Source organism: Neptunicoccus cionae (assembly GCF_014643735.1).
GTDB classification, from domain to species: Bacteria; Pseudomonadota; Alphaproteobacteria; order Rhodobacterales; family Rhodobacteraceae; genus Amylibacter; species Amylibacter cionae.
On record NZ_BMKA01000002.1, the window covers coordinates 736,184 to 963,742 of the forward strand.

At 56.0% G+C, this 227,559-nt stretch carries 220 protein-coding genes, 1 tRNA gene and 2 pseudogenes (2 of these 223 only partly in view); 127 read left to right on the plus strand and 96 right to left on the minus strand.

Annotation, left to right across the window (positions count from 1 at the left end):
- From IEX10_RS08805 to trhA, 7 genes are all read left to right on the plus strand, one after another.
- Positions 1–1,050 carry the final stretch of a GcvT family protein gene (locus IEX10_RS08805; RefSeq protein ID WP_188673505.1) on the plus strand. Its footprint begins 1,383 nt before the window's first position, so 1,050 of the gene's 2,433 nt are visible here — the last part of the coding sequence; its start codon lies beyond the left edge, outside the window; it ends in the stop codon at positions 1,048–1,050.
- Between the two features lie 470 nt (positions 1,051–1,520).
- Positions 1,521–2,051, plus strand: coding sequence for a hypothetical protein (locus IEX10_RS08810; protein ID WP_229678482.1), 531 nt, complete (start codon positions 1,521–1,523; stop codon positions 2,049–2,051).
- On the plus strand, positions 2,048–2,446 hold the full coding sequence (locus tag IEX10_RS08815; RefSeq protein WP_188673507.1) for a phage holin family protein: 399 nt from the start codon (positions 2,048–2,050) through the stop codon (positions 2,444–2,446). The genes IEX10_RS08810 and IEX10_RS08815 overlap by 4 nt, the downstream gene beginning before the upstream one ends.
- Positions 2,439–3,695, plus strand: a complete 1,257-nt coding sequence (locus IEX10_RS08820) for a DUF3618 domain-containing protein (protein ID WP_188673509.1) — start codon at positions 2,439–2,441, stop codon at positions 3,693–3,695. The genes IEX10_RS08815 and IEX10_RS08820 overlap by 8 nt, the downstream gene beginning before the upstream one ends.
- Before the next feature lie 61 nt (positions 3,696–3,756).
- A complete protein-coding gene (locus IEX10_RS08825) occupies positions 3,757–4,704 on the plus strand; it encodes a YihY/virulence factor BrkB family protein (RefSeq protein WP_188673511.1) in 948 nt (315 codons plus the stop codon).
- 55 nt (positions 4,705–4,759) lie between these two features.
- Entirely contained in the window at positions 4,760–5,890 is a 1,131-nt protein-coding gene (locus IEX10_RS08830; protein WP_229678483.1) for an AI-2E family transporter, read from the plus strand.
- Positions 5,891–6,022: 132 nt separating this feature from the next.
- A complete protein-coding gene (trhA, locus tag IEX10_RS08835; RefSeq protein WP_188673520.1) occupies positions 6,023–6,664 on the plus strand; it encodes a PAQR family membrane homeostasis protein TrhA in 642 nt (213 codons plus the stop codon).
- 42 nt (positions 6,665–6,706) lie between these two features.
- On the opposite strand, the gene IEX10_RS08840 is transcribed toward trhA, so the two are convergent.
- Positions 6,707–9,199 carry a cation:proton antiporter gene (locus tag IEX10_RS08840; RefSeq protein WP_188673522.1) on the minus strand — a complete coding sequence of 831 codons (2,493 nt, stop codon included), beginning with the start codon at positions 9,197–9,199 and terminating at the stop codon, positions 6,707–6,709.
- A 576-nt stretch (positions 9,200–9,775) separates the two neighbouring features.
- Between IEX10_RS08840 and IEX10_RS08845 the strand changes: the two genes are divergently transcribed.
- The 8 genes from IEX10_RS08845 to IEX10_RS08880 all read left to right on the plus strand — a co-directional run bounded on the left by IEX10_RS08845 (position 9,776) and on the right by IEX10_RS08880 (position 21,290).
- Positions 9,776–14,884, plus strand: a complete 5,109-nt coding sequence (locus IEX10_RS08845; protein WP_188673524.1) for a DUF11 domain-containing protein — start codon at positions 9,776–9,778, stop codon at positions 14,882–14,884.
- A gap of 392 nt (positions 14,885–15,276) precedes the next feature.
- A complete protein-coding gene (locus IEX10_RS08850; RefSeq protein ID WP_188673526.1) occupies positions 15,277–15,552 on the plus strand; it encodes a hypothetical protein in 276 nt (91 codons plus the stop codon).
- Between the two features lie 187 nt (positions 15,553–15,739).
- On the plus strand, positions 15,740–16,642 hold the full coding sequence (locus tag IEX10_RS08855) for a fatty acid desaturase (protein WP_188673529.1): 903 nt from the start codon (positions 15,740–15,742) through the stop codon (positions 16,640–16,642).
- A 283-nt stretch (positions 16,643–16,925) separates the two neighbouring features.
- Positions 16,926–17,276, plus strand: a complete 351-nt coding sequence (locus tag IEX10_RS08860; protein WP_188673532.1) for a hypothetical protein — start codon at positions 16,926–16,928, stop codon at positions 17,274–17,276.
- A gap of 182 nt (positions 17,277–17,458) precedes the next feature.
- Positions 17,459–19,213, plus strand: a complete 1,755-nt coding sequence (locus tag IEX10_RS08865) for a copper resistance system multicopper oxidase (RefSeq protein WP_188673535.1) — start codon at positions 17,459–17,461, stop codon at positions 19,211–19,213.
- Between the two features lie 29 nt (positions 19,214–19,242).
- Positions 19,243–19,959, plus strand: a complete 717-nt coding sequence (locus IEX10_RS08870; protein WP_229678484.1) for a copper resistance protein B — start codon at positions 19,243–19,245, stop codon at positions 19,957–19,959.
- Positions 19,960–20,046: 87 nt separating this feature from the next.
- Complete coding sequence (locus tag IEX10_RS08875; protein ID WP_188673540.1) at positions 20,047–20,409, plus strand: copper resistance CopC family protein; 363 nt, start codon at positions 20,047–20,049, stop codon at positions 20,407–20,409.
- 2 nt (positions 20,410–20,411) lie between these two features.
- Positions 20,412–21,290 carry a CopD family protein gene (locus IEX10_RS08880; protein WP_188673543.1) on the plus strand — a complete coding sequence of 293 codons (879 nt, stop codon included), beginning with the start codon at positions 20,412–20,414 and terminating at the stop codon, positions 21,288–21,290.
- Between the two features lie 430 nt (positions 21,291–21,720).
- Here the strand turns inward: IEX10_RS08880 and IEX10_RS08885 are convergent, their stop codons facing one another.
- The 4 genes and pseudogenes from IEX10_RS08885 to hutG all read right to left on the minus strand — a co-directional run bounded on the left by IEX10_RS08885 (position 21,721) and on the right by hutG (position 23,619).
- Positions 21,721–22,305: an IclR family transcriptional regulator gene (locus tag IEX10_RS08885; RefSeq protein ID WP_229678485.1), complete on the minus strand. Its 585-nt coding sequence runs from the start codon at positions 22,303–22,305 to the stop codon at positions 21,721–21,723.
- Positions 22,306–22,476: pseudogene (locus tag IEX10_RS20260) on the minus strand (helix-turn-helix domain-containing protein); the annotation flags it as partial.
- A 7-nt stretch (positions 22,477–22,483) separates the two neighbouring features.
- Positions 22,484–22,738 (minus strand): hypothetical protein, encoded by a 255-nt coding sequence (locus IEX10_RS08890; RefSeq protein ID WP_188673550.1) that lies wholly within the window; start codon positions 22,736–22,738, stop codon positions 22,484–22,486.
- An 80-nt stretch (positions 22,739–22,818) separates the two neighbouring features.
- Positions 22,819–23,619, minus strand: coding sequence for an N-formylglutamate deformylase (gene hutG / locus IEX10_RS08895; protein WP_229678486.1), 801 nt, complete (start codon positions 23,617–23,619; stop codon positions 22,819–22,821).
- 57 nt (positions 23,620–23,676) lie between these two features.
- Between hutG and IEX10_RS08900 the strand changes: the two genes are divergently transcribed.
- From IEX10_RS08900 to IEX10_RS08910, 3 genes are read left to right on the plus strand one after another with little or no spacing between them, the layout of a single operon-like run.
- Positions 23,677–24,711, plus strand: a complete 1,035-nt coding sequence (locus tag IEX10_RS08900; RefSeq protein ID WP_229678487.1) for a TAXI family TRAP transporter solute-binding subunit — start codon at positions 23,677–23,679, stop codon at positions 24,709–24,711.
- Positions 24,701–25,186 carry a DUF1850 domain-containing protein gene (locus IEX10_RS08905; protein WP_188673552.1) on the plus strand — a complete coding sequence of 162 codons (486 nt, stop codon included), beginning with the start codon at positions 24,701–24,703 and terminating at the stop codon, positions 25,184–25,186. Before IEX10_RS08900 ends, IEX10_RS08905 begins: the two co-directional genes overlap by 11 nt.
- A gap of 12 nt (positions 25,187–25,198) precedes the next feature.
- On the plus strand, positions 25,199–27,421 hold the full coding sequence (locus tag IEX10_RS08910; protein ID WP_188673554.1) for a TRAP transporter permease: 2,223 nt from the start codon (positions 25,199–25,201) through the stop codon (positions 27,419–27,421).
- A 257-nt stretch (positions 27,422–27,678) separates the two neighbouring features.
- Here IEX10_RS08910 and IEX10_RS08915 read toward each other — a convergent pair whose 3' ends face one another.
- The 9 genes and pseudogenes from IEX10_RS08915 to serB form a co-directional block, all read right to left on the minus strand.
- On the minus strand, positions 27,679–27,915 hold the full coding sequence (locus IEX10_RS08915; RefSeq protein ID WP_188673557.1) for a hypothetical protein: 237 nt from the start codon (positions 27,913–27,915) through the stop codon (positions 27,679–27,681).
- A gap of 39 nt (positions 27,916–27,954) precedes the next feature.
- A pseudogene (locus tag IEX10_RS20250) lies at positions 27,955–28,342 on the minus strand (transposase zinc-binding domain-containing protein); the annotation flags it as partial.
- Between the two features lie 318 nt (positions 28,343–28,660).
- Positions 28,661–28,834: a hypothetical protein gene (locus IEX10_RS08920; protein ID WP_188673559.1), complete on the minus strand. Its 174-nt coding sequence runs from the start codon at positions 28,832–28,834 to the stop codon at positions 28,661–28,663.
- Positions 28,835–29,033: 199 nt separating this feature from the next.
- Positions 29,034–29,123, minus strand: a tRNA-Ser gene (locus IEX10_RS08925).
- A gap of 10 nt (positions 29,124–29,133) precedes the next feature.
- On the minus strand, positions 29,134–29,730 hold the full coding sequence (locus IEX10_RS08930) for an alpha-ketoglutarate-dependent dioxygenase AlkB (protein ID WP_188673561.1): 597 nt from the start codon (positions 29,728–29,730) through the stop codon (positions 29,134–29,136).
- 122 nt (positions 29,731–29,852) lie between these two features.
- On the minus strand, positions 29,853–31,622 hold the full coding sequence (gene xsc / locus IEX10_RS08935) for a sulfoacetaldehyde acetyltransferase (RefSeq protein ID WP_188673563.1): 1,770 nt from the start codon (positions 31,620–31,622) through the stop codon (positions 29,853–29,855).
- A 226-nt stretch (positions 31,623–31,848) separates the two neighbouring features.
- A complete protein-coding gene (locus IEX10_RS08940) occupies positions 31,849–33,090 on the minus strand; it encodes an aminotransferase-like domain-containing protein (protein WP_188673567.1) in 1,242 nt (413 codons plus the stop codon).
- 97 nt (positions 33,091–33,187) lie between these two features.
- A complete protein-coding gene (locus tag IEX10_RS08945) occupies positions 33,188–33,877 on the minus strand; it encodes a DUF4336 domain-containing protein (protein ID WP_188673571.1) in 690 nt (229 codons plus the stop codon).
- Positions 33,878–33,890: 13 nt separating this feature from the next.
- The gene (gene serB, locus IEX10_RS08950) at positions 33,891–34,769 is read right to left on the minus strand and encodes a phosphoserine phosphatase SerB (RefSeq protein WP_188673574.1); all 879 of its coding nucleotides are present in this window, start codon (positions 34,767–34,769) and stop codon (positions 33,891–33,893) included.
- Between the two features lie 156 nt (positions 34,770–34,925).
- Here serB and IEX10_RS08955 point away from each other — a divergent pair, with 156 nt between their 5' ends.
- Together IEX10_RS08955 and serA are read left to right on the plus strand one after the other, a co-directional pair.
- Positions 34,926–36,065, plus strand: a complete 1,140-nt coding sequence (locus IEX10_RS08955) for a phosphoserine transaminase (protein ID WP_188673578.1) — start codon at positions 34,926–34,928, stop codon at positions 36,063–36,065.
- Between the two features lie 64 nt (positions 36,066–36,129).
- Positions 36,130–37,725, plus strand: a complete 1,596-nt coding sequence (serA, locus tag IEX10_RS08960) for a phosphoglycerate dehydrogenase (protein WP_188673581.1) — start codon at positions 36,130–36,132, stop codon at positions 37,723–37,725.
- 90 nt (positions 37,726–37,815) lie between these two features.
- On the opposite strand, the gene IEX10_RS08965 is transcribed toward serA, so the two are convergent.
- From IEX10_RS08965 to IEX10_RS08975, 3 genes are all read right to left on the minus strand, one after another.
- The gene (locus tag IEX10_RS08965; RefSeq protein WP_188673584.1) at positions 37,816–38,949 is read right to left on the minus strand and encodes an alkane 1-monooxygenase; all 1,134 of its coding nucleotides are present in this window, start codon (positions 38,947–38,949) and stop codon (positions 37,816–37,818) included.
- Between the two features lie 123 nt (positions 38,950–39,072).
- On the minus strand, positions 39,073–40,425 hold the full coding sequence (locus IEX10_RS08970) for an aminotransferase class III-fold pyridoxal phosphate-dependent enzyme (RefSeq protein ID WP_188673587.1): 1,353 nt from the start codon (positions 40,423–40,425) through the stop codon (positions 39,073–39,075).
- 54 nt (positions 40,426–40,479) lie between these two features.
- Positions 40,480–41,253: an IclR family transcriptional regulator gene (locus tag IEX10_RS08975; protein WP_188673590.1), complete on the minus strand. Its 774-nt coding sequence runs from the start codon at positions 41,251–41,253 to the stop codon at positions 40,480–40,482.
- Positions 41,254–41,393: 140 nt separating this feature from the next.
- Between IEX10_RS08975 and IEX10_RS08980 the strand changes: the two genes are divergently transcribed.
- The 7 genes from IEX10_RS08980 to IEX10_RS09010 all read left to right on the plus strand — a co-directional run bounded on the left by IEX10_RS08980 (position 41,394) and on the right by IEX10_RS09010 (position 49,339).
- Entirely contained in the window at positions 41,394–42,335 is a 942-nt protein-coding gene (locus IEX10_RS08980; RefSeq protein WP_188673593.1) for a tripartite tricarboxylate transporter substrate-binding protein, read from the plus strand.
- 69 nt (positions 42,336–42,404) lie between these two features.
- The gene (locus IEX10_RS08985) at positions 42,405–42,923 is read left to right on the plus strand and encodes a tripartite tricarboxylate transporter TctB family protein (RefSeq protein WP_188673596.1); all 519 of its coding nucleotides are present in this window, start codon (positions 42,405–42,407) and stop codon (positions 42,921–42,923) included.
- A gap of 1 nt (position 42,924) precedes the next feature.
- Positions 42,925–44,409 carry a tripartite tricarboxylate transporter permease gene (locus IEX10_RS08990; protein ID WP_188673598.1) on the plus strand — a complete coding sequence of 495 codons (1,485 nt, stop codon included), beginning with the start codon at positions 42,925–42,927 and terminating at the stop codon, positions 44,407–44,409.
- The gene (locus IEX10_RS08995) at positions 44,406–45,890 is read left to right on the plus strand and encodes an aldehyde dehydrogenase family protein (protein WP_188673602.1); all 1,485 of its coding nucleotides are present in this window, start codon (positions 44,406–44,408) and stop codon (positions 45,888–45,890) included. The genes IEX10_RS08990 and IEX10_RS08995 overlap by 4 nt, the downstream gene beginning before the upstream one ends.
- Positions 45,887–47,167, plus strand: a complete 1,281-nt coding sequence (locus IEX10_RS09000; protein WP_188673605.1) for an aspartate aminotransferase family protein — start codon at positions 45,887–45,889, stop codon at positions 47,165–47,167. Before IEX10_RS08995 ends, IEX10_RS09000 begins: the two co-directional genes overlap by 4 nt.
- Complete coding sequence (locus IEX10_RS09005) at positions 47,164–48,111, plus strand: phosphotransferase enzyme family protein (protein WP_188673608.1); 948 nt, start codon at positions 47,164–47,166, stop codon at positions 48,109–48,111. Before IEX10_RS09000 ends, IEX10_RS09005 begins: the two co-directional genes overlap by 4 nt.
- A complete protein-coding gene (locus IEX10_RS09010; RefSeq protein WP_188673611.1) occupies positions 48,104–49,339 on the plus strand; it encodes a Tm-1-like ATP-binding domain-containing protein in 1,236 nt (411 codons plus the stop codon). Before IEX10_RS09005 ends, IEX10_RS09010 begins: the two co-directional genes overlap by 8 nt.
- Before the next feature lie 16 nt (positions 49,340–49,355).
- Here IEX10_RS09010 and mutY read toward each other — a convergent pair whose 3' ends face one another.
- Entirely contained in the window at positions 49,356–50,387 is a 1,032-nt protein-coding gene (gene mutY, locus IEX10_RS09015) for an A/G-specific adenine glycosylase (RefSeq protein WP_188673612.1), read from the minus strand.
- Between the two features lie 95 nt (positions 50,388–50,482).
- Here mutY and IEX10_RS09020 point away from each other — a divergent pair, with 95 nt between their 5' ends.
- The 3 genes from IEX10_RS09020 to IEX10_RS09030 are packed head-to-tail and all read left to right on the plus strand — an operon-like array spanning position 50,483 to position 52,791.
- The gene (locus IEX10_RS09020; protein WP_188673613.1) at positions 50,483–51,022 is read left to right on the plus strand and encodes a DUF721 domain-containing protein; all 540 of its coding nucleotides are present in this window, start codon (positions 50,483–50,485) and stop codon (positions 51,020–51,022) included.
- Between the two features lie 17 nt (positions 51,023–51,039).
- Complete coding sequence (locus IEX10_RS09025; RefSeq protein WP_188673614.1) at positions 51,040–51,645, plus strand: DsbA family protein; 606 nt, start codon at positions 51,040–51,042, stop codon at positions 51,643–51,645.
- Positions 51,646–51,648: 3 nt separating this feature from the next.
- On the plus strand, positions 51,649–52,791 hold the full coding sequence (locus IEX10_RS09030; RefSeq protein ID WP_188673617.1) for a CaiB/BaiF CoA transferase family protein: 1,143 nt from the start codon (positions 51,649–51,651) through the stop codon (positions 52,789–52,791).
- Between the two features lie 4 nt (positions 52,792–52,795).
- Here the strand turns inward: IEX10_RS09030 and IEX10_RS09035 are convergent, their stop codons facing one another.
- The 11 genes from IEX10_RS09035 to IEX10_RS09085 form a co-directional block, all read right to left on the minus strand.
- On the minus strand, positions 52,796–53,803 hold the full coding sequence (locus IEX10_RS09035; protein WP_188673619.1) for a glycoside hydrolase domain-containing protein: 1,008 nt from the start codon (positions 53,801–53,803) through the stop codon (positions 52,796–52,798).
- 1 nt (position 53,804) lies between these two features.
- Complete coding sequence (locus tag IEX10_RS09040) at positions 53,805–54,224, minus strand: acyl-CoA thioesterase (RefSeq protein WP_188673622.1); 420 nt, start codon at positions 54,222–54,224, stop codon at positions 53,805–53,807.
- The gene (locus IEX10_RS09045) at positions 54,217–56,196 is read right to left on the minus strand and encodes a 3-hydroxyacyl-CoA dehydrogenase NAD-binding domain-containing protein (protein WP_188673625.1); all 1,980 of its coding nucleotides are present in this window, start codon (positions 56,194–56,196) and stop codon (positions 54,217–54,219) included. Before IEX10_RS09045 ends, IEX10_RS09040 begins: the two co-directional genes overlap by 8 nt.
- A 48-nt stretch (positions 56,197–56,244) precedes the next feature.
- A complete protein-coding gene (locus IEX10_RS09050) occupies positions 56,245–57,363 on the minus strand; it encodes an aminotransferase class V-fold PLP-dependent enzyme (protein WP_188673628.1) in 1,119 nt (372 codons plus the stop codon).
- A gap of 195 nt (positions 57,364–57,558) precedes the next feature.
- Positions 57,559–58,557: a tetraacyldisaccharide 4'-kinase gene (lpxK, locus tag IEX10_RS09055; protein WP_188673630.1), complete on the minus strand. Its 999-nt coding sequence runs from the start codon at positions 58,555–58,557 to the stop codon at positions 57,559–57,561.
- Complete coding sequence (locus IEX10_RS09060) at positions 58,554–59,837, minus strand: 3-deoxy-D-manno-octulosonic acid transferase (RefSeq protein ID WP_188673634.1); 1,284 nt, start codon at positions 59,835–59,837, stop codon at positions 58,554–58,556. Before IEX10_RS09060 ends, lpxK begins: the two co-directional genes overlap by 4 nt.
- A 117-nt stretch (positions 59,838–59,954) precedes the next feature.
- Positions 59,955–60,725, minus strand: a complete 771-nt coding sequence (locus IEX10_RS09065) for a 3'(2'),5'-bisphosphate nucleotidase CysQ (RefSeq protein ID WP_308420700.1) — start codon at positions 60,723–60,725, stop codon at positions 59,955–59,957.
- Complete coding sequence (locus IEX10_RS09070) at positions 60,718–62,064, minus strand: TldD/PmbA family protein (RefSeq protein WP_188673640.1); 1,347 nt, start codon at positions 62,062–62,064, stop codon at positions 60,718–60,720. Before IEX10_RS09070 ends, IEX10_RS09065 begins: the two co-directional genes overlap by 8 nt.
- Positions 62,065–62,157: 93 nt before the next feature.
- A complete protein-coding gene (locus tag IEX10_RS09075; protein WP_188673642.1) occupies positions 62,158–63,600 on the minus strand; it encodes a DUF2125 domain-containing protein in 1,443 nt (480 codons plus the stop codon).
- 174 nt (positions 63,601–63,774) lie between these two features.
- Positions 63,775–64,500, minus strand: a complete 726-nt coding sequence (locus IEX10_RS09080) for a winged helix-turn-helix domain-containing protein (RefSeq protein ID WP_188673645.1) — start codon at positions 64,498–64,500, stop codon at positions 63,775–63,777.
- Positions 64,472–64,789, minus strand: a complete 318-nt coding sequence (locus IEX10_RS09085) for a hypothetical protein (protein ID WP_188673648.1) — start codon at positions 64,787–64,789, stop codon at positions 64,472–64,474. Before IEX10_RS09085 ends, IEX10_RS09080 begins: the two co-directional genes overlap by 29 nt.
- Positions 64,790–64,955: 166 nt before the next feature.
- Here IEX10_RS09085 and IEX10_RS09090 point away from each other — a divergent pair, with 166 nt between their 5' ends.
- From IEX10_RS09090 to IEX10_RS09100, 3 genes are all read left to right on the plus strand, one after another.
- Positions 64,956–65,348, plus strand: coding sequence for a hypothetical protein (locus tag IEX10_RS09090; RefSeq protein WP_188673651.1), 393 nt, complete (start codon positions 64,956–64,958; stop codon positions 65,346–65,348).
- Positions 65,349–65,444: 96 nt separating this feature from the next.
- Positions 65,445–66,077 carry a ribonuclease HII gene (gene rnhB, locus IEX10_RS09095; protein WP_188673656.1) on the plus strand — a complete coding sequence of 211 codons (633 nt, stop codon included), beginning with the start codon at positions 65,445–65,447 and terminating at the stop codon, positions 66,075–66,077.
- A gap of 90 nt (positions 66,078–66,167) precedes the next feature.
- Positions 66,168–67,274, plus strand: coding sequence for a site-specific DNA-methyltransferase (locus IEX10_RS09100; RefSeq protein WP_188673659.1), 1,107 nt, complete (start codon positions 66,168–66,170; stop codon positions 67,272–67,274).
- A 257-nt stretch (positions 67,275–67,531) separates the two neighbouring features.
- Here IEX10_RS09100 and IEX10_RS09105 read toward each other — a convergent pair whose 3' ends face one another.
- The 5 genes from IEX10_RS09105 to IEX10_RS09125 form a co-directional block, all read right to left on the minus strand.
- Complete coding sequence (locus IEX10_RS09105) at positions 67,532–68,707, minus strand: FAD-dependent monooxygenase (protein WP_188673662.1); 1,176 nt, start codon at positions 68,705–68,707, stop codon at positions 67,532–67,534.
- Positions 68,697–69,359, minus strand: coding sequence for an HAD hydrolase-like protein (locus tag IEX10_RS09110; RefSeq protein ID WP_188673665.1), 663 nt, complete (start codon positions 69,357–69,359; stop codon positions 68,697–68,699). The genes IEX10_RS09105 and IEX10_RS09110 overlap by 11 nt, the downstream gene beginning before the upstream one ends.
- 116 nt (positions 69,360–69,475) lie before the next feature.
- Positions 69,476–69,799 carry a DUF8846 family protein gene (locus IEX10_RS09115; RefSeq protein ID WP_188673668.1) on the minus strand — a complete coding sequence of 108 codons (324 nt, stop codon included), beginning with the start codon at positions 69,797–69,799 and terminating at the stop codon, positions 69,476–69,478.
- 62 nt (positions 69,800–69,861) lie between these two features.
- Positions 69,862–70,689 carry a 2,3,4,5-tetrahydropyridine-2,6-dicarboxylate N-succinyltransferase gene (gene dapD, locus IEX10_RS09120; protein ID WP_188673671.1) on the minus strand — a complete coding sequence of 276 codons (828 nt, stop codon included), beginning with the start codon at positions 70,687–70,689 and terminating at the stop codon, positions 69,862–69,864.
- Between the two features lie 66 nt (positions 70,690–70,755).
- Positions 70,756–71,676 carry a threonine/serine dehydratase gene (locus tag IEX10_RS09125; RefSeq protein ID WP_188673675.1) on the minus strand — a complete coding sequence of 307 codons (921 nt, stop codon included), beginning with the start codon at positions 71,674–71,676 and terminating at the stop codon, positions 70,756–70,758.
- Between the two features lie 97 nt (positions 71,677–71,773).
- Between IEX10_RS09125 and IEX10_RS09130 the strand changes: the two genes are divergently transcribed.
- Entirely contained in the window at positions 71,774–72,643 is an 870-nt protein-coding gene (locus IEX10_RS09130; RefSeq protein ID WP_188673678.1) for an LOG family protein, read from the plus strand.
- 69 nt (positions 72,644–72,712) lie between these two features.
- On the opposite strand, the gene mepA is transcribed toward IEX10_RS09130, so the two are convergent.
- Complete coding sequence (gene mepA / locus IEX10_RS09135) at positions 72,713–73,699, minus strand: penicillin-insensitive murein endopeptidase (protein ID WP_188673681.1); 987 nt, start codon at positions 73,697–73,699, stop codon at positions 72,713–72,715.
- Positions 73,700–73,702: 3 nt separating this feature from the next.
- Entirely contained in the window at positions 73,703–75,034 is a 1,332-nt protein-coding gene (locus tag IEX10_RS09140; protein WP_188673684.1) for an MFS transporter, read from the minus strand.
- A 177-nt stretch (positions 75,035–75,211) separates the two neighbouring features.
- Between IEX10_RS09140 and IEX10_RS09145 the strand changes: the two genes are divergently transcribed.
- Positions 75,212–75,493: a YggT family protein gene (locus tag IEX10_RS09145; protein WP_188673687.1), complete on the plus strand. Its 282-nt coding sequence runs from the start codon at positions 75,212–75,214 to the stop codon at positions 75,491–75,493.
- A gap of 6 nt (positions 75,494–75,499) precedes the next feature.
- On the opposite strand, the gene msrA is transcribed toward IEX10_RS09145, so the two are convergent.
- On the minus strand, positions 75,500–76,102 hold the full coding sequence (msrA, locus tag IEX10_RS09150; protein WP_188674697.1) for a peptide-methionine (S)-S-oxide reductase MsrA: 603 nt from the start codon (positions 76,100–76,102) through the stop codon (positions 75,500–75,502).
- Positions 76,103–76,267: 165 nt separating this feature from the next.
- Here msrA and IEX10_RS09155 point away from each other — a divergent pair, with 165 nt between their 5' ends.
- Positions 76,268–76,978: a sulfotransferase-like domain-containing protein gene (locus IEX10_RS09155; protein ID WP_188674699.1), complete on the plus strand. Its 711-nt coding sequence runs from the start codon at positions 76,268–76,270 to the stop codon at positions 76,976–76,978.
- A gap of 66 nt (positions 76,979–77,044) precedes the next feature.
- Here IEX10_RS09155 and IEX10_RS09160 read toward each other — a convergent pair whose 3' ends face one another.
- On the minus strand, positions 77,045–78,262 hold the full coding sequence (locus IEX10_RS09160) for an argininosuccinate synthase (RefSeq protein ID WP_188673691.1): 1,218 nt from the start codon (positions 78,260–78,262) through the stop codon (positions 77,045–77,047).
- Positions 78,263–78,395: 133 nt separating this feature from the next.
- Between IEX10_RS09160 and IEX10_RS09165 the strand changes: the two genes are divergently transcribed.
- The gene (locus IEX10_RS09165; protein ID WP_229678488.1) at positions 78,396–79,157 is read left to right on the plus strand and encodes an alpha/beta fold hydrolase; all 762 of its coding nucleotides are present in this window, start codon (positions 78,396–78,398) and stop codon (positions 79,155–79,157) included.
- A gap of 47 nt (positions 79,158–79,204) precedes the next feature.
- Here IEX10_RS09165 and IEX10_RS09170 read toward each other — a convergent pair whose 3' ends face one another.
- Positions 79,205–79,549, minus strand: coding sequence for an Hpt domain-containing protein (locus tag IEX10_RS09170; protein WP_188673693.1), 345 nt, complete (start codon positions 79,547–79,549; stop codon positions 79,205–79,207).
- Between the two features lie 158 nt (positions 79,550–79,707).
- On the opposite strand from IEX10_RS09170, the gene IEX10_RS09175 reads away from it, so the two are divergent.
- Complete coding sequence (locus IEX10_RS09175) at positions 79,708–81,033, plus strand: PP2C family protein-serine/threonine phosphatase (RefSeq protein ID WP_229678489.1); 1,326 nt, start codon at positions 79,708–79,710, stop codon at positions 81,031–81,033.
- Here the strand turns inward: IEX10_RS09175 and IEX10_RS09180 are convergent, their stop codons facing one another.
- Positions 81,034–81,486 carry an NUDIX hydrolase gene (locus IEX10_RS09180; protein ID WP_188673696.1) on the minus strand — a complete coding sequence of 151 codons (453 nt, stop codon included), beginning with the start codon at positions 81,484–81,486 and terminating at the stop codon, positions 81,034–81,036.
- Between the two features lie 97 nt (positions 81,487–81,583).
- Between IEX10_RS09180 and hslO the strand changes: the two genes are divergently transcribed.
- The 5 genes from hslO to IEX10_RS09205 are packed head-to-tail and all read left to right on the plus strand — an operon-like array spanning position 81,584 to position 86,493.
- On the plus strand, positions 81,584–82,591 hold the full coding sequence (hslO, locus tag IEX10_RS09185; protein ID WP_188673699.1) for an Hsp33 family molecular chaperone HslO: 1,008 nt from the start codon (positions 81,584–81,586) through the stop codon (positions 82,589–82,591).
- Positions 82,581–83,228 carry a CoA pyrophosphatase gene (locus IEX10_RS09190; protein WP_229678490.1) on the plus strand — a complete coding sequence of 216 codons (648 nt, stop codon included), beginning with the start codon at positions 82,581–82,583 and terminating at the stop codon, positions 83,226–83,228. Before hslO ends, IEX10_RS09190 begins: the two co-directional genes overlap by 11 nt.
- Positions 83,212–84,366 (plus strand): CCA tRNA nucleotidyltransferase, encoded by a 1,155-nt coding sequence (locus IEX10_RS09195; RefSeq protein ID WP_188673702.1) that lies wholly within the window; start codon positions 83,212–83,214, stop codon positions 84,364–84,366. The genes IEX10_RS09190 and IEX10_RS09195 overlap by 17 nt, the downstream gene beginning before the upstream one ends.
- Positions 84,367–84,421: 55 nt before the next feature.
- Positions 84,422–85,648 carry a class I SAM-dependent RNA methyltransferase gene (locus IEX10_RS09200; RefSeq protein ID WP_188673705.1) on the plus strand — a complete coding sequence of 409 codons (1,227 nt, stop codon included), beginning with the start codon at positions 84,422–84,424 and terminating at the stop codon, positions 85,646–85,648.
- A 50-nt stretch (positions 85,649–85,698) separates the two neighbouring features.
- Positions 85,699–86,493, plus strand: a complete 795-nt coding sequence (locus IEX10_RS09205; RefSeq protein ID WP_188673708.1) for an ion transporter — start codon at positions 85,699–85,701, stop codon at positions 86,491–86,493.
- A gap of 18 nt (positions 86,494–86,511) precedes the next feature.
- Here the strand turns inward: IEX10_RS09205 and dxs are convergent, their stop codons facing one another.
- The 5 genes from dxs to IEX10_RS09230 form a co-directional block, all read right to left on the minus strand.
- The gene (gene dxs, locus IEX10_RS09210; protein WP_188673711.1) at positions 86,512–88,440 is read right to left on the minus strand and encodes a 1-deoxy-D-xylulose-5-phosphate synthase; all 1,929 of its coding nucleotides are present in this window, start codon (positions 88,438–88,440) and stop codon (positions 86,512–86,514) included.
- Positions 88,441–88,466: 26 nt separating this feature from the next.
- Positions 88,467–89,336 (minus strand): polyprenyl synthetase family protein, encoded by an 870-nt coding sequence (locus tag IEX10_RS09215; RefSeq protein WP_373287460.1) that lies wholly within the window; start codon positions 89,334–89,336, stop codon positions 88,467–88,469.
- A 6-nt stretch (positions 89,337–89,342) separates the two neighbouring features.
- Entirely contained in the window at positions 89,343–89,582 is a 240-nt protein-coding gene (locus IEX10_RS09220) for an exodeoxyribonuclease VII small subunit (RefSeq protein ID WP_188673714.1), read from the minus strand.
- 131 nt (positions 89,583–89,713) lie between these two features.
- Positions 89,714–90,421, minus strand: a complete 708-nt coding sequence (locus tag IEX10_RS09225) for a response regulator (protein ID WP_188673717.1) — start codon at positions 90,419–90,421, stop codon at positions 89,714–89,716.
- A 6-nt stretch (positions 90,422–90,427) separates the two neighbouring features.
- Positions 90,428–90,925 (minus strand): MarR family winged helix-turn-helix transcriptional regulator, encoded by a 498-nt coding sequence (locus tag IEX10_RS09230; RefSeq protein ID WP_188673720.1) that lies wholly within the window; start codon positions 90,923–90,925, stop codon positions 90,428–90,430.
- 176 nt (positions 90,926–91,101) lie between these two features.
- On the opposite strand from IEX10_RS09230, the gene IEX10_RS09235 reads away from it, so the two are divergent.
- The 9 genes from IEX10_RS09235 to IEX10_RS09275 all read left to right on the plus strand — a co-directional run bounded on the left by IEX10_RS09235 (position 91,102) and on the right by IEX10_RS09275 (position 101,112).
- Positions 91,102–91,971 (plus strand): branched-chain amino acid aminotransferase, encoded by an 870-nt coding sequence (locus IEX10_RS09235; protein WP_188673723.1) that lies wholly within the window; start codon positions 91,102–91,104, stop codon positions 91,969–91,971.
- Positions 91,972–92,127: 156 nt separating this feature from the next.
- On the plus strand, positions 92,128–92,457 hold the full coding sequence (gene rsfS / locus IEX10_RS09240) for a ribosome silencing factor (protein ID WP_188673726.1): 330 nt from the start codon (positions 92,128–92,130) through the stop codon (positions 92,455–92,457).
- Between the two features lie 7 nt (positions 92,458–92,464).
- A complete protein-coding gene (gene rlmH, locus IEX10_RS09245; RefSeq protein WP_188673729.1) occupies positions 92,465–92,935 on the plus strand; it encodes a 23S rRNA (pseudouridine(1915)-N(3))-methyltransferase RlmH in 471 nt (156 codons plus the stop codon).
- A gap of 96 nt (positions 92,936–93,031) precedes the next feature.
- The gene (gene gpmI / locus IEX10_RS09250) at positions 93,032–94,549 is read left to right on the plus strand and encodes a 2,3-bisphosphoglycerate-independent phosphoglycerate mutase (RefSeq protein ID WP_188673732.1); all 1,518 of its coding nucleotides are present in this window, start codon (positions 93,032–93,034) and stop codon (positions 94,547–94,549) included.
- The gene (locus IEX10_RS09255) at positions 94,546–95,688 is read left to right on the plus strand and encodes a murein hydrolase activator EnvC family protein (RefSeq protein ID WP_188673735.1); all 1,143 of its coding nucleotides are present in this window, start codon (positions 94,546–94,548) and stop codon (positions 95,686–95,688) included. Before gpmI ends, IEX10_RS09255 begins: the two co-directional genes overlap by 4 nt.
- A gap of 10 nt (positions 95,689–95,698) precedes the next feature.
- Positions 95,699–97,030 (plus strand): S41 family peptidase, encoded by a 1,332-nt coding sequence (locus tag IEX10_RS09260; protein ID WP_188673738.1) that lies wholly within the window; start codon positions 95,699–95,701, stop codon positions 97,028–97,030.
- Positions 97,027–97,512 carry an RNA pyrophosphohydrolase gene (locus IEX10_RS09265; protein ID WP_188673741.1) on the plus strand — a complete coding sequence of 162 codons (486 nt, stop codon included), beginning with the start codon at positions 97,027–97,029 and terminating at the stop codon, positions 97,510–97,512. The genes IEX10_RS09260 and IEX10_RS09265 overlap by 4 nt, the downstream gene beginning before the upstream one ends.
- Positions 97,509–98,009 (plus strand): hypothetical protein, encoded by a 501-nt coding sequence (locus IEX10_RS09270; RefSeq protein ID WP_188673744.1) that lies wholly within the window; start codon positions 97,509–97,511, stop codon positions 98,007–98,009. Before IEX10_RS09265 ends, IEX10_RS09270 begins: the two co-directional genes overlap by 4 nt.
- A 253-nt stretch (positions 98,010–98,262) precedes the next feature.
- Positions 98,263–101,112 (plus strand): error-prone DNA polymerase, encoded by a 2,850-nt coding sequence (locus IEX10_RS09275; protein ID WP_188673747.1) that lies wholly within the window; start codon positions 98,263–98,265, stop codon positions 101,110–101,112.
- Between the two features lie 12 nt (positions 101,113–101,124).
- Here IEX10_RS09275 and IEX10_RS09280 read toward each other — a convergent pair whose 3' ends face one another.
- Together IEX10_RS09280 and IEX10_RS09285 are read right to left on the minus strand one after the other, a co-directional pair.
- Positions 101,125–102,108 carry a leucine-rich repeat domain-containing protein gene (locus tag IEX10_RS09280; RefSeq protein WP_188673750.1) on the minus strand — a complete coding sequence of 328 codons (984 nt, stop codon included), beginning with the start codon at positions 102,106–102,108 and terminating at the stop codon, positions 101,125–101,127.
- A gap of 113 nt (positions 102,109–102,221) precedes the next feature.
- On the minus strand, positions 102,222–103,046 hold the full coding sequence (locus IEX10_RS09285) for a hypothetical protein (protein ID WP_188673752.1): 825 nt from the start codon (positions 103,044–103,046) through the stop codon (positions 102,222–102,224).
- Positions 103,047–103,160: 114 nt separating this feature from the next.
- On the opposite strand from IEX10_RS09285, the gene IEX10_RS09290 reads away from it, so the two are divergent.
- The 4 genes from IEX10_RS09290 to IEX10_RS09305 are packed head-to-tail and all read left to right on the plus strand — an operon-like array spanning position 103,161 to position 106,614.
- Complete coding sequence (locus tag IEX10_RS09290; protein WP_188673755.1) at positions 103,161–104,273, plus strand: S-(hydroxymethyl)glutathione dehydrogenase/class III alcohol dehydrogenase; 1,113 nt, start codon at positions 103,161–103,163, stop codon at positions 104,271–104,273.
- Positions 104,270–104,986 (plus strand): NYN domain-containing protein, encoded by a 717-nt coding sequence (locus IEX10_RS09295; RefSeq protein WP_308420693.1) that lies wholly within the window; start codon positions 104,270–104,272, stop codon positions 104,984–104,986. Before IEX10_RS09290 ends, IEX10_RS09295 begins: the two co-directional genes overlap by 4 nt.
- Positions 104,983–105,666: a nitroreductase family protein gene (locus IEX10_RS09300; protein ID WP_229678491.1), complete on the plus strand. Its 684-nt coding sequence runs from the start codon at positions 104,983–104,985 to the stop codon at positions 105,664–105,666. Before IEX10_RS09295 ends, IEX10_RS09300 begins: the two co-directional genes overlap by 4 nt.
- Before the next feature lie 9 nt (positions 105,667–105,675).
- Positions 105,676–106,614, plus strand: a complete 939-nt coding sequence (locus tag IEX10_RS09305) for an AEC family transporter (protein ID WP_188673758.1) — start codon at positions 105,676–105,678, stop codon at positions 106,612–106,614.
- On the opposite strand, the gene IEX10_RS09310 is transcribed toward IEX10_RS09305, so the two are convergent.
- Entirely contained in the window at positions 106,607–106,978 is a 372-nt protein-coding gene (locus IEX10_RS09310; RefSeq protein WP_188673761.1) for an eCIS core domain-containing protein, read from the minus strand. The genes IEX10_RS09305 and IEX10_RS09310 overlap by 8 nt on opposite strands.
- 134 nt (positions 106,979–107,112) lie before the next feature.
- On the opposite strand from IEX10_RS09310, the gene fghA reads away from it, so the two are divergent.
- The 6 genes from fghA to IEX10_RS09340 are packed head-to-tail and all read left to right on the plus strand — an operon-like array spanning position 107,113 to position 113,238.
- Positions 107,113–107,946, plus strand: coding sequence for an S-formylglutathione hydrolase (gene fghA / locus IEX10_RS09315; protein ID WP_188673764.1), 834 nt, complete (start codon positions 107,113–107,115; stop codon positions 107,944–107,946).
- A gap of 3 nt (positions 107,947–107,949) precedes the next feature.
- A complete protein-coding gene (gene sthA, locus IEX10_RS09320) occupies positions 107,950–109,407 on the plus strand; it encodes a Si-specific NAD(P)(+) transhydrogenase (protein WP_188673768.1) in 1,458 nt (485 codons plus the stop codon).
- On the plus strand, positions 109,404–109,874 hold the full coding sequence (locus tag IEX10_RS09325) for a YaiI/YqxD family protein (protein ID WP_188673770.1): 471 nt from the start codon (positions 109,404–109,406) through the stop codon (positions 109,872–109,874). The genes sthA and IEX10_RS09325 overlap by 4 nt, the downstream gene beginning before the upstream one ends.
- A 39-nt stretch (positions 109,875–109,913) precedes the next feature.
- Complete coding sequence (locus tag IEX10_RS09330; RefSeq protein ID WP_188673773.1) at positions 109,914–110,843, plus strand: ornithine cyclodeaminase family protein; 930 nt, start codon at positions 109,914–109,916, stop codon at positions 110,841–110,843.
- Positions 110,840–112,279 carry a protein adenylyltransferase SelO gene (locus tag IEX10_RS09335; protein ID WP_188673776.1) on the plus strand — a complete coding sequence of 480 codons (1,440 nt, stop codon included), beginning with the start codon at positions 110,840–110,842 and terminating at the stop codon, positions 112,277–112,279. Before IEX10_RS09330 ends, IEX10_RS09335 begins: the two co-directional genes overlap by 4 nt.
- Complete coding sequence (locus IEX10_RS09340) at positions 112,276–113,238, plus strand: alpha/beta fold hydrolase (RefSeq protein ID WP_188673778.1); 963 nt, start codon at positions 112,276–112,278, stop codon at positions 113,236–113,238. Before IEX10_RS09335 ends, IEX10_RS09340 begins: the two co-directional genes overlap by 4 nt.
- Here IEX10_RS09340 and IEX10_RS09345 read toward each other — a convergent pair.
- The 3 genes from IEX10_RS09345 to IEX10_RS09355 form a co-directional block, all read right to left on the minus strand.
- Positions 113,156–114,583 carry a heme biosynthesis protein HemY gene (locus IEX10_RS09345; RefSeq protein WP_188673780.1) on the minus strand — a complete coding sequence of 476 codons (1,428 nt, stop codon included), beginning with the start codon at positions 114,581–114,583 and terminating at the stop codon, positions 113,156–113,158. The genes IEX10_RS09340 and IEX10_RS09345 overlap by 83 nt on opposite strands.
- 15 nt (positions 114,584–114,598) lie before the next feature.
- Positions 114,599–116,233 (minus strand): COG4223 family protein, encoded by a 1,635-nt coding sequence (locus tag IEX10_RS09350; RefSeq protein ID WP_188673784.1) that lies wholly within the window; start codon positions 116,231–116,233, stop codon positions 114,599–114,601.
- 111 nt (positions 116,234–116,344) lie between these two features.
- The gene (locus IEX10_RS09355; protein ID WP_188673787.1) at positions 116,345–117,064 is read right to left on the minus strand and encodes a uroporphyrinogen-III synthase; all 720 of its coding nucleotides are present in this window, start codon (positions 117,062–117,064) and stop codon (positions 116,345–116,347) included.
- A gap of 79 nt (positions 117,065–117,143) precedes the next feature.
- Here IEX10_RS09355 and tsaD point away from each other — a divergent pair, with 79 nt between their 5' ends.
- The 3 genes from tsaD to IEX10_RS09370 are packed head-to-tail and all read left to right on the plus strand — an operon-like array spanning position 117,144 to position 119,644.
- Positions 117,144–118,244 carry a tRNA (adenosine(37)-N6)-threonylcarbamoyltransferase complex transferase subunit TsaD gene (gene tsaD / locus IEX10_RS09360; protein WP_188673790.1) on the plus strand — a complete coding sequence of 367 codons (1,101 nt, stop codon included), beginning with the start codon at positions 117,144–117,146 and terminating at the stop codon, positions 118,242–118,244.
- A complete protein-coding gene (locus IEX10_RS09365; RefSeq protein WP_188673793.1) occupies positions 118,241–119,212 on the plus strand; it encodes an NAD(P)H-dependent glycerol-3-phosphate dehydrogenase in 972 nt (323 codons plus the stop codon). Before tsaD ends, IEX10_RS09365 begins: the two co-directional genes overlap by 4 nt.
- Positions 119,213–119,227: 15 nt before the next feature.
- Positions 119,228–119,644: an EVE domain-containing protein gene (locus IEX10_RS09370; RefSeq protein ID WP_188673796.1), complete on the plus strand. Its 417-nt coding sequence runs from the start codon at positions 119,228–119,230 to the stop codon at positions 119,642–119,644.
- On the opposite strand, the gene IEX10_RS09375 is transcribed toward IEX10_RS09370, so the two are convergent.
- The 4 genes from IEX10_RS09375 to IEX10_RS09390 all read right to left on the minus strand — a co-directional run bounded on the left by IEX10_RS09375 (position 119,645) and on the right by IEX10_RS09390 (position 122,804).
- Entirely contained in the window at positions 119,645–120,361 is a 717-nt protein-coding gene (locus IEX10_RS09375; protein WP_188673798.1) for an extensin-like domain-containing protein, read from the minus strand.
- A 63-nt stretch (positions 120,362–120,424) separates the two neighbouring features.
- The gene (locus IEX10_RS09380; protein WP_188673800.1) at positions 120,425–120,766 is read right to left on the minus strand and encodes a DUF2853 family protein; all 342 of its coding nucleotides are present in this window, start codon (positions 120,764–120,766) and stop codon (positions 120,425–120,427) included.
- A 240-nt stretch (positions 120,767–121,006) separates the two neighbouring features.
- Positions 121,007–122,392, minus strand: coding sequence for an adenosylhomocysteinase (gene ahcY, locus IEX10_RS09385; RefSeq protein WP_188673802.1), 1,386 nt, complete (start codon positions 122,390–122,392; stop codon positions 121,007–121,009).
- A gap of 82 nt (positions 122,393–122,474) precedes the next feature.
- A complete protein-coding gene (locus tag IEX10_RS09390; RefSeq protein WP_188673804.1) occupies positions 122,475–122,804 on the minus strand; it encodes an S-adenosyl-L-homocysteine hydrolase in 330 nt (109 codons plus the stop codon).
- An 88-nt stretch (positions 122,805–122,892) separates the two neighbouring features.
- Between IEX10_RS09390 and IEX10_RS09395 the strand changes: the two genes are divergently transcribed.
- Entirely contained in the window at positions 122,893–123,480 is a 588-nt protein-coding gene (locus IEX10_RS09395; RefSeq protein WP_188673806.1) for an HD domain-containing protein, read from the plus strand.
- 12 nt (positions 123,481–123,492) lie between these two features.
- On the opposite strand, the gene IEX10_RS09400 is transcribed toward IEX10_RS09395, so the two are convergent.
- Positions 123,493–123,660, minus strand: a complete 168-nt coding sequence (locus tag IEX10_RS09400; RefSeq protein WP_188673807.1) for a hypothetical protein — start codon at positions 123,658–123,660, stop codon at positions 123,493–123,495.
- 98 nt (positions 123,661–123,758) lie between these two features.
- Here IEX10_RS09400 and IEX10_RS09405 point away from each other — a divergent pair, with 98 nt between their 5' ends.
- Together IEX10_RS09405 and cdd are read left to right on the plus strand one after the other, a co-directional pair.
- Positions 123,759–124,637, plus strand: coding sequence for a LysR substrate-binding domain-containing protein (locus IEX10_RS09405; protein WP_188673810.1), 879 nt, complete (start codon positions 123,759–123,761; stop codon positions 124,635–124,637).
- Positions 124,638–124,676: 39 nt separating this feature from the next.
- Complete coding sequence (gene cdd / locus IEX10_RS09410; RefSeq protein ID WP_188673812.1) at positions 124,677–125,591, plus strand: cytidine deaminase; 915 nt, start codon at positions 124,677–124,679, stop codon at positions 125,589–125,591.
- Between the two features lie 5 nt (positions 125,592–125,596).
- On the opposite strand, the gene IEX10_RS09415 is transcribed toward cdd, so the two are convergent.
- Positions 125,597–126,151 carry an ActR/PrrA/RegA family redox response regulator transcription factor gene (locus tag IEX10_RS09415; protein ID WP_069298519.1) on the minus strand — a complete coding sequence of 185 codons (555 nt, stop codon included), beginning with the start codon at positions 126,149–126,151 and terminating at the stop codon, positions 125,597–125,599.
- 182 nt (positions 126,152–126,333) lie between these two features.
- Here IEX10_RS09415 and regB point away from each other — a divergent pair, with 182 nt between their 5' ends.
- The 8 genes from regB (at position 126,334) to trxA (ending at position 138,035) form a co-directional block, all read left to right on the plus strand.
- A complete protein-coding gene (gene regB / locus IEX10_RS09420) occupies positions 126,334–127,776 on the plus strand; it encodes a sensor histidine kinase RegB (protein ID WP_188673814.1) in 1,443 nt (480 codons plus the stop codon).
- An 89-nt stretch (positions 127,777–127,865) separates the two neighbouring features.
- A complete protein-coding gene (locus tag IEX10_RS09425) occupies positions 127,866–129,050 on the plus strand; it encodes a PAS-domain containing protein (RefSeq protein WP_188673816.1) in 1,185 nt (394 codons plus the stop codon).
- Between the two features lie 73 nt (positions 129,051–129,123).
- A complete protein-coding gene (gene tsaE / locus IEX10_RS09430) occupies positions 129,124–129,612 on the plus strand; it encodes a tRNA (adenosine(37)-N6)-threonylcarbamoyltransferase complex ATPase subunit type 1 TsaE (RefSeq protein WP_188673818.1) in 489 nt (162 codons plus the stop codon).
- Between the two features lie 5 nt (positions 129,613–129,617).
- Positions 129,618–130,625 (plus strand): aminoglycoside phosphotransferase family protein, encoded by a 1,008-nt coding sequence (locus IEX10_RS09435; protein WP_229678492.1) that lies wholly within the window; start codon positions 129,618–129,620, stop codon positions 130,623–130,625.
- The gene (locus IEX10_RS09440) at positions 130,622–131,314 is read left to right on the plus strand and encodes a nucleotidyltransferase family protein (RefSeq protein WP_188673824.1); all 693 of its coding nucleotides are present in this window, start codon (positions 130,622–130,624) and stop codon (positions 131,312–131,314) included. The genes IEX10_RS09435 and IEX10_RS09440 overlap by 4 nt, the downstream gene beginning before the upstream one ends.
- A complete protein-coding gene (addB, locus tag IEX10_RS09445; RefSeq protein WP_188673827.1) occupies positions 131,307–134,273 on the plus strand; it encodes a double-strand break repair protein AddB in 2,967 nt (988 codons plus the stop codon). The genes IEX10_RS09440 and addB overlap by 8 nt, the downstream gene beginning before the upstream one ends.
- On the plus strand, positions 134,273–137,653 hold the full coding sequence (gene addA / locus IEX10_RS09450) for a double-strand break repair helicase AddA (protein WP_188673829.1): 3,381 nt from the start codon (positions 134,273–134,275) through the stop codon (positions 137,651–137,653). Before addB ends, addA begins: the two co-directional genes overlap by 1 nt.
- 61 nt (positions 137,654–137,714) lie before the next feature.
- Complete coding sequence (gene trxA / locus IEX10_RS09455; protein ID WP_188673831.1) at positions 137,715–138,035, plus strand: thioredoxin; 321 nt, start codon at positions 137,715–137,717, stop codon at positions 138,033–138,035.
- Positions 138,036–138,168: 133 nt separating this feature from the next.
- Here trxA and IEX10_RS09460 read toward each other — a convergent pair whose 3' ends face one another.
- The 3 genes from IEX10_RS09460 to IEX10_RS09470 are packed head-to-tail and all read right to left on the minus strand — an operon-like array spanning position 138,169 to position 141,422.
- Positions 138,169–139,404 carry a bifunctional folylpolyglutamate synthase/dihydrofolate synthase gene (locus IEX10_RS09460; protein WP_188674720.1) on the minus strand — a complete coding sequence of 412 codons (1,236 nt, stop codon included), beginning with the start codon at positions 139,402–139,404 and terminating at the stop codon, positions 138,169–138,171.
- Between the two features lie 47 nt (positions 139,405–139,451).
- The gene (gene accD / locus IEX10_RS09465) at positions 139,452–140,375 is read right to left on the minus strand and encodes an acetyl-CoA carboxylase, carboxyltransferase subunit beta (RefSeq protein WP_188673834.1); all 924 of its coding nucleotides are present in this window, start codon (positions 140,373–140,375) and stop codon (positions 139,452–139,454) included.
- 57 nt (positions 140,376–140,432) lie between these two features.
- A complete protein-coding gene (locus tag IEX10_RS09470; protein ID WP_188673837.1) occupies positions 140,433–141,422 on the minus strand; it encodes a CPBP family intramembrane glutamic endopeptidase in 990 nt (329 codons plus the stop codon).
- A 1-nt stretch (position 141,423) separates the two neighbouring features.
- On the opposite strand from IEX10_RS09470, the gene IEX10_RS09475 reads away from it, so the two are divergent.
- From IEX10_RS09475 to IEX10_RS09495, 5 genes are all read left to right on the plus strand, one after another.
- The gene (locus IEX10_RS09475; protein WP_188673840.1) at positions 141,424–142,059 is read left to right on the plus strand and encodes a hypothetical protein; all 636 of its coding nucleotides are present in this window, start codon (positions 141,424–141,426) and stop codon (positions 142,057–142,059) included.
- A 141-nt stretch (positions 142,060–142,200) separates the two neighbouring features.
- Positions 142,201–142,974 carry a DUF6478 family protein gene (locus tag IEX10_RS09480; protein WP_188673843.1) on the plus strand — a complete coding sequence of 258 codons (774 nt, stop codon included), beginning with the start codon at positions 142,201–142,203 and terminating at the stop codon, positions 142,972–142,974.
- 9 nt (positions 142,975–142,983) lie between these two features.
- Positions 142,984–143,370, plus strand: coding sequence for a hypothetical protein (locus tag IEX10_RS09485; RefSeq protein WP_188673846.1), 387 nt, complete (start codon positions 142,984–142,986; stop codon positions 143,368–143,370).
- Positions 143,371–143,477: 107 nt separating this feature from the next.
- Positions 143,478–145,511, plus strand: a complete 2,034-nt coding sequence (locus IEX10_RS09490; protein WP_188673849.1) for an NADPH-dependent 2,4-dienoyl-CoA reductase — start codon at positions 143,478–143,480, stop codon at positions 145,509–145,511.
- Between the two features lie 91 nt (positions 145,512–145,602).
- Positions 145,603–146,742, plus strand: coding sequence for a benzoate/H(+) symporter BenE family transporter (locus tag IEX10_RS09495; RefSeq protein ID WP_188673854.1), 1,140 nt, complete (start codon positions 145,603–145,605; stop codon positions 146,740–146,742).
- Here IEX10_RS09495 and pip read toward each other — a convergent pair whose 3' ends face one another.
- The gene (gene pip, locus IEX10_RS09500; protein ID WP_188673857.1) at positions 146,743–147,708 is read right to left on the minus strand and encodes a prolyl aminopeptidase; all 966 of its coding nucleotides are present in this window, start codon (positions 147,706–147,708) and stop codon (positions 146,743–146,745) included.
- A gap of 61 nt (positions 147,709–147,769) precedes the next feature.
- On the opposite strand from pip, the gene ubiG reads away from it, so the two are divergent.
- Positions 147,770–148,513 (plus strand): bifunctional 2-polyprenyl-6-hydroxyphenol methylase/3-demethylubiquinol 3-O-methyltransferase UbiG, encoded by a 744-nt coding sequence (gene ubiG / locus IEX10_RS09505; protein WP_188673860.1) that lies wholly within the window; start codon positions 147,770–147,772, stop codon positions 148,511–148,513.
- A 4-nt stretch (positions 148,514–148,517) separates the two neighbouring features.
- Here the strand turns inward: ubiG and IEX10_RS09510 are convergent, their stop codons facing one another.
- From IEX10_RS09510 to IEX10_RS09525, 4 genes are read right to left on the minus strand one after another with little or no spacing between them, the layout of a single operon-like run.
- Positions 148,518–148,955, minus strand: coding sequence for a MarR family winged helix-turn-helix transcriptional regulator (locus tag IEX10_RS09510; protein WP_188673863.1), 438 nt, complete (start codon positions 148,953–148,955; stop codon positions 148,518–148,520).
- Positions 148,952–149,788 carry a carbon-nitrogen hydrolase family protein gene (locus IEX10_RS09515; protein ID WP_188674723.1) on the minus strand — a complete coding sequence of 279 codons (837 nt, stop codon included), beginning with the start codon at positions 149,786–149,788 and terminating at the stop codon, positions 148,952–148,954. Before IEX10_RS09515 ends, IEX10_RS09510 begins: the two co-directional genes overlap by 4 nt.
- A 2-nt stretch (positions 149,789–149,790) precedes the next feature.
- A complete protein-coding gene (grxC, locus tag IEX10_RS09520) occupies positions 149,791–150,048 on the minus strand; it encodes a glutaredoxin 3 (protein ID WP_069299022.1) in 258 nt (85 codons plus the stop codon).
- Between the two features lie 37 nt (positions 150,049–150,085).
- Positions 150,086–150,802, minus strand: a complete 717-nt coding sequence (locus IEX10_RS09525) for a ComF family protein (RefSeq protein WP_229678493.1) — start codon at positions 150,800–150,802, stop codon at positions 150,086–150,088.
- A gap of 62 nt (positions 150,803–150,864) precedes the next feature.
- Here IEX10_RS09525 and IEX10_RS09530 point away from each other — a divergent pair, with 62 nt between their 5' ends.
- Together IEX10_RS09530 and hemH are read left to right on the plus strand one after the other, a co-directional pair.
- Positions 150,865–151,695: a methyltransferase domain-containing protein gene (locus IEX10_RS09530; RefSeq protein WP_188673866.1), complete on the plus strand. Its 831-nt coding sequence runs from the start codon at positions 150,865–150,867 to the stop codon at positions 151,693–151,695.
- A 48-nt stretch (positions 151,696–151,743) separates the two neighbouring features.
- The gene (gene hemH / locus IEX10_RS09535) at positions 151,744–152,787 is read left to right on the plus strand and encodes a ferrochelatase (protein WP_188673869.1); all 1,044 of its coding nucleotides are present in this window, start codon (positions 151,744–151,746) and stop codon (positions 152,785–152,787) included.
- Here hemH and IEX10_RS09540 read toward each other — a convergent pair.
- The 3 genes from IEX10_RS09540 to IEX10_RS09550 are packed head-to-tail and all read right to left on the minus strand — an operon-like array spanning position 152,782 to position 155,383.
- The gene (locus tag IEX10_RS09540) at positions 152,782–153,180 is read right to left on the minus strand and encodes a (deoxy)nucleoside triphosphate pyrophosphohydrolase (protein ID WP_188673872.1); all 399 of its coding nucleotides are present in this window, start codon (positions 153,178–153,180) and stop codon (positions 152,782–152,784) included. The two genes, hemH and IEX10_RS09540, sit on opposite strands and share 6 nt — an antisense overlap.
- Positions 153,177–154,523, minus strand: a complete 1,347-nt coding sequence (argJ, locus tag IEX10_RS09545; protein WP_188673874.1) for a bifunctional glutamate N-acetyltransferase/amino-acid acetyltransferase ArgJ — start codon at positions 154,521–154,523, stop codon at positions 153,177–153,179. Before argJ ends, IEX10_RS09540 begins: the two co-directional genes overlap by 4 nt.
- Before the next feature lie 17 nt (positions 154,524–154,540).
- Positions 154,541–155,383 (minus strand): peptidylprolyl isomerase, encoded by an 843-nt coding sequence (locus IEX10_RS09550; protein ID WP_188673877.1) that lies wholly within the window; start codon positions 155,381–155,383, stop codon positions 154,541–154,543.
- Between the two features lie 256 nt (positions 155,384–155,639).
- Here IEX10_RS09550 and secA point away from each other — a divergent pair, with 256 nt between their 5' ends.
- From secA to IEX10_RS09565, 3 genes are all read left to right on the plus strand, one after another.
- Positions 155,640–158,489, plus strand: coding sequence for a preprotein translocase subunit SecA (gene secA / locus IEX10_RS09555; RefSeq protein ID WP_188673880.1), 2,850 nt, complete (start codon positions 155,640–155,642; stop codon positions 158,487–158,489).
- Positions 158,490–158,690: 201 nt separating this feature from the next.
- Entirely contained in the window at positions 158,691–159,878 is a 1,188-nt protein-coding gene (locus tag IEX10_RS09560; protein ID WP_188673883.1) for a hypothetical protein, read from the plus strand.
- Positions 159,879–159,893: 15 nt separating this feature from the next.
- Positions 159,894–161,396, plus strand: coding sequence for a phosphate ABC transporter substrate-binding/OmpA family protein (locus IEX10_RS09565; RefSeq protein ID WP_188673886.1), 1,503 nt, complete (start codon positions 159,894–159,896; stop codon positions 161,394–161,396).
- 66 nt (positions 161,397–161,462) lie between these two features.
- On the opposite strand, the gene radC is transcribed toward IEX10_RS09565, so the two are convergent.
- The 3 genes from radC to sfsA all read right to left on the minus strand — a co-directional run bounded on the left by radC (position 161,463) and on the right by sfsA (position 163,900).
- Positions 161,463–162,221 (minus strand): RadC family protein, encoded by a 759-nt coding sequence (gene radC / locus IEX10_RS09570; protein ID WP_188673888.1) that lies wholly within the window; start codon positions 162,219–162,221, stop codon positions 161,463–161,465.
- Between the two features lie 49 nt (positions 162,222–162,270).
- Positions 162,271–163,125 carry a type I methionyl aminopeptidase gene (gene map / locus IEX10_RS09575; protein WP_229678494.1) on the minus strand — a complete coding sequence of 285 codons (855 nt, stop codon included), beginning with the start codon at positions 163,123–163,125 and terminating at the stop codon, positions 162,271–162,273.
- A gap of 67 nt (positions 163,126–163,192) precedes the next feature.
- Positions 163,193–163,900, minus strand: a complete 708-nt coding sequence (gene sfsA / locus IEX10_RS09580; protein ID WP_188673891.1) for a DNA/RNA nuclease SfsA — start codon at positions 163,898–163,900, stop codon at positions 163,193–163,195.
- 40 nt (positions 163,901–163,940) lie between these two features.
- Here sfsA and IEX10_RS09585 point away from each other — a divergent pair, with 40 nt between their 5' ends.
- From IEX10_RS09585 to IEX10_RS09600, 4 genes are read left to right on the plus strand one after another with little or no spacing between them, the layout of a single operon-like run.
- Positions 163,941–164,666, plus strand: coding sequence for a competence/damage-inducible protein A (locus tag IEX10_RS09585; RefSeq protein WP_188673893.1), 726 nt, complete (start codon positions 163,941–163,943; stop codon positions 164,664–164,666).
- 5 nt (positions 164,667–164,671) lie between these two features.
- Positions 164,672–165,376 carry a GNAT family N-acetyltransferase gene (locus IEX10_RS09590; RefSeq protein WP_188673896.1) on the plus strand — a complete coding sequence of 235 codons (705 nt, stop codon included), beginning with the start codon at positions 164,672–164,674 and terminating at the stop codon, positions 165,374–165,376.
- A gap of 15 nt (positions 165,377–165,391) precedes the next feature.
- Positions 165,392–165,961 carry a peroxidase-related enzyme gene (locus tag IEX10_RS09595; RefSeq protein WP_188673899.1) on the plus strand — a complete coding sequence of 190 codons (570 nt, stop codon included), beginning with the start codon at positions 165,392–165,394 and terminating at the stop codon, positions 165,959–165,961.
- Positions 165,958–166,899, plus strand: coding sequence for an OmpA family protein (locus IEX10_RS09600; RefSeq protein ID WP_188673902.1), 942 nt, complete (start codon positions 165,958–165,960; stop codon positions 166,897–166,899). The genes IEX10_RS09595 and IEX10_RS09600 overlap by 4 nt, the downstream gene beginning before the upstream one ends.
- Positions 166,900–166,930: 31 nt before the next feature.
- Here IEX10_RS09600 and IEX10_RS09605 read toward each other — a convergent pair whose 3' ends face one another.
- A complete protein-coding gene (locus IEX10_RS09605; RefSeq protein ID WP_188673905.1) occupies positions 166,931–167,836 on the minus strand; it encodes a LysR family transcriptional regulator in 906 nt (301 codons plus the stop codon).
- A 379-nt stretch (positions 167,837–168,215) separates the two neighbouring features.
- On the opposite strand from IEX10_RS09605, the gene IEX10_RS09610 reads away from it, so the two are divergent.
- From IEX10_RS09610 to IEX10_RS09655, 10 genes are all read left to right on the plus strand, one after another.
- Positions 168,216–169,559: a glutamine synthetase family protein gene (locus IEX10_RS09610; RefSeq protein WP_188673908.1), complete on the plus strand. Its 1,344-nt coding sequence runs from the start codon at positions 168,216–168,218 to the stop codon at positions 169,557–169,559.
- Between the two features lie 67 nt (positions 169,560–169,626).
- Complete coding sequence (locus IEX10_RS09615; RefSeq protein WP_188673911.1) at positions 169,627–170,094, plus strand: TspO/MBR family protein; 468 nt, start codon at positions 169,627–169,629, stop codon at positions 170,092–170,094.
- The gene (locus tag IEX10_RS09620) at positions 170,091–170,768 is read left to right on the plus strand and encodes an SDR family NAD(P)-dependent oxidoreductase (RefSeq protein ID WP_188673913.1); all 678 of its coding nucleotides are present in this window, start codon (positions 170,091–170,093) and stop codon (positions 170,766–170,768) included. The genes IEX10_RS09615 and IEX10_RS09620 overlap by 4 nt, the downstream gene beginning before the upstream one ends.
- Positions 170,769–170,967: 199 nt before the next feature.
- Positions 170,968–171,531, plus strand: coding sequence for a ribosome maturation factor RimP (gene rimP, locus IEX10_RS09625; protein ID WP_188673917.1), 564 nt, complete (start codon positions 170,968–170,970; stop codon positions 171,529–171,531).
- Entirely contained in the window at positions 171,528–173,153 is a 1,626-nt protein-coding gene (gene nusA / locus IEX10_RS09630; RefSeq protein WP_188673920.1) for a transcription termination factor NusA, read from the plus strand. The genes rimP and nusA overlap by 4 nt, the downstream gene beginning before the upstream one ends.
- 24 nt (positions 173,154–173,177) lie before the next feature.
- Positions 173,178–173,819, plus strand: coding sequence for an RNA-binding protein (locus IEX10_RS09635; protein ID WP_373287465.1), 642 nt, complete (start codon positions 173,178–173,180; stop codon positions 173,817–173,819).
- Positions 173,820–173,825: 6 nt separating this feature from the next.
- Positions 173,826–176,324, plus strand: a complete 2,499-nt coding sequence (infB, locus tag IEX10_RS09640) for a translation initiation factor IF-2 (RefSeq protein ID WP_188673927.1) — start codon at positions 173,826–173,828, stop codon at positions 176,322–176,324.
- A 113-nt stretch (positions 176,325–176,437) separates the two neighbouring features.
- Positions 176,438–177,001 carry an ATP-dependent protease subunit HslV gene (gene hslV, locus IEX10_RS09645; RefSeq protein ID WP_188673930.1) on the plus strand — a complete coding sequence of 188 codons (564 nt, stop codon included), beginning with the start codon at positions 176,438–176,440 and terminating at the stop codon, positions 176,999–177,001.
- A gap of 92 nt (positions 177,002–177,093) precedes the next feature.
- On the plus strand, positions 177,094–178,401 hold the full coding sequence (gene hslU, locus IEX10_RS09650; protein ID WP_188673933.1) for an ATP-dependent protease ATPase subunit HslU: 1,308 nt from the start codon (positions 177,094–177,096) through the stop codon (positions 178,399–178,401).
- Positions 178,402–178,490: 89 nt separating this feature from the next.
- Complete coding sequence (locus IEX10_RS09655) at positions 178,491–179,669, plus strand: MFS transporter (protein WP_229678495.1); 1,179 nt, start codon at positions 178,491–178,493, stop codon at positions 179,667–179,669.
- On the opposite strand, the gene IEX10_RS09660 is transcribed toward IEX10_RS09655, so the two are convergent.
- The 3 genes from IEX10_RS09660 to IEX10_RS09670 form a co-directional block, all read right to left on the minus strand.
- Entirely contained in the window at positions 179,647–180,249 is a 603-nt protein-coding gene (locus IEX10_RS09660) for a Smr/MutS family protein (RefSeq protein WP_188673939.1), read from the minus strand. The two genes, IEX10_RS09655 and IEX10_RS09660, sit on opposite strands and share 23 nt — an antisense overlap.
- A 3-nt stretch (positions 180,250–180,252) precedes the next feature.
- The gene (mltA, locus tag IEX10_RS09665) at positions 180,253–181,230 is read right to left on the minus strand and encodes a murein transglycosylase A (protein WP_188673942.1); all 978 of its coding nucleotides are present in this window, start codon (positions 181,228–181,230) and stop codon (positions 180,253–180,255) included.
- Positions 181,231–181,310: 80 nt separating this feature from the next.
- Positions 181,311–181,970, minus strand: a complete 660-nt coding sequence (locus IEX10_RS09670) for a Tim44/TimA family putative adaptor protein (RefSeq protein ID WP_188673945.1) — start codon at positions 181,968–181,970, stop codon at positions 181,311–181,313.
- A gap of 113 nt (positions 181,971–182,083) precedes the next feature.
- On the opposite strand from IEX10_RS09670, the gene IEX10_RS09675 reads away from it, so the two are divergent.
- Both IEX10_RS09675 and secB read left to right on the plus strand, forming a co-directional pair.
- Positions 182,084–182,575, plus strand: a complete 492-nt coding sequence (locus IEX10_RS09675) for an FxsA family protein (RefSeq protein WP_188673948.1) — start codon at positions 182,084–182,086, stop codon at positions 182,573–182,575.
- Between the two features lie 72 nt (positions 182,576–182,647).
- Positions 182,648–183,133, plus strand: a complete 486-nt coding sequence (gene secB, locus IEX10_RS09680; protein WP_188673950.1) for a protein-export chaperone SecB — start codon at positions 182,648–182,650, stop codon at positions 183,131–183,133.
- On the opposite strand, the gene dnaQ is transcribed toward secB, so the two are convergent.
- From dnaQ to IEX10_RS09700, 4 genes are read right to left on the minus strand one after another with little or no spacing between them, the layout of a single operon-like run.
- Positions 183,123–183,812, minus strand: a complete 690-nt coding sequence (dnaQ, locus tag IEX10_RS09685) for a DNA polymerase III subunit epsilon (protein WP_188673952.1) — start codon at positions 183,810–183,812, stop codon at positions 183,123–183,125. The genes secB and dnaQ overlap by 11 nt on opposite strands.
- The gene (gene coaE, locus IEX10_RS09690) at positions 183,805–184,413 is read right to left on the minus strand and encodes a dephospho-CoA kinase (protein ID WP_268237041.1); all 609 of its coding nucleotides are present in this window, start codon (positions 184,411–184,413) and stop codon (positions 183,805–183,807) included. The genes dnaQ and coaE overlap by 8 nt, the downstream gene beginning before the upstream one ends.
- Entirely contained in the window at positions 184,410–185,240 is an 831-nt protein-coding gene (locus IEX10_RS09695; protein ID WP_188673956.1) for a shikimate dehydrogenase, read from the minus strand. The genes coaE and IEX10_RS09695 overlap by 4 nt, the downstream gene beginning before the upstream one ends.
- Positions 185,237–185,833, minus strand: a complete 597-nt coding sequence (locus tag IEX10_RS09700; protein ID WP_308420694.1) for a Maf family nucleotide pyrophosphatase — start codon at positions 185,831–185,833, stop codon at positions 185,237–185,239. Before IEX10_RS09700 ends, IEX10_RS09695 begins: the two co-directional genes overlap by 4 nt.
- A gap of 512 nt (positions 185,834–186,345) precedes the next feature.
- Between IEX10_RS09700 and hemJ the strand changes: the two genes are divergently transcribed.
- The 7 genes from hemJ to IEX10_RS09735 all read left to right on the plus strand — a co-directional run bounded on the left by hemJ (position 186,346) and on the right by IEX10_RS09735 (position 193,816).
- Positions 186,346–186,798 carry a protoporphyrinogen oxidase HemJ gene (gene hemJ, locus IEX10_RS09705; protein ID WP_188673958.1) on the plus strand — a complete coding sequence of 151 codons (453 nt, stop codon included), beginning with the start codon at positions 186,346–186,348 and terminating at the stop codon, positions 186,796–186,798.
- Between the two features lie 150 nt (positions 186,799–186,948).
- A complete protein-coding gene (gene rho, locus IEX10_RS09710; protein ID WP_188673961.1) occupies positions 186,949–188,220 on the plus strand; it encodes a transcription termination factor Rho in 1,272 nt (423 codons plus the stop codon).
- A gap of 58 nt (positions 188,221–188,278) precedes the next feature.
- On the plus strand, positions 188,279–189,556 hold the full coding sequence (gene mnmE, locus IEX10_RS09715; protein ID WP_188673964.1) for a tRNA uridine-5-carboxymethylaminomethyl(34) synthesis GTPase MnmE: 1,278 nt from the start codon (positions 188,279–188,281) through the stop codon (positions 189,554–189,556).
- Between the two features lie 15 nt (positions 189,557–189,571).
- Positions 189,572–191,452 carry a tRNA uridine-5-carboxymethylaminomethyl(34) synthesis enzyme MnmG gene (gene mnmG, locus IEX10_RS09720; RefSeq protein WP_188673967.1) on the plus strand — a complete coding sequence of 627 codons (1,881 nt, stop codon included), beginning with the start codon at positions 189,572–189,574 and terminating at the stop codon, positions 191,450–191,452.
- Positions 191,446–192,084, plus strand: coding sequence for a 16S rRNA (guanine(527)-N(7))-methyltransferase RsmG (gene rsmG, locus IEX10_RS09725; protein WP_188673970.1), 639 nt, complete (start codon positions 191,446–191,448; stop codon positions 192,082–192,084). Before mnmG ends, rsmG begins: the two co-directional genes overlap by 7 nt.
- A complete protein-coding gene (locus IEX10_RS09730) occupies positions 192,071–192,889 on the plus strand; it encodes a ParA family protein (protein ID WP_229678496.1) in 819 nt (272 codons plus the stop codon). Before rsmG ends, IEX10_RS09730 begins: the two co-directional genes overlap by 14 nt.
- Positions 192,890–192,907: 18 nt before the next feature.
- Complete coding sequence (locus tag IEX10_RS09735; RefSeq protein WP_188673976.1) at positions 192,908–193,816, plus strand: ParB/RepB/Spo0J family partition protein; 909 nt, start codon at positions 192,908–192,910, stop codon at positions 193,814–193,816.
- Here IEX10_RS09735 and IEX10_RS09740 read toward each other — a convergent pair.
- Genes IEX10_RS09740 through rph form a run of 4 tightly spaced genes read right to left on the minus strand, consistent with a single transcriptional unit; the run spans position 193,791 to position 196,634 of the window.
- Positions 193,791–194,144: a YbaN family protein gene (locus IEX10_RS09740; protein WP_188673978.1), complete on the minus strand. Its 354-nt coding sequence runs from the start codon at positions 194,142–194,144 to the stop codon at positions 193,791–193,793. The genes IEX10_RS09735 and IEX10_RS09740 overlap by 26 nt on opposite strands.
- Positions 194,144–195,316: a radical SAM family heme chaperone HemW gene (hemW, locus tag IEX10_RS09745; protein WP_188673981.1), complete on the minus strand. Its 1,173-nt coding sequence runs from the start codon at positions 195,314–195,316 to the stop codon at positions 194,144–194,146. Before hemW ends, IEX10_RS09740 begins: the two co-directional genes overlap by 1 nt.
- Positions 195,306–195,917: an RdgB/HAM1 family non-canonical purine NTP pyrophosphatase gene (rdgB, locus tag IEX10_RS09750; RefSeq protein ID WP_188673984.1), complete on the minus strand. Its 612-nt coding sequence runs from the start codon at positions 195,915–195,917 to the stop codon at positions 195,306–195,308. Before rdgB ends, hemW begins: the two co-directional genes overlap by 11 nt.
- Before the next feature lie 3 nt (positions 195,918–195,920).
- On the minus strand, positions 195,921–196,634 hold the full coding sequence (gene rph / locus IEX10_RS09755) for a ribonuclease PH (RefSeq protein ID WP_188673986.1): 714 nt from the start codon (positions 196,632–196,634) through the stop codon (positions 195,921–195,923).
- 104 nt (positions 196,635–196,738) lie between these two features.
- Here rph and hrcA point away from each other — a divergent pair, with 104 nt between their 5' ends.
- From hrcA to IEX10_RS09770, 3 genes are read left to right on the plus strand one after another with little or no spacing between them, the layout of a single operon-like run.
- A complete protein-coding gene (hrcA, locus tag IEX10_RS09760; RefSeq protein ID WP_188673989.1) occupies positions 196,739–197,827 on the plus strand; it encodes a heat-inducible transcriptional repressor HrcA in 1,089 nt (362 codons plus the stop codon).
- Positions 197,828–197,839: 12 nt separating this feature from the next.
- A complete protein-coding gene (gene grpE / locus IEX10_RS09765; protein WP_188673991.1) occupies positions 197,840–198,448 on the plus strand; it encodes a nucleotide exchange factor GrpE in 609 nt (202 codons plus the stop codon).
- Positions 198,449–198,451: 3 nt separating this feature from the next.
- A complete protein-coding gene (locus IEX10_RS09770) occupies positions 198,452–198,844 on the plus strand; it encodes a glyoxalase superfamily protein (protein ID WP_188673994.1) in 393 nt (130 codons plus the stop codon).
- Between the two features lie 7 nt (positions 198,845–198,851).
- Here the strand turns inward: IEX10_RS09770 and mutS are convergent, their stop codons facing one another.
- Entirely contained in the window at positions 198,852–201,473 is a 2,622-nt protein-coding gene (gene mutS / locus IEX10_RS09775) for a DNA mismatch repair protein MutS (RefSeq protein ID WP_188674733.1), read from the minus strand.
- Positions 201,474–201,643: 170 nt separating this feature from the next.
- Between mutS and IEX10_RS09780 the strand changes: the two genes are divergently transcribed.
- Positions 201,644–203,905, plus strand: a complete 2,262-nt coding sequence (locus tag IEX10_RS09780) for an NADP-dependent malic enzyme (protein WP_188673997.1) — start codon at positions 201,644–201,646, stop codon at positions 203,903–203,905.
- Between the two features lie 109 nt (positions 203,906–204,014).
- Here IEX10_RS09780 and dnaJ read toward each other — a convergent pair whose 3' ends face one another.
- Together dnaJ and dnaK are read right to left on the minus strand one after the other, a co-directional pair.
- Positions 204,015–205,172 (minus strand): molecular chaperone DnaJ, encoded by a 1,158-nt coding sequence (gene dnaJ, locus IEX10_RS09785; protein ID WP_188674000.1) that lies wholly within the window; start codon positions 205,170–205,172, stop codon positions 204,015–204,017.
- Between the two features lie 68 nt (positions 205,173–205,240).
- Positions 205,241–207,172, minus strand: a complete 1,932-nt coding sequence (gene dnaK, locus IEX10_RS09790) for a molecular chaperone DnaK (protein ID WP_188674003.1) — start codon at positions 207,170–207,172, stop codon at positions 205,241–205,243.
- A gap of 210 nt (positions 207,173–207,382) precedes the next feature.
- Between dnaK and IEX10_RS09795 the strand changes: the two genes are divergently transcribed.
- Positions 207,383–207,994, plus strand: coding sequence for an alpha-ketoglutarate-dependent dioxygenase AlkB family protein (locus IEX10_RS09795; protein WP_188674006.1), 612 nt, complete (start codon positions 207,383–207,385; stop codon positions 207,992–207,994).
- A gap of 1 nt (position 207,995) precedes the next feature.
- Here IEX10_RS09795 and IEX10_RS09800 read toward each other — a convergent pair whose 3' ends face one another.
- A complete protein-coding gene (locus tag IEX10_RS09800; RefSeq protein WP_229678497.1) occupies positions 207,996–208,820 on the minus strand; it encodes an ABC transporter permease in 825 nt (274 codons plus the stop codon).
- Positions 208,821–208,943: 123 nt separating this feature from the next.
- On the opposite strand from IEX10_RS09800, the gene cysQ reads away from it, so the two are divergent.
- From cysQ to IEX10_RS09840, 8 genes are all read left to right on the plus strand, one after another.
- Positions 208,944–209,741 (plus strand): 3'(2'),5'-bisphosphate nucleotidase CysQ, encoded by a 798-nt coding sequence (gene cysQ, locus IEX10_RS09805; protein ID WP_188674009.1) that lies wholly within the window; start codon positions 208,944–208,946, stop codon positions 209,739–209,741.
- A gap of 3 nt (positions 209,742–209,744) precedes the next feature.
- A complete protein-coding gene (locus IEX10_RS09810; RefSeq protein ID WP_188674012.1) occupies positions 209,745–210,530 on the plus strand; it encodes a 3-deoxy-manno-octulosonate cytidylyltransferase in 786 nt (261 codons plus the stop codon).
- Entirely contained in the window at positions 210,527–211,771 is a 1,245-nt protein-coding gene (locus IEX10_RS09815; RefSeq protein WP_188674015.1) for a glycosyltransferase family 2 protein, read from the plus strand. Before IEX10_RS09810 ends, IEX10_RS09815 begins: the two co-directional genes overlap by 4 nt.
- A gap of 115 nt (positions 211,772–211,886) precedes the next feature.
- Entirely contained in the window at positions 211,887–212,780 is an 894-nt protein-coding gene (gene galU, locus IEX10_RS09820; RefSeq protein ID WP_188674018.1) for a UTP--glucose-1-phosphate uridylyltransferase GalU, read from the plus strand.
- A gap of 70 nt (positions 212,781–212,850) precedes the next feature.
- On the plus strand, positions 212,851–214,086 hold the full coding sequence (locus IEX10_RS09825; protein WP_188674021.1) for a glycosyltransferase family 4 protein: 1,236 nt from the start codon (positions 212,851–212,853) through the stop codon (positions 214,084–214,086).
- A gap of 7 nt (positions 214,087–214,093) precedes the next feature.
- Complete coding sequence (locus IEX10_RS09830) at positions 214,094–215,104, plus strand: glycosyltransferase family 2 protein (protein WP_188674024.1); 1,011 nt, start codon at positions 214,094–214,096, stop codon at positions 215,102–215,104.
- A 2-nt stretch (positions 215,105–215,106) separates the two neighbouring features.
- The gene (locus tag IEX10_RS09835) at positions 215,107–216,801 is read left to right on the plus strand and encodes a DUF5927 domain-containing protein (protein ID WP_188674027.1); all 1,695 of its coding nucleotides are present in this window, start codon (positions 215,107–215,109) and stop codon (positions 216,799–216,801) included.
- Entirely contained in the window at positions 216,802–218,259 is a 1,458-nt protein-coding gene (locus tag IEX10_RS09840; RefSeq protein WP_188674029.1) for a sulfotransferase family 2 domain-containing protein, read from the plus strand.
- Position 218,260: 1 nt separating this feature from the next.
- Here the strand turns inward: IEX10_RS09840 and IEX10_RS09845 are convergent, their stop codons facing one another.
- The 6 genes from IEX10_RS09845 to IEX10_RS09870 form a co-directional block, all read right to left on the minus strand.
- Positions 218,261–218,725, minus strand: coding sequence for a PTS sugar transporter subunit IIA (locus IEX10_RS09845; RefSeq protein WP_188674032.1), 465 nt, complete (start codon positions 218,723–218,725; stop codon positions 218,261–218,263).
- Between the two features lie 27 nt (positions 218,726–218,752).
- Positions 218,753–219,322, minus strand: a complete 570-nt coding sequence (hpf, locus tag IEX10_RS09850; protein WP_188674035.1) for a ribosome hibernation-promoting factor, HPF/YfiA family — start codon at positions 219,320–219,322, stop codon at positions 218,753–218,755.
- A gap of 242 nt (positions 219,323–219,564) precedes the next feature.
- Positions 219,565–220,317, minus strand: coding sequence for an LPS export ABC transporter ATP-binding protein (gene lptB, locus IEX10_RS09855; protein WP_188674039.1), 753 nt, complete (start codon positions 220,315–220,317; stop codon positions 219,565–219,567).
- Positions 220,314–220,808: an LptA/OstA family protein gene (locus tag IEX10_RS09860; protein ID WP_188674041.1), complete on the minus strand. Its 495-nt coding sequence runs from the start codon at positions 220,806–220,808 to the stop codon at positions 220,314–220,316. Before IEX10_RS09860 ends, lptB begins: the two co-directional genes overlap by 4 nt.
- Before the next feature lie 14 nt (positions 220,809–220,822).
- Positions 220,823–221,362, minus strand: coding sequence for an LPS export ABC transporter periplasmic protein LptC (gene lptC, locus IEX10_RS09865; RefSeq protein WP_188674044.1), 540 nt, complete (start codon positions 221,360–221,362; stop codon positions 220,823–220,825).
- A 104-nt stretch (positions 221,363–221,466) separates the two neighbouring features.
- Positions 221,467–222,078, minus strand: coding sequence for a ribonuclease D (locus IEX10_RS09870; protein ID WP_188674047.1), 612 nt, complete (start codon positions 222,076–222,078; stop codon positions 221,467–221,469).
- 87 nt (positions 222,079–222,165) lie between these two features.
- Between IEX10_RS09870 and IEX10_RS09875 the strand changes: the two genes are divergently transcribed.
- From IEX10_RS09875 to modC, 4 genes are all read left to right on the plus strand, one after another.
- Positions 222,166–222,636 carry a winged helix-turn-helix domain-containing protein gene (locus tag IEX10_RS09875; RefSeq protein ID WP_373287463.1) on the plus strand — a complete coding sequence of 157 codons (471 nt, stop codon included), beginning with the start codon at positions 222,166–222,168 and terminating at the stop codon, positions 222,634–222,636.
- Positions 222,637–222,704: 68 nt separating this feature from the next.
- Positions 222,705–223,478, plus strand: coding sequence for a molybdate ABC transporter substrate-binding protein (gene modA, locus IEX10_RS09880; protein ID WP_188674050.1), 774 nt, complete (start codon positions 222,705–222,707; stop codon positions 223,476–223,478).
- Between the two features lie 9 nt (positions 223,479–223,487).
- Positions 223,488–224,180, plus strand: a complete 693-nt coding sequence (modB, locus tag IEX10_RS09885) for a molybdate ABC transporter permease subunit (RefSeq protein ID WP_188674052.1) — start codon at positions 223,488–223,490, stop codon at positions 224,178–224,180.
- Positions 224,177–225,271, plus strand: a complete 1,095-nt coding sequence (modC, locus tag IEX10_RS09890) for a molybdenum ABC transporter ATP-binding protein (protein ID WP_188674055.1) — start codon at positions 224,177–224,179, stop codon at positions 225,269–225,271. The genes modB and modC overlap by 4 nt, the downstream gene beginning before the upstream one ends.
- Before the next feature lie 60 nt (positions 225,272–225,331).
- Here modC and IEX10_RS09895 read toward each other — a convergent pair whose 3' ends face one another.
- From IEX10_RS09895 to ectB, 3 genes are all read right to left on the minus strand, one after another.
- Positions 225,332–226,789, minus strand: a complete 1,458-nt coding sequence (locus IEX10_RS09895) for an aspartate kinase (RefSeq protein WP_188674058.1) — start codon at positions 226,787–226,789, stop codon at positions 225,332–225,334.
- A gap of 125 nt (positions 226,790–226,914) precedes the next feature.
- Positions 226,915–227,298: an ectoine synthase gene (locus tag IEX10_RS09900; protein ID WP_188674061.1), complete on the minus strand. Its 384-nt coding sequence runs from the start codon at positions 227,296–227,298 to the stop codon at positions 226,915–226,917.
- A 5-nt stretch (positions 227,299–227,303) separates the two neighbouring features.
- Positions 227,304–227,559, minus strand: partial view of a diaminobutyrate--2-oxoglutarate transaminase gene (ectB, locus tag IEX10_RS09905; RefSeq protein WP_188674062.1) — the 3' end only. The gene runs 1,043 nt beyond the window's last position; the window shows 256 of its 1,299 coding nt (coding positions 1,044–1,299); its start codon lies off the right edge, out of view; its stop codon occupies positions 227,304–227,306.

The window sequence follows — 227,559 nt, forward strand, 5'->3', positions numbered from 1 at the left end:
AACTGGCACGCTGCCGTAGGGCGCGAACACAAGGCTGCGCGGGAAACAGCGGTGCTGTTCGACCAGACCTCCTTTGCAAAATTCATCCTGAAAGGTCCGGACGCAGAGGCCGCCCTTAGCTGGATCGCTTCGAACCGCGTGGACAAGCCGGTGGGCAGCATCATTTACACCCAGATGCTGAACGACAAAGGCGGGATCGAGTGTGATCTGACCTGCGTGCGCCTCGCGCTGGACGAATATTACATCGTCACCGGCACAGGCTATGCCACCCATGATTTCGACTGGATCGCCCGCAACATTCCCGAAGGCATGAACGCGCAACTGGTGGATGTAACGTCCTCCAATGCAGTGCTGTCGCTGTTTGGCCCCAAAGCGCGCGAGATCCTGTCTGCCTGCACCCGCGACGACCTAAGCAACGAAGCCTTCCCCTTCGGGCAGTCCCGAAAGATCGGGATCGCAGGCTGTCCGGTACTGGCGCTGCGGATCACTTATGTGGGCGAATTGGGCTGGGAATTGCACCTGCCAGTGGAATACGCCCTGACTGTTTATGAAGCGATCCACAGGGCGGGCAAGGATCACGGGCTGCGCAACGCAGGCTACCGGGCGATTGAAACGCTGCGCTTGGAAAAAGGCTACCGCGCGTGGAGCTCTGACATCGGGCCGGATCACACACCGGATGAAGCGGGGCTTGGCTGGGCGGTGAAGATGAAATCCAACATCCCATTCAAAGGCCGCGAGGCAGTGCAGGCCCAGCGCGAAACCGGCAAGAAAAAGATCATGGCCACCTTCACCTGCGACGGGGATGTGATCTTGTCGGGACGTGAAACCATCTACCGGAACGGCGAAACCTGCGGCTGGCTGTCGTCCGCCGGTTACGGCCACACTTTGGGGCAAAGCATCGGCATGGGCTATGTGCGCAGCGACACACCGATCGACCGCGCCTACGTGCTTTCCGGCGAATACGAGCTGGAAGTAGCCACAGAGAGAGTGCCCGCGAAGATCACGCTGTCCCCGCTATTCGATCCTAAAATGGAGCGGGTCAAAGCCTGACCCTCCCTAACATTTTTCATTCGATCCACGACCCCGCATCCGGCATCCGGTTCTTTTCTGGTGCCGGGTGCGGCGAAGGTTTTGATGAGCCGGTTGTGGGCGCATCCCCCAAACGCACGATTTAACCTTCGTCCAGCGGGGCGGCTGCAGCATCAGACGCAGATTCTTTCACCGCTTGCTCACGCAAACGCGATGCATGTTTTTATTCATTTATTACCGCACTTTAAACCAACTGCGCGCGCGCTGCCGCGCGTGTGTTTCGCCCCTCCCACTCACCCGTCGGTGACATTTCCGTCAATTTTGCGGGAACGATTCCGAATAAAGCCGCGTTGGAACTGCAATGGGTGACGCGCTGGCGCACCGCTAGAGAAGGAGAAGTGAACATGCACAATGTATTCTACATCATCGGGGTGGTCGTCGTCGTTTTGGCCGTCATCAGCCTTGCATTTTAAACGAACAGGAGACGCATTATGACCAATCAAAATACGTTGAACACACAAGGCAAAGCTTCCGTAGCGGATAAAGCAAAAGCGACTGCTTCGGATCTTGCCGGCCAAGCCAAAGAGACCGCGAACAGCGCTGCGCAAACTGCAGCGAACGCAGCGGTCCAACAAGCAGATAACGCGAAATCCTCGGTCGCTGACGAAGTGTCCGGCGTAGCTTCTGCACTGCGCACAGCCGCAGACGAGATGCGCAACGGATCGCCACAAGAACGCACTTTCGGGCAGATGGCCGAAGGTTTGGCAGATGCTTCAGACGCGCTGCGGGACAAAGACCTTGGCACAATGGTCGAGGACGTGACCCAATTCGCCCGCAAAAACCCTCTGCTGTTCCTTGGTGGTGCCGCTCTCGTCGGGTTTGCTGCAACACGTTTTGCGAAAGCATCCGGTGACACAAACCACGGTAACAGCCACGCCTCAGCTGGTTCGGCGCAGGGGTATGAAACCTATGCACCAGCCACCCAAACAGGAACCACACGCACAGGAGGAGACTTCTCATGAGTGACCATCAACCCACCAAAAGCACAGGCAGTGTCCTGAGTGACGCGCTGAACAATGTAAGTTCACTGGTCCGCAGCGAAGTCGATCTGGCACGTGCGGAAATCAGCGAGAACGTCAACCGCGCTGGTACGGCTGTCGGCATGATCGCCGGTGCTGCAATCATCGCGCTCGTATCCCTTAACGTTCTGGCAGGCGCCCTTGTGGCCGGTCTCGCCGAAGCTGGCATTGATGCTGGTTGGGCAGCCCTGATTGTCGGCGTAATTCTTGCCGTAATCGCCTTCGGGATGATCAGCAAAGGAATTAACGATCTGAAACTTTCCAGCCTCGCGCCGACACGGACCGCCAGAAACGTGAAACGTGATGCAAAAGCTATCAAGGAGTCTTACGATGCCTAACGACACCCGAAGTGCAAGTGAAATTGAACGCGATATTGAACGGCAACGCGCCAATCTGAGCGACAACATCGAAACCCTGCAAGACAAGTTTTCCATCGATACGATGGTGCGTCAGGTAGGCGATCAGTTCCGCGAACACGGCGGCGATCTTGGTCGCTCTGTGGTGGAGCAAGTCAAAGCCAATCCGGTGCCTCTGGCACTGACAGGTATTGGTCTTGCGTGGATGATGTTTGGCAATGGCCAAAAGCGGGAGCAATCCTACCGCTCCGCTGATTATCGTTCGTCCGATCGCTACGACAGCCGCGACAATCATGCCTATCCCGCAACACGCGTTGCGCCGCATCCCGCTGCCGACTACCGCTCCGGCGAGGATGATTACCGTCAGTCCCGCAACCGGAAGGGAATGCCGTACACGCCCCCAGTGAACACTCTGGGCAATGGTGATCCGCTTCCGTCCTGGTCGCAAGATGACGACGATGACGGGTCGTCCTACATCGCGGATCGCGCTGCTGATGCAAAGGCATCGATGGCCAACGCACGGGATCGTGTCGCTGACGCAAAAGATCAGGTGGCCGATAGCGTATCCGACGCCAAGGATCAGGTTTCCGGTAGTGTATCACAAGGTGCAGACAAGCTGCGCGACAGTGCAGGCAACCTGCGGGACAAGGTTTCGTCCGCCGCTGCCTCCGGTAAATCTGCCGTCGCCAGCGGTGCGGGCACCGTTCAGGACAAGCTGGCCGCTGCACGCAGCCGAATCTCAGAAGGGACCGAAACCCTGAGCGAAGAAGGCCGCAAACGGGTCATCGCAGCCCGCGAGAAGGCAATCGAGGTTCGCCGGACCGCAACGCAAAAAGCCTCTGAAGGGGCGGATGCAGCTGCCGATTTTTATGATCGTCAACCGCTCGTTGTTGGCGCACTGGCCCTTGCCATCGGTGCAGCATTGGGCGGCGCACTGCCGCGCACCCGCACCGAAGACAAATACGTCGGTGCACACAGCGACCAGATGTTCGAAGAAGCGGAGCGTATCTTTCAGGAAGAGAAAGACAAAGCCGCACGGGTTGCCAAATCCGTTCAGAAGGAAGTCAAGGACATCGCATCCGAGACAAAATCCGATCTGGACAGCGGCGCACCCGGTGACAAATCCGCAGTCGAGGCTGTTGGCGACAAAGCGAAATCCGCTGCCAACCGCGTTGCAGACAAGGCCAAATCAAAGGCCAAAGAAGAGGAGCTTGGCAAGCCAAGCACCTAAGCATCGAAGGGGGCTTTCACAGCCCCCTTTTCGTCCCCAACCGTAGATAAGGAAGACAGAGATGGCACGAGGCCGCACCGCCGAATCCCCTGACAACATCCCCACCAAAGGCTGGAAGGATGTCGCGTTTCGCGTCAAAGACGAGATCGCAAATGACCGGATCGGTCTGGTCGCTGCCGGTGTCGCATTCTACGGACTTCTAGCGCTTTTCCCAGCAATTACAGCTGTGATCGCCATCAGCGGTCTGCTGGTCGAACCCAGCCAGATCGTGGAACAGATGCGGTCATTTTCCGGTTTAATGCCTGAAGAAGTAATGACGATTATCACCGATCAGGCAACTTCGGTTGCCGGTTCGCGGGACGGCGGGCTGGGACTGGCTGCCATTGTTGGTATCCTTGTTGCGCTCTATTCCGCCTCCAAAGGGATGGCCAGCCTGATAGAAGGGTTGAACGTCGTTTATGATGAAAACGAGTCCCGCGGGTTCATTCAATTGAAGCTGGTGACTTTCGGGCTCACCCTGATGTTGATTGCGGGGCTGTTGGTCGGGCTTGGCGTAACGCTAGCGGTTCCTGCAATTCTGGCTTTTGCCAATCTGGGCACGCTGTCCGCAGTATTCGCCAGCGTATTGCCGTGGCTGGTGCTGGTCGCCATGACCATGCTGGGGCTAGCTGCGCTTTATCACTTTGCGCCGTCACGGGATCGCCCCGAATGGCAGTGGGCCTCTCCGGGTGCAATTCTCGGTTGCCTGATGTGGATCGTGGCCTCTGTCGGATTTGCGTTCTACGTTGGTAACTTCGGTTCTTACAACGAAAGTTTCGGTACATTGGCCGGTGCAATCGTGCTGCTGATGTGGTTCTGGATCTCAGCGTACATCGTGCTTATTGGCGCAGAGGTGAACGCCGAGCTGGAGGCACAGACACGCAAAGACACAACCGTGGGGCAGGATGAACCGATGGGAGAGCGAGACGCGCAGAAGGCCGATAATCTGGGCGAGGCTGCGGGGAAGTGAGCGTAACAGCTCATTCGCGCAGTCATGCCACCACCCGCACTGCGGGCATGGCACAATGACAAACGCATCCCCGAACATGGCTCCACAACCCAAGTCACAGCCCGCCCCTTGGCTGGCAGGGCTTCGGGTGCCGCTTTATGGCATCTTTACCATTCTGCTGTTGCAAGCATTGGTTTGGGCCAGTGACTTCCTGATCCCCGTCACGACCGCATTTCTAGGGTATCTTATCCTGAACCGCCCACGCCGCTGGCTAGAGCGGAGCGGCGTTCCGCCCTATCTGTCCGCGACGCTGTTCGTCACAATACTGTCTGTTGTTATCGGCATGTTCCTGATCCAGATCAGTTCTCCTACGGCGCAGTTCATTGAGGATCTGCCTTGGCTGATCGAACAGATGAAAGACCAGCTTTCAAACTCCGGCGGCACACTGGAGGCGATAAAAGACGCCACCGTTGCAGCAGGTGAGATTATCGCAGATCAGGAACAAGAAACCGTCGAAGTCGAAGTGGTTTCCGATCCCGGTATTGTCACCGCCATCTTCAGCATGGCGCCAAGCTTCCTAAGCCGGATACTATTCGCACTTATCCTGTTGTTCTTTCTTATTTCGTCAGGCGACCTGTTTCTGACCAAGACGATTGAAAGCATCGACGCCTTTGCAGAAAAACGCCGCGCGGTTGAAGTGCTACACGCGATTGAAGACAAGCTCGGTTACTATCTTGGCGGCATCACCCTGATCAACATAGGGCTTGGGGTGGCAATCAGCATCGCGATGTATTTTTGGGGCATGCCCAATGTGCTCGTCTTCGGATTTCTGGCCTTCGGGTTAAACTTCGTGCCGTTCCTTGGCGGGCTGATGGGCGCAGCGATTGCAGGTTCAGTGGCTTTTGTCAGTCTTGAAAGCGCTTGGACCGCTCTCGGCGTGTTTGCGACCTACGCGACATTGACTTCCATCGAAGGGCAATTGGTGACACCGATGCTGATCTCCCGCCGGATGCGGCTGAACACAACGGTGGTGTTCCTTACGGTCGCTTTTTTTGCGTGGATCTGGTCGGTGATGGGCATGGTGGTGGCCTTACCGATCCTGATTGTGATCAAAATCGCCTGTGACGAATCCCGTTCCTTGCGTGTAATCGGGCGCTTCATCGGCGGCGCGGATGATGACCGCACTGAAACAGCGGCGCGGGATTAAAGGCTTTTGACATTGGCTAATCCCACGCTCCGGCACGGAGTTAACCAAACGTCATCTTTGGCCGCGCGTGGATTAAATGGACTTTCGGGGCTTATGCAGCTAGTTCCGTGTCGTTCGACAAGCAGGGCCACCATGACAGACACGACCTATCCCAGCCGGTTCACGTCCCACCGCCGCGCTGATACAGCAGTCCATTTCTTCGGGCTGGTGCTGATATTTATCGCCGGTGGGCTGATGCTGACAGAAACCGCCACCGCGCATTCCCTGCCGGTCTTTTTTGCCGTTCTGGTGTACGTTTTATGCGCGCTGGCGTCGAATGTGGCGTCATGGACCTATCATTTTGCCCCGTGGCACGGCCATCGCGTGATCCTGCGCCGGTTGGATCATGCTGCGATTTATCCCAGCATTGCAGGAACATTCACCCCGTTCTTTGTTCTGGCCAACACCGGCTGGACCCTGACCCTTCTGGTGATCTGCTGGGGGCTGACCTGTGTGGCCATGTATAAGAAATTAACCGATATTTCGGTGCAGTCCAAATGGTCTATGGCGTCTTATCTTGGGCTGGGAGCAATCGGATTGCTGGCGCTGCCGGATATGCAGGACATGCCTATTGTGACGCTTTGGTGCATTATCGCAGGGGCCGCCGCTTATGTAATCGGCACTGTTTTTTATGCACGTAGATCAATGCCTTACCGTTATGCCATCTGGCATACTTGGGTGAATATCGGCGGTATCTTCATGTTTGCAGGCATCTGGGCCGCGCTGTTTCCCTAACAACCGCGCGCTAGGCCGTTCCGGCTGAGCGGCGGGGCACCGTTACTCCAGATCGCTGAACGGGATGCCCCGTCGGCTGGCACTGGCGCGCACGGCTTCCTGAATGGCGGGACTGCGACCAAGCAACCGCCGGAACCGCATTTCATCAAGCACCAGCAGGGTCGAGGGCGCAATCGCCCGCACTTCGGTGCGGCGTGCCTTGTTGGTCAGGATCGCCATCTGGCCAAACATCTCGCCCCGCCCCAAACGCCAGCTCTGTCCCGCCGTTTCCATTTCCGCCGCACCGGATGCGATAAAGAACACGCTGCGCGCAGGCGTATCGCGCCGCATGATGACGTCTCCTGCATTCGCATAGCGGGTCTGAAGCGCACGGGCGAGCCGTTTCAGCGCCGCCTCGTCCAGATCCACAAATAGGGGAAACTGACGCACAAGTTCAATTCTCTGGAACGCCACATCAAGACGCGGACGGCCCTCGGCCGCGGCCCGTCGGGTCGCAGTTTGCCCCATCAGTTTGGTAAACACCTCGGAACCGATCAAACCGTCCTCGCGCATGGCTGTGTATTCCCGTTCTTCCAGCCGCAGGGCAGTGCGACGGATAAATCGGCGCTCCAGTTCTTCGGCGTACCCCGGATATTGCAGGCGCAGCCCTTCCAGCGCGGTTTCGACCGTTTCAATCCGGCGCGACAACAGTTCCGCCAACAGATCCGCCAGCCTTCGCCCGTGGATACGGCGAATGCGCCCCCCGATAAAGGCATCAAGATCTCGCAGCACCAGTCGCTGGGACAATAACAGCTCAAACCGGTCCGCTGTCATATTGGCCAGAGGGGCCGAGATACTTAAGCGGTTGTGCAGAAACCCTGCAACACGGAACCCGTGCCCATAGGACACACTGCGCCGCGCCGCCCGTTGATACCCGCTGCGCCCGCCGCTGCGCGCGCCTTCTATCAGCCGGTCCGCATCTGACAGCACCTGTTCCGCCATCCGCGCCGAGATCGTACGGTCGCGCACACGATCCAGAATCGTGTCCCGTTCATGGCCTGCCAGCGCGATCAGACCCAGCGTGACCCTGTCCCGTTCCAAAATATCCGCGTTGTCTTCGGCCAACTTCACGGCCTCTTCCAGCCGGTCCCCGAACTGCTTAGCCTCGGAGCGGACAATGTCATGGGTGAGTTCGTAATTCTCGGTGGTGCGGGCCACGTCCTCACGCACGGTTTGCAGCGCAACCGCCACAACCTGCCGGGACAGGGCTTCGTCAATCGGAGACAGATCTTCAAGACCCAGCCAGCGGATCACCCGGCGCAGCGTGGTGCCCTGCACCAGCAGCGTAAACAGCGTAAACCCGGTGGCCAGAATCCCGACCACCCGCTGAATATCATTGGGCACACGGAAGCTCTCCGTCACAGCCAGCGCCAGCGCCAATGTGACCGCACCGCGCAGACCACCCCACAGGATCGCCGTGCGATAGGGTCGTTCAACTTTGGGCGACAAGCGGAATTTATGCAGGATTGGCATCAACACGAACAGGATCACCGCCCGCGCGGTTATGGCTGCAAGGATCACCACCCCGACCAGCAAGAAATCGTGCACCCGCACATCTGCGAGAAAACGGGGAATTAGAAAAGCAGCCAGAATAAAAATCAGCGCCCCCGCCCAATGGGCCAATACATCCCAAAGTTCACGCAGGTTAATCCACGCCTGCGGCAACAACCGCCCCGGTCCCGCAAGGTTCAGTGTAAGACCTGCTGCAACCACCGCAATCACGCCAGAGGCGCCGATGCTTTGTTCTGCACCGATGTAAACCAGATAAGGCAGCGCCACGGAGATCGAAATCTGCGCCAGTTCAAATTGCGGAAAGGCCGCCATCACCCAAATGGCAATCCGCGCCACGACCCAGCCGACCAGCACACCGCCCGCAATCAAAAGGGGAAACTGTGCCAGCGCATCCGCGAGTGTCGGGTCAGGCACGCCCAGCATCACAAACCCCATGAACAGGCCGAACAAGGCGATTGCCGCGGCATCATTCAGTAGGCTTTCGCCTTCAATAATCCGCGCAACCCTTCGCGGCGCGGAAATAGAGCGGAAGATCGAAACCACGGCCGAGGGATCGGTTGTGGACACAATCGCCCCGATCAACAAGCACGCCGCCAGCGGCAGCGTAGTCGCCCAAGACAGCGCATAACCGACGAACAGTGTCGCAACGACAACAGCCACCACCGCGAGCACCAGAATCGGCACCCAATCATCCAGCATCCGCCGAAGGTTCATACCCAAAGTCGCTTGAAACAACAGGGTCGGCAGAAAGACATAAAGGAACACATTAGAACGGATTGGGAAGCCGAGGATCACCTCTGCCACCGGATTGAGCGCGTCCGTCAGATCCGTTCTCATGAAGAAGATTGCCGTCACGCTGACCAGAATACCAATCACAGCCAGAAGCGCACTGTAAGGCATCCTCAAGCGCGCAGCCAGAGGCTCGGCAACCCCGATCACAACGAACAGGGTTGCGACAATTGTGGTGATTAAAACTATGTCCATATTATTGAAATACCACAGCAATCATCGGGCGCACTGTTAAAATTCAGCGATTGAAGAAACAATTGGCAAAACCTCGTGAGCCATAGAACGCCTTTATCGAATCCTGACTTCAGACGAAATTTGGCAGGAGTGACACTGCGCAACGGGGCGTGGAGACCTCGGCGCGCACGGCCAGTTAGAATTGTCTGAAAACTGTTTGTATTTAATCTGCTCTTGAGGTTGGGGCGCGCAAACACCAGTCGAAATTGATTGAACAGCCCTAATCGACCCAGGGATCCTGGCCGGATGAAATCTGCCGTGCGGGGCAAATGGCCATTCGAAAGGAATCCTTAAGATACATGGTCCTATACTTCAGGGACTATGGTTTGCCTGCTGGATAGCTCGTAAATCCTGATGACCTGTTCAATTGACTTCGAATTTGCTTACACGCCCATGACCTTCAAATTTAACGTACCTGCGCCAACGCAACTGCCCGCCCCACGCTGCGGGTGTACACTAAAAACGCGCCTGACAGGACGGGATGTAGCCCTTTGGTTCATCCAGTACTGCATCGTGATAATTCTCGGCCTTCTCCTTATGATCGCCAAAACCGGCGGGGCATGGGCACAACAACTCATCCTTAATCCAACCGGCGCACCCACAGTACTGGGAAGCGGTGTCGGCAAACGCGGAATCTGGCGCAATGTCGGGACGGTGAACGGGGTAAATGTTGATATCGTCGGAATAATGACCTTCGCGACACGCGACCACCGGTTTGCCACCGGTAACGGCCAAATCATGATTACTTCAGTCGGGCAAGATCCGCATTTCGCAGATTTCTATATATACGAGGCTGGAACCCACAACATCTTCTCAAACACTGGCGGTGTTCCGGTCGTCGCCGATGTGGAAATCCAGATCAACGACATCGATGGCCCTTTGAACGAACAGGTCTACGTTAACCTTTGCGACGGAACAGTTGAATACATCCGCGTTGACCGTTCTGCCACCACGTATCGCGGCTATGTCGAAGGGCCTGACCCTAGCCTTGGCACAGAAACATTCTACCTCGCTGGCGATCGGGGTTATGCAAACCAGCCGGTCTCCGGACTGGAAATTTTCTACCCGCAAACCTCAACCTTCAGCTTTGGCCGAACAGCAAACAACGGTTTTCTGGTCCTGCTTGCAAACCCGACATACGATGCCTCCCAAACCTACGAGCTAAAATGCGGTGACTTCAAGGCGCCAGTTTTGCAGGACGATATAAAGGAACAGGTTCTTGGCGAACCCGTGACTGTGAACATCCTGTTCAACGACTCTGTCGCAACAGAAAATGATAACGCACCCGCAAACAACTCGCTACAGCCCAGCGAATACGCGATGCAGGCGATTGACCTCGTTCCACCCGCAGGCGCACTGAATATCGTGACTGACAGCAACGGCCACCGCGTTGCCTTTGATGTTATCGGCGAAGGAACATGGAGCTATGATGACATCACGGGCGAACTGACCTTCACCCCGTTCGTCGCTTTCTTCGCTGCACCGACCCCGATCGAATACCGCTTTCAATCCCCCATCATCCTGCCAAGCGAACCGCAAGCTTATTCCGCCCCCGCGCAGGTCTCAATCGATGTCGGTTCCGTGGGCCTGTTGAAGCTGGCCCAACTGGTCGACACCAATCTCAACGGGTACGCTGACCCCGGTGAAACCATCGCTTACGTGTTCACCGCTGAAAACTTCGGCAATGTCGATCTCACCAATGTCCAGCTTGCCGAAACCCAATTCAGCGGTGCCGGCATCCCCCCCGTAATAACCTTTCAGGCCGCAACTTCATTGTCGCCGGAAGGCACCCTCTTGGTTGGGGAAAAGGCGGTCTACACAGCCACTTATACTTTGGTCCCCGAAGACATGGACACCACGATTTCCAATCAGGCGGAAGCCACCGCACAAACACCCGGCGGCACCACTGTCTCTGACCTATCGGATTCCGAAAATCCGTCAGACGGTGATGGAGTTGCACAAAATGGTCCGGGGGATGGGCGGGATGACCCCACAACCATCTATGCCGGTTCCGGCCCTGATCGCGGCGACGCGCCGATCACCTATGGCGACCCGCAACATGCCGATACATCCGCTTACTGGATTGGCGCGTTGAACGGCGATGGCGACAGCTCTGCGCAACATTCCGTAGACGGAACTGGCGATGATTCAGATGGAAAAGATGACGAAAGCGATGAGAGTTTCCCCCAACTTTACGGCGATCTGACCCGCACAATCACGATCCCGGTTAGTGAGCCCACACCCGGATCAGGGTATCTGCAGGCGTTTGTCGATTTTGGCGGCGATGGAACATTTCTGTCGCTCGGCGATCAGGTAGCATCTGACATTCGCGACGGCGGACCGCAGGACCTTGACGGCACCATCAACGGAGAGATCAGCTTTGCAATTTCGGTGCCCGCGACTGCGGTTCTCACCCCGACTTTTGCACGGCTGCGCTGGTCAAGCGTTGCCAGTCTCACAGCAATTTCAACCGCCACAGACGGAGAAGTCGAAGACTATGGCATTACCATAAAGACCCCGCCGGATGCTGATCGTGGCGATGCTCCGGCCAGCTATGGCGATCCCCAGCATATCATCGAAGGCCCAGCCGCACCTGAAATATACCTAGGCTCTGTCCCACCAGACATCGATTTGATCGCCCAAAACAGTGCAACGGCCTCCGGCGACGATCTAGACGGGAGCGATGATGAAGACGGTGTCGTTCTACCAACGCTTTATTTGGGGGGATTGGCCGAGATTACGGTAACGGTCAATGATCTGGGCAGTCCGCCCCAGAAATCAGCATACCTTCAGGCCTTCATCGATTTTGACGGCGATGGCACGTTTTTGCAGGCGGGGGAACAAGTGGCCACCAATCTTCAGGACGGTGACGCGCTGGACAAAGACGGGGCCACGAACGGTTCCATCCGATTTGAAGTCGCTGTCCCCTCAGGCGCCACCACAGCGCCAACCTTCGCCCGCTTCCGCTGGTCTAGGGATACCACCGCGCAAACCACCGCCTTTGAGGGAGAGGTTGAAGATTACACCCTTACCATATCCAGCGATCCACCACCCTTCCTGTGCGATGGCAGTCTCTACCGATATGATAGTGATAGAGTGGTGCGGCGGCTAACCTTTACAGCCAGTGGTGCAAATTATGTGATCGGATTTCAAGACATAGGAAATGCGCCACAAAACCTGAATGCCAACTGGGGTTACAACGCGCTGGACGGTTATATGTACGCTTTACGCCCAGGCCGCCGCGATCTGTACAGACTTGACGGTGCGGGGGATTTTGTCGACCTTGCCAACCTGCCCGATGGGACCGCTGTCGGCTCGACTGCGGGCGATATCCTGCCAAACGGCACGATGGTTTACGTTGACAACGCATCCACATGGCAACTGATAAGCTTGGTGGACGCAAGCAACCCCGTCAATCTCGGTTCTCTCAACCTCAGCCAAGCGATCAACACTGAAGACATCGCCTACAATCCGGTCGACGGGCTGATCTATGGCATCAACCAATCTACAGGGCGCGCCTTCAAACTTGATCCCAATGGCGGGCTTCCTGGCGCCGTAACAGTTGTTGAGTTCGGACCCGCCATCTACGTGGGAATATTCGGTTCAATTTGGTTTGATGAGGACGGTCGTTTTTATGTTTACAGTAACTCCACCAACAACCTTTATCTAACGAGCACCGACACCGGTGAAGCGCAGTTTATCGCCAACAGCTCTGTCGATGAATTGGGAGATAGCGATGGCATGTCATGCAGGGGTCCCGCCCCCATCCCGTTCGGTGCAATAGCCGGAAATGTTTACAACGATACGAATGCTTCGGACAGTAAGGACAATGGCGAAACCAATCTAGGAGGGGGCATCGGCATCTCTGTCTTTGATGACGGAGGGACGCCAGCTGACACTAGCGATGATCTGTTCCTGATCACAACCGACACAGAGGCAGATGGCACATACGCCGTTGAAGACCTTCTGGTTAACACCACATACCGCGTTGAACTTGATGAGACAGATCCGGATCTTGGTGGTGGAACCACCATCGGCACCTCAAATCCCCGTCTCGGGGTGGGTACAACCGCGGGGGAAGTCACGACCGACCAGGATTTCGGCTTTGACGCTGCGGCCAGCGATCTGGAATTGTCAAAATACGCCGCCTTAACAGGCACAACCACTCCGGTGACAAATGTTTCCGAAGGCGATGTTATCGACTGGATCATAACCGTCTCTAACGTCAGTGGGGGATCTCCCTCCGGCGTTAAAGTCATCGACCTAATACCAAGCGGATTTGCCTACGTGTCTGACAGCGCACCTTCTGCGGGCGATACATATGATCCGGATACCGGACTGTGGTTTGTCGATGAAATTCTGACCGGCGCAAGCGAGACACTTGTGATTACCACCACGGTGCTTGACAGCGGGGAGCTGACCAATACGGCAGAAATCATATACAGTTCCCTTCCCGACCCCGATAGCGATCCGGCAACCGGGCCGCTGACGGACGATCTGTTCGACCAGATCGCAGATGATGACGAAGCGTCCTATTCGGTCAATCTCGCGACCGGCGACAGGGTCTTCACAGGTCGAATATTCAACGACAACGGTGCGTCGGGTGGTACAGCACATGATGCGGAAACCAATGGGGGTGAAGCTGGACTATTCTCGGCAGTCTTGGAAATTCTTGATGGTACGGGGACTGTTATCGCAACGCCGGATGTCGCTTCTGACGGGTCATGGACCTATGCGTTGCCGTCGTCCCACACAGGGGAGCTTACAATCCGCACGATACCAGCCAACGGTTATCGCGCCATTTCTGAAGCAACAACCGGCTTGCCCGGTCTGACCAACCCCGACCCCCACGACGGGTCTTTTACTTTCACGCCGGACCCCTTTGGAAATCTTGTCGGCCTGAACTTTGGACTGTTGGAAATTCCCGTCCTCGCCCAAGATCAGGTCAGCACGGTGGGACGAGGACAGGTCGTAACTTTGGCCCACCTTTATACCGCAACATCCGATGGGGATGTAACCTTCTCGCTTGCAGACAGCACCGCGGTGCCAACGGGCGCATTTAGTGCTGCGCTATATTATGATGCCGGATGTAGCGGAGCACCGGGCGTCCCCTTGACCGGGCCGCTGGCCGTCAGTGCAGGACAGACGGTTTGCATTCAATCCCGCGTTTCAGCCGGTGCAGGCGCGGGAACGGGTAGCAGGTTCACCTATAAAATCATCGCCACAACGGCCTTCACTGACACCACCGCCGTTAGCAGCGCAAGCAACACGGATGAAGTTAAAGTCGTCGCCCAAAGCGGACAGGTCCAGTTGACGAAGACGGTCGAGAATGAAACTGCAGGAACCCCCGAAGCGACCTCCAACCTGGGCGGCGCAAACGATGTGTTGCTGTACCGGATTTATCTTGAAAATACGGACACAGCACCCGTTAGCAACGTCAAGGTTTTCGATAGAACGCCACCCTATACTGCCCTGGCAGAGCCCATCGCCGACCCCCAAATCCTGTCATCGAACCTGACTTGCAATTTGGCGAAACCTGTTGCCAATGCCGCGAACTATTCAGGATCGGTTGAGTGGAATTGCTCCGGAAACTTCCTCCCTGGTGAGGTCGGCGCCCTCCAATTCAGGGTGGCGATTACCCCGTAATGCGCGTCTTGGAATTTTTGTGCGTTGGCAAATGGAATGTTAAATCAAATTCTTCCATGCGATCGCCGAAACCATCGTCAGGGCGGGTGACGTTTCGGCCTGCTAACTTCGGACCGGCGCGTCCCAACTTTGGTTTATCCCCGCCGCGCGGATTTTATGGCCACATAAATGCCGCGCGGCGGCGGTTTATAGAATTCCGGAACGTTGCGGGCATCGACGCAACAGGGACCCGCGCGAACTTCCGTGGCAAAGCCTATGCGCCACGCAGGTAAGGCCTGACCAGAAGCTCCCATTAATCAACCTTTGCGAGGGAGCGAATAAACCAAAAAATTATCCACGGGATTTTTTCCGTGCCCCGTATAAGGTTCTGTAGCCAATAAGAAAACCGCTTGATGCTTAACAAAACCTTCTCTCTCATCGCGTCCGGCAGCCTCGCGCCGCTGGCCGCCTTTGCCTACCTTGATGCCCACAGCATCGCCGACACCACGCTAAAACAACCGGTAAAGATCGGGAATTGCGCGCTTGATACTGGCGCAGAAGTGACGATCCCGGCATTAATTCTTATCGCACCCCAAATGGCCGGCGCGCCGACAGCACTTGGCAAAGTGGCCAAGCGTCTTAGGATCGCACAGGAAGATTTCGAAGCCGCAACACCGAAACCTCCCTGACGCAAAACACCAGATTTTAAAGACGTTCAGTCCCAAAAGGGGCAGAACCAAGCTGGCGTGCAGAACCCTTGGTCGGTGGCCGAATTATTACTCAGAGGGTTGTGTTGTTTCTTTGAACCGATAACGTATCGTATGCTCCGGCTTTTTAGGACCCTAGCGCGCTGGAATCCCGCAGAAATGTAGTTGCATGACCCACAAAGATTTCCTCAAGTCGCTCTCGACCGAGAACAAGGCCGCGCTGACCGCGCGCAGCGACAGCGCGGGGCTTTGGCATTTGGCAATGCACGCAGGGTTAATTCTGCTTTGCGGTGTTCTGATTACGTTAAAGATACCGTTTTGGTGGGCGCTGCTGTTGCCGCAAGGCATTCTGATCGCGTTTCTTTTTACCTTACAACACGAAGCTACGCACAAGACCCCTTTCAGGAACGAGCAGCTAAATGAATGGGTGGGCTGGGCCTGTGGTCTGCTGATCTTTCAACCGTTCTTGTGGTTTCGTTACTTTCACCTCATGCACCACCGCTACACCAATGATCCCGAAAATGATCCAGAGCTTGCAGGCCTGCCCAAACCGGGTAACTGGCCCGCATTCCTGTGGCATTTATCCACAATTGGTTACTGGGGCGCAAAGGCGAGTCTTTTTTGGACCCTGTGTTTTCGCAACTTCGACAGCCCCTATCTGCCACAGCGGGCACATCCGCGCATTCGCAAGGAAGCCCGCGGTCTGCTGGCGATCTATGCGGTTGCGCTGGCTTTTACCCTTTTTGTGCATTCAGTGCTATTCTGGGTTTGGATACTGCCCCTGATCTTCGGCTTTCCGGTGCTGCGGCTCTATCTGCTCGCAGAACACGGGCGCTGCCCTACGGTTGCTGATATGTTCATCAATACCCGCACGACCTATACCAATCGCCTTGTGCGAATGCTGGCTTGGAACATGCCTTATCATGTTGAACACCACACTTTTCCGCAGGTTCCGTTTCACCAGTTGCCCGCATTCCACGTCGCGATCCGCGATCATCTGGCCATCACCAGCCCGGGCTATGCTTCCTTTGCAAAAGACTATGTTGCAGCCTTTGACAGAGATCAGGGATGACTGGCCGGTGCGTCATCAGCGCTCCGTCCAGCGCATCGGGGCGACCGCTTTGCACTCTTCGTACCCATTGGTAAGCCCTCTGGCCGAGAGAGCGGGCACGGACGCGCGATGCGCGAAATTCGCCAACCAGCCCCATTGAAACTGAAAATTCTGAACTGACCGCTTCGCCAGTTCAGCATCCACCACATCACAGTTGCGTGAGCTTCCACCTGCTGGACGTCGTCTTTGCTCTTGACGGCATGCCGGGTCGATGTGTCTAAGAACGCAGGTAAAAGGAAACATCGTGATCGGTCGAATCTTCATCTTTATCGTTGCGTTACAGCTCGCTATGACGAGTGCGTTTTCGCATGTGATGGCGATGACCGAGCATTGCGCAGAGCCGATAGCCCTGCATGTGCAATGTGGGGATTCCTTTGGCGTTCAGGAACAAGCCACAGATGTAGCTGAGGACACTGAACAAGATTCCAAAGCGTCCGGGATGGTCTATTGCACAGGCAATATCTGTACGGAACAGTTGGCCAACCTTGCGCCAGCGTTACTGGAAACCGTTTCCAACGCCGACCTTTACCCAGCCGAGCCACAGATGGCTTTGCAGTCGGTTTTTCTGTCCCAACTTCGGCCACCGCTCGTTTGAAAACGCCGCTCTGGCGTTGATTGCAGTATCGCCTGAACTGGCGGGCGCGGCAATCTGATCTGATGCGGCCATTGCGGGATCTGTCCCGTGGCGCATCCGATCCTCTCCTCTTCACTGACACTGCCTATGCAGTGACCATCTTTTCGCGTGGCCAGTCATTGGTCTACGCATATGGAAAACACATGAAACACACGAATATTCTGCGGCCTTTGGCCGTCATGCTGGGGCTTGCCCTTAGCACTGCCGCGCAGGCAGGCACCTATGACATCACTGTCGACAAAATCCGGATCGACACCGGCACCTTCAAAAAGAAAGGGATCGGTTATAACGGCAGCCAGACCCCGACCATCCTGAATTTTCAGGAAGGCGAAGATGTGGTGATCCGCGTAAAGAACAATCTGCGCGAAAGCACTTCGATCCACTGGCATGGTCTTATTCTGCCATTCCAGCAGGACGGCGTTCCCGGCATCAGCTTTAGCGGCATTAAGCCGGGCGAGACCTTCACCTATCGCTTCCCGATCGAACAGGCGGGCACCTACTGGTTCCACAGTCACTCTAAATTTCAGGAACCGGACGGTGCTTACGGGGCTATTGTGATTGCGCCGAAAGGCGGCGAGGCGGTGCCCACGCAGCGCGATTATGTGGTCCAGCTGACAGACAAACATCCACACAGCGGTTCGCGGATTTTCCGCAACCTCAAAGGCTCGGCGGATTATTACAACCGTGCGCAGCGCACAGTGCAGGATCTGATCGAAGACGCAGGTGCTGATGGCCTGAAAGCCGCTCTGCAGAATCGCAAGATGTGGGGGGCAATGCGAATGATGCCCACGGACATCGAGGACGTTCAGGGTTTCACACCTCTCATCAACGGTGAGAGCACATCTCAGAACTGGACAGGCATTTTCAAGCCGGGCGAGAAGGTCCGCCTGCGGCTGATCAACTCGTCGGCCACAACGTATTTTGACGTGCGCGTTCCCGGTCTCAAGATGACTGTCGTACAAGCGGACGGCAATGACGTTAAACCGGTACGGGTGGACGAACTGCGCATTGCCGTGGCTGAAACCTACGATGTGATCGTCCAGCCGCGCGAGGCTAAGGCCTATTCGATTATTGGAGAAAGCGCAGGGCGAACCGCAATGGTGCGTGGCACATTGGCCCCGTCCGCAAACATGGTCGGCCCTTTCTACAAGATGCGCCCCAAGCCACTTTTGACCATGGCCGACATGGGCGGGATGATGTCTGGCATGGACCACTCCGGTATGGATATGTCAGCATCCGACAATTCCGAAATAGACATGAGCGGCTTTGATATGTCAGGCATGGATCACTCTGGCCACGATATGAGCGGAATGGACATGTCCGGCATGGACCACTCCGGCCACGATATGGGCGGAATGGAAATGTCAGGCATGGATATGGGAGGCGACTTGCCTGTGGTTCCGGCCGAAGGGGCAGCGGGCGCGTCCTTCTACGCACCGGGAAGCGGTCTCATCCCGACAGCGGCGAGTAGCGGTAAGTTTCTTGGCTACGAAGATCTCGCAGCACGCAAACCGCTGTATCGCGACCGACCCGCCACGCGCGAGATCGAGATCCGCCTGACCGGCAACATGGAGCGCTACATCTGGTCCATCGACGGCGTCAAATACGAGGACGCAGATCCGATCCGGCTCAAGTACGGGGAGCGTGTGCGCTTTAAGTTCGTCAACGAAACCATGATGGCACACCCGATGCACCTGCACGGCATGTGGACGATCATCGACACCGGCAAAGGTGCCTACGACCCCGTGAAGCATACGGTAAGCGTAGCACCCGGTACGACGCTTTACACAGAAACCGAAGTCGATGCGCCGGGTCAGTGGGCCTTTCACTGTCACCTCTCTTATCACATGGCTGGCGGGATGTTCCGCAAGGTCATCGTCGAAGGCGGCCCCGCCTGATGGGCGCGTATTTCAAGGAAAACAAAGACATGAAAAAACTGCTACTTGGACTGGCTTTCGGGCCGTTGTTCGCGCTGCCTTTTGCCCCAGCTGCTCTGGCCGATGTGGGTGTTTCCCCAACAGTCTGGGGCGTGCGCACCGACAAGCTTGAATACCGGTTTGGCGATGATGAAAAGTCCCTCGCCTGGGAACTCCAGGCTTGGGTCGGCAATGACGAACTGCGGCTCGCATTTCTAAGCGAAGGCGTGAAGATCGAAGGCGGTGACTTTGAGGAGATGGACACCCAGATCCGGCTTCAAAAACCGATTACAGATTTCTTCGACGGCTTCGTCGGGGTCGCCGCGTCAACGCCGGATGGAGTGCCCGAACGCTATTACGGGACTCTCGGTGTAACCGGACTTGCTCCGCAGTGGTTTGAGGTCGAAGCGGCAATCTACGTGTCCGAATACTCCTATATCGGGGCAGAGGTCGAATACGAAGGCCTGTTGACCAACCGGCTGATCCTGACGCCTTCCATCGAACTCAGCGTGCCGCTGGTGGATGATCCTGAAAGGGGGACCGCAGCGTGGGCACCCAGTGTCGAATTGGGGCTGCGCCTTGGTTACGATCTGATCGGACGCAGCGTCTCCCCCTATATCGGCGTGAACTACGAGCGCGATTTTGGTGGGACAGCCAGCATTAGCCGCAATGCCGGCGAAAGCGTCGAAGAATTGTCCGGCGTGATCGGCATAAACTTCAACTTCTGATTTTCCCGTGTCCCCTTTGGTATTGCCACACAAGCAATCCTGAGGGGGGCGCAGTCTAGCAACTTGAACCTAACTAAGGAAAAACCAATGAAACTTCGCAATATCTTCAGCTCTGCAATTGTCTCGGCCAGCCTTGTTCTTGGCGGTGGTGCTGCACTGGCCCACAGCAAAGGCATGATGACGATGCCAAGCAACGGCCAAACCGTCAGCACAGGCACCAAAGTGATGCACCTGATGTTTACCGAACCCATGAAGATCACGACCGTTAAGATGAAGGCGCCTGATGGGAAGACCTATAAAATCAGCGGTCCCGCAGCGGGCAAAGCCGTGAAAACCTGGGAAGGTAAACTGCCCAAGCTCGCCCCTGGCAGCTATAAGATTGATTGGCGCGGCATGTCACCGGACGGTCATCCAATGAACGGCGATTTCGCGTTCAAAGTGGCTAAGTGATCATGGGCGGAGTTCTTGCCGCACTGGAACCGGTGCAGATCGCCTCGATCCTTGTCAAAGCCGGGATGTACATCAGTGTTCTGCTGGCGGCGGGCTCCGTCATTAATCTCTGGCTCCTTTCGGAGCTGGATACCGATGCAAGCCGCCGTCTGAGGCGGCTTGCAGCATGGAGTGCCGTGACGGGCATCCTGTTCAGCGCGCTGAACATTCCTGTCCGTGCGGCGTTTTTTTATGGTGGAGTTGAAGGCGTTTTTGACGCCACGATGCTTCAGATCGCTGTGTTCAGCCCGCTTGGGTATTCCGTTATGGTCGATACTTTGGGGCTTGCGGCCATTGCTACCGTTGTGCTCAATCGGAATTGGCTACGACCCATCGCTTATTTGGGTGTCGCCCTTGTTGCCATCAGTTTTACGATGCGGGGACATGCGACCAATGATCCAAGATGGGCGCTTTCGACGCTTCTGGTGATGCACATTATCGCAGCCAGTTTCTGGATCGGGGGGTTCTTTCCGCTTTACGATATGGCCGGTCGTGGCAATGCAGCAGCGGTACGCACCGTCGAACGGTTCGGGAAAGCGGCGCTGGTTATGGTGGGTCTGCTGATCACTGCAGGCGTTGTGATCCTTGTGATTTTGGCGGGCGATCCGATCGCGGTTCTAACCCAGCCATGGGGACAGTTTCTGGCGCTTAAGCTGGTTGTGGTGTCCGTGCTGATCGGCCTTGCCGGTCTGAACAAGCTGCGCTTAACACCGGCGTTGGCAGATAGCGGGGATGGCACGCCATTGCGCAAATCCATCCAATGGGAAATGGCGGCCTTTATCATGATCCTTCTCATAACCGCGACTTTCACCTCAACGGTTGCTCCTGATCATGTCGGATAACACCAAAAATAATGCAGGTATCAGGAAAATATCATACCTCCTAAACGCCAAAGGGTGGCCGTCAGCGGGCAGATTTCTAAACTCACTTAGGGTTCACTTTTGCGCGTTTCTCGACAAAGGCGAACGGAACGCCACGGCCATCCTCACAGCCCAGCTGTTATTCGGCAGCGGTTTGCAATGCAAACCACAACAGGCCAATGACGGTTAGCTTTATAAGGTTACGGAAACGGTCCAATGGAGACCTTGGTGCAGTCGGCAGCGAATGGCGACAACGAGCCCGATTTCAACCATCGCTGCGATCGTCTCAAATGGCTACTTCATCTTGGGTCACAACTTGACAACACATCAATATGTGCTCTTTCAAGTTCGTAATACGAGAGTTTAGGTGCAGCGGAACGTGATAGCGAAGTCCGCTGATCTCGCTAACGTTTCATTGCATTTCCGAAATCCGCAATGCGCAATTGCGTACTTGTTCAATCTGAGCCTCTGTTGGACGCAGCTGATTACGGTGGCCGGAAATGTTAATGGCTCCGATCACATGCTTTGACCGATCAAAAATAGGCGCAGCAATTGCAACCGTACCTTCAGCGAGTTGCGACGCCTGTGCTACGTAACCACGCTTCCGGTCAGCGGTCAGGGCGGCCTTCAATTCCGTCAGAGTTTCTATCGTGCCATCCGTGAATTTCTCAAACGCATAGCCTTCAAACCGGCGATCAAGTTCGGCTGTGCTGAGATGTGCCAACATGATGCGACCCATAGAGGTCGCAAAGGCCGGAAGGCGGGAGCCGACGGGGATGTTTGAAACCATTGGACTGGCTGACATCGCCCGGTAAATGTAAACCGCTTCGGTATTTTCAAGCACTGCAACATGTACGGAAAATCCCGAAACGTCGCGCAGTGAACGTGCATGCAACGCCGCCACATCGCCTAGATCAAGAGATTTGATATAACTGTAACCCAGCTCCATCACGCGCGGAGCAAGTCGGAAACTGCGGGATTTCTCATCTTTTACCAAAAACCCCTCTTGTTCCAAAGTATGGACAAATCGAAAAGCTGCAGAGCTGGTGACAGATATTTCCTCAGCAATCTGGGACAGAGTCATACCCGCCCTGCCGGCGCCGAAAGCTTCGAGAATTTTTAGCCCCCGAAGTAGAGAGTTCGATTGGTATTTATTGCCTTTTGTCATGCATCAGTCATAGTTTTTGCGCCCACCGCTGCATAGTAGAAATATAACTAGCGTCGTTTCCGGCCTGCTGAGGGTGTTGGAAAGAGTTGCTCTGCAGGTTCGGCATGCCAGGCACAACCGGGTTTTCAATCACCGAATAACAGCTCGGATTGTCACCCTGAACCAGCGTTTCAATATTACCGGTATCGGTAACGGTTGCGGGTACGTTCTGACGCCAACCTTGGTCCATCAGCGCTTGCTTGAAATGAAAACCCGTTGTCATTTGCCTTCCTTTGTTCCTGCACCGGAGCAGTGGTTGTCAGTATCTGTAGGGCAGCAGCGTCGGGGCTGAGTACCCACTGGTCAGGAATTGGTGTCAATTTCGTCCAGCAACGTGGATACCAGATCTTTAATGGCGATCTTCAACTTGTCCGCTTTTCCGTGCACGAGATCCCACGGAGCACGTTCTTCCATATAGGTCGCCTGCGCGATTTCGAGTTGCAGCGCGTGAACGTTCTCGTTGGGCTGGCCGTAATGTCTGGTAATGTAACCACCTTTGAAGCGACCATTTTTCACAAAGCTATAACGACCTGACTGAAGAGAGTTTTCGGCGCGGGCCTCAAAGCGGGCATCAGTGCTCTCGCCGCTGTTGGTTCCCAGATTGAAGTCTGGCAGCACGCCATCAAACAGTCTGGGCACCTGTGACCGGATGGAATGCAGATCAACCAGAATACATATTCCGAACTGCGCCTTGATCCGCTGGATTTCAGCATCCAAAGCCTGATGATAAGGCACCCAGTATGATTGAACACGCGCATGCACATCATCTGTGTCTGGCGTCTGGCCCTCCCGATAAAGTGGACTACCATCAAAGTCGATTTGCGACACCAGGCCAGTTGTCGGCCCCGCATAAAGCGGCGTGTCTTCGTCGGAGCGGTTCAGATCCACTACATAGCGTGAATAGTTCGCGGCAACGACGCTGACCCCCAGATCGGTGCAGGCCAACGCCATCTGATCCATGTGCCAATCCGTGTCTTTCAGCTCCAGCGCGTCTTCCCGCAGTCGGCTTTTGATACCGCTGGGCAGGAGTGTTCCAGCATGTGGCACATTCAGCAAAACAGGCTTGGACCCCGTCACGAGTGTCATCAGGTTTGAAGCCGCCATTGCCTGTCCTTTTTCATAATTGAAATTCATCTTTGACATTTGAAACTGGTTGAGTCAATGATCCACCTGCCGGGTCGCGAGATGAATCCCGGTTGGCATCAACAGGAGGACAAAATGCTTACTCGCAGAACCCTTATGCTTTCAGCAGCAGCCGCGCCCTTAGCTGGGCTTACCGGCCAAGTAGCCAGCGCGCAGTCGCGCTCTTTCTTCGGCATCGCAACCGGCGGTACCGGCGGCACCTACTATCCGCTCGGCGGCATGCTTGCTCAGCTGATTTCAAATACTGCTGAACTGCCCGGTACCAAGCTGTCGGCAACGGCGGAAACCGGCAACGCTTCGGTGGCGAACACCAAACTCTTAAGCCGTGGTGAAATCGAAAGCGCCTTTGCCGCCGCAGATATCTTGGACGCGGCCTACAAAGGCACCGGCCAGTTCGAAGATGGTAAAGTTGAGAACATCCGTGCAATCGGCGCTCTGTATCCGGAAACCGTGCAGCTGGTTGTTCGTGCGGACTCGGGCATTGAAAAGTTCGAAGATCTGGTGGGCAAGTCGATTTCGTCCGGTTCGCCGGGCTCTGGCCAATGGCAGCTTCTGGGCGATCTGATCGAGGCCCATGGCATGTCGCGTGAGGATGTATCCGAAGACTATTCTTCTTTCTCGCAATCGGTAGAGAAGATCAAAGACGGCAATCTGGACGCATCGTTGATTACCGCGGGCGCGCCGACATCTTCCGTGACCGAACTGGCCAACGGCCATGAAATCCGCATCGTGCCGCTGACCGGGCCTGCAATTGCCAAGCTGCAGGAAACACAGCCCTATTATGTCAGCTCGATCCTACCTGCCGGGTCGTATAAAGGTGTCGACGCTGAGGTGGAAACACTGGCGGTTCGCGCGATCTGGGCCACTCATGCTGATGTGCCCGAGGACATTATCTATGCTGTGACCAAAGCTCTGTATGAAAACACCGAGACTTTGGGAAAGGTGCACCCGAAGGGCCGAGAAATCGCCGCTGCGACGGCATTGCAGAGTGTCTCTATCCCGGTCCACCCTGGTGCGGCCAAATATTACCAAGAAATCGGTGTTGGGCAGTAACACCCATAAATTTGGCACTTGGAGGCTCGCTTTTTTAGCGGGCCTTCTTCTATTGCCATATGCGGCCGTGAGTGAGCCAGCCGTTGACAACCTGTGTATCTACCAAGGCTATTCCGACACAGTGCTTGCAAAATATTCACCGGACCGATCCGGAGTTTTCTCGTTATCCTTTGTGCATTCGGTCTCGCTCACACCGGTCGTTGATGTTTACGAAATAAGACCGGCGGGAATCCATCAGGTTGCGGAAATTTTTGAAGCGCATGGCGCTGGGCTCCCATCGTTTGATGGCGATGTCGGCGAAACCGGCTGGCGTTTTGAAAACGGAAAATTCATTGTGGAAATGGACAGGGAATTCCAACGCATACAGCTGCGGATACAGCGCGAATATCTCAACACGCTGCACATAGCGGAACAGAAAATCATACTTGCTGATTTTGAAGCCAAATCCATTGGGCTCCAAATCTGCAGGAAGTAGGGAGACTAGACGATGTCACAACAAAACGAAAAAGCGATGCTGGCTGATGCCGAGCAAACGCTTTCACCCGAAGAAATCGAGGCGATGATCAAGGAGTTCGACTCTGAATCTAACTTTCGCAATATTGCAGGCCCCATCGCGGTTCTTGTAACAGTCACCTCTGTCGTCCTGTCTCTTTTCCATCTTTATACAGCTGGATTCGGCCTTCTAAACGAGGTCATGCACCGTACCGTCCACCTCGCTTTTGTGATGGGGTTGGTGTTTCTGGTTTTCCCACGCAAACGCGCCGCACCGACCCCAGCCATGTGGCGGACATCTATTGCGTTCGCCGCATTCTATCTTTTCCTGATCTTTGACCTGTTTGAACAATTACCCGCAACTGCATCGACCTACATTTTCAGTGCTGGAATGGTCGCGCTGGCGGCCCTGACTTTGCCAATAAATGGGAAAGACGCGAAACCGGGCCGGATTGCGTTGCGCGACTGGCTGTTTGCCGCGCTCGGGGCAGGTTTCTCGGCCTATCTGGCGGTGTTTTTCAAAGATATCTTCATCGTGAATGTAGGCGACCCACGTCCACAAGAATACATGATGGGTTTAATCGCCATCGTGATGACGCTCGAGGCCACCCGGCGTACTATGGGTCCGACACTGGCTTATATCGGCGCGTTTTGCATTCTTTATGCCATGTTCGGCCCATCTATGCCCGGCATTCTGGCCCACCGCGGCTATGGCATTGATCGCATTATCAATCACCTCTTTGTTGGAACCGAAGGCATCTACGGTGTGGCCGTCGGCGTGGTTGCGACCTATGTGTTCCATTTTGTCCTGTTTGGCATCCTCGCCCAAATGAGCGGACTGGGGCAGTTGTTTATTGATCTGGCAACGATCATCGCAGGTCGCCATTCTGGCGGAAGCGCAAAAGTTTCAGTCGTGTCCTCGGGTTTCTTTGGCATGATTTCAGGCTCGCCCATCGCCAACACCGTTACAACTGGTGCCTTCACCATTCCCTTGATGAAAAGGATGGGGTTTTCGGGCCGCTTTGCCGGGGCGGTTGAGGCCTCTGCCTCTTGCGGCGGTCAGGTGACGCCGCCCATCATGGGGGCATCTGCATTTGTCATGACCGAAATGCTTGGCGTGCCCTATAACGAGATCATCCTGATCGCCATCATTCCGGCTGCCTTTCACTATCTGGCCATTCTTCTGATGGTCCACCTTGAATCCAAAAGGCTGGGGCTGGCAGGTATGTCGGCTGACAAAATCCCGCAGATGGCGCAGGTCCTCAAGCGGTCCTGGCACTTGTTGGTCCCGCTGGGCGTTATGGTGACTCTGCTGCTGATGCAATACACGCCATTCCTTGCTGCCTTCTGGGGCATTCTGCTGACCATTGGCTTTTCCTATATTCCACTAGTGGCGCATAAGTTGGGTAACCGGGATATGGATTTGGATACTGTGCTCACGCCGAGACGTCTGGTTATTGGATTCGAGGATGGGGCAAAGTTTGCGCTGGCGATTGGCGCCGCCTGTGCCTGTGTTGGTTTCCTTCTGGGGGTCACAACCCTGACGGGCCTCGGGTTCAAATTCTCAGCCGCCGTTGTTCAGCTGGCTTATGATCTCGCCGCCCTTGTGACCGCATTGGATTTCACAGGATTGCTGTCCGAAAAATCCATTGCGCTGTTCTTTGGGCTCGTCTTTGTGGCCATCGCCTGCATTTTGATGGGGGCAGGCATTCCAACCACGCCAACCTACATCATTCTGGCCTCTATCGCGGCGCCCGCCCTGACGGAATTTGATGTGCCCTTGATCGCAACCCACTTCTTTGTGTTCTACTTCGGCGTGCTTGCGGATGTGACGCCACCTGTTGCCCTTGCAGCTTATGCCGCCGCAGGCCTTTCGCGTGCAGATCCCATGCGTACAGGCACAACAGCGTTCAGGCTGTCGATGGGCAAGGCCTTGGTGCCTTTCATGTTCATCTATGCACCAAGCCTGCTGTTTGTCGATTTCTCACCGCTGGAGTTTGTGTTGGCCCTGACCAGCGGCATCCTCGCGATCCTTGCGTTGTCGGCGGCCTATATCGGGTTCTGGAAGCGGGATCTGGTCCTTTTCGAAAAGGTGCTGCTGACGCTGGGTGGACTGGTATTGATCTCCAACAACCTTATCGCGATAGCTGTCGGAACTGTGGTCGTGTTGGGCATTTTGGCGCGTACCAAAGCTCCATCAGAGACCAAAGCTGCCTGACTAACTTGGGGCAGACAGCACGATGTCTGCCCCAGTAAAAATGACGAACTACAGGCTTGGAAAGAACCGGGGCAAGCGCCCCGAAAAAGTGCGGATCAGAGGCATAAGGTATTCCGCCAAGCAGTTGACTCTATCTTTGGAAACGTTCGCATGGGTCTTGCTATGTTCGATATGCCTATTTCCGTTCCTGACAGCAGGAAATAGATATTGAAAAGCAAAGGCCAAACGACCAGTTCGACAAAGGTTTGTGGCTGCTATCAGCGTGAGCTGCAGGGGCGACGAATCCGATCAAGAGGAATTTTGGCGACAGACGGCACTGCGCTGGCCATATCGCGAAGATGACTTGGAAAGTTCGTGTCCTTTTTTGCCGCTGTAAGCGTGTTGTTGCATCTTTTGCCGCTGTAAGCGTGTTGTTGCATCGGATTGTTGGAAAAGGCCGCATTGACTGGTACTGCGCCCGCGCAAATCAGGGTCGGGTTTTCTTCTTGTATCATGCGGCATCCGCCCATGGTGAAGTGCAGCTTTCTCGCTTAGTGCAGTTTGGCCAACCCTTCGCGGGGCAAACACCAGAACAGCCGCGACAACACCTTCACCGGCAGGAAGAACCAAGGTCTGCAGGCGGTCCAGCGGGGACCATCCGGCGACCGGCAAAAGGTCGTGCTTGCGCGCCTGCATCCAGTCGTGCCCCGCAGAACACCTTGGCATTTCGGGCGGTGTCAACTGCAGCACGAGTTATAGGCGATGTGCTGATGATCACACTTGATGCAGGCCGCGACGTGACCACCTAGGGGGCGGTGCGACAGGTCTCTACGGCAGACATCACCTTCACCTGCCGCAGGTTTAGTTGCCGAGCATGTTCAAGAAGATAAGCTGGCCCATAGGCGCGGAAGATGTCGCGACCTCCAGTTTGGGACGAAGCATCAGTAGCTAGGCTTAGCTACAGCCTCCCTTTCGTTGCACACGCAGATCAAGCGGGATGGTCACGCCCTGGATCGTTTTTGTCGCCACCTCTGTAAAGATCGTCGTGGCTCCCAGCTTGGGATGCCCCAGCAGCACCTGAATCACCCGAATGTCGGTCTGTCTGACGTCAGCGCCTATGGGTCCAAACAGCGTTATTTGCTAAGAGCAGGGTTTATTGCCCGGGCCAAATAATAAAGTTTTATAGCTAATCTCATCTTAAAGTGCATTGTTAAGCAACTCGGCCTCACGTTCCTTCAAATCAGCTCTACTGGGATATTCTTAATAGACAGTAATTGGATCAAAACGTTCTTGGTTTTCTGGCATTGAATCAATCTCAGACTCATTCCCAAAGGCTAACATCCATTGGACCCCGTCCTCTTTTTGCAAGAAGGTTTTGACTTCTTCAACTATCTCATCGAATGGCAAATTCTGAGATTTATCATCGTTGAACAAACTTTTCTTCGTTCGCTCCATCAACTCCGGCGGTTAGTAAGTCGTCCTTAATGTCACTTTGTTTAATCTCAGTGACTTACACACGATACGTTAAGCCATGAAAGAATTTGCAATGCTAACGACGCTTGCCTCATAGGGGGACAGAAATGGGGACGACGCACCACAACCCCTGGTAATCTAATGATTTTCTTATGTGTGATGGCGGAGACGAAGGGATTCGAACCCTCGAGACCCTTCCGAGCCTACTCCCTTAGCAGGGGAGCGCCTTCGACCACTCGGCCACGTCTCCGTTGGCGTGTTTATTGGGATTGGGCGGCGGGGGCAAGGGGTTTATTTGGGCTACATCGCAGAGTAATGGAAACTCGGCGTTTTCGGGCAATTGTGATGCCGTGGCGTTGGTCGGAATGTCGGCCGGCAATGCCGTGGGTCCAGCTGTCCCGCGCAGCACCTTGGAACAGCAGTAGCGAGCGTGGTTCGAGGTAAAGGTGATGTCTGCGACCCGATGGTTCGATAAAACGCATTTCAGCGCCAGAGCCCATAGACACGGATATCACCTTCCCACCGGTCTGATCGGCGCGGTCCACGTGATCTGCTATGCCCTGTCCGGGAAGGTATTCATTTATCAGGGCTTTTTGCGGCACATAGGGCAACAGACCTTCGCTGTGAATCCGCGTCGCGAGCCTTATGATTGCGGCTGGCATCAACAGGGGCCGGACATTCGGCACCCCCTGATAGGCCTTACCATAGTGTTTCCGCCGTCTGGCGTAGGTCAAATCCCACGGGCCTTGTTCGATCGCATCAAACAGGCGTTGTTCTTCCTTCAGGCTCAGAAACTCTGGCAAGTAGGTGAGGCCACGGGGCAAAACAATCGGGAAGAGGTCTTCGGATAGCAGCATGATTCCGGTTTATTAAAACAAGAACAAAATAGCAACATTTATCCTAACCGCCTCTGGTGAGGGCGCACAGAAAAACGGCGCCGGAAACCCCGACGCCGTTCTGTTCTGCAAAGCCGCTGAATTTATTGCGGACGCATGTCGTCTTTGCTGATGCCAGCCACGGAAACCGGCTTTTTCATAGCATCGCGGCGGAAAGGTTCACCCAGCTCTTGGTTGAGCAGTACTTCGATGAAGGTTGTTTTGCCCTCTTTCATCTGCGCCTTAATCGCTGTGTCCAGCTTGTCTGTCAGGTCTTCCATAGAAGTCGCCTGCACGCCGACCAAACCACAAGCCTGCGCGATACCGGCGTAGGACACGTTGGTGTCCAGTTCGGTGCCGACGAAGTTATCGTCGAACCACAGGGTGGTGTTGCGCTTTTCTGCGCCCCACTGGTAGTTGCGGAAGATGATCATGGTGATCGGCGGCCAGTCATCACGGCCACAGGAAACCATTTCGTTCATGGAAATCCCGAAGGCACCGTCACCGGCAAAGCCCACCACAGGCACGTCAGGTTGGGCCACTTTCGCACCGCAAATCGCTGGGAAGCCATAGCCACACGGACCAAACAGGCCAGGTGCAAGGTATTTGCGTCCTTCTTCGAAGGTTGGGTAAGCGTTACCGATGGCACAGTTGTTGCCGATGTCCGAGGAAATGATCGCCTCTTTGGGCAGGGCAGACTGGATCGCACGCCATGCCATGCGCGGGGACATTTTGGCTGGTTCGCGGTCGCGGGCGCGTTCGTTCCATGTGGTGCCCGGATCGTCGTCCTCGTGGTCCATAGAGGTCAGTTCCTGCGCCCATGCGGATTTCGTCTTGGCGATAGTGGCTTTGCGTTCGTCGCGGTTGGTATCGCCTGCGCCGTCATCCAGACGGGCCAGTAGTTCCTGCGCCACTTTCTTCGCATCGCCCTGAATGGCAACTGCCACGTCTTTTGTCAGGCCGATCCGGTCGGAATTGATATCCACCTGAATAACAGCCGCATCTTTAGGCCAGTAATCAATGCCATAGCCTGGCAGTGTGGAGAACGGGTTCAACCGTGTCCCAAGTGCGAGAACAACATCCGCTTTGGAGATCAGTTCCATCGCTGCTTTGGACCCGTTGTAGCCCAGCGGACCCGCCGCCAGAGGGTGCGAACCGGGGAACGCATCGTTGTGCTGGTAGCCCGAACAAACCGGCGCGTCGAGCGCTTCGGCCAGTTTGGCACTGTCTTCGATCGCACCGGCAAGGATCACGCCAGCGCCGTTCAGGATGACTGGGAACTTCGCGGTGGACAGCAGTTTGGCAGCTTCGCTCAGCGCAGTTTCACCACCGGCGGGGCGTTCCAGACGGACGATTTTTGGCAGGTCGATGTCGATCACTTGTGTCCAGTAATCGCGCGGGATGTTGATTTGCGCAGGAGCAGAAGCGCGGAAGGCGTTTTCGATCACGCGGTTCAGAACTTCGGCAATCCGGCTCGGGTCGCGGACTTCTTCTTGATAGGCCACCATATCTTCGAACAGTTTCATCTGCTCTACTTCTTGGAAACCACCCTGCCCGATTGTTTTGTTGGCCGCTTGCGGTGTGACCAGCAAAAGCGGTGTGTGGTTCCAGTAAGCTGTCTTAACAGGAGTGACGAAATTGGTGATCCCCGGACCGTTTTGCGCAACCATCATAGACATTTTGCCAGAGGAACGGGTGTAACCGTCAGACATCATACCGGCGTTGCATTCATGGGCACAGTCCCAGAACTTGATCCCCGCTTCTGGAAACAGGTCGGAAATTGGCATCATCGCCGAACCGATAATCCCGAACGCATGTTCGATACCGTGCATTTGCAAGACTTTTACAAAGGCTTCTTCTGTTGTCATTTTCATGAGGCGGTTCCTTAAGTTATCACGCGATGCGCTTTTGTCGAAACCAAGCGGGGACGCAGAATAAGCACCCGTTGGATTTGCGTCAGTTAAAGCGATAAAGCTGTGCAGGACTGTAGGGCCAGTTACCTCATCACGTGATTCCAGATAAGCGCACCTGCTGCAACAAACCGTTCGTGAATTGCCGTTTTTGGGACTCCACACCTCAATATCCGGTTAAAGCGAACAGTTACTCTATCGCGCCCCGCAGCAGCGCTCCAAGTTTGGCAATCCCGCCTTCGATCGCGGATACCGGTGGCAGACTAAAGCTGAGCCGTAGGGTATTACGCCCTGATCCATCCGCGTAAAATGCATGGCCGGGAACATAGGCAACACGGGCCTCTTCGACAGACTGTTGCAGCAAGGCAGTCGCGTCGAGACCTTCAGGAAGTGTGACCCAGATAAACAGCCCACCTTCCGGTTTGCTCCACTTTACGCCCTTGGGCATGTGCTGCTCCAGCGCGGACAGCATCGCGTCCCGTTTCTCACGGTAATGGGCGATGCCCTCGGCCACCTGTTGATCAAACCGTGTGGAGGCAAGCGTCGCGATGACCCGTTGGTTAATGGCAGAACTGCTGAGGTCAGAGGCCTGTTTCATCAGGGTCACCTTGCCGATCACGTCTGAAGGGGCGCAAATCCAGCCGACCCGCAGACCGGGGGTGAAGACCTTGGAAAAAGACCCGAGGCTAACCACGCGCGATGCCTCGATCCCGCCCTGCTCCGCGCAATCAAGCGCCTGAAGCATCGGAACTTCTTCCCCATCATAGCGTAGGGCCACATAGGGGCTGTCCTCGATCACCGGAATGTCCAGATCCCGCGCGAATTGCAACAGTTCTCTCCGTTCCCCGATATTCAGGGTGTGGCCGGTCGGGTTGGCAAAGTCCGGCACCACATAAGCAAATTTCAGACCACCACCAGCAGCTTCTGCCGTGTCTCGGTAGGACGCAGCCGTGCGGTTGGTCGCGCCGGTGGGCAGCGTGTCATACACGGGTTCCATCGCTGAAAACGCCTGCAACGCCCCGAGGTATGTTGGCGCTTCGACCAGCGCCGTGTCTTTTGGCGAAAGGAACATGCGGCCCAGAAACTCCAGCGCCTGCTGGGAGCCGTTGGTGATCAGAATATTTTCCGGACCACAGACCACATCCCGTTTCGCCATGTAACCGACGATCCACTGGCGCAGACCCGCATCCCCTTCGGAGACGGAATATTGCAATGCCGCATCAAACTGAGCGCGGTCGCCGCAAATTTGCGCGTAGATTTGCGCGATTTCCGCTTGGGGAAACAGTGCCGGATCAGGTATCCCACCGGCGAAAGAGACGATGTCCGGCTGGTCCACCAGCTTCAGCAACTCGCGGATTTCGGATGCTTTCATACCGGCCATGCGCGCAGCATAGCGGGTGCCCCAGTCCAAGGGTGTCTCTTGTGATGTCATAGGTCTGTCCTCCTGACCTATTTAGGTCAGCAATACGGACATACTGTCAAGACATTTAGCAGAACTGGTCCGAAATTCCGGCGATGGGGTCGGCGCTTTATCCTGTTAACCAGCGGAAGGCCCGTTTCAGATAGGCGGCGGCATCAACAGTCACCAGATCACCGTGCGCCATTAACACAGATTGCGCCGGCCAGTTGAGGATACGCGCTATCGCCTTTCGTGCCTTATCGCGCCGTATGAACGCTATACGAAATTTGCGCGGCACTGTTGGTTCTGCTTCAACCATCAGATCCAGCCGCGCTACCACACGCCGCCAGCCGGTGTGCCAATCTTGGGGAAATTGCTGCAACAGATCGGTAAACAGCACTGTGCTGCTTTGACGATGAAAGAAAACCACCTCTTGCGTGATCAGATTGCCAGTAACAATGGTCTGATCCAGCTCCCCCTGCCACGCTGCATTTGCGCCTTCGATCAGGTCCTCGTCAAACGTCAGATCCTTGCGCTTGTTCCGTAGCCCCGGCGGCGCATAAAGCCGTGCTTCCCGATACGCGGCGGTCCACTCTGCGAGCCAAAGATGGTGCAGCGAATTGGGGGCAATGATGTGACAAACAGGGCCAAGGGCATCGACGGCAGCGCGCAGACTGTCAGTCAGGGAAACCGGAGACCAGATCATCAGGTCGCCGCTGTTCAAACGGATCACGGCCATGCGGGTTGGATAGCGAAAGCCAGAAACATCAATGGTGTCGCCCGCCGCGATCCATATGTTTTCCCCGAATTTTTCTAGCATCGCGCCCTCTTGGTTATACGCCCACAAACTCTTCCGATTTATAGCCTTGAAGATACAGCAGACCCGTCAGGTCTGCATAGTTCAGCCGAAGGTTCACTTCAGCCGCGACAACAGGCTTGGCATGAAGCGCCACGCCTGACCCTGCCAGATGTAGCATCCCCAGATCATTGGCCCCGTCACCGACAGCTATCACGTCATCCGGTGTCAACCCCTTGGCAGCCGTAATTTCGTTCAACGCATCCACCTTGGCCTGCTTCCCAAGCACCGGAACACCGTGTTCGCCGGTCAGTTTGCCATCTTCCTGCAACAACGTATTGGCGCGGTTCTCGTCAAACCCCAGCTTGTCCGCAACAGCCTCGGTGAAACTGGTAAAGCCGCCGGAAACCAGCGCCGCATAAGCCCCGTTCGCCCGCATGGTCGCCACCAGTTCAGGCCCGCCTGGCATCAGGGTAATCCGATCTTTCAGAACTTTTTCGATTACACCAACTGGCAGACCTTTCAACAGGCCGACCCTTTCCTTCAACGCAGCCTCAAAATCCAGCTCACCGTTCATCGCCCGCGCGGTGATTTCGGCAACCCGGTCACCGACGCCAGCCTCTGCCGCCAGTTCGTCGATGCACTCCTGCTGGATCATCGTGCTGTCCATATCCGCGAGAAGCACCTTCTTACGACGACCCTCCACCGGCTGAACGCAAAAGTCGATTCGCATCCGCTCCAACCCGCGCCAGAACACATCAAAGCCGCTGATTTCGGCGTCAAAATAGACATCACAGGCGATGCCATCGGCCAGCCAATCCGCTTTAGATCCGTTCAGACGCGATTTTATAGAAGACACCAGTTCGGGTGTAACACGGGCGTCTTCGGGCTTGGAAATAAGGGTCGCAACGTACATCTGAGCACTCTGTTTTGGGTCAACTTGCGGCGCTTTATTCGCCAAAAACGTCAAAATGACCAGTGTTTCCTGTTGCGATGCAGCAAAAACTAACTTAGATGCGGCGGTGGGACACCTCTCCCCAACGAGAGGCTTATATCTGTAAGGATACCACTGATGACGACATCTCAGCCGGGCGCACGCCCGCAAAATCCCCGTTTTAGCTCTGGCCCCTGTACGAAACCACCAACGTGGTCACTGGATGCGTTGCGCGATGCGCCGCTTGGCCGTTCCCACCGCGCCGCCGTGGGCAAAGACAAGCTGAAAGCCGCAATCGAAACCACCCGCGACATTCTGGGCGTTCCGGCCGATTACAAAATCGGCATCGTTCCTGCATCCGACACCGGTGCGGTTGAAATGGCGCTTTGGTCCATGCTCGGCGCGCGGGGTGTGACCATGCTGTCGTGGGAAAGCTTCGGCGCCGGTTGGGTCACGGATGTAACCAAACAACTTAAACTGGACGTGACGCATCTGAATGCGGATTACGGCCAGCTTCCCGACCTTTCAGCGATCAATTTTGACGACGACGTGGTGTTCACATGGAACGGCACAACATCCGGTGTGCGTGTGCCGAACGGTGACTTCATTCCGGCAGACCGTGCTGGCCTGACCATCTGCGATGCAACCTCTGCGGCCTTTGCGCAAGACCTGCCTTGGGACAAACTGGATGTGACGACTTTCTCATGGCAGAAAGTTCTGGGCGGCGAAGCGGCCCACGGTGTGCTGATCCTGTCGCCCCGCGCTGTGGAGCGTCTGGAAAACTACACCCCGCCGTGGCCCCTGCCAAAAATCTTCCGCATGACCAAAGGCGGCAAGCTGATCGACGGTATTTTCACCGGTGCTACGATCAACACGCCGTCCATGCTTTGTGTCGAAGATTACCTCTTCGCGCTGGATTGGGCGAAATCTGTTGGCGGTCAAACAGGGCTGAAAGCCCGCGCCGATGCGAACCTTGCCGAGATTGAAGCTTTTGTCGCGGCAAACGACTGGATCGATTTTCTGGCCGAAACACCCGAGACCCGTTCCAACACTTCTGTCTGCCTGAAGTTCACAGATGGCCGGATCACAGACGGTGCAGCCTTTGCCAAGGCGGTTGCGAAGCGGCTGGAAGCTGAAGGTGTTGCGCTGGACATCGGGGCGTACCGTGATGCCCCTGCGGGCCTGCGCATCTGGTGCGGCGGAACTGTTGAAACAGCCGACATTGCAGCACTGCTGCCGTGGCTGGACTGGGCGTTTAACGCCGAGATTTCCCAATAAGCTATTCGCCCCGCGCCTGACGCGGGGCCACTCCATACATATTTATACACAAGGAACGCCCAAAATGGCACCTAAAGTACTCGTCTCTGACAAACTCAGCCCGACCGCCGTGCAAATCTTCCGTGACAACGGCATCGAAGTGGATTTCGAACCGGATCTGGGCAAAGACAAAGTAGAACTGATGAAACGCATCGGGGAATACGACGGTCTTGCCATTCGTTCGGCCACCAAAGTCACCGAGAAAATCCTCGAAAACGCGACAAACCTGAAGGTTATCGGGCGCGCTGGTATCGGTGTGGACAACGTGGACCTGAATGCCGCATCGCGCAAGGGTGTGATCGTGATGAACACGCCGTTTGGCAACTCTATCACCACCGCAGAACACGCGATTGCGATGATGTTTGCTGTGGCCCGTCAAATCCCCGAAGCATCGGCATCGACCCATGCGGGCAAATGGGAAAAGTCCAAGTTCATGGGGGTCGAGCTGACGAATAAGACCCTTGGTCTGATCGGCTCCGGCAACATCGGCTCCATCGTTGCCAGCCGTGCGCTGGGTCTGAAAATGAAGGTTGTGGCCTATGACCCCTTCCTGTCCGAAGAGCGTGCCGCCGAACTGGGCGTGAAGAAAGTAGAGCTGGACGAGATGTTGGCCCAAGCCGATTTCATCACGTTGCACGTTCCAAAAACCGAAAAAACCGCAGGTATGCTGGACGCGGCGGCCATCGCCAAAATGAAAAAAGGCGTGCGCATCGTGAACTGTGCTCGTGGTGGTTTGGTCGACGAAGACGCACTGGTAGAGGCGCTGAAATCCGGTCATGTCGCTGGCGCTGCTTTTGACGTGTTCGCGGTAGAACCCGCAACAGACAGCCCGCTGTTCAACCTGCCCAACGTGGTTGTGACCCCGCACCTTGGCGCGGCGACCACCGAAGCACAGGAGAACGTTGCGATCCAAGTGGCGGAGCAGATTTCAGACTACCTGCTGAACGGCGCTGTGACCAATGCGATCAACATGCCGTCGATCACTGCCGAAGAAGCACCAGTGCTGAGCCCGTTTGTAAAGCTTGCCTCCCATCTGGGGGCGTTCATCGGCCAGATGACCGAAGAAGCGATCGAAAGCGTGAACATTCTTTATGATGGTAAGGTGTCCGAAATGAACACCAAGGCGCTGTCCTCGGCGGCGATTGCCGGTGTGATGAAGGCGCAAAATCCCGATGTGAACATGGTATCTGCCCCTGTGGTTGCTGCTGAACGTGGCATCCAGTGTTCCACCACCACGCAGGAAAAATCAGGTGTGTTTGACAGCTACATCAAGCTGACCGTGAAAACCGCAAAGAAAGAGCGTTCCATCGCAGGGACGGTCTTTTCGGACGGGAAGCCACGGTTCATCCAGATCAAAGGCATCAACATTGACGCCGAAGTTGGCCGTCACATGCTTTACACCACCAACGACGATATGCCGGGCATCATCGGGACGCTGGGCCAGACAATGGGCGAGAGCGACGTAAACATCGCGAACTTTACCCTTGGCCGGTCCGAAGCGGGCGCCAACGCGATTGCGCTGCTTTACCTCGATGCACAGCCGCCGGTTCCGGTTCTGGAGAAGCTGCGTCAGACAGGCATGTTCCAGCAGGTTAAACCACTGGAATTCGACGTAGAATAAATCTCTGCCATAATTGAATTAAGGCCTGCGGATATCCTTGTGATACCCGCAGGCCTTTTCGTTTCTTATACCTGACAAAGGTTAACAGCCCTAACGCGGCAACGGATTCAGCGCCTTGTTGTACGGGGTCCAGTCCTTCACATCCGGATAATACTTGCGTCGCCACGCCCGCACTTTGGGGTTCATGTAGCGCCGCCAGAACGGTGGCATCATCGCCATAATCGTCATTATGGGATAACTGTATGGCAGTTGGGGTGCCTCATCCGCATCGTAGGTTTGCAGCAGCGGAAAACGGCGGCTCGGCTTGTAGTGATGGTCCGAGTGGCGCTGCAGGTTGATCAGCACAAAGTTCGTGACACGGTGCGCCGCGTTCCATGAATGGCGGGGCAGGACGTGTTCATATTTGCCCTCCCCCAGATGGCGGCGGGTCAGACCGTAGTGCTCAACGTAATTGACCAGCTCCAACTGCCAGATCGCCACAAAAGCTTGCAGGCAGAACATGCCCACGCCGGTCCATCCCCCGATCATATAGGCCAGCAACAGCCACCCCGCCTGCCACGCCGCGTATCGCCAGAACGGGTTGCTGCGATGGGATGCGGGAAGACCCTTACGCGCCAGCATCGCCTTCTCCGCCCCAAAGGCAGAGTGGAAGCAGGACACAAGCACACGGCGGAAAAAGCGGTGGAACCCTTCGTTGTAGCGCGCGGTCACAGGATCACGCGGCGTTCCCACATAGCGGTGATGCACCAGCAGGTGTTCGCTGCGAAAATGACCGTACAGTACCATTGTCATCAGCATATCGCCCAGAAACCGTTCAAAACGGGACTTCTGGTGCATCAATTCATGGGCATAGTTGATCCCGATGGTTCCGCTGGCAATGCCAACTGTCGCCATAAAAATCCAGCTTTCCCGCGTGCTTAGCCGATCAGTCCAACTGACATAGGCCAGTGATCCGAACACCAGAACCACCTGCAAAAACGGCCAGATCAGGGTGATCAACGTGTACCAGCGCAGACTGTTATCCGGTGTTTCTGTGTCCATATTGTCCGTGCGCAAACCGCCAACCACATCCACCAGAGACATGGCCCACCAGCCAAACAGCGGGGTCAGCGCCAGCCACCAGCCGCCCTGCCAACCAGCCAGAGCGAGCACAGGCAGATAGCCAAGCGACAGCCAGAACGGCAGCGCTGCAAGAAAATTGGTGCGGATGGGATCGCCAGACATGAATGCTCCGGTAGTTTTTCGCAATCTGGCACGAAAGGCGGGAACACACAATTCAAACGGTGGGGAAGGTTGGCCGCGCAGCAACGGGCGGCCAACCTTCGGATCAGAAGCATTCAGTCGGGTTTAGCCCGCAGCGGTGATACCGGCGTCGACCGCGTTCAGAATGGTATCCACCTCGGCTTCGCTGATCACCAACCCCGGAGACAGCAGGATATTCGCACCGGAAACCCGCAGCATCGCGCCATTCTCATAGGCGACCTTGGCGACCTTGGCGCCAAAATCCGGTGCCATCTGCTTTTTGCTCTCGCGGTCGGATACAAATTCAATCGCAGTCATCAACCCGTGGCCACCGCGGACATCCCCGATAACACTGTGTTTTTCCTTCAGGCGCTGCACGCCTTCAAACATCTGCGTCCCCCGCGCGGCGGCGTTGACCCGCACGTCCAGGCGCTGGGTTTCTTTCAGACAGGCAACCGCAGCAGCCGCCCCGACCGGATGGCCGGAATAGGTGTAACCGTGGCCGATAGACCCTTCGGGTCCGGCTTTTTCAAACACTTCGGTCATGCTTTCCGCAATCATACAAGCACCGAACGGGTAGTATCCGTTGGTGATCGCTTTGGCGGTACACATCATATCAGGCTGCACACCCCAGTGCCGCGAACCGGACCAGTCGCCTGTGCGACCAAAGGCGGTGATCACCTCATCCGCGATCATCAGGATACCGTGGCGGGAACAGATCTCGCGCATGCCGGGCATGAATGTTTCGTGTGGCACCATGATGCCACCGGCCCCAAGGATCGGCTCCATGATGAAGGCCGCGATGGTGTTTGGCCCTTGGAAAGCGATCTCGTCTTCGGCGGCTTGTAGGATCAATTGGGTCAGCTTGGCGGGGTCAGATTCATTGAACGGGTTGCGATAGGCATAGGGTGCCGGCAGGTGGCGACAGCCAGGAAGCAGCGGTTCATAGGCGGTGCGGAAGCGGTTGTTACCATTCACCGAAGCGCCGCCGAAGTGGGTGCCGTGATAGCCTTTCTTCAGGCTTAGGAACTTGGTGCGCTGGGTCTCACCACGGATTTTGTGATACTGACGGGCCAAACGCAGGCTGGTTTCAACGGAATCGGACCCGCCGCTGGTGAAGAACGCACGCCCCATGCCTTCGGGCTGAAAAAACTCGCGCAACATGTAGGACAGCTCAATCGCTGCATCATTAGACGTGCCAGCGAAGGTGGAATAATAGGGCAGCTGGTTCAGCTGGTTAGAGATCGCCTCTTTCACCGGATCACAGGAATAACCGAGGTTTACGTTCCACAACCCGCCAACTGCATCGATGGTTTCGTGACCGTCGATATCGGTGATCTTAACGCCCTGAGCACCGGTGATAATTGCCGGAGGGTTGTCTTGCTGGCCGCCGGGATGGGCCATCGGGTGCCACATGTGTTTTGCGTTATTTTCCTTAAGGAAGTTATCGTCTTTCATCTTTCCGATCCTTTTTTTGGTCAAAGCCCGTTCGGGCAGGTTCAGGGTTGGGGCTTATTCGGCCGCATCGAGCACCGGCTGACGCCGTGCTCCGTAAAGTCTGGAAATAGCTTGTGCCGCTTCGTCGATGTTCAGCGCGATGCAGTCGCGGACCCGATCATCAAAACGGGACATGGGCGTGGCCACGGCAACAGCGCCGCAAACCGTGTCAGTGTGATCGAAAACCGGCGCGGCCATACCCACGACATCAGCTTCGAATGTTCCGAACATCAAAGCATGCCCCGCCGCCTGCGCCTGCTCCACCAGTGCCAGCACTGATTCGCGCTCCAGCGGGGTTTCGGTGGTGATCCGCTCAAGCACACGGTTTAAAATCCGGTCGCGCTTGGCTGCGTCAAGACAGCTTAAATAGGCGATGCCCGATGCGGTGGCGTGGAAGGGCAAAATTTCAGCCGGATCAATATAGACCCGCGTGGCCCTGACCGAAGTTTCCACAATGGCTACCTCGCTCAATCCATTCTTTTGATGGTGGCTTAGATGCGCGGTTTCTCCGGTTTTCTCTACCAGATCAGATAAAACGTTTTTTGCTGCGATCTCAATGGGATATGTCAAGTTTCGCACAGACGCCAGCCGCGTTACGGCAGGACCGAGGTGGTAGGTTTTGCTCAGCGGGTCTTGCTCCAGAAACCCTTGGGCCTCCAGCGCGGTCAGGTATCTTTGGACGGTCGCTTTATCCCGTTTCAACAACCGTGCTGCTTCTGACAAACCGATAGACGGACGGGCGGTATGGAACAGGTCCAGTATCTCCAAAGCCTTCTCTACAGTGCTCATCACTTACCCTATCGTTGCAAATGCATCGTTTTTTGTTTGACACTGATCCTGCTTTGAAGCAATCATTATTTCAACCGACGGATTGAATAATGATCCACGGTCATGACTTGGAACACAAGACATCGGACAGGGAGTCCCTTATGAAACATTTTCTTACCATAGCAGCTACGGCCGCATTAACGGCTGGTGCCATCGGCGCGCCTGCATTGGCTGAATACCCCGAGAAACCCGTAAACTTTATCGTGCCGTGGCCTCCGGGTGATCTGGAAGACGTGCTGACCCGCATGATCGCCGAAGATTTCCAAAAGGAATACGGCGTAGCAGCGGCAGTGGTGAACAAGCCGGGCGGCGGTGGTGGCCCGTTCCCGGGTGCCATTGATGTGGCGACTGCTCCGGCGGACGGCTATACCATCGGTTCATTCGTGATCGGCGTTCCGCTGATCGGCCACGAGATCGGTATCGACGAACTAACCCCCGCGAAATTCGACCCGCTGGGCATTTTCCTGACCTACCCGTTTGTTCTGGCAACATCCGGTGACGCGCCATTCAAGACGATTGAAGAAATGGCCGAACATGCCAAATCCAACGATCTGGCGCTGGGGCATTTCGGTGCGCCGCTGACACCGACCAAAGTGTCACTGGCCTATGCCAAAACCGCCGGTTTTGAATGGGGATCCGAAGCTGCGTTTGATGCGCTTGACTGTAACACGCTGGCCTCTGGCGATGCGGATGTGATCAACACAACACTGCAACTGGTTCTGCCATGTCTCGACAGCATCACCGTTCTGGCGACCATGACAGACGAGCGTATTTCCCTTACACCGGATGCACCGACAATGGCCGAAGTGAACCCCGAGCTGGGTATCTCTTTGTGGAACGGTCTGTTCGTCACCAAAGACACCCCGCAAGACGTGCGCGAAAAGATCATCGCGGTTGCGAAGAAAACCGTTATGTCCGAGCGCGCCCAGAAACTGGCCGCTGAGACAGGTGCCGGTGTCTATTGGCAGGATGCTGACACATCTGCCGGTCGGATCGAAACCGACACAGGCAAACTGGCGACAGTGAACGGTCTGATAGAGTAAACCGTTTCCGATAAAGACCCGAACCGGCCCCTTCGGGCCGGTTTTTCTGAACCTGCGAGGGAGACCGCAATGAGCACCGAACCGACGAAAGCCAAACCCGGAGAGATGCTGTTTGTGGGTCTGTTCTTCGCAGTTTCCGCCTATTTGCTGACCCAAATCGGGGATCAGGCCAAGTTCTCGGCCAAAGGCAAACTTTTCGCACAGCCCGCATTCTGGCCGGGTGTTGGCGTGATTGGGATGGTTGGATTTACCGCACTGCATTTGCTGACCCACATGAAACAACGGGCGAAAAGCGGGCTTGGCAGTGAAGTGGTGATCTGGCTGCGGGCCTTTGAATTTGTCGGGTGGTTCATGATCTACGTGATCGCCGTACCGCGCATCGGCTACCTGCCAAGCACGGTTCTGTTTACCTTCCTCCTTGCCCTTCGCATGGGGTATCGCAGTCTGGCAATGCTGGGCTGGTCCGCTGCATCGGGTGTAGCGATTGTCATCATCTTCAAGACACTTCTAGGCGTGAAAATCCCCGGAGGTGCGCTTTATGAGCATCTGCCCGACGGATTGCGCAACTTCATGATTATGGGCTTCTGATATGGATCTGTTTTTCTCCAGTTTAGAGATCCTCGCCCGTTGGGATGTGCTGATCGCCCTTATCGTCGGCTCTGTCGGGGGCGTGATTATCGGCGCAATTCCAGGTGTCGGGGCGGCTGTGGCCATCGCGATTCTGCTGCCCGCAACCTTTTCGCTTGATCCCATCGTCGGACTGACCGCGCTTTTGGGGATTTACGGCAGTTCCATGTATGGCGGTGCGATTCCCGCAATTCTGGTGAACACACCGGGGACGGCGGTGAACGCGCTGACGACCTACGACGGCTATCCGATGACCCAGCGGGGCGAGGGCCGACGCGCCCTGTCGCTCGCGTATTCTGCAAGCTTCTTCGGGGGTGTTTTTGCGGTTGTCTGCCTGATTTTTCTCTCTCCAATACTAGCAGCCATCGCCCCCCATTTCGGCAGCCGCGAGATTTTCCTCGCGTCCTTGCTCGGGATTATTCTGGTGGTGCTGGCCCATCGCGGGCAAATCCTGATCGCTGGCGCACTGGCCTGTTTCGGCATCTGGCTGAACACCATCGGGCTGGAGCCGATCCAGTATTCAAAGCGCTACACCTTCGGGCAAAGCTGGCTGTCTGGCGGCGTCGATCTGATCGTGGTGGTGCTGGGGCTGTTTGCCATATCACAGGCAATCGTCCTTTTGGTGGACGAGAACCGCGCGCCGCGCACAGGCACCCTGTCGGGGGGGCTGTTCCAAGGCTTTAAAGAACTGTTCCAACACAAACGGGTCGCAAGCGTCAGTGCATCCTTCGGGGTGATGATGGGGATGATACCCGGTGTCGGGGAATTTACCGCGCAATTTATGTCCTATACGGCTGCGCGGCGCGGATCGAAAACGCCAGAGCTGTTTGGCAACGGCGCACCGGAAGGTTTGATCGCCTCCGAAGCCTCTAACAATGCCGTGCCCGCCGCAGCGATGATACCGCTGCTGGCTCTTGGCATTCCGGGCGAAGCGCTGACCGCGATGATGTTGTCGGTGTTTTATGTGCATAACGTGGTGCCCGGACCGCAATTGTTCCAAAACCAGATGGATTTCGTTGTCGCGCTTTATATTGCGCTGCTGTTGCTGAACGTGATGGTTGTCATATTCCTGCTGTTTTCGACCAACCTGCTGCTGAAAATCATCCAGATCCCGACCCGTTTTCTGGGCATTATCATTCTGACCCTGTCGTTTGTCGGGGTCTATTCCCTGCGCAATTCCACCATCGACTGCGCCATAGCGGCGGGGTTCGGCGTGTTCGGGTTTATTCTGAAACGTCTGAACCTGCCCATCGTACCGATTATCCTTGGCATGGTTCTTGGCGGGATCATGGAAGCCAAACTGCGCACCTCTATGATGCGGGTCAAAACCCCATTCGACATGATCGACCGCCCTATCGCCTTTATCCTGTTTCTCCTGATCCTCGCCGTGCTCGGCTCTCATGTCTGGCGCATGTGGAAGGATCGCAATTCGACGGAAGACCTATGACCACACAATCGCAAATCGACGCCCTGCGCAGCGAAACCGTTGCAGCGCAATCCCTGTTCATCGACAACGCCACCGTAGAAGGCACTGCCGAACCGATGGCTGTGACCTCCCCAATTGACGGCACGCAGCTGACCACCATCGCCAATGCCACATCGGGCGAGGTTGATCTGGCCGTTGCATCAGCCCGCACTGCGTTCAATGACGGGCGCTGGTCCCGTCTGGCCCCTGCCGCGCGCAAGAAAATCCTGTTCGCGGTGGCCGATGCGATTGAAGCCGATGCGCTGGCGCTGTCCGTGCTTGGCATCCGCGACAACGGGACCGAGTTCGCGATGGCCTATAAAGCCGAGGCCGGTTCCGCCGCCGCCACCTTCCGCTATTACGCTGAAGCCATCGACAAAACACCGGGGGAAATCGCCCCTACAGCGCCCGGCACGCTGGGTCTGGTGCATCACGAACCTGTCGGCGTGGTCGGTGCGATCATCCCGTGGAACTTCCCGCTGATGATTGGCGCATGGAAAATCGCCCCTGCCATTGCAGCGGGCAATTCAATCGTTGTGAAGCCTGCCGAAACCGCATCCCTGTCCTTGTTGCGACTGGCTGAAATTGCAGCCGGTGCTGGCCTGCCTGCGGGCGTGCTGAATGTTGTTACAGGCGATGGCCGTATTGCGGGGGATGCGCTGGCGCGGTCTATGGATGTCGATGTGCTGGCCTTTACCGGATCGGGCATGACGGGGCGCAAACTGCTAGAAGCATCGGCCCAATCGAACCTCAAACGGGTTTATCTTGAGCTGGGCGGGAAATCCCCGAACGTGGTTTTTGCCGATGCGCCGGATCTCGACAAAGCGGCGGCTGTTTCTGCTGGTGGTATCTTTCGCAATGCGGGGCAGGTCTGCGTGGCTGCATCCCGCTTGCTGGTAGAACGTAGCATCCATGATGATTTTGTCGCGGCGCTGAAATCCCATGCCGAAGCGTTTAAGGTTGGTGATCCGCTGGACCTGAACACCCAAATCGGTGCGGTAAATTCCGAAACCCAACTGGCCGGAAACCTGCGACTAACCGAGGCAGCGATCAGTGAAGGGGCAGAGTGTATCACAGGGGGCAACCGCATCCTTGAAGACACTGGCGGCAGCTATATGGCGCCTACAATCCTGTCCGGTGTGACACCCACCAACACCGTGTTCCGCAAAGAGGTCTTCGGGCCGGTTCTCGCAGTAACGCCATTTGACACCGAAGAAGAAGCCGTCCAGCTTGCCAATGACAGCGACCTTGGCCTTGCGGCAGGTGTCTGGACCTCGAACCTGTCGCGCGCCCACAATATGATCAGCGCGATCAACGCCGGTGTGGTGCATGTGAACACCTACGGCGGGCCGGATAACACCGTGCCGCTGACAGGTCATAAACAATCGGGCAACGGTTCGGACAAATCGCTTCATGCGCTTGATAAATACACCAACCTGAAAACCGCATGGATACAGCTATGACCTCGCTCAGCAAATCTTTACTTGCACGGCGTGATGCGGTGCTCGGCCCCAATATGTCCACCTTTTATCAAGAGCCTGTGCATCTGGTAAAAGGGGAAGGCGTTTGGGTCTGGGACCATGACGGGAAAAAGTATCTCGACTGCTACAATAATGTGCCCCACGTGGGTCACTGCCACCCCCATGTGGTGAAAGCCATGTCAGATCAGGCGGCAACGCTGAACACGCATACGCGGTACTTGCACGAAGGCATCGTCGATTATGCCGAGAAGCTGACGGCGACCTTTGATGACCCGCTGAACACGGCGCTGCTGTGCTGCACCGGATCGGAAGCCAACGATGTTGCCCTGCGCATGGCCGAGGCTGTGACCGGAAAGACCGGCATTATCGTCACCAACCACACCTATCACGGCAACACGACGGCTGTGTCGGCTCTGTCCACGACCAACCCGTCGAAGTTCGGCAAATCGAGCCATATTCGTCATGTGCCTGCACCCGACAGCTATCGCCCGCCCGAAGGCGATGCAGGTGAATATTTCGCAGAGCAAGTGAAAGCGAAAATTGCAGAACTGGAAGACAGCGAACACGGTTTCGCCGCCCTGCTGATCGACCCGTTCTTTGCGAACGAGGGCTTTCCCGACCTGCCCGCCGGATTTCTAAACGCGACCATGAAAGTCGTGCATGACGCCGGAGGCATCCTGATCGCGGATGAGGTCCAACCCGGTTTCGGGCGTACCGGCAGCCATATGTGGGGACATCAGTACCAAGGAATCACGCCTGATGTGGTGACGCTGGGCAAACCGATGGGCAACGGTCATCCGGTGGCTGGCGTGGTCACAACGGCTGCGATCATGCACGAGTTTCGCACGGCATTCCGCTACTTCAACACCTTCGGCGGCAACCCTGTGTCCTGCGCCACTGCGCTGGCCGTGCTTGAGGTGATTGAACAGGAAGGTCTGATGCAGCAAGCCGCCGATGTGGGCGCCTATGCCAAGGGTCGTCTGCAGGAACTGGCGGAAAAGCACAGCGTTATCGGCGATGTGCGCGGGCGCGGCATGTTTTTCGGAGCAGAACTGGTAACCGACCGCACCACCAAAGCCCCCGCAACGGATTACATCCTGCGTGTGATCGAAGAACTGCGCAATCGGGGCATACTGCTGAATAAAATCGGCATCCATTACAACACCCTGAAAATTCGCCCGAATCTGCAATTCACGCGGGACGACGCGGACCTTCTGATCGACACGCTGGATCAGGTTCTATCGGACGTGCAGCCATGACGGATGCGCTGGCACAACTGGCCATTGCCCGATGGGATGTGGACGCCACTTCGGTTGAACTCGTGGCAGAGCGGGAAAATCGCGTTTTCCGCGTGATAACACCGGACGCTACCTATGCTTTGCGCCAACATCGCAGCGGCTATCGCACTGATGCGCAGCTAAGCTCTGAACTGGCTTGGATGAAATCGCTCGACACGGCGGGTCTGTCGCTGCCCCGCCCGATCGCGGGTTCGGATGGGGCCCACCTGCAACTGGTGAACGAAGCGCAGTTTGATCTGCTGACTTGGCTGAGTGGCCGTCAGCTCGGGGCATTCGGCACGCCACTTGATCTGGACGATCCCGAACGCACGTTCCACGACCTCGGTCAGGCAATGGCGCGACTGCATAAAGCGTCTGATGCTTGGACCGTTCCCGCAGGTTTCACCCGTCCCCGCTGGGATGCGGATGGTCTGATCGGAGAGACACCGCAGTGGGGGCGGTTCTGGGAAAACCCGACCCTGACGCCAGACCAAAAGACCCTGTTTGAAACCTTCCGGGCGGAAGCCACTGCGACACTGTCGGAGGGTCAGCACGACTTTGGCCTGATCCACGCCGATCTGTTGCGGGAGAATATCCTGATCGACGGGCGAGACCTGCATCTGATCGACTTTGACGATGGCGGGCCGGGGTATCGGCTGTTTGAACTGGCCACCACAATTTTCCGCATCCGCGAAGAAACAAATGCACCGGTCCTGCAATCCGCACTGATCGAGGGCTACCAGTCCGAGCGTACAATTAACATCACACACCTGCCCCTGTTCATCGCCCTGCGGGCCTGCACCTATGTGGGCTGGATCGTCACGCGAATGGAGCTTCAGGGCGCGCAGGAGCGCAACAAGCAGCACATTAACAATGCGACCCAAGTGGTTACAAACTGGCTTAATTCGGGAGGCACTCATGTCTGACAAGACTATTCTAGTCGTCGGAACCTACGACACCAAAGACGACGAGTTGAACTATATGGCAGAGCGGATCACCGCAATGGGCGGCGGCGTTCTGACGATGGATGTCAGCGTTCTTGGCGACCCGTCAGAGCCTTGCGACCATTCCAAACACGCAGTGGCAGAGGCCGCAGGCAGTTCCATTAAGGCGGCGATTGATTCAGGCGATGAAAACACCGCGATGCAGATCATGGCGCGGGGCGCGTCGCAGCTTGCAGCGCAGCTTTACCGTGACGGCGCTTTTGATGGTGTGGTCATTCTGGGCGGCACGATGGGCACTGATCTGGCGCTGGATGTCTGTCAGGCGCTGCCGATGGGGGTGCCGAAATACGTGGTGTCTACGGTGTCTTTCTCGCCAATTATCCCACCCGAACGACTGTCTGCGGATATTCAGATGATCCTTTGGGCCGGTGGGCTTTACGGTCTGAACTCTGTCTGCAAGGCCTCCCTGTCCCAAGCGGCAGGCGCGGTGTTGGGCGCGGCCCGTGCGGTGGAACCACCCTCTACGGATCGACCCATCGTCGGGATGACATCGCTTGGATCGTCCTGTCTGAAATATATGAAAAAGCTGAAACCTGCACTGGAAGAGCGGGGCTATGAGGTTGCGATTTTCCACGCCACAGGAATGGGCGGCATGGCGTTTGAATCCCTTGCCTCGCAAGGGCGGTTTTGTTGCGTCATGGATTTCGGCCTGTCGGAACTCGGCAACTTGATTGCAGGCTCTGTGGTGAACAGCGGCAGTCAAAGGATGCTGAACGCTGGGCAGGCTGGCATCCCCCAGATGGTCGCCCCCGGCTGTTTCGATCTGGTGGATTTCGCAGGTTGGCAGGACATCCCCGAAAACTACCGCGACCGTCCGTTTCACGAACATAACCGCCTGATCAAGTCGTCTGCTTTCAACGCCGAGGAACGCCGCGAATCCGCCCGCGAGGTGGCCAAGCGTCTGGCGAAAGCCAAAGCACCCACCCATTTTATCATGCCGCTGCAAGGGGTTGAGGAATGGGACAAAGAAGGCGATGTGGCCCATGATCCCGAAGGGCTCGCCGCGTTTACGGATGAGGCGCGCAAGGTGATGACAGACCCTATCGGCTATTCCGAAGTAGACGCCCATATTAACGATCAGGCCTTCGCTGACAAAGCGCTGGAAATCTTTGACGCTTGGGTCGCGGACGGGACGATCCGCAAGGATTAATCCCCCGTCACAGGGTCTAGCGGCAGAGATCCCACGCTTTGCGCATCACCGTGGGCAGATCGGCAGGGGAAAACCGCTCCCGCGGGAGGAAGCTGCCCACCTCCGGCGTGCCGCGTACGTCCTGTGCAAAACGGACCTGAAGGCGCAGGTGGAAGTGGGTGAAGGTGTGCCGCACCTCGCCCCTGTCCTGCCAGTCCGCATCCACTGGCGGGTCCATATCGTGGGGCATCTCCTGCCACACGCTGCCGGGCCAGCCGAGCATTCCACCCAGAAGCCCCTTATCGGGACGGCGTTCCAGTAACACCGCGCCGTCTGCCCGTTCGGCCACATAGGCCACGCCCAGCCGGATCGGTTTCGCCGCTTTGGGTGTCTTGCGCGGCAGGCTCGCCGCATCACCAGCCAATCGCGCAGCGCAATCTGTCATCCACGGGCAAATCCCGCAGGCCGGCGAACGCGGCGTGCAGATCGTGGCCCCCAGATCCATAACCGCCTGGGCGTAATCTCCGCAACGCCTGTCAGGGGTCAGCCCGTCCGCAAGGGCACGAAGAGTCTCTTTTGAAGCGGGCAAAGGGTCTAAGACCCTGTAATACCGCGCCATAACCCGTTCCACATTTCCATCGAGCACCACTGCACGGCGGCCGAAGGCGATCGCTGACACGGCGGCGGCTGTGTAAGGTCCGATACCCGGCAACTTTAACAAGGCCTCGTAAGTATCGGGAAAGACGCCGCCATATTCTTGCGCCACCACGCGGGCGCATTTCAGCAGGTTTCGGGCCCGCGCGTAATAGCCAAGCCCTGCCCAAGCTGCCATGACATCGCCGTCCTCAGCATTTGCCAGATCACTGACAGCGGGCCAGCGCGTGACAAATTTAACGAAATAATCCTTCACCGCTGCGACCGTTGTTTGCTGTAGCATCACCTCTGACAGCCAAATGTGATAAGGGTCGGGTCGCACCCCGTCCTGGCGCGCAGCGGGGCCGACACGCCACGGCATTTCGCGGGCGTGAATATCGTACCAGTCCAGCAAATCTGCGGCCTGCTGTGTCATCTTCTCACACAAGTTTTATCACCTCTTTACCACCAATTCGCTGGCATCCGTCCTTTGCCTGCGTAAGATAACCTGAATCAAAGGTTAAGACAGCCATGGCCGCTACAAAATCGAAGAAATCTCCGCCCAAACCCGCGTTTACGCGGCGCAAGGCCCGTGGATTTCTGCAAACCGGCGGTATCCTTGGCACCCAAATCCGCAAGGCTTCGGAAAAGCGGGGGTTCTCTGAGACCCGTCTGCTAACCCATTGGGCCGAAATCGCCGGAGAATCCGTCGCGCGGATCGCCCGCCCTGTGAAAGTCGGCTACACCCGTCAGGGCATGGGGGCAACGCTGACCCTACTGACCACGGGGGCCAATGCGCCGATGGTGCAGATGCAACTGCCCCAGATTAAAGACCGCGTGAACGCCACTTACGGTTATGCCGCGATCAGCCGTATCCATATCACCCAGACATCCCCGACCGGTTTTGCCGATAAACAGGCGGATTTCCACCACGATCGCCCCGAAAAACCACCCCTCAGCCCCGAAAAGAAAGAGGTGCTTGCCCGAACCGTGTCTGACGTGTCAGACGGTGGGTTAAAAGCAGCCCTTGCTGCGCTGGGTGAAAACATCCTGAAGAAACAAAAACACTAATCCAAGAGGTTCCCGTTATGATTACCCGCCGCACCGCACTGGCCACACTGGCCGCGACCACTCTGCCCGGCTCTTTTGCATTTGCACAGGACGAAACCATCACCGTTCCGGACATGCGTCTTGGCAACGAGCTGGCCAAAGTAACGGTGACAGAATACGCATCCTTCACATGCCCCCACTGCGCAAGCTTCCACGCCAACACCTATCCGCAGCTTAAGGCGAATTACATCGACACGGATAAGATCAACTTCGTTTACCGCGAAGTCTATTTCGACCGTTTCGGCCTGTGGGGCGCGATGATCGCGCGGTGTGACCCGTCCAAATTCTTCGGCATCTCCGATATGCTTTACAAGCGTCAGGCGGAATGGTCCCGTGCTGGTGAACCTGCTGAAATCGTGGCGGAAATGCGTAAAATTGGCAAGATTGCGGGCTTGTCGGACGACCAGCTTGACGAATGTCTGAACAACCAGAAAATGGCCGAAGCTATGGTTGCCCGTTTTCAGGAAACCTCTACCGCGGATGAAGTGAACTCTACACCGACCCTGTTCGTGAACGGCACCAAATATGGCAACCTGCCTTACGCAGAACTGGCCGAGATCATCGAAGCCGAGCTTGGTAGCTGATCCATGTCGAATACACCATTGCATGGCCTGCGGGTTGTAGAACTCGCCCGTATTTTGGCCGGTCCTTGGGCTGGCCAGACACTTGCCGATCTAGGGGCCGAGGTCGTTAAGATCGAAGCACCGGACGGGGATGACACGCGCAAATGGGGCCCGCCCTTCATTGATCGCGGTGACGATGTTGCTGCGGGGTATTTCCACGCCTGCAATCGCGGCAAGAAGTCAGTGGTGGTGGATTTTCGCACCCCCGAAGGCAAAGCGGACCTGCTGGGCCTGATTGCCGAGGCCGATGTACTGATCGAGAATTTCAAGGTCGGCGGGCTGGCGAAATACGGGCTGGATTACGAGAGCCTGAAAGAGGCCAATCCCCGTCTGGTCTATTGTTCTGTCACTGGCTTTGGACAGACCGGCCCTTATGCGCCCCGCGCGGGCTATGACTTTTTGATGCAGGGCATGTCGGGTCTGATGTCCATTACCGGCGAACCCGGTGGCGAACCGCAGAAATGCGGCGTAGCAATCACGGACCTGTTCACAGGGCTTTATTCCGTGATCGCCGTTCAGGCCGCATTGGCCCATCGTGAAAGAACCGGCAAAGGGCAGCATATTGATATGTCCCTGCTGGACGTGGCCGCGGCTGTTACCGCCAATCAGGCGTGGAACTACCTTGCAACGGGCAATCCGCCCGGACTGTCGGGCAACGCCCATCCGAATATTGTGCCTTATCAGGTGCTACCCACATCGGATGGTCACGTGATTATCGCATGTGGCAATGACGGCCAGTACCGCCGCTTTTGCGATATTCTCGGCCGCCCTGATCTGGCGAGCCATGATGATTACGTCACCAATCCCCTGCGTGTGAAACACCGCGATGTCTTGGTGCCGATCTTGCAAGAAGAAACCCTCAAGCACACCAAGGCCGGTTTGTTGGCGGCTTGTGACGCGAATACAGTGCCTGCTGGTCCGATCAACAACATGAAAGAGCTGTTCGAAGATCCTCATATCCAATCCCGCGGTATGAAGATCGAACTGGACGGGCTGCCCGGTGTGCGCTCTCCGATGCGGTTCTCGGGTTCTGATCTGGCCACCAAAGACGCGGCACCGAGACTTGGCGCGCATACCGAAGAGCTGCTTGGTACAAAGCCGCGCTAGGCGGTTATTTATAAGCTGGCATCTGCGCTGAAGTGGTCAACACTTCGGCGCGGACATAGCCTGCAATCCGGTCCGTCCCGTCCAGTGACACCGCATGCCAGTCCTTGATGGATTTCAGCACAATCGGGTTGTAGGCCAGCGTCAACGACCGAACCACCTTCGCATTCGTGTCCGGCTTGGCATAAACCGCAGCCTTGCGCCGGCTGGAAAAATAGAACTGGTCTTTCAATAAAAACGCCGTTCCAAAGTCCGCAGGTTGCCCGACAGAGCTGCGCGAGAAATCCCCGAAGTCCGGCGCAACCGGATTGATCACATTTCCGTCCACCTGATTTTTGCCAAACCACAGATGGTGGGAAAACTGGAACAGGTTCCACCGCTCCTGATTGTAGAACTGCCGCGTGCCGGGCCACCCCCGCGACAGGGCAAGCCACGTCAGGTCCGCCAGCCCCGCATCCAGCAACCGCCCAAGCACGAGCCCCGATCCGTATGCTCCGACACGGTAGCGGTTGCCATTCTGCTGAAACACACGGCGCACCGCTTCGAAATAGGCCATAACACCGGCCAGTTGCGCCGCCCCGTTCCAGCTGCCATCCACCCCGAAATAGATCGCCGATCCTGCGGGCTGTCCGATGGTGTTCTGTGCATAATCGAGCGCATGTTCCGCATCGGCCTGTCCCCGCTTGGGCGTGATGCTTTCCAGCTTGTCGTTGTTAAATTGGAACACCGCACCGATGTTGATGCCCGCGCCCCACAGGGCCTTTGCCTCGTGGCGGCGCAGGACTTTATGAGGCAGATTACGTTCCGGCTGGTCCTTATAGGCGTAGTAGCGGAACACGGTGCGCACCTTGCGCGCCACCAACATTTCCATCATGCCCGTGCGCCGTGTCATATCAAAGGCGGCGTCAATCACGGCTGTGGGGATGAAAGCAGGCAGAACCTCGGCCATTGCGGTGACAGGGCTGGCGAGCCCCGCGCCCGTGAGTGCCATCATCTGCCGCCGTGTCAGCTTCATGTTACCCCTCTGCCAGTGGTTCTAACACATTTCGCAGAGGCTCGGGCCAAAACACCGCATTTTTCTTAATAAAATCCACGCAAACAAGGGTAATTCGCGCAGTCAGTCGCGGCTCCCCTCTGCAAACCGTTTCAATCGAGAGATCCAGACTTCGTTCGCCCAGACGTGTGACGCGCAGTTGGAAATCAAGAACATCCTCCAACCGCGAGATTGCGATGAAATCGGTTTCGATATGAACCGTTGGTACGGACGTGTTTAACTCCTCGTGCATCCGGTGAAACGACCAGCCGGTGACTTGCTCGAAGAATTCCTCCACTGTCAGGTTCAGCATCTCGAAGTAGCGGGGATAAAAGACGATCCGCGCCGGATCGCAATGCTGAAACCGGACAACTTGGGTTGTGGTGTGAACAGGGTCAGCCATTACCCTGTTCCGCCACCTTGGCAGCAAACATCGGCCCGCCCCGCCACCGCGGAAAGCCGTAGCCGTTAATCATCACCACATCAATCGCCTCGGGGCTGGCGGCGATACCTTCTTCCAGTATGGCCCGGCCTTCGGACACCATCGCGCCAAGAATACGATCCATGATCTCCTCGGCGGTGAAATCGCGCTGTTCAATTCCGTTCTTCGCCGCTTCCTCTGCGATGATATTCTCCACCAGCGGGTCGGGTTCGCCCCTGCGGCTGCCTTCGGGGTAGTTAAACCAGCCTGCGCCGGTTTTCTGACCGAAACGGCCCAGTTCGCACAGGCGATCCGCGATAGAAACGTATCTTTCTTTTGGATCACGGGTCGGGGCACGGCGTTTGCGGGCCGCCCAGCCGATGTCCAGTCCGGCCATATCCTGCATTGCAAATATACCCATCGGGAACCCATAGGCTTTCATCGCGCTGTCCACTTCTTGCGGGGTGGCACCATCTTCGACCATATAGTCACACTCCCGCCGGTACGCCGACAGAATGCGATTGCCGATGAACCCGTCGCAGACACCCGCAGGCACCGCGATCTTACCCAACTGCCGCCCAAGCGCAAAGCCCGTGGCCAGCACATCGTCCGCCACCTGATCGGGGCGCACGATTTCCAGCAGCTTCATCACATGGGCCGGTGAAAAGAAATGCAACCCCAGCACGCGGGAAGGGTCAGCCACGCTGGCGGCGATTTCGTTCACATCAAGATAGGACGTGTTTGTCGCCAGCACCGCATCCGGCCGTGTCGCCGCATCAAGTGCTGCAAACACCTGTTTCTTAACATCCATATCTTCAAACACGGCTTCGATCACCAGGTCGGCCTGCGCCAGCGCGTCATATCCGGTCGAACCGATGAACCCTTTCAACAGCGTGTCCCGCTTGTCGGGCGAAATCAGCCCCCGTTTGACGCTGGCCATCAGTGTATCTGCCACACGGCCCTGACCGGCGGCCAGCGCGTCTTCATCCCGTTCGATCATAATCACATGCAGGCCGGACAACAGCAGCGCCACGGCGATACCTGCCCCCATCGTACCACCGCCAATGACGCCAACTTGGGACAACGGTCGGGGATCAACGCCGCGCAACTCGGGCAATTTACCAACAGACCGTTCAGCAAAAAAGACATGGCGCAGAGCGGCGGATTGAGGGTCTTGCATCAGCTCTGTGAAAATCTGCCGCTCCACCGCAAGGGCCGCCGTGCCATCCAGTTGGACGGCCTCGCCAATGGCATCCACAGCGCGAAGTACTGAATTCTGCCCCCGTGCTTTTGACACCAGCTTGCCTGCGATCTCGCGCCATTTTTCCTCGTCCGGTGCATCCACCGGCGCGCGGTTCACAAGCGCTTCGGGCAGGGGGTCACCGGCGATGTCACCGGCAAAAGCAATCGCATCCACCCGCAAATCACCGTCGGATTTCCGATCCGCTAACCCGATCTGCACCGCATCTTGGGCGCGGATGGGACGACCGGTTGCCACCATTTCCGCAGCACGGGCCACGGGCACAACACGGGGCAAACGCACCGTGCCACCGGCACCCGGAATAAGCCCGAGATGCACTTCAGGCAAACCCAGTTTTGCGCGCGCATCCACGATCCGATAATGGCACCCCAGCGCCACTTCCAGACCACCACCAAGGGCAGTGCCGTGGATCGCCGCGACCCAAGGTTTGCGGGCTGACTCTATCGACAGAACGACATCCGGCAGGCCCGGGTCCTGCATCGGCTTGCCGAATTCCTTGATCTCGGCCCCGGCCATGAACGTCCGCCCCGCTGCAATCAGCACCACAGCACGCACACTGTCATCGCCGTCGGTTTGTGCCACTGCATCCGCCAATCCCTGACGCACATCATAGCCCAGCGCATTGACCGGAGGATTGTCCACCGTGACCACGGCAATACCGTCGGTTATTTCTGTTGTTACTGCCGTCGTCATCGTGCTGTTTCCTCATCTTATCCTGTTAGACTGTTTCTGTGCCCGTGCTCAGACCACCGCATCCAGCGCCTTGCGCAGCTTGGCCACAGCACCGTCCACATCGTGCAGCTTGTCCAAACCGAACAGCCCCAGCCGGAAGGATTTGTAATCCGCTGGCTCGTCACACATCAGCGGCACTCCGGCTGCGATCTGCATACCTTGTGCTGCAAATTTGCTGCCATTCTGGATATCCGGATCATCAGTGTAGCTCACCACAACACCCGGCGCACCGAAACCGTCAGCTGCCACACTGGTAAAGCCTTTTTCCGCCAACAGATCACGCACCGCAGCACCAAGGGCCAGTTGCTCTGCGCATACTTTATCAAAGCCGTAGTCTTTGGTTTCCAACATGGTATCGCGGAAGGAGCGCAACGCATCTGTTGGCATCGTCGCATGATAGGCATGGCCGCCGTTTTCATAGGCCTGCATGATCGAGTACCACTTGCCCAGATCACACGCGAAAGAGCTGCTCTGCGTTTCGCCAATCTTGGCCAATGCCCGCTCTCCCATCATCACCAACCCAGCGGACGGTGAAGCGGACCAACCTTTTTGAGGCGCGGAAATCAGAATATCCACACCGGTTTTCTGCATATCCACCCAGACACAGCCCGAAGCGATGCAATCCAGAACAAACAGACCGCCATAGGCATGAACAGCCTCCGCCACCGCAGTGATATAATCATTCGGCAGGATCATCCCGCTAGAGGTCTCCACATGGGGCGCAAAAACCACATCGGGCTGTTCCTCTGCGATTTTTGCCACCACTTCACCAATCGGCGCAGGCGCAAAAGGAGACGCAGTTTCATTGGCGACAGGACGGGCTTTCATCACGGTTTCGCTGGCCGGAATGCCACCTGCCTCAAAAATCTGGGTCCAACGATAGGAAAACCAGCCATTGCGGATCACCAGCGCCTTCTTGCCAGCAGCGAACTGGCGGGCCACAGCCTCCATCCCGTAGGTGCCACCGCCCGGAACAATCGCAACGCCTTCTGCCTTGTAAACCTCCTTCAACATGCCGGAAATATCCAGCATGACCTGCTGGAATGTCTGGCTCATGTGGTTCAGGGACCGGTCGGTGAATACCACCGAAAATTCCATCAAACCATCGGGGTCAACTGCACTGTTCATCACTTCAATCCTTCTGCAAATGCGTTTGCGCGTAGGCTACGCAGCCCAGTTCAAAGCGCAAGGCGATTATGGACCAAACTTCTTCCAATCCCCATATAACAGATTTTAACTGCCCCAGCGCTCCAAGCCCTACGCTCAGGCTTCTTCTGGCTAAAAATATCCAAAACCGTCATTGTTCAACACCGCGAAACGGTCTTAGTCACGCGCGACTACAGGCTCCAGCAGCGCACTCAGACGCTCTGGCTCTTGCACGGACAGGCGCACGGGCAAGGTCACGACCTTGTGGCGAAAATTACGGGGCAGCCGCACCGCATCCTTTTCGGTTGTGACCATCTGCGCCCCCAGACTCTCGGCCTCGCTTTCCATCCGTTTCAACAATGTGTCCGAAAGGGTTTCATGATCCCCGAAAGAGCGTGTCGCCACGACCGTCGCACCGCTCGTCCGCAGAGTGTCAAAGAACTTCTCGGGGCGGCCGATTCCAGCAAAGGCAAAAGCCCGCAAGTCGTGCCAGAGCATTCCTGTTTCCAGCGGTTTTAACTCGGCCCGCAAATGAGGCACCCCTCGCAGATCAGGCCAGTTGGTTGCAAACGCCTTCTGCGCTTCTGACGGGCCGATAGATAGGACCATATCCGCCTGTGCCAAACCGCTTTGAAGGGTCTGACGCAAGGGACCTGCGGGCAAAACCCGCCCGTTGCCAAAGCCCACTGCCGCATCCACAACAACAATCGTGAAGTCCTTCACCAGATCGGGGTTCTGCATGCCATCGTCTAGTATGATCACGTCTGCACCAGCCGCCAAGGCTGCCTCGGCGCCAGCTGCGCGGTCTTTAGCCACCCAGCACGGACCAAACGCGGCCAGCAGCAACGGTTCGTCTCCGACATCGCTGGCGGTGTGTTTCACCTCATCCACGCGCAGCGGCCCGACCGCCTGCCCGCCATAGCCTTTGGACACCACATGCGGGCGCATCCCCATATCGGCCAAAAGCCCCATCAGGGCAATCACAGTAGGCGTCTTTCCGGTCCCGCCGATATTGATATTGCCAACGCAAATAATCGGAACCCGAACCCGAAGATGCCGCCCTTTAGCGTGCCGCCGTGACGCCCCGAAGCGCCAGAGCGCAGACAGCGGCGCCAGCACACGCGGCCAGAGACCCGGCGCAGTTTGTGGCGCGGACCAGAAAGCGGGTGGCTTCATAAGGGGGCTCCCATTGGTATCATGTCCCAAAGCACATCAACCAGTTCATCCGTGGCATCGGCCCCTTCGGAACAGACATGCCAACCCGCGTGGGCCATTTCAGCGGCGCGATCCGGTACGATCAGCTCGCTTACCGCTTCGGCCAGTGACGGGACGGAATGAACTTCAATCGCGGCTCCTGCCTGTTGCAAGCGCAGATAAGTATCGGCGTAATTGTCCACGTGGGGTCCGTGGATGATCGCAGAACCGAGCCCTGCGGCCTCTAGCGGGGTATGCCCGCCCCGCTCCACCAAAGACCCGCCCAGAAAACACACGGCAGCCAATTGGTACCACAAACCAAGCCCGTCGAGCCCCCGCGCAATGATCACATCCGTACGGGGCGGAAGTTCATCAAGGTCATCGCTACACCGCCACACAATTCCGGCTTCGCCACAGGCGGACTTCACAGCCTCAACGTCGTCGCGACTGGCGGGCACAATAATCAACAGCAGACGGTGCGTCATCCGCATGGCGTGGCTGTGGGCATCAAGCACTTTTTCGATCTCGGCCTGCGCCACTTTTGCAGCCAACCAGACAGGCCGCCCGTCCAATTGCCGCGAGAGCCGGGCGCGGCGAGCTTCATCATGGGGTAAGGCAAGGGCTTCTTCGCAAAGATGCCCCATCACGTTGGCCTCCGCCCCGAAACCGCGCACCGCTTTGGCCGTTGCCTCGTCTGCGGTGAGGATGGTTTCAAAACTGTGCAGCGCGGATTTGGAAACCCGTGATATCCAGCGAAACTGCGGGCCGCTGCTGCCTACATTGCCAAGATCCGCCAGCACAGAAGGGATGCCCCGTCGTGTACTCGCGGTGTTGAGCACCGGCATCAGCAAATCATCGGTCCACAGACACAGATCCGGCTGCCAGTGGTCCAGAAACCGGTCCACCGCCGCCAGTTTGTCCAGCGGCGCATATTGGTGCAGGGTGCGCGCGGGCATCCGCATGGCGAAAACGTAGTCTTGTATCCGCATCTGCGTTGTAACCAGAAAGGTGATCTCGGGCAGTTCCGCGTGGATATGGCCGATTACCCCGATCAGGTTCAGCGCGCCTTGCATGTCATGGGTATGGCACCAGACCAGCACGCCTTCAGGCCGGACGAGATCGGACTTGCCCTGCCGTTCATGGGCACGGCTGGCGTCTTCATAGCCACGGGCCACGCGACGGGCGAGTTCGTGTTGCATTAACGGCTCGGTAATGCGCGCGGCACTTCGGATCAGGGTCTCACCAAGGCTCTTGCTGGGCATAATCGGCTCCGCCGGATTTCGTTTTTAAGCTGTGCCAGTGGCGCAGACGGGAGAACGGGTATAAGTCTGGTCTGAATTTAGGGGCTGGCAGCGGCGCTTGCAATCACCCCGTGGACTCTATCCCGTTACATGCGACAGCAGACTGTCCCTGATACGCGGGGCGCAAGCGATCATTCCGGCGGTCTTTGCACCACGGGAATTATAAACCGGCACCTTCCCCTTTGTGTCAAAGACGCTTGCACCGGCTTCGGTACAGATCAGATCACCGGCGGCCACGTCCCATTCCCACGCGGGGCGAAATGTGATCATCGCGTCAAACCGGCCATTGGCCACCAGCGACAAACGGTATGCCAGCGAGGACCGGAAATTCCGGCGCAGGGGTGGCACACCGCCGGGCCAGTAAGACGCATCCATCATCGGTTTGGCGATCAACGCCTCTGCCTGATCCAGCGCTTCTATTGTGCTGGGCGTAATCGGTTCCCCGTTCAGTGTCGCACCGCCACCAATGGAGGCCGCGAACGTCAGGCTTTTGGCGGGCATATGCACGACCGCCGCAGTCACCACACCGTTTTTGGCCACAGCAAGGGAATGTGCGAAGTTTTCGTGTCCGGCAATGAACGAGCGTGTGCCATCAATGGGATCAATGATGAACGTACGCTCGCACTCCAGCCGCTCGGGATCGTCGGGGCTTTCTTCTGACAACCAACCATAGTCTGGTCGCGCCGCTTGAAGACGGAACTCCAGCATGCGGTTCACCTCTAAGTCAGCCACAGACACCGGCCCCTGTTCACCGGGTTTGTCCCAGTGTTCAGGGTCTTGCTGGAAATGCTTCAAAGCGATGTTGCCTGCTTCTTCTGCCACATCCAGCAGGAGTTCCAGATCACGCACCGGCAATGGTCAACCCCTCTACCAAAAGACTGGGCACAACGCGGCTTAGGTGGGGGCGTCCGTCATTGGCCGGTGTGATATTCATCAGCATATCCCGCAGGTTACCTGCCACAGTGCATTCGTTCACCGGACCTGTAATTTCGCCGTTCTCCACCCAGAAGCCCGAAGCGCCACGGGAATAGTCTCCGGTATTGGGGTTGATGGTAGACCCGATCATCGAAGTGATCACCAGCCCTGTTCCCATTTGGGCAATCAGGTCTTCGCGGGTCACATCGCCGGGCGTCAGAGCCAGATTGCCGAGCGAAGGCGATGGCGGCGTCGAGACACCACGGCTTGCGTTGCCGGTGCTGTCCATGCCCAACTTGCGCCCCGTTGCCAGATCAAGCGTCCAGCCTTGCAGGATACCGTCCTTCACCAGTGCGCGCTCCTGAACCGGCAGGCCTTCCCCATCAAAAGGACGGCTGCCCGCCACGCGGGGACGGTGGGGGTTTTCGATCAGAGACAGGCTGGCAGGCAGAACCTGTTCGCCCAGCGCGTCCTTCAGAAAGCTGGCACCGCGCACGATGGCAGAGCCGTTAATCGCCCCAACCAGATGGCCGATCAGCGAAGCTGCGATCCGTTCGTCAAACAGCACCGGATAGGCGCCGGTTGGTGGACGGGTAGAACCGGCGCGCGCGGCGGCGCGTTCACCGGCGGTGCGTCCAATGCTGCGCGGATCCGGCAGATCGGCGTAGTGGCTGCGGGCCTCTCCGTGATAGTCACGCTCCATCGAAAGGCCCTCACCGGAAATCGCCACGCAAGATGTGGAATACGCCCCACGGCGATAGCCGCCGGAAAATCCGTTGCTGGCGGCCAGATGCAAAGAGGTCTCGCTGTAGCCGGAACTTGCGCCCTGCACCTGATCCACGCCAGACACTTCCAGCGCGGCGGCTTCGGCTTCCAGCGCGAGTTGTTCCAGATCCGCAGGGCTTGGCGCGGCGCGGTCGTCATATAACTCCAGCGCGGCCACATCCCATTCGGTGGCAAGCTGATCGGGTCGTGCCAAACCGCAAGTGGGATCGTCAGGCGCTTCGCGGGCCATCGCAACCGCCCGTTCCGCCATCGTGGCAATGCTGGCTTCGCTGTCGTCGGAAATAGACACACAGGCCTGTTTCGCACCACACAAAACCCGCAACCCCAGATCCACCCCTTCAGAGCGTTCCGCATGTTCCAAAGCGCCCGTGCGCATCTCGATGGAAATGGAGGTCCCTTCCATCACCAGCGTATCCGCGCTATCCGCGCCCGCCCGTTTTGCGGCTGCCAACACCTGTTGCGCCAAATCCGACAATCTGCCTGTCATGCTGCTCCGCCTTCATTTGTCTGTGATAGACACCTAGAACAAACGGCAGGGCTGCAAAACCCTGCCGTTCCGTTTTTACCTGCATTGAAGCGGTTATTTGACCCGCTGGCCATTGGCCAGAATGGAGCCGTCTGCGTTCATTTCGATTTTAGACACCAAATGATCCGTTCCATTGCCACCGGGTACTGTGAACATGCCCGACATCATCTTGATCATCTGTCCCTGTTGTTGGGGCACCATTCCAAGCGCAACCAGTTTATCAAGCAAGCCAACGCCGCCCCTAAGATCCATATTCACCTCGCCGACAGGCATCGGTGGGAAGGTCGCGTTGTTCAGTTTGGCCTCCCCGCTTCCGTTCAGGGCGGCACCCGCGATGCTCAGGGTTACATCGTTGATTTTTACACTGTCGACCTCAACCGGAACCGACTTGGCTTCTGCCGCGCTCAGCGCTTCAACCAGCCATTTGATCTGCGCGCTCAGATCGATGTTCAGCCTGGCTGCTTCTCGTGGCAGGGAACCGGTGGGATCAAACATGCCCCAAACCGTGTCTGACAGTTCCAGCCCGTCAAACCCCATCTGTATCCGTGCCGGCAGCGGCGCGTCTACTTTCTTCAGCGGCAGCTTGACCTGCGTTGTGGCTTCTTTGATCTGTGCAGAAAACGGCGGAAGGGGGATGTCCTTTAGCTGGACATTATAGGCCACATCCTGCGCCGTGCCGCCCAAATCAAATATGCCGTCCTTAACAGAAAAGCTGCCATCCGCGCTGCTGGCCTTAGTGTCTATAACCATAGCTGATTGCGGTGCTGTAATATCGGTGGAGCCCGTCATCTTGCCCATCTGATAGCTGACAGACAGATTGCGGCTACCTGCGAACAACTCATCCAGAGACGCCTCGTTCACCGCATCCATATCAAAGGTGGCGGACAGATCGTCGTAGCTGCCGGTCGAAGACATCTTCGTTTTGCCGTCGTCCAGATCATAGCGCAGTTCCAGATTGGCCGCTTTCAGGCTGCCCTCATAGTGGGGCGTATCCGCACCGGTGCTGACCTGATTGACCACCACATCATTCGCAGCCATCTCCATCGAAAACGGCGGCTCAAAGGTGGAGGTTTCAACCGCTATCCGGCTGGCGGTGATGTCATGATTCCGCGCCGATTTTTCACCCGACACGATATGGGTGATACCTTCCGTGCGCACAACGACATCCGCTTTGGGCTTCTCCCCCTTGGGATCAATGGAAATTTTCACTTCTGGGGGATAGCTGAGAGACACTTTACCGCCGCCCAGTTCTTCTGCCCGCATGAACTCCAGCGTGTAACTGCCTTCATCCTCTGGCAGCCCGATCATGATATCGCGCCATTCAACTGTGGAACCTGACACGGTCTCTTGTCCCGGTGACACAGTCATACCGCTTGCGCGCAACTCGTCGAAGTATTCGGCCACCACTTCCTGTGCCAGTTCCTGCGCAAGCACAGGAGAGCAGAGGGCGGTGGACAGTAGCAAAGTGGTGGAAAAATTTTTAAAGGAAAATGGCATGAAGCCTCCTGAAATTTGTGGAATTCATATGCGGACCGCTCCGGTTGTAGGGGACTTGAGCATATACGGAATCGGCACGGGTGTTAGTTTCTCATAGTTCGGAACCGGTTGCAATTTAGCCCGCCCCGCGTGGGTCGACTGTCCGGATTCGCACAAATTGACCGGCAATCACAGTTACAACATACGAATGACATCCCGATCAATCGACAGGGTATAGCCCTTGCGGCTGATGTTCTTGACCAGAAGATGGGACACCAACTGATTGCCAAGCTGGTCTCGCAAGCGTTTGATCCGCGTCGCCCCCGCTGCTTCTTCGCAATCGGCAGCGTTCTTGCCGGAAATCATGGATTCCAGCTCCGCGCCGGTGATGACCTCGTCATCCAGACGCGCCTCGCACAGGACCGACAGGGTTTCGCAAATGCTCTCGGTCAGATCGAACTCCATGTTATTGATATAGACCACCCGTTCATCGCGGCTGACAATCAGGCTGGTAATGTGGATACCGAACTGTTCGATTTCATCCAACCGGCGGGACAACCCATAGTTTGTGAACAGGAAGTATAGGGCTGACAGCAACAGCGCCGATGCCAGCAGCAGCAGGATAAAAATGATCAGCCGGTAACTTTGCAGCACATCGGCAAAGGCCGTGCCTGACTGGGCGAGGATCTCCAACAGCTTGATCTGCTCTCCGGTGGTCAGGGCGTCATTTTCCGCAAATATCCGCGCCACGCGATCATTGAACGCATTTGCATCGGGCAGCGCCATAAACAGCACCACCGCTGTCACAAGGATCAGCAGCAAAACCAGTACGGAACCGGAGACCACCACATTGCGGGGTTTCAACCGGTGCAGCAGGCGGGTCGGTGCAGCGTCAGTATCTAAGGAAATAGGGTCCGGCATTGTCCTGTCTCTGTTGCAGGCCATTGCGGCCGAATGTGGAAACGATACGCAGCAGGGTCCAACCATCCGGAGCGATCCGGCGGCTCACGGCCTGCTCTGCCCGCCTTGGGGACTGGCACGCGCGGGCACCCAGTTCAATCACACCATAGTGCAATTCCAGATTGCCCGACACCGACCGTTTCGCTTTGTAATCTGCGAAACACCCGTTCTGCTGTGCGCTTACAGGGTGCGCCATGACCAATCCGGCCACAAGCGCACCCAACATCCATATATGTAATACGTGTTTCATGCCAAATTCCTGCGCAATACTGGCGGGTAATACAATAACAAAGCCGATTTCGGGGCGTGTTATCCCATAACAATGCGGTGTTTTTGTCTGACAACTGGGGTTTGGGCAGGGTTGGTCCATGTCGCGATGCATTCCGCATTGCCCAAGCTCCTAAGAGGAAAACGCCATGTTCCATAAAATGACCCTGACAGGAATTCTCGCCCTTGCCCTTGTTGCAGCGCCGATCACCGCACCTGCGGCGCTGGCAAAAGACAACGTGGACCGTCTGTTACTGGGCCTGACCGCACTGGGTGTGATCAGTGTCATCGCCAATGAGGCTAAAAAATCCGATCACCAGCCGACCTATGTGCGGCCTGCGCCACAACCGCGGCACCATTACAAACCCCATTACCACGGCAAGAAACACTATCAGGCACAACGCCCCGTCAAACATCACTTCACCCCGCCAGCAAACTGTCTGCGCAAGAAATGGACGCAAAACGGTTGGGTCAAATTCTACAATCAGGCCTGTGTGAATAAATACCGCCCTGCGAACCACCACGGCCACTACCGCCGCTAAGCAGGACACAAGAATCAAATTAAGCAGCGCCCTGTATCGGGCGCTGTTTGCACACGGCCGCTTGCCAAACCTGCGCACAGACGGCACCTACAGAGAATGATCGATATAAACATAGAACCCGAACTCCGCCGCACACATGGACTCACACGTATCGCCGGTGTCGACGAAGTGGGACGCGGACCTTGGGCCGGTCCGGTCACGGCTTGCGCCGTGATATTGGACCCTAGACGTATTCCGGACGGGTTGGATGATTCGAAAAAGCTGTCAGCAAAGCGGCGGGATGCCCTTTTCGATCAGATTGTGGACCAAGCCGATGTTTCCGTTTTTCACGTTAGTGTGGAAGAAATCGATCGGATCAACATCTTGCAAGCCTCTTTGCTGGCGATGCGGCGCGCCATTGAAGGACTGGCAAATCCAGCCGAATTCGCGCTGATAGATGGCAACAAAACACCACAAGGACTGGCCTGTCCGTCCGAAACGCTGGTGAAGGGGGACGGACGCTGCCTGTCGATCGCTGCCGCTTCCATTGTGGCGAAAGTGACGCGGGACCGGATGATGGTTGCGCTTTCGCAACAGTTTCCTGGCTATGGATGGGAAACTAACGCCGGATACGGCACGAAAGCCCACATTGCGGGTCTTGAAACGCTTGGGGTGACACAACATCACCGGCGGTCCTTTAAGCCGATCCACAACATGTTGTGTTTAGAAGGCTGCCCCAAAAACGTCTAATTCTGGCCACAGATTAGAATTGACCTCGAATCCGGAATGACTCATTCTAGGGACAACGACGCAAAAAATTGCGCGATGACGAGGCAGAACATGACGAACAGTAAACACACCAACGGTGGGGTCTCCCTGCCGCTGAACCAGATATTGTCTGGTGATTGCATCGAAGTAATGGATGCACTTCCTGAAAATTCAGTAGACCTGATTTTTGCGGATCCTCCCTATAATCTGCAGTTGAAGGGCGAGTTGCACCGGCCCGACAATTCCAAAGTGGACGCGGTTGACGATCATTGGGATCAGTTCGACAGCTTCAAGGTTTATGACGATTTTTCAAGGGATTGGCTACGTGCCGCCCGCCGCATTCTAAAGCCGAATGGGGCCATTTGGGTGATCGGTTCCTACCATAACATCTTCCGTGTCGGGGCATGTTTGCAGGATGCAGGTTACTGGATCATGAACGACGTGATCTGGCGCAAATCCAACCCGATGCCCAACTTCCGTGGCATGCGTCTGACCAATGCCCATGAGACTATGATCTGGGCAACCAAGGACGAAAAATCCAAACCGACCTTCAACTATGAGGCCCTCAAAGCCCTGAACGACGGTGTGCAGATGCGCTCCGATTGGGTGTTGCCAATTTGTAACGGCCATGAGCGTTTGAAGGATGCCGAGGGAAATAAGGCACACCCGACGCAGAAACCCGAAAGCCTGCTGCACCGCGTGTTGGTTGGCTCCACCAATGTGGGGGATGTGGTTCTCGACCCGTTCTTTGGCACCGGCACAACCGGCGCTGTGGCAAAGAAACTGGGACGGAATTTCATCGGAATCGAACGGGAAGAAGCCTACCGCGAAGTGGCCGCCCGCCGGATCAAGGACACCCGCAAGTTCGACAACGAGTCGCTGCAAGTTTCCACATCCAAACGGGCCGCACCACGGGTGCCATTCGGACAGCTTGTGGAACGTGGCATGCTTAATCCCGGTGAAAAACTGTACGCGTTGAACGGGCGTCACACTGCCAAAGTTCGCGCTGACGGCACGTTGATCGGGAATGATTGCAAAGGCTCTATCCATCAGGTTGGGGCTGCGCTGGAAGGCGCGCCATCCTGTAACGGCTGGACCTATTGGGGTTTCCGCAAGGAAGGCAAGACCATGCCCATTGACCTTCTCAGAGAACAAATTCGCGCCGAAATGGGCGCATAAGAGTTTACCGCCGACGTCCGGGGCCGCCCCCGGGCGCGAAGCCTGACTAGCCCTGCCCTTGTGGCAGGGCCTTTTTTTGGCGTTGTGGCGCAGGCGTCTTAAGACCCTGCGTTTACGAAGCTTCATTTAAGAAGCTTCTTATATGAAGCTTCATATATGCAGTATGATGAAGCCGTTTATGAATTTATTACAAACACTTAAAAAGCTGATTTTTTTGGTGCGTTTTACACACCTACTGCCGGATCACAGGCGAGACCTCAGCCGGAGATCTTGGCCTTGATGTTCAGCCAAACTGTTCGCGCCATCGTGCGCCACCCGAAACGGGATCGCACAAGCTCTGTCATTTCCTGCTCTGACAACCGACCCAACCGCTCGACCGACTTATCCCAACGCTCCGGTGAATATCCGGCGATGCGCGTGTTTACCATAAATCCGAACCTGTAATCCCGTTGGAACGCCTGCCGCGCCGCAGCTTCATATCGGCCGAGCGCTTTGTCGTCGCCATTCAAATAGGCCGTCACCTCAGCCCCGAGCAATCGACCGTATTCAACCGCAATCCTGATCCCTTCGCCCACCGTCGGAGTGGCAAAATTCGCGGAATCCCCCGTGCGCACAACCTTGCCGAATACAAGCTCCGGATCATAGGGTTCTGACGGGATAATCCCAGCATTCACTTCATAGTCCTGAGGAATTTCAATTCCGTAACGGGCCGCCTGCCCGCTGGCTTTAAAGTCTTCCATCACTTGGCGAGGTGTCAGATCGGTGTCGGGATAGATCACCCCGATCCCCAATCGCAACCGATCCCCCGGCGTTGGGAAAATCCAGCCATACCCGGTGAGCGCGGACGAACCGACAAACAGAACCGCCCTATTGGGATCAAAGTTACCGATAGGAAACTCGTATTCGATCCCAACCCCGGTGCGCTGCGGTTTGCGCCCCAGACCAAGGCTTTCGATCACGGCAGACTGCCAACCGGAGGCATCGATGACCATGGCAGAAAGAATGCTGAAACTGCCCCGCTCCCGCGAGCGGATTTGCGACAGAAACTGCCCGTCTTCCTGCTCGATGCAGCTCAGGAATTTCGCGCCGGTCATCAATTCACTGCGCTTGCCATCCGACAGACTGGCGAGGTGTTGGTAGACGGCCGTCACATCCATCACCGCCATTTTATCGTCATCCACCGCGAACCGCGCTTCCGCGTTATCGGAGAAAAAGTCGAGCTGGTCGATCACGCGGTACATCTGCGGCGGGATGCCCAACGCTTCCATATCACGTTTCCACGTGCCCCCACTGGTGCGCACCGGCAAGCCGATTTCCGCGTCCTGATGCACCACGATGCTGTGCACCTCATCCCCAAGGTGGGAGGCAACGGACAGGCCGGCAGGCCCGCCACCCACGATCAGAACGTCACATGCTATGATGTCAGTCAGCATCTAAACCTAATAGATCAAACGCTATTTCCGGCACTTCTTCGGGCGCACCAGCCAGTGAATCCGCTTCGGATTGATGCAACTCGTCCGGTTCACCAAAGCCCCACAGCGCGCCAATGCTCGGGATTTCATTATTGCGTGCGCCAAAAACATCAAACCGCCGGTCGCCAACCATAACGGTCTTGGCCGGATCAGCACCTGTTTCATCCAGCGCAAATTTCAGCAGGTCGGTTTTGTCGGCGTTTGTCCCGTCCAGTTCTGATCCGAACAGTTGCTCCACATGGGCATGAATACCGAAATGCTCGATAATTTCCTGCGCATAGACGTGGGGTTTGCTGGTGGTGATGTACATCTTTGCATCGACCTGATGCAAAGCGTCGAACATTTCGCCCACACCGTCATAAACATCGGCCAGATACATAGCCTCATCCGTGTAAAACGCGCGGTACAGATCCACCGCCTGATCCAGATCGGCACCCGGCCCAAGCAGCACGTCAAAGCTGTTCCACAAAGGCGGGCCGATGCACCATGTCAGATCATCCGCGTGGGGAACATCAACCATCCCCATTTCGCCGAGCGCGTGTTGAATGGCTTGGGTGATGCCCTCTTTAGGGTCGATCAGAGTCCCGTCGAGATCAAAGAAGAGTGTAAGCATGATAACCCGCTGCTGGTCCTGTCGCCGCCGTTATCGTTAAAATCGCGACGGATTGCCAGCCTATACCTTGAAGGAGCAGCGAAAGACCTTGCGTAGGCCCCGAACCCGATGCTGGTTCAGTCGTAAAACGGGGTCACTTGCGCCACAACGACAGAGTTTTCATCGAGCGCCCGCTGCATCAGACCTTCTTCGTCTTCGCTGATGTCATGACCTTCCGCGCGGCGTTCGGCCAATGTGCCATAGCCCGACACGTCCAAAGGCGCCATGTCCGCCTGCTTTAGGATGGCCACGGTTTCACGCACGGCTTCAGCTTCGTCGATACCGCTGGCAAAACACATCAGCGCCGCACCGGTTGCGTTTTTGGGCAAGCCGTCACTGTCGCTCCGGCCGACTTCGACCAAAAGGGTGAACACTTGTTGTTTGGAATCTGGTTTTGCCACAGGTCTTGCCTTTGTTGGCGCACCACAAGGGGGTGGTGCGCCGTTTTAATGTAATAGACTGCTTAGTCGCGCAGCAGCTCGTTGATCGAAGTTTTAGAGCGTGTTTGCGCATCCACCCGTTTCACAATCACGGCGCAGTACAGGTTCACACCGTTCTTGGACGGCATGGAGCCAGATACCACAACCGAACCGGACGGCACTTCGCCGTACATCACTTCGCCTGTTTCACGATCTACGATTTTGGTGGACTGGCCGATAAACACCCCCATCCCCAGAACGGACCCTTCGCGCACGATGCAGCCTTCGACCACCTCGGAGCGCGCACCAATGAAGCAGTTGTCTTCAATAATGGTCGGGCCAGCCTGCATGGGCTCCAGAACGCCGCCGATGCCTACACCACCGGACAGGTGTACGTTTTTACCGATTTGCGCGCAGCTTCCGACAGTGGCCCAAGTGTCGACCATGGTGCCTGTGTCCACATAGGCGCCAAGGTTCACGAACGACGGCATCAACACCACACCCGGTGCGACATAGGCAGATTTGCGCACGATGCAGTTTGGTACAGCGCGAAAGCCTGCGTCCTTCCACTGCGCATCGTCCCAGCCTTTGAACTTGCTGTCGACCTTGTCCCACCAACCAGCACCTTGCGGGCCACCGGATTGTTGTTCCATGTCTTTCAGACGAAAGCCCAGCAGAACGGCCTTCTTTGCCCACTGGTTTACATGCCAGTCACCATTGTCCTGACGCTCTGCAACCCGCAGTTTGCCGCTGTCCAACGCATTCAGCGTATCCTCGATCGCGTCACGGGTTTCGCCCGTTGTGGCCGGAGTGATCGCGTCACGATCTTCCCAAGCGGCTTCGATGGCGGATTCAAGCTGTGCATTAGACATATCGGTTTTCCGTTCTGATGGTCTGAAGTTCCAAGGCGCTATAGCCCTAAAGCGCCCGCCGCGCAATCACCCGAACGGGTCTTCGGACAAGTTGCTGCCGCACAAAAGAACGGCCACCTTCTCATCCGGTGCAGGCTCGTACGCACCGCACATCAGGGCAGACAAGGCTGTTGCCCCCGCAGGTTCAACCAACTGGCGGGTTTCCTTCCACAAAGCGGCCTGCGCTGTCAGGATTGCATCATCAGGCACCAAGACACTTTCAACCTGCGTTTCTTGTGCAAGATCAAAACAAATCTGTCCGATTTTACCCGCCCCCAGCGCATTGGCAGCAACGCCACTCACATCCACTTGGGTCGGCGCGCCTGCGGCCAGCGCGGCGTTCAATGTCGGGGCCAGTGCCGGTTCCACCGCAACGATCTTGCGCCGTTTACCAAGCCACGCCATCGCGCCACCGATCAGCCCGCCACCGCCAACTGCGATCAAAATAGTGTCTGCATCAAGATCTTGCTCTTCCCATTCCAGTGCAACCGTGCCTTGCCCCGCAACAGTTGGGTTCGCGTCATATGCATGCACCTGCATCGCGCCGGTTTCGGCTTCATAGGCTTGTGCCGCCGTCAGTGCGTTGGCATAAACGCCGCCGACCACTTCCAGATCCGCACCACATCGTTCGATCAGGCCGATTTTGGCAGGTCCCGCCAGCTCCGGCACAAAAATCTTCGCCCGATGGCCCAGCTTTTGCGCCGCATAGGCCACGGCTGCGCCGTGGTTCCCACCCGAAGCGGCCACCAGACCTGATTTGGGCACATCCAAAGACAGCAGCGTATTGAAAGCGCCGCGTGCCTTAAAGCTGCCGGTATGTTGCACCTGCTCCAGTTTGAACGACACGGGATAGCCAAGGCCGAAGCCGTCAACTTCCAGTACCGGCGTGCGCAGCACATGGGGCGCAACCCGCTGATAGGCTGCGGTAATTTCTGTTTGCCAATTCATAACTTTAGTCTTCCCGATTTCTTGACCTGACACGGACGTTGCAAAAGGCTAGACGACAGGCAATGCTGGTGCAACACAGAACCAAGAGGCTTTATCAATGGCACGTAAACAGAATACTTTTCCAAACGCCGAAGACGACATTAGCAGAGCAGCAGGCGTCCCCGAGACCCCGCAAACCCGTTCTCCGGCCTATCGACTGGCTTTTGCCGACGATGATTTCTTGTGTCGCGATGAATTGCGGGGCACCCGTATCCAGCTTGAAATGCTTAAGCCCGAGTTAATTCTCGCGGAAAAAGGCATCGAAAGCACGGTTGTGATGTTCGGTGGCGCACGCATTCCCGAACCATCACGCAAGGATGAAGCCCGCACCGAAACCCTCGCCGAGTTGTCGAAATACTATGACCAAGCCCGCGAATTTGCGCGGTTGATGACGATCAAGTCGATGGAAAGCTACGGGCGCGAAGATGTGATCGTCACGGGCGGCGGCCCCGGTGTGATGGAGGCGGGCAACCGTGGTGCTGCGGATGCGGGCGGTGCGTCCATGTCGCTGAACATCGTGCTGCCCCATGAACAGGCGCCAAACGAATACTGCACGCCGGACCTTTGCTTCAACTTCCACTACTTCGCCACCCGCAAAATCCACTTCCTGATGCGCGCCAAGGCGATCACGGTGTTTCCAGGCGGTTTCGGGACGCTCGACGAACTGTTTGAGACCCTGACCCTGATCCAGACAGGGCGGATGGAACGGATGCCGGTTCTGCTGTTCGGTGAGGAGTTCTGGCGCAAGATCATTAACTGGGATGCGCTGGCAGATGCGGGCACGATCTCGGCGGAGGACATCAAGCTGTTCCATTTTGTCGAAACCGCCGCAGAAGCCGTTCAGATCATTGAAGATTTCAAGGAAATCGTCGAGCCTCTGGACGAACCGCTGATTGATTCAACCATACCGGAACAATCCGTCAGCTAACGCTCGCGCGGATCAAACAAAAGGGGCGCAATCTGGGATTGCGCCCCCGTGGTGCGAAACGGATCGCTGTCAGTTGCTTTGCAAGACAGTCATACACTGCTTGGGCAGATCAGCCATTGTATAATCCCTCGCACCCCGTTTACGCGGCGTCTTTTTCGCTGGCTTTTTCTTTTTTTGCGTCACTTTCTTCGGCGGGTTCAGATAATCCGTCACCCACCAGTTCAGCGTTGCATCACACCCGTCGCCGCCTTTGGACAGGGCTTTGACCGTCGGCGTCTGGTTGATACATCCCGCCTGTCCGCGCGGACACTTCAGGCGCACGTGGAAATGGGTGTTATGGCCGTAAAGGGGACGGACCTTTTGCAGCCACTTCCGGTTGCCTCTGGTATTGTTGCACATCCAGATTTTTGCCGGAGCGGTGATAAAAATACGGTCCACGCGAGGATCTTCGGCGGCCCGTTTGATGATATTTGCGTGCTGCTGGGTCCAATTGCTGTTGACGCTGCGCTGATCACCGGATCGCACATTGGTTGAGGACAGACGCTCTCGTTCGGATCGGCTAAGGTTCAGACGGGATGCACGATAAAGCCAGATGTCCGCGTCCAGACCCAACTGGTGGGACTGGTGCCCCGACAGCATCGGCCCGCCCCGCGCTTGCGAAATGTCGCCAAGATACAGACCCGACCACCCCGGCTGGGTGGCGGCATAGGCGCTAAGATCTTTCAGAAACTGTATCGTCTCGGGATGACCCCAGTGCCGATTCCGGCTCAGTCGCATGGCCTGCCAAGTCGGCCCGTTTTCCGGCAGTTGGACCCCGCCAGCAAGACAGCCCTTCGCATAGGTGCCAATGGCTGCGGGTTTGTGACGGGATGGCGCGCCTTTAGACCCGAACAGCCGATTCGCCTTGGTGCCAGAAGTGGATTTTCGAATAATCTGCGCTTTAGGCTCGGGCGCCAGTCCCGCCCCGTCCCGCGGTGTTTGCTCTGACTGTGCCAGCACCGGAAAACCCAAGACACAGGCCAGCACAGCCCCCCCCACCACAACAGAAAATCGCATAATCTACTCCTTTGATGTATCAACCCACTTCAACATTATCAGTCCGATACCGAACAATAATATAATTGGTAGTGAAATTCCAAACCGCTGGCTACCGGTAGCAAGCACACAGATGCCGATCAGCATCGGAGCGATGAAAGTTGTGGCACGGCCGGACAGCGCATAAAGGCCGAATGCCTCGGTCAGTCGGTCGTCTTTCACCTGATGCACCAGTAAGGTACGAGAGGCCGCCTGTATGGTCCCCCCTGCCGCACCGATAGAAGCGCCGCAGATCATAAACAATGTGTCCGGCAGGCTGCTACCCGCGGCGAGTTCAACGCCAAACACGGCTTCGCGGCCGGTTCCGGCAATAAGAACGCAGACGCCGATCAGGATCGAAATCGACAACACCACGACAAACTTCGGCCCCATCCATTTATCGAGATACCCGCCAAGCCAGCAAAACAACGCCCCTGCTGCGATTGACACAATGCCGTAGACCCCAAGCTGGCCGATCTCCCAGCCCAGAACCCCCGTGGCGTAGATTCCCCCGAACGAATAAAGCCCGTTCAACGCATCACGGTAGAACATGGAAGACCCAAGGTACATGGCAAAGCTGCGCCGCTCCGGCAGGCTGCGGATGGTGTGCCACAGCCCTTGCAACGCGTGTCCGACAGCGCCAACAGCCCGCTTGCGCCGCTCTACATCCGGTACCCAAAAGAAAAACGGCAGGATGAAAATAAAATACCAGAGTGCGGTTAATGGCCCGAGCACGCGCTTGTCCTCTCCCAAGGTTGGATCAAGCCCGAGGATCGGATCAATGCCAATAATGGTTTTGCCTTCGGATAAGACGACAACAAAGAGAATCGCGAGGATCAGTGCGAAAAAGCCACCCAGATAACCAAATGCCCAGCCACTGCCCGAGATGCGACCCAGATCATCCTTTTCTCCCAGAGTTGGTAAGATTCCGTTTACAAATATCTGCGATAACTCGACCCCGATCAGCCCGATTGAGAAGGAGATCAAAATCCAGAAAACCGTTTCCATTTGGGGCAAGGCAAACCAAAGCCCTGCCGCCCCGACGATGTAAAACAGTGAAAACAAAAATATCCACGGCTTACGCGGGCCGGTGGTGTCCGAAATCGCCCCGAGTATCGGGGCTGCGATGGCAATGGAAATCCCTGTCACAGTCAGCATCAGGCTCCAATAAGCTGTGCCTGTTTCCTTATCGGGCGCGACAAAGTCAGTGAAATAGGGGGCAAAGAAAAATGTGATCAGCAATGTGTGATAAGGCTGCGCTGCCCAGTCATAAAAGAACCAGCCCCATACGGATTTTTTTGAGGGTAAGGTGGACATAGGGTGGTTCCTTAATGAGTTCTCGTCGCCGGAGTAGAACCCGTTTCCGCAAAGCCGCGCAAGGATTAACACATCGTCAAGCGGACTTCGCCGTAACGCCAGCTTAACCCTGCCGCGGCATCTTGCGTTGGAGCCTTGCAGACACTAGGTCTCTATCAAAGCAAAATGGGAATACAGATGACCACTCTCGGACTTATCCTTCTCGCCATTCTAAATGTTGCATGGTGGATTTTGATCGCGCATATCGTGATTGGCTGGCTGGTGAACTTTCAGGTTCTGAATATGCGCCAACCTATTGTTGCGCAAATCTACTTTGGCCTGAACCGCATATTGGAACCGATCTACGAACCGATCCGCCGCTTCCTGCCGCCGACTGGCGGGCTGGATTTCTCGCCGATTATCGTGTTTTTGGGAATTGTCGTGCTGCGGATCGTCATCACGCAGAACATGATCTACTGATCCAGATCATCCGTTTGGCAGGCTATGCGCCGATGCGCCCCATAAGGCGCGGATGCGCTGGTCCCGCCCGCAGGCATCGCGGTATCTTTTGTAGGCGTCTTTGCGGGTGATCAACCCGTACCGCGTTAAGGCTTTCTTCGAACTTTTGTAATAATCCTGATGGTAGGCCTCAGCTGGATAAAAAGCCGCCGCTTTCAGGATCGGGGTTACAATCCGTTGGCCAAGCGCAGCTTCGGCCTTTGCTTTTGAAACGCGCGCGGTTTTTTCCTGCCTAGCACTCACCGGAAAGACCGCGGTACGATAACTGTCGCCACGATCGCAAAACTGTCCACCGGCATCCGTCGGATCGACCGAGCGCCAGAATTTGTGCAACAAGCTGGCATAGCTGATCTTCGCCGGATCAAAGCGGATCAAAACTGCCTCGTAATGACCGGTCCCGCCCTTAGATACGGTTTTGTAATTCGCCTTAGCCGCCGACCCGCCAATAAAGCCCGTTTGCGCATCCAGTACACCGGGGAGCGCTTCAAAATCGGACTCTACGCACCAAAAACACCCCCCTGCAAAAATCGCATCCTCAGCCAAGGCAGGCTTCAAAGGTGCAATTCCCATTAGGATTGTCAGGGCGAACAGACGAAGATTATCTTTGGTACGGAGCACAGGAGAACAATTCTTTCGCTAATCAAGGTTTATTGTTACTGCGAATTCACACGTTCACTTACAATTAACAACTCGGTGATAAATGTGACTTCCAAAGATAAACCGCTAAAAATTGCCATGTGGTCCGGCCCCCGCAATCTTTCAACAGCGATGATGTATTCTTTCGCGCAACGCCCCGACACAGAGGTCTGGGACGAACCTTTCTACGCCGCCTATTTGAAAGCAACCGGTCTTGACCACCCGATGGGGGCCGAAATTCAGGCCGCAGGGGAACGGGACCCAGATGCCGTAATCAATGCCTGCACCGGAGCCGGCCCTCTAGGCAAATCAGTCTTCTATCAAAAGCACATGACTCAACACATGATTGATGGGGTGGATCGCTCCTGGGTCAAACGAATGACCAACGTATTCCTGATTCGCGACCCAGCGCGGGTTTTAGCCTCTTACGACAAAAAACGGGGCAACCCCACACTGGACGATATTGGCTTTCGCCAGCAAGCAGAGCTGATTGATCTGGTGTGCGAAGTCGACGGGCGTGCGCCGATTGTCATAGACAGCGCCGACATTCGGGAAGCCCCTGAAACAATGCTCCGACTTCTTTGTCAGAATCTCAGCATTCCGTTTGACCCCAAGATGCTGTCATGGCCGAAAGGCGGCAATCCTCAAGATGGGGTTTGGGCGCCTCATTGGTACGGCGCGGTCTGGAACAGCACAGGGTTCGCCGGGGCAGAGGGACCGTTGCCGGATGTTTCTGAACACTTGAAACACGTTCTGGAACAGGCGCAGGAAATCTATGACCGGATCGCGCCGCTGAAACTGAAGTCCTAAAAACCAGGGCGCGGCTGTAAAGAAAAATGCCGGAATTGGATGCTCCGGCATTTTTCTCATAGGACTTTAGCGGTTGTTACGTGCCGCAAGCAGTTTCAAACGCAGGGCGTTTATTTTGATAAATCCAGCCGCGTCCGCCTGATCATAGGCACCCGCATCGTCTTCGAACGTCACGTGCTGCTCGGAATACAGGCTATCATCGGACCAACGTGCGACCGTGTTTACGGATCCCTTGTACAGTTTAACCCGCACAACGCCGTTCACATGGGTCTGGCTCTGATCGATCAAAGCCTGCAACATCTCCCGCTCCGGGCTGTACCAATACCCGTTATAGATCAGCTCTGCATATTTTGGCATCAGCTCATCTTTCAGATGGGCTGCCCCCCGATCAAGCGTTATCGATTCAATCCCACGGTGGGCTTCCAGCATGATTGTCCCGCCCGGCGTTTCGTAAACGCCACGGGATTTCATACCGACATAGCGACCTTCCACAAGATCAAGCCGACCAATCCCGTGCTTGCCACCCAATTCATTCAAAGCAGTCAGCATTTCAGCTGGCGTTTTTTCTTCGCCGTTCAATGCAACCGGATCACCTTTGCTATAGGTAATCTCGATAAATTCCGGCGTTTCAGGCGCGTCCTCAGGGTTAACGGTGCGTTGATAGACGTAATCTGGCGCTTCTTGAGCCGGATCTTCCAGAACCTTGCCCTCCGAAGACGTGTGTAGCAGGTTTGCATCCACTGAAAACGGCGCTTCGCCCCGCTTGTCCTTGGCAATCGGAATCTGGTTTTCTTCAGCGAATGCCAGCAATTTGGTCCTACTGGAGAGGTCCCATTCCCGCCAAGGCGCAATCACCTTGATTTCGGGGTCAAGCGCATAAGCGGAAAGCTCGAAACGCACTTGATCATTGCCTTTACCCGTCGCACCGTGCGCCACGGCATCCGCACCGGTTTCCTTGGCAATCTCCACAAGCCGCTTGGAAATCAGGGGCCGCGCGATAGACGTCCCAAGCAGGTACAGCCCCTCGTAAACAGCGTTAGCGCGGAACATGGGGAAAACGAAATCGCGGACAAATTCTTCACGCACATCTTCGATAAAAATGTTTTCCGGCTTAATCCCCAGCAGTTCCGCTTTTTTGCGCGCTGGGTCAAGTTCTTCACCCTGCCCCAAATCTGCTGTAAAAGTCACAACTTCACAATCATATTCGGTTTGCAACCATTTCAAAATGATCGAAGTGTCCAGCCCGCCAGAATAAGCCAGAACTACTTTTTTCGGTGCCGCCATCGAGCCTTCTCCTAAAAACCGTAAATTTTTCTCGCGTCTATTTGGTTTTTTAACTCTCGACAAGGGGACATAGTGTCCGCACCATAGGCGCCACATACGCCCTTCGCTCTAAAATTACCGGAACCTCTCAGCAATGATATTGAATTCTTACAGTTTCGGTGAAGAAACCGGCATACCCCTCGTTATCGTTCACGGCCTATTTGGATCGGCACGCAACTGGCACAGTCTCGCGCGGAACCTGGCCCGAGACCGATGGGTCGTGTCAGTCGATCTACGCAATCATGGCCATAGCGGTTGGAGTGACTCTAACAGTTACGACGATCTGGCGGCAGATCTAAGCGAAACTATCGACACGATAGGCGGACACGCAACCGTTTTGGGGCATTCCATGGGTGGCAAGGCTGCCATGATGCTCGCCGCTACGGCGCCGGAAATGATCGAACGGCTTATAGTGGCAGACATTGCGCCGGTGACTTATGCGCATAATCAGTCCAATAATATTTCCATAATGCAGGCACTGCCGCTGGAGGAAATCACCAGACGCTCCGAGGCGCAATCGTGGTTACATCAAAAAACGGGGGATCCCGCCCTTGCCGCCTTCTTTTCCCAAAGTTTGGAATTTCACGACGGACGGGCGCGGTGGCTTTTAAACAATGAAGTTCTGGACGCAGATATGCCAAAAATTGTGGGATTTCCAGACGTCGACTTTTGCTTTGACAAACCCACTTTAGCCATAAAGGGCGGAGACTCGGATTATGTCGATGTCGACGGACAGCTTGCGTTGGAAAATAAGTTTTCCCAGTTAACATTAGCAACAGTCCCACAAGCCGGTCACTGGCTGCACGCCGAAAAGCCGAAAGAGTTTCTATCCATCGTAAAAGATTTCCTGAGCTGAAGGTAGTCATCATAAGGATACGGATCAAAAGGGTGTTATACATTGGATCAGCATTCTGCCGAAAGATTGGCTGTAAACTCTTTTAATAACAGCAACTTAGAACCTCTGTAAATTTGATCTACAACTGCGACAGATACATCAGCAACTTGACCGTTCTCAGCCTGCTTTTCCCCGCGCGCACAATTATCGGCAAAGGCCTCAAACCCTAGATTCGACGCACATCCCTTCAGAAAATGAAGCGTGGCGGCAATCTTCGGGCCATCATCCGGCGGTATGGCATACAATTCCTGAATTGCCTCTTCGACTTCTGTAAGAAACAACGAGATAACATCGGCGGTGTCGCCCGGCCCAAGGTCTTCTTCCAACTGCTTTAGCTGTGCCCAATTGATCATGCCTATGCGTTTCCCGTGCTAGATTGGCGCCCTGATGCAATGAAAACCGGAAAATCTGAATTTTAGGTTAATCCCAATCGTGAAATAAATTGGCGCGTGTAGACGATTTATTAAAGGTTTCCCGCGATTCTGAGTCTTGATCATTCAAAGGTCTCAACGTGGAAAATACTGAAATCACACATGATATCCAATCGGGCCTGCTGGACCCGGCCCGGGACAAACCTCTGCGCGTTCTCGTCGTGGATGACAGCAACTTGCAACGAAAGATTGTTACTCTCAATCTTCAGAAGTGGGGGTACCGGGTTCTTGAGGCCTCTAGCGGTGTTAAAGCGCTAGAAATCTGCACGCGCGAGCCTATCGATCTGGTGCTAAGTGATTGGATGATGCCGGAAATGGATGGTTTGGAGTTTTGCAAACAGTTTCGTCAAATGGAACGAAATACCTACGGGTATTTCATTCTCCTGACGTCCAAAAACGAAAAAAATGATGTTGCTGAGGGGTTGCATATCGGGGCCGATGATTTCTTATCAAAACCAGTGGACACTGCCGAACTGAAGGCGCGAATTCGCGCTGGTGAACGTGTGCTGGATATGGAGAAAGCCCTGACCGCGCAAAATGCAACACTCGCGAATACACTTGATGAACTCCAGATCCTTTATGAAGAGATTAACAAAGATCTAATAGAGGCTGAAAAACTTCAAAAATCATTGCTCCCTCCCCCTTTTAGAAAGGGTCGTTACGGGGATATGTCAGTACTTTTCCAGCCCAGCAGCCATGTGGGCGGGGATCTTGTCGGTTTTTTCAATTTCACAGACACGCGCTTGGGCCTGTATTCGATAGACGTGTCTGGACACGGGGTTTCATCGGCCCTGCTTACGGCTCGATTGGCCGGGTATCTCAGCGGGCACAATCGCGAACAGAATGTCGCGTTTGATCATATTGGTGATGGGATATACCGGCAACGTGCGCCCGCTGACATAGCAGCGTCACTTAATCAGCTAATGATTGAGGAGCTTGCCACGGAGCTGTATTTTACGATGGTTTTCGCTGACGTCGACTTAACCTCCGGCGTGGTCGAAATGGTTCAGGCGGGACATCCTCATCCAATTATTTCCAGAAATTCGCAAGGCGCCGGATTCTTGGGGCAAGGCGGTCCGCCAATTGGTTTGATGCCTGACATGAAATACGAAACAGTCACTTTCACGATCTTTCCGGGTGATCGTTTGTTGTTATATTCCGATGGGTTAACAGAATGCCAGAATTTCGACGGTGACCTTTTCGACGATACCAACTTGCTACGGATCATCGAAGCCAATTCAGCAAGCACTGGGGCGGAGTTCCTCTCGGATTTGACATGGGAACTTACGCAGTTCGCACAGGGAAGGCCGTTCGGGGATGATTTGTCCGCAATAATGTTTGAATTTAAAAACTATGGGACACTGCCAGTTTCCATGCCGAACGAAAGGAGACTTGCTCATACCTAATTAAACCGTTGACGGTTTCACTCTGCAGACACGCTGAACGAAAGACCGGTCGCCGCTGTTGCTCAGCATTTCGACAGCCTCTCGCGGGCTCGCCCAAAGAACTTCATGATCCGGTTCGGTTGGACGGCCGATGCGTAGCGCTGAAGCGCAAATATAGATGTGGCAGACTTTGCGCGCCCAAAGCCGGTATTCCGGCATGTAAGTATATCGCTGATAAGCCCCGATACGGCGCGGGGTGGTGATATGGTAGCCGGTTTCTTCGTAAACCTCGCGGTGCAGCGCTTGGAGGGGTGTTTCGCCGGGATCAATGCCACCGCCCGGCAATTGGATTTCCGGAAGCTCTGCATTTTGCAGCGTTAACATCAGATCGCGCCCGTGCGCGATAATGCCATAAGCGCCTGCCCGCTGGGTATAGGCTACCCCGTTCCGTTTCGGTTCACCGAAGCGTCTCATACCTGTTCCCTCAAAGAATTTACGTCCCCGCAGGGGCACTGCATTTGCACTTATCCGAAAACAACACTATTTCCACGCAGTAACAAGGATAAGAACCATGCACACTGAAAAAGACACTAAACGCTGGGATGACATCATCCTGCCTTTCCAACTGGATCGCGCCGATGTTCGCGGTCGTGTGGCCCGGCTCGACTCTACGCTCGATCAAATCTTGCGCCAGCACGATTATCCCGCAGTCGTGTCCGGTCAGGTTGCGGAAGCTGCGCTTTTGACCGCGCTCATCGGTCAGACCATTGATTTGCGGTGGAAACTTTCCATCCAAATTCGCGGCGATGGCCCATTGCGCATCATTGCGACCGACTATTTCGCCCCCAAGAGCGAGGCCGAACCTGCCAGAATTCGCGCGTACGCAAGCTTTGATGCCGATGCAATCGAGGCGAGCTCACTTGCCCCATTTGACCTGCTTGGCAAGGGTATGTTTGCGATCCTGATCGATCAGGGCAAAGGCACCCAGCCTTACCAGGGAATCACCCCCCTGACCGGAGGGTCGCTGTCGGCTTGTGCGGAGAATTATTTTGCCCATTCCGAACAACTGCCCACCCGTTTCGTAACCGCGGCAGCACAAGAAATCGGTCAATCTGACGGTCCGGCTTGGCGCGCGGGCGGCGTAATGTTGCAACATATGCCCAAAGCATCGCCTTTTGCGAAACCGTCAGAAGAATTGCAGGTCGAAACAGACCAGCCGAACAGCCCAGAACAGGATGAAGCGGCCTCATACGACAACGAGGAAAACTGGAACCGTGCGTCGATTCTGTTGGATTCCGTGGAAGAAATGGAACTGATCGGGCCCCATGTCGGCCAGCAACAACTGTTGCGCCGTCTGTTTCACGAAGAAACCCCGCGCGTTTTCCCTGCGCAGCCGGTCGAGTTCGGCTGCACCTGTGGTGAGGACAAAGTGCGCCAAACCATGTCGATCTATTCTGCGAAAGACATTCAGAAAATGACGGCCGACAATGGCATGGTTACGGCGGACTGCCAATTCTGCGGCGCCCATTACGAACTGCCGCCCGAGACATTGGGGAAAGACGCACCGGATGCCACTTGAAGGGGATCAACGGGATCACGAGGATATGCTGGCGCGGGTTGAAACCGCACTTGCAGGTCCTCGTCTGCAGGACGGGTCGTCCGATTTCGATCTGAATCAGGACGGTGCAGATCCGTCGTGGAAATTTCGCCCCGCCGCGGTTCTTGTGCCGATTATTTCAGCGGCGGACGGCCCGAAACTGGTACTCACCAAAAGGGCTGCGCACCTTAAGCATCACCCCGGGCAGGTCTCCTTTCCCGGCGGCAAGGTCGAAACCAGCGACAATTCGGTTGAGGATGCCGCCCTGCGCGAGGCTTTTGAAGAAATCGGCCTTCGCCGCAAACACGCGCGTCTGATCGGGCGGTTGCCCTGCCATAAGACTGTTACCGGATTTGAAGTGCACCCCGTTGTGGCGGAAATCTCAACCGATTTCGCCTCTCTCGGTGATCCGGGCGAAGTGGAAGAAGTGTTTCAGGTGCCCTTGGAACATGTTCTCAACCCTGCGAACTACTTCATTGAGGGACGTGTCTGGATGGGCAAACCGCGGCGATATTTTGTGGTGCCCTATGGCCCCTATTACATCTGGGGCGCGACCGCTCGGATGCTGCGGTTGCTGGCGGAAACCGTCGGGCGGGATGGTCATGCAAATCACGGCTGACTGGCTGCGAGACAGCGCATCCCAAGCATTGCTAGGCGCGCTGACTGAACGGGGTTTTCAAGCTTATTTTGTGGGGGGATGCGTGCGCAACGCCCTGCTGGATGCGCCGGTTTCGGATTTGGATGTGGCGACCTCTGCACTGCCCGAAGATGTCCAAACCATTATGAAAAACAAAGGGTTCCGGACCGTTCCTACAGGGATCGAACACGGTACGATCACTGTTCTGATCGACAACCACAGCTTTGAAGTGACCAGTTTTCGCAAGGACGTGGAGACCTTCGGCCGCCGTGCTGTGGTCGCCTTTTCCACCGATATTGCAGACGATGCGCGACGGCGGGATTTCACCATGAACGCGCTTTACGTCGGGGCCGACGGAGCGATCGTTGACCCGCTGAATGGCCTCCCCGATCTTATCGCGCGCCGGTTGCGTTTTATTGAGGATGCGGACCGCCGCATCAAGGAAGACTACCTCCGTATCCTGCGATATTTCCGCTTTTTTGCTTGGTATGGCGATCAGTCTGCCGGTCTCGATCCCGAGGCACTGGCCGCGATCAGCGAAAATCTAGATGGGTTGGATAAGCTATCAAAAGAGCGGATCGGCGCAGAGATGCGCAAGCTGTTGAGGGCCGAAACACCGGAAATGGCGCTCTCCGCGATGGAGCAAACCGGCGTTCTGGGGCGCATCCTGTCGGGGGCGAGCACCCGCAGCTTTGCCCCACTCGTGCATCTCGAACAGCAGCTTGGTCTGGCTGCGGACTGGCTGCGCCGCTTGCTGGTTCTTGGGGGCGAGGGTCTGAAAAACGCGCTCCGCCTTAGTAATGCGGATGCAGCGCGTATCCGTCAGTATCGTCAGGCCAACGAACAAGCACTCTCCCCAAAAATCGCCGCCTATCGTTTCGGACGGGATACAGGGCTGGATCTGGCGCTGGTTCAAGCGGCGAGCCTTGGTGTGCCAATCGATCCGAGCATCCTTTCGCAGGTCGATCAAGGGGCGGAGGCCCGTTTTCCGGTGGCCGCAAAAGACCTGCAAGGGTTTGAAGGCAAGGCGCTTGGCGATAAACTGCGCGAATTGGAGAATACGTGGATCGAATCCGGTTTCACACGCTCCAAAGCTGACCTATTGAACGGGCTATCCTGACGCCACGGATCACAGATCTCTTTCGGCGTGCAGTGTTTTTCTATAAGGCAACGGAATGACAGAACTTACAATCGAGACATTGGGCAGCCAAGGCGATGGCGTTGGTACCCTTGACGGGACCGAGATTTTTGCAGCTTACACCGCGCCCGGCGAAACGGTCAGTGGCGAACTGGTTGGTGATCGGCTGGAAAATGTGCGCATTCTGGACCCCGCACCGATCCGCGTCAAAGCGCCCTGTCGCCACTTCAAAACCTGTGGTGGATGCGCGACCCAGCATATTCGCGGCGATTTTCTGGCAGATTGGAAGCGCGGGATTGTGGATACAGCGCTGAAACGGCAAGGGATCGAAGCCACCTTCCGTGAGACGGTTACCAGCCCGCCCAATTCGCGGCGACGGGCCGTGTTTACCGGCAAGCGGACGAAGTCCGGCGCGATGCTCGGCTTTCATGCCAGAAGCTCTGATCAACTGGTGGCGATTGAAACTTGTACTTTGCTCGATCCGGAAATTCTGAACGGTTTCAACGGACTGAAGTCGCTGGTGCAACTTGCTGCAACCCGTAAAGGCTCTGTCCGGCTGTCCGTTTCGACCAGCCTTGGTGGCTTGGACGTAGACCTGACCGAGGCGAAACCGATGGACACCGGCATCATGCAGGATGTGGTGAAAATCGCCCATGACAGCGGATTTGCCCGTGTGTTCTGGAATGGCGAGATTGTTCTGGAACGTCAGCCCGCACAACAAGAGTTCGGCGGCGCATTTGTGACCCCGCCCAATGGTGCCTTTCTGCAAGCCACCGCCCACGGTGAAGCGGCTTTGTGGGATTCGATTTCCGAAATTGTTGGCAAAAGCAAATCCGTGCTTGATCTGTTCGCCGGTTGCGGAACGTTTTCGTTGCCGCTGGCCCGTACCGCCGAGGTAGTTGCGATTGAATCAAGCCAGCCGATGCTGGACGCAATGGATCGGGGCTGGCGTCAAGCGATAGGGCTGAAGAAATTGCGCACGGTCCAACGGGATCTGTTCCGCAATCCGCTGTTGTCCGACGAATTCAAAGCCTATGACGCCGTGGTGATGGACCCGCCCCGCGCTGGTGCTAAGGAGCAAACCCGCCACATCGCAGATAGCGGCGTGACCAAAATTGCCTTTGTGTCCTGCAACCCTGCCACCTTTGCCCGCGATGCACGCACGCTGCTGGATGGTGGTTTCTCCCTTGAATGGGTGCAGGTTGTGGATCAGTTTCTTTGGTCCGGTCACTGCGAATTGGTCGCGCATTTCTCCCGTCGTTAATACTGTTTTTCATACCTCAGAGCCCCTATAAATCCGCCATGAAGACTACTATGCAGCCTGAAACAAAAGGCGATTTTCGCGCCAGACTGACACAATGGGTGGAATCCCCGCTGGTACGGAACTTCGTGCTGGCCGTAATCGTGGTGAACGCGATTGTGCTGGGGCTGGACACCTCTGAAACTGCGCGGGACATGTCCGGCGGTATGCTGGGTGTGATTGACGGCATTTGCCTTGCCATTTTTGTGGTCGAACTTGTCGTCAAGATGGTCGCCTATGGATGGCGCTTCTTCCTGAAGCCTTGGAATATATTCGATTTTCTTGTGGTTGGCGTGTCGCTTGCACCGGGCAGCGGCGGGTTGTCCGTCTTACGGGCACTGCGGATTTTAAGGGTCTTGCGGGTCATCTCCTTCGCGCCCAGCCTGCGCCGTGTGGTCGAAGGATTTGTCTCTGCTCTGCCGGGGATGGCCTCGGTCTTTTTGTTGATGACAATCATCTTTTACATCGGCTCCGTCATGGCGACAAAGCTGTTTGGCGCGACCTTTCCCGACTGGTTTGGCACCCTCGGGCGGTCTGCCTATTCGCTGTTCCAGATTATGACGCTGGAAAGCTGGTCCATGGGCATCGTGCGTCCGGTGATGGAGGTTTTCCCTTACGCGTGGGCGTTCTTTGTGCCCTTCATCATGGTCACAACCTTCGCAGTGGTGAACCTGCTGGTGGGTCTAATTGTGAACTCCATGCAGGACGCCCATCTTGCGGAGGACGCTGAGGCAACCGGGGCTTACCGTGATGAGATGTTGGCCCGTCTGGACGAGATCAGCGCGAGACTGGCGCGGCTGGAAAAATAGTCAGGCACAAAGCCCGCGTCAGGCGCGGGCTTTGTTGATCTGTGAAATTCCCAGTACATCCAGAACCTTCGCCTCAATCTGGGGCGCATTCATGCCTGCGGTTTCATACATTTTGGCAGGGCTGCTTTGGTCGATAAACGTGTCTGGCAGCACTATAGACCGGAACTTCAACCCCGTATCAAACACGCCCTCTTCCGCCAGGAATTGCGCCACATGGGACCCGAAACCACCCACAGCGCCTTCTTCGATGGTGATCAGCGCTTCATGGTTGGCAGCAAGTTCACGGATCAGGTCTTCGTCCAGCGGCTTGGCGAAACGGGCGTCTGCGATGGTCGGGGTAATCCCCTTACGCGCCAGTGAAATCGCCGCTTGTTCGCATTCCTGCAAGCGCGTGCCAAAGGACAATAGCGCTACGCGGCTGCCTTCCTGTATCGTCCGTCCCTTGCCGATTTCCAGCGGTACGCCGACCTCTGGCAGGTCCACGCCAACCCCTTCGCCACGCGGGAAGCGGAAGGCGCTGGGGCGATCATTGATGCTGGCGGCGGTGGCGACCATATGGACCAGCTCGGCCTCATCCGCGGCGGCCATCACGACAAAATCCGGCAGGTTCGCCAGAAATCCGATGTCAAAGCTGCCCGCATGGGTGGCCCCATCGGCACCGACCAGTCCGGCGCGGTCAATGGCGAAACGGACAGGCAAACGCTGGATCGCCACATCATGAACCACTTGATCATACCCCCGTTGCAGGAAGGTGGAATAGAGCGCGCAAAACGGCTTTAGCCCACCTGCCGCCATACCGGCGCAGAAGGTGACGGCATGTTGTTCGGCAATACCCACATCAAAGCAGCGTGTACCGAAACGGGCGGCGAATTTGTCGAGCCCCGTTCCGTCCGGCATCGCCGCAGTCACGGCCACTACCTTGTTGTCTTTTTCCGCCTCTGCAATCAGGCTTTGCGCGAAGACCGACGTGTAACTTGGTGCATTTGAAGGGGTTTTCTTTTGTTTACCGCTGATCACGTCGAACTTGGCGACACCGTGATATTTATCCGAAGACTCTTCTGCTGGCGCGTATCCCTTGCCCTTTTCAGTCAGAACATGGATCAGCATCGGCCCCGTGGCGCGCTGCTTTACAGTGCGCAAAACCGCCAGAAGCTGTTCCATATCGTGCCCGTCAATCGGCCCCACATAGGAAAAGCCGAGCTGTTCAAACAGGGTGCCGCCAACCGTCATATGTTTGACCATATCCTTGGCCCGTTTCGCCCCGTCCTGAAACGGTTCGGGCAACAGGGAAATCGCGCTTTTGGCGGCGGATTTGAATTCCTGAAACGGTTCACCTGCATAAAGTTTCGACAGATAGGACGACATCGCACCCACAGGCGGGGCGATGGACATTTCGTTGTCGTTCAGAATAACGATCAGACGTTTTTTCAAATGGCCCGCGTTGTTCATCGCCTCATACGCCATGCCAGCGGACATGGCCCCGTCCCCGATCACCGCAATTGCATCGCCAAGCCCGTGTTCCGGCGCACCGCCCAGATCACGCGCCACTGCAAAGCCAAGCGCGGCAGAAATAGAGGTAGAACTATGGGCCGCGCCAAAAGGATCAAAGGCACTTTCGCTGCGTTTGGTGAAACCGGATAGACCGTTTTCCTGTCGCAGCGTGCGGATACGATCCCGCCGTCCTGTCAGGATTTTATGGGGGTAGCACTGGTGGCTGACATCCCAGATCAGACGGTCCTTTGGCGTATCAAAAACCGCGTGAATGGCGGTCGTCAGCTCTACCACGCCCAGCCCAGCGCCAAGATGCCCACCGGTTTCGGACACAGCGGAAATCGTCTCGGCCCGCAGCTCATCCGCCACCTGACGCAGTTCTGTATCGGAAAACCGCTTCAGGTCTTCGGGGGCGTTTACCTGATCCAGCAGGGGAGTGTTTGGTCTATCGCTCACAAGGTTTTCCTTCTGGCACGGTTTTATCACAAATTGCGGTTGATGACGAATTGCGCCACCTGTCGCAGGGGGTCTGCGCGCGATCCGTAAAGCGAAAGCGCATCGCAGGCTTGCTCTATCAGTGAACTGGCCTGCTGTTGTGCGGCTTCAAGTCCGAGGATGGAAACAAAGGTGGCTTTCCCTGCTTCCGCGTCCTTTTGCAAACGCTTTCCGGCCAGTTCGGCATCCCCGACAACATCAAGCACATCGTCCTGTATCTGAAAGGCACGGCCCAGCGCGGCAGAATATGTTGCAAGCGGGCCAGCGTCTTCTTCTGCCAGCGTTGCACCGGAACAGGCGGACCATTCGATCAAAGCGCCGGTTTTATTGGCCTGCAATTCCGTGATCTGATCCAGCGTGAACGGCGTCGTTGCGGTTTCGGCGGCGATGTCCTGCACCTGCCCCAACACCATACCGTTTGCACCAGACGCACGCGCCAGATCGGCCACCAGTTTGATCCGCACCGATGCATTGGCAGAGGTCAGGGGATCAGCGAGGATTTCAAAAGCCAGCGTTTGCAGGGCATCACCCGCCAGAACCGCAGTGGCTTCATCCCACTTCACATGGACGGTCGGTTTGCCACGGCGCAGGTCGTCATCGTCCATGCAGGGCAAATCGTCATGCACCAGCGAATAGGCGTGCATGGCTTCGATCGCCGCCGCTGTGTTCACAGCATCCAGACCAAACAGCGCAGCGGATTCAATGGCAAGATAGGCCCGCAGTCGCTTGCCCCCATTCAGGGCGGCGTGGTGCATCGGGGCTGCAATGGGATTGCCAGCGACAGGGGGCAGCAGATCGCGCAGCGCCTGTTCCGTGGTCGCCGCGATGCGGGCCAGTCTGTGTTCGAAATTCTCCACGGGAAATTAACCCTCGAAAGGTTTCAAACCGGCGGGATTTCCATCCGCACCAAGCGTGATTTGGGCGATTTTCTCTTCCGCCTCTTTCAACTTCACCGCGCAGTGTTTTTTCAACTCTGCCCCGCGATCATACAGCTTGATGCTTTCTTCCAGTGCCACCTGACTGCTTTCCAACTGTCCCACGACTTTTTCCAGCTCCGCCATAGCGGTTTCAAAGTTCATTTCGGAAATCGGTGTATCCGCCATTCGGTCTGCTCCATCAAAACGCCAAAATCGGCTGCAACGGATGCAGCCAGCGCCTGCAAATCATATCCACCCTCCAAAGTCGAGACCACACAGCCCCGGCGATGCTTTCGGAATGGTTTTAAGCGGTATGCTTAATCCGGTGCCAGCATATAGCCCGCGCCGCGCACAGTTTGCAGATAGCGGGGCGATTTGGGGTCGGCTTCAATCTTGCGGCGCAGGCGGGTGATTTGCACATCCACGGCCCGTTCCTGTGATTGGTCACTGTCGCGCCCCAAATCTTCGACCAGTTTGCTGCGGCTGATGGGGGAATGGGGACTGGCGGAAAATATCCGCATCAAAGTGCTTTCTGTGGCGGTCAGGCGGATGAGGGTCTCTCCCTCCCATAGCTCTCCGCGGGTCACATCGTAACGCACCGGCCCCAGTTGTAGGGACTTTGGTGCCTCCACTACGGCTTGTTCAACCGGCACACGGCGCAGAATTGCGTTGATCCTAAGCACCAGTTCCTTGGGCTCGAACGGTTTGGTGAGATAATCATCCGCGCCTGCTTCTAGCCCCATAATCCGCTCGTTTGATTCCCCTTTGGCCGTCAGTAATAGGATCGGCGTTGACAGGGTTTCGCGCAGGCTGCGGGTCAGGGTCAGCCCGTCTTCCCCCGGCATCATGACATCCAGCACGATGAGGTCAAAATCCAGTCCGGCCAGCAAGCGGCGAGCGTGGGCGGCATCCCGTGCCGCTGTCACCCAATACCCGTTGCGCGACAGGAATTTCTGCAACAGCGTGCGAATACGTTCATCATCATCAACGATCAGAATGTGGGCGTCAGACAGGGGTTCGTTCATACAAAATCAGTCCTTTACCAACTTCTTAACATGCTGACGCATAGACGGGTCCATAATATTTTCGAGAACTTGGCGAAATCCATGCACCGCATCCGGTCCGGCCTCTTTATAGGCAGCGCGCAGGCGTTTACGCTGGGTGGAGGACAAATCGGATTCCAGCGCTTGTCCCGCCGGTGTCAGATGCAAATGCCGCTCCCGCCGGTCGCGCACGCCGACCTTGCTTTCGACCAGACCGTCATCAATCAACTGGCGCAATACGCGGTTCAGGGACTGTTTTGTGACCCCGAGGATATCCAGCAAAGCATTCACTGTCGTACCGGGGCGACGATGAATAAAGTGAATCGCGCGATGATGGGCGCGGCCATAGGTGTAATTTTCCAGAATACGATCCGGATCAGAAATGAAGCCGCGATAGGCGAAGAACAACAGCTCAATGCCCTGCAAAAGCTGGTCATCGGTTAAAAAAAGCAGGTTTTCCCCGCCGGGTTGCAAACGATCCTGCATGGTAGATATTTCATCCGATCACAAATTTTTACTGCTACCCGGCAATTTATGTCAGTCTTGTTGACTTTCCAAGAATCAAATGATAGCAAATTTCGACTTTGGCGTAATTTTATGTCTTATTTGTGCGCGGAAACGAAATTTTCGCAAATTACACAGCTTCTGGTGGAGGAAATACAATGGCCGGTGCTTATGATGATCGTGATGGCTCTATTTGGCTGGACGGAAAACTTGTCCCATGGCGGGAGGCAAATGTCCATATTCTGACCCACGCACTGCACTACGCTTCCTCGGTTTTCGAAGGCGAGCGGGCGTATAACGGGAAGATCTTCAAAAGCCGCGAACACTCCGAACGGCTTCTGTTTTCCGGTAACGAACTGGACATCCCGATCCCCTACACTGTGGACGAGATCGAAGCAGCCAAGTACGAAACACTGGAAGCAAGCGGCCTGAAAAACGCCTATGTGCGGGCGGTTTGCTGGCGCGGTTCGGGCGATGACATGGGCGTTGCCTCTGCCAAGAACCCAGTGCGCATGGCCATCGCGGTTTGGGAATGGGGTGCCTATTACGGGGATGCCAAAATGGTTGGCGCCAAGTTGGATATTTCCCGCTGGAAACGCCCGTCTCCCGAAACCATCCCCTGCTTTGCCAAGGCAGCCGGTCTATACATGATCTGCACCATGGCCAAACACGAAGCCGAGGCCAAAGGCTGCTCGGACGCGATGATGTACGACCACCGCGGCTATGTTGCAGAAGCCACCGGCGCGAACATCTTTTTCGTCAAAGACGGCGTGGTTCATACACCCAAGCCTGATTGCTTCCTGAATGGTCTGACCCGTCAAACCGTGATCGGAATGCTGAAAGATCGCGGCATCGAAGTTGTGGAACGTCACATCATGCCAGAAGAGCTTGACGGGTTTGAGCAATGCTGGCTGACCGGCACCGCGGCAGAAGTTACACCCGTGGGCCAGATCGGTGAGCACACCTTCGAGGTGGGCGAATTGACCCGCAGCATCTCGGAAGAGTACGAAAAACTGGTCCGCAGCTAAAATCACGCTATCTGTTCTCGCTTGAGACTGCTCGGTCGCTCTGATACCCTTGGGATATCTCGGCGCCCGAGAAAGAGTGGCGTATATTCGGAGGACATCGTTCTGGTTGAACGTGTTGGGCCCCAAGCGGCCGAAAAAGAAGAAAACATTCCAGCAATGTCGATGCTGGACCTGGTTCTAAACTCGCTGCAAGGCGACAAGGCCGAAGACATCGTGACACTGGATCTGGCCGGAAAATCTTCCGTTGCCGATCACATGGTTGTGGCCTCTGGCCGGTCAACCCGTCAGGTTGTGGCTATGGCTGAAAAACTGTCGGAACGTCTGAAGCAAAACAAAGGCATCAGCGCGCGGATCGAAGGCAAGAGCGCCGGAGACTGGGTTCTGATTGACGCAGGGGACGTGATTGTCCACCTGTTCCGCCCCGAAGTGCGCGAGTTCTACCAGCTGGAGAAAATGTGGCAGACCGTGGCGGAAGACGCGGAATAAGCCATTGATGCGGCTGCATATCATTGCTGTCGGGCGCTTGCGCAAAGGGCCCGAACTGACGCTGATTTCCGACTATCTTGATCGTTTTAACAAATCGGGTCGTGCCTTAGGGCTCGGCCCTGTTTCTGTTATTGAAGTCGAAGATAAAAAAAACGCGGGTATGGCCGCCGAAGCAGAACTGCTGCGCAAAGCTATCCCCAAAGGCGCGTTAACCATGATTATGGACGAACGCGGCAAAGTCATCAGCTCTGTAGATTTTTCCGACAAGCTTGGCCAATGGCGGGACACCGGAACGCAAGATCTGGCGATTCTGATCGGTGGTGCAGACGGGCTGGCCCCAGATTTGCGGGCAGAAGCGGATTTTGCGCTGTCTTTTGGCAAAATGGTCTGGCCCCATATGCTGGTGCGCGTGATGTTGAGCGAACAGCTTTACCGCGCGGCCTCTATCATGGGGAACGCGCCCTACCATCGGGCCTGATCCGCCGAATCAACCTTACCTCCTTGCGAAAACTTGCCAACCAAGGCGATCATCGCTATCTGCACCCCAAGGCAATAACCGACCAGAGGTAAGCAGATGTCCCCGATCAAACCCGTTGTACTTTGTATTCTGGACGGCTGGGGATTGCGCCCCGAAACCGAAGGCAACGCCGTCGCGCTGGCGGATACGCCGAACTTTGATCGCATCTTGCGGGACTGCCCGAATGACACGCTGACCACATTCGGTCCCGATGTTGGCCTGCCGGAAGGGCAGATGGGCAACTCCGAAGTGGGGCATATGAACATCGGTGCCGGTCGCGTGGTGGAAATGGATCTGGCCAAGATTAACGGTATCATCAAACGGGGCGAACTGGCCGAACAACCGGCTGTGGAACGCATCATGACTATGGGCAACGGCATCGTGCATCTGTGCGGTGTGCTGTCGGACGGTGGTGTGCACAGTCACCTGAACCATATGATCGCGATGGCCGATATTATGGACAAAGCTGGCCGCAAGACAGCCCTGCACCTGTTCACGGATGGACGCGACGTGGCCCCGCAATCCGCCGAGAAATACCTCAACACCTTACAAGCCACCCTACCTAAAAGCGCAACGATTGCGACTGTTTCGGGCCGGTACTACGCGTTGGATCGTGATAACCGCTGGGACCGTGTGGAACTGGCCTATCAAGCGATGGTAAACGGCACCGGCGCACCGTTCGCCAGCGCCGCAGAGGTGATCGCACAGAATTACGCCGATGACATCACCGACGAGTTCTTCAAACCCGCTGTTATCGGGTCTTATTCGGGCATGAAAGACGGCGACGTTCTGGTCTGCCTGAACTTTCGCGCTGACCGCGCCCGCGAAATCCTTGCGGCGATTGCCCAGCCCGGTTTTGACGGGTTTGACACCGGCACCCGCCCCGAGCTCGCGCTGGTTAGCGGCTTTACCGAATACTCTAAATCTCACAGTGCCTATGTGGACTGCATCTTCCCTGAAGAGGACATCGTAAACACGCTTGGCGCTTGGGTGGCACAAAAAGGGCTGCAACAGTTCCGCATCGCAGAGACCGAAAAATACCCCCATGTGACCTTCTTCCTGAACGGCGGCGTGGAAGTCCCCGAAGAAGGCGAGGACCGCTACATTGCTGCCAGCCCTAATGTTGCCACCTATGATATGCAGCCCGAGATGTCCTCGGCGGAAGTGACAGAAAATCTGGTCGGGGCGATCAATTCGGGGAAATACCACCTGATTGTGGTGAATTACGCCAACCCCGATATGGTTGGTCATACCGGCAGCGTTGAAGCGGCAACTGCCGCTTGTGCTGCGGTGGATGCTGGTCTGGGTCAGGTGCTTGACGCATTGGAAAACGCAGGCGGCGCGATGATCCTTTGTGCGGATCACGGAAATTGCGAAACCATGATTGATCCCGAAACCGGTGGGCCCCATACCGCCCACACCACAAATCCCGTGCCTGTGGCCTTGATCGGCGGCCCGAAAAGCGCAAAGCTGCGGGCGAACGGTCGGTTGGCCGATCTCGCCCCGACGCTGTTGTCGCTGATGGGGCTGGATCAGCCGCCTGAAATGACAGGTAAGAGTTTGCTAGACGCATGAGAGCAGGGCGCGGAATTTTCGCGGCGGTATTCGCTGCCATGCTTGGCTGTGGTGCGGCACTGGCGCAGGGTGATCCTGTGATGAAGGCGCAACTTGCGTCCGAAGCCCTGAGCGCTGCAACCGAAGATCTTGCCAAAGCCCAAAGCGCTAAGGACCGCGTCAAAGCCCTGAGCGAAACCGTACGGGCCTATGAAGCGGGGCTAAGCGCCATGCGTGACGGGCTGCGCGGTGCCACAATCCGCGAACGGGTGATCCGGCTGGAGTTTGAGAACCGCCGCGACCAGCTCAGCCGGTTGTTGGGGATTTTGCAAACGCTGGAACGGGCAAGCACACCGATGCTGCTGATCCATCCCACCGGTCCTGTTGGCACTGCACGGTCTGGCATGATGATGTCCGAGGTGACACCTGCGCTGCAAAGACAGGCCGAAGAACTGCGTGCCCAGCTGGAAGAGCTACAGGAATTGCGCACGCTGCAAACCAACGCAGAGGAAAAACTGCGGCTGGGACTGGCTGGCGTTCAAGAGGCCCGTGTCGCGCTTAGCCAAGCGATCTCGGATCGTACCGATCTGCCCACGCGCATGTCCGATGATCCGATCAAAACTCAAATACTCGCCGATAGCGCCACCTCTCTGGAGCTTTTTGCGCAAAGCATCGGCGTCCTTCCACCTGAAACCGATGCAGCCGCGACGATCCCGTTTGACCGGATGCGCGGCACCCTGCGTCTGCCCGTGGAAGGCACACAGCTGCGCGGCTTTAACGAGGTGGACGCGGCGGGTTTGAAGCGCCCCGGCCTTGTAATCGCGGCGCGTCCGCTTGCGCTGGTGACAGCGCCGGTAGCCGCAACCATCCGTTATTCAGGCACTTTTCTGGATTACGGAAACGTGATCATTCTGGAGCCCCAGTCTGGCTATCTTCTGGTGATCGCAGGCATGGAACAGGTGTACGGTGAGACCGGACAGATCGTAGATCAGGGCGCCCCGGTGGGGTTGCTCGGCGGAAGTCAGGCTGCCACGCAGGAGTTTCTGGTCGAAGCCTCTGATGGTACTGGTGCAACCGCGCAAGAAACGCTCTATATGGAGCTAAGACATAACGGCAAACCGGTGGACCCCAGCGTCTGGTTTGCCATCAATGACAGGTAGGATAGATTTTATGAAGAAACTTGCACTGGCCGCAGTAGGCGGAACTCTGGCAGGGATTGTCCTGACGGCGCAACTGACCGGACCGCTGATTGCACAAGAGGCCGCGCGCACGAAATCTACCTACGAACAGCTTGACCTGTTCGGTGACATTTTCGAACGTATCCGCTCTGCCTATGTTGAGGAAGTCGACGAACAGGAACTGATCCGCTCAGCGATCAACGGTATGCTGACATCGCTTGATCCCCATTCTTCTTACCTGCCGCCCGAAGATTTCGATGCAATGCAGGTGCAGACACGAGGCGAATTCGGCGGTCTTGGAATTGAGGTTACGCAGGAAAACGGTTTCGTCAAAGTGGTCAGCCCGATTGACGACACCCCAGCCGATGAAGCAGGCGTGGAAGCCGGTGATTTCATCACCCAAGTGGACGGCGAAAGCACTCTTGGCATGACGCTCGACGACGCAGTTGACCTGATGCGCGGACCGATTGGCAGCGAGATCGTCATCACCATCGTACGCGAAGGCAGCGAAGAACCTTTCGACGTAACCATCGTGCGGGACACCATCAAAGTTAAAGCCTCTCGCGCAAGGATCGAAGGGGATAGCGTTGTCTTGCGGGTTACGACCTTCTCGGACCAGACCTTTGCCAACCTCGAAGCCGGCCTGAACGAAAAAGTCGCGGAACTTGGCGGGATCGACAACGTCAGCGGTTTTGTCATCGACCTGCGCAACAATCCGGGTGGCTTGCTCAATCAGGCTATTCTGGTCAGCGACGCCTTCCTTGAAAAAGGCGAGATCGTATCGACGCGCGGCCGCAATCCGCAAGACAGTGACCGGATCAACGCCCAACCTGGCGATCTGGCGCAGGGGAAACCCATCGTGGTACTGATCAACGGCGGTTCCGCTTCCGCTTCGGAAATCGTTGCAGGCGCGTTGCAAGACCATCACCGCGCTGTGGTGATCGGGACACGTTCCTTTGGTAAGGGCTCTGTTCAGACCATCATGCCGCTGCAAGGGGACGGCGCAATGCGTTTGACAACCGCGCGGTATTATACACCTTCGGGCCGTTCTATTCAGGCACTGGGGGTATCTCCGGACATCATCGTCGAACAGCGCCCGCAGATTGAAGTTGCCGCCGAAGAAGATGCCCGCCAGCAGCGGTTCGAAGCAGACCTGCGGGGATCATTGACCAACGACAGCCTGACCGATGATCAAAAAAAACAGCTGGAAGACGAACGGCTTGCAGCGGAAAAAGCGGCCGAGCTGCGCAATAATGATTCGCAACTGGCGTACGCTCTGGATGTGCTGAAAGGCCTGTCTGTTCTGGAGAATGACGGCGAATGACCCCAGAAGCCATCGCAGACCTGCCCTATCGCCCTTGTGTCGGCCTGATGGTCGTCAACAAGGATGGCCATGTCTTTGCCGGCCAACGGCTCGACAACTTCAAGGACGCTTGGCAAATGCCGCAAGGCGGGGTGGAAAAGGACGAATCCCCCCGCACCGCCGCCCTGCGGGAGCTGGAAGAAGAAACCGGCATCCCCGCCAGCGCAGTAGAGGTCGTGGCCGAAACCGAAGACTGGATTCCCTACGACCTGCCCCATGCGCTGGTGCCAAAACTGTGGAAAGGCCGGTTTCGCGGTCAGAAACAAAAATGGTTCCTGCTGCGGTTTACCGGCGAAGACACAGTCGTCAACATCGCCACCAAAGAACCGGAATTCCGCGAATGGTGCTGGCTGAAACCCGAAGACCTGCTGGACAAGATCATTCCCTTCAAACGGGACACTTACGAGCGGGTGATCCGGGAGTTCGCGGACCAAGCAAAATGAAACGAGCGGGCCTGTTGTTCATAACGATTGCAGGCCTGTTCTTTGGGGCCGAGGTTCAGGCACTTAGCTGTATGCGCCCCAATCTGGCCGAGGCCTTCAACCGTTTTCAAGCCTCTGACGACACCTATGTGATCGCCTTGGGGAAAGTCCGGCCCACTGACAAACAACCGCCCTATGTGGAAGGCCGCCCCCGAAAAATGGCAGCGGAACTTTCGGGGCGTTTCATGGGGTTGGACGGTTTTGGCGCACAAACCAGCCGCAGCATGACAATCCAGACCCACTGTCTCGCCCATTGGTGCGGTGGACTACCAGCCTCCCCCGATCAGGAACAACTGATGTTCCTGCGCCGCGCGGCTGACGGTTTGATACTTGACATGCAGGCCTGCCCCGATGGCAGCCTGACCCTGCCGACGAAGGACCGGATAGAGTTGCTGCAATCCTGCCTGAAGCAAGGAAAATGCACCGGGTCCGATTTGCAGAAGATGGAAACGCGCTGACAGGGTGATTTTTGGATATTTTCCCCAAAAAGAGCAATCAGGCGCCCTGATAGAACCTTGCAGGGCGCCCTCTTCTTGGACGGTCATCGCCTTCCCAGGCTGTACCGCACGGCTACTGTGCCACTTCTTGGTAAAGAAACCGTAAAGAGCCTCTTCTTGGTTCAAATATCCAAATCCGGCACCGCCGCAAAAACTGTGTTCAGGGTTTTCGAGGGGACTCGCAAAAAGAACAAAACGTGAATACAATTACGGCATGGCCTTTGTCGAACTGTGCAACACCTCTAATTTCACCTTTCTGGGTGGCGGCTCCCATGCCGAGGAATACGCACGTCAGGCGTTTGAATTTGCCATGCCAGCAATGGCCGTAACAGATGTAAACTCGGTTGCAGGGATCGTGCGCGCCCATGTGGAACTGCGCGAGATCGCCCGCAAGCTGCGCGAAACAGGGGAACAGGCCATCGTGCCGCGCCTGTTGCCTGCAACACGGCTGGAAACGGTTGACGGGTTTTCGATGGTGGCGCTGCCACGGGACAGGACCGCTTGGGGGCGGCTGTGCCAGATGCTGACACAGGCAAAACAGCGGGCGGGCAAGGGGGAATGCCTGCTACAGTTTGAGGATATTCTGGAACAGGGAGAGGGGCTGGAATTCCTGCTTTTACCGGTCAGCACGATCTATCCCCGCGGTGCGCAGGGTTGGCAGGCGCGGGCGCAACAGTTGATCCGGCGCTTTGGCACGGCGGTCTCTGTGCTGATGGCGCCGTGTTATGACGGGCAGGACAGCGTGCGGTTTAACGCTGTGGCAAAACAGGCCCGATGGCTCGGCTTGCAAACCGTTGCATCGGCCACGCCGGTGATGCATCGCGGGTCGCGCCGCAGGCTCAGCGATGTGTTGACCTGCATCCGTGAAAGCCTGCGCATTGATGATATTGGCGATAAAGCACTGTCCAATGCCGAACGGCACATGCGCGATGAAGCAGCGATGTTGCGGTTGTTTGAAGGTCATGAAGATGCGGTCCACCGCAGTGGCGAAATTGCAGATCGTTGCCGGTTTTCTCTGGATGAGTTGAAATACGAATACCCTTCGGAAATTTCCGTCGGAGAAGCGCCGCAAGCGCGTTTGGAACGGTTGTCACGCGAAGGGTTGAAATGGCGTTATCCCGAAGGTGTGCCCGAACGGGTGTCGCGGATGTTAACGCACGAGCTGACCCTGATCGGCAAGCTCGGCTATGCGCCCTATTTCCTGACTGTGCATGATCTGGTGGATTTCGCCCGCTCTCGCAATATTCTGTGTCAGGGGCGCGGTTCGGCGGCAAATTCCGTGGCTTGTTTTGCCTTGGGCGTGACCTCTGTTTCGCCGGAAGTGGGGACGATGGTGTTTGAGCGATTTGTTTCCGAAGCGCGGGACGAGCCGCCCGATATCGACGTGGACTTCGAACATGAACGCCGCGAGGAGGTGATCCAGTATATCTATGAACGCTATGGCCGACACCGCGCGGGGCTTTGCGCCACGGTGGTGCACTACCGTGGAAAACGGGCGATCCGAGAGGTGGGCCGCGCGATGGGGCTGTCAGGCGATACGATTTCGGCATTGTCCTCCCAGCTTTGGGGCTGGGGTGGTGGCGGGTTGCCCGAACAGCAGTTGCGCGAACTGGGGCTGGACCCGAACGAACCGCGCCTGAAACAGACCCTTGATCTGGTGGATCAGATCATCGGTTTCCCCCGTCACCTGTCCCAGCATGTGGGCGGTTTCGTCATCACCGAAGGCGCACTTGACGCGCTGGTTCCGATCGAAAATGCCGCGATGGAAGGGCGCACGGTCATTTGCTGGGACAAGGATGACATCGACGCGCTGGGTATTCTGAAGGTGGACGTGCTGTCGCTGGGGATGCTGACCTGCATCCGTAAGGCGTTTGATCTGATCGAGAACCACCACGGCACAGAGTACACGTTAGCGAGCCTGCCGCCCGAGGATCCGAAAGTCTATGACATGCTGTGCGAGGCGGACAGTCTGGGGGTGTTTCAGGTGGAAAGCCGCGCGCAGATGAACTTTCTGCCACGGATGCGGCCTCGCACGTTTTATGATCTGGTGATCGAAGTGGCGATCATCCGGCCCGGTCCGATCCAAGGGGATATGGTGCATCCTTTCATCCGCCGCCGTCAGGGGTTGGAAGAGGTGTCTTTTCCGTCCGATGCTTTGGGCGAAGTGCTGGGCAAGACCCTTGGTGTGCCGCTGTTTCAAGAGCAGGCGATGCAGATTGCGATCATTGGCGCAGGGTTCACGCCCGAACAGGCGGACCGTCTGCGCCGCTCACTCGCCACCTTCAAGAAACACGGCAATGTCTCTGAATTTCGTGATCTTTTCCTCTCGGGTATGGCGAAAAACGGCTATGATGAAGACTTCGCCGCGCGGTGTTTCGGCCAGATCGAAGGCTTTGGGTCTTACGGGTTTCCCGAAAGCCATGCGGCCAGTTTTGCCCTTTTGGTCTATGCCAGCGCTTGGTTGAAATGTCACCACCCCGGAATTTTCGCCTGTGCCCTTTTGAACAGCCAGCCGATGGGGTTTTATGCCCCGGCCCAGATTGTGCGGGATGCGCGCGAACATGGTGTGATCGTGCGCCCCATCTGCATCAACGCCAGTTATTGGGACAATGTGATGGAACCGGACGGGCGCGGTGGGCTTGCTTTGCGGCTCGGGTTTCGCCAGATCCGTAAAATGCGCGAGGAAGAGGCCACGTGGATCTGTTCGGCGCGGGGCAACGGCTATACCGAAGTGGAAGATGTCTGGCGCCGCGCGGGTACTCCGCCCCATGTGCTGGAGGTTTTAGCAGAGGCCGATGCTTTCGCCGCTTTGGGCGACAACCGGCGGGAGGCTTTGTGGCATGCAAAGGCGGTTAAAGGTGCAGCGCCCCTGCCCTTGTTTGCACAGGAACTCGACGGGGAGGGGCTGGAGGAGTTGCCTGTTACCCTGCCAGAAATGAGCGAGGGGGAAAATGTGGTAGAAGACTATGTGTCGATGCGGTTGACCCTGCGCGCCCACCCGATGGCCTTGCTGCGGCCCCTTTTAACGCCGGGTTTTGATCCGGTTGAGAAGCCGCAGAAATAGGGTCTATGCCCGTTAGCGACCAATCTTCAGACCACGGGTTTCCCGCTCTTGCAATGGGGCGAAGTCGTTAACGGCAGAGCCCTGCAAGCGCACCTCTCGCAGCTTCTTTAGCCCGACAAGCGGCGTAACATCCTGAACGGCAGTGGCGCTCAGATCGAGGAACCGGAGGTTTTCCAGCTTCGAGAGGGGCGAAATATCCTCAACCGCAGTCAGACCAAGGTTCAACTCCACCAGCAGGTCCAATTTTCTTAGCGGGCTGATATCACGCACAAATGTACCGTCCAGTTTGAGAATTTTTATCAGAAACAGGTCTGATAAGGGGGAAATATCCTCAATCATCGTGCCGCCAAGGGAAAGTTCGTGCATCACCTCAAATCCGCGCAGAACGGAAATATCCGTCACCAGACAGTCCGCCAGATTGAGCCATGTTAATTTCTTGTGGTTGCGCAACGGCGTCAGATCAGAAACAAGCGTGCCGCGAACGCTCAACCGGCGCAGGTTGGTCAATCGCTTGAGAGGCGAAAGGTCTTCGACCAGCGTATCGTCAGCACCGATATCTTCGATCCACGTCATTTTCCCCAGCGGCGACAGATCCGTAACCGCCGAGCCGTTCATATAAAGATGCCGCAGGGATTTCAGCGCGGTCAGAGGCGACAGATCGCTCACTTGTGTGCCGGACATGCTGATCATCTCCACCCCGCGCATTGTTGCCAGCGGTGTCAGGTCTGTGATGGACGATCCGTCCAGCAGAAGATCGCGCACATCATCCAAGCCAGCCAGTTCAGAGAAATCATCCGCCTGCACATTCCGCAAATCCAGGACACCCCGTTCGGACACATAAGCGCCCAGCACATTTGTGCGGTTGGTGCTGTCTTCGACCTGATCCACAGGCAGTTGCAGATTGTCGTTTTCAACGGGAACATTCACCTGCGCTGCCGCCGGCGCCATACAAAAGAACAGTGCCGAAATTGCCGGAATCAGCCGAGCAAGCCCCATGAAAAACCTCAAAATCTGTTGGACGAAGTGTCTAATTGCTAAAAATAGGTCACAGCTGGGAAGTTACAACAGATAAATCAGTCCGCGCAGCTGCCTGCACAGGGATCACCGACTTAAAACCGTTTGTACCATTTGACGTAAACCGATGCACCGCTGGAACTTGTTCGGGTGGCAAAACGATGTTGATAGGCGGTTTTCGTTCCGATCTCGACAGTGCCGTCCCCCATAACCGGTATCTTCAATTCCACCCCGATCGCCGGTTCAAACCTGTTATTAAAATCCCTGCCCTTTTGGTCTGCCTTCGCCAGAACGGACACGAACGGCACAACTTCCAAGCCTGTTGTGCGATAGGGAATCGCTGCCGCCAGCTTCACAAACGCCTGAAACTGGCCGTTTGTCCGCTCGCTCAGGTGAAGGGAGCCAGGATGGCGAAAGTTGGCCCAACCACTTAGCACCAGTTCGCTTTCGTCCTCACGTGGCAGCCAGCGAGGGCGCCATGTTTTGTAAAGCGAACCGCCGATCGTCCAGACAAACCCGCCACGCAACACGCCGGTAGAGAACTCTCGTTCCAGCTTCCACTTTCCGCCGAACGATAGCTTTACAGCGTCACTTGGTCTGATCTGGATTTCGCTGCCCAAGGCAAAAGTGAATTTGTTATTATACGCGAATCCATCGCTGTCCTTTAGCAGAACAAGGGTCGCATAGGCCACGAGAGCGGTATTTTTCGAGAGTCTAAAGAGCGTTACAGAGGGTTTAATATACAACTCGAACTTCGCGTTATTCTGATAAATATCCGCCAGATCGGGCGGTGTATTGAAAGAACCATAAACCTCAACCGAAGGGCCATAGCTGCGGTTGAACAGACGAAAAGGCTCCGCCAAAAGGGGCAGAGCGTGGGTCATAAGGACAATGACTGTCAGGAAAAAACAGCGATACATTCCCGAAACTTGCCCAATATTGGTTAAGAAACTCCTAGCGCCTCGGGGAATTGAATTGTCAAACAGCCCCAGATTTTGCAGGGTGGCACGAAAGTTCTGATACGGAGAGAGTGAATGAGAACCCGCGCCGCCGTTGCTGTAGAAGCAGGAAAACCGCTTGAAATCATGGAAGTAAACCTTGAAGGCCCAAAGGCTGGCGAGGTGCTGGTCGAGATCAAGGCGACCGGATTATGCCACACGGATGAATTCACCCGCTCCGGCGATGACCCCGAAGGCATCTTCCCCGCAATCCTCGGTCATGAAGGGGCCGGCGTTGTGGTAGAAGTAGGCGAAGGCGTCACCAGTCTGGAAGTGGGGGATCATGTGATCCCGCTCTACACGCCGGAATGTCGTGAATGTGAATACTGTCTGAACCCGAAAACAAACCTTTGCCAGAAGGTGCGTGCCACCCAAGGTCAGGGTCTACTGCCGGACGGCTCCACCCGTTTTTCGATGCTGGATGGCACGCCGATCCACCACTATATGGGCTGCTCCACCTTCGCCAATCACACGGTTGTGCCGGAAATCGCGCTGGCCAAAGTGCGCAAGGATGCGCCATTTGATAAAATTTGCTACATCGGTTGCGGTGTGACCACCGGCATCGGTGCCGTGATCAACACGGCCAAGGTTGAAATCGGCTCTCGCGGGATTGTATTCGGTCTGGGCGGCATTGGTCTGAACGTGATCCAAGGCCTGCGCCTTGCCGGGGCGGATCAGATTGTCGGGGTTGATCTGAACGACGGCAAACGGGAAATGGCCGAGCGTTTTGGTATGACCGATTTCGTGAACCCATCCGAAGTTGAAGGCGATCTGGTCGCCCATCTGGTTGAACTGACCAAGGGCGGCGCGGATTACACGTTTGATGCCACTGGCAATGTGAATGTGATGCGCACCGCTTTGGAAGCAGCACATAAAGGCTGGGGCGAGAGCATCATCATCGGCGTGGCCCCTGCGGGTGCGGAAATCTCCACCCGTCCGTTCCAGCTTGTCACTGGGCGCAGCTGGCGCGGCACGGCCTTTGGCGGTGCGTCAGGGCGTACAGATGTGCCGAAAATTGTGGACTGGTACATGGACGGCAAGATTGAGATCGACCCGATGATCACTCACAAGCTGACACTGGACGAGATCAACCACGGCTTCGACCTGATGCACGAGGGTAAATCCATCAGGGCAGTGGTTGAGTTTTGATCGACGCAAACATCCCCAGACTCGCCGTCTTTATTGACGGCGACAACGTAAGTGCGGCCTATGCCGAGGTGATACTGGAAGAAATCGCCAGTTTCGGTGAAATCAGCCTGCGCCGCATTTACGGGGATTTTTCAAGCTCTCGGATGAACCGCTGGTCGGACAATCAGGTGCAATTCGGTATCGTGGCCCAACACGTGCCAAGCACCACAACCGGCAAGAACGCCAGCGATATTGCGCTGGTGATTGATGCGATCGACCAGTTGCATTCGGGGCTTTACGATGGTTTTTTCATCGTGTCGTCAGACGGGGATTACACCCGTTTGGCCCATCGCATCCGCGAAGAGGGTGTGCACGTCTATGGCATCGGGGAACGCAAGACACCTGAGGCCTTTAGAATGGCTTGTAAGCGGTTCATCTATATCGAAAACCTGCTGCCCAAAGCAGAAGACGCCAAGACAGGTCCGGCTGTAGAGAAGGCAGATCTCAACTTTGCCTACAACCGCATCCGCACCGCGCTTCGTGCGGTAAATGACGGTAACGGAGAGGTCCACCTTAGTCAGGTCGTACAAGAGTTGAACAAGCGCTATCCTGACTTTGATCCTCGTTCATTTGGCAAGAAACGGCTGCTGGAGCTGATAGAGGAAATTAGCAAATTCAAAGTTACAAAGCAGGGCAATGTGGTTTTTGTTCAGGAAAAGGTCAAACAGAAGTGACACATCCCCCGAAATACACCCCGATCCCCCTGCCTGACCGTTTTGATTATACGGACGAAGAAACACGCTTTCACGCGCTTTCGTTCATGAACTTCATGCGCAAGCGGCATACCGTGCGGGATTTTTCGGATCGGGATGTGGATCAAGGGGTGATTGAAGACTGCATCGCTGCTGCAGGAACCGCGCCAAGCGGGGCGAACCACCAGCCCTGGCATTTCGTGGCGATCCGTAACCCCGACCGCAAGGCCCGCATCCGCGCTGCTGCGGAATCCGAAGAAGACACCTTTTATGATGGCGGGGCCGGTGCGGAGTGGCTGGCAGCACTGGAGCCCATCGGCACCGACAAACACAAACCCCACTTGACCGACGCCCCTTGGCTGATTGTGGTCTTTGCCGAACGCTACGGCCTGCGCGAGGACGGGGAGAAGTTTAAAAATTACTACGTGCCGGAAAGCGTTGGTATTGCGACCGGATTTCTACTGGCCGCCCTGCACCACGCAGGTTTGGTCAGCCTGACCCACACGCCCAATCCGATGAAGTTTCTGAATGACATGTGCGGCAGACCGTCTTCAGAAAAGGCTACAATGATTATCGCTGCTGGCCATCCAAGTGACACGGCAACAGTTCCGGAAGTCGCGAAACACAAAAAACCTTTGTCCCAGATTATGACCGTATTATAAGAATTTGAAATGCTTGAGATATTCCTGCAAACCCTACCGTTTTTCGCGCTAATCGCGATCGGGTATCTCGCCGCTGCTACGCGCTTTTTCGGGCCAGAGGCCACGGCCTATCTGACCAAATTCGTCTTCTACTTCGCGCTTAGCGCCATGTTGCTTCGGTTCTCCAGCTCTCTTCCGATTAACGAGATTTTCGATCTACAATTTGGACTCGCCTATCTCGCGGGGTGTTTTGCGGTCTACGCCCTGTTCACAATTGTCGCTCTGATGCGCGGCACCGGGTGGGCAATTGCCGCGATTGAAGCACAATGCGCGGTGATCGGAAACGCCGGTTTTCTGGCTTTGCCCATGCTGGTCGCGTTGCTCGGCGATGTGGCGGCGGCGCCGGTTCTGTTTGTTCTGGCGATTGATCTGATCGTCTTTGGCTCTCTCGTGGTGATCGTCATTACTGCGTCCCGTGAAGGGTCTGTGTCCCTCGGAGCGCTGCGCCGGATCGGGGTTGGCTTGCTGAAAAACCCGATGGTTATGTCCATGTCCTTGGGCCTGATCTGGTCCGCGCTAGAACTTCCCGTGCCCCGCCCTGCCGATGATTTCCTGCGGATACTTGGATCGGCTGCCACCCCCTGTGCGCTGTTCGCAATCGGTGCGTCACTGGTTGGCCAAACGGCGGAGCGGCCAGCCATTGCTATCTGGCTCAGCTTCGGGACGCTGGTGATCCAACCCGCGGCTGTCGCGTTTTTCGCGCTTTGGGTGTTTAATGTAGACCCGTTCGCAGCAGGCATCATGATCGCCACCGCCGCTATGCCAACGGCAGGCAATATCTACATTCTGGCGCAACACTACGGCGTTGCACCCGCGCGGGTATCCTCGACCATCCTGATGTCCACAGTTGCCAGCGTGACGACCCTGTCGTTTGTGCTTAGCTGGGTGATCGGGACCGGACCTACTTAGAGACCAGCGCCTTACCTTTGGTGGTTTTGGGCAGGATGCCGCCGTTTTGCTGCACCACATGGGTCAGTTCATGGGCAATCAGACCTGCATTTTTGGCATCACCTGCTTTGACGAAGTACATGTTGTTATCCACCGTAAACACCTTGGCTTTGATGGACTTCCCAACATTTTTGATGTTGCCCCCTGTGTGCAACATGATCTTCTTGAAATCGCCCTTGAAGGACTCTTTCATAGACTTTGCAATGGCGGGCGGTAGCTTCTTTGCGGACGTATCTTCCGGCAGGTTGTCCAACTTCTTTGAAATGGCACGCTTGCCTTTCTGATCTTCAATCACGGTCTTCACAGTCTCGGGAATATTAACCATCGGCTGGCTTCCTTTTGCTTATGGACTTGGGATCAATAGGCCGAGCATAGCACGAAACCACCCTCAAGACGATTGATCTGTTGAGGCGGGCCGGATTCTCGGCTAGGCCTGATGAAAAATAACGGAGGCCCACAATGGAAATGCTATCGGAAAACAAGTGCTTTGACGGGGTTCAGGGGGTCTATTCGCACCGCTCTGAAAGCTGCAAAGGTGACATGACATTCGGGCTGTTCGTGCCGCCACAGGCCAAACTGCAAGAGGTTCCGGTGCTGTGGTATCTGTCCGGCCTGACCTGCACCCATGAAAACGCAATGACCAAAGCAGGCGCGCAACGCTGGGCTGCGGAAAACGGAATTGCGCTGGTGTTTCCTGATACTTCCCCACGGGGCGATGATGTGGCAGATGACGATGCCTATGATCTTGGCAAAGGGGCGGGGTTCTATGTGAACGCGACCCAAGACCCTTGGGCGCCTCATTACAAGATGTTTGACTACATCGCAGAAGAGCTGCCCGCGCTGTTGTTCAAGGAATTTCCCCTGCTGGAAGAAGCGCAAGGCATCACCGGTCACTCTATGGGCGGGCATGGTGCGCTGACGCTCGCTATGGCGCGGCCTGACCAATACACCTCGGTCTCGGCTTTCGCGCCAATCGCAAACCCGACCGCATCAGATTGGGGGCGCAAACAGCTGTCCGCCTATCTTGGCGATGACGAGGCCGCATGGGCCGCCCATGACGCAACCCTGATGATGCGTGAAACCGGCCACCCGTCCCACGTTCTGATTGATCAGGGCGGCGCGGATAACTTCCTTGACCTGCTAAAGCCCGAAGCCCTGTCCGAAGCGATGGCTGCACGGCGCCAATCCGGAACCTTCCGGATGCAGGCCGGTTATGACCACAGTTATTTCTTTGTCTCGACCTTTATGGAAGACCACGTCGCCTTCCACGCAGACGCCCTTTACGGAGTATAATACATGAGCCGCTACGATCTGGTTGTTATTGGCAGTGGACCTGCCGGAAAATCCGCCGCGATCCAGGCGGCGAAACTGCATAGGAAGGTACTGGTGGTGGAACGGAACGATCGTGTGGGCGGCGTGTCTGTTCACACCGGCACCATCCCGTCCAAGACCCTTCGGGAAACCGCGCTGAACCTGTCAGGCTGGCGCGAGCGCAGCTTTTATGGCCGGTCCTACCGCGCGCGGGATGGAATCCAGTCTGCGGACCTTCAGGCCCGTCTTCACAAGACACTGGATTACGAAGTTGATGTGCTGGAGCACCAGTTTACCCGTAACCGTGTTGAAACGATGGAGGGCGAGGCGCGGTTTGTTTCTGAAAATGTGATCGAAGTCAAAAGCCAAGACGGGGAAACCACTGAAATCTCGTCTGACAGCTTTGTAATCTGTACCGGAACGAAGCCTTTCAGGCCTGATTACATCCCCTTTAACGGCACTACGATCTTTGACAGCGATGAAATTCTGGAACTGCCCACCATCCCGCGCAGCCTGATCGTTATCGGCGCAGGGGTGATCGGCGTTGAATACGCTACGATCCTCTGTTCGCTCGACGTGCAGGTGACTTTGGTTGAACCCCGCGACAGTTTTCTGGACTTCATCGACAGCACCTTAATCGCGGAGTTTACCCAGCAAATCCGCGAGATGGGCATCGACCTGCGTCTTGGTTCCAAAGTGGAACTGGTGGAGCAAAAGGGCGATTTCGTCGAAATCTCTATGGAAAACGGCCGCCATGTCCGCGCCGAAATGCTGCTGTTTGCAGCGGGGCGGATGGGCGCAACAGAAGCCCTCAATCTGGATGCAGTCGGTCTGGAAACAGACCACCGTGGCCGTATCACCGTGAACCGCGAGACCTATCAGTCCGAGGTGCCCCATATCTATGCTGCCGGCGATGTTATCGGCTTCCCCTCGCTCGCCTCTACTTCATTGCAGCAGGGTCGCGTAGCGGCTTGCCATGCGCTCGACACACCGACCCTGCCCCAATCGCCTTGGTTTCCTTATGGCATCTATTCCGTGCCTGAAATGTCCACCTGCGGCATGTCCGAGGAGGAAGTACAGGAACGCGGTATTCCTTATGAAATCGGGCTGGCACGGTTCTCTGAAACCTCGCGCGGGCATATCATGGGGATCGAAAACGGCATGTTGAAAATGCTGGTTTCGCTGAAAACCCGCCGCCTTCTGGGCGTGCAAATCATGGGCGAAGGTGCAACCGAACTGATCCACATTGCACAGGCCGTTCTGAATCTGAAGGGCACGGTGGATTACTTTATCGAAAACACCTTCAACTATCCCACCCTTGCCGAAGCCTATAAAATTGCCGGACTTGACGCATTTAACCGGATGCCCATCCCCGAGCAGTACAAGGTGACACCGCAAAAGAAGAAAACCAAATCAAAGGCCAAGACGAAGGAGTCCAAGTGACCTGCATCTTCATCGACGCCGATGCCTGTCCGGTCAAGGAAGAGACCCTGCGCGTGGCCGATCGCCACAAGGTGAAGGTCTTTGTGGTGTCCAACGGCGGCATTCGCCCGAACCCCCATCCGTTGGTGGAAACCGTGGTGGTGGATGCCGGACCTGATGTGGCGGATATGTGGATCGCAGATCGCTGCGGCCCGGGTGATGTGGTGGTCACAGGAGACATTCCGCTGGCGGCAAAGTGTCTTGAAGCGAACGCCCGCGTGATCCAGCATAACGGTGAGTTGTTCACCAAGGGCAATATCGGCAACCGTCTGGCCACGCGGGATTTGATGGCCGATCTGCGCGCTGCCGATCCGTTCCGGCAGGGCGGCGGCAAGCCGTTTTCCAAGGCGGATCGCTCTCGTTTTCTGGATGTGTTGGAACGGGAGTTGCGCTTTGCCCTGCGTGAAACGGGGGGCGGCGCAACCTGACGCAATCGCCAAACCAACTGATTTTGAAGGAATATCTGTATGAAAATCCCTTTTATTGAATTTGAAGAAATGGACAGCCGGCTCAGCTGGGATGGTTTGACCGATGCGCTGGCCGAGGGTCACAAATTGCCAACGGCGAGCATTGCAGACGGGTTTGCTTACCGCGGTGACGATACGCTTCTCAGCCGTGCCGCATGGATCGACGGGCTGGGCGTTGCCGTGAAATCCGCCACCATCGTTCCGGGCAATGTGGCCAAAGGCAAGCCGATGGTGCAGGGCGGCGTTATGGTGTTTGACGATGAATTTGGCACGCTGGAAGCCGTGATCGACTTTCACCTCGTGACCAAATGGAAAACCGCCGGAGACAGCCTGCTGGGGGCAAAATTGCTGGCACGGCCTGACAGTAAAACGATTCTGATCGTCGGGGCGGGAACAGTCGGGCGCAATCTGGTTAGCGCCTATTCCACAGCTTTCCCGCAGGCGTCTTTCATGGTCTGGAACCGCACTGCCTCCAAAGCGGTGGAGATGGCACAGGAGCTGTCAAAGACGCATGATATCAAGCCGGTAGAGCACCTAAAGGAAGCAGTCGCACAAGCCGACATCGTGTCTTGTGCCACCATGTCCAGCGATCCGATCCTGCACGGTGACTGGCTGCACGCAGGCCAGCATATTGACCTGATCGGCGCTTACCGCCCCGACATGCGAGAGGTCGACGACACAGCCCTGACCCGCAGCAGCATCTTTGTAGACAGCCGCGCCACGACGCTGGACCATATCGGAGAGTTGAAAATCCCGCTGGCCGATGGGGTTATCAGCAAAGATGACATCCTTGGCGATTTCCACGAATTGGTGGCAGGCACAGCCAAACGCAGTCACGATGACGAGATCACCCTGTTCAAGAACGGTGGCGGTGCCCATCTGGATCTCATGACCGCAAAATACATCCTGAGGGAGTGGAACACAGCATGACCGGACCCGCCTTTGACAACAGCTATGCCCGACTGCCCGATGGTTTCTTTGCCCGTGTAGACCCTGATCAGGCCCCCGAGCCGGCCCTGATCAAACTGAACACGGCACTGGCCGAAAAGATCGGGCTGGACGCAGATTGGCTGTCGTCTGAAGAAGGGCTGGCGATGCTGTCAGGGGCTGCGGTGGCCGAAGGGTCCGAACCGCTGGCGATGGCCTATGCGGGACACCAGTTCGGCGGCTGGTCACCGCAACTTGGCGATGGTCGCGCACATCTTCTGGGAGAGATCGTCGCCCCAGATGGCACACGGCTCGACATTCAGCTTAAAGGGTCCGGCGCGACCCCGTTTTCGCGCAATGGCGACGGCAAAGCCGCACTTGGCCCTGTGCTGCGGGAATATATCGTAAGCGAATTTATGGCTGCCGTGGGCGTGCCAACCACCCGCGCGCTCGCCGCTGTGGCGACTGGCGAAAGGGTACAGCGCGAGACCGGATTGCCCGGCGCTGTTCTGACCCGTATCGCGCAAAGCCATGTGCGTGTGGGGACCTTTCAATACTTCTTTGCCCGCGAACAGACAGAAAATATCCAGACCCTGGCCGATTACGTCATCGACAGACACTATCCCGCTGCAAAAGAGGCGGAAAACCCTGTTCTGGCGATGCTGGAGATGGTCACGGAACGACAAGCTGAACTGATTGCGAAATGGATGTGTCTGGGGTTTATTCATGGTGTGATGAACACCGACAACATGCAGGTTGCGGGGGAAACCATAGACTATGGCCCTTGTGCCTTTATGGACAGCTTTCACCCGAACACGGTGTTCAGCTCCATTGACCGCAACGGTCGCTACGCGTGGGTGAACCAGCCCAATATCGGTGTCTGGAACCTGTCCCGACTGGCCGAGGCTCTGCTGCCCGTTCTGCATCCCGATCAGGACACTGCAATCAAGCTGGCTGAAGGTGCGGTAGGGCCGTTTTCCGACAAGTTTAATACCGCACTAAACAATGGGTTCGCTGCAAAGCTCGGTATTCCCGTAGATCCGGCGTTTATGCAGGAGATGTTCAAGTTGATGGCGGATCAGGGTTGTGACTTTACCCTGTTCTTCACCGCGCTAACCCGCATCGCCAAGGGCGGTCCTGAAGATGCCTTTACCGCCCTGTTTGTGGACCCGATGGAAGCGCAGCTTTGGCTTGGGAAATGGCGAAAGTTGCATGATCCGGTTCTGCTACCTGCTATGGAAGCGGCCAATCCGGTGTTTATCCCACGAAACCATCGCGTTGAAGAAGCCATTCAAAGTGCCTTGGCAGGGAATTTCACCCCGTTCCAGACCCTCGTCTCTGTGGTGACGAACCCATATGAACCGCAACCGGATCACGCAGAATACGAGTCCGCCCCGACGCCGGATCAGATCGTGCAGCAAACTTTCTGCGGCACATGACCCTGTTCTCTCCGGCCACGTTTGTGATCGCTTTCGGGCTGTTCCTCGCCGTTGCGTGGTTTCTACGCCGCCCCATGTCAGGGCGCGTCCGGCGAATGGCGCCGGGGGAGTTTGTGCAGATCACCGGCGGGCTGATCCACTATCAATGGCACGGGCCAAAGGACGGTCCGGTGCTGGTGAAGGTACACGGTCTGACCACACCAAGTTTTGTGTGGCGGGATCAACTGGCCGATTTGACCGGCGCGGGCTACCGCGTGCTGACATTCGATCACTTCGGGCGCGGTTATTCGGATCGCCCTTACGCCAGCCACACTATGGCATTCTACGTGCGGGAAATCGACGAACTGCTTGAAAAACTTGACGTTCCTGCGGGTTATAACCTGCTCGGATACTCTATGGGCGGTGCGATTGCCGCCCATTATGCGGCTTTGCGGCGAGACCGGATCAAACGCCTGATCCTGCTTGCGCCAGCCGGATTATCGGGGGCAGAACCCAACTGGATTACCCGCTGGCCGGTGATCGGGGATGTCGCCATGTTCCTGTTCGGAGGCTGGACCCTGCGCCGTGGTAGTCGACGCGCCGGACGGGTGGAGGGTGTTGATAACGATATGATAGAAAAACAGTGCCGCGAGACCCGTTTCGCCGGTTTCGGAGCAGCGGTTCTGAGCAGCTTGCGGCATGTCATCTACATCGACCAGACCGAGGTTCATCGCAGGTTACAGGATCGCGGATTGCCGGTTCTGGCGATGTTTGGCACCAAGGATGACGTCATCCCGGTCTCTTGTGCCATGCGCCTCCGAGAAATTAATCGCAGCGCACAAGTTATTGAAATTGAAGGCGCGGGTCATTCACTGGTGACGACCCACGCCAAAAAAGTTAACCGCGCTGTTCTGGCGTTTTTGTCGGATCGGGAACAGGTTCCACCCCCTCTAAAGCGCCGTCCATCATCGGAAGCATAGAGGTCGTAGACCCCAGATCATCGCTTTCAGGCGGTGTCTTCCAGTCCATCCCATCAAAAGTGCCGCAGTTGTCACATTTGGGCGCCCATTGCGTGTGGATCTTGTTGCAAGAGGAACAAATCCACTGCGGCCCGCGTGAGGCAGACAAAGCCTTGGACAACCAGCCGCGCACGACTTTTTCTTCAGCCCCTTCGCCCCGTGCAATCGCTGCCATGATCGAAAGGGAACGCGCGGACGGTTGTGTTTCTGCCAGATCGCCTATCGCGCGGCGGGCGGCAGGAAAGTCTTCATCCGCGAGCAGCAGTTCCGCGTGCAACATTCGCGTTTCCGCATGATCCGAATTAACCCGCAGCAGAGTGTTAAAGCGCTTGAGACGGGCAGACGCCGTTTCCTCTGGTTCGATTTCAGCAAAGGCACTGGCAAGATCAGGGTGCGGTGTCGCGCCCCACGCCTTTTTAATCACCTTAGCCGCAGCCTTCTTGTTTCCGTCCAGCACATGCATTTCTGCCGCCAGTACTGCTGCGGGCACCAGATCAGGAGAGAGCGCGTTGGCTTGCAAGGCAGCTTCTTTACCGGACGGGATTTCACCGTCATCCAGCAGGCGGCGCGCATCCGCAAGGGACAGAACCGCATCGCGGCGGCGTCCAACATCGCGAGGCAAACTATGGGCCTTAACCTTGGCTTCAATGGTTTTACGCGCGCCGTTCCATTCCTGCTTTTCGGTTTGCAAGGTGAACAGCGTATCAAGCGTACCATCGTGGTTGGGCCGCAGGGCAAAAGCTTTCTCTGCCAGTTTCAACGCGGTATCCGTATCCCCTTCGGCCAGCTTTTGCTTCATGATGCCCTGCACCCCGACAAATCGGGTCCGGTCATTTTGCAGCAGGTTTTTATAATGCTTCAGCGCCTTTTTCGTGTCGCCGGACATCTCCGCGGCTTGTGCATTGATCAGTTGGGTCAGTTCCGGACGATCAAGATAGCGTTCTGCCTTAGCCGCTTTCTGACTGGCCGTGCGGCCTTCACCGGCGGCAAGGGCGACCATACCGTCCGCCAGCGCCTCAAATCCCTTACGCTCGCGGTGGCGGGTGAAATAACGGGAAATCGCGGTTTCATCGCCATTAAAGAAATGAAACACCGCAACAGTCAGCGCCAACAGCTTAACCACGATCCAGATCGCAAGGATCAACAGCACCAGACCGATCAGCCCGACAAGAGGTTCAAACGTGTATTCCGCCCCGTTAAAGGACAGCTGGACCTGACCACCAGCCTCTATCAAGAAGCTGAACGCAAAGGCCGCTGCCGTAATCAGCGCGATAAAAAGGATAATTCGAATTAAGGACCACAGCATACGTCGCGCTTTCTATCAGGTTGCGCCCAGAGAGGCATTCAAATCAGTCAACGCGGATTGCGCCGCGTTCAGGGCGGAAAGGTCGGCGATCCACTGTGACATTGCCGCCTTTGCAGCCTCTGGCAATGAATTAGCCTCGCTCAGGGCGGCGGCAAGCCTGCGGTTGACCAGATCGTCTTCCACACGGGACAGAATCGCATCCGCGCTGTCCCCGTCGCGCCGCTCGATAGAGCGGGTCCCAACTTGAGTTTTCAGGAAAGCTCCGAGTTTGCCAGCCACGCCATCCCCTGCATTCGCTTGTGTATCAGCGCGTAGTGCCGCATGGGCGCGATCGGAGAAACGATTGCGCAGGGTTGTCCACGACGGAGTGCCAGTGTCCGCGACAGCGCCCAGCGCTTCGGGCACCTCTGCACCGGTCAATTCGACCAGTCCATCAAGGGCCAACCGAAAGGGCGCACCACTGTCGAGCGCTACGGTAATATCGGTCAGCAGTTTTTTCGTCGCCGTTGACGCCACTTTGCTGGAAGCTTCTTTTTCCGCTTCTTCCACGCGCCGCGCCGCTGCTGTTGCCGCTTCTTCAACCTTTTGGCTCAACGCGCCATTCTTCGCAGCCAGATCAGCCACTTGCGCTTTCAAGCCCTTCAATGTCGCCTGAAAACCAGAAAGTTTTGAGGCAGCTTCTTCGGACAAGGTTGCACCGTTTTCGGTAATCTGTGTCGAAAGACGCTCACCCACAGCGGTTAATTCAGCCTCAACCCCTTCGATGCGGGATTCGAGAGAGGCCATACGGGATTCAATATCAACGCCGTCGGTGGCCGCCAGACTGTCCTTGATCGCGGCCATCTCTTCCTGCTGGCTTTGGGCATATTGCGCGATGGCAGCATCGATTGCGTCTTGGTTCACGCCGTCTTGCGGAGCATTTTCCAGTTCCGCAAGACGTGCGTCAAAATCGGAGCGCAGTGCTGCAACTTCGGATTTCGCCTCGGACTGTCCGGGCATCAGAAACTCCGCTACGGGGGACAGCCCCGCTGGCAGCATCGGCGCCACCTTGGGCGCCCCCCAAAGCGCGATGATGATCCCGAAAATGATCAATGCCAGCGCCCTCAGAACTTTGGCCGCGAAGGAAGATCCAATATCTTCGTCTTCGCCATCATGCTCTGAAGTGTGAGTGGTCGGGGCAGGATCGGGCGTTTTCACAGGATCAGGTTTCTTAACGGGATCTGGTTTTTTCACAGGGTCGGTTTTTTTCACAGCGTCAGATTCAGGTTTGACCTGTGATTTCTTTGCCGGCTCAAACTTTTTGGAAGCCGTTCCGGCAACGGCACCAGCCGCAACACTTGCTGGTTTGGCGTCTTTTGACTTGGCATCCACAGGTTTCGGGCCGGCCTTACCGTCCGCGGTTTTCCCGTCACTGATCGAACCGTTGCTTTTGTCGTCGGTAGATTTTTTCTGAAACGACTGGGCCTTGGCCGCTGTCGCATCCGAACCAACAGACGTGCTGTCACCGACTTTATCAGTCGGCTTGTCAGCCACACCCTTTCCGGCAGCGCTTTTGTCTGTCGCCTTGCTATCCGCTTTGGCCTTGGGGTCCGTGCCGCCCACAACTTCAGCGTCTTCGATTTCCGGTTTCTTCTTGGATTTATCTGCCACGTGCCGATAGCCCTGTTCTGGTTTTAGGAGGAATCCTTTCCACAAAACTAGGGTCTCTGTGCCATTCTCTCAAGTCCAATGCGTAAACTGCGCTGAAATTGCCTATAATCTTCAGTCTTTTGCTGTGAAATTGCGCAATGTCATATCCAAAGCCGAGATCATAGAGGCCCGTGTCGGGTAGCTGGCGATCTCCGTCGGTGCTGGGAGCCCCTTCAACGGGGCCGCTGCATTTTCGCTGATGCACAGAAAACGGCACTTAAAAAGTGGTACGTCAGAAATTTGCTCCGCTAGATAACGGGCTGTTCTGGGGGAAAATATCGGCACAACTACGGGTTCCTCGTTCAAAGCGGTCAGTGCCACCTTTGAAAGGGTCACCGGCGACTGATCGTAGAGAACAATCCGCCGCGCATTCAGCCCGTTGGCCTGCAAAGCCTGCGCCAGATCAAGCGCTGCATGATTGCCCGAGAGGTAATAAATACGGTCTTCCCGCGTGGCCTGCGCCAGAACCAAGGCGAGCAAATCTTCCCCGGTGCCATCTGCACTTTGCGTCTTGAAACCCTGCGCGCGGGCGGCTTCTGCCGTGTTTTCCCCCACGCATAAGGTGCTAGGACTGCGATCTGTTGTATGCTTTGACCAGACAGTTACACTGTTAACCGACGTGAATAACAGCAGGGTCGCGTCATCGGGCAAATCCACATCGTTGCGCGGGGTGATACCGATCACAGGGCTATAGATCACCGGCACTGCGCGGTCTGTTTGCGCCGTGAACGCGGCCGTAAAGGCACGGGATTGCGGCTCTGGCCGGATCATCAAGAGCGTGGGATGTGTCATCGGGTGATGTGACCATTGCTGAAAAGGGGCGCAAATGCTACCTGCGGGGCGAGAAAATCATGACGGGCGCAGATTGGCAATGTCACATAATATCACAGTATTGGGGCTGGAAAGCAGTTGCGACGACACTGCCGCCGCCGTGGTGCGCCGCAAGGATGGCGACAGCAACGGCGGCGAGGTGCTGTCCTCCATCGTTTGGGGGCAGGAAGGTCTGCACGCCGCCTTTGGCGGTGTGGTGCCCGAAATCGCCGCGCGCGCCCATGCCGAACGGCTGGACCTGTGTGTTGAACAAGCGCTTGAACAGGCGGGGCTGGCCCTAGCCGAGGTGGATGCCATCGCGGTGACGGCTGGTCCGGGTCTGATTGGCGGCGTAATCAGCGGCGTGATGTGCGCGAAGGGGCTGTCCATTGGCTCCGGCAAACCGCTGGTGGGGGTGAACCATCTGGCCGGTCACGCCCTGACCCCGCGCATGACGGATGGTGTGGAATATCCTTATCTGATGCTGTTGGTTTCTGGCGGGCATTGCCAGTTTCTGGGCGTTCTCGGGCCCGACCAATTCACCCGCATGGGTGGCACCATCGATGACGCGCCGGGTGAAGCCTTTGATAAAACAGCCAAACTTCTCGGTCTTGGGTATCCGGGTGGACCGTTGATCGAAGAAGAAGCCAAGAACGGAGATCCAAAACGGTTCCGGTTCCCGCGCCCGCTGCTCGACCGTCCTGATCTGGATATGTCCTTTTCAGGGCTGAAAACCGCCCTGCGGCGTGCGCGTGACACATTGGTCGCGGAAAAAGGTGGGCTGACAGTGCAGGACCGTGCTGATCTATGCGCCAGCTTCCAGCAGGCGGTGGCCGATACGCTGGCCGAAAAGACTCGCCGTGCCTGTATTGCTTTTGGCAAACCTTTGGAAACGCCGGTTCTCGCCGTGGCAGGCGGCGTTGCTGCAAACAGCCTGATCCGCGCGGCGTTACAGGATGTCGCCGCAAAGGAAGGGTTCCAGTTTCTCGCACCACCTTTGAAATATTGCACCGACAATGGTGCGATGATTGCATGGGCCGGACTGGAACGGTTTGCAGGGGGTGAATTCGATGATCTGACCCTATCTGCCCGCCCGCGCTGGCCGCTCGACAAGGCCGCTGCACCGATGCTCGGCTCTGGTAAGAAAGGGGCCAAGGCATGACGCGGGTTGGCGTGATCGGGGCGGGAGCTTTTGGCACGGCCCTTGCCAGCGTTGCGCGCTCGGGTGGCAATGACGTGGTGCTGTGGGGACGCGATCCCGACCAGATCAAGACCATGCGTCAAACCGGCGAAAACAAACGCTATCTTCCCGATGTACCGCTGCCCGAGGGACTGAACGTCACTTCTGATCTTGCGGATCTGCAAGAGTCTGAAATCTTGCTGATGGTCCTGCCCGCGCAACATCTTCGCGGCTTTCTGGCCAATGCTACCCTGCCGACAACCGCGCCAATCCTGCTGTGTGCGAAAGGGATCGAAACCGGCACTGGCCTGTTGCAACAGGATATTCTGGCAGAACTGCGCCCCGATGCGCAGATGGCTGTGCTCTCTGGTCCGGGCTTCGCGAGCGAGCTGACACAGGGCAAACCAACCGCACTGTCCTTGGCTTGTGCCGATCCGCAAACAGGTACGTGGTTGCAAGAGGTTCTCTCCTCCGCGTCGTTGCGTTTGTATCTAAGCGAAGACACTACCGGAGTCGCCTTGGGCGGGGCGTTGAAAAACGTCTATGCCATCGCCTGCGGTTTGGTGGTCGGGGCCGGATTGGGCGAAAGTGCACGCGCCGCCCTTATGACACGAGGTTTCGCAGAACTGGCACGGCTGGCAAGCGCTATGGGGGCGAAAACAGATACTTTGATGGGGCTGTCGGGCTTTGGCGATCTGGCACTTAGCTGTACTTCCCTGCAATCGCGCAACTTTGCGTTTGGTGAAAAACTGGGGCGCGAAGGGGCGTTTGGCACGGGCAAAACCGTTGAAGGCATCGCCACTGCACAGGCGGTTCTGGGGCTGGCAGAACGTCAGACTATCGAAATGCCGATTGCGCAAGCGGTTGCGGATGTGTTGGATGGGCGACAGGAACTGGAACAGGTGCTGCGCACGCTGATGTCGCGCCCCCTGAAACCGGAAAGCCGATAAACGCGGAGGTGCATCATGAACTACTGGCTGTTCAAATCAGAGCCGAACACTTGGGGCTGGGAGGAACAGGTTGCCAAGGGTGATGATGGCGAGGAATGGGACGGTGTGCGCAACTATCAGGCCCGTAACTTCATGCGCGACATGGAAGTGGGCGATCTTGGTTTTTTCTACCATTCTTTGAAGGAAAAAGCGGTGGTGGGGATCGTTGAGGTCTGCGCACTGGCCCATCCCGACAGCACCACGGATGATGCACGTTGGGAGTGTGTGGACATCAAGGCAGTGAAACCTTTCAAAACGCCGGTGACGCTGGATATGGTCAAGGCCGATCCGCGTCTGGCCGAGATGGTGTTGGTCAAAAACTCCCGCCTGTCCGTGCAACCCGTGCGTCCCGAGGAATGGGATATTATCTGCGATATGGGCGGGCTGGCGTAGTCAACGACACCCTGACCAGCGTCCTTGATCCATATGGAAATGATCATAATGCGCTGCATTGTAATCGGGGCTAAGCACCATGCGGAACCACTGGCAAGCGCTGTCCCTTGCAGAGCGTAAAAATTCTGCCGTGTTACCAGTATCTTGCCAATCGTTCCGCAAGCGGATCTTTTGCCCGTTTGCCAGATCAAAACCGGAAATATCTAAGGCATTGGCGGTGGCGTGCTGGCTCATCCGCGAAGACCCTGCGATTGTACGGCAAGAGTAGCTTCCAAAATGATGGATGCGGGTAATTTCAGCGCCGAGCAACGCTTGCGCTGTCGGTTGCAGCCCGTGATGTTCCCACATAGCGAGCCGCAGGGCGATGTCGCAGCGGGTCTCAAGCGCGGCAACGCGCGCTGTTGCCAGTTCGGACAGTTGCACGCGATTTCTGATGTGGCATTGATCGTCGGTTTCCTGCGGCGGCAGTGTGACAACCGGCATTGCAATCCGGCCTAAAGCTGCGGTGCACAATTGCGGATCAGCCACCGCCCGCGCAAGTTTCCACTCAGTTATCCGCGTTGACGGGGCTGTTGGATCAAGCGGACGGGTCGGGTTCCACTCCGCTGGCAGCGGCGTTTGGGGGTGATACAACAGCGTTGTGGTAGCAAAGGCCAGCGCAACCAATGGTAGAAACAACCCACCAAGCCACCAGCCAATCCTGTTTCTGCGCTGCATCTTTGCCCCCTAAAACACAAAGGGCGCCACGAAGGGCGCCCGTAAGCTCTGGTTCAATGTGGTTTAGCTGTAGACAGATTCTTTGCCGAACTCTTTGGTCAGCATGTAGTAAATCACAGCACGGTATTTGTTACGCTCGGACTTGCCATAAGTGTCGATCACTTTTTCAATCGCTGTGTCCAGTTCAGGACCGTCGGACAATCCGAGTTTCTTCATAAGGAAGTTCTTCTTTACGGTTTCCAGTTCGCCGGGTTGGCTGGAAGCGACAGTCGCTGCATCTGCGTCATAGATCGACGGACCACAGCCTATGGTCACTTTTGTCAGCAGATCCATGTCGGGTGTCATTCCACATTTACTCTTCAGATCGTCAGCATATCTGGCAATCAAATCGTCGCGTTTTCCCATTTTCAACTCCTATAGCGCCGGATTGTCCCTGTTCCAAGAAAGGGCCATCCTGCGTGAAGCGCCCTTCTCACGCGGAAACTTAGGGTAAGCGGGAAAGCAAAAAAAGGGGGCATCTGCGTTTCTTTTCCAACCCGTCGCTGGACACGCGGCATCAAAGGCGGGATATCACCCCTTTTTCGCACAAAAAAACGACCGCCGGAGCGGTCGTTTTGGAACTCTTATGGTCGGGCGGCTGTAGCCTTAGTAACGGTAGTGTTCCGGCTTGAACGGGCCTTCAGTCGTCACGCCAATATAATCTGCCTGATCTTTGGACAGTTCGGTCAGTTTTACGCCAATTTTTGCAAGGTGCAGACGCGCAACTTTTTCGTCCAGATGCTTGGGCAGGATATAGACTTCGTTGTTGTATTGCTCACCACGGGTCCACAGTTCGATTTGGGCCAGAACCTGATTGGTGAAGGATGCAGACATCACGAACGACGGGTGTCCTGTCGCGTTGCCAAGGTTCAACAAACGGCCTTGGGACAGCAGGATCATACGGTTACCGGATGGCATTTCGTACATATCCACCTGATCTTTGATGTTGGTCACCTTCAGATTCGCAAGGTTGGCCACCTGAATTTCATTATCAAAGTGACCGATGTTGCCAACGATCGCCATATCCTTCATTTCGCGCATGTGTTCGATGCGGATGATGTCCTTGTTACCGGTTGTGGTGACAAAAATATCCGCGTCTTTGACGCAATCTTCTAAGGTGGTAACTTCAAATCCGTCCATTGCCGCCTGAAGCGCACAGATCGGATCGATTTCAGTCACTTTCACACGGGCGCCAGCACCACGCAAGGAAGCGGCAGAGCCTTTGCCAACATCGCCGTAACCACAGACCACAGCAGTTTTACCAGCCATCATGGTATCGGTCGCACGGCGGATGCCATCAACGAGCGATTCCTTACAGCCGTATTTGTTGTCGAATTTGGATTTTGTTACCGAATCATTCACGTTGATTGCAGGGAAAGGCAGGTCGCCGTTCTTTTGTAGTTCATAAAGACGGTGAACGCCGGTTGTTGTCTCTTCAGAAACACCTTTGATCTGGCCGCGCATTTTGGTGAACCAGCCCGGCGATGCCGCCATACGCTTTTTGATCTGGGCTTGGATCGCCTCTTCTTCTTCGGATGTTGCAACGCCAAATTCTTCGCCGGCTTCGATGCGTGCGCCCAACAGGATGTAGAGCGTTGCATCCCCGCCGTCATCGAGGATCAGGTTCGGGCCATCTTCAAACAGGAAAGATTTGTCGAGATAATCCCAATGCTCTTCAAGGGTTTGGCCTTTGATGGCAAACACCGGCACGCCAGAAGCAGCAATCGCGGCAGCGGCGTGATCTTGGGTCGAGAAGATGTTACAGGACGCCCAGCGCACATCTGCGCCAAGGGCTGTCAGAGTTTCAATCAGAACCGCAGTCTGGATTGTCATGTGCAAGGAGCCAACAATCCGCGCGCCTTTCAGCGGCTGGCTCTCACCGAATTCTTCGCGCAAAGCCATCAGACCTGGCATTTCGGTTTCGGCGATGTCGAGTTCCTTGCGGCCAAACTCAGCCAGTGAAATGTCTTTTACGATATAGTCGGACGCCATGTCAGAACCTTTCAATCTTGGTTTTGACACGGCATTACCAGCATTCCCCTATCGTCTCAACGGGCAATAGATCACAGGGGTGTCAGAGCGCGCGTTCGTTTGGAACCACCAACATGGAGTACAATTCTTCCTGCTGTTGCAGGTCAGGTTCCGGCGTTGTGTGATCGCCTTGCGCAATAACGCAGGACTGACCGCTCTCGTAATAGCTCACAAGGGTCCATGTTCCGTTTTGCTCCGACGCCCAAAGCTGGATTTCCGTTTCGTCACGGTCGATTTTGGGGCCAACGGCTTTTTCGGCATACCAGTCAACCAGAGCGGCTTCCATCTCTTCGGAATCCATGCAGGACGTTGTGGCCTGTGCGGTTGTCGATGCCAGAACGGCGGTTGTCAGAGCGATAAAAAAGCGTTTCATTGGTGCCTCCTTCATGCAATCAACGCATGAATCGCCAAATCGTTGCAAAAATATCGGAACAAGTCGTAATGCCCGCAAAGGAGACTCCATGAAACCACAACGGGCATGGCAGCGGATGTTATCGGGGCGGCGGCTGGATCTGCTCGATCCATCGCCGCTGGACATAGAGATCGAGGACATCGCCCACGGGCTGGCTTTTGTGGCACGGTGGAACGGGCAAACCTACGGTGATTATCCTTACTCTGTGGCGGAACACTCCGTTTTTGTGCTGGAACTTTACCGCCGCCTCTATCCGAAGGCGGGGCGGGACTGGCAACTGGCTGCTTTGCTGCACGATGCGCCGGAATATGTGATCGGGGATATGATTTCCCCTGTTAAGGATGCAGTCGGCCCGGAATATGCCGCGCTCGACAAACGGTTGATGGAGGCGATCCAAATCCGGTTCGGCTTGCCCGCTGAACTGCCTCCTGCAATCAAGAAGCAGATCAAACGGGCAGATCGCATTTCTGCCTGGCTGGAAGCGGTTCAAATTGCAGGATTTTCCGAAGAGGAAGCGGACAAACTGTTTGGTAAACCGGTGTTTGACGACATCCCAAAGCGCAAATTGCGCCCGCACCCTCCGATGGAATCAAAGGGTGCGTTCATGGAAGTCTTTAGCGATTTAACTGAAAGCTGATCTTTCAGCCTTTCAGATATGGAGCGAATGGATGCGGCGCAGGGCGGCCTGACGCTCCAATTCCAGCTTCTTGCGTTCTTCATGGCGGTAGGCTTCGGAATTTAGATCGTGGTAACTGATTGGACCGCGTCCATCTTGCCGGGAAGCAATCATCAGGGCTTTGGCGATAGAGTTGAACATTGTCTTTCCTTTCTCTGTGTCTGCATCCTTTCTATGGGGATTGCCTTTGCAGATCGAATCCGTAATATTTCTCAAATGTTAGCTGAGCTTATAGTTTGATGGACTGGCGGGAAATTCCCTCGCTTTCAGCCCTGCGCGCGTTTGAAGCAACAGCGCGGCATCTGAATTTCAGCAAAGCCGCGCGAGAGCTGAACGTGACCCATGCCGCAATCGCCCAGCATGTGCGCGGGCTGGAGGCGGAATTTAAAGAGGCACTTGTACAGCGGCAAGGGCGCGGGTTGGCTCTCACGCCGAGTGGTCACGCTTTGTCGATCCGCCTGCAAACAGGGTTCGGCGAAATCGCCGCAGGTGTAGACGATTTGCGCCGCCTGCATGAGGACCGCCCCCTTAACATCTCTGTCACCCCCGCTTTTGCCACCAACTGGCTGATGCCCCGCATCGGGTCTTTCTGGCGGGATCACCCCGAGATCACACTGAATATCAACCCGAGCGTGGAGCTCGTTGACCTGAGTCAAGGCGTCTTCGATCTGGCAATCCGTTACGGCACCGGGGATTGGCAGGGGATGGAAGTGGAGCGGCTGACAGACGGCGGTTTCTGTGTGGTTGCGCACCCTGATTTGGTGAAGGATTGTGAATATAAGACCCTGAAAGACACCCAATCCCTGCCTTGGCTGCTGGAAGACTCCATGATGGAGCGCCGCGCTATGCTGGAAGCGGAGGGTCTGGATTTTGACAATTTGAATGTAAACCTGATGTCGCGGTCAAGCCTTGCACTGTCCGGTGTAATGGCAGGGCTGGGCGTCACACTGCACCCCCGTTCCCTGATCGAACGGGAAGTTGCCACCGGTCAGTTGAAACTTTTGTTTGAACTGGAGTCCGAAGACCTTGGCTATTATCTCGTGTGGCTGCCCTCGCGGGACGGGCCGAAAGAGCGGACCTTGCGAAAATGGTTGTTGCAGGTTGCCAAGGCAGCATGAAACAGGGTTACTCTCCCACACGTTACGAAAGCCGAACCTATGACCGATCTTCCTTTCCCTGATACCTTCCCGCCGGAACTGCGCGAAATACTGGTGCCCGATCTGTCACGCGGCGCCATGATCTCTGCGTCGACTGTGCAAAAGGTAAGGGATCAGCTTGGTATAGACACTGAAAGCCTGATGATCCGGTTGCTGCCCGTCGCCGCAGCCTATGCGCGGGTGCCGCTGTCAGGGTTTCACGTTGGTGCGATTGTTTTGGGCAGCACGACGGGTAACTTATACTTCGGCTCTAACATGGAATTCTCGGGCCATGCGCTCAGCTTTTCTGTACACGGCGAACAATCCGCCATTAACCATGCTTGGCAGATGGGAGAGCAAGGACTACTCGCGCTGGCAGTGAACGCAGCGCCTTGCGGGTATTGCCGTCAGTTTATGAACGAATTGGCATCGGCAGCGCACGGTTTCAACATTCTGATGCGTGACGGGGCCGGTGAGGATGATTTCAGCTACTCCACCAAACCCCTCTCCCATTACCTACCAGAGTCTTTTGGCCCTGCCGATCTCGGGATGGAGGGCGGGCTGATGTCGTCGCAAGATCAGTCCCTTACCATCCAAAGCGAAGACCCTTTGGCACAAGCTGCGCTTAAAGCAGCTAATGCAAGCTATGCGCCCTACACAGGTGGCCACTGCGGTATCGCGGTTGCGCAGTCAGACGGGACAATCTTTACCGGACGCTACGGAGAAAACGCGGCCTATAACCCCAGCTTTTCACCACTGGAATCCGCGCTTGCCCTGATGAACATGCGCCAGCCTTGCCAAACCCCTTACGCCATCACTGCCGCCACTTTGGTAGAGGCCGAGGCCCCGATCAGCCAACGCTCGGCAACCGAGGCAGTGCTGTCGGCCATCGCACCAGATGTGCAATTGACCTACATCAAAGCCAACACCCGCTGAACGTTTTATTTAGGGCTACGTTTCGCCAGAATACGCTGCAAGGTACGGCGGTGCATGTTCAACCGGCGTGCGGTCTCTGACACGTTGCGGTCACACAGCTCAAACACGCGCTGGATATGTTCCCAGCGGACGCGATCCGCAGACATGGGATTTTCCGGTGGCGGTGGCTTGTCGCCGGGCAGCGCCAACAGTGCGTGTGTTACGTCCTTGGCATCAGCCGGTTTTGACAGGTAATCCGTCGCGCCGATCTTCACCGCAGCAACCGCAGTGGCAATCGCACCGTATCCGGTCAGAACAACGATCTTTGCATCCGCACGGCGCGCGCGCAGCACTTCTACCACGTCCAGACCGGTGCCATCTTCGAGCCGCAAATCCACAACCGCATAGGCCGGAGGCGTCGCGGTACAAAATGCCCGACCCGCAGCCACTGAATCCAGCGCTGTCGGATTGAACCCCCGCTTTTCCATCGCCCGAGCCAGACGGCGGCGAAAGGGTTCATCGTCGTCTAGGATCATCAACGAGTTATCCGCGCCGATTTCCCGCATCTCAGTTTCCGACATGTCCGTCCCTTCGTATCGTGTTAATCCTTAGTAGAGTTTCCCGAATGTCAGGTCAAACCCGTGTGGTGCGGTACTTTGGACCTGTCATCCTACGCATCTGTCATTGCACCCCAAAGAACCTCTGTGCCACATTCGCCGTGATGGTATCACGTCACACCACCGCATAAAGTCAGGCAAAACCCATGTCAGAGACCGCCCAGCCGTTTTTCTATGCTTCTGCCCGCAGTGAATGGGTTCGGATGCGCACCCTTATCTATTTGCGTTGGCTGGCAATTTTCGGACAAACCGCTGCCGTTGCCGTGGCTTATTATGTGCTTGATCTGGATCTTCTGATCGGGATGAATGTGGTGGCCATTGGTGCTTCGGTGATCTTCAACCTCGCCGCAACCTTTACGCTTCCGGAAACCAAGCGCCTGTCGCAACAGGAAACAACCCTGACTTTGCTATTCGATCTGGGGCAATTGGTTATCCTGCTGTACCTGAACGGGGGGCTGAACAATCCTTTTGCCTTGCTGATCCTTGCACCAGTAACCATTTCCGCCACCGCGCTTAGGGTCAATGCCACATTTCTGGTAAGCGGTATCGCACTGCTTGCGATCAGTGCGCTGGCTTTCTTATACGTTCCCTTAACCCTCCAAACCGGAGAGATTGTCGCCCTGCCGCAGCTTTACGTGGCGGGCTACTGGACCGCATTGGTGATCGGCATCCTGTTTCTGGGGGGCTATGCAAGACGGGTTACAAGCGAAACGTTTTCCATGAGCCAAGCACTCGCAGCTACGCAGATGGCCTTGGCGCGAGAGCATGAACTGACCCTTCTTGGCGGCGTTGTTGCGGCGGCCGCCCATGAAATGGGAACACCGCTTGCCACCATTAAACTTGTGGCTTCCGAACTGGCAGAGGAACTGGAAGACACACCGGAACTGCGCGAGGATGCAGAGCTGATTTCTTCCCAAGCCGAACGCCTGCGCGATATCCTGCGGGACATGGGACGGGCCGGTAAGGACGATCTGCTGTTAAAGACTGCGCCATTGACCTCGATTGTTCAAGAAGCCGCAGAACCGCATGAAAATAGGGGGAAATTTATCCATTTTCTTGCCAACGGATCGACCGAACAACCCCGCCTTGAAGATATTCCATACGCCCAGCGCAATCCCGAATTCATCCACGGCGTGCGCAATCTTGTACAAAACGCGGTGGATTTCGCCAAGAGCACGGTCTGGGTTCACACCACATGGAGCGACACGTCTATTCGGGTCATGGTGGGGGACGATGGACGCGGTTACCCACCGGATTTACTGGGGCGGATCGGTGACCCCTTCCTGAGCAAGCGCAAATCCTCGGACGGGCATGCCTCGTCGCGACCGGAGTATGAGGGCATGGGGCTTGGCCTGTTTATCGCCAAGACTATGCTAGAGCGCACCGGCGCCGAGCTCACCTTTACCAACGCGGCGGTGGACGGCTATACGATGGGCCAGAATGCCGGCGCGATGAAAGCTATGGAAGGCGCGACCGGTGCCATTGTAAATGTGCGTTGGGACCGTGCGGATCTGGAAGTGGATCGCGCATCTGTCGTGGGGCCGAACCGCCAAATCGATCCCGCACCAACAGGGGCGAGTGATAGTTAACCTCATTTTAACTAATTTTCTGTCTTCTATAAGTTCGGTATCGGATCACAGGGAAGGCAACAGTGTTGACGGGTTTTCAGACGGGATTCATGCTCGTAGGTTTACTGTTTGGTTTGGGAATTTGCCTTGCCTTGGTCGTACCGCTGCCTGCGGCGCGGGGGCGACGGAAAGGCGCGCTTGTTTCATCTGGTCCGACGCTGGGCAAAATCGCTTACTCCGCCCCTTTTGGCATCTGGATTGAATCCGGCGGTCAGGTCGCTTGGGTGAACGATTACTGTCTGAAAACCTTTATGGAACAGGACGGGCACTTCAAAGGGATAGATGCTTTTGAAAAGCTGACAGCCAAGGCAGTGTCCGGTGCAGAAGAAGTATTCCGACTGAAATCTGTCCAGCCGGAAAGCCCAGAGGCTTTTTCGATACAATCCCAGAAAAATGGTGCAGGAACCGTATTTTACGCTAAGGACGCAACCCTTCTTGCGGAAACCGAAAACGAACTGAAACGCTTTATTCAGACCCTTACTGCGACCTTTGCCCATCTGCCTATTGGCATCGCGGTGTTCGACAGGGAGCGGGATTTGACACTGTTCAACCCTGCCCTGTCTTCATTGTTGGAACTGGCACCGGACTGGCTCGCCCGTAGACCAAGTATGCGGGCATTTCTGGATCGGTTGCGCAACAACGGGTCCATTCCCGAACCCCGCGACTTCACCACATTGCGACAGGAATTTGCGGAACTTGAAAGTGGCGCCTTCACAGGTAAGTACGAAGTAGATTGGGCACTTCCCTCTGGTGCCATCTACCGCGTCACTGGACGGCCCCACCCCCGCGGTGGCGCTGCCCTTTTGTTTGAAGATATCTCTCGCACTGCCGCGATGGAGGCGGGCTATCGCGCAGAAATCCGCCAGCTTTACGCCGCACTAGAGAGCCTTTCAGAAGCAGTGGCGATTTTCAACCAAGCCGGAGAGCTGACCTACGCCAATGACGCCTTTGACGAGCTTTGGTCCTGCACCCTTTCAACTGCGGTGGCTCCCCCGACTGTCACGGATGTCAGTCGGTTGTTTCAAAAGAACTGTCTGCCCACCCCTGTCTGGGGTGAATTCCGCAATTTCATTCACGATCTTAGCGAACGCAGCCAGTGGCAAGCCCAGATTACCCACACCTGCGGCGCCAAACTGACCATGACAGTTTCACCGATTGCAGATGGCCGTGTATTTTGTGAATTTAAGCGGGCTGGTGCATCACCGGAGCCGGAACAATTGGCGGATTCCACCTGAACTGGGAAAGCCTGTTGCAATCATCTTTGGGCTGGGGGATGGATGGGACAGACCCCGCAATCAGGCCCGCCCCATGAAACAAAGCTTTGATCTCAACAGTCTTGAAGACACGAAATTGCTGGCAAATGTGCTGGCAGAGACCCTCGTGGCGGGCGACACGGTTTTATTGTCCGGTCCCGTGGGGGCCGGTAAAACCGAACTGGCGCGGATGTATATCCAGACCCGCCTTCAGGAAATCGGCGCGGTTGAGGATGTGCCCTCCCCGACGTTCACGCTGGTACAAGTGTACGAATTGCACGACACGGAAATCTGGCACGCCGATCTCTACCGTCTTACAGCAGTGGACGAGCTGTACGAGCTTGGTCTGGACCAAGCCTTCGAGGATAGCATCTGCCTGATTGAATGGCCTGAACGGCTCGGCAGTTTGCGTCCGCAATCAGCGCTCTCGCTGACCTTTGAAATACACGATGAAGACCGCCGTCGGGTTTCGCTTGAATGGACTGACAGCAAATGGAACACTACGGTTTCATTGCTTTCATTCATGACCAAGACCCAAGGCTAGGCCCGTTGACCGACCGTTCCGAACTGATCACCCGTTTCCTGAAATCCGCCGAGTGGAACCACGCCACGCGGGCCAATCTGGCGGGCGATGCCTCTAACCGCAGCTACGACAGGCTGACTGACCCGATGCACGGAAATGCGGTTTTGATGAACGCCCCGCCAGAACGCGGGGAGGATATTCGCCCCTTTGTTAAAATGACCAACTGGCTGTTGGATCAAGGCATTTCCGCGCCGCGTATTTTAGCTGCAGACGAAGAGGCCGGTTTCTTGTTGCTAGAGGATTTTGGCGACGATCTGTTCGCCCGCCTTTGCGGCACGGCCCGCGCGGATGAAGTTGAACTTTATACCGCTGCGGTTGATGTGCTGGTGCATCTTAAAAACGCCCCGCCGCCCGCTGATATTGCCCCTTACGACAGCGCAACCTACCTGCGCGAGGCGCAGTTGCTGACCGATTGGTATCTGCCAGCCGCAACCGGAGAAGACACGCCAGCAGATTTGCGGGCCGAATTTGACAGCCTGATCACCGATGCCTGCGCAGGGCTTGCTACGGATACGGTTGCTCTGCGGGATTATCATTCGGAAAACCTGCTGTGGTTGCCAGATCTTGAAGGCATCCGGCGTGTCGGACAGCTTGATTATCAGGACGCGCTTCTGGGTCATCCGGCTTATGATCTTGTGTCCCTGCTTGAAGATGCCCGCCGCGATACCAGCCCGGATCTGCAAAGCGCGATGCTTGATCATTACATAACCCAATCCGGCGCTGATCGTGAAGCTTTCCAGACCGCGTATAACACGCTGGGAATGCAAAGAAATATCAAGATCATCGGAATTTTCGCAAGGCTCTGTATGCGGGATGGCAAACCGGTTTACCTTAAACACATGCCCCGCGTCTGGGATCATCTGCAGCGGGATCTCGGCGATCCTTCACTGACCGCCATTGCAGACTGGGTTGCACGCCACGTTCCCCCGCCAACCGATGACATCCAAAAACGCATCGCCGAGGCGGGGCGATGATCCCTAAAACTGCCATGATCTTTGCCGCCGGCTTTGGCACCCGCATGGCACCACTAACGGATAAAACACCCAAACCCTTGATCGAAGTGGACGGTAAGCCACTGATAGATCATGCTTTAAGCCTGCTGGACGGTTTCCAGAACATCGTGGTGAACACCCATTACCTCGCCGATCAGATCGAAACGCACCTTGCGGGGAAGACGCATGTAACCTGCCTGCAAGAGGTGCCGGAAATTCTGGAAACCGGCGGCGGGTTGAAGAATGCGCTGCCGTTGCTGGGGCCTGATCCGGTGGTGGTTATGAACTCTGACGCGGTGTTTGCTGGACCTAATCCTGTGCCCGAGCTGTTAGCCCGTTGGAATCCGGACCATATGGATGCGCTGCTATCACTCGTTCCGATAGAACAGACCATCGCCCATGAAGGTGCGGGCGATTTTTCGTGCGACGGGGACGGTGCATTGATCCGGCGCGGTAACAACCCAACAGCCCCATATGTTTACACCGGCGTGCAAATTTTGAAAACGGACCGCCTATCCGGTATTGCCGAGACGTCTTTCTCGCTCAACCTGCTCTGGAACCAAATGATAGCAGAGCGTCGCGCGTTTGGTTGGGTTTACGGTGGGAAATGGGTGGATGTTGGTCGTCCTTCGGGCATTCAGGCCGCAGAAAAGGCACTCGCTGATGTTTGAACCCACCTCCCAACCCCGCGTGTTTGCGGTTCCAATCGGTTGTGATTTTTCACGCAGCTTCATCGCCGGACTACAGGCGCGGCTAGCGGGACATGGGCCAGAGGTGCTGGGCCGGACAGAGATTTTCGTGAACACCCAGCGCATGGCGCGGCGCTTGAAAGAGCTTCTGACTGAAGATGGCGCGCTGCTGTTGCCTAAAATCCGCGTGCTGACAGATATTGCCAATCACCCGGATTTGCCCGTCGTCCTGCCCGAACCTGTTTCCAAACTGCGCCGCCAACTGACACTGGCGCAACTGGTGGGCCGGTTGCTGGCAGCGGACGGGTCTATTGCACCGCAGTCGGCGAAATTCGATCTGGCGCAATCCCTTGCTGCTGTTTTGGACGAAATGCAGGGCGAAGGCGTGCCGATGTCAGCGCTGGCGGAAATATCGGTGGAGGATCAATCCGGTCACTGGCAACGCTCGCTCGATTTTCTGAACATCCTCGCACAGCACTGGGATAGTGATAATCCCACCGACCCGCAGGACCGCCAACGGGCAGCGGCGCTTGCGTTTACTGCGAAATGGGCCGACACCCCGCCGGAGCATCCTGTCATTGCCATCGGCTCTACCGGATCGCGCGCAGAGACCGCACTGTTTATGCGCGCCGTTGCTGCCTTGCCCCAAGGGGCTGTGGTTTTGCCCGGCCTTGATCGTGCGCTGAGTGTGGAAAACTGGGATGCGCTCGGCGGGGAGTTCGTGTCTCTTGATAACCCGCAATCCGCGCTGGCTTATTTTTGCAGACAGGCAGGGGTTGCGCTGGAAGATATTGCCGACTGGTCGGATCACACGCCCGCCAATCCGGAACGCAATGCGCTGGTGTCGCTGGCGTTGCGCCCCGCCCCCTTCACCGATCAATGGCTGGACGAGGGACCAAAGCTGCTGCCCGCATTGGATAAAGCGATCGAAGGTTGGACACTGATAGAGGCGGAAACCCCCAAAGAAGAGTCGATGGCACTGGCGCTGCGTCTGCGCGCCGCGCTGGAACAGGGCAAACGCGCTGTGCTGATCACACCAGACCGGACCCTGACCCGCCGTGTCAGTGCCGTATTGCAACGCTGGAATATTCTGCCCGATGACAGTGCGGGGCGACCTTTGCACCTGACTCCTCCGGGTATATTTCTGCGTTTGGTGGCCAACTGCATGGGGCAACGGCTAACGCCGTTGGACCTGATCGCGCTGCTGAAACATCCGCTGACGGATAGCGGCGTTCGGGAAGGGGACAGCCGCCGTTTCGCCCGCGAATATGAAAAGCAAAAACTGCGCGGCGGTGCGCCTTTCATAGATTTTGATGGCCTGCGCGACTGGGCCGATAAGGACACGAAAAACCCCGCCCGTCGCGTTTGGGCGGACTGGATCGTGCGCTGCCTTGCGCCGCTGGAAACTATGGCAGAGGGTGATCTGCCTGCGATGTTGGAACTGCATCTTGCAACAGCCGAAGCCTTGGCCGCCGGACCATCCCAAGAAAGCGAACACGAACTGTGGAAGATGGAAACCGGCGAGAAAGCCACGCAGGTTTTCAACACGTTAGCTAAGGATGCTGATGCCGCCGGACCGCTGAGCATTGCGGATTACCGCGCACTTTTTTCCAACGTTCTAGGCTCTGAAACCGCGCGGGAGGCTCGTGCCTCCCACCCAATGGTGGCGATCTGGGGCACGCTTGAAGCCCGCGTTGAAACGGCCGATCTGGTGATCCTTGGCGGTATGAATGATCCGGTCTGGCCCGGCGTAGAAAGCCCTGATCCGTGGTTGAACCGTGCCATGCGCAAGCAGATCGGACTGCCGCCGCCTGAACGGCTGATTGGCCTGTCCGCCCATGACTTCCAACAGGGCTGCGGTGCGGCCGAACTGGTGCTGAGCCACTCCTTGCGGGACGGGGATGCGCCGACCGTGGCCTCCCGTTGGATCGTGCGGATTTTAAACCTGATGAACGGTTTGGGGGATACTGGCAAAGCTGCTGTTAAGACCCTGACGGAGAACGGTCAGCACTGGATTGATCTCGCCCGCCAGATGGACCGCCCCGCCACAACGGTCCCCCCCGCGCCGCGTCCGGCCCCGATGCCGCCCGCAGGCAAGCGATTGAAACAACTGTCAGTGACACAGGTAGAACGGCTGATCCGCGATCCTTATGCGGTTTATGCCCAGAAGATTCTGCAACTCAAACGGCTGGACCCGCTGGGACGTGAACCGGATGCCTTGATCCGTGGGATCGCGCTTCATAAAGTGGTTGAAGTGTTCGTCCACCGCTACCCCGACAGCCTGCCCGATGACGCCCGTAAAGCGCTTCTTGATGTGGCCGAAGAGGTGTTACGTGACAAAGTGCCATGGCCCGCGATGCAACGGATATGGCTGGCACGACTGGCGCGAATTTCCGGCTGGTTCGTCGCACAGGAGGCCGAACGGCGTCTGCGGGGCGGGTCCACTGCGCAGGAAATAGAAGGCGCGCGCGAGATCGAATCTCTCGACTTCAAGCTGGTGGCCAAAGCGGACCGGATCGACACGGATGAAGCCGGTAACTTTCTGATCTACGATTATAAATCCGGCTCTCCACCGACCAAAGCGCAGACGGATTTCTTTAACAAACAGCTTCAGTTAGAAGCCGCAATTGCAGCGACCGGCGGGTTTGAGAAAATTGGTCAGGGAATGCCCGTTGCGCTGGAATACATCGGGTTAAGCGGCGCGGCGCAGGACACCAAGGGCAAAACTCTGTCACTTGACGTAACGCCCGCCGAAATAGATGCGGTCTGGCAGGAATTTGTCGAACTGGTGCAATCCTATCAATCCACCGAAAAGGGATTTCCAGCCCGCACGCGAATGCAGCAAATGAGCTTTGCCTATGAATTCGACCATCTCGCCCGCAAAGGCGAATGGGAAGAAAGCGATGCGCCGGTGGAAATTCCCGTGGGGAGAAACGACTGATGACCGCCAAACCAATGAACGATGCGACCCTTGCGCAGGTCCGCGCCGCCAATCCTGACGCCTCTACCTGGGTGGCGGCCAATGCCGGTTCGGGCAAGACCCGCGTGCTGACGGACCGCGTGGCGCGGCTGTTGTTGAATGGAACGCAGCCGCAGAAAATCCTGTGTCTGACCTACACCAAAGCCGCCGCAGCCGAGATGCAGAACCGCCTGTTCAAACGACTCGGCGAGTGGGCCATGATGCCCGATGACGCCCTGCGCGAAGCCCTGTCCGAACTTGGCGAAGGCGAAGCGTTAGACCCTGTTGCCATGCGCAAGGCCCGCACCCTTTTTGCCAACGCGCTTGAAACACCCGGTGGTCTTAAAATCCAGACGATCCACTCTTTTTGCGACAAGCTACTGCGCCGTTTCCCATTGGAGGCAGGTGTCTCTCCGCAGTTTGAAGTGCTGGAGGATCGTCAGGCGAAATTGATGCGGGCGGAAATCCTCGAAGGACTTGCCGACGGGGACGGTATCACCGCTGTGGACCGGCTGGCGCGATTTATGTCGGGGCTGGAACCGGATGCCTTGCTGGCAGAAATCGCCTCTAAACGGGATGCGTTGGACATAAAAGCCGTGCGCGCGTTGTTCCCGTCCACAAACAGCGAAAATCCTGCCGATATGCTGGCCTATGTACTGGACCGCGACAGCCGCGAAGTGCTGCTAGAAGCCGCGCGCGTGGTCAATGCCGAACAGTCTAACAAGGCGGATGCGCCCAAGCTGGAACAATTGGCAAACGCCACCAGCATAGAGTCTTATTTGAAGGGTGCAGGCGGCTTGCTGCTGTTTGGTCCGACGGCCAAGGCCGGTCCCTATTCGGCGAAACTGGACAAGCTGCCTTCGCAGAAACCTTGCCGTGAAAACCACCCCGAACTGGTGCAAGCGCTCAACGAAATTATGGAGCGCACAGAGGAAGTTTACTGGCTTTACGTGAACCATCTTGCACTGGAACGGGCCGAGGCAATGGCAGCGTTTTCCACAGCATTCCTAGAGCGTTACGACCAGTTGAAAACCCAGACGGGCCGGCTGGATTATGACGACCTGATCGCGCGCGCCGGACGTCTTTTGTCAGGCTCCAAGGCGGCGGAATGGGTTTTATACAAGCTTGATGGCGGCATTGATCACGTTCTTGTGGACGAAGCACAAGACACCAGCCCGAGCCAGTGGGATGTGGTCAAGCTGCTGACCGATGAGTTTACCTCCGGTGACAGCGGCAAGGACACCAACCGCACTATTTTTGTCGTCGGGGATGAGAAGCAGTCGATCTATTCGTTCCAAGGCGCTGATCCGGCGGAATTTGACGTGATGCGCCAACGGTTTTCCAACCGTCTGAATGCGGTTCAGAATAGGCTGGAAGAAGTCGAGCTGTCCTTTTCCTTTCGCTCATCCGAGCCGGTGCTGCGACTGGTGGACAAGGTATTCGAAGGCCCCGCCGGTGCCGGTTTTCTGAAACAGGCGCTGCACCGTCCCTTTAAGACAGACCTGCCGGGACGTGTCGATCTCTGGCCGTTTATCGAAACAGAAAAGACCAAGGATGACACCCCGTGGTATAAACCGGTCGACACCCCCGCGCCGGACAATCCCCAGACAATCCTTGCCCGCCAGATCGCGGCGTGGATCAAACATGTGCTCGACAGCAAGCAGGAACTTCCTGGTCAGAATCGCCCCGTAAAGGCAAGCGATTTTCTGATACTGGTGCAGGGCCGCCGCCCGATTTTTCACAGCATTATCAAAGAACTCAAGACCCTTGAATTGCCCGTTGCAGGCGCTGACCGGCTGGATGTGGGGCAGGAACTCGCTGTGCGGGATATGCTGTCGCTGCTGAAATTTGCCGACCTGCCGGAGGACGATCTTTCACTGGCAGAGGCACTGCGTTCCCCGCTGCTCGGCTTTGGTGAGGCTGAATTGTTTCACGTGGCACAACCGCGCGAAAAGGGCAAAACCCTATGGCAGGCGCTGCGAGAGGCTGAAACACACTATCCCGCGCAATTGGCGATCCTGCGGGATGTGCTGAAGCAAGCGGATTTCCTGCGCCCGTACGAATTGATCGAACGTATCCTTACCCTTCACAACGGGCGCGAGAATATCCTCGCGCGGTTGGGTGCCGAGGCCGAGGACGGGATCGACGAATTGCTGTCCCAAGCCATGCGATACGAACAACTCGAAGCGCCCAGCCTTCCGGGGTTCCTGAACTGGTTTGCTGCGGGGAAGGTTGAAATCAAACGGGAAATGGACAGCGGCGCGGGGCAGATTCGTGTGATGACGGTGCACGGTTCCAAGGGTCTCGAAGCGCCGATTGTGATCTTGCCGGATACCGAAGTGCGCAAAGGGAACAGCGATTCTTCCCAGATACTTGCGCTGAAAACGGGTGGTTTCTTGTGGAAATCCCCCGAAGATATGTCCCCGATGGTTCAGAAAGAGGCCAAGGAAGCCGCCAAGGAATTTGCCGATCAGGAACGGATGCGCCTGCTTTATGTGGCTTTGACGCGGGCCGAACAATGGCTGGTCGTCGCCGGTGCAGGGGATCGCGGCAAAGAAGGTGCGAGCTGGTATAATCTGGTGGCCGAAGCGATGGAACAAAGCGATTGGATGCCAGTCACTCCGACAGAGCTTCCTGCCGTCGGGACCGGTTTGTCGGTCCTGCACAACTGGAGCGAAACGCCGGTTGAAGCGCAAGCCACGGCACCGCGGCAGACACCCGGCTTGCCGGATTGGGTGGATCACCTGCCCCCCGCCCCAAAACCGGCTGCGGAAGTCCTGTCTCCGTCAAAATTTGAGGGCAACAAAATCGTGTTTGGCGGTGTGGAAGGGGCTGATAAGGAAAGCGCCATGCGCAAGGGCACGCAGGTGCATCTGCTGCTTGAACATCTTGCGAAGACACCGCAGGCGGCGCGCCGCACAAAGGCCGCACAACTGCTTGTCGGTTCGATAGCGCCGCAAACGCCAGAGGAATTCGACCGTATCTTTACCGAAGCTACTGCGGTTCTGGATGACCCTGCCCTGTCCCATGTTTTTAAAGACACCGTGCTGGCTGAAGTGGGCGTGTCTGCGCCGCTTGAAGCCTTTGGCGGGCAGCGGATGGAGGGGATTATCGACCGGCTGATCGTATCACCGGACAAAGTCACTGCCATCGATTTCAAGACGAACGCGACCCTGCCAGAGCGTCCGGAGGATATCCCGCTCGGTATCCTGCGCCAGCTTGCGGCTTATGACAGCGCTCTGAGACAGATTTATCCCGACCGCACCGTCGAGGTCGCCGTGCTTTGGACCGTGAACAGGCAGATCATGACAGTGCCGCACGACATTGTGAGGAATGCCTTCCAAACCGTCGCGACAGCTTGACCTATCCGCCGCCGGTTCCTAGGTTGCGGTTAACATTCAGATACCCTTATGGAGAAAATTAATGGCAACTGTAGCTGTAACTGACGCGACCTTCGAAGCCGAAGTCACCAACGCCGATCTGCCCGTTGTGGTGGATTTCTGGGCCGAATGGTGTGGTCCTTGCAAACAAATCGGTCCGGCACTGGAAGAATTGTCTGACGAGCTGGCCGGCAAGGTCAAAATCGTCAAAGTAAATGTGGATGAAAACCCGGGCTCTCCGGCACAACTCGGCGTGCGCGGCATTCCGGCCCTGTTTCTGTTCAAAGACGGCGCAGTTGTGTCCAACAAGACCGGTGCAGCCCCGAAAGCAGCGCTTCAAGGCTGGATCAACGAAAGCCTCTAAGCCGCTTGATGCAATACAAAAACGCCACGGCCTGTTGCTAAGCCCGTGGCGTTTTCCATTTTCTGAAAATATCCCCGCGCGGCGCGCAGGGAATTTGGCCTCCGGCGGGGATATTGATCGCCAGAAGAAGGCCCTAGCCGTTCTCCCGCAAGACCCGTCCTGCTAGATAAAGTGATCCGCAAATCAGGATGCGCGCTGCGGCGTCTCTGGCTTTGATGGTCTCGATTGCTTCCTGAACAGAGTCAGCCACCGTTGCATCCATGCCAACCGAACGGGCAGCCTCCACTGTTTCTGCGGCGCTAAGCGTGGCGGCCTCTCCGGGGATAGAGACGCCTTGGAGTGACACGGCTTTATCAGCGAGCGGGCGCAGATAGCCTGTGGCGTCTTTTGTGTTCAACATACCCGTGATCATGTGCAGCGGACGTTGCGGCAGACGGTCCAATGCCTCAGACAGGGCTTTGCCAGCAGCAGGGTTGTGCCCACCGTCAAGCCAAAGCTCGCACTGTTCAGCGGTTTCTACCAATGGGCCGTGCCGCAGATGTTGCAGGCGGGCGGGCCAGGCAGCTTTGGTCATCGCATCAGAGGCGGCGTCTTCTGAAACCCCGAGAATGCGCAGCGTTGCGATGGCGGCACCGGCGTTTTGCACCTGATGGCTGCCGATCAATGCGGGCATGGGCAAATCCCACAATCCGTTTTCATCCTGATACAACAAGCGTCCGTTTTCTTCCCAGACGTGCCAGTGTTGCCCGTGGATTTTCAAGGTCGCGCCGACTTTGGCAGCCTGACGTTCAATCACTTCAAGTGCTTCGTCTTCTTGCGGTCCGACCACTCCAAAAGTGTTTCGCTTCAGGATGCCCGCTTTTTCAAAGGCAATCTTGCCCAGTGTATCACCCAGGTACTGTTCGTGGTCGATAGACACCGGCGTGATGACGCAGACTTCGGGTTTGTCGATCACATTGGTCGCATCCAGACGCCCGCCAAGACCGACTTCCAGAAGGGTATAATCCGCAGGGGTGTTGGCAAAGGCCAGCAAAGCCGCGCAGGTGGTGATTTCGAAATAGGTGATCGGCGTGTCACCATTGGCTGTTTCGCAAGCCTCAAGCGTTTTGATCAGGTCTTCTTCGCTGATCAGGTCGCCTGCAACACGAATCCGTTCATGAAACCGCGCCAGATGGGGCGAGGTATAGGCGTGGACCGCGCTGCCTTGCGCCTCTAGCCCTGCACGGATCATCGCCTGTGTGGAGCCTTTGCCGTTGGTTCCCGCAATATGAATCACCGGAGGCAGATGGCGTTCAGGGTTGCCCAGCGCATCGAGAAGACGGGTCATACGATCCAGCGTCAGGTCGATAATCTTGGGATGAAGCGACATCAAGCGGTCAAGCACGATGTCGCTATGGGCCGTCTCTGCCGGTGATGTCACGTGGCAGCTTCCTCTTTCGCCGCTTCTTTGCGCTCTGACGCGGGCGCAGGAAGATCGGCGGCGACGGGAGGCGTTTGCTTGGTCAGCAACCGCACGATTGAAATCAGCTCGTCCCGCATATCCTTGCGGTGGGTCACGCGATCCAGCATACCGTGATCCAGCAGGTATTCCGCACGCTGAAAGCCTTCGGGGAGTTTTTCACGAATGGTCTGTTCGATTACACGGGGACCGGCGAAACAGATCAGGGCGTTCGGTTCTGCGATTTGCACATCCCCGAGCATGGCATAACTGGCCGTCACACCACCTGTGGTGGGATGGGTCAGCACAACAATATAGGGAAGTCCCGCTTCTTTGAGCATCTGAACCGCAACCGTGGTGCGGGGCATTTGCATCAGCGAGAGAATACCCTCCTGCATCCGCGCACCACCGGCGGCAGAAAAAAGGATCATCGGGCATTTCTTCTTAACGGCACGTTCGGCGGCGGCAATAATCGCATTGCCGACGTACATGCCCATAGACCCGCCCATGAAGGAAAAGTCCTGACCGGCGGTAACAACATGGGTGCGTCCCATTTTGCCTTCCGCCACCAGCATGGCTTCTTTTTCGCCGGTTTGCTTTTGGGCCGCTTTCATCCGTTCAGGATATTTCTTCTGGTCACGAAACCCGAGCGGGTCTGCATTCGGCTCTGGCACCTCGACTTCGCTGAACAAGCCACCATCATAAAGCGCATGGAACCGGTCACGGGGGGTGATCAGCATGTGGTGATCGCAATTGGAGCACACGTTCAGCCCGTCTGCCAGTTCACGGTGGAACAGCATGGTGTCGCACTCGGGGCATTTGGTCCACAAGTTGTCCGGCACCTCGCGGCGGGAAAACAGAGAGTTGATCTTCGGGCGAACGTAGTTCGAAATCCAGTTCATGGGTGTGTCCTGATTTGACTGTTGTCCCTATTTAATTCCGCAACGCACTGATTGCAATCACCGCCGCTCCTGCCAGCGCATCACCAGTAGGTAGCAGGCGTAAATAACTAAAAGTGCAGCGATGTCGATCAACAGCAACTGGCGCACAGCTTCGTGATCAGAGACATGAATGCGGGTCACGAAAAGGGACAGCCCGTTAAGCGTGCCATCCATCGACACCAGCATCATCGCCAAAAAATTGTTCATTAAGTGCAAGCCGATCGCCGCCCCGAGATTACCTGTCCGCACTGTTACATCCGCAGCGATCACCCCGAATAGCGTCGTCGCCGCCACAATTAATACGCTGTTTGAACCAAAACGGGCAGGATCAAAGTGCAAGCTGCCAAAGATGATCGAGGGCAAAACCAGCCAAATCCAGCGGTTCTGAAATCGCGTTGCGAACTCTTGTAGGAGATAGCCGCGAAACACCAGCTCCTCGGCGGAGACCTGTATCAACAAGAGAGGCAATGCCGGTAGCATCCATAACAGCCATTCCGACAGGGGCAGGTTCGGCACCGTTTCCCCGCCACTGAGCGCCAGTGTGAAGGCAATCGCTTGCAAGGGGGCGACGATTGCACAGGCCAGAAGAAAATTCCTTAACACCCCATTTCTGCCCAGCAATGCGGTGATGGGTTGGCCGCGAAACAATCCGACCGTTAACCACACGGCAGCCAGCATAGCGACGAAAGACAACAAAACCCCAATCATCGCTGCCGGTGTTTCAGGGGCCGCGATATGGGCCGAAACTGTTCCCATCGCCTCGGCAAGGGCGATGTTCTGCGCAACAGAAAGGGCGATGCTGAACAGGGCAACAAAGCCGAATGTGATCTCTGTATAGGCCAACAGCAGGAACAGAACCGCGCCAAAAAATAGCAACCCGCCGCGATGTTTACGGGCGGGTGCAATGAATGCGTCAAATTTTTCGTTCATTTGTGGCAGCATCTGCTGTATTCCTCCGCCGGTGCCAAGAAGCAATCCTGCTGTGGTGCGTGGTTTAGAGGGTGACATAGTGACAATCAACTGCCTGTCCCGATTGCGTCTTGGATTTGCCTGCCTTGTGGCGGTGCTTCTTGCGGGGTGCGTCAATGCACCGGAGTTTGGTCTGTCGGCTTCTGCCTCCGAAGTGCCTCAGGATACCAAGGTTGTGAAAGTCGCCGGTCAAACGGTCACGTTGGGCCGCGCCGCTGGTTATTGCTTTAATGACAAGCAAAGCCGCAGCTCTGCCAGTGGTGCCTTTGTGGTGATGGGCCCTTGTGATACCGGCAACTCTGAAAACTCTGCTAAAGGCTTGGTAATCATTAATGTTCTGGCTGAAACTGGCATTCAGAAAGCGATTGCGGATCAGGATCTTGAGGGCTATTTCCAGTCCGAGAAGGGTCGCGCTGCGCTAAGCCGTAAAGGCAACCCGGACCGGCTCCGTATTCTTGGAACCATGCAGGACGATGGTATCTTTTACGTCCATACACGGGATGCGGACGGTCCGGTGATACCGGATACCACCGCCGAACAATGGCGCGTGTTCTTCGTCGTTTCTGATCGGCTGGTTTCCGTTTCAGTGGTGAATTTCATCGACAGTCTGATGCCCGACGGTGACGTTTTCGCCCAGATGGAAGAGATCGCTCGCCGGATAAAATCCCTGAACTGATCCCCTGCCAGTGCTATAAAAGACTGCTGGTTTCACTGAAGTTCATAACCGGCAACGAATTATTTCCATATTGGGCGTAATGCCGTTAACACCGCAGTCATGAGCCTTCCAAGTCAGATCCAGCCAGTGTAACGAAACGGCATGTTTGAACGATTGAAAAAAATAAAGGAAGACAGGCGCCACCGGCAGAGCCTGCGCTTCTGGCGGGCGCACAGTACAACGGTGCAGAACATGCCCTTGTCGGAGCTTCGCGGTCTGCGCAAAAAAGCCAATCAGGCCCGTCGTTTGATTGACCGGATTAACCATGTCGCTGTCTCTCGATTGACGCTGCCCGTGATCGGGTCAAACGCCATACGTAAACCGCCCCGTACGGAGTGGGCCTACCGTCCACAGGCTTGGGCCGGTCCGGTTTATCCATCCGGTTTGGCAGCGGTGGCCAGCAAACAAAAGATCGGCGACGAGGTGACAATCTTTCACGATTGCAGTCAATCCGAACTCGCCTTTAGGCAAGTGCGCAACACCAGCGAGGAAGACTTTGCCCCCTTCGGCCTGCGCATGGACGTGTTTAATTTCGACGGCTCTTTCCTGTCGCTTGCAGTGGAGATGCCGCCCGCTGCGCTAGAAGGTCTGAAACGCAGCCATATCCTGCGGCTGGATATGCGGATCGAAAGTGAGAGGCCGCAGGAAATGTTCGCGCGGCTGAACATTCGCCACGGGCCGAACACCGAACAGATCGTGCGGGAGCTGGATATGGGGGGGCAGAATTTCTATGTGGAATTTGACCTCTATTACACGCAGTTCAATGAAGATCGCGGCGATAGCATGTGGGTGGATCTTATTTTTGAAGGGCCTTCGATGAATCAGGTAACAATCCGTGACGTGACAATGATTCGACGCCCACGCGCATCGATTTAAGGGGGCAGTATGGCCAAGAAATTCCTGCTGAACAAAAAACACATCGTCGGTGGAAAATACATCGGGTTGATGCGGGCACGGGGTAAGGGAAATCCGACACCCGCGCTGGAAATGCTGCATCTGGGAACCGTTGTCGGGTCTGTAACGGTTGAGCCGGTCGGGTCGGATGGCGACAATTGGGAAGTCGCCGCGACCATACCGACAGAATTGCTAACCGACGGTGTGCAAACCTTTTTGCTGGTTGTGGAAGGGGACACGGAAATCCTCGACCGGTTTTCGATCATTACCGGCGAACCGCTTGAAGAAGACCTGCGGGCGGAAATTGAACTGCTGCGGGCCGAGCTTGATATGTTGAAACGGGCCTTCCGCCGTCACTGCACGGAAACAATGGGCTAACCGGCACGCAACGTGCCTGCCAGTATTAACGTGGGGTTTTTCGTGACAATTGACGTTCACGTAATCTATGCTGCTGCAACGGTATTCAACAGACGGATTCACGGCAAATGGCACAAGCTCTCTACCCGAATTTACTCGCACCGCTCGATCTGGGTTTCACCACCCTGCCCAACAGGGTCTTGATGGGCTCCATGCACACCGGTTTGGAAGAGACCGGAGACTGGAATCGCGTTGCCGAATATTACGCCGAACGCGCGCGGGGTGGCGTGGCCCTGATGGTGACAGGCGGGATTGCCCCGAATGAAGAGGGCGGCGTCATGCCCGGTGCCTCTGGACTTTATAACGACGCGGATATTGCGCACCATAAAATCGTGACTGATCGCGTGCATGACGCAGGTGGTAAGATCGCGATGCAGATCCTGCACGCGGGCCGATATGCCTATACACCAAAGGCAGTTGCTCCTTCGCCCGTAAAATCCCCGATTTCCCCGTTCCCGCCTGCAGAACTGGATGCTGCCGGTATTGAAAAACAGATCGCGGATATAGTGGGGTGCGCCGTAAACGCGCGGTCTGCCGGATATGACGGTGTCGAGATCATGGGCTCCGAAGGCTATTTCCTGAACCAGTTCCTTGTGACACACACAAACAAGCGCACCGATGAATGGGGCGGGTCCTATGAAAACCGGATGCGCCTGCCTGTGGAGGTCGTGCGCCGCACACGTGAAGCGGTTGGGTCCGACTTCATCATTATTTACCGCCTGTCGATGATCGATCTGGTGCCAAACGGGTCCACTTGGGAAGAGGTGGTGCAACTAGCGAAGGCGGTTGAAGACGCAGGTGCCACGATTATCAACACGGGCATCGGCTGGCACGAGGCCCGCATCCCAACCATTGCCACCAGCGTCCCGCGTCGCGCGTTTAGCTGGGTTACGAAAAAGCTGATGGGCTCGGTCTCTATCCCGATCGTTACCTCGAACAGGATCAACACGCCGGATGTCGCGGAATCGGTTCTGTCCGAAGGTTGCGCCGATATGGTGTCTATGGCGCGTCCGTTTCTGGCGGATGCGGATTTCGTCAATAAGGCCGCGACAGGTCAGGCCGCAAACATCGCGCCTTGCATTGCCTGCAATCAAGCGTGTCTTGACCACACGTTCTCTATGAAACTGACCTCCTGTCTGGTTAATCCGCGGGCCTGTTCGGAAACCGAGCTGGTCTACACGCCGACAGATAGCCCGAAGACAATCGCGATTGTCGGGGCGGGGCCAGCCGGACTGTCCACAGCGCTTGTCGCATCTGAAAGAGGACATAAAGTGACCCTGTTCGATGCCGCTTCGGAACTGGGCGGCCAGTTGAATATGGCCAAACAAGTCCCCGGCAAGGAAGAGTTTTTCGGCCTTGTGGACTATTACACCCATGCGGTGTCCAAATCGGACATCGACACACGCCTTGGCCAGTTTGTCAGCGCAGATGATTTGCAAGGTTTCGACGAGGTGATTATCGCGACCGGCGTTACCCCCCGAGATCCTGCGATTGAAGGTCAGGACAGGGACAACGTCGTCAATTATATCGACGTCTTGCGAAACAAAGTGGACGTCGGCAACCGAGTGGCCGTCATCGGTGCGGGCGGCATCGGCTTTGATGTGTCGGAATATCTTGTCCACGAAGGCACCAGCCCGACCGAGGATCTGGAGCTTTGGAAGAAAGAATGGGGCGTTGGTGATCCCGAAGACACGCGTGGCGGGCTTGCCCAACAGGGTGCGCAACCCGAGCCACCTGCACGTCAAGTGACCCTGTTGCAGCGGAAATCCTCCAAACCGGGCAAGGGTCTTGGCAAAACAACAGGATGGATTCACCGCTCTGCGCTGGCGATGAAAAACGTGAAAATGCTGGCTGGTGTGAACTATGAACAGATCAGCGACGAAGGGCTGCATGTCAGCTTTGGCGAGGCGCGCGAGAACCCGACCCTGATCCAAGCGGATACGATCGTGATGTGTGCAGGGCAACTGTCCAACCGCACACTAGCCGACGAGTTGGAGGCCAAAGGCGTATCCTGTCACGTGATCGGGGGCGCGGATGTGGCGGCTGAACTGGATGCGAAACGGGCGATCAATCAGGGGTCCCGTCTAGCGGCTGCCCTCTGATCCGAGTATTTTTGGAACATTAAAGCGAGGCGGGGTTTTCCTGCCTTGTCGGAGCGTCTAAGCCTTGGGCATTCACAATGTTCGAGGTCCCATGCGCGCGTCCATTATTATTTCAGCAGTTGTTGCAGCGCTTGTCGGCTTTGGCGGGTCTCTGGCGGTTATACTAGCCGCCACCGAAGCTGTCGGCGCGACGCAGGCGCAGACCGGTTCATGGGTCGCAGCACTGTGTATTTCCATGATGGCGACCTCTGCCATTCTGAGTATCCGGCACAAAATGCCTATCATCACCGCATGGTCTACACCCGGCGCAGCGCTGATTGCGGCAAGCAGCGGGATCGGGTTTGAAGCAGCGGTCGGGGCGTTTCTGTTTGCAGCGGTTCTGGTGCTGCTCACGGCCTGTTTTCGGGTTGTTGCCGAGCTGATAGAGCGGATTCCAGCCGCGCTGGCCTCTGCCATGCTGGCAGGCGTATTGTTTGAATTTGTGGTCGCAATTTTCGAGCACGCGGCGGCGGTTCCGGCCCTTGTCCTGCCGCTGATTGCCGGTTTCCTTGTGCTGCGGTTGTTTTCCGCTATGTGGGCTGTGCTGGGGGTGCTTGCGCTCGGCATTGGATTGTCTTTCATGCTGGGGATGCTGCAACCGGTAGAGAGTTTGCAGATTTCGACGCTGGTCTGGGTCACGCCAGTCTTTGATCTGCCGGTGATGCTGGGGCTGGGTCTGCCGCTTTATCTGGTGACGATGGCATCGCAAAACCTGCCCGGTTTTGCAGTTTTGCGGGCTTCGGGGTATCAGGCGCCGAGTCGTTCGATTCTGGGCGTCACCGGCATCGCATCGGTTTTGACCGCCTTTGCCGGCGCGCATACTTCCAATCTTGCGGCGATTACTGCATCGATTTGCACAGGGCCGGACACCCATCCCGATCCGGATAAACGCTGGTTGACGGGTCCGGTTTACGCGCTGACCTACGCGGTACTTGCGCTGTTTGGCGCATCGCTGGTGGGGATGTTTGCAGGCTTTCCCCCTGCGCTGGTGGCCACTGTCGCCGGTGTCGCGCTGCTCGGCCCGTTTATTGGTGCGGCCAGTGCGGGATTTGGCGAAAAAGACCATTTGTTTCCGGCCGCGCTTACCTTTGTGGTGACAGCGTCCGGCGTCAGTGTTTTTGGGATCGGTGCAGCCTTTTGGGGGTTGGTCGCCGGACTGTTCGCGCTGGGGCTGGAGCGGTTGAAGCGCTAGTCAGGACAATTCATCCATGATGGTGATCAGCGCCGAGGTGATGCCCGGTTCAGACAGGGAGTGCCCCGCATCCGGTACCGTAAACAGCCGCGCTGCCGGCCAGTTATCCCGCAGGCGATAGGCGGTTTGCGGCGGGCAGATCATATCGTAACGCCCTTGCACAATAGAGCCTGGAATGTGTTCGATTTTGTGCAAATCCTTAAAGATCTGCCCGTTTTCGCGCAGGAAACCGGCGTTATGGAAATAATGGTTTTCGATCCGCGCAAAAGCCAGCGCATAGGCCGCCGGCACAACACCGCGGTTGGGGGATTGTTCCAGCGCAGCAAGCGCGCTTTCCCATTCGGTCCAAGCGCGGGCAAAGCGGACCTGAACGTCTTCGTTGTTGGAAAACAATCGCTTGGCGTAATTTCCAATGACATCATCCCGTTCTTCGCGGGGCAGCAATCCGGCGAAATGTTCCCATTCATCAGGGAAGAACGCCGCTGCGCCGCCACCGTAAAACCAGTCCAGTTCGGCCTTGGTCATGGTAAAGACGCCGCGCAGCACCAAATGGTTCACACGGTCGGGATGGGTCTGCGCATAGACCAGCGCCAGCGTTGCCCCCCATGACCCGCCAAAAACGATCCAGTTTTCGATGCCGAGTTTCTGGCGGATCAGTTCGATATCCGCGACCAGATCCCAAGTGGTGTTATTTTCCACGCTGGCGTGGGGACGGGAACGCCCGCACCCGCGCTGGTCAAACAGGATGATACGGTAAAATTCCGGATGGAAAAACCGCCGCATCCCCGGACTACACCCGCCCCCCGGTCCGCCATGAAACACGACGACAGGGATGCCGTTGGGGTTTCCACATTCCTCCACATAGATCGTATGATCGCCCGGAACCTCCAGCATCAACTGGTTGAACGGCTGGATCACAGGGTAAAGGTTTCGGGATGCGCCAATTTGGCTCTCGGAATTTCGCATATGTGGTCTATATTATTTCTTGGTTGATCCCCAACCTTGGCAGTTCGAGGACATGAGTGCAATGGCAGCAGCGACAACAATTGACGATCACGAAGTCGCCAAGTTTGAGGCGATGGCCGCAGAGTGGTGGGATGAAAACGGCAAGTTCAAACCGTTGCATATGCTGAATCCCTGTCGTCTGGGCTATATCGTGGACCAGATCACGGCAGAGTTCGGGCGGGACAGGGATGCGCTCGACAGTCTGAAGGGTCTTCGTATCCTCGACATTGGGTGTGGTGGCGGCTTGCTGTCCGAGCCGATGGCCCGCCTGGGCGCGACTGTCGTCGGGGCTGATGCGGCTGCGGGCAATATTCCCGTGGCACAGGTGCACGCCCGCCAGATGGGGCTTGATATCGACTATCGCCACACGACGGCCGAAGACCTCGCCGCCGCTGGAGAACAGTTTGACGCGGTTCTGAATATGGAAGTGGTGGAGCATGTTTCTGATCCGCAAGCCTATCTGACCGCCTGCCAGCAATTGCTGAAACCGGGCGGGATCATGATCTGTTCGACCCTGAACCGGAATCCCAAAAGCTATATGATGGCGATCATCGGGGCAGAACATGTGATGCGCTGGTTGCCGAAGGGTACCCATGATTGGGCGAAGTTCGTCACACCGGACGAGTTGTACAAACTGATTGAGCAGGCCGGACTAACCCCTGTAGATCGCAAGGGTTTTGTATTCAACCCGCTGCTGTGGAACTGGTCCATATCAGAGCGGGATCTGAGCGTGAATTACGTCACAGCAAGCACTAAGCCCGCCTGACAGTTCAGGTGCCCAGCGCTGTGCGAAAGGCCCGCAGAACAGGCAATGTCTGACGGATCTTCTGCTCACCCAGATCTGCGATGATTTTTTCAAACTCCGGCACCAGTTGCTCTAGCGCCAGTTCGCGGGCCACTCGGCCTGCGTTGCTGATAGACACTTGTTTGCGCCGTGCATCGTCCCAATCGGGGCGGATATGGATATATCCGGCGTTCTCAAGTTTTTTCAGCGTATTGGTCATCGCACCTTTGGTCAGATGAAAGTTCCGCGCAAGCTGTGCCGGGGTCTTTTCACCGGAGTTGCTGAGGTGGTTGAGAACAGAAAAATGGGACATCTCCATCCCCTTTGGCAACCGGCGGGACAGTGTGCCTTTGATCAGTTGATCCGCTGCAACAACCTCTGACAAAAGGCCGATTGCAAGGGAGATATCGGGATTGTCGCTCATCCTCGATCCAGCCGGAAGGGCCGGTCATGGCTGAGGGACGGTACCCGTTTGCGGGCAACTTCTACCTGTCCGAGGTCTAGGTCGACCACATAGGCACCCTCTTCCGCTCCGGCGTCGAGAAGAACCTCTCCCCAAGGGTCTACCACCAGCGAATGCCCGTAGGTGGAGCGGGGCTTGCCCTTGCGGATATCATGGTCACCAGTCTGAGCCGGTGCAATCACGAAACAGCCGTTTTCAATGGCCCGCGCGCGCAGCAGACTATGCCAGTGGGCCGCACCGGTCACGGGTGAAAATGCAGCTGGGGCGGTCAGGATGGTGGCTCCGGCCTGCGCAAGTTGGCGGTAGAGATGGGGAAACCGCATATCATAGCAGATGCTCATCCCAACGGTGCCAAAGGGCGTTTCTGCCAGTGTCGCCGTTTCACCGGGGCGATAACCGTCACTTTCCCGGTAGGTCTCGCTTTCAGTCACTTGTACGTCAAACATGTGAATCTTATCGTACCGTGCTTTGATTTTCCCTTGCGGATCAATCAGAAAGCTGCGGTTTGCAAAGCGCCCGTCCGTGTCTTCCGTCAACAGCCCGATAGATCCGATCAGCAGCCAGATGCCCAGATCAGCTGCCTGTTTACGCAGGGTGGCAAGGGTCTGATCCTGCTCTTCATGTTGCAGCACAGACTTTTGATGACTGCGGCTGGTGGACAGGACATTGGTCACTTCGGGGGTGGCAACGAATTTCGCACCCTGCCCCACCGCCTGCGCAATCAGCCCCTGCGTGCGGGGCAGATTGGCAACCGGATCGTCGCTGCTGTTGAGCTGGATCAGACCGGCGCGCAGGGTCATCCTGCTAACAATGCGTCGAGTTTGCCTTGCCGTTCCAGCAGGTTAAGGTCGTCAAAGCCGCCGACATGGGTTTCACCGATAAAGATTTGCGGCACAGTCCGCCCGCCATTCGCGCGCTGGATCATTTCGGCTTTCTTTTCTGGGTTCGTCATCACGTCAATTTCCGCAAAAGACACGGATTTCCCGTTCAGCAGACGTTTGGCCGCAGCGCAATAACCGCAGATTGGTGTGGTGTAGATTTCAACGTTTTTCATCGTGGCATTCCTATTGTTTGCCACAATATATAAGGCTTTACGCCAGCCTTGCAACGCGGGCAAAGACAAGAACGCTCACAGATTTGGCACCAGCTTCGAAACAGGCCTCTGTGCAGGCAGACAGGGTTGCGCCTGTGGTCATGACATCATCCACAAGAACCACGGGCCTGTCGGCAAGCAAGGCGCTGCGTTTGGTATGGGGCCGGATCGCACTGCGCTGGTTTTCAAATCGTTCTGTACGGCGCATGTCTTTCTGGCTTTTGGTGGCGCGCACCCGTTGCAAACCATCCGGCACCACCTCCCCCCCCGACTCTCGGGCCAGCGCGCGGGCCAGCAGTACAGACTGATTGTACCGCCGCCGCACCATCCTGCCCCAGTGCAGCGGTACGGGAACCAGCAGGGATTCGTCGCTAATCAACCCTTCCCCCGCTGCCGCCATCCAGCGAGCCATATGCTGCGCATTATCCTGACGGTCGCCATGTTTCAGCGCCAGAACCATCCGGCGGAGCGGGCCTTCATACAGGCCAACAGACCGGCCACGGGACCAAGGCACCGGATGCGCGTGGCACGATTCACACAAGTCAGTCTCCTCTACCTGTCCCGGCAACGGCACCCCGCAGCCGTTGCAGACGCTGCCCGCGAAAAAATGCGCCTCGGGCCAACAGGACTGGCACAGCATATTATCCGTTCCGGTTTCCACACCGCAGGACAGACAGCGGGGCGGATAGGCCAGATGCACCAATTTACGGGCCACATGCAGGATAGGCTTTTCCTTTCACCCTTTGGACGTTAGGTCTGCGGCAGGAGATTTGCCAGATGGACCCAACCCCGACATTGTTCGATCCGCAAGCACTGGACCAGCACCGCGCCCGCGTTACCGGCACTGATGCGCTGTTCCTCCATGACTTTGCAGCCGATGAAGTTTCAGAAAGACTGAAAGACGTTAATAGAACCTTTACAGATCCGGTGTTTATTGGCTGGCAAGGGTCTTATTGGGCGGAAAAGACGGGTTTGGACGCCCGCGTGATACCGGATGCCGAGACACTGGATCTGGAACCTGAAAGCTGCGATCTCATCGTGCATTGCCTTTCGCTGCACTGGGCGGGTGATCCGGTCGGTCAGTTGATCCAGATGCGCCGCGCCTTGCGCCCCGATGGGTTGATGATTGCAGTGATGTTTGCGGGCGAAACCCTGCATGAATTGCGCCACAGCCTGACAGAGGCCGAAGCAGAGCTGCGCGGCGGCATCCGTCCCCATGTGGCGCCGATGGCGGAACTACGCGGCTTGGGCGCTTTGCTGCAACGGGCGGGGTTCGGACTGCCGGTTGCGGATCTTGAACCGGTGCGCGTGGCTTATGAAACCCCGTGGCACCTGATGCGCGAATTACGTGCGATGGGGGAAACCAACGCGCTGTCTGACAGAAGCCGCCAGTTTGCCCGCCGCGATGTGTTTGTGCGCATGGCAGAACTCTATGCACGCGACCACATGGTTGACGGTCGTATGATGGCTACGTTTGAACTGGCCTTCCTGACCGGATGGGCCCCATCGGAAACACAGCAGAAACCCCTGCGCCCCGGATCGGCCCAAACCCGACTGGCGGATGCGTTGGGTGTGACAGAATTTCCCGCTCCTGATAAAAAGACTTGATTGCACCCGCCTTTGCGATACCTGCGCACAGGATCAGAAAGAGATACCATGACCGCACAAAAGCCAGTCCATGCCGCCGCCGACCATCCTGCTGTAAACTTTGGCAAGGTCGGGGTGATCATTTCCAACCTCGGAACGCCGGACGGCACGGATTACTGGTCCATGCGCCGCTATCTGAATGAATTTCTGTCAGACCGCCGCGTCATCGATTACGCACCGTGGAAATGGCAACCACTGTTGCAGCTTATTATTCTGACGAAACGGCCCTTCACCTCTGGTGAGGCGTATCGCGGGATCTGGAACACCGAAAAAGACGAGAGCCCGCTTCTAACCATCACCCGCAACCAGAGCGAGGCTTTGGAGAAGACGCTGAAGGATCTTTACGGAGACCGTGTCGAGGTGGATTTCTGTATGCGCTACGGCAATCCCTCTACCCGTTCCGTGATTAAGAAGATGAAGGAAAAGGGCTGTGACCGGATCGTGTTTTTCCCGCTTTATCCACAGTATTCCGCACCAACAACGGCGACAGCGAATGACGAAGCCTTCCGCGCGCTGATGGACATCAAATGGCAACCTTATATCCGGACGGTGCCAGCTTATTACGAGAACCCGCTTTATATCAAAGCTTTGGCTGCTACGGTTAAGGAGGCCTACGCCAAATTGGATGTGGAACCGGATGTTCTGGTCACGTCCTATCACGGCGTGCCGATCCGGTATCTGATGGAAGGCGACCCGTATCACTGCCACTGCCAGAAAACCACGCGCCTGTTGCGCGAGGAACTGGGTCTGCCCGACGACAAGGTTCAACTGACGTTTCAGTCGCAATTCGGACCCGAAGAATGGTTGCAGCCCTACACAGTAGAAGACGTGGCCCGTCTGGCGCGCGAAGGTAAAAAGAACATCGCGGTGATGGCGCCGGCGTTTTCGTCGGATTGCGTTGAGACACTGGAAGAGATCAACGAGGAAATTCAGGAAGCCTTTATGGAGGCAGGTGGCGAGACGTTCACCTACATTCCCTGCCTGAACGAGCGTCCCGACCACGTTGAAATGATTGCGGAAATCATCAAAAATGAAGCGAGCGGCTGGCTATAGCAGGTCCCGCAACATTGCGATCAGCGGAATATCCGCTGGTGGCATCGGATAGCCCGACATCTCGTTCGGGCGCACCCATTTTAATACCTGATTTTCCTGCGGAGTCGGGATGCCATCCCATTTGCGACAGGCATAGAGCGGCATCAGCAGATGGAAATCGTCGTAGCTGTGACTGGCAAAGGTCAACGGCGCCAGACAACTGGCCCAAGTGTTAATGCCCAGTTCTTCTTCCAGCTCGCGGATTAAAGCGTGTTCAGGGGTCTCCCCTACTTCCACCTTGCCGCCCGGAAATTCCCACAAACCGGCCAGCGACTTGCCCTCGGGCCGTTGCGCCAGCAGGACGCGGCCGTCCTTGTCGATCAGGGCGACCGCAGAAACCAAAAGTGTCTTCATGAACGGTAATCAGCGTTGATGGTGATATAGCCGTGGGTCAGGTCACAGGTCCATACCGTCGCCGTGCCGTCCCCGATACCCAGATCGGTGGCGATGCGCAGGTCCTGTTGCTTCATGTAATCAACCCCCTGCTGTTCGGTATAATCAGGCGACACCCACCCGTTTTCCGCCACCAGAATATCCCCGAAATGGATTGCAATCTTATCCCGATCCGCAGGTTCGCCGGATTTACCAACCGCCATGACAACACGGCCCCAGTTCGGATCTTCCCCCGCAACAGCCGTTTTCACCAGTGGAGAGTTCGCAATCGCCAGCGCCACAATCTGCGCCGAGGCATCATCCGCTGCACCGGTCACGGCGACTTCTAGGAACTTGGTCGCCCCTTCGCCGTCTCTAACCACAAGATGGGCCAGATCCCGCATCACGGATTGCAAAGCCGCGCCAAGGGCCTGCCCTTGCGTGCTCTGCGCATCGGTGATTTGTGTATTCCCTGCGGCACCCGTGGCAAAGGCCAGCAAAGTGTCAGAGGTGGAAGTATCGCTGTCCACTGTAATGGCGTTGAAGGTGGTCTTGTTGTGATCCGAAATCAGCGACTGAAACGCGGAAGATGTGATCGCAGCATCTGTAAAAATATAGACCAGCATGGTAGCCATATCTGGTGCAATCATGCCGGAACCCTTGGCAAAACCGGCGATATTCACCTGTTTTCCATCAATTTCCACCGTGGCGGCAACGCCCTTCGGGAAAGTGTCCGTTGTCATGATCGCAGCAGCCGCATCGGCCCCTTTCGCCGGATCAAGACCCTTGGAAAGGTCACCCAGAACAGCTGTAATCCTGTCGTGGGGCAGAGGCTCCCCGATAACACCGGTCGATGATGTCAGCACATTGCCCGCGCCGATCCCAAGGGTGTCTGCCGCGGCCTTGCAGACAAATTCAACCGATTGCGCCCCGACCTTGCCCGTGAAGGCGTTGGAATTGCCGGAATTCACCACAACCCCCATCGCCTCTTCGACAGTATCGGTTTTTTGCAGATCAACCAGTTTGGCCTGACAATCCAGCACTGGTGCCGAACGGGTAGAGGACCGTGTGAACACACCAGCAACAGCGCTGCCTTTGGCCACACGGGCCAGCATAACGTCGGTACGGTTCTTGTATTTCACTCCGGCTGCACCGGCGGCGAATGTTACGCCGCCGATTTCCGGCAGTTCGGGAAACCCGTCAGTGGGGGCAAGGGGCGACACCGGAGAAAGCGCTGGCTGCGCTTTCAATTCGGCCTTCAACCCTTTGACCTTTTTCTTTAACTTGCTGACCTTACGCTTCAGCTTTGCTTTTGATTTGGCCATTTCTGCCCCCCAAGGGATTATTTATCCAACAATTCGGTGTTGCGGATAATGGACGGATCGAATTCGATTTCAACCCGATTAATCTCCGCAGAGTCTTCGATTGTTTTCATGTGCTCTGCGACGGCTTGGGTTTTCAGTTGATCCACCAGTTCCGCGCGCACTTCGTCCAGTGTCGGCTTTGGTGCTTCACGGGTCTCAGCCAGCTTGATGACGTGCCAGCCGAACTGGGATTGCACCGGCGCGGATACTTCACCCGGCTCAAGTGCGATCATTGCGTTTTCAAACTCTGGCACGGTGCGGCCTTTGGCCATCCACCCCAGATCACCGCCGTTTGGACCGGAGGGGCCAGTGGAGTTATCCTTGGCAGTTTCCGCAAAATCAGCGCCGCCGTTCAGCGTTTCCACCAGTTCTTTAGCCTCTTCTTCGGTTTCTACCAGAATATGGGAGGCTTTGTATTCCATTGCCGCCGGTGCAGCTGCATAAATTTCGTCGTAGGCTGCCTGTACCAGCGCATCGGTAACGGCTTCGTTTTCGATCTGGGTCAGGGTTTCAGACGCCAGAAGCGCGCGGGTTTCGTTTTCAATCGCGATCTGGATAGACGCTTTTGAAGTGTCCACATCAGAGGCCAAGGCGGTTTGCTGGATCAACTGGTCGAGCACTCCTTGATAGAGATCCTTGTCTTCAAGCTGCTGGAACCGTTCGGGCAGACGCCGTGTCAACGCGATCACATGACCTACGGTGATGTCTTTCCCGTTCACTGTTGCCAGAACAGTCTGTGCGGTCGGTTCTTCCTGTGCGGGGGCGACGGTCGCCATCATTACGGCAACGGAAGAGGCGGCAATTAGTCGTGTGAATTTCATGTTCTTGCTCCTGTTTTCTGGCCTGTTTTCCTACAGACACGTCATGTATTTGTGGTGCCGAACGTTTGGGGCAACGTTGACAGTGCGAACAGACCCGCTTAGATGCCAATCTGGCATGAATGCAAGGACGATCCGGCGTTGCAGCAGCTTTACGCTGACAAGACCCCCGCCACAAGGCAGGCTTTGGCACGTTCTTTCACAGTCACGTCAGTTTTTTGCCGCCATTCGCGCGGCGTAGAAAATATACGGAGCAGCTATGCTGGGCTTGGGCACTATTAGTAGAAAAATCATTGGGACGCCCAATGATCGCAAGATCAAATCGGTGAAATCACTGGTCGCCAAAATCAACAGTCTGGAACCGGATTTTGTAGCGCTCAGCGATGAAGGCATCACAGCTAAAACAGAAGAATTCAAGGAACGCTATAAAAACGGCGAAACGCTGGATTCCCTTTTGCCAGAGGCATTTGCCAACGCACGGGAAGCCGCGAAACGCACGCTTGGCCTGCGTCCTTTTGATGTTCAGCTGATCGGCGGTATTTTCCTGCACCGGGGCAATATTTCAGAAATGAAGACCGGTGAAGGCAAGACGCTGATGGCGACCCTGCCCGTGTATCTGAACGCGCTTGCGGGACGCGGCGTGCATGTGGTGACGGTGAACGATTATCTGGCGCGGCGTGATGCGGAATGGATGGATCAGGTGTACTCCTTCCTCGGGATGAGCACGGGTATCGTCGTTCCGAATATGCCCGAAGACGAAAAAATCGCCGCCTATCGCGCCGATGTGACCTACGCCACGAATAACGAGCTCGGGTTTGACTATCTGCGCGACAATATGAAGTCGGAACTGTCCCAAATTGCCCAACGCGATCACTTCTTTGCGATTGTGGATGAGGTCGACTCCATCCTGATCGACGAAGCGCGCACACCGCTGATTATCTCTGGCCCGTCCGAAGACCGCTCTGATCTCTACGTCAAAGTGGATCAGTTGATCCCTTCCCTGAAAGAAGAACATTACACAATCGACGAGAAAGCCCGCTCGGCCGTTCTGACCGAAGAAGGCAACGAATTTGTGGAACAGCAGTTCCTGGCCCAAGGCCTGATGGAAGAGGGCGCGTCCCTTTACGATCCGGAAAGCACAACGCTGGTGCATCACGTGAACAACGCCCTGCGCGCCCACGTCCTGTTCAAACGCGAAAAGGATTACATCGTCAAAGACGGCGATGTCATGCTGATTGACGAATTCACCGGACGTATGATGCAAGGCCGCCGTCTGTCTGATGGTCTGCATCAGGCGATTGAGGCGAAAGAGGGCGTGAATATCCAGCCTGAAAACGTCACGCTGGCCTCTGTTACTTTCCAGAACTATTTCCGCCTTTACGACAAACTGGCCGGCATGACAGGGACCGCCCTGACCGAAGCCGAAGAATTTGCCGAAATCTATGGTCTGGGCGTTGTGGAAATTCCCACCAACAAACCCATTGCGCGGATTGACGAACACGATGCGATCTACCGCACCGCCAAAGAAAAATTCACCGCCATCGTTGAGGAAATCGCCAAAGCCTATGTGAAGGGTCAGCCGACCCTTGTGGGCACGACCTCTATTGAAAAGTCGGAATATCTGTCGAACCTTCTGAAAGACACTGCGCTGCTGAAGCAGATTGCAGCGAACCTGCGCACGCGGGCGGAAGGGATGAAAAAGGAAGAGAACAAGATCAAGTTCAACGCCGATGCTGATGCGATCGACGCTTTGGCGGCCCGTCCAGAAGGCATCCCCCACAACGTACTGAACGCGCGCTTCCACGAACAGGAAGCGGCTATCGTTGCGGATGCCGGTAAACTGGGTGCTGTGACAATCGCCACCAACATGGCTGGTCGCGGGACCGACATTCAGCTGGGCGGTAACGTGGATATGCGCGTGCTGCAGGCCATCGAGGCCGCAGGCGAGGGTGCCGATCCCGTTGCGATCCGTGAACAAATTCTGGCGGAAGTCGCTGCTGACAAAAAGAAGGCGCTGGAAGCGGGCGGTTTGTTCGTTCTGGCGACAGAACGTCACGAAAGCCGCCGGATCGACAACCAGCTGCGTGGTCGTTCGGGGCGTCAGGGCGATCCGGGTAAATCCAGCTTCTTCCTGTCTCTCGAAGACGATCTGATGCGGATTTTCGGATCGGAACGTCTGGACAAAGTGCTGTCTACACTCGGCATGTCCGAAGGCGAAGCCATCATCCACCCTTGGGTTAACAAATCGCTGGAAAAAGCGCAGGCCAAAGTGGAAGGTCGCAACTTTGACATCCGCAAACAGCTTCTGAAATTCGACGATGTGATGAACGACCAGCGTAAAGCCATCTTCGGCCAGCGCTTTGAAATCATGGAAGCGGACGATCTGTCCGAAACCGTGAAGGATATGCGCGATCAGGTGATCGACGATCTGGTGGATGAATGTATTCCGGCCAAATCCTATCCCGATCAGTGGGATGTCGAAGGGCTCTACGGCAAGGTTATCGAACACGTCGGGATCGATGTGCCGATTATCGAATGGGCCAATGAAGAAGGCATCGATGACAGCGACCTGCGGGAGCGGATCAGCGATGCCGCCGACGAGGCGATGGCCAAAAAGGTCGAACAATTCGGCGCAGAACAGTTCCGCGGCATCGAAAAGCAGATCCTGCTGCAAACCATCGACAAGAACTGGCGCGAGCATCTTATCACTCTGGAACACTTGCGTTCCGTCGTGGGATTCCGCGGCTACGCCCAGCGCGATCCGTTGAACGAATACAAGACGGAATCCTTCACCCTGTTTGAAGCCATGCTTGAAAGCCTGCGGGCCGATGTGACCGGCCAATTGGGCCATGTGCGGATGATGACCGAGGAAGAGCGCAACGAGATCATCGCCCAGATGCAAGCCGAAGCCCAAGCCGCGCAGGCAGCACAGGCGGCGACAATGCCACCTCCGGCAACAGACCCGGATGCGCAATCACAGCAAGAACCAACGCCTGCTGCGGTCGACTTCGACGAGAACGACATTTCGACATGGGGCAACCCCGGCCGCAATTCTCTGTGCCCTTGCGGGAGCGGGAAAAAGTTCAAACATTGTCACGGCGCACTGTAATTAAGACAATTTGTGGCGGGAAAGTGTTATTCCTTCCCGCCACACCGCTGACTCCGCTCTGCTGACAAAGATTCGCCAGATTTCACCGCCGGAAAACGAATCGAATAGGGCAAAAACGCCTGCAAACTTCCCCTTTGATCGCCAAATACCGACAAGATTGATTGCTAATTTTCGATAAGTTTAACGCTTATCGAGGTTATCATGGCTCTTAACGACAAACTCCTGACAGTAGCAACCGGTGTGGTTCTGGCGGTCGGCGGTGCGGCTGCCAGCCTGCTTCTTGGCGATCATGGCACCCACGGGTATCAGCCCAACCTGACCGTCGCTGCAAACCTCTCTGCGCCGCAAATTCCTACAATTACAGACATCCGCCCCACCGCGCTGATCTCTGATGCGCCTGTTCGCATCGCTGCCGGGGCCCAACCTGCCAAACCCGAACAGCCCCAAGACGACACTGGACGGATGATCTTTGCCGCTGTCGAACCTGCAACGCGGACGATTCCTTCTGTTGTCCGCAGCGATGTGATCACCATTGCCGTTCAGGACGGTGCGCCGGAACTGGCCACGCCTGCAGACTTTAGCGATATTGTGCTCACACGTTCCATAGCCACCGTGCCAGCACCCAAAGTGTCCGGTTTGACGAACGGCCTGTCCGTTACGATGACAGATTTTAAGGATGCCCTGCGCATTCCACAAACTCCGAAGGTGAGCTGCGCGCTGGACCTGCGGGCTACGCCGATTTTTGGCGCGCGCGTAAAGCTGAAGCTGAAAGCGCCCTGCCATCCGAATGTAAATGTCACGATCCGGCATGGCGGCTTGCAGTTCAAAGAAAAGCTGGATGCTGCGGGACGGCTGGAACTGAAAGTGCCAGTCTTTGCCGAATATTCCCGTTTTGATGTGGAGCTTTCTGATGGCACGCAATCCACTGTCGGCGCGTATATTGCCGGTCTCTCCAGTCTGGAACGGGTCGGGATTTCATGGAAAGGCGCAAACGACACATTTCTTCACGCATTTCAAAACGGCGCGGGCATGGGCGAAGCGGGCCACATCTGGCGCTTGAACCCAAGCGATTTTGCGATGTCCCGCATGGAAGGCGGGGGGTATCTTGCACAACTGGGTAATGCCGGTCTGTCCGAACCGCAAATGGCGCAGGTTTATACTTTGCCGTTGCGGATGACAGCGGGCCAGCAAATTGTGTCCTTCGCTGTGGAAACACTGCGCGGCGAAACAGCTTGTGGCGCTGCGATGAAGATCCAGACCGCCCGTCATCAACCCAACGCGAAAGCCGGTTCTAAAAAATTATCCCTGCGTTTACCGGAATGTGGTGCTGTGCAAACCAGTCTCCTGTTGAAAAACGCGCTGAAAGACATGAAAGTGGCCCGCAAGTAACCAGCGAGGGTTTTCATGTTCCGTTCACTGCTATGCCGCACAGGGCTGGCGGCCCTTTTATTGGGCGCTCCGGCTGGTTTGGCCGCACAAGAGCTCACTCTATCCGCAAAATCCGGTGATCTGAAGGTCGAAGGCACCTTGTTAGAGTACGACGGAGAGTTCTACAGGGTCGAAACCGAATTCGGCCCACTCACCGTAGATGCCCGCACCGTAGACTGTGCCGGTGACGGTTGTCCGACGCCTCAGGAAACCTCAGCCCGTTTTGCAATTGCCGGAGACAGCACTGTCGCCCTTCCCCTCATTGAAGCTTTCGCAATTTATCAGGGTGCAGAAGTCGAGATTATCACCGGTGCAGAAGGGGCACAAACCGTCGAAATCGCGTCCGAAGCCGCCGGACCACTAGCGACGATCGAGCTTGCACCGCAAGACGATGGCGATCCCTATAGCGCCATGCGCGATGGCAGTGACACGCTGGTGTTTTCTACACTGCAATCTCCCGATCCGGCCCGTACACAGGTGATAGGACTGGATGCCGTTGTGGTCGCCGCGTCGGACGTAAATCCTGTGGACGGGATCACGATGGACCAGATGCGCCGTGTGCTGGCGGGCGAGATTTCCAACTGGAAAGACCTCGGCGGCAGCGATAGCGCCCTGACACTTCATGTTGCTAATGGCGACGGATCATTTCAGGATCGGCTAGCCACTTTGGGTCTGGCCCCGCAGAAGGGTGTGGCCGTGCAAGAACACGCACGTCTAAAAGACATGGCGGATGTGGTGGCGAATGATCCTTTCGGGATCGCAGTGCTGCCGTTTTCACAGCTGCGCACGGCCCGTCCGATGGGTTTGCGCGGGTCCTGTGGCATGTATAACGCCGCCAAGGCATTCACTCTGCAATCGGGCTCCTATCCGATGACATACGGGCTGTCCGTGACCCGCCCCGCAAAGCGTATGCCCCTGTTCGCACGCGAATTTTTAGAGTTCCTGCGCAGCCCACAGGCGCAGGCGGTCATGACCGATTTGGGATTCGCAGACATGGGGATCGCCACGCTTGGGCTGGATGAACAGGGCCAGCGGCTTGCCAATTCCCTGATGATTATCGGCAAGGAAGTACCCTTGTCAGATGTGCGCGAAATGACCGGCATCATGTCAGGCGCAAAACGCCTGTCCGCCACATTCCGCTTCCAACCCGGGTCAACCCGACTGGACGCCCAATCCCGCGAGAACGCAGAACATCTGGCCGCCGGTTTGATCCTTGGAAATTATGCCGACAAGATCGTCTATCTGATGGGTTTTTCAGACGGGGATGGCCGCGCGAGGCAGAATAAGTCTTTGTCAAAGAAACGGGCCGAAGCTGTTCAGGCAGCCCTGATCGCAGCGGCGCCTGATGGTTCGCTGGAAGATGTGGATTTCCGCGTTCATGGCTATGGCGAGGCTTCCCCGCTGGTTTGTGAGGACACCGCCGCTGATGCAGAGATCAACCGTCGGGTTGAGGTCTGGGTGAAAGACCGCGAAGAGTGACTGGGGCGTGACGTGGGGGCGCTGCCCCCAAACCCCCGGGATATTTTTAGCCAGAAGAAGCGGTCGTCAGAGCAGGCCGAGTGCGCGGAAGCTGCTGTCTGTTTCAGCGCCGATGATAACGTGGTCGTGGATCGTGACACCGATGGCGCGCACCGCCTGTTCGACCAGCAAGGTCATGTCGATATCTGCCTGTGAAGGTTCGGGATTACCAGAGGGGTGGTTGTGGACAAGGATCAACGCGCTGGCGTTTAGTTCAAGGGCGCGTTTGGCAACCTCTCGCGGGTAGACAGGGACGTGATCAACGGTGCCTTTTTGTTGTTCCTCATCTGCGATCAGCACATTTTTGCGATCCAGAAACAGGATACGGAACTGTTCAGTCTCGCGGTGGGCCATTGCGGTTTTGCAATAGATCATCAACGCGGACCAGCTGGACAAAACATCTGTGTTCAGCACTTTCGCCTGTGCCAGCGAATGGGCCGCTGCTTCAACTATTTTAAGTTCCTGAACCACCGCCTCCCCCACACCGTCCACGTCCATCAGGAGTGCGGGGCGGGCCGAGATCACGCGGTTAATATCACCGAACCGTGCCATCAGCCTTTTGGCCAGCGGTTTTACGTCACGCCTATGTATTGCGCGAAACAGGATCAGTTCGAGAAGTTCGTATTCATTCAGCCCCGCAGCACCCGCACGCATGAACCTTTCACGCAATCGTTTGCGGTGGTCCCTGCTGAATTCCGGCGTGTCGCGATCATAGGGGGCCGTGGTTTCCACCACGGCAAACCCCAGTTGTGGCTGTTCTTCAAAGGCGCGTTTTGACTCGGTCATGGGACCAGTTTGCACGCCAATGGTTAATCAGTGGTAAATCCCGTGGGGATCAAGGTTGGGTCGGGTGGAACAATCCCGCAGGGGATTCCGTGAAGATTTCAAACCCGTCCGCTGTCACACCGAGGGAATGTTCGAACTGCGCCGACAGTTTCTTGTCCCGCGTGATCGCGGTCCAGTCGTCCGCAAGAACTTTGGTTTCTGGGCGCCCCAGATTGACCATCGGTTCAATGGTAAAAAACATGCCTTCTTCCAGCACAGGACCAGTGCCCCAGCGCCCGTAGTGCAACACGTTTGGCGGCGAATGGAACACCCGCCCAAGTCCGTGACCGCAGAAATCCCGCACCACAGAGCAGCCTTGCGCCTCTACATAACGCTGGATTGCTGCGCCAATGTCGCCGAACGTATTGCCCGGTTTCACCTGTTCGATCCCGATCATCAACGCATCATGGGTGACTTGGATCAGACGCTCTGCATAAGGTTTCGGCTTACCAGCCACATACATGCGGGAGTTATCGCCAAACCAGCCGTCCAGAATACAGGTCACATCAATGTTCAGGATGTCACCGTCAAACAACGTATCATCCGTGCGCTTGTGTTTGTCGTTCTTCCACATCGGAATTTTGCCGCCTGGAATTCCGTGACACACTACGTGGTTCACCGAAATGCAGGAAGACTTCGGATAGCCTTTGTAATCCAGCGTGGCAGGAACGGAGTTATTCGCGATCATGAAATCATGGCAGATCTGGTCCAGCTCGTCGAGCTTTACGCCCGGCACCACATGGGGTGCGATCATGTCGAGAATTTCAGCGGCCAGACGGCCTGCGCGGCGCATGCCTTCGAACTCTTCCGCAGAGTGAATGGTAATACCGTCTTTATTGAGCCTTGGGGCTTGGCGTCCTTCCACGGGGACCTCCGATCTGTGAATGGCTGGCGTATTAGGACAATTAATGCCTTTTTGCCAGTCATCCCGTTCAAATTTGTTCTACAGGCAGTGCGGTGCCGAGATTTATGCCCAACGGCGTAATATCACAAGCGTAACATAACATTTCAACGCCCGCAGCATGCGCTTTGCGGTAGGCTGTGGCATACGCAGGATCAAGCGACTCTGCCAGACGGAAGCGTGTGCAATCTGTCCGCTGCACCAGATAGAGCATAACCGCGCGATGTCCCTGTGCCACCATCTCTGTAAGTTCACCAAGATGTTTGGTGCCCCGCGCTGTCACGGTGTCGGGAAACTCCGCCCTGTCCGGCGCGCTGTGCAGGGTGACGCTTTTCACCTCGATATAGGTATCGGGACGCCCGTCAGAGGTAAGCAAGAAATCAATGCGGGAATTCTGGCCGTATTTCGCCTCTGCACGGATGTTATCATAGCCGTTAAGTTCTTTGATCCGACCCGCATCTAGGGCTTCGCGCACCAGACGGTTGGCCAATGCGGTATCAATTCCGGCAAAATGCCCGCCCGCAAGTTCGACAAATTTCCAACTGTAGTTCAGCTTGCGCTTGGGATCGTCATTCGGCTCCAGCCAGATGCCCTGCCCTTCCTGCTTTAATCCGGTCATGGCGCCCGTGTTGGCGCAATGGGCGACAACCTCTTGACCGTCTTCAAGTCGGCAATCCGCCAAAAAGCGTTTGTAGCGGCGGATCAGGGTGGCGCGGATAAGTGGGCTGGAAAACTTCATCGACCGAGCCTAAAACGATGGAAACATAAGGACAAGCGATATGGCGAACCCCACGGCGGCACTATTGGTGATCGGTGATGAAATCCTTTCGGGACGGACGCGGGATGCGAATATGTATCACCTTGCCGGACGGCTGACGGCGGTAGGGATCGACCTGAAGGAAGTGCGCGTGGTCTCTGACGAAGCTCAGGAAATTCAGGAAGCGGTCAACGCGCTACGGGGCAAGTTCGATCACGTCTTTACCAGCGGCGGCATCGGGCCGACTCACGATGATATTACTGCGGATAATGTCGCGGCCGCCTTCGGGATTGGCATTGATGTGCGCGAAGATGCGATGGAGGTGCTTGCCACCAACTACCCTGACGGACGCGCATCCATCAACGAGGCGCGGATGCGGATGGCGCGGATACCGGACGGGGCGCGGTTGATTAATAACCCTGTTTCCAAGGCCCCCGGTTTTTCGGTGGAAAACGTGCATGTGATGGCAGGCGTACCAAAGATATTTGAGGCAATGCTGGATTCACTGCTGCCGGAATTAGCTGCAGGGCAGCCGTTGCTGTCGGAAACCGTGCGCGTAGACCTGCCGGAAGGTGAAGTTGCCGGACCGCTTGGTGAAATTGCAAAGGTGTTTGCGGATGTTTCGATCGGGTCCTATCCGTTCACCACGCCACAGGGTTTAGGCAGCAATGTAGTGATGCGCGGTACGGATGCGGCGCGGATTGCAGCGGCAACCGCGCAAGTGCGTGACGCTTTCGGGGTGAAATGATGCAGATGCCCACGGAAGACCAGCTCTTTGCAGCGGTGGATGCAAGCTGGCCAGCGCATCGCACTCAGGAACTCGGCGGTTGGACCCTGCGCGAAGGACGCGGTGGCGGGCAGCGGGTTTCGGCTGCCTCAGGCGAAGGGGATATTGCGCAGGCCGAAGCAGCGATGGAGGCGATGGGGCAGGACAAACTGTTCATGATCCGCGGCGACCAATCCGATCTTGATCAGGAACTTGCCGCGCGGGGCTACGTTATCAAGGATCCTGTTGACCTGCTGGTCGGGAGCGCTCGCGACATTGCGCAAGGGTATGATCCGAAAAAACAGGCGATCTTTACCGGGCTGCCGATGGCAATACTGACCGAAATCTGGGCCGCAGGTGGCATCGGGCCGGAACGTATCAACGTGATGGAGCGGGCCAGTTGTGCCAAGTCCTACGTTCTGGGACGGTTAAACGCCCGCGCCGCAGCGGCGGCATTTGTGGGCAACCACGACGGGGTGACAATGGCCCATGCGGTCGAGGTTCTGGCCCCTGTCCGGCGCAACGGCATGGCTGAAAGCATGATGCGTGCGGCGGCCGGTTGGGGTGTCGAAAACGGCGCAGAGGTTTTCGCCGTTCTGGCCACACAGGCGAACACCGGCGCGCAATCGCTCTATCGTAAAATGGGCATGGAAACCGCGACGCAGTATCACTATCGTATCAATACACCCTAACCGGAGCATTTGATTTTGACCAAACCCCTTGTGACCGCCCTGAACCTGCCACAGATGGATCCGCTTCCGCCGGAGACCCAGCGGTATTTCGATATCTGCGTGGAAAAACTGGGATTTATCCCGAATGTGCTGCAATCCTACGCCCATAACGCAGACAAGCTGAATGCCTTTAGTGGCATGTATAACGATCTGATGCTGGGCGACAGCGGGCTGAGCAAACTGGAACGGGAGATGATCGCCGTTGTGGTCAGTTCCCATAACAAATGTTTCTACTGTCTTGTGTCCCATGGGGCCGCCGTGCGCCAGCTAAGCGGTAAGCCCGAACTTGGCGAAGCCTTGGTGATGAATTACCGCGTGGCTGATCTGTCAGCGCGCGAACGGGCGATGCTCGATTTTGCGGTAAAGATGACCGAAGCCAGCGCCAAGATCGAAGAACCGGATCGACAGCTCTTGCGGGATGCGGGCCTGTCTGATGCAGATATCTGGGATGTGGCCGCGGTTGCAGCTTTCTACAATATGTCGAACCGCTTTTCTTCGGCTGTAGCGATGGAACCCAACGCGGAGTATCACAGCGCCTACCGATGAAAGCTGTCCGCACGCTCCGATCCTCACTGATTTGCACCTTACTTTGCGGCTTGCCCCTGTCCGGCAACGCTGCAGAGTTCGTGCTGCAACTGCCGCTCGGGGCGAAGGCGACTTATTCGCAGGTTGAAACCACCCTGCCCGCCCTTGTGCCAACAGGTCCCTTCAAGGACGGGAAAATACCCAAAGTCGAAGCACCGAAAAACATTCAACGCACCGTCTGGGTTATGGGCGGTGAAAGCACTGTATCGCAGGTGCAGGCAGGTATTCTCGGCCAACTTGAAACGGCGGGATATGAACCGCTGTTGTTCTGTGTCGCCAAGGAATGCGGCGGTTTCGACTTTCGTTTCGGGATCGACGTGGTGGATGAACCGATGATGCGGGTGAACCTGCGCAACTATCGTTTCATTAGCGCCAAGCAGACGGTTTCGGAAAATCCTGCCTATGTGACCTTCCTACTCAGCCGCTCTCCGGTGGCGGTTTATGTGCAGATGACGGAATACAGCCCCGGCGCACGGTCCATAGAAGGTGGAGAGCCCGCGCTGAAACCACCTGAAACACTGGTAGAACCGGCAGAGGTCGCTGGCCAGATCGGGCCGGTGTCTCTTGTGTTGGAGGGGCTGGAGTTTGAAACCGGCAGTGCTGAACTTGGCAATGACCCCACTGGATCGCTCAGCAAACTGGCGGATCTGCTGAAACAGGACCCCGACGTTAAAGTTCTGTTGGTCGGGCATTCTGATATGTCAGGTTCGGTAGAGGCAAATATCGCTATATCGACCAAGCGGGCCGATAGCGTGCGCCGCGCCCTGATCCGCGATCACGGTATTGATGCGGGTAGGCTTTCAGCCCACGGTGTCGGCTTTTTGTCTCCGCGCGCAGACAATGCAACCGAGGCCGGACGCCAGAAAAACCGCCGTGTCGAGGCGGTTTTCTCTAGGTGATCTGGAAAAGACGCAAAAGCGCCCGGAAAGCTTACCAGCTTTCTGGACCTTTGCCTTTGAAATGCTCCACCAGAAAATCGATGAAAGCCCGCAGCTTTGGCTGGGTGTAAAGCCCCGGCGGATAGACGACGTGGATGCCAAGTTGTTCCACCGGCAGGTCAGGCAGGACCGCTTTCAAGCGTCCATCTTCCACAGCGTCGTGGTAAAGAAAACTGGGCAGGTAGGCGATGCCAAGACCGGCCTCTGCCGCTTGCAACAGAGATTGCCCGTCGTTCACAGTCAAGCTGCCGCCCGCGCGGATCAAACGCTTTTCGCCGGTGCTAGAGGTAATTTTCCACGAATTGCCCGATGACTGGTTTGAGAAATGCAGCAGTTTGTGTTGCGCCAGATCGTCAATCCGCTTTGGAATACCATTGTCCTGAAAATATTTCGGAGATCCGATCACCCGCATATTGGTTTCCGCCAGTTTGCGGGCCCGCAAGGAACTGTCCTGCATTTCTCCGATGCGGATCGCAAGGTCGAAACCTTCAGACAACAGATCAACATTCCGGTTGGACAGGACCATGTTCACGTTAATTTCCGGATAACGGTTGAGGAAAGCACCGAGCGCCTTTGAAATGTGGTTCACACCGAAATCGGTTGTCGCGGACAATCGCAAGGAACCGCGCGGCGTGGATTGCATGGATGTCACCATCGCATCCGCCTCGCCCGCATCGTCGAGAACCTGACGGGCCTTATCATAATAAGCGAGACCGATTTCTGTAGGGCTGACACGGCGGGTTGTGCGGTTGAGCAGACGCGCACCGAGCCGGGCTTCCAAAGAGGAAACATGCTTCGAAATCGCCGATTTCGACAAGCCCATCTTACGAGCTGCATCCGTGAAACCACCCAGATCTACAACACTGGCAAAGGCTTCCATTTCGGTCAAACGGTCCATTACTCAATACCTCGATATTATTATTGCTCAATGCCGGTCGTTATGGTCCGCAAATGCGTCACGAATTGGGAGATAAAGGGACATTCACCCGTCAGATTCAGGTATTGTTGGGGCATTGGACACAATGAAACAATCTTTTTGCACGTAGAAACAAAGGTGTACCCACCTGGTGTTGAGAATTTTCGGAAACTTGTCATGAAATTTCCCAAGCAGGCGGCAGGGGGTGCCACTAGTGCGTTCTGCGCGATCACTACGCTGATTCCCTGCCCCTGCTGTGGCCAAACAGGCGTGTAAATCGCCAGCGCACCGATGATTTCAGTTGACGCCTCACAGCGCATGGATCACCCATTTCACAAGCAAAAGGAATAATCGTGAATTTATGACTACGGCAAAGATGGCCTCCCATTGGATAGAGCAAAACCCTGATGTGACCTCTGTGCAAGCGGGTTCTTACGATCTGAACGGACAGCTCAGGGGAAAACGGATGCCAATCTCCAGCCTTGAGAAAGTTCTCGACGGGAGTTTGCGGATGCCCTTGTCGCTGGCAGTGGTAGATGTCTGGGGCCACGATGTGGAAGAAAACGCGCTGGTTTTTGAATCCGGTGATGGTGACGGTTTGTGTCTGGCAACTGAGCGGGGCGTCACTCTGTCCAGTCTTGGCGAGGAACCGACTGCCTTTGTGCAACTAATGTTCGCCAATGAGGACGGCACCCCGTTTATGGCCGATCCCCGTCAGGCGTTGGGTCAGGTGGTTCAGGAATACGCCGACCGCGGGTTAACCGTTGTCGTGGCGACCGAGCTGGAGTTTTACGTCACCGATCCCGGTTCGGATTTCGCCACCAGCCAAATGTCAGACCGCATTTCGGAAACCTATGCCACGGTGTCTCTGGACGAGTTGGATCATTTTGAACCCTTCCTGAACGAAGTTTACCGCCAGTGCGAAGAACAGGGTGTTCCCGCTGATGCCGCGATTTCGGAAAATGGTACGGGACAGTTTGAGATCAACCTCAACCATGTGCCGGACCCGCTGCGCGCGGCAGATGATGCGATGATGTTCAAACGGATCGTGCGCGCGGTGGCCCGTAAACACGAACGATCGGCTACCTTCATGGCGAAACCGTTTGGTGACAGATCGGGCAGCGGACTGCATGTGCATTTCTCGGTTTTGGATGCGGAAGGGAATAATATCTTCGCCAATGGCACCGAGGAAGGCTCGGACACGCTGTTACATGCGGTGGCCGGATTGCTCGACACCATGCCGGAGTCGATGGCGATCTTCGCGCCCCATCTGAATTCCTACCGCCGTTTTGCCCCGATGAGCCACGCCCCAAGTGCTGTGGCTTGGGGATATGAAAACCGCACCGTTGCTGTGCGTATTCCCGGCGGACCGGACGAAGCGCGGCGGATTGAACATCGGGTATCTGGCGCTGACGCCAATCCGTATCTGGTGCTGGCCACCATACTCGGCGCGGCCCTGCGGGGGATAGATCGCGCAAAGATGCCCCCTGCCCCGACTGTGGGTGACGGCTATGATCCGGACCTGTCACAACTGCCCAAAGTCTGGGACAGCGCGGTGGACGCCTTTGAACAGAGCACCCTGATTGCCGAGATTTTCGATCCGCTGCTGATTACATCTTTTGTACTGGCGAAACGGCAGGAAATGGCAAAATTTGCAGCCGTGGTGAGCGATTTTGAAATGCGCACTTATGTAGACGCAGTTTGACGAACGCCCTGCCCCGTCTATTTCAAGGGCGTGCCCTGTCGGGGCATAGCACTCGAAAGGGCTGAAAATGGTTTCGGTAAAATCCAACCTACTGTCACTTGTGGTTTTTGTCACCGGCGTGGTTGTCTGTGGCGCATTGATTGGGGTTTCAACAGCCCCCGGTCCGTGGTTTGACACATTGGTTAAACCCCCGTTTAATCCACCAGCTTGGGTGTTTGGTCCGGTTTGGACGACGCTATATATCTTAATCGGGATTGCGGGCTGGCGCATTTGGCATCTTGATCGCAGCAGCACCGCGATGAAATTGTGGTTTGCCCAGATGTTTCTGAACTTCGCTTGGTCGCCCTTGTTCTTTGGCGCACACCGTTTGGATCTCGCGCTTGGGGTGATCCTTTTGATGCTGGCCGCGATCTTCGGCTTTATCCTGACAAGCTGGAACAGAGACCGGATTTCGGCCGTTCTGTTCCTCCCCTATGCCGCGTGGGTCAGCTTTGCGACTGTGCTGAACGCTTCGCTGCTATACCTCAACCCATGACCGACTCAGCCGCAAAACGTGCGTTGGTTCTGGGTGGCTCCGGTGGCATCGGCCGCGCGCTGGCGGAAAAGCTGCGTGCTGATGGCCATGATGTCACCACCCTGTCCCGCAGCGCTGACGGGTTTGATATTACCGATGAAACCGCAATCGAACAGGCGCTGGGCCGGCTCGACGCACCGTTCCATTTGATCATCACCGCTACAGGGGCACTAACCTCTGACAATCTGGAACCGGAGAAGTCGCTAAAGGCGCTTGATCCCGAAACGCTCGCCGCGCAATTCGCGGTGAACGCTACAGGACCAGCACTGGTGCTGAAACATGCACAGCGCCTGTTGCCAAAGAGGGAAAGAGCTGTGTTCGCAGCGCTTTCGGCGCGGGTCGGTTCTATCGGGGATAATAGTCTTGGGGGCTGGTATTCTTACCGTGCGTCCAAAGCGGCGCTCAACCAGTTGATCCACACGGCGGCGATTGAACTTGGCCGCAGTCACAAGCAGGCGATCTGCGTTGTGTTGCATCCCGGAACAGTTACCACGCCGTTTACCGAAAACTACCGCAACCACGCTTCGGTCCCGCCCGAAGACGCCGCCGCCAATCTGATCCGCGTGCTGGACGATCTGACACCCGATCAATCCGGACAATTCTTCGACTGGGCCGGAAAACCAGTGCCGTGGTAACAGGCAACAGATCGCGCCCCGTTGCTTATTCTGAAAGCGTGGCTTGCCTTTTCCGATTCGCAAGCGTATATCCACTTCAACAGCGGTAAGACTGGCCTCCAACCCCAGACTTCCATCGGATTTCACGACGGGCCGCGCGCCCGTTTTTTTGTGCCTGACACATCCTGTGCCCGACACCGTAGCCTAAGGGACCATATCCATGTCTGATCTGATCGCGAAAGCGGCCATCGACAAACGATTGGCAGAAATTGTCCAGCCCGTGATCGAAGATCTCGGGTACGAATTGGTGCGCCTGCGCCTGATGAGCGGCAAGCAAACCATTCTGCAAATCATGGCCGAACGCCCCGAAGGCGGTATCGAGGTTGATGATTGCGCCAAAATTTCGACCGAGGTTTCGGCCATTCTGGACGTGGAAGACCCGATTGACGGGGATTACGCGTTGGAAGTATCGAGCCCCGGTATCGACCGCCCCCTGACGCGGCTGAAAGACTTCGACGCATGGGAAGGCTATGAAGCCAAGATCGAAACCAGCGAATTGATCGACGGCCAGCGCCGCTTCAAAGGTGAAGTGCGCGGGACGCAAGACGGCGAGGTGCTGATCGAAATTCCCCAAGGCATCATCGGTCTAAAATTTGAATGGCTGTCCGACGCCAAGCTGGTTCTCAGCGATGCGTTGATCGCAGAAAGTTTAAAAGCCCGCAAAGACGGTGGGCTGGATGAAAGCAAGTTTGACGATATTGAAACCGAAGAGGACGCGTCATGAGCATTACCAGTGCGAACCGTTTGGAGTTGTTGCAAATCGCTGATGCGGTTGCCCGCGAAAAAATGATCGACCCCGATCTGGTGTTGCAGGCGATGGAAGAATCTTACGCCAAAGCCGCCAAATCGAAATACGGCCCCGAACTGGACATCCGCGCCAAGATCGACCGTAAATCCGGCGAACTGGAAATGACCCGCGTGCGCGAAGTCGTGGGCGAGGTTGAAAACCACTTCATCGAGATGACAGTTGAAGAGGCCCGCGCCCATCTGGACAACCCCGAAGTGGGTGACTGGGTGATCGACGATCTGCCGCCAATGGATTTTGGCCGGATTGCTGCACAGTCTGCGAAACAGGTTATCCTGCAAAAAGTGCGCGAAGCAGAGCGTGAGCGTCAGTACGACGAATTCAAAGACCGCGAAGGCACCATCATCAACGGTCTGGTCAAACGTGTGGAATACGGCAACGTGATTGTGGATGTGGGCCGCGGCGAAGCCGTGCTGCGCCGCGACCAGCTGATCAACCGCGAATTGTTCCGCAACGGTGACCGCATCCGCGCCTACATCAAAGAAGTCCGTTCCGAAATGCGCGGTCCACAAATCTTCCTCAGCCGCACCTGCCCTGAATTCATGGCAGAGCTGTTCAAAATGGAAGTTCCGGAAATCTATGATGGCATCATCGAAATCAAGGCGGTTGCCCGTGATCCGGGTTCCCGCGCCAAGATCGGTGTGATCTCGTTTGATAACTCCATTGATCCGGTCGGTGCCTGTGTTGGTATGCGCGGTAGCCGCGTTCAGGCAGTTGTGAACGAACTGCAAGGTGAAAAGATCGACATCATTCCTTGGAACGATGACGCGCCGACCTTCCTTGTGAACGCTTTGCAGCCTGCAGAGGTTTCCAAGGTTGTTCTGGACGACGATGCGGAACGGATCGAAGTTGTGGTGCCGGACGATCAACTGTCCCTCGCCATCGGCCGTCGCGGTCAGAACGTACGACTGGCAAGCCAGCTTACCGGTCTGGACATCGACATCATGACCGAAGCCGAAGAATCCGAGCGTCGTCAGAAAGAGTTCGAAGAGCGCTCCAAACTGTTCATGGACACGATGAACGTAGACGAAGTTGTGGCACAGCTTCTGGTTTCCGAGGGCTTTGCCACATTGGAAGAGGTTGCCTACATCGAAATCGAAGAACTGCTGTCGATTGAAGGCTTTGATCAGGACACCGCCGAAGAATTGCAGGCCCGTGCCCGTGAATCTCTGGACGAAATGAACGCCAAGGCGCTTGAAGAAGCCAAGGAACTGGGTGTTGAACAATCCCTGATCGACTTTGAAGGTCTGACACCGCAAATGATGGTCGCTCTGGCCAAAGACGGCGTGAAAACGCTGGAAGATTTTGCAACCTGTGCTGACTGGGAACTGGCCGGTGGCTATACCACAGTAGATGGTAAACGGGTCAAGGACGAAGGTCTGCTGGAAACATTCGATGTGGGTCTGGACGAAGCACAACAACTGGTGATGACAGCCCGCCTGATGCTGGGTTGGGTCACAGAAGAGCAACTTGCCGAAGATGCGGCCGGCGATGAAGTCGAAGAAGACGACGCCGAAACAGCCGAGGAGTCCGAAGTCTGATGCGTCAGATTTCGGGATATGCCATTGGGTCGCGCTGGACGAAAGACACAAACCGATGAAACCACCCGCCGCTGCATAGCGACGGGAGAGGTTCAGCCCTGCAAAGGGCTCATTCGGTTTGTCCTCTCGCCAGACGGCGTGGTGACACCTGACTTGGCCGAACGCCTTCCCGGGCGTGGCATGTGGGTCAGCGCAGAGCGATCTGCGCTGGAACTCTCTATTAAGAAAAATCTGTTCTCTAGGGCGGCAAAAGCGCGGGCAACTGTGCCGGATGGCTTGCTGGACTTGTTGGAACAGCTCCTGGTTCAGCGGCTTGTGGACCTGATTTCCCTTGCCCGCAGGGGTGGAAATGCTATTTGTGGGTTTGAAAAGACCAAAGGCGCGCTAATTTCCGAAGCTGCCTTGGTTCTGCTGCAGTCAAATGACGGCTCGGAATCCCAAAAACGCAAGCTTCGCCCGCCGAACGGCCAGAATACCTATATTTCCTGCCTGACAGCCTCCGAATTGGGTTTGGCTTTTGGGCGCGACTATGTGATACATGCGGCGCTTGTCGGCGGGGGTTTGACAAAATCGGTCAAACGCGATGCGACAAGGCTTGCCGGACTACGCGGCAGGGATGCCATAACAGAGGCAAAGCAGCCGGACGATCCGGCGGTGAAAGGTTAAAGACGAATGAGCGACGACGATAAAAAGCCATTGGGGTTGGGCGGTAGCCGACCATCTACAAGCCGTGTACGGCAGAGTTTTTCCCATGGGCGCACTAAATCGGTTGTGGTCGAGAAGAAGCGCAAGCGTGTGATCGTGCCAAAACCGGGCACATCCGGCGGCGGTTCTGGTGGTAAATCCGGTGGCGTGAACGCACCGGGCATTTCCGACGTGGAAATGGAGCGCCGTAAGAAGGCGTTGCTCGCGGCCAAGGCACAAGAAGCCGAGCGCGCTGCCAAAGAGGCAGAAGAAACCGCACGCCGCGAGGCAGAGCGGGACGAGCGCCGCCGTGATAAAGAAGAAAAAGAACGGGCCGAAGAGGAACGCGCAGAACGTCTGCGCGCCAAGGAACAGGCCGAGAAGGACGCCAAGGAAGCAGCGAACAAACCCGCGGCCAAGGCGAAACCCGAAGCCAAACCTGCGGATACCGTTGCTCCGGTTGATCCGGCTGCTGTAGAAGCCGCCGCTGCCAAGGCACCGGCCAAAGGTCCGAAACGGGACGACAAAGGTCCATCCCGCGCTGACGACAAAAAACCTGCTCGTGGCAAAGGCGGCGATGACCGTCGCAGCTCTGGCAAGTTGACAATCAATCAGGCTCTGTCGGGGCGCGAAGGTGGACGCCAACGCTCTATGGCCGCGATGAAACGCGCACAAGAGCGGGAACGCCGCAAAACAATGGGCGGCAACCAAGAGCGCGAGAAGATCATTCGCGACGTGCAGGTCCCAGAGGCGATTACCGTTCAGGAACTTGCCAACCGTATGGCCGAAAAGACCGCTGCTGTTGTTAAGTCTTTGATGACAAACGGTATCATGGCGACGCAGAACCAGACAATCGACGCAGATACTGCGGAATTGATTGTGGAAGAGTTCGGCCACAAAGTGGTGCGTGTTTCTGACGCTGACGTTGAAGAAGCGATCATCACTGTTGAAGACAAAGCCGAAGATCTGGAGCCGCGCGCCCCTGTCATCACCATCATGGGCCACGTTGACCACGGGAAAACTTCCGTACTCGACGCGATCCGTAAAACCAACGTTGTGTCAGGCGAGGCCGGTGGCATCACCCAGCACATCGGTGCGTATCAGATCACCACGGATGACGGCACGTTGTTGTCCTTCCTCGATACACCGGGCCACGCGGCGTTTACGTCGATGCGGGCAAGGGGTGCGCAGGTCACAGACATCGTGGTTCTGGTTGTGGCTGCTGACGACAGCGTCATGCCCCAAACGATTGAGGCGATCCACCACGCCCATGCGGCCAAAGTGCCGATGATCGTGGCGATCAACAAAATGGACAAACCCGGTGCGGACCCTGATGCGGTCCGTGCAGAACTGCTGCGTCACGAAGTGATCGTAGAAGCTATGTCCGGTGATGTTCAGGACGTTGAGATGTCTGCGCTGAAAGGCGAAGGGCTCGACAAATTGCTCGAAGCTATCTCGCTGCAATCCGAACTGCTGGAACTGACAGCCAACCCCAACCGCAATGCCGAAGGCGCTGTGATCGAGGCGAAGCTGGACGTAGGCCGCGGCCCTGTTGCCACGGTTCTGGTGCAAAACGGTACATTGCGCAAAGGCGATATCTTCGTTGTGGGTGAGCAGTACGGTAAAGTTCGTGCGTTGATCAACGACAAGGGTGAACGCGTGGACGAAGCCGGACCATCTGTTCCGGTAGAGGTTCTGGGCCTGAATGGTGCACCTGAAGCCGGTGATGTTCTGAACGTTGTATCCAGCGAATCAGAAGCGCGCGAAATTGCGGACTACCGCCACAGCGCGGCCAAAGACAAGAAAGCCGCAGCTGGCGCCGGTACCACGCTGGATCAGTTGCTTGCCAAAGCCAAAGCAGACGAAAACGTTTCCGAACTGCCAATTCTGGTGAAAGCGGACGTGCAAGGTTCTGCCGAAGCGATTGTTCAAGCGATGGAAAAAGTCGGCAACGACGAAGTCCGCGTCCGGGTTCTGCACTCCGGCGTTGGCGCCATCACAGAAAGCGACGTGACACTGGCCGAAGCCTCTGGCGCGCCGATCATCGGCTTTAACGTACGGGCCAACGCGCCAGCACGGAACAGCGCCAACCAGAAGGGTGTGGAAATCCGCTATTATTCCATCATCTACGATCTGGTTGACGATGTGAAAGCTGCGGCCTCTGGCCTTCTGTCTGCCGAGATCAAGGAAACCTTCATCGGTTACGCATCCATCAAGGAAGTCTTCAAGATTTCCGGCACAGGCAAGATTGCCGGTTGTGAAGTCACCGAAGGTGTTGCCCGCCGCTCTGCAGGTGTGCGTTTGCTGCGTGACAACGTTGTGATCCACGAAGGCAAACTGAAAACCCTGAAACGCTTTAAAGACGAAGTGAAAGAAGTTCAGGGCGGTCAGGAATGTGGTATGGCCTTTGAAAACTACGAGGATATCCGCGAAGGTGACGTGATCGAGATCTTTGAAACCGAAGAGATCGAACGCAAACTGGATTAATCCGGACCCGTTTGAGCAAAAGGGCGCGCGCAAGCTGCGCCCTTTTTCGTTTCGGCTGGCCATTTGAGCCTCCGGCGGGGATATTTGAAACCAGAAGAAGAATGGTGACATACATGAGCGAAGATAAATTTCCAGGCTGGCACGGCACAACGATTGTCGGCGTGCGCAAGGGCGGTGAAGTGGTTCTGGCAGGCGACGGTCAGGTTTCACTGGGGCAAACTGTAATCAAAGGCACAGCACGCAAGGTGCGCCGGATTTCGCCCGGTGGCCATGATGTCGTTTGTGGCTTTGCCGGATCGACAGCGGATGCCTTTACCCTGCTGGAGCGGCTTGAAGCCAAGCTGGAGGCCTCTCCGGGGCAACTGGCGAAAGCCTCGGTCGAGTTAGCCAAAGACTGGCGCATGGACAAATATCTGCGCAATTTGGAAGCCATGCTGATTGTCACGGATGGCACGGATTTGTTTGTGATTACCGGCGCTGGTGATGTGCTGGAACCCGAGAACAACGTGGCGGCCATTGGGTCTGGCGGCAATTTCGCGCTCGCCGCGGCGCGCGCTATGGCGGACAGCGATAAATCCGCAGAAGAGGTGGCCCGCCGCGCCTTGGAAATTGCCGCAGAAATTTGCGTCTATACCAACGGCAATATGACGGTTGAGAAGATTTCCGGTTCGGCGTGACCGGCGACGGTCTGCGCGCTAGTGGAGCGAACTGGCCCCTAATGCGCTGTTGGCCGTTAAACGAATTGCAGATTAATTAAGGCGACGAGTGAATGACTGATTTGACACCACGCGAAATAGTAAGCGAACTGGACCGGTTTATCATCGGACAGAAGGATGCCAAGCGGGCAGTGGCTGTGGCCCTGCGCAACCGTTGGCGGCGCAAACACCTGTCTGACGACCTGCGCGATGAAGTGTATCCGAAAAACATCCTGATGATCGGCCCGACCGGCGTTGGGAAAACCGAAATCTCCCGTCGTTTGGCCAAGCTGGCGAAAGCGCCATTTCTGAAAGTCGAGGCGACCAAGTTCACCGAAGTGGGCTATGTTGGCCGCGATGTGGAACAGATCGTGCGCGATCTTGTGGACAGCGCCATCGTGATGATCCGCGAACATAAGCGTGAAGAGGTTAAGGCCAACGCCCATGGCGCTGCCGAGGAACGGGTGCTCGACGCACTGACGGGCCCTGAAAGCCGCGAACAAACCCGCGAGATGTTCCGCAAGAAACTGCGTGAAGGGTTGTTGGACGATAAGGAAATCGAACTGGATGTAGCTGATACCTCCAACCCCATGCAAATGATGGATATTCCGGGCCAACCAGGTGGCAACATGGGGATGATGAACCTTGGCGATATCTTTGGCAAAGCATTTTCAGGCCGCACCCAACGCCGCAAAATGAAGGTGTCCGACAGCTACAAAGTGTTGATCGACGAAGAGGCCGACAAGCTGGTGGATCAAGAGTCTGTCACCCGCGAAGCTGTTGTTGCCGTTGAAGAAAATGGCATCGTATTTCTGGATGAGATCGACAAGGTCTGCGCCAAATCCGATGCCCGTGGCGGCGACGTGTCCCGTGAAGGCGTGCAGCGCGATCTGTTGCCTTTGATTGAGGGCACCACCGTATCGACCAAACACGGGCCGGTGAAAACCGACCACATCCTGTTCATCGCCTCCGGTGCCTTTCACATCGCCAAACCCAGCGATCTGTTGCCGGAACTTCAGGGCCGTCTGCCGATCCGTGTAGAGCTTCGCGCGCTGACGGAAGAAGATTTCGTGCGCATCCTGACCGAAACAGACAATGCGCTGACCCGTCAATATGCGGCGTTGATGGCTACGGAAAATGTCGAGGTCAGCTTTGATGAAAGCGGCATCGCAGCGATTGCCAAGATCGCGGCAGAGGTAAACGCCTCGGTCGAGAACATCGGGGCGCGGAGGCTTTATACCATCATTGAACGGGTGTTTGATGAACTGGGCTTCACCGCACCGGATCAGGGCGGCAGCAAGGTGCTGATTGATGCGGATTATGTGGAAGCCAACCTTGGCGAACTGGCCCGCAGCACGGATGTCAGCCGCTACGTGCTTTAGCGCGTGACCTTTGCGTTAATTCCTGATTTTTATCGCGTATGACCACACTCCAGTTCATACGCGATAATCTTCGGTGGTTGGCAGCCGGTGTGCTACTGACCTTCCTGTCCAGCTTTGGACAGACCTACTTCATCTCCATTTTTGCAGGCGAAATACAGTCCGCCTTCGACCTGTCCCACGGGGATTGGGGTGGTCTCTATTTCCTTGGGACAATGGTTTCAGGGATGCTAATGATCTGGGCTGGCAGCTCGGCGGATCATTTTCGGGTGCGTGTGCTTGCCGTGATGGTAATGGCGACGCTTGCGGTGTTGTGCATTGCCATGAGCCGGATCAGCGCGGTCTGGCTGCTTCCGTTTTTGGTGTTCGGGCTGCGGTTTACGGGGCAGGGGATGCTGTCTCATATCGCTGTTGTTGCGATGGCGCGCTGGTTTGTGCGCGCACGGGGTAAGGCGATTTCCTACGCGGGGCTAGGTTTTGCGCTGGGGCAGGCGATCCTGCCCGTCGTCTTCGTCGCGCTGATGCTGCACTACGACTGGCAAAGCCTCTGGCTGATCTCTGCCGTCTTCCTGATCCTCTGTATCCCGTTGTTATTGTGGCTTTTAAAGGCGGAGCGCATTCCGTCTGATGTGTCTACTTCATCGGATGCGACAGGCATGTCAGCCCGACACTGGACCCGAAAAGAAGTCCTGTCAGATTGGCGGTTTTGGGGGCTGATCCCGATCGCAACATTGTCGAGCACATTTGGCACCGCCCTGTTCTTTCAACAAGTGCATCTGGCAGAGGTCAAAGGCTGGAGCCATGTGGAACTGGTCGCCCTTTTCCCGATTTACACAGCCACGCTGGTGGTCTCGGGACTGTTTGGCGGCTGGGCTGTAGATCGTTGGGGCAGCGTCCGGTTGCTGGCCTTTTCGCAAATTCCGATGGCCATCGGGTTTGTCATGCTCGGCATGTCCGACAGCCTACTTGTTGCCGCCATAGCCTTCGCAATTGTCGGTGTCGGCGGCGGAGCCTATGCCACGATTGGCGCGTCTTTCTGGCCAGAGGTTTATGGAACCCGAAGTATCGGGTCGATCAAGGCACTGGCAACGGCACTAATGGTGTTTGGCTCTGCTGTGGGGCCGGCGTTTACCGGCTGGGGCATTGATCTGGGCGTGAATTTCCCTGACCAGATGGTGGCTTACGCGGTTTACATGGTGCTGGTGTCCCTGTGGACAGCCTATGTGACCCGTCGCATCCGCGTTGATATCACCGCGCCCGTTGCCGCCTGAGGTAAACGTAATAGGCCCCGCCGCCGCCATGTTTGCCGTGGGCCTGAGTGACCTGTAGCACCAGATGGGACACAGGGCCGGTTTTCAGCCATTCCGGCACGCCGGTGCGCAATACACCACTGCGAGGGCGGTTGAATTCGTCCACAAACTGTTTGTTTCCCTTGCCGGTAATCACAAGGATCAGCCGGTTCCCCATCCGGTTTGCGTTCTGCACGAACATCTGCAACTGCATCCGCGCTTGATCCGCTGTCAGACCGTGCAGATCCAACGTGGCGTCAATCTCCAGCTGGCCTTTCAACAGCCGCTGAAAGTTGCGCCGGTCCATATTGGGGGAGGTCTGGTTCGGGCGATCGACAAAAGACGGCGGCTTGGCACGAGTGCTCGCCTTGGCCTGTGCCTTCGCACCGATTTTGAAGGGCTGGATATCCGGCGCTGGTGCGGTCGGCTTCTTTTTTGCCGGTTTGGAATTGGGCTGCGTGATCAGGGGCGGCATAGATTCGATGGATTCCACCTGCTCCACAACCTTGTTCCAAAGAGTCTGTTCATCATCAGTCAGAGCGCGTCTTTTCTTGCGGGCCATAGGCTAGCCCTCCGGCAGCAGGCGTTTGACGGAAGCGTGGGGCAGTAACGTGTACATCCGCCCACCATCCTTGATGCGCCCTGCGGTACGGCCCGCTTCGGCCCCCGAACCATAGTAAATATCTGCCCGTTGCGCGCCTTTGATGGCCGATCCCACATCTTGGGCCACCATAAGGCGGCGGATCGGGTCTTTGCCCTTCTTATCAATCCAAACAGGCGCACCGAGCGGGATGTAATCGTCGTCCACGGCGATGGTCCGCCCCGTGCTAACAGAAACCCCCATCGCGCCGGGGGGGCCGGCTTCGACGTCCAGACCAGCCAGTTCACGGAAAAAGACAAAAGAAGGGTTGTGTTGAAGGATACGACGGCCGTCATTGGGGTTCTTGCGCACCCACGCCTTAATCCGTCCCGCCGAAGCCTTATGGGCAGAAAGGATGCCGCGACGCACCATTTCTTTCCCGATAGACCGATAGGGTTGGCCGTTCTTGCCATCAAAGCCAACACGCATGGCGCCGCCTTCGTTCAGTTTGATCCGGCCGGATCCCTGCACATGCAGAAAGAAATTCTCAACCGGATCGGACAGCCATGCCAGTTCCAGCCCGCGACCGGCCAAAGCACCGGATTCGATCTCGGCACGGGTTTTCCACGGCTTGCCGAGGGTCATTTCGCGGGGACGTTTATAAAGCGGGTACTGGAATTTACCGGCCCGATACCGCGACCCGACGATTTCCGGTTCGTAATATCCGGTAAAAAGCGTGTGCTTGCCGTCCTCTATCAGGACCGGTTGGAAGAAAAGTTCAAAAAACGCCCGCGCGTCTGTGGTTTTCTTGGCAAAGGCACAAAGCTCGGACCAGTCTTGCGCCTGTGTCTGGTTGTTCACGCGGATTTTATCGCATGATTGGACAAACACAGCCAGCGCCGCGCCGTGATCATCCGTTTCCCAGTCTGGTAATTCTGAAAAGGAAACGGCTTTAACGGTCATCGTATCTGCCTGTGCTGTTTGTGTCAGCGCACCGATTGCAAGAACGGCAGCCCGTAGAAATTCTGCCGTTCGTTTTATCGTTACTCTCCGGTTGCAACCAGTTGCCAGTTCGGATCGTCACTTCCCATAATTCTGGCGAAAGTCCAAACATCTTTTTGACGTTTGATCACTTTGGGGTCGCCCTCGATGATCTCACCAGAGCCGTCTTTGACACAGGACGTGATTTCAGCAACGAATTTCATGGTGATTTCTGCTTCGTTGTTGGCGGGATCGAACATGGCATCCATCAGCTTCAATTCACGCATACCAATGAAATTAGCTTCTACTTTCAGACCCTTGGCCTGACGTTCTTCAACAACAGCGGCGAAGCTTTCGTAGACATCCGGTGACAGAAACCCCTTCAGCGTGTCCAGATCATCCCCTTCAAAGGCCATCAAGATCATTTCATAGGCCTGACGGGCGCCGGACTGGAATTCAGATACAGAGAAATCGGATTCTATGCGCTTCATTGCAGCAAAAGCCTGACCGGCGCGGCTGTCAGGATCGACGTGATCCGCGATGTCCGGATCAGGGCCGCCTTCGATCACTTCGAAGTCGCGGGCAGGGCCGCCAGTGGTTGGGCCGGTGCGTTCTGCTGGCGGTTCGTATCCGTCGCGTGTTCCAAGAACATTACGCAACCGCAACACTAGAAATACGGCGATAGCCGCCAGAACAAGCAACTGAATTAGGGCGGAGTTCATGGAACCTCTTTCATATTTTTACAGAGACGGTGGAATTCACCGCGTGTCACACTTATTTAGGACACAGTGGGGTTCAAGTCCACCGAATGCGAAAAGAGAGAATGTGAGGCCAGATGCCGCTTTTAATCCTGTTTATTGCCATTCCGATCATCGAGATCGGCCTGTTCATTCAGGTCGGCGGCTGGCTGGGTCTGTGGCCAACGCTGGCGATTGTCATTCTGACAGCGATTATCGGCACCTATTTGTTGCGTTTGCAGGGGATGGCGGCACTAGCGCGATTGCAAAACAATCTTAAAACCGGACAAAGCCCGATGGACCCGATCGTCAACGGTGCGATGATCCTTGTGGCTGGAGTGCTCCTGCTGACGCCGGGTTTCTTTACTGATACGGTTGGGCTGATCCTGTTAACGCCACCGATGCGTGCTATGCTTATCCGTTGGGGTGCTGCACGTTTTGTTAACAAAAGCACTGTTATTTTTACCAATAGCAGCGCCGCACGGTCCCGGCAGAGCCCTGACAACGGAACGGTTGAGGGGGATTTCGTCGTGCTTGATGACGACGAGACACAGCAGCCCGGAAACTCCGGTTGGACAAAGCCGGATTAGGGGCTTATTGCCGTTGTTCTATAGCGGTAAAATTGGTACCACCGCGCAGATTTATGAATTGGGAGTTTAGGCATGGCCGAAGAAAATAACGGCGCGGCACAAGAAGCAAAGCCCGTCGCAATGAAGATCGTTAACCAGTACATCCGAGATCTTTCGTTTGAGAATGTTGCAGCACAGAAAAATCTGGGCGGCGATCTGAAACCGGAAGTGAATGTTCAGGTTAATCTGGACGCTGCCAAAAAGAGCGAAAACGGCTACGAAGTTGCCCTAAAGCTGAACGTCAGCGCCAAATCCGATGAGCAGGCTGTCTTTCTGTTAGAAATCGACTATGCCGGTCTGTTCCAGATTGAAAACATCCCCGAAGACCAGTTGCACCCGTTCCTGATGATCGAATGCCCGCGCATGATGTTCCCTTTCGTGCGCCGTATAGCACGGGACGTGACAGCAGACGGTGGCTTCCCGCCGCTGAACATCGACAACATTGATTTCATGCAGCTTTACCGTTCTGAACTGATGCGCCGCCAGCAGGCCGCCGCTGAACAAGCGCCTACGAATTAAGCCACGCTGCATCAGGACCAAGGGTCTTGATGAACGCATCATGGTTATCTTTTTCCGCCTCGGTTATCCGGGGCGGAAGTGTTTTTGGGCGCGCTGGAACTGTCCAGTTGCTCGCCGATCCTGCCTTGTCACTGTCGGTCCCCCCGACAATCCCAAGCGCAAAGTCCGGTTGCCGACCGCCGATCAGTTCCAGATAGACTTCCGCCAGAATTTCACTGTCGAGCAATGCCCCGTGCAGTGCGCGTTCTGTCGTGATCCCAAACCGGCGACACAGTGCATCAAGGGAGTTTTGCGCACCCGGAAATTTCCGCCGCGCAATGTCTAAGGTATCAATCGCTTGTGAATAGGGCAGTTGGGCCATGTTCAGCCAGCCCAGCTCCGCGTTCAGAAACTTCATGTCGAATGCCGCGTTGTGGATCACCAGCTTGGCATCCCCGACAAAATCCAGAAACTCCTGCGCGATCTTGGCAAAAACCGGTTTGTCCCGCAAAAAATCAATCGACAGCCCGTGCACATCGAACGCTTCTTGCGGCATGTCCCGTTCTGGATTGATGTACTGGTGGTAGGTCTTGCCGGTGGGCAGGTGATTCCAAAGCTCCACGCCACCAATTTCCACGATCCGGTCGCCGGTTCTCGGGTCCAGTCCGGTGGTTTCCGTATCCATCACGATTTCACGCATTACAACTGTCCTTAATCTTCGCAATCACGGCGTCTACCTGCCGTTCTGCGGCCTCTGGCGTGGTGGTTTCAACGATGAAATCCGCCCGTTTGCGTTTCTCGGCGTCCGGCATCTGTTTTGCAAGGATGATTTCCAGCGTTTTTTCGTCCATTGTGCCACGTTCCAGGACACGGCGGCGTTGTTCTGCGGCGTCGATCGTCACCACAAGAACCCCGTCACAATAGCGTTCCGAACTGCTTTCCAGCAAAAGCGGGTGGTCGATGATGACAATATCGACGTCATTATCCCGTGCTTCCGCCACAAAATCTGCGCGGCTTTGGGCGATCAGAGGCTGTACGATCTGCTCCAGTTTTTTCAGGATGCTTTGGTCTTTGGCGATTGCAGCCTTCAGCGTGTCACGGTTAACCGTCTTGTTTTCCACCGCCTCCGGCAGCATTTCAGCAATCTGGCGCACTGCGGGGGTGTCGCCAGAATAAAGCTGATGCACAGTGGCATCCGCATCCCACACAGGTATCCCGCGATCCGCAAACCGCTCTGCAGTAGTGGACTTTCCCATGCCGATAGAGCCTGTAAGCCCAAGTATATACGGTCTTTGCTTCACTTCAAAACAACCTCTCGCAGGGTCTCGGTTACTTGCGGGCGAACCCCGAACCACGCTTCAAACCCCGGAACAGCCTGATGCAACAACATTCCCAGCCCGTCCACCGTTTGCAGGCCCTTATCCTGCGCCTGTTGCAACAGATCAGTTGTCATCGGCACATAAACCAGATCGGTCACCAGCGCACCCGCCGCGCAATTAAGCGTAATGTCCAAAGGCGGTTGATCCCGCATCCCAAGAGAGGTCGTGTTAACCACCAAAGCCGCCTCACGGGTGGCTTCAGAAATATCATCCCACCCCAAAACACTGATTTTTGGACCAAATTCGTCTGCCAAAGCCTCTGCCCGGCCCCGTGTCCGATTGGCGAGCAGGATTTTCGGCACGCCCGCATCCAGCAGCGACCACAAAACCGCGCGGCCTGCCCCGCCTGCGCCCAGAACCAGCGCCGGACCTTTGCCAGCGTCCCAATCCGGCGCATTCTGGCGCAGATTATTGATAAAACCGATCCCGTCCGTGTTATCCGCCCGAAACCCGCCGTCCGGTAGAAATTCCAGCGTGTTCGCCGCACCAATCATCTTGGCACGGGGCGTGACCTCTGCCGCCAGCTCCAGCGCTGTTTCCTTATGAGGAATCGTTACATTCGCCCCGACAAATCCCAGCTTTGGCAGCTGTTGAATCATTTCTTCAAAATCCGCCGGTTCGATGCCAAGCGGCACATAGTGCCCCGCGATATCATGTTGCGCGAGCCAATAGCCGTGAATGCGCGGGGATTTACTGTGAGAAATTGGCCACCCAATTACGCCGGCCAGTGGCACACGGGGGTTCTTCATGATTGGATCGCTCCTCTACTGCGCAAGAAATCGAGAACCTCTAACAGGGGCAGGCCCAGAATGGTAAAATAGTCGCCCTGCACCCGTGAGAAAAGCGTAACTCCAATGTTTTCAAGCTGGTAGCAACCGACTGAAGACAAAACCGTGTCACCTGCTTTTTCTAGATAATCCTCAAGAAAATCGTCGGAAAAGTCCCGCATCGCCAGTTGCGCGCGCCCGATATGGCGCCAGACGGGCTTGGTCTCTTCATAGACCACAACAGCGGACAACAACTGATGCCCCTGACCGCGCAGGGATTTCAAATGCTCCCGGGCTTCATCGATGGATTTCGGCTTACTATAGACCTGTCCGTTGCAGGTCAGAACCTGATCCGCCGCGATCACCAGTGACGCAGGATGACGGTCCGCAATCCTGCGCGCCTTATACTCTGCCAATGTATCGGCAATATCACCGGGCTTTGCCCCTTCCGCCTGAAGCGACAGGAGAATCGATTCTTCGTCCACACGGGGCACATCAGTGGTAAATTCGACCCCTGCATCCCGCAACATGGCGCCGCGAATCTGTGAACCGGAGGCAAGCACAATCTGGGTCATTATTTTTTTTCCACGATGACTGTCATATTTGTGTGCCTAACGCAGTTTAAAACCATGAACCAGAGCCTGTGGACGAATCGGCCTGAACTCTCTGGAGTTTTCCACGGTTATCCCCCGCACTTTTGGCTCCGTGGATATTCCACGGATTTATCCCCAGTGATACCGAAGTTTTAAACAGGGGGGAAAGAATACCATAAACGGTTCGATTCTGTGGGCTGAATCCCCTAATCCTTTTTTGCACACAGAGTTATCCACAGGACTCACCCTAGACCGTACCTTAAAAAACAGGGCTTTTCTGTTGCTGCACACAGGCTGTGGTTGGAAACGTGAGGAGTTATCAATACGGCAGAAAAAAGGCCTTAACCTGTGCATAGAAATTTAATCCACAGGTTTCGGGTTTCCCTACTCCATAAACATCTTTCTTAAATCTATTATATTTATTGAGTGTGTATCGAACCCGTGTGTAAAACCACTCTGTCCCGTGAAACTTAAAATTGGCTTAAGAAAAGATAATGACTGATCTTCTGGCGACGGTTTACCCGTGGGTGAAAACCCTCCATATCTTATCCGTAATCAGTTGGATGGCGGGGCTACTGTATCTTCCCAGATTATTCGTGAACCATGTGGAACACGGGCCGGTGGGATCAGAGACAAGCGAAGTCTTCAAAGGCATGGAAGTCCGGCTTTTACGGCTGATTATGAATCCGGCAATGATCGCCACTTGGGTTTTTGGCCTGATGCTGGCGTTCACACCGGGAATAGTGGATTGGGCTTCGTTCTATCCTTGGGTCAAAGCTGTGATGGTCTTGGGAATGACCCACTACCACCATTGGCTGGCGAAACGGCGAAAGGAGTTCGCGGCAGATCAGAATACACGCAGCGCGCGGTCTTATCGGATCATGAATGAACTGCCGACGGTTTTAATGATTATCATTGTCACGATGATCGTGGTGCGTCCGTTTTAAGGGGTTTCAGGGCAAAATTGACAGGACTGGTGTTTTCCCCTAAAAGGCAAAAAAACAGCCTGGTTTCCCCAACCGCGTTATAGGCTGCTACCCCCAGAACACAGAAGTTACACGCAGACCGGACCGGTGGGCGTCATAAGGATATTTCACATGGAACCGGAAAAAGTCTCCCTGTCCGAACTTAAGGCGATGAGCCCGGCAAATCTGCTGAAACAAGCAGAAGAGCTGGAGATCGAAAACGCATCGACCATGCGCAAAGGCGACATGATGTTCGCCATCCTCAAGGAAATGGCCGAAGACGGTGCCGAGATTTCCGGCGATGGTGTGCTTGAACTGATGCAGGACGGTTTTGGTTTCCTGCGTTCCCCTGAATCCAACTATCTCCCTGGTCCTGAAGACATTTATGTAAGTCCTGACCAGATCCGCAAACACTCGCTGCGGACAGGCGACACTGTGGAAGGCGTCATCAAGGCGCCAGATGAAAGCGAGCGCTACTTCGCGCTGACCAAAGTGACGACGATCAACTTCAGCGATCCAGAGAACGCGAAACATAAGGTCCATTTCGACAACCTGACGCCGCTTTACCCTGATGAGCGTCTGAAAATGGAAGTCGAAGACCCTACGATCAAGGATAAGACACCTCGTGTAATCGACCTTGTTGCGCCAATCGGCAAGGGCCAACGCTCGCTGATTGTGGCGCCTCCGCGGACGGGTAAAACGATGATCCTGCAGAATATCGCGGCGAGCATCGAAAAGAATCACCCCGAGTGTTATCTGATCGTTCTGCTGATCGACGAACGGCCGGAGGAAGTTACCGACATGCAACGTTCTGTTAAGGGTGAGGTTGTATCCTCTACTTTTGACGAACCCGCAACACGCCACGTTGCCGTCTCCGAGATGGTTATCGAGAAGGCGAAACGACTGGTGGAGCATAAACGGGATGTTGTTATCCTTCTGGATAGCATCACACGCCTTGGGCGCGCCTTTAACACGGTTGTACCGTCCTCTGGTAAGGTTCTGACCGGTGGTGTGGATGCGAACGCCCTGCAGCGCCCTAAGCGCTTCTTCGGGGCTGCTCGTAATATCGAAGAAGGCGGTTCCCTAACCATCATCGCAACGGCGCTGATCGATACAGGTTCACGCATGGACGAGGTTATCTTTGAAGAATTCAAAGGGACCGGTAACAGCGAACTGGTTCTTGATCGTAAAATTGCGGACAAACGGGTTTATCCTGCCATCGACATTCTAAAATCCGGTACGCGGAAAGAGGAGCTTCTGGTGGATAAGGGCGACCTGACAAAAACCTTCGTCTTGCGCCGTATTCTGAACCCGATGGGCACTACCGATGCTGTTGAATTCCTGCTTGGGAAAATGAAGCAGACCAAGTCCAATGCGGAATTCTTTGATTCTATGAACACCTAACCAAACAGTGGCAGGGCCATCTCTTCCACATTTAGCCTTTTGATTCAAAGGTTTAAACATGTCAGATACAATCTATGCCCTTGCTTCGGCGCGGGGTAAAGCCGGCGTTTCCGTGATCCGTATATCAGGGGACGCCGCTTTTACTGTTGTAGGACAGCTCTGCTCGTCCTTGCCGCAAAGCCGCGGTTTGCGATTGCTAAAAAGCGTAGACGGTATCGTTTTGGATCAGGCGCTCGTGCTGACGTTTGCAGAAGGCGCCAGCTTTACTGGAGAACCCGTGGTGGAACTCCAATGCCACGGCAGTCCTGCAGTCATTGAAGCTGTGCAAGAAGCCTTGTCAAAAACGGGCGCACGTTTGGCAGAACCTGGAGAATTTACCCGCAGAGCCCTCGAAAACGAAAAGCTGGACCTTAGCCAGGTTGAGGGCCTAAGCGATCTGATCGAAGCTGAGACTGAAGCACAGCGCCGTCAAGCCTTTGCCTTGATGGACGGTGGGTTGACTGAAAAAGTAGAGAAATGGCGCGTGGACTTAATCCGCGCTGCTGCCCTTATCGAAGCGACCATCGACTTCGCCGATGAAGATGTACCGGTAGATGTCAGTCCTGAAGTGGCCGCACTTATGCACAGCGTAAAGGCGGATCTTGAAAAAGAAATCGCCGGAAGTTTTGTGGCCGAACGTGTACGGGACGGCTTCGAGGTTGCCATCATCGGGCCACCTAACATCGGAAAATCCACCCTCCTAAACGCTTTGGCGGGACGACAAGCCGCGATTACTTCAGAGATAGCTGGAACGACTCGTGACGTGATTGAGGTTCGAATGAACCTTGAGGGTATCCCGGTCACGGTCCTGGACACAGCCGGCCTGCGGGAAACCGCCGATACGATTGAAGCGCTCGGAGTTGAGCTGGCACGCAATCGTGCCGAATCTGCGGACCTTAGGATTTTCCTCACAGAACAGGGACACGCCAGGGATTTTGGTATCACAATCCAACCGGACGACCTTGTTTTATTAGGAAAAGCAGATTCCGAGATATCGGCAGGCGTATCAGGAAAAACTGGTGCAGGGATGGACCAAATGATACGGCATATAACTTCTGCGCTGGGCTCTCGCGTGGCGATCACGCAATCGGCAGTGCGGCAACGTCACCGTATTGCGATGAAGCTAGCGACGCGGTATATGAACGCGGCGCAGGAACTGATAACAAGTGATGGCGAAAGCGAGCTGATTGCGATGGAACTGCATTCAGCGATCCACGCTATGAACTCGATCATAGGTCGTGTTGGGGTTGAAGATCTACTAGACGAAATTTTTGCCAGTTTCTGTTTGGGGAAATAGGCGCGAGCAACGGGAATGTTTCACGTGAAACAATGCGATTTTGATGTTGTGGTAATTGGCGGCGGACATGCTGGGGCGGAGGCCGCCCAAGCCGCGTGGCGTACTGGCGCGCGGACGGCTTTGATCACGCACAGTTTTAAGAAAATTGGAGAGATGTCCTGCAACCCCGCAATTGGGGGCTTGGGCAAAGGCCACCTCGTCAGAGAGATCGACGCGCTTGATGGAGTCATGGGACGGGTCGCTGACCAAGCAGGCATCCAATTCCGCTTATTGAATCGTCGTAAGGGTCCAGCGGTCCAGGGGCCTCGGACGCAGGCAGATCGTTCACTTTATCGCGACGCTATGCAAAAGGAATTTACAGGCCGTGATGGCTTGGAGGTCATCGAGTCAGAGGTGACAGATTTCTTGATGTCCGGAGATAGTGTAGCCGGTATCGTCTTGGCCGATGGCAGTGAGGTTAAGTCAGCCGCCGTAGTTCTCACCACGGGAACATTTCTGCGGGGCGTGATCCATATCGGCGACGTCTCAAAACCGGGCGGACGTATGGGTGATAAACCTGCGCTGGATCTTGCAAGTCGGATGGACAGCTTTGATCTTCCTTTGGGGCGTTTAAAAACCGGCACACCACCGAGACTGGATGGTCGAACGATAAACTGGGATGGTTTAGAGTTGCAGGCAGCGGATGATGTTCCAAGCCTTTTTTCATTCCTATCGACTAAAGCTATGTCGCCACAAGTATCCTGCGGCATAACGCATACAAACAGCCGTACGCATGAGATCATCGAGAAAAACCTCGAAAAATCAGCTATGTATGGCGGACACATCGATGGCGTAGGGCCGCGGTACTGTCCGTCCATCGAGGATAAAATCGTTCGATTTGGTGAGAAAGACAGCCATCAGATTTTCCTTGAACCTGAGGGTTTGAACGATCCGACAATCTACCCGAATGGCATTTCAACATCGCTCCCGGTCGATGTGCAAGAAGCTTACGTGACATCAATTATGGGGCTCGAAAATGTTAAAATCCTCCAGCCCGGATATGCCATCGAATATGATTATGTAGACCCGAGGGCACTGGACACAACATTGCAGGTTCGCACAGTGCCCGGTCTGTTTCTGGCCGGTCAGATAAACGGTACAACGGGTTACGAAGAGGCAGCAGCGCAGGGTTTGGTCGCTGGCGTTAACGCCGCGCGGTCTGCGCAACAAAATGGTCCGGTCCATTTCAGCCGCGCCGAAAGCTACATCGGAGTGATGGTTGATGACCTCACAACACGCGGCGTCACTGAACCTTATCGAATGTTTACCTCTAGGGCAGAATACAGATTGTCCTTGCGCGCTGACAATGCTGATCAGCGTCTTACACCAATGGGGATTTCGCTCGGGTGTGTTGGGACTGAACGTGCCAAAGTGTTTGGCGGCAAGATTGGAAAACTGGACGCCGCGAGGGATGAGCTAACCGAGAGAACGGCTACACCAAACGAAGTTGCCAAGACCGGTGTGAAAATTAATCAGGACGGTGTTCGACGGAATGGCTTGGAACTTCTGTCGTACAAAGACGTATCGCTGGAAACGCTTGGCCGGCTCTGGCCCGACATGGCGAAATTGGAACCCGCAGTCGCCCAGCAGGTGCAGAACGATGCGATGTACGCCAACTACATCCAGCGTCAGGCGTCAGATGTTTCGGCTGTGCAAAAGGATGAGAAATTGCTGATTCCTGCAGATTTTCCTTTTACTGGTATCTCCGGTCTATCGAAGGAGTTACAATCCAAACTGGAGACAACTAGGCCTGAAACTCTGGGGCAGGCGGGCCGTATCGACGGGATGACACCAGCGGCTCTCACACTTTTGCTTGGCCGTGTAAAGCAATTTAATGTCGCGAAAACAGCATGTTAAGTTCCGTTCTCGACTTGGCAGCCGTCTGCAAGCACTTTAATGTTTCACGTGAAACATTTGAGAGGCTACACATCTATTCGCAAGCGCTCCAAAAGTGGAACCCGACAATTAATCTCGTTAGCAAATCCACATTAGACAGCGCTGCAGTTCGTCATTTCGCGGACAGCATGCAGCTCTGGCAGCATCGAAAAGAATTTCAGTCTTGGGTTGATATTGGCTCCGGTGCGGGTTTTCCGGGGCTGGTACTAGCTATTTTAGCAGCCGAACAGTCGCTAGGCTCGGACTTCCACTTAGTTGAAAGCGATGCGAGAAAGTCAGCCTTTTTGAGAAATGTTTCACGTGAAACAGGGGTGAAGGTCATCGTCCATACTATGCGTATTGAGGATTTCGATGCTGTAGAAGCTGATATAGTTTCTGCACGCGCGCTGGCTCCGCTGAGTGATCTCCTTGAGATGTCGAAAACTTTTCTGAAAAAAGACGGGATATGCCTTTATCTGAAGGGTCAAAATTGCCAAACTGAGATAGGTGGGGCGAGTCGGTTTTGGACATTCGAAGCGGAGCAATTCGCCAGCGAAACCGATGTAAATGGAACGGTTTTGCGGGTCAAGGAAATCGAGCGTGTCAGAACATAACGGCTTAAAGCCGGTCAAAATACTTTCTATCGCCAATCAAAAAGGCGGGGTTGGGAAAACCACTACGGCAATAAATCTTGGAACAGCACTTGCAGCTGTTGGAAAACGAGTGCTGTTGTTGGACCTCGATCCTCAAGGAAATGCTTCAACGGGGCTCGGGATAGATCCCACAAAGCGTACGGTCACAATGTACGATGTGTTGGTTGATCAAACACCTATTGAACAAGCAATCATGCGAACGCAGGTTCCAAACCTGTTTCTAATGCCGTCATCAGTTGATCTTAGTTCGGCTGACGTGGAGTTGGTTGATGATCAACGACGGGTACTTCGGTTGAGAAAAGCGCTCGAAGAACTCAACAACTTTGACGACGAATTTGATTATGTTCTGGTGGACTGCCCGCCGTCGTTGAACCTTTTGACATTGAATGCGCTGGCGGCGAGCCAATCCGTCATTGTGCCTTTACAGGCAGAGTTCTTTGCGCTTGAAGGGCTGTCCCAACTCATGCTGACAATTCGGGAAGTGCGCCAAAGCCTTAATCCGATCCTCAAAATTGAAGGGATCGTGCTAACGATGTTTGATGGCCGGAATAATCTGTCTCAACAGGTGGAGCAAGACGTCAGGGAAAACCTTGGTGATTTGGTTTACTCGACGATCATTCCCAGAAATGTGCGTCTGTCCGAAGCGCCATCTTTCGGCATGCCGGCAATTCTCTATGATCATAGAAGTCGGGGCAGCGTAGCTTATCAGAAATTGGCGGCGGAATTCCTGAGGCGTGAAAACCGACGTGTGCAAGAACCGACGTAACGGGTGAGGAAAACTTAAATGAGCAAGAAGAATGAAAAAAGAGGTCTCGGCCGTGGATTGTCCGCGCTAATGGCAGATATTAATGAACCGACTGCGACACAGGACGTAGCAGGAGAGGGCCCTCGCAGCAGCGAAAAGATGGTTCCAATTACGAAGGTACATGCTAACCCTGATCAGCCTAGGCGGACGTTTGATCATGTTGAGCTGCGTGACCTGGCTAAATCGATTTTGGCTAAGGGGATCATTCAGCCTCTCATCGTGCGCCCTGATCCCAATAATAAGGGCGAATACCAGATTGTTGCGGGGGAACGGCGCTGGCGCGCATCCCAGACTGCAAAGATCGACGAAGTTCCCGTTGTTATCCGTGAGATGGACGATCTGGAAGTCCTTGAAATTGCGATCATCGAGAACATTCAGCGCGCGGATCTAAACCCCGTGGATGAGGCGTTTGGCTATCATCAATTGATGGAGAAATTCGGCCACACGCAGGAAAAACTTTCCGAAGCGCTTGGCAAAAGTCGGAGCTATCTGGCAAATTCTATGCGGTTGCTAAATCTGCCGACTGGCGTGCAAGATATGTTGGTCGACGGGCGGCTGACAGCCGGTCATGCGCGGGCTTTGGTGCCTGCCGAGAATGCTTTGGAACTGGCACGGCAAGTTGTCGATAAAGGCTTGTCTGTGCGCCAGACCGAAGCGCTGCTCAAAAAGGGGCAAACTCCACCGAAGCCGAAGACGCCTAAGCTGGCAAAAGACAGTGATACCATATCTTTGGAAACCGATCTTTCAGCAAATCTGGGGATGAAAGTTAGTATTGATCACAAGGCCGGCACCGAATCCGGTTCCATTTCAATCAAATACGCATCGTTTGATGATTTGGATGCTTTGTGCCAAATGCTGTCCGCTACCCGTTCGGCCGGGTCCATATAAACAACATCACGCAGCAAAGCACGGCGAGCTGCGTGATGTATGCCCACAGCGGTACATCCAAAAAGTAAGTCAGGATTGGACTTGCAGCGATGCAAACCGTCGCTGCGATTTTAGCTGGTTTCCGGATTGCACCTTTTTCGTTCCAGTCTTTGATCGGTGGCCCAAGTCGGGGGTGTTGGGTCAGCCAATCGTGGGCCCGCTGGGACGATCGGGCGAAGCAGAAAGCCGCAAGTAAAAGAAATGGTACAGTTGGAAGAAGCGGTAGAACCGCGCCGATGAGCGCGGCGAGCAGGCTTAAACCACCAAAAATAAACCAAATTCCACGCATCAGTTTTGCTCGCCAGCTAAGAGTTTACCAAGAATTGCATTTAGCACCATTTTTCCTTGACCGGTGGTGCGAAGATGTGAGTTGCTTTGGCTTAGAAACCCGTCTTGGATCAGCTCTCGTGCAGCGTCCAAATCAAGTCTCCGCGGTGAAATTGCCTCCACTCGCTCCAGATCACAGCCTTCGGATAGGCGTAAAGACATCATCGCGTATTCAGCTGCCTGATCATCTCGTGAGATTTCTTCTGCTACGCGGTTTGCAGTGCCGTCCCTTTCGACCGTTTCAAGCCAGTTTTCCGGTAACAATGGCGCGTCCGTCGCAACCCTGCCTGCGTTAAGGGATAGGCGTCCATGGGCACCAGGCCCAATACCGGCGTAGTCCCCGTAGCGCCAGTAAATCAGGTTGTGTTTGCACTCAGCCCCGACACGCGCATGGTTTGAGACTTCATAAGCGACCAATCCGTTTTCCGCGCAAACGTCTTGGGTCAGATCATAGAGATCGGCTGACAGTTCGTCCGTGGGGAGGCCGCGAAGACGTTTGCGCGCGAAAAGGTCACCGAACCGCGTGCCCTGTTCGATGGTCAATTGATACAAAGACAGGTGATCGACCGCCATATCAATGGCTTGCGTCAGTTCTTGTCGCCAATCGGACAGTGTTTGGTTTTGACGGGCGTAGATCAGATCAAAGCTGACGTTGTCGAAGTATTTCTTAGCAACGTCAAAGGCTTGTCGGGCTTCTGCAACGCTGTGCATGCGGCCGAGCGCGCGCAGGTCCGTATCGTTCAGCGCCTGTATGCCCATAGAGATCCGGTTAACCCCTGCATCCGAGAAGCCCTTAAACCGGCCTGCTTCAACCGAGGTTGGATTGGCTTCCAAGGTGATCTCTACGTTGGGAGAAAGAGTCCAATACTGGCCGATTTCTTGGATAATAGTGTCTACAGTTTCGGGTAGCATGAGACTGGGCGTACCGCCGCCGAAGAAAATAGTGTCTACAGTGCGGTTGGGGGTTAGGGCCGCCGTTGCTTTGATCTCTGCAACAAAGGCCCTGACCCATGCGGTCTGGTCTACGGATTGGCGAACATGTGAATTAAAATCACAATAGGGGCATTTGGCGGCGCAGAAGGGCCAGTGCACATAGACGCCGAAACCGGCGTTTTGCCAATCTTCAGTCGTCAAGACATCCCGCTTTCAGTTTGGCAAAGGCGACGGTGCGGTGGCTCATCGCGGCTTTTTGTGCGGGATCCATTTCGCCGAAAGTTTCGTCATATCCGTCGGGAATGAAGATCGGGTCAAAGCCGAACCCTTGATCGCCGCGCATCGGCCATGAGATACGGCCTTCGACGGTGCCTTCAAACACTTCATCGTGCCCGTCCGGCCATGCAATGCAAAGTGTCGCGCAGAAGCGGGCAGTCCGTGGTTCTGCGGCCTGCTTTTCTTCCAGGAGGGACCATACTTTGGTCATGGCCATCGGAAAGTCGCGACCATTGGGGGTTTCCGCCCAATCCGCCGTGTAGACGCCAGGTTGCTTGTCAAGCGCATCAACCTCAATTCCGCTGTCATCGGACAGGGCTGGAAGGTTGGCCGCCTTCGCAGCGAAATGTGCCTTGATCCGTGCATTACCAGCAAAGGTGCTTTCGGTTTCTTCCGGCTCTTCCAGACCCAGATCGCCAGCGGAAACGACGTCGATCCCGTAGGGTTTTACCAGCTCTGCGATCTCACGCAATTTCCCCGCGTTATGAGACGCGAGGACAATTTTCTTTTCAGTCAGCTTGCGCATGGATTAGGCCACAGCTGCTTTTTGCGCGGCAACCAGATCGTCCACGCCTTTTTCAGCCAGATCCAGCAGTGCGTTGAATTCATCACGGCTGAAGGTAGCGCCTTCTGCAGAGCTTTGGATTTCGATCAACCCACGGGACCCAGTCATTACGAAGTTCGCATCTGTTCCGGCTTCGCTGTCTTCGGCATAGTCGAGATCCAGAACAGGCTGGCCTGCATAGATGCCACAGGACACAGCAGCCACGTGATCTGTCAGCGGATCTTCTTTAATATCACCGGCTTTCAACAGCTTGTTCACGGCCAAACGCAGGGCAACCCAGCCACCAGTGATAGACGCGCAGCGGGTGCCGCCGTCTGCTTGGATGACGTCACAGTCGATGGTGATCTGGCGTTCGCCCAAGGCAACGCGGTCCACGCCAGCGCGCAGGGAGCGACCGATCAGGCGTTGGATTTCCTGTGTGCGGCCGGACTGCTTGCCAGCCGCAGCTTCGCGGCGGTTGCGGGTTGTGGTGGCACGCGGCAGCATGCCGTATTCCGCAGTGACCCAGCCCAGACCAGAGCCCTTGATCCAAGGCGGCACGCGGCCTTCAAGGGATGCCGTGCACAAAACATGGGTGTCGCCGCATTTGATCAGGCAAGAGCCCTCGGCGTGTTTTGTAACGTTGGTTTCGATAGAGATTTCGCGCAGTGTATCTGTTGTTCTGCCGGAAGGGCGCATGGGTATATTCCTTTTGTAATTGGCGCGGTAATATCTGTTTCAAAGATAGGGCGCAAACCCCGATTGACCAAGCGGGGCAGAGTTCCTACCTATAGTCCGTTCCGATGAAATGGATAACACGCGTGACAGACCAAGTATCACATCCTTTGGATAATTTGAACGCCCGCAGTCGCGAGGTGTTTCGTCTGCTTGTGGAGTCCTATCTGGAGAGCGGAGAGCCTGTCGGTTCGCGCACGCTAACGCGCAGTCTTTCCGAAAAAGTGTCGGCTGCGACCATCCGAAACGTGATGCAGGATCTCGAATTTCTCGGGCTGTTGGACAGTCCCCATGTCTCTGCCGGACGTATCCCGACCCATATGGGGCTGCGGCTGTTTGTGGATGGTTTGCTGGAAGTGGGCAATCTGTCCACGGATGAGCGACGCTCCATTGATGCCTCCATGCACAGCAACTCCGAAGACCTGACCGGCGCGCTGGACAGGGCAGGGTCTCTGCTCTCGGGCTTGACCCACAGTGCCTCTGTTGTGTTGGCGCCCAAGACTGAAGCGCCGATAAAACACATCGAATTCGTGTCTCTCTCCCCTGATAAGGCTCTTGTTGTGCTGGTTATGGCCGATGGTCAGGTGGAAAACCGCATCTTTACCCCGCCAATTGGTCAGACCCCTTCGGCGATGCGGGAGGCAGCAAATTTCCTGAACGCAGTGCTAGCAGGGCACACTGTAAGTGACTTGAAATCGGTGGTGGAAACCGAAGTTACCCGCCGCCGTCAGGAGTTGGATACGCTAGCGCAAAAACTGATCGAGGCAGGTGTCGCGGTCTGGGCGGAAGAGAAAAATGGCACGCCGGATCGTCTGATCGTACGGGGGCGCTCCAACCTGCTGGAAGAAACCGCAACCGAAGCTGATCTCGACAGGATCAGAACCCTGTTTGATGATCTTGAACGCAAGCAGGATATCGCTCAGTTTCTGGACCTGACCGAACAGGGCGAAGGTGTGCGCATTTTTATCGGTTCAGAGAACAAACTTTTTTCACTTTCGGGGTCGAGTCTTGTTGTCTCTCCCTATATGAACGCTGATCGAAAGGTCATAGGTGCTGTTGGGGTGATCGGACCAACCCGGCTGAACTATGGCAGAATTGTCCCTATCGTTGACTATACGGCGCAACTGGTAAGCCGCATGATGTCGAACAGAAACTGAATGGCGAAGAGCATGGGTAAAAAACACGAAGATTTGGATGTATCGTTGGATCGCTTCCTGGATGAGGACGAGTTTCCGCTGGATAAAATCGACGAAGAAGAATCCGAAGAAGAGTTTGAAGACGTTGATCTGACCGCAGAGCCGGAAGAGGTTGATCCCGTGGAACAGCTTCAGGCGGAAGTGGCCCAATTGAAGGACCGTCTGATCCGCACGCTGGCAGACACGGAAAACCTGCGCAAACGGGCGGAACGGGATCGCCGCGATGCAGAACAGTACGGTGGTCAGAAACTGGCGCGGGATTTGCTGTCTGTGAATGACAACATGAAACGTGCGCTGGAAACTGTGACAGACGAACAGCGTGAAGCCAACAAAGGTCTGATTGAGGGCATCGAGCTGACCCAAAGGGAATTGCTGTCCGCCTTTGCAAGCCACAAAATCGTTCCGGTGACCCCTGCTGTGGGTGACAAGTTCGACCCGAATATTCACCAAGCCATGTTCGAGGCCCCGTTCCCAGACGTGAAAGCAGGCCACATTCTGCAAGTCATGAACGAAGGTTTCATGATCGGTGATAGACTGCTGCGCCCTGCGCAGGTGGGTGTATCTTCCGGCGGTGGGAGCTAAACCATGAAACAAGGTGTGCGATCCATGCCCGTCCTGCCTGCTGGTGATCTGGCCGCAGGCGTGGCGTTTTACACAGGTAAGCTGGGGTTTGATCTGGCCGGACAGTGGACAAACGAAGATGGCACACCGAATTTCGCAATTGTTCAGCTTGGGGGAATTACGCTTGGGCTGACAGCATCGGACCGCCCTGCCTCTGACGGGGACTGGGCGGCCTATTTCTATCTTGAAGACATTGATGCCTTTACGGATCAGGTTCTGGGGCGCGGCGTGAAACTGCTGCGCGGGCCGGAGGAAAGCTTTTACCACTGCAAAGAGGTAGAACTGGCTGATCCCCACGGCAATCGCATGTGCTTTGCGCAGGACATGAAGCCCGGCGCGGATGGTCCGGGGCTGTGATCCGCGCTTAGCTGCCCAGCGTTTCTTTCAACTGATAGACCAGAGAAAGCGCCTCTTTTGGCGACAGGTCATCGGGCAACACTTCTCCCAATATCTCTTCCACCTTGGACTGTTTCACAGGCTGCGGCGGCGCTTGTGGTTTCACGGCAAACAGCGGCAGGTCCTCAAACAGTGTCTTGGCCTTATTCCCGTCTTCTCTGTCACCTTTTTCCAGCGCCTCTAGCACCACACGGGCCCGTTCCACCACGCTTGCAGGAAGCCCCGCAAGTTGTGCCACCTGCACACCATAGCTGCGATCTGCGGCGCCCTGACGGACTTCGTGGAGGAAAATGATATCACCCTCCCATTCCCGCACCGCAATCGTTGCGTTCATCAGATGGTCCAGCTTGGAAGAAAGCTGCGTCAGTTCGTGATAATGGGTGGCAAACAGCGCGCGGCATTTGTTGCCTTCGTGCAGATGCTCCAACGTGGCCCAAGCGATCGACAGACCGTCATAGGTCGCCGTTCCGCGCCCGATTTCATCCAGAATAACCAGTGCATTCTGGTCTGCTTGGTTGAGAATTGCAGCCGTTTCAACCATTTCAACCATAAAGGTAGACCGCCCCCGCGCCAGATCGTCCGATGCGCCGACACGGGAAAATAACTGCGACACAAGCCCGATTTCCGCCTGATCCGCCGGCACATAAGATCCCATCTGCGCCAGCACTGCAATCAGCGCGTTCTGCCGCAGGAAGGTGGATTTACCGGCCATGTTCGGACCCGTCAGCAACCACAGCCGCTTGCTGTCTTGCGCATCTGACAAGTCACAATCATTGGCCACAAAACTGCCGCTGGCCTGTTTGCGCAGGGCTGCATCGACAACCGGATGGCGTCCTGCGGTGATCTTGAAGCGGCGGTCATCGGAAACCGCAGGGCGGGTCCAATCCTCGGACAGGGCCAGTTCGGCCAACGCCGCTTGCAAATCCAGTTCCGCGATGGACTTTGCCGCCTGACCAATTTCTGCGCCCTGCGACACGATTTGTTCAGACAGTTCGCTATAAACTTCCCGCTCGATTTCCAGCGCACGGCCGCCCGCGTTCAGGATTTTGGTTTCCAGTTCAGACAATTCCAACGTGGTGAATCGCACCGCATTCGCTGTGGTCTGGCGGTGAATAAACGTATCGGACAGGGGCGCGGCCAGCATTTTGGGCGCGTGGGTTGCAGGCGTTTCAATGAAATACCCCAACACATTGTTATGCTTAATCTTTAGCGCGGTCACACCCGCCAGTTCCGCATAGTCCTTTTGCAGCCCGAGGATCACCTTACGACCCTCATCCCGCAGTGTGCGGGCCTCATCTAGATCAGCGCGATAGCCGCTGGCCGTGAAACCGCCGTCCCGCGCCAGCAGGGGTGGTTCCTCAACTAGACGTTCGTTCAGAAAGCCGATCAGATTGCCGTGCCCCGCCAGCGCTTGCCGTGCATCGGCCACCAGATCCGGCAGATCATGCGCCCCGATCAGATCGAAAATTGCCTGCGCAGATGTCAGACCGTCCCGAATTGCGGCTATGTCCCTTGGTCCGGCGCGCTCCAACGACAGGCGCGTCAGGGCGCGGTCCATGTCCGGGGTCTTGCGCAATGTTTCACGCAAATCGTTCTTAACCTGCTGGTTATCAACAAAGAAACTGACAGCATCCAACCGCCCGCGCACGGTTCCCAGATGCCGCGAGGGATTGTTTAGCCGCGTTTCCAGCAGCCGCGCACCTGATCCGGTAATGGTCTTGTCGATCACCGAAAGCAACGCGCCGGTGCGGTCTCCACTGATGGTGCGGGTCAGTTCCAGATTGCGCCGTGTCGCTGCATCAATCCGCATAGAGGTGTCTGTCGCCTCGGCCACGGGCGGTTTCAGCAGCGGTAATTTTCCCTTCTGGGTGATATGCAGATAATCCACGATCGCGCCCATGGCCGCCAGTTCTACACGGGCAAAATTGCCAAAAGCATCAAGCGATTTCACGCCAAACAATCCGGTCAGCCGATCCCCTGCCGCCGTACTGTCAAAGCTTGCACGGGCCAGTTCGGTTACAGCGGCGCCGGTTTCTTCAATCGTGTCCCGTAGCCAGTTGTCAGGGCTGTCCCCCACCAGAACCTCGCGCGGGGCAAGACGGGCGAGCAGCGGCGAAAGCCCGACAGTCGGGCAGCTTTGGACGTGAAAGTCACCGGTGGACACATCCACCCAAGCCAGCGCCGCGCTGTCGCGGATGCTTGCAAAGGCGCAGAGAAAGTTATGCTGACGGGCATCAAGCAGACTGTCCTCGGTCAAGGTACCGGGTGTCACCAACCGGACCACACCCCGTTTCACAACAGATTTAGAGCCGCGCTTCTTCGCCTCGGCAGGGTCTTCAAGTTGTTCGCAAACCCCCACACGAAACCCTTTGCGGATGAGCGTCAGCAGATAGTTTTCCGCCGCATGAACCGGAACGCCGCACATGGGAATGTCCTGCCCTTGATGCTTGCCCCGTTTGGTTAGCGCAATGTCCAGCGCTTGTGCGGCCATGACTGCATCGTCAAAGAACATCTCGTAGAAATCACCCATGCGATAGAACAGCAGGGCGTTGGGGTATTCGGCTTTTATTTCCAGAAATTGCGCCATCATGGGCGTCACTGCGCCTGTTTCTGTTGCCACGGCCTGATACTCCCCGTTGAAATTTCGGGGAAGATACCGAAGGGGGCGAGGCGTGAAAAGGACAAACGCGCAGGAGTGTTGTGTGAGTGTGGCGAACTCGGTAACACTGGCGTCTCACAGCGCAAGGACCGACCCGAGACATGACCAAGAACAACAAGATTACCGACGCAGAGGCGCTGGCCTATCATCTGGAACCAACCCCCGGCAAGCTGGAGGTCGTTCCGACCACCGCCATGACCACACAGCGCGATCTGTCGCTGGCCTATTCTCCGGGCGTTGCGGTGCCGGTTCAGGCCATCGCGGACAATCCCGAGTTGGCTTACGACTACACCAGCAAGGGAAATATGGTGGCGGTGATCACCAACGGCACGGCCATATTGGGGATGGGGAATCTTGGGGCGCTTGCCTCTAAACCGGTGATGGAAGGGAAATCCGTCCTGTTCAAACGCTTTGCCGACGTGAACTCCATTGATCTGGAACTGGACACCGTAGACCCTGACGCCTTTATCAATGCTGTGAAACTGATGGGGCCGTCCTTTGGCGGGATCAACCTTGAAGACATCAAAGCGCCGGAATGTTTCATTATCGAACAACAGCTTAAAGAGCTGATGGACATCCCCGTGTTTCACGATGACCAGCATGGCACAGCGGTGATCTGTGCGGCGGGTCTGCTGAATGCGCTGCATATCAGCAAGAAAAAGATTGAGGACGTGAAGATCGTCCTGAACGGTGCAGGTGCCGCTGGTATCGCCTGTGTCGAACTGATCAAGGCGATGGGCGCGCGGTCGGAAAACTGCATTACCTGTGACACGAAAGGCGTGATCTATCAGGGCCGCACCGAAGGCATGAACCAGTGGAAATCGGCCCATGCGGTAAAAACCGACCTGCGCACGCTGGAAGAGGCGATGGTCGATGCGGATGTGTTCCTTGGCGTGTCGGCCAAAGGTGCCGTGACCGAAAAGATGGTGGCCAGCATGGCGCCCAATCCGGTTATTTTCGCCATGGCCAACCCTGACCCCGAGATCACCCCCGAAGAGGCCCGCGCCGTGCGTCCTGATGCGATCGTGGCGACAGGGCGCTCGGATTATCCCAACCAGATTAATAACGTGCTGTGCTTTCCTTACCTGTTCCGCGGGGCACTGGATATTAACGCACGTGCGATCAACGATGAAATGAAAATTGCCTGTGCGCAGGCTTTGTCCGATCTCGCCCGCCAAGAGGTGCCGGACGAAGTGGCGATGGCCTATGGCAAGAAGCTGGTGTTCGGACAGGATTACATTATCCCGACACCTTTCGATCCGCGCCTGATTCACGTGATCCCGCCAGCCGTCGCCAAGGCAGGGATGGATACGGGGGCCGCGCGGCGGCCGATTGTGGATATTGAAGCTTATGAACTGGCGTTGAAGTCCCGTCTGGACCCTGCTGCATCCATCCTGCAATCGCTTTATGTGCGGGCCAAGAACGCGCAGGCAACGATGATCTTTGCTGAAGGCGATGATGAACGGGTTCTACGGGCAGCCGTGGCCTATACCCGTAACGGTATGGGCAAAGCGGTCGTTGTGGGCCGTGTGGATGAGGTCCGCGAAAAGCTGACAGCAGCGGGTATGCCGGACGCTTTTGACGAAATCGAAGTGACCAACGCTGCCCTGACGGATGAATTGGAAACCTACAAAGCGTTTCTTTACAAACGGTTGCAGCGCAAAGGCTATACTGAAAAGGACGTGCATCGTCTGGCATCCCGTGACCGTCATGTGTTTTCTGCGCTGATGCTGGCCCACGGGCATGGTGACGCGATGATCACGGGCGCTACCCGTAAATCCGCCCAGATCATGGAGCTGCTGAACCATGTGATTGACGCGAAACCTTCTGACGGGGCGGTCGGTGTTACGGCGGTGTTGCTGCGCGGGCAGATGGTATTTGTGTCTGATACGCTGTCCCACGAATGGCCCGAGGCGAGCGACCTTGCGGACATCGCCGAACGCTCTGCCAGTGTTGCGCGAAACATGGGGCTGGAGCCGCGCGTGGCTTTTGCCAGCTTCTCCAACTTTGGGTATCCGGTCTCGGAACGGGCGACCAAAATGGAAGACGCCGTTGCGGTGCTGGATGGTCGGGGTGTTGATTTTGAATACGACGGAGAGATGACAGCGGATGTGGCTTTGAATGCAGAGTTGATGAAACAATATCCGTTCTGCCGCCTTTCCGGTCCTGCGAATGTTCTTGTTGTGCCTGCGCGACACTCTGCTTCGATCTCGGTTAAGATGCTACAACAGATGGGCGGTGCGACCGTCATCGGGCCGATCCTTGCGGGCATCGACCAGCCGGTTAAGATTTGTTCTGTCACCTCTACCGTGAATGACATTCTGAACATGGCCGTAATGGCCGCCTGTCGTGTCGGTGGCTAGGGCGTTACACGTCTGATACTGCCCAGCACGACGAGAGAGCATAAAAAAACGGCCCTGAAATCGCTTCAGGGCCGTTTTTATTTAGTTTTTACCGATTAAGAACAGAGGGTTAGCCCTTCATTCCTTCCCAGAATGTCTTGACCTTCCCGAAGAAATTAGTGCTCTCCGGACTGTTGTCTTCGGACAGTTCTTCAAACTCTCGCAGCAGTTCTTTCTGCTTTGAGGTCAGATTCACTGGTGTTTCCACTGCCAGTTCCAAGAACAGGTCGCCGGATTGGTTAGACCGCAGCGCAGGCATACCTTTGCCGCGCAGACGCATCTGTTTGCCGGATTGGCTGCCTGCTGGAACCTTCACGCGGGATTTGCCGCCGTCGATGGTTGGGACTTCGATCTCTCCGCCAAGGGCCGCTGTGGTCATGCTGACTGGCACGCGACAGAACAGGTTCGAACCTTCCCGTTCAAAGATTGGGTGATCCTCCACTTCGATAAAGATGTAGAAATCGCCAGTCGGTCCACCACGCAATCCGGCCTCTCCCTCACCGGCGAGCCGGATGCGGGTGCCGGTTTCGACACCGGCGGGAATGTTCACACCCAAAGAGCGTTCGCGCTGCTGCAAGCCGGAGCCGGAGCAGGCGTTACAAGGGTTGGTGATGATCTGCCCGCGTCCTGCACATGTCGGGCAGGAGCGTTCCACAGTGAAGAACCCTTGCTGTGCGCGGACCTTCCCCATGCCTGAACAGGTTGGACAGGTTGCAGGTTCAGCACCGCCTTCAGCACCGGAGCCTTCGCAGGTGTCACAGGCCACCGAACTGGTGACAGAGACATTCTGTTGCTTGCCGGTAAAAGCTTCTTCGAGGGAAATCGACAGGTTGTAGCGCAGGTCGGACCCGCGGGTTGCCCGCTGTCCACCGCCACGCCGTCCACTGCCGCCGCCCATGAAATCGCCGAACAGATCGTCGAAAACATCGGAAAATGCCGAGCCGAAGTCAGCGCCACCACCGGGATGGAAGCCACCCCCGCGTCCGCCGCCACCCATACCGTTTTCAAATGCGGCATGGCCATAACGATCATAAGCGGCTTTCTTGTCGCCGTCTTTCAGAACGTCATAGGCTTCGTTAACTTCTTTGAATTGTGCTTCTGCGTCGGGGTTGTCTTTATTGCGGTCCGGATGAAGCTCCATCGCTTTCTTGCGATAGGCCTTCTTCAGTTCCTGTTCAGACGCGCCTTTGGAAACACCCAGCAGGTCGTAGTAATCACGCTTTGCCATGTCGCCTCCGCGTTAACGCAGGCAGGGGGCGCAAACCCCCTGCCGCACGTTTGGCTGTCGGTTCACGATTAACGGTCGTTTTTACCCAGATCTTCGAAATCTGCGTCCACGATGTCATCATCAACCGGCTTTGGTTCGTCTTCACCACCGAAACCGCCTTCGGCAGCTTCACCGGAATTGCCAGCTTCCTCGGCTTGCGCCTTGTAGATGGCTTCACCCAGCTTCATGGCTGCTTCGGTCAGATCCTGTGAACGCGCCTGAATGGAAGAAGCGTTGTCGGTTTCCAGCGTTTCTTTCAGCGCTTTGATCGACAGTTCGATCACTTCAACAGTGGATGGATCCACCTTGTCGGAGTGCTCTTCCAGAGACTTCTCGGTGCCGTGGATCAGACTTTCAGCCTGGTTCTTGGCTTCGACAAGTTCCTTACGCTCTTTATCCGCTTCGGCGTTCTCTTCCGCGTCGCGCACCATTTGTTCGATATCGTCGTCGGACAAACCGCCAGACGCTTGGATCGTGATCTTGTGCTCTTTGTTTGTGCCCTTGTCCTTGGCGGACACGGACACGATACCGTTGGCATCAATATCAAAGGTCACTTCGATCTGTGGAAGGCCACGGGGTGCAGGCGGGATGTCTTCCAGATTGAACTGGCCCAGAATTTTGTTGTCTGCGGCCATTTCGCGTTCCCCTTGGAACACGCGGATGGTTACAGCGTTCTGGTTATCCTCAGCTGTTGAGAAGATCTGCGATTTCTTCGTCGGGATCGTTGTGTTGCGATCGATCAGGCGTGTGAACACACCGCCCAATGTTTCGATACCCAAAGACAGAGGTGTCACGTCCAGCAGAACAACGTCTTTCACGTCACCTTGCAGAACACCTGCCTGAATGGCAGCGCCCATGGCCACAACTTCATCAGGGTTAACGCCTTTGTGCGGCTCTTTCCCGAAGAACTTGGTCACTTCCTCGATCACTTTTGGCATACGGGTCATACCACCAACCAGAACGATCTCGTCGATGTCGCCTTTGGACAGGCCAGCATCTTTCAATGCGTCCTGACAAGGTTTCATGGTGCGTTTGATCAGGTCAGCCACCAGCGATTCCAGCTTCGCACGGGTCAGTTTCATAACCATGTGCAGCGGCTGGCCGGTTTTGCTGTCCATAGAGATAAACGGCTGGTTGATCTCTGTTTGCGAAGAAGAAGACAGTTCGATCTTGGCTTTCTCAGCGGCTTCTTTCAACCGTTGCAGAGCCATCTTGTCCTTGGACAGATCAACGCCGTTCTCTTTTTTGAACTCGGCAGCAAGGTATTCAACAATGCGCATGTCAAAGTCTTCCCCACCCAGCGCAGTGTCGCCGTTTGTGGATTTTACTTCGAACAGGCCTTCGTCGATTTCCAGAACGGAAACGTCGAATGTACCACCACCAAGGTCATAAACAGCGATGGTTTTGCCACCTTCTTTGTCTAAACCATAGGCAAGTGCCGCAGCTGTTGGTTCGTTGATGATGCGCAGAACATCCAGACCGGCGATTTTACCGGCGTCTTTGGTGGCCTGACGTTGGGCATCGTTAAAGTAAGCCGGAACAGTGATAACCGCTTCGGTTACGGATTCACCAAGATAGCTCTCGGCGGTTTCTTTCATTTTACCAAGGATAAAAGCGGATACTTGGGACGGGGAGTATTTCTCACCCTTCACTTCAACCCATGCGTCACCGTTACCGCCGTCTACAATGCTGTAGGGCAGGTGTTTCGCGTCTTTTTTGATCGCAGGGTCATTCACCGAACGACCGATCAGACGTTTGATCGCGAAGAGTGTGTTTTCAGGGTTCGTTACGGCCTGCCGTTTGGCAGCCTGACCGACAAGACGTTCGTCGTCGGTGAAACCAACAATAGAGGGTGTTGTGCGTGCGCCTTCGGCGTTTTCCACGACTTTCGGTTGCGAACCGTCCATGATTGCAACGCAGGAGTTCGTGGTCCCCAGATCAATACCAATTACTTTAGCCATCAGACTTCCTTTCTTGCGGCGATTATGGAACATGGCCCGCATTCGGCGCCGTCGTTCCATCCCATGTGTCAGCCCCTCCCATTAGGGGCGGCTTAGCATTGACGGTATATAGGAGGGTGATTGTCTGTCTGCAAGCATGTCGGTACGGAAAATTGCCTCAGTTTCTTTTGTTTTCTTGGCTGTGGCGGGACTGCATTATAGAAAACGGGCATGAAACTTGTGAAACCGCTCAATCTGCGGGGCTTTGAGATTTACAAATCCCTGCTGCCGCCGCCCGACCAACAGGCCATTCTGGATGACATCCGCGCAGTCACAGCGCAGGCGCCGATGTTTTCGCCGCTGACAGCTTGGGGGAAGCCAATGTCTGTGCGCATGTCCTCTGCGGGGAAATACGGCTGGTATTCGGACCGCAAGGGCTATCGCTATGAGCCTGCTCATCCCAATGGCACGCCTTGGCCTGCTATCCCGCAATCGGTGCTGGATGTCTGGCACGCGGTATCGGGAACGACGCGACAGCCGGACTGTTGCCTGATTAACCATTACACCGAAAAGGCGCGGATGGGGTTGCATCAAGACAAGGATGAACAGGATTTCGACTTTCCGGTGGTGTCGATTTCCTTAGGCGATGAGGGCCTGTTTCGCATCGGTGGGCTGGAGCGTAAGGGTAAAACCGAAAGCATCTGGCTGTCCTCGGGGGATGTTTGTGTCATGGGCGGCGCGGCGCGTCTGGCCTATCACGGAATTGACCGCATCCGCTTTGGCAGCTCCGGCCTGTTGAAAAACAACGGGCGCATCAATCTGACTTTGCGGGTGGTGGACTGACTTATTGCCGCTTGCCCCAGCTTTCTGACACGGTTTTACGACTGAAATGTTCCAGCATCATACCGATGCAGATCAGCACCAGTGACAAGTAAACCGCATAATCGAGCGTGGTTTTATGGGGCGTATAATTCACAAAAGCCGCGCCGCGGGCCTGATCAATGGTGTGAAACAGCGGGTTCCATGTGAAGAAAGCAAGCGTGCTGGCAGGCAGGGCATTGGCCAAAAACATCTTGCCGCTGAAAATCATATTCGCCCGCTTGTAAATTTGTTCGACAATTTTAACCGTTGAAGGCGCAAAAGGGCGCAGCGACAGAAAGATAATCCCGATCGCTACGCCGGAAAACCAAGCGATGAAGAAACACAGCGCGACCCGCTTCAGGTTATAAACGGTGAAGGGTTCGACAAGGACATTTGCCACGAATGTAATCACCATAACCGCCAGTACCTGCACATAAAGCGATGACAGCGCGCCCGATACGATCATCATAAAGGTGGTCACAGGCGCATGTTGCAACATGGGATTAACCGGCCCGCCGCCACTGACTGCGCTGATCGCTTTGTTATGGGTCAGGTACAGAAAAACGCCCGTCAGCACGTAAAGGATAAAGCTGCCCCGCACCGCAACGCCGCGCAGACCAAGGAAGGTGATCATCACATAAAAGAAGATCACAATCATCGCGGATTGCAGGATTTCCATCAAAAGGGCCTGCACCGCATTGCCCTTGGATTTGCGCACCTCGCGCACGGTGGTGTGGTAGACGAGTGTCAGAAACTCGAACCCGCCCATCGCGAGGCGTGAAAAAGAGGAATTCGGAACGGCGCTCATCTACTATGCCCAAAGGTTGCGAGTTTTAATCACTGCTTGCTGTTTTTCGTTCTAAGGACCATAAGGCTTCGGAATTTAAATCGCAAGAAATCGCTGTATTGGCGGCATCATAAGGGCATGAAAATGAATAAATCGGAAATTTCTTCAGTCATCCGCAAGCTGGCGATCGAAGCTGGTGAAAAGATCATGGAAATCTACGGCACTGATGACTTTGAAGTTAAATCAAAGTCGGACGAAAGCCCTGTGACGCTGGCAGATGAAACCGCAGACGCCCACATCTTTGCTGGTTTGCGTGCGGCTTTCCCCGATGCTGCGATTGTGACCGAAGAACAGTCGGACACACATTCCGAAGCCTCCGACACGTTTTTCATTGTCGACCCACTGGATGGCACCAAGGAATTTATCAAACGTCGCGGGGATTTCACGGTGAACATCGCCTACGTTGAAGCCGGTGTCCCAACCATGGGTGTGGTCTATGCCCCCGCCAAAAAACGCCTGTTCCTAACGGATGCCAACGGCAAATCTTTTGAAGAACAGGGCGACCACAAGGCAGATACCGCTGGTGAGATGAAACCGATTTCTGTGTCTACCCCGGATGAATCCGCACTGATCGTTGTGGCGTCAAAATCCCACCTGACAGATGAAACCAAAGACTACATCGGCAAATACAACGTTGCCGACAGCCGCAGCGCTGGTTCTTCGTTGAAGTTCTGTCTTGTAGCCACCGGCGAGGCGGATCTCTACCCGCGCGTTGGTCGCACGATGGAGTGGGACACAGCCGCAGGGCAGGCTGTATTGCTGGGCGCAGGCGGCAAGGTTGTCCGCTTTGACAACCACGAACCGCTGACCTACGGCAAACCGATCTTTGAAAACCCGTATTTCATCGCCTATGCTCCTGGAATAACGCTGCAAAAGGCCTGATCCATGTCCACTCTGGTTGTCATCCCCGCCCGCTATGCCTCTACCCGTTATCCGGGCAAGCCGCTGGTGGAATTGCGCGGGGCAACCGGCGTGGCCAAAAGCCTAATCCGGCGCAGCTGGGATGCTGCGATGAAAGTGCAAGGGGTGGACCGCGTTGTGGTGGCCACGGATGACGACCGGATCAAAGACGCCGCCGAAGCCTTCGGCGCGGAGGTGGTGATGACATCATCCGATGCGCGCAACGGCACAGAACGCTGCGCCGAGGTCATCGCCCAGCTTGGCGAAAGCTATGACATAGTGGCGAACCTACAAGGCGACGCGCCTTTGACGCCGCCGTGGTTTGTGGAAAAGCTGGTTGAAGGTCTGCAAAATGCGCCGGACGCCCATGTGGCCACACCAATTCTGCTCTGCTCGAAAGAGGCGCTGGCCTCCTTCAAGGAGGACCGCAAGAATGATCGTGTCGGCGGCACCACGGTCGTTTTTGATAAGGACAAGCGGGCGCTGTATTTCTCAAAGGAAGTCATCCCCTTTGCGCCTACGCTGGACGTTCTTGTTTATCATCATGTCGGCGTTTACGCCTACCGCCCTGCATCGTTGCGCGACTATGCTGCCTTGCCCGAAGGTCCGCTGGAAAAGCTGGAAGGGCTGGAACAGTTGCGCTTCATGGAAAACGGGTTGCATGTGCAATGCGTCGAGGTGGAAAATCCGGGTCAGGAATTCTGGGAGCTGAACAATCCCGAAGACGTCCCCCGCGTTGAAAAGTTTTTGGTGCAACTGGGGCTGGAATGAGCTTCGCCCCCCGTGTCAGCCTGATTATCGTCAGCCGGCACAGACCGGAGGCACTGAAACGGGTCGCGGCGTCTTTGCGGTTCCAGAGCTACACTAATTTCGAAGTTATCCTTGTTTCCGATGCACCGGACCGCAGCTTTCTTGCGGGTATCCCTGCATCGGAAAACATGCTGCATATTCCGTTTGATCAAGCCAATATTTCTGCCGCGCGCAATCTGGGGTTGGCCCATGCGCAGGGTGAAATCGTTGCCTTTTGTGATGACGATGCGGTGCCGGATCCGAACTGGCTGACGGCTCTGGTTCAACCCTTCAGCAACCCGACCATCGCGAGCGCTGGCGGCTTTGTACGCGGTCGCAATGGATTTTCGTATCAGTGGAAGGCGCTGCTATCGGACCTGCGGGGCGAAGATACGCCGCTTAACATCGACCAGACCTTGCCCTATGTCGAAGTGCCCTTTGACGGGGATAGATTTGCAAAGCTGCAAGGTACCAACTGCGCCTTCCGGCGGGATGCGCTTCTGGGGATTGGTGGATTTGACGAAGGGTTCCGATTCTATCTGGACGAAACCGATGTGTGCTTGCGACTGGCACAGGCCGGTCACAGCGCGGCATTCGTCAACGGCGCCGAGGTTCATCACGGGTTCGAAGAAAGCGCCTTGCGCTCTGCCGCGCGGGTGCCCCGTTCCCTGTTCGAAATCGGTGCAAGCAAGCGCCGGTATCTGGATAAATATTGTGCAGAAGAGCACGTTTTAGAGGCAGAGCAGCGATTTTTTTCCGACCAGAAAAAACGGTTGCTGCGTTTTATGGTGGAAGGGCGTTTGGAACCTCGCGATGTGCCGGCCTTGATGGGAACTCTGCGGGACGGGTTCAACACGATTCCAGAAATGGTGAAATCCTCTCATTTGGTGGCAGAGAGAGCCTTTGGCCCTTTAAATGCGGGTAAAAACCCCAAAGCGGTCGCGCTCGCAGGGGGGGTGTTGGCATCCCGTGCCTTGACCGAACGGGCGCAAGAACTTGCCAAGTGCGGCACGCCCGTGGTTGTCTTCCGGTTCGCGCGGAACAGCCTGTTTCACAGACGCTATTTCGATGAGCGGGGATTTTGGGTGCAGACTGGTGGGGTATTTGGTAGATCGTCGCGAACGGACCCGTTGTTCAGTTGGTGGACTCTCCGGCACCGAACACGTAGAGAACTGGAAAAATGTTACGTCGACTTCGGAGTCACCGAAACCCAGATATTTTAGAGATTTTCGTAATTTGGCCATACTGATGACTTAGAGGCCATTCTAAAATAGAATTAATAATGAACGAATAACAGCCGACGCGCGTTAATATGTGGTAAAGTCAAAGGGGCTTAAAGTGAAGAAAACAGTAACCAAGGCCATTTTCCCGGTAGCCGGACTCGGGACACGCTTCCTGCCAGCTACGAAGAGTATTCCAAAAGAAATCCTCTGCTTGGTGGACAAGCCGCTGATTCAATATGCGATCGACGAGGCGCGGGACGCCGGAATTGAGGAATTCATCTTCGTGACCTCGCGGGGCAAAGGCGCGCTTGAGGATTACTTTGACGGGGCGCCGCAGTTGGAACAAGCTCTGCGGGCAAAAAACAAATCCAAACTGCTAGACACATTGATGAAGTCCACAATGGACAGCGGTGAGATCGCTTATGTACGCCAGCGTGAAGCGCTTGGCCTTGGGCACGCGGTGTGGTGCGCTCGTCGGTTGATCGGGGATGAACCGTTCGCCGTGATCCTGACCGACGACGTCATCGCATCCGAACGGCCTGTATTGCAACAAATGGTCGAGGCCCACGAAAAAACCGGCGGTAACATCGTCGCTGCAATGGAAGTCGCGCCAAGCAAGGCTTCGGCCTATGGGTTGCTCGACATCAATGAAGATATGGGATCGCTCGTATCTGTCAAAGGCATGGTCGAGAAGCCGGAGCCCGAAGATGCGCCGTCCAATCTGGCTGTGATCGGGCGCTATATCCTGACACCTGAAATTATGCAGAACCTGGACACGCAAGAGCGTGGCGCGGGCGGTGAGATTCAGCTTACAGATGCGATTGCGAAGGAAATTTCCAATTCCGACAATGTTTTTGGCTTCCGCTTTGAAGGCACCCGCTATGACTGCGGCTCCAAGGCAGGGTTTCTGCAAGCAACAGTTGCTTTCGGTCTGGCCCGTGGCGATCTTAGCCAAGAATTCCTTGATTATCTGATCGAAACGGTTGAATGCCGCCGCGCGGCGCAATAATCGACGTGACGCAGTTGTTGCAAAGCCGGGGCATAAACCGCTCCGGCTTTGTTGTGTCAGGCACGTAAAGATGGCGCGATTTCTTCTTGATATTACGCGATTTATATCCCGGATCGGGCGGGGGCAGCCAACGGGTATAGATCGGGTTGAAATCGAATATATCCGTGAAATTGCGCGTCGGGATCGCAACGGCCTCGCGTTGGCACGGTTGGGAAAGACCTTTGTGCTGGTCCCGATTGATGCGGCAGTGTCGGCGTTGGGCCGGCTGGAACAGGGTAGGCCTGTCGGGCGATGGGGTGTCAAGGATGCCTTCCGTTTTAAGTTGCCGCAGGCAGAACGAAAGGCCCGCCAGTTCTTTCGCGCATCTGCTGTTCACTCGGGACGCGATCTAAAGACCTTGCTGCAGGGCGTCAGCCTAAGCGGTGTGGAATACGTTAATGTCGGCCACAGCAACCTTGCCCCGCTAGTTTTTGATGCTTTACGGAAATCCGGCGTTGCACGGATCACTGTGATGATCCACGACATGATCCCGCTCGATTTTCCACAATTCACCCGCAGGGCAATCCCTAAGCAGTTTGCTGAAAGAATGCAGGCTGCGGCGTGTTATGCGGATCGGATCATATGTAATTCCGCAGACACCGAAGCCCGCGTGACGCATTATTTTAGCGACTGGGGGTCGGGTGCAACAACGCTTGTCGCTCATCTTGGGGTCGAACCTCTGATCCCGCAGACACCGCCACAGGTGGACCCGCTGTCTTTTGTTGTGCTTGGCACAATCGAACCGCGCAAGAACCACAAAATTCTGTTTCAGGCGTGGGAGGAACTGGCGCGGGACCAGCCGACAGAGCGGATGCCGCGCCTTCATGTTGTCGGCAAACGTGGTTGGAACAATGCGCCGGTATTTGATTATCTGGACAAGGCAGCTTTGGCCAACGGCCCGATCGTAGAGCATACCAATCTGCGGGACGAACAGCTTTCCCAGCTGATTGCCAGCAGCGCGGCGTTGTTGTTTCCAAGCCATGCAGAAGGCTATGGCCTGCCTGCATTGGAAGCTGCACAATTGGGGGTGCCGGTGATCTGTTCGGATATTCCGGTGTTCCATGAAATACTCGGGAAGACAGCAAGCTACCTGCCGGTCGATGACGCAGTGCGCTGGGCGGAAACTGTGCGAAGTGTTGCAAATAGGACCACTGATTCACCCGCCAGAGCCGAAATCACTGATTTGCCACATGGAATTCCCACATGGCACTCACACTTTCGCCACGTTTTCGGGCATACTGATCCGGGCGATTTTATGGACGAGTAGTGCAGTCATGGGCTTGTGGAGCCGGTACAAATTACGGGTGGAGCGTCGTCGCAGACGTATCCGCGCGATGCGCAAGCGTCGTGAGCTGACCTGTGTTTTCGACCGCACAGGCCAGATCAACCCCCGTGACATTCTGGTATTTTCGACCCTGCGCAACGAAAAACCACGGCTTGCGTATTTCCTGAAATACTACCGCGATCTTGGCGTGGACCATTTCTTTTTTGTCGACAATGACAGCACTGATGGGGGCCGTGAATACCTCGCCGATCAGCCGGATGTCTCGCTATGGACGACGACGGCTTCTTACAAGCGCTCCAAATTCGGGGTGGACTGGCTGAACGGGCTAAAGAACAAATACGCGCACGGGCATTGGGTCCTTGTGGCCGATGTGGACGAACTTCTGGTTTATCCGTTTTGTGATACGCGGTCGCTTAAGGCGCTGACAGACTGGCTGGACGCGAGTTCGATAAAATCCTTTGGAACGATGCTGCTGGATATGTATCCCAAGGGTAAAATCCAGCATGCCCGCATCCGGGAAGGACGCAATCCGGTGAAAACCGCGCCCTATTTCGATGCCTCGAACTATTTCATCGAGCGAAACAACAAATACGGCAACCTGTGGATACAGGGTGGCCCAAGGATGCGCAGCTTTTTTAAAGACCGCCCCGCATTTTCCCCCGCGCTGAACAAGACGCCGCTGGTGAAATGGGCGCGGGGCTATGTTTATGTCAGCTCCACCCACACGCTGCTGCCTCGGGGGTTGAATCTCGTTTACGACGAATGGGGCGGGCAGAAACCTTGCGGGGTTTTGCTACACACCAAATTCATGAACACCTTTTCGGAGAAAGCCGAAGAGGAAATGAAACGCAAACAGCATTACGCAGCAAGTCGGGAATATCGCACCTATTTGAACCGGATGGATGGGGATCTAAACCTGTGGACCGAACAATCCAGCACCTATGAGAACTGGCAGCAGCTGGAAGATCTCGGGCTGATGTCGCGCGGGAACTGGATCTGATCATGCGCCTTGGATTTGTCGTTCTCGCCCACACGGATCTCTACCGCACCGCGCAGATGGTGCGACACCTTTGCGAACAGGATTGTGCCGTAGCGGTTCATATTGATAAAAAGGTGGAACCGGCAGAGTTTGATGCCTTTCAAAACGACCTCGAAGGGCTTGATAATATAGTCTTTCCTAAACGCACAGCCTGTGAATGGGGGGAGTTTTCCCTTGTTCAGGCCACGCTCGACAGCGCCGAGGCTTTGCTTAAGCTGTTTGAGGATGTCACCAACGTTCTGTTGATCAGCGGTTCCTGTTTGCCGATCCGCCCTGTCAAGCAGCTCAAGCGGTTTCTGACGCGTAATGTGAAGACGGATTTTATTGAATCCGTATCTGTGAAAAACAATTTCTGGGTCAAGGATGGACTGAACGAAGAACGGTTTACCATGTATTTCCCGTTTTCGTGGCGCACACAGCGGCGGCGGTTTGACAAGTTGGTTGCGTTGCAACGGCGCCTTGGGGTGAAGCGCAAGATACCCGAACCGCTAGTGCCCCATATCGGGTCGCAGTGGTGGTGTCTGACCGCCAAGACCCTGCGCGCGATTATTGATGATCCGAAACGGCCCTATTATGATGCCTATTTCAACTGGTCATGGATACCGGACGAAAGCTATTTCCAGACACTGGCGCGGCTTCATTCCGAAAAGGTATCTTCCCGTTCTCTGACTTTTTCCAAGTTCGATTACCTTGGTAAGCCCTTCGTGTTCTATGATGATCACCTCAAGGAACTGACCCAATCCGATTGTTTCTGGGCGCGGAAAATGTGGGTCGGGGCGGATCGGCTTTATGATAGTTTGCTTGATCCCAAACGGGCCAATCAATCCATGTCGCAGGCTGATCCCAAGGCCTTTGATGCCAAATTTGAAGAGGCTGACAAACGCCGGTGTGAAGGCGGCACGGGGCGGTTTCATCAAGGGCGCTTCCCCTATGACCGAGCGGAGCGCACTGGTGTTTCCGCTACACCCTACACGGTGTTTGTCGGCTTCAAAGGGCTCTATCAGGATTTCCCCGCATGGATCGGAAACTCCACCGATGCGCTGTCCCACGGCAGTGTGTTTGCCCGCAGCCATGTGGGCGGGCATGCAGTGGATGAAATTTTTGCTGGTAATCTTCCGGCAAATCCGGCCATTCGCAACCGGAACCCCAAGGGCTATCTCGCCAATCTTCTTTGGCCTGCGCGGGATCAACATCAATGTCTGCTGTATGATTTCCGCGACACCCCCCATATCTTGCAGACGCTGGCCCATGATCCGATGGCCCATATCGTGATGATCCGCCATTCGTGGTTGCTTAGCTTGCTGAACCGTCCCGCGAGTTTTGAAAATCAGGTGTCGAACGCGCGGCGCTTTCACCGGATTGAGCAGCGTTTCCTGCGAGAGTTCGCCAAACCCAAAGCTGTCGCCCATCTTCATACCATAGCGCTTGAAAATGCGGTGCATGATCCCTCCGGCGCGCTAGAGCAGGCAATCGCCCATATTCCGCGCAAAGCAAAACACCCGTTGAAACTTATGCCAGAGCGCGAAAATGTAGAGGGACTGGAGAACCTGACCCGCAAGCTGCGTGACCGTGGTCTGATGATCGAGTATGAGTTTCCGACGCGGTCCAAGACCAAAAAACAGGACGCGGCTTTTGAAAGGCCGTATGTGGTGAAGTAGATGGCAGGTCCATTCAAGTATTTTGTGTTGCTGGCGAACATGCGGACGGGGTCCAACCTGTTTGAGCAGAACATCCAGTTGTTCGACGGGTTTTCCTGCCACGGCGAACTGTTCAATCCCCATTTTATCGGTTTCCCGAACACGACAACGGCGTTCGGCGTGACAATGACAGAGCGAGAGGTGAAGCCCCAGAAGCTGATCAACCGGATGGTGGCTAAAGAAACCGACACTCTACCGGGCTTCCGTCTGTTTTCGGATCATGACCCGCGTGTTCTTGAACACTGTCTGAACGATCCGCAATGCGCCAAGATTGTCCTAACGCGCAATCCGCTCGATAGTTTTGTATCCCATGCCATCGCCAAAGCTACCGATCAGTGGAAGCTGACGGATGTCAGTAAACGCAAACTGGCGAAAGTGCATTTCGACTTTCTGGAGTTCAAATCCTATCTCACGCGATTGCAAAGCTATCTGACCCAGATCAAGCACAGCCTTCAGAAAAGCGGGCAGACGGCGTTTTATCTGGGGTACGACGATTTGAACAACGTGGAAATCTTCAACGGTCTGGCCCGATTTCTGGGGGAAGAAGCGCAGCTTAAACAGCTTGGCGATAAGATTGTTCGCCAGAATCCCGAAGGCCTGGAAGAAAAGGTCGAGAATTACGGCGAAATGGTGGACCAGCTGCGCCAGTTGGATCTTCTCAACACCGATGCTGTGCCAGTGCTTGAACCGGTGCGCAATCCGGGGTCGAAAAATTTTGTGGCGGGCCGTGAAGTGCCTTTGCTGTTTATGCCGATGGCGCGGGACGAACTGCCGGAAGTGGCGGATTGGCTAACTGCCCATCAATCCGGCGCAGGGGCTGTGCTGCGGGAAATGAACCAAAAGCAGCTTAACACTTGGCTGGCAGACACACCGGTCCGGCGGTCTTTCACGGTGATCCGACATCCGCTGGAACGGTCCTATGACGCATTTTACCATCACATCTTTTGTTCTGGCGACAAGATGTTCCCGTGGATACGTACGGCACTTGAAAACCACTATGGGGTCGATCTGCCGGACAAGCGTTCAACGGCAGAGCCGAACCGCACGGTACTGGAGAACTCCGGCTACTCAGCACAAACCCACGGGCGGGCGTTTCTGGGGTTTCTCGACTTTCTGAAGGGCAATCTTCAGGGGCAGACAAGGGCGCGGGTGGATCAATCCTGGGCCTCGCAGAATTCTATCCTACAGGGGTATGGTCGGCTGACCTTTCCTGATGTTCTGATCCGCTTTGAAAACCTGCCCGAAGAATTGCAACGCATCGAGGCGGACATGGGGCTTGACCCCAAACCGCTGCCCAAACCGGCAGCTACGGGCTATTGTTATGATCTCGGTGAGATTTACACAGAAGATATGGAAAAGCGCGCCAGAGATGTCTATGCGCGCGATTACCAGATGTTCGGTTTTTCCGACTGGGGCTAAATCAGGCCGCCTTGGATGTCGTCAGTTCTGTAAGAATGGAATAGAGCGTTTGCGGGTCGCTGTTGGCCCGCAACTTGCTGCAATTGTCTTCGCTACGCAGGGTTCGTGATACCATCGCCAGTGCCTTGAGATGCTCAGGGCTGTCATTGGCCGGGGCCAGCAGAGTGAAGATCAGGTCCACTGGTTGACGGTCCAGACTGTCGTAGTTCACAGGTTTTTCCAACCGGTAAAACAGGCCGACAATTCGGTCCAGAGTTTCAAAGCGGGCGTGCGGAATGGCAACGCCACGCCCCACGCCGGTTGTGCCCAGATTTTCGCGCGCTTGCAGAGCAGAAAACACCTCGTCGGCTTTTATGTCGTATACAGTTTCAGCCTGTTCCGAGAGGTTTTGAAGAAGTCGTTTCTTGCTGGAGGCACCTGCTGCGTAACGCACAGCCTTTGCATCCAATATTTCGGCCATTTTCATAACATGCCTCTGCTCTGCAATCCGGTTTTATTCCGGATCAATCCACCCGATGTTCCCGTCGGAACGCTTGTAGACCACATTCACCCTTTTTTGCCCTTCGTTCTGGAACACCAGAACATTTTCACCGGCAAGCTCCATCTGCATGACAGCCTCTCCGACGGACAGGGATTTGATCTTGGTCTGTGTTTCGGCAACAATAATTGGCTGAAGCGTATCAGGCTCAGCTGCATCATCCCCAACGTCTTCTTGAGCGAGGATATACGATGGAGCGCCGAATGTTTCAACTGGTGTCGCACGGTGGGAATGGTGATCTTTCAACCGGCGCTTGTACCGACGCAGTTGTTTCTCCATTTTTTCGCCACAGGCATCGAAGGAATCATAGATTTCATTGGCATGAGCCTTGGCATTAACCGTAAGTCCGGTTGACAGATGCACAGATGATTCGCAGACGAATTCATGTCTGTCTTTGGAAAACGTGATACTGGCCTCGGTAGGTCGCTCCGCGTATTTCTGAACAATAGCACCAAGCTCTTGTTTGACGTGGACCTGCAGTGAATCACCAATATCGATTTGTTTTCCGCTGATTTGATACCGCATGAAAGCTCCTTTCAAGAGATTACAGAGCAAAGCTCTGGCCGGGTGACGGTCACCCGTTTGATCGACCTGTGCAATGCGCACAGCACAAACGGGTCAGACTGCGGCAAAGCTGCGGTACTGAGGTATATGCGCCAGAATTGAAGGGACGATCATAATAATAATGTTAGTGCCAAGTTCTGAGTCTGGCAACTTTTATACGTCACAAATTTGCGATAGTCGGATTTGCTGGCAAAATGTAGCCGTCAGATACGGAACTCTTCGCCCAGATAAACGCGGCGCACATCGTCATTCCGGACCACTTCATCGGGCGTACCGGACATCAAAACGGAGCCGTTATAAAGGATGTAGGCGCGGTCGATGATCTCTAGTGTTTCGCGCACGTTGTGATCGGTGATCAAAACGCCAATGTCGCGGTTCTTCAGCTGGGCGACAAGGGTGCGGATATCGCCCACGGCAATCGGGTCCACGCCAGCAAAGGGTTCGTCGAGCAGCACATAATTCGGATTGCCTGCAAGACAGCGGGCGATTTCAACACGGCGACGTTCCCCGCCGGACAGGGCGACCGCAGGGCTGTCTCGCAGACGTGTGACGGAAAACTCTTCCATCAACTGCTCGGTCCGTTCGCGCCGTTTGGATTTCTCCGGCTCCCACAGCTCCACAACCGATCCGATATTCTGTTCCACGTTCATACCGCGAAAAATGCTGGCTTCTTGTGGCAGATAGCCAAGCCCGATCCGCGCGCGGCGGTACATTGGCAGGTTGGTAACATCGCGCCCGTCGATTGTGACAGTGCCAGTGTCCGCAGCGATCAAACCGGCGATGGAATAAAAACTGGTGGTCTTGCCTGCCCCGTTTGGCCCAAGCAGGGCTACGACCTCGCCACGGTTCAGACGCATGGAAACGTCCTTAAGAACCTTACGCTTCTTGAAAGCTTTGCTTAGCCCGACAACCGAAAGACCGGTGGACTGCGGATCAGGTTTTCTGGTTTGGGTCATTGATCAGTCTTGGGTACAAACACTGTTTTGACGTTGCCGTTCATGGTGCCCCGATTGCTATTGAGATCAAGCGAGAGCGCATCACCGGAAATCGCATTCACGCCTTGTACCAGTACCACGTCACCGGCGAGATTCACCGTGCCGCTGCCAACAATATATGTCCCGCTTTGGGCTTCGGCGATTTCAGAGCCATTGGTGAACATCACGTTTGTGGTGGCCTCGATCCGTTCTATCGCGCTTTGGGCGGCATTGTAATGCACGCGGATTCTGTTGGCGGAAAAGATGAGCTCCCCTTGTACCACACGGGCATTACCCTCAAACGTTGCAGAGTTGGAGTCCTGTTCCACGGTCAGGCTATCAGAGGTCACTTCCACCGGTTGACTGCCGTCTACCTCAATCGGGCTAAGCGCGATACCGGTGCCCTGTGCCTGTGTCAGGCTGGCTGAACCGATCAGGATCACTGTCAAAAGACATCTGGTTATATGGCGCATAATTCCCCCCGATCCTATTTTTTCTTGGGTTTGTATATCAGTTTAACACCATTGTTAAACATAAGAACCGCCCGACCGGCGGGATTAACGTCCAGATCCTGCCGCAGCTCCATTGCGCCAGAGTCAATAGAACCGATTGGCCCCTCGGCATGGACTGGCCCGTTGCTGGTAATATTGCCAGTTTCAAAGTTGACTTCCAGATTGCTGCTGGTCGCCGTATAACCGTTTGTGGTGTGCAGATCGACGTTTTCTGTCAGGGCAGCCGTGGATGACACAAGGTCCAACGCACCAGCGCCTGCATTGGTGCGCATGGTGTTGCCGTTCTGAAAACTGATGGTGGCGCGGGGCTTGTTCAACTCCACGTGTTGCGGCTTCACGCCGTCCGGCAAAGCCCATTCCGCCGAAATGGAAAAGGCATCACCGGATTTCGTCACGCCGGAAAAATGCGGATTGGTAATCTTCTGCCCCACCGCCAGTTCTGCCAGCGTGGCATCCGCAATAATCAGGCCTTCCCGCAGCTTGCTGGTGTTGGAGAGCACAAAAATGCTCGCCATTAGGAGGAGTGCCAGAATGGGAAACACCCATTTCAGCACTCTTACAAGGCGCGAATATCCGTCACGCTCTGCTACTCCGACAGTGGGTTCCTGACTTTCCAAGGTTAATGCGCGAAAATATCGGTTTCAGGCCAGCCCATCAGGTCCAGCGCACCACGGTGGGGCAGGAAGTCAAAACAGGCTTTGGCAATTTCGGTGCGTCCTTCACGGGCGAGCCGTTTGTCCAGTTCCTCTTTCAGGCGGTGCAGGTAAAGCACATCCGAAGCCGCATAATCCAGTTGCGCCTTGGTCAGTTCCGCCGCACCCCAGTCAGAGCTTTGTTGCTGTTTGGAAATATCCACACCCAGTAATTCCTGCGTCAGGTTCTTTAGCCCGTGACGGTCGGTGTAGGTGCGCACCAGTTTCGACGCGATTTTGGTGCAATACACAGGCGAGGTCCGCACCCCAAAGCGGTTTTCCATCACGGCAATATCAAAGCGGCCAAAGTGGAACAGTTTCAACTGTTCGGGATTGGCGAGCATCCGGCACAGGTTGGGCGCTTCGGTCTGATCCTGCGCGATCTGGACCATATGAGCGTTGCCGTCCCCTGCGGAAAGCTGCACCAGACACAGACGGTCACGGTTCGGGATCAGCCCCATAGTTTCGCTGTCGATTGCCACAACCGGACCCAGATCCAGATCGTCGGGCAAGTCCCCGTGGTGCAGATGGTTTGTCATAGGTTTCCCTTATCAGATTTGCAGAGCATGACGCCCAATACAGAAAATAGTCGTGATCCACAAAGGTTAAAGTCGTGCGGCGGGATCATGCCAATTGCCGCGACGGCGTGGCATAAGGCGATTGGTCTTGCCGTGGGGGGCAGGGTGCGGGATGATCCGGCCATGACCAAACCTGCACTGACCCGATCGAATACTGTCACAGCTGACGCCCGACTACGCCTTAGGGTGGTGTTTGATGATGGCGTACGGCTTGGCCCCGGCAAGGCAGATTTGTTGGGCTTGATTGACGAACACGGGTCCATTGCGGCCGCAGGCCGCGCCATGAAAATGAGCTATAAGCGCGCTTGGATGCTGGTCGAAGAAATGAATGCAGCGTTCCAAAATCCCCTGGTGGAAAGTTCCCGTGGGGGCAGTCACGGCGGCGGTGCCCGTCTGACGGCAACAGGGCAAGAGGTGCTGAAAGCCTATCGCGGGATGGAAGAACGTCTGAGCGCCGAGGCCACGCAAGAGCTGGCGTTTCTGACAGGCTTGCGCGTCGATGTGTCTGGCGGGAAATAACGATTGTCAAAGCCGACCGCCTCGTGCGATATTTCCCGCTGTACCTATCGCTGTCCAAGGACGTTAAGATGCCTCGCGGCCTGATCCCCTATCGCTTTCTTGCACGGCTCATCCTGATTGCACTTACGCTCTCCCCGCTGCGCGTCGCGGCGGACAACCTGACCGTGTTTGCAGCCGCAAGCCTGAAAAACGCGATGGATGAAATGACCGAAGCGTGGAAGGAAGAAACCGGCCACACCGCAGCCGTTGCCTTGGCCGGCAGCTCTACACTGGCGCGACAGATCGAACAGGGCGCACCTGCGGATGTGTTTATTTCTGCCAATGCTGACTGGATGGACCGGCTGGACACACGCGAACTTGTGGTCAAAGGGACACGGGTTGATCTTCTGGGAAACACGCTGGTTCTGGTGGCGCACCCTGCGGATGCGCCGGAAATTTCTCTCAACGCCTTACGGGCGGAACTGGGCGGTAATTATCTGGCAATGGCGCTGGTCAATTCCGTGCCAGCTGGCATTTATGGCAAGGCCGCGCTGGAGCATCTGGAGCTGTGGTCAACTGTGCAAGGACAAGTGGTTCAGGCCGATAACGTCCGCGCCGCCTTGGCTTTTGTCGCAACAGGCGAAGCACCGTTTGGCATAGTCTATGGGTCCGATGCTGTTGCACAAAGCGGGGTCTCTGTCGTGGCCCGTTTCCCGCGCGATAGTCACCCGCCAATCCTTTATCCTGCTGCTGCAATCAACGGCGGCAAAGAGGAACTGGCGGCAGAGTTTCTGACCTTTTTGCAAAGCGACCGCGCGCGCCAGATTTTTGAACAACAGGGGTTTCAGACCCTTGGAAAGTAGGATGACCCGATGGACTGGTTAAGCCCGCAAGAATGGGAGGCGGTCGCCCTGTCGCTGCGTGTGTCTTTCTGGGCGACCCTGTGCAGCCTGCCTGTAGGTGTATTCATTGCCTACGCGCTCGCCCGCTGGCAGTTTCCGGGTAAGCAAATCGTGAACGGTCTGGTGCATCTGCCGCTGATCCTGCCCCCTGTGGTGACGGGCTATCTGTTGTTGCTGACCCTTGGCACACAAGCGCCGCTTGGCGGATTTCTCAAAGATCTCGGGATCGTTTTTGCCTTTCGCTGGACCGGTGCCGCGCTGGCGGCTGCGGTGATGGGGTTTCCCCTGATGGTGCGCGCAATCCGCCTGTCGCTTGAAGCGGTTGACCCGAAGCTGGAACAGGCGGCGGCGACGCTAGGGGCTTCGCCGCTGTGGATATTTGTGACTGTGACCCTGCCACTGATCCTGCCCGGTGTGATCGTCGGCACCATCCTTGGCTTTGCCAAAGCGATGGGCGAGTTCGGGGCGACCATCACTTTCGTGTCCAACATCCCTGGCCAGACCCAAACCCTGCCGTCCGCAATTTATGCGTTTTTGCAGGTGCCGGGCGGCGAAAGCTCTGCCCTGCGATTGGTGGTTGTCTCCCTGATCGTCGCCATGTCCGCGCTTGTGCTGTCTGAACTGCTGGCAGCGCGGGTCGCGAAAAGGGTGCGGGGCGTATGACGGTTTCTGTGAGTGTAAAACACCGGTTCTCCGGTTTCGATCTGGATGTGGCGTTCGAAGCGCCTGCCGGTGTTACGGCGCTCTTCGGGCGCTCGGGATCAGGAAAGACGACGGTGGTGCAAACGATCGCAGGCTTGCTGCGCCCTGAGGCGGGGCAAGTCGCGGTGAACGGCAAGACCCTATTTGATAGCAAGACCGGTGTCTGGGTGCCGCCTGCCAAACGGCGCATCGGTTACGTGTTTCAGGAAGGGCGTCTGTTCCCCCACCTTAGCGTGCGCCAGAACCTGCGATACGGCGCGTGGTTTGCCAAGCGCGGGTCGGGAACCGCGTCCTTTGATCATGTGGTTGAAATGCTCGGCATCGCGCCTTTGCTGGAACGCCGCCCTGCTGCCCTGTCTGGGGGCGAGAAACAGCGGGTGGCGATCGGTCGTGCGCTGCTCTCCTCGCCGGATCTGCTGTTGATGGATGAACCCCTTGCCGCGCTGGATGAGGCGCGGAAGCTGGAAATCCTGCCCTATCTGGAACGACTGCGGGACGAGACTGCGACCCCGATGATCTATGTCAGTCACACGGTCGCGGAAATCGCGCGGCTGGCGACGACGATTGTGGTTCTGAATGACGGTAAGATGCTGCGCAACGGTCCCGCGTCACAGGTCCTTGGCGATCCGGCTGTGCCCTTTCCCCTTGGGGTGCGCGGTGCAGGCGCTTTGCTGACAACGCAGGTGGTTGCGCATCATGCTGACGGGCTGACCGAACTGTCAATCGGGGCGGGACGGCTTTATCTGCCGCGGATCAACGCCGCTGCCGGTGCGCGGATCAGGGTGCGGATTGCCGCGCAGGATGTGGTGCTGGCGACCCGAAAACCCCAAGAGATTTCCGCGCTGAATATTCTGGAAGGTCGGGTTGCGGATGTGCGGGAAGGGGATGGTCCGGGGGTCATGGTCTCGGTCGAAGTGGACGGACAGACCGTGTTGTCCCGCATCACCCGCCGCTCTCGTGATGCGCTGGGCCTGCGGATCGGAATGAAGTGCTACGCGATCACAAAATCGGTGGCCGTCGCGCGGGATGATATCGGGACTTCAGTAGAATAGGGCCAATCAGACCCATAAAAATGCAAAAGGCGCAGCGGATGATGCTGCGCCTTTTCTTATTCAAGCAACCAGTCGCGGTTCGCTTTTTTCTTTTGTTTGCATCGGCTTCGCGATGGCTTCGCCTTCGATCAAACACTTGTGCAAGACACTTACAGCGGCGTCTGCATCTTCGCGGGTGGTGACGATCTGGATGTCCACATTACGCGGGCTTTGCTGTACCGCAATCGGGATTATTCCGGCCTCATCCAGTGCAGAGAGCCCTTTGACCAGTGCGCCAAGACCGCCAAGATCGCGGCCGATGGCGGCAACGACAGACAGGCTTCGGGCGGTCACAGAAGCTGTGGGATAGTCCGCCACCAGATCACTTTCGACCCGTTTGACGTGTTTCAGCGAGGAGTCCACATAATGGGTGATCGCATTGGCGTTAGAGGATTTCGCCACGATGCTGACCTTATGGCGAGTCAGTGCTTGAAGGATCGTCGCGTCATAGCCTTTGACCCCGACCATATCCTGTTCGAACACTTCCAGCGCAAACACATCCAGCGCGGTGACGATTTCCACCTGTGGTGCTTTTGCGTCTGAATCATCAATCAATGTGCCCGGATCGCCCGGATCAAACGCATTGGTGACACGCAGCGGAATGGACGACTGGCGCAGGGTTTTTGCAGCCGATGGGTGGATCGCCTCCATCCCCATATTCGAAAGCTGATCCGCCACGTCGTAATTTGTGTGACCCAGCTTGCGCACGTTTTCCAGCCCGACCAGTTTGGGATCGGCGGAGGACAGGTGGAATTCCTTGTGGATGATCGCCTCCTGCGCGCCGGTTTGGGCGGCGATGCGGCTGAAGGTGACTTCGGAATAGCCACGGTCATAAAGCGACATCAAACCTTCGGAACATTGCGCATATCCGGTGACGATGGGCAGTTCGGTGCTGACATCAACGTCGTCCATGCCCTCCGCGATGCGTTCTTCCAGCGTGACTTCCCGTTCATCCCGCCAACCGCCGAGATCCACAAAGCGGGCGTTCACACCGGCACGGCGCAACAGCAGGGTGGTGACGAATGCCGAATGGCTCTCACCCAGACCGGACAGCAATTCGCGGGTGATGCCCATGTGACGGGACAGCCTGAAATGCCCGTAGGACGACAGGCGTTGCAGGTCGATCAGACAGGAGCGCGCCCCCTCTATCCGTTCGCGCACGAAGTCATCCGCCTCGCGGATGTCGCCCGGCGCATCAAGAACCTTGCGGTGGGCTTCGTTCATGGCGTCCATGACGCGGTTCAGCGTATCGGACCAGCCAAGATCATTGCTGGCATTAGAGAACCGCGCATACACCCCAGGTTCGCCGGTTTTCTTATGCTCCAGCAGCAGGTTGGTAATCCCGCCATAGGCCGAAACAACGAAAATCCGGTTGTAGGGATTGTCGCCGCCCTTCAGGAACAAAGTGTCGAGCAATTCAGCCGAGCGGGACATAGATGTGCCGCCGATTTTCTCTACGGTATGTGCGTGTTTAATCATAATATTCGCCCCCGTTTTGGCGGGAACGCCTTTAATTCAGAGTGAGGTTAACGCCGCCGGTTAAGACAGCCGCACCACTGCGCGGCTGTCGTTTGGCGCGTTCAGGGGCCGGTTGTGGCCCGATATTAATCCGCAGGGGCGTAAGAGCCGTCTTCGCGGTGAACTTCCGTACCGGTCACGGGCGGGTTAAAGCAGCAGGCCATTACCAACTCCTCTTCCGCGCGCAGGGTGTGTTTGTCATGCAGGTTCAGCGCATACATCACACCGGGGCGGATTTCATGGGTCTCGCCTGTGGCCAGATCCGTGATCGAACCCTTGCCGGACATGCAATAGACGCTTTCAAAGTGGTTCTTATAGTGGAACGTATGTTCCGAACCGGCGTCCAGATTGGTGATATGGAAAGAAAATCCCATACCGTCGTCCGCCAGCAGCAGACGGGTCGAAGTCCACTGTGCGTCTTTGACTTCTTTGTCGGTGTTTTTTAGGTCGTTCAGGTCACGTACGATCATTTTGCTTACTCCGCAGCGATTTTTGTTTGTGTTGTCGCGTTAAGGCAGGTGCGTGCCGCTTCAACAAGGGTTTCAAGCCCTTGGGTGAATTGATCTACTGGCGTTGTCAGCGGGGCAAGCACTTTGACCACCTCGTCCTGTGCGCCGGAGGTTTCAATCACCAACCCTTGCTTGAACGCTTCGGCGCAGATTGCTGCCGCCAGATCGCCATTGGTCACGTCGACACCTTGCATCATGCCGCGACCCTTAAGGCGTGCGCCC

What these genes read in the sequence shown, in the direction of transcription:
- IEX10_RS08810 (WP_229678482.1), top strand. Translation starts at nt 1,521, where the DNA reads ATGACCAATCAAAATACGTTGAACACACAAGGCAAAGCTTCCGTAGCG.
- IEX10_RS08815 (WP_188673507.1), top strand. Translation starts at nt 2,048, where the DNA reads ATGAGTGACCATCAACCCACCAAAAGCACAGGCAGTGTCCTGAGTGAC.
- IEX10_RS08820 (WP_188673509.1), top strand. Translation starts at nt 2,439, where the DNA reads ATGCCTAACGACACCCGAAGTGCAAGTGAAATTGAACGCGATATTGAA.
- IEX10_RS08825 (WP_188673511.1), top strand. Translation starts at nt 3,757, where the DNA reads ATGGCACGAGGCCGCACCGCCGAATCCCCTGACAACATCCCCACCAAA.
- IEX10_RS08830 (WP_229678483.1), top strand. Translation starts at nt 4,760, where the DNA reads ATGACAAACGCATCCCCGAACATGGCTCCACAACCCAAGTCACAGCCC.
- trhA (WP_188673520.1), top strand. Translation starts at nt 6,023, where the DNA reads ATGACAGACACGACCTATCCCAGCCGGTTCACGTCCCACCGCCGCGCT.
- IEX10_RS08840 (WP_188673522.1), bottom strand. Translation starts at nt 9,199, where the DNA reads ATGGACATAGTTTTAATCACCACAATTGTCGCAACCCTGTTCGTTGTG.
- IEX10_RS08845 (WP_188673524.1), top strand. Translation starts at nt 9,776, where the DNA reads ATGATCGCCAAAACCGGCGGGGCATGGGCACAACAACTCATCCTTAAT.
- IEX10_RS08850 (WP_188673526.1), top strand. Translation starts at nt 15,277, where the DNA reads ATGCTTAACAAAACCTTCTCTCTCATCGCGTCCGGCAGCCTCGCGCCG.
- IEX10_RS08855 (WP_188673529.1), top strand. Translation starts at nt 15,740, where the DNA reads ATGACCCACAAAGATTTCCTCAAGTCGCTCTCGACCGAGAACAAGGCC.
- IEX10_RS08865 (WP_188673535.1), top strand. Translation starts at nt 17,459, where the DNA reads ATGAAACACACGAATATTCTGCGGCCTTTGGCCGTCATGCTGGGGCTT.
- IEX10_RS08870 (WP_229678484.1), top strand. Translation starts at nt 19,243, where the DNA reads ATGAAAAAACTGCTACTTGGACTGGCTTTCGGGCCGTTGTTCGCGCTG.
- IEX10_RS08875 (WP_188673540.1), top strand. Translation starts at nt 20,047, where the DNA reads ATGAAACTTCGCAATATCTTCAGCTCTGCAATTGTCTCGGCCAGCCTT.
- IEX10_RS08880 (WP_188673543.1), top strand. Translation starts at nt 20,412, where the DNA reads ATGGGCGGAGTTCTTGCCGCACTGGAACCGGTGCAGATCGCCTCGATC.
- IEX10_RS08890 (WP_188673550.1), bottom strand. Translation starts at nt 22,738, where the DNA reads ATGACAACGGGTTTTCATTTCAAGCAAGCGCTGATGGACCAAGGTTGG.
- hutG (WP_229678486.1), bottom strand. Translation starts at nt 23,619, where the DNA reads ATGGCGGCTTCAAACCTGATGACACTCGTGACGGGGTCCAAGCCTGTT.
- IEX10_RS08900 (WP_229678487.1), top strand. Translation starts at nt 23,677, where the DNA reads ATGATCCACCTGCCGGGTCGCGAGATGAATCCCGGTTGGCATCAACAG.
- IEX10_RS08910 (WP_188673554.1), top strand. Translation starts at nt 25,199, where the DNA reads ATGTCACAACAAAACGAAAAAGCGATGCTGGCTGATGCCGAGCAAACG.
- IEX10_RS08915 (WP_188673557.1), bottom strand. Translation starts at nt 27,915, where the DNA reads ATGATACAAGAAGAAAACCCGACCCTGATTTGCGCGGGCGCAGTACCA.
- IEX10_RS08930 (WP_188673561.1), bottom strand. Translation starts at nt 29,730, where the DNA reads ATGCTGCTATCCGAAGACCTCTTCCCGATTGTTTTGCCCCGTGGCCTC.
- xsc (WP_188673563.1), bottom strand. Translation starts at nt 31,622, where the DNA reads ATGAAAATGACAACAGAAGAAGCCTTTGTAAAAGTCTTGCAAATGCAC.
- IEX10_RS08940 (WP_188673567.1), bottom strand. Translation starts at nt 33,090, where the DNA reads ATGACATCACAAGAGACACCCTTGGACTGGGGCACCCGCTATGCTGCG.
- IEX10_RS08945 (WP_188673571.1), bottom strand. Translation starts at nt 33,877, where the DNA reads ATGCTAGAAAAATTCGGGGAAAACATATGGATCGCGGCGGGCGACACC.
- serB (WP_188673574.1), bottom strand. Translation starts at nt 34,769, where the DNA reads ATGTACGTTGCGACCCTTATTTCCAAGCCCGAAGACGCCCGTGTTACA.
- IEX10_RS08955 (WP_188673578.1), top strand. Translation starts at nt 34,926, where the DNA reads ATGACGACATCTCAGCCGGGCGCACGCCCGCAAAATCCCCGTTTTAGC.
- serA (WP_188673581.1), top strand. Translation starts at nt 36,130, where the DNA reads ATGGCACCTAAAGTACTCGTCTCTGACAAACTCAGCCCGACCGCCGTG.
- IEX10_RS08965 (WP_188673584.1), bottom strand. Translation starts at nt 38,949, where the DNA reads ATGTCTGGCGATCCCATCCGCACCAATTTTCTTGCAGCGCTGCCGTTC.
- IEX10_RS08970 (WP_188673587.1), bottom strand. Translation starts at nt 40,425, where the DNA reads ATGAAAGACGATAACTTCCTTAAGGAAAATAACGCAAAACACATGTGG.
- IEX10_RS08975 (WP_188673590.1), bottom strand. Translation starts at nt 41,253, where the DNA reads ATGAGCACTGTAGAGAAGGCTTTGGAGATACTGGACCTGTTCCATACC.
- IEX10_RS08980 (WP_188673593.1), top strand. Translation starts at nt 41,394, where the DNA reads ATGAAACATTTTCTTACCATAGCAGCTACGGCCGCATTAACGGCTGGT.
- IEX10_RS08985 (WP_188673596.1), top strand. Translation starts at nt 42,405, where the DNA reads ATGAGCACCGAACCGACGAAAGCCAAACCCGGAGAGATGCTGTTTGTG.
- IEX10_RS08990 (WP_188673598.1), top strand. Translation starts at nt 42,925, where the DNA reads ATGGATCTGTTTTTCTCCAGTTTAGAGATCCTCGCCCGTTGGGATGTG.
- IEX10_RS08995 (WP_188673602.1), top strand. Translation starts at nt 44,406, where the DNA reads ATGACCACACAATCGCAAATCGACGCCCTGCGCAGCGAAACCGTTGCA.
- IEX10_RS09000 (WP_188673605.1), top strand. Translation starts at nt 45,887, where the DNA reads ATGACCTCGCTCAGCAAATCTTTACTTGCACGGCGTGATGCGGTGCTC.
- IEX10_RS09005 (WP_188673608.1), top strand. Translation starts at nt 47,164, where the DNA reads ATGACGGATGCGCTGGCACAACTGGCCATTGCCCGATGGGATGTGGAC.
- IEX10_RS09010 (WP_188673611.1), top strand. Translation starts at nt 48,104, where the DNA reads ATGTCTGACAAGACTATTCTAGTCGTCGGAACCTACGACACCAAAGAC.
- mutY (WP_188673612.1), bottom strand. Translation starts at nt 50,387, where the DNA reads ATGACACAGCAGGCCGCAGATTTGCTGGACTGGTACGATATTCACGCC.
- IEX10_RS09020 (WP_188673613.1), top strand. Translation starts at nt 50,483, where the DNA reads ATGGCCGCTACAAAATCGAAGAAATCTCCGCCCAAACCCGCGTTTACG.
- IEX10_RS09025 (WP_188673614.1), top strand. Translation starts at nt 51,040, where the DNA reads ATGATTACCCGCCGCACCGCACTGGCCACACTGGCCGCGACCACTCTG.
- IEX10_RS09030 (WP_188673617.1), top strand. Translation starts at nt 51,649, where the DNA reads ATGTCGAATACACCATTGCATGGCCTGCGGGTTGTAGAACTCGCCCGT.
- IEX10_RS09035 (WP_188673619.1), bottom strand. Translation starts at nt 53,803, where the DNA reads ATGAAGCTGACACGGCGGCAGATGATGGCACTCACGGGCGCGGGGCTC.
- IEX10_RS09040 (WP_188673622.1), bottom strand. Translation starts at nt 54,224, where the DNA reads ATGGCTGACCCTGTTCACACCACAACCCAAGTTGTCCGGTTTCAGCAT.
- IEX10_RS09045 (WP_188673625.1), bottom strand. Translation starts at nt 56,196, where the DNA reads ATGACGACGGCAGTAACAACAGAAATAACCGACGGTATTGCCGTGGTC.
- IEX10_RS09050 (WP_188673628.1), bottom strand. Translation starts at nt 57,363, where the DNA reads ATGAACAGTGCAGTTGACCCCGATGGTTTGATGGAATTTTCGGTGGTA.
- lpxK (WP_188673630.1), bottom strand. Translation starts at nt 58,557, where the DNA reads ATGAAGCCACCCGCTTTCTGGTCCGCGCCACAAACTGCGCCGGGTCTC.
- IEX10_RS09060 (WP_188673634.1), bottom strand. Translation starts at nt 59,837, where the DNA reads ATGCCCAGCAAGAGCCTTGGTGAGACCCTGATCCGAAGTGCCGCGCGC.
- IEX10_RS09070 (WP_188673640.1), bottom strand. Translation starts at nt 62,064, where the DNA reads ATGACAGGCAGATTGTCGGATTTGGCGCAACAGGTGTTGGCAGCCGCA.
- IEX10_RS09075 (WP_188673642.1), bottom strand. Translation starts at nt 63,600, where the DNA reads ATGCCATTTTCCTTTAAAAATTTTTCCACCACTTTGCTACTGTCCACC.
- IEX10_RS09080 (WP_188673645.1), bottom strand. Translation starts at nt 64,500, where the DNA reads ATGCCGGACCCTATTTCCTTAGATACTGACGCTGCACCGACCCGCCTG.
- IEX10_RS09085 (WP_188673648.1), bottom strand. Translation starts at nt 64,789, where the DNA reads ATGAAACACGTATTACATATATGGATGTTGGGTGCGCTTGTGGCCGGA.
- IEX10_RS09090 (WP_188673651.1), top strand. Translation starts at nt 64,956, where the DNA reads ATGTTCCATAAAATGACCCTGACAGGAATTCTCGCCCTTGCCCTTGTT.
- rnhB (WP_188673656.1), top strand. Translation starts at nt 65,445, where the DNA reads ATGATCGATATAAACATAGAACCCGAACTCCGCCGCACACATGGACTC.
- IEX10_RS09100 (WP_188673659.1), top strand. Translation starts at nt 66,168, where the DNA reads ATGACGAACAGTAAACACACCAACGGTGGGGTCTCCCTGCCGCTGAAC.
- IEX10_RS09105 (WP_188673662.1), bottom strand. Translation starts at nt 68,707, where the DNA reads ATGCTGACTGACATCATAGCATGTGACGTTCTGATCGTGGGTGGCGGG.
- IEX10_RS09110 (WP_188673665.1), bottom strand. Translation starts at nt 69,359, where the DNA reads ATGCTTACACTCTTCTTTGATCTCGACGGGACTCTGATCGACCCTAAA.
- dapD (WP_188673671.1), bottom strand. Translation starts at nt 70,689, where the DNA reads ATGTCTAATGCACAGCTTGAATCCGCCATCGAAGCCGCTTGGGAAGAT.
- IEX10_RS09125 (WP_188673675.1), bottom strand. Translation starts at nt 71,676, where the DNA reads ATGAATTGGCAAACAGAAATTACCGCAGCCTATCAGCGGGTTGCGCCC.
- IEX10_RS09130 (WP_188673678.1), top strand. Translation starts at nt 71,774, where the DNA reads ATGGCACGTAAACAGAATACTTTTCCAAACGCCGAAGACGACATTAGC.
- mepA (WP_188673681.1), bottom strand. Translation starts at nt 73,699, where the DNA reads ATGCGATTTTCTGTTGTGGTGGGGGGGGCTGTGCTGGCCTGTGTCTTG.
- IEX10_RS09140 (WP_188673684.1), bottom strand. Translation starts at nt 75,034, where the DNA reads ATGTCCACCTTACCCTCAAAAAAATCCGTATGGGGCTGGTTCTTTTAT.
- IEX10_RS09145 (WP_188673687.1), top strand. Translation starts at nt 75,212, where the DNA reads ATGACCACTCTCGGACTTATCCTTCTCGCCATTCTAAATGTTGCATGG.
- msrA (WP_188674697.1), bottom strand. Translation starts at nt 76,102, where the DNA reads ATGGGAATTGCACCTTTGAAGCCTGCCTTGGCTGAGGATGCGATTTTT.
- IEX10_RS09155 (WP_188674699.1), top strand. Translation starts at nt 76,268, where the DNA reads ATGTGGTCCGGCCCCCGCAATCTTTCAACAGCGATGATGTATTCTTTC.
- IEX10_RS09160 (WP_188673691.1), bottom strand. Translation starts at nt 78,262, where the DNA reads ATGGCGGCACCGAAAAAAGTAGTTCTGGCTTATTCTGGCGGGCTGGAC.
- IEX10_RS09165 (WP_229678488.1), top strand. Translation starts at nt 78,396, where the DNA reads ATGATATTGAATTCTTACAGTTTCGGTGAAGAAACCGGCATACCCCTC.
- IEX10_RS09170 (WP_188673693.1), bottom strand. Translation starts at nt 79,549, where the DNA reads ATGATCAATTGGGCACAGCTAAAGCAGTTGGAAGAAGACCTTGGGCCG.
- IEX10_RS09180 (WP_188673696.1), bottom strand. Translation starts at nt 81,486, where the DNA reads ATGAGACGCTTCGGTGAACCGAAACGGAACGGGGTAGCCTATACCCAG.
- hslO (WP_188673699.1), top strand. Translation starts at nt 81,584, where the DNA reads ATGCACACTGAAAAAGACACTAAACGCTGGGATGACATCATCCTGCCT.
- IEX10_RS09190 (WP_229678490.1), top strand. Translation starts at nt 82,581, where the DNA reads ATGCCACTTGAAGGGGATCAACGGGATCACGAGGATATGCTGGCGCGG.
- IEX10_RS09195 (WP_188673702.1), top strand. Translation starts at nt 83,212, where the DNA reads ATGCAAATCACGGCTGACTGGCTGCGAGACAGCGCATCCCAAGCATTG.
- IEX10_RS09200 (WP_188673705.1), top strand. Translation starts at nt 84,422, where the DNA reads ATGACAGAACTTACAATCGAGACATTGGGCAGCCAAGGCGATGGCGTT.
- IEX10_RS09205 (WP_188673708.1), top strand. Translation starts at nt 85,699, where the DNA reads ATGCAGCCTGAAACAAAAGGCGATTTTCGCGCCAGACTGACACAATGG.
- IEX10_RS09220 (WP_188673714.1), bottom strand. Translation starts at nt 89,582, where the DNA reads ATGGCGGATACACCGATTTCCGAAATGAACTTTGAAACCGCTATGGCG.
- IEX10_RS09225 (WP_188673717.1), bottom strand. Translation starts at nt 90,421, where the DNA reads ATGAACGAACCCCTGTCTGACGCCCACATTCTGATCGTTGATGATGAT.
- IEX10_RS09230 (WP_188673720.1), bottom strand. Translation starts at nt 90,925, where the DNA reads ATGCAGGATCGTTTGCAACCCGGCGGGGAAAACCTGCTTTTTTTAACC.
- IEX10_RS09235 (WP_188673723.1), top strand. Translation starts at nt 91,102, where the DNA reads ATGGCCGGTGCTTATGATGATCGTGATGGCTCTATTTGGCTGGACGGA.
- rsfS (WP_188673726.1), top strand. Translation starts at nt 92,128, where the DNA reads ATGTCGATGCTGGACCTGGTTCTAAACTCGCTGCAAGGCGACAAGGCC.
- rlmH (WP_188673729.1), top strand. Translation starts at nt 92,465, where the DNA reads ATGCGGCTGCATATCATTGCTGTCGGGCGCTTGCGCAAAGGGCCCGAA.
- gpmI (WP_188673732.1), top strand. Translation starts at nt 93,032, where the DNA reads ATGTCCCCGATCAAACCCGTTGTACTTTGTATTCTGGACGGCTGGGGA.
- IEX10_RS09255 (WP_188673735.1), top strand. Translation starts at nt 94,546, where the DNA reads ATGAGAGCAGGGCGCGGAATTTTCGCGGCGGTATTCGCTGCCATGCTT.
- IEX10_RS09260 (WP_188673738.1), top strand. Translation starts at nt 95,699, where the DNA reads ATGAAGAAACTTGCACTGGCCGCAGTAGGCGGAACTCTGGCAGGGATT.
- IEX10_RS09265 (WP_188673741.1), top strand. Translation starts at nt 97,027, where the DNA reads ATGACCCCAGAAGCCATCGCAGACCTGCCCTATCGCCCTTGTGTCGGC.
- IEX10_RS09270 (WP_188673744.1), top strand. Translation starts at nt 97,509, where the DNA reads ATGAAACGAGCGGGCCTGTTGTTCATAACGATTGCAGGCCTGTTCTTT.
- IEX10_RS09275 (WP_188673747.1), top strand. Translation starts at nt 98,263, where the DNA reads ATGGCCTTTGTCGAACTGTGCAACACCTCTAATTTCACCTTTCTGGGT.
- IEX10_RS09280 (WP_188673750.1), bottom strand. Translation starts at nt 102,108, where the DNA reads ATGGGGCTTGCTCGGCTGATTCCGGCAATTTCGGCACTGTTCTTTTGT.
- IEX10_RS09285 (WP_188673752.1), bottom strand. Translation starts at nt 103,046, where the DNA reads ATGTATCGCTGTTTTTTCCTGACAGTCATTGTCCTTATGACCCACGCT.
- IEX10_RS09290 (WP_188673755.1), top strand. Translation starts at nt 103,161, where the DNA reads ATGAGAACCCGCGCCGCCGTTGCTGTAGAAGCAGGAAAACCGCTTGAA.
- IEX10_RS09305 (WP_188673758.1), top strand. Translation starts at nt 105,676, where the DNA reads ATGCTTGAGATATTCCTGCAAACCCTACCGTTTTTCGCGCTAATCGCG.
- IEX10_RS09310 (WP_188673761.1), bottom strand. Translation starts at nt 106,978, where the DNA reads ATGGTTAATATTCCCGAGACTGTGAAGACCGTGATTGAAGATCAGAAA.
- fghA (WP_188673764.1), top strand. Translation starts at nt 107,113, where the DNA reads ATGGAAATGCTATCGGAAAACAAGTGCTTTGACGGGGTTCAGGGGGTC.
- sthA (WP_188673768.1), top strand. Translation starts at nt 107,950, where the DNA reads ATGAGCCGCTACGATCTGGTTGTTATTGGCAGTGGACCTGCCGGAAAA.
- IEX10_RS09330 (WP_188673773.1), top strand. Translation starts at nt 109,914, where the DNA reads ATGAAAATCCCTTTTATTGAATTTGAAGAAATGGACAGCCGGCTCAGC.
- IEX10_RS09335 (WP_188673776.1), top strand. Translation starts at nt 110,840, where the DNA reads ATGACCGGACCCGCCTTTGACAACAGCTATGCCCGACTGCCCGATGGT.
- IEX10_RS09340 (WP_188673778.1), top strand. Translation starts at nt 112,276, where the DNA reads ATGACCCTGTTCTCTCCGGCCACGTTTGTGATCGCTTTCGGGCTGTTC.
- IEX10_RS09345 (WP_188673780.1), bottom strand. Translation starts at nt 114,583, where the DNA reads ATGCTGTGGTCCTTAATTCGAATTATCCTTTTTATCGCGCTGATTACG.
- IEX10_RS09355 (WP_188673787.1), bottom strand. Translation starts at nt 117,064, where the DNA reads ATGACACATCCCACGCTCTTGATGATCCGGCCAGAGCCGCAATCCCGT.
- tsaD (WP_188673790.1), top strand. Translation starts at nt 117,144, where the DNA reads ATGTCACATAATATCACAGTATTGGGGCTGGAAAGCAGTTGCGACGAC.
- IEX10_RS09365 (WP_188673793.1), top strand. Translation starts at nt 118,241, where the DNA reads ATGACGCGGGTTGGCGTGATCGGGGCGGGAGCTTTTGGCACGGCCCTT.
- IEX10_RS09370 (WP_188673796.1), top strand. Translation starts at nt 119,228, where the DNA reads ATGAACTACTGGCTGTTCAAATCAGAGCCGAACACTTGGGGCTGGGAG.
- IEX10_RS09375 (WP_188673798.1), bottom strand. Translation starts at nt 120,361, where the DNA reads ATGCAGCGCAGAAACAGGATTGGCTGGTGGCTTGGTGGGTTGTTTCTA.
- IEX10_RS09380 (WP_188673800.1), bottom strand. Translation starts at nt 120,766, where the DNA reads ATGGGAAAACGCGACGATTTGATTGCCAGATATGCTGACGATCTGAAG.
- ahcY (WP_188673802.1), bottom strand. Translation starts at nt 122,392, where the DNA reads ATGGCGTCCGACTATATCGTAAAAGACATTTCACTGGCTGAGTTTGGC.
- IEX10_RS09390 (WP_188673804.1), bottom strand. Translation starts at nt 122,804, where the DNA reads ATGAAACGCTTTTTTATCGCTCTGACAACCGCCGTTCTGGCATCGACA.
- IEX10_RS09395 (WP_188673806.1), top strand. Translation starts at nt 122,893, where the DNA reads ATGAAACCACAACGGGCATGGCAGCGGATGTTATCGGGGCGGCGGCTG.
- IEX10_RS09400 (WP_188673807.1), bottom strand. Translation starts at nt 123,660, where the DNA reads ATGTTCAACTCTATCGCCAAAGCCCTGATGATTGCTTCCCGGCAAGAT.
- IEX10_RS09405 (WP_188673810.1), top strand. Translation starts at nt 123,759, where the DNA reads ATGGACTGGCGGGAAATTCCCTCGCTTTCAGCCCTGCGCGCGTTTGAA.
- cdd (WP_188673812.1), top strand. Translation starts at nt 124,677, where the DNA reads ATGACCGATCTTCCTTTCCCTGATACCTTCCCGCCGGAACTGCGCGAA.
- IEX10_RS09415 (WP_069298519.1), bottom strand. Translation starts at nt 126,151, where the DNA reads ATGTCGGAAACTGAGATGCGGGAAATCGGCGCGGATAACTCGTTGATG.
- regB (WP_188673814.1), top strand. Translation starts at nt 126,334, where the DNA reads ATGTCAGAGACCGCCCAGCCGTTTTTCTATGCTTCTGCCCGCAGTGAA.
- IEX10_RS09425 (WP_188673816.1), top strand. Translation starts at nt 127,866, where the DNA reads ATGCTCGTAGGTTTACTGTTTGGTTTGGGAATTTGCCTTGCCTTGGTC.
- tsaE (WP_188673818.1), top strand. Translation starts at nt 129,124, where the DNA reads ATGAAACAAAGCTTTGATCTCAACAGTCTTGAAGACACGAAATTGCTG.
- IEX10_RS09440 (WP_188673824.1), top strand. Translation starts at nt 130,622, where the DNA reads ATGATCCCTAAAACTGCCATGATCTTTGCCGCCGGCTTTGGCACCCGC.
- addB (WP_188673827.1), top strand. Translation starts at nt 131,307, where the DNA reads ATGTTTGAACCCACCTCCCAACCCCGCGTGTTTGCGGTTCCAATCGGT.
- addA (WP_188673829.1), top strand. Translation starts at nt 134,273, where the DNA reads ATGACCGCCAAACCAATGAACGATGCGACCCTTGCGCAGGTCCGCGCC.
- trxA (WP_188673831.1), top strand. Translation starts at nt 137,715, where the DNA reads ATGGCAACTGTAGCTGTAACTGACGCGACCTTCGAAGCCGAAGTCACC.
- IEX10_RS09460 (WP_188674720.1), bottom strand. Translation starts at nt 139,404, where the DNA reads ATGTCGCTTCATCCCAAGATTATCGACCTGACGCTGGATCGTATGACC.
- accD (WP_188673834.1), bottom strand. Translation starts at nt 140,375, where the DNA reads ATGAACTGGATTTCGAACTACGTTCGCCCGAAGATCAACTCTCTGTTT.
- IEX10_RS09470 (WP_188673837.1), bottom strand. Translation starts at nt 141,422, where the DNA reads ATGTCACCCTCTAAACCACGCACCACAGCAGGATTGCTTCTTGGCACC.
- IEX10_RS09480 (WP_188673843.1), top strand. Translation starts at nt 142,201, where the DNA reads ATGTTTGAACGATTGAAAAAAATAAAGGAAGACAGGCGCCACCGGCAG.
- IEX10_RS09485 (WP_188673846.1), top strand. Translation starts at nt 142,984, where the DNA reads ATGGCCAAGAAATTCCTGCTGAACAAAAAACACATCGTCGGTGGAAAA.
- IEX10_RS09490 (WP_188673849.1), top strand. Translation starts at nt 143,478, where the DNA reads ATGGCACAAGCTCTCTACCCGAATTTACTCGCACCGCTCGATCTGGGT.
- IEX10_RS09495 (WP_188673854.1), top strand. Translation starts at nt 145,603, where the DNA reads ATGCGCGCGTCCATTATTATTTCAGCAGTTGTTGCAGCGCTTGTCGGC.
- pip (WP_188673857.1), bottom strand. Translation starts at nt 147,708, where the DNA reads ATGCGAAATTCCGAGAGCCAAATTGGCGCATCCCGAAACCTTTACCCT.
- ubiG (WP_188673860.1), top strand. Translation starts at nt 147,770, where the DNA reads ATGGCAGCAGCGACAACAATTGACGATCACGAAGTCGCCAAGTTTGAG.
- IEX10_RS09510 (WP_188673863.1), bottom strand. Translation starts at nt 148,955, where the DNA reads ATGAGCGACAATCCCGATATCTCCCTTGCAATCGGCCTTTTGTCAGAG.
- grxC (WP_069299022.1), bottom strand. Translation starts at nt 150,048, where the DNA reads ATGAAAAACGTTGAAATCTACACCACACCAATCTGCGGTTATTGCGCT.
- IEX10_RS09530 (WP_188673866.1), top strand. Translation starts at nt 150,865, where the DNA reads ATGGACCCAACCCCGACATTGTTCGATCCGCAAGCACTGGACCAGCAC.
- hemH (WP_188673869.1), top strand. Translation starts at nt 151,744, where the DNA reads ATGACCGCACAAAAGCCAGTCCATGCCGCCGCCGACCATCCTGCTGTA.
- IEX10_RS09540 (WP_188673872.1), bottom strand. Translation starts at nt 153,180, where the DNA reads ATGAAGACACTTTTGGTTTCTGCGGTCGCCCTGATCGACAAGGACGGC.
- argJ (WP_188673874.1), bottom strand. Translation starts at nt 154,523, where the DNA reads ATGGCCAAATCAAAAGCAAAGCTGAAGCGTAAGGTCAGCAAGTTAAAG.
- IEX10_RS09550 (WP_188673877.1), bottom strand. Translation starts at nt 155,383, where the DNA reads ATGAAATTCACACGACTAATTGCCGCCTCTTCCGTTGCCGTAATGATG.
- secA (WP_188673880.1), top strand. Translation starts at nt 155,640, where the DNA reads ATGCTGGGCTTGGGCACTATTAGTAGAAAAATCATTGGGACGCCCAAT.
- IEX10_RS09560 (WP_188673883.1), top strand. Translation starts at nt 158,691, where the DNA reads ATGGCTCTTAACGACAAACTCCTGACAGTAGCAACCGGTGTGGTTCTG.
- IEX10_RS09565 (WP_188673886.1), top strand. Translation starts at nt 159,894, where the DNA reads ATGTTCCGTTCACTGCTATGCCGCACAGGGCTGGCGGCCCTTTTATTG.
- radC (WP_188673888.1), bottom strand. Translation starts at nt 162,221, where the DNA reads ATGACCGAGTCAAAACGCGCCTTTGAAGAACAGCCACAACTGGGGTTT.
- sfsA (WP_188673891.1), bottom strand. Translation starts at nt 163,900, where the DNA reads ATGAAGTTTTCCAGCCCACTTATCCGCGCCACCCTGATCCGCCGCTAC.
- IEX10_RS09585 (WP_188673893.1), top strand. Translation starts at nt 163,941, where the DNA reads ATGGCGAACCCCACGGCGGCACTATTGGTGATCGGTGATGAAATCCTT.
- IEX10_RS09590 (WP_188673896.1), top strand. Translation starts at nt 164,672, where the DNA reads ATGCCCACGGAAGACCAGCTCTTTGCAGCGGTGGATGCAAGCTGGCCA.
- IEX10_RS09600 (WP_188673902.1), top strand. Translation starts at nt 165,958, where the DNA reads ATGAAAGCTGTCCGCACGCTCCGATCCTCACTGATTTGCACCTTACTT.
- IEX10_RS09605 (WP_188673905.1), bottom strand. Translation starts at nt 167,836, where the DNA reads ATGGACCGTTTGACCGAAATGGAAGCCTTTGCCAGTGTTGTAGATCTG.
- IEX10_RS09610 (WP_188673908.1), top strand. Translation starts at nt 168,216, where the DNA reads ATGACTACGGCAAAGATGGCCTCCCATTGGATAGAGCAAAACCCTGAT.
- IEX10_RS09615 (WP_188673911.1), top strand. Translation starts at nt 169,627, where the DNA reads ATGGTTTCGGTAAAATCCAACCTACTGTCACTTGTGGTTTTTGTCACC.
- IEX10_RS09620 (WP_188673913.1), top strand. Translation starts at nt 170,091, where the DNA reads ATGACCGACTCAGCCGCAAAACGTGCGTTGGTTCTGGGTGGCTCCGGT.
- rimP (WP_188673917.1), top strand. Translation starts at nt 170,968, where the DNA reads ATGTCTGATCTGATCGCGAAAGCGGCCATCGACAAACGATTGGCAGAA.
- nusA (WP_188673920.1), top strand. Translation starts at nt 171,528, where the DNA reads ATGAGCATTACCAGTGCGAACCGTTTGGAGTTGTTGCAAATCGCTGAT.
- infB (WP_188673927.1), top strand. Translation starts at nt 173,826, where the DNA reads ATGAGCGACGACGATAAAAAGCCATTGGGGTTGGGCGGTAGCCGACCA.
- hslV (WP_188673930.1), top strand. Translation starts at nt 176,438, where the DNA reads ATGAGCGAAGATAAATTTCCAGGCTGGCACGGCACAACGATTGTCGGC.
- hslU (WP_188673933.1), top strand. Translation starts at nt 177,094, where the DNA reads ATGACTGATTTGACACCACGCGAAATAGTAAGCGAACTGGACCGGTTT.
- IEX10_RS09660 (WP_188673939.1), bottom strand. Translation starts at nt 180,249, where the DNA reads ATGGCCCGCAAGAAAAGACGCGCTCTGACTGATGATGAACAGACTCTT.
- mltA (WP_188673942.1), bottom strand. Translation starts at nt 181,230, where the DNA reads ATGACCGTTAAAGCCGTTTCCTTTTCAGAATTACCAGACTGGGAAACG.
- IEX10_RS09670 (WP_188673945.1), bottom strand. Translation starts at nt 181,970, where the DNA reads ATGAACTCCGCCCTAATTCAGTTGCTTGTTCTGGCGGCTATCGCCGTA.
- IEX10_RS09675 (WP_188673948.1), top strand. Translation starts at nt 182,084, where the DNA reads ATGCCGCTTTTAATCCTGTTTATTGCCATTCCGATCATCGAGATCGGC.
- secB (WP_188673950.1), top strand. Translation starts at nt 182,648, where the DNA reads ATGGCCGAAGAAAATAACGGCGCGGCACAAGAAGCAAAGCCCGTCGCA.
- dnaQ (WP_188673952.1), bottom strand. Translation starts at nt 183,812, where the DNA reads ATGCGTGAAATCGTGATGGATACGGAAACCACCGGACTGGACCCGAGA.
- IEX10_RS09695 (WP_188673956.1), bottom strand. Translation starts at nt 185,240, where the DNA reads ATGAAGAACCCCCGTGTGCCACTGGCCGGCGTAATTGGGTGGCCAATT.
- IEX10_RS09700 (WP_308420694.1), bottom strand. Translation starts at nt 185,833, where the DNA reads ATGACCCAGATTGTGCTTGCCTCCGGTTCACAGATTCGCGGCGCCATG.
- hemJ (WP_188673958.1), top strand. Translation starts at nt 186,346, where the DNA reads ATGACTGATCTTCTGGCGACGGTTTACCCGTGGGTGAAAACCCTCCAT.
- rho (WP_188673961.1), top strand. Translation starts at nt 186,949, where the DNA reads ATGGAACCGGAAAAAGTCTCCCTGTCCGAACTTAAGGCGATGAGCCCG.
- mnmE (WP_188673964.1), top strand. Translation starts at nt 188,279, where the DNA reads ATGTCAGATACAATCTATGCCCTTGCTTCGGCGCGGGGTAAAGCCGGC.
- mnmG (WP_188673967.1), top strand. Translation starts at nt 189,572, where the DNA reads ATGTTTCACGTGAAACAATGCGATTTTGATGTTGTGGTAATTGGCGGC.
- rsmG (WP_188673970.1), top strand. Translation starts at nt 191,446, where the DNA reads ATGTTAAGTTCCGTTCTCGACTTGGCAGCCGTCTGCAAGCACTTTAAT.
- IEX10_RS09735 (WP_188673976.1), top strand. Translation starts at nt 192,908, where the DNA reads ATGAGCAAGAAGAATGAAAAAAGAGGTCTCGGCCGTGGATTGTCCGCG.
- IEX10_RS09740 (WP_188673978.1), bottom strand. Translation starts at nt 194,144, where the DNA reads ATGCGTGGAATTTGGTTTATTTTTGGTGGTTTAAGCCTGCTCGCCGCG.
- rdgB (WP_188673984.1), bottom strand. Translation starts at nt 195,917, where the DNA reads ATGCGCAAGCTGACTGAAAAGAAAATTGTCCTCGCGTCTCATAACGCG.
- rph (WP_188673986.1), bottom strand. Translation starts at nt 196,634, where the DNA reads ATGCGCCCTTCCGGCAGAACAACAGATACACTGCGCGAAATCTCTATC.
- hrcA (WP_188673989.1), top strand. Translation starts at nt 196,739, where the DNA reads ATGAAATGGATAACACGCGTGACAGACCAAGTATCACATCCTTTGGAT.
- grpE (WP_188673991.1), top strand. Translation starts at nt 197,840, where the DNA reads ATGGGTAAAAAACACGAAGATTTGGATGTATCGTTGGATCGCTTCCTG.
- IEX10_RS09770 (WP_188673994.1), top strand. Translation starts at nt 198,452, where the DNA reads ATGAAACAAGGTGTGCGATCCATGCCCGTCCTGCCTGCTGGTGATCTG.
- mutS (WP_188674733.1), bottom strand. Translation starts at nt 201,473, where the DNA reads ATGATGGCGCAATTTCTGGAAATAAAAGCCGAATACCCCAACGCCCTG.
- IEX10_RS09780 (WP_188673997.1), top strand. Translation starts at nt 201,644, where the DNA reads ATGACCAAGAACAACAAGATTACCGACGCAGAGGCGCTGGCCTATCAT.
- dnaJ (WP_188674000.1), bottom strand. Translation starts at nt 205,172, where the DNA reads ATGGCAAAGCGTGATTACTACGACCTGCTGGGTGTTTCCAAAGGCGCG.
- dnaK (WP_188674003.1), bottom strand. Translation starts at nt 207,172, where the DNA reads ATGGCTAAAGTAATTGGTATTGATCTGGGGACCACGAACTCCTGCGTT.
- IEX10_RS09795 (WP_188674006.1), top strand. Translation starts at nt 207,383, where the DNA reads ATGAAACTTGTGAAACCGCTCAATCTGCGGGGCTTTGAGATTTACAAA.
- IEX10_RS09800 (WP_229678497.1), bottom strand. Translation starts at nt 208,820, where the DNA reads ATGAGCGCCGTTCCGAATTCCTCTTTTTCACGCCTCGCGATGGGCGGG.
- cysQ (WP_188674009.1), top strand. Translation starts at nt 208,944, where the DNA reads ATGAATAAATCGGAAATTTCTTCAGTCATCCGCAAGCTGGCGATCGAA.
- IEX10_RS09810 (WP_188674012.1), top strand. Translation starts at nt 209,745, where the DNA reads ATGTCCACTCTGGTTGTCATCCCCGCCCGCTATGCCTCTACCCGTTAT.
- IEX10_RS09815 (WP_188674015.1), top strand. Translation starts at nt 210,527, where the DNA reads ATGAGCTTCGCCCCCCGTGTCAGCCTGATTATCGTCAGCCGGCACAGA.
- IEX10_RS09825 (WP_188674021.1), top strand. Translation starts at nt 212,851, where the DNA reads ATGGCGCGATTTCTTCTTGATATTACGCGATTTATATCCCGGATCGGG.
- IEX10_RS09830 (WP_188674024.1), top strand. Translation starts at nt 214,094, where the DNA reads ATGGGCTTGTGGAGCCGGTACAAATTACGGGTGGAGCGTCGTCGCAGA.
- IEX10_RS09835 (WP_188674027.1), top strand. Translation starts at nt 215,107, where the DNA reads ATGCGCCTTGGATTTGTCGTTCTCGCCCACACGGATCTCTACCGCACC.
- IEX10_RS09840 (WP_188674029.1), top strand. Translation starts at nt 216,802, where the DNA reads ATGGCAGGTCCATTCAAGTATTTTGTGTTGCTGGCGAACATGCGGACG.
- IEX10_RS09845 (WP_188674032.1), bottom strand. Translation starts at nt 218,725, where the DNA reads ATGAAAATGGCCGAAATATTGGATGCAAAGGCTGTGCGTTACGCAGCA.
- hpf (WP_188674035.1), bottom strand. Translation starts at nt 219,322, where the DNA reads ATGCGGTATCAAATCAGCGGAAAACAAATCGATATTGGTGATTCACTG.
- lptB (WP_188674039.1), bottom strand. Translation starts at nt 220,317, where the DNA reads ATGACCCAAACCAGAAAACCTGATCCGCAGTCCACCGGTCTTTCGGTT.
- IEX10_RS09860 (WP_188674041.1), bottom strand. Translation starts at nt 220,808, where the DNA reads ATGCGCCATATAACCAGATGTCTTTTGACAGTGATCCTGATCGGTTCA.
- lptC (WP_188674044.1), bottom strand. Translation starts at nt 221,362, where the DNA reads ATGGCGAGCATTTTTGTGCTCTCCAACACCAGCAAGCTGCGGGAAGGC.
- IEX10_RS09870 (WP_188674047.1), bottom strand. Translation starts at nt 222,078, where the DNA reads ATGACAAACCATCTGCACCACGGGGACTTGCCCGACGATCTGGATCTG.
- IEX10_RS09875 (WP_373287463.1), top strand. Translation starts at nt 222,166, where the DNA reads ATGCCAATTGCCGCGACGGCGTGGCATAAGGCGATTGGTCTTGCCGTG.
- modA (WP_188674050.1), top strand. Translation starts at nt 222,705, where the DNA reads ATGCCTCGCGGCCTGATCCCCTATCGCTTTCTTGCACGGCTCATCCTG.
- modB (WP_188674052.1), top strand. Translation starts at nt 223,488, where the DNA reads ATGGACTGGTTAAGCCCGCAAGAATGGGAGGCGGTCGCCCTGTCGCTG.
- modC (WP_188674055.1), top strand. Translation starts at nt 224,177, where the DNA reads ATGACGGTTTCTGTGAGTGTAAAACACCGGTTCTCCGGTTTCGATCTG.
- IEX10_RS09895 (WP_188674058.1), bottom strand. Translation starts at nt 226,789, where the DNA reads ATGATTAAACACGCACATACCGTAGAGAAAATCGGCGGCACATCTATG.
- IEX10_RS09900 (WP_188674061.1), bottom strand. Translation starts at nt 227,298, where the DNA reads ATGATCGTACGTGACCTGAACGACCTAAAAAACACCGACAAAGAAGTC.